Raw genomic sequence first — 230,686 nt, forward strand, 5'->3', positions numbered from 1 at the left:
GATGCGAACAGCCAGCTCAAGGATCTGGTCAAGGAAAAAGAAATCAGCGAAGACGAAGAGCGCCGCGCCACTGGCGAGATCGATGATCTGACCAAAAAGTTCGTGGCTGAAATCGACGCGAATCTGGCGCAGAAAGAAAAAGACCTGATGGCCGTATAAGGGTCACGTTTTCATGGAAAAGACCAAGCAGACTGCGCCGTCCGCGGTGCCGCGCCATGTCGCGATCATCATGGATGGTAATAATCGCTGGGCGAAAAAGCGCTTTATGCCGGGTGTCGCCGGTCATAAAGCGGGCGTGGATGCGGTTCGTGCGGTAATCGAAGTGTGTGCTGAGGCCGGGGTCGAAGTGTTGACCCTGTTCGCCTTCTCCAGCGAGAACTGGCAGCGCCCGGCTGACGAAGTCAGCGCCTTGATGGATCTGTTCTTCAAGGCATTGCGTCGCGAGGCCAAGCGCCTGAACGAAAACAACATCAGTTTGCGCATCATTGGCGACCGTTCACGCTTTCATCCAGAGCTTCAGGCTGCCATGCGTGAAGCTGAGGCAATGACGGCGGGCGCCAATCGCTTCGTTCTGCAGATCGCTGCCAACTATGGCGGGCAGTGGGATATCGCGCAGGCCGCACAGCGTCTGGCTCGTGAAGTTCAGGCCGGGCACCTGCGTCCGGAAGACATTACCCCGGAACTGTTGCAAACCTGTCTGGCTACCGGCGATTTGCCGTTGCCGGACTTGTGCATCCGTACCGGTGGCGAGCACCGCATCAGTAACTTCCTGCTGTGGCAACTGGCTTACGCCGAGTTGTACTTCTCCGACCTGTTCTGGCCGGACTTCAAACACGATGCCATGCGTACCGCGCTGGCCGATTTTGCTTCTCGGCAGCGCCGCTTCGGTAAAACGAGCGAGCAGGTCGAGGCTGGAGCCCGGGTTTAATGCTTAAACAACGAATCATCACTGCGCTGATCCTGCTGCCGATCGCCTTGTGCGGGTTTTTCCTGCTCGAAGGCACCGGTTTTGCGCTGTTCATCGGGCTGGTTGTGACCCTCGGTGCATGGGAGTGGGCTCGCCTGGCGGGCTTCACTGAGCAGCCGATTCGCGTTGGCTTTGCGGCTGTGGTCGCGTTGATGCTGTTTGTCATGCATATCGTGCCTGGGCTCGCGCCTTGGGTGTTGGGTGCTTCGGTGCTTTGGTGGGGTGTTGCAACCTATCTGGTGCTGACTTATCCGCGTTCCAGCGAACTCTGGTCCAGCGCTGCCTGCAAACTGGTGATCGGTCTGCTGATCCTGCTGCCCGCGTGGCAAGGTCTGGTTCAGATCAAGCAGGAGCTTTTGGGCAACTGGCTGATCATGGCGGTGATGGTGCTGGTCTGGGGTGCTGATATCGGTGCTTACTTCTCTGGCCGGGCCTTTGGCAAGCGCAAGCTGGCGCCACAGGTCAGTCCCGGCAAAAGCTGGGAGGGCGTCTACGGCGGCCTCGCGGTGAGTCTGGTCATTACTGTCATTGTCAGTCTGGTTCGAGACTGGACGGTGGCGCAGTTGTTCAAAGGTCTGATGGGGGCAGCCATCATCGTGTTCATCTCGGTGGTAGGTGATCTGACAGAAAGCATGTTCAAGCGTCAGTCCGGGATCAAGGACAGCAGTAACCTGCTGCCGGGGCACGGCGGCGTGCTGGACCGAATCGACAGCCTGACTGCAGCGATTCCAGTGTTTGCTGTACTGCTGTGGATGGCGGCACCGTGAGCCGCCCGCAGCAGATTACTGTCCTGGGAGCGACCGGTTCGATTGGTCTGAGCACGCTTGATGTCATCGCTCGCCATCCCGAGCGTTATCAGGTTTTCGCCTTGAGCGGTTTCACCCGTCTGAGCGAGCTGTTGGCGCTGTGTGTTCGCCATACGCCACGGTTCGCCGTGGTGCCTGAGGCGGGCGCTGCCCGAGGCTTGCAGGACGACTTGCGCGCCGCAGGCCTGACGACCCGCGTGCTGGTGGGGGAGGAGGGCCTGTGTCAGGTTGCTTCCGATCCTGAGGTCGATGCGGTCATGGCGGCCATCGTTGGCGCTGCGGGCTTGCGACCGACTCTGGCGGCGGTCGAAGCCAGCAAGAAAATCCTCCTGGCCAACAAAGAAGCACTGGTGATGTCCGGTGCGCTGTTCATGCAGGCGGTGCGCAAGAGTGGTTCGGTGCTGCTGCCGATCGACAGCGAGCACAACGCGATTTTCCAGTGCATGCCACAGGATTTCGCTCGTGGGCTGAGTGCCGTCGGGGTGCGTCGGATTTTACTCACGGCCTCTGGCGGTCCGTTCCGACAGACACCTATGGCTGAACTGGTGCATGTTTCTCCTGAGCAAGCGTGTGCCCATCCGAACTGGTCCATGGGGCGCAAGATTTCGGTGGATTCGGCCAGCATGATGAACAAGGGGCTGGAGTTAATCGAAGCCTGCTGGCTGTTTGATGCCAAGCCGTCCCAGGTCGAAGTGGTGATTCATCCTCAAAGCGTGATTCATTCGCTGGTCGATTACATCGACGGTTCGGTATTGGCCCAGTTAGGTAATCCTGACATGCGCACGCCGATTGCCAACGCGTTGGCCTGGCCGGAGCGGATCGATTCGGGTGTTGCGCCGCTGGACCTGTTTGCAATTGCGCGGCTGGACTTCCAAGCGCCTGATGAAGAACGATTCCCGTGCCTGCGCCTTGCGCGTCAGGCAGCCGAATCCGGTAATAGTGCGCCGGCCATGCTTAATGCGGCGAATGAAGTGGCGGTCGCGGCCTTTCTCGACGGGCGGGTTCGCTACCCGGAAATCGCGAGTATCATCGAAGAAGTGTTGAATCTCGAGCCCGTGGTTGCGGTTGACGATCTCGAGGCAGTGTTCACGGCCGACGCGAAGGCGCGAGTACTGGCCGAACAATGGTTGAGTCGTCACGGGCGGTAAGTGCTGCAATACGTTGACCCATGCGGCACTGGACAGGATTGCGGAGAAAGTAGATGAGCGCGCTCTATATGATTGTCGGCACCCTGGTGGCTTTGGGTGTGCTGGTCACCTTCCACGAATTCGGCCATTTTTGGGTCGCACGTCGCTGTGGGGTCAAAGTGCTGCGTTTCTCCGTGGGCTTCGGTATGCCGTTGCTGCGCTGGCACGACAAGAAAGGCACTGAGTTCGTCGTCGCCGCGATCCCGCTGGGCGGTTACGTGAAAATGCTCGACGAGCGCGAAGGTGAAGTGCCCGCCGATCAGCTTGATCAATCCTTTAATCGCAAATCCGTCCGCCAGCGCATCGCTATCGTATCGGCGGGTCCGATTGCCAACTTTTTACTGGCGATGATTTTTTTCTGGGTGCTCGCCATGCTCGGCAGCGAGCAAGTGCGTCCGGTCATTGGTGCTGTCGAATCCGGCAGTATCGCCGCCAAGGCTGGTTTGATCGCGGGTCAGGAAATCATTGCCATTGATGGCGAGCCAACTACCGGCTGGGCCGCGGTGAACCTGCAGTTGGTCCGTCGTCTTGGGGAGAGCGGTTCCCTGCAGTTGCTGGTCCGTGACCAGGGTTCCACAGTGGATTCGCCCCGTGAGCTGATGCTGGATAAATGGCTCAAGGGTGCCGATGAGCCGGATCCGATTCGTTCGCTGGGTTTGCGCCCTTGGCGTCCGGCGCTGCCGCCGGTCCTGGCCGAACTTGATCCGAAAGGCCCGGCACAGGCTGCTGGCTTGAAGACCGGTGACCGACTGTTGGCGCTGGACGGCAAGTCGCTTGATGACTGGCAACAGGTGGTGGACACGGTCCGTATGCACCCTGATACCAAAATCATGCTGCGCGTCGAGCGCGATGGTGCTCAAATCGACGTCCCTGTGACGCTGGCCGCTCGCGGCGAGAAGAAGGCACCCAGTGGTTATCTGGGGGCTGGGGTGAAGGCCGTTGATTGGCCGCCAGAGATGATTCGCGAAGTGAGTTATGGTCCTGTGGCAGCGATTGGGGAGGGTGCTCGACGCACCTGGACCATGAGCGTACTGACCCTCGATTCGCTCAAGAAAATGTTGTTCGGTGAGCTCTCGGTAAAAAACTTGAGTGGACCGATAACCATTGCTAAAGTGGCGGGCGCTTCTGCCCAGTCGGGTGTCGCTGATTTCCTGAATTTCCTTGCTTATCTGAGTATTAGCTTGGGGGTTCTGAATTTGTTGCCCATTCCTGTACTGGATGGGGGGCATTTGTTGTTTTATCTGATCGAGTGGGCGCGTGGTCGCCCCTTGTCGGATCGGGTGCAGGGTTGGGGGATACAGATCGGTATCAGTTTGGTGATCGGGGTGATGTTGCTTGCTCTTGTCAATGATCTGGGTCGACTGTAACGCTTCGCTGAATTGCGAATCTGCCGCATTTTGCGGCAGTTTGTTTATTGCCAGTTGGAATAAGAAAGGACTTCATGAAACGTCTGCTGCTAACTGCGGTTCTCACCGTATTGATGATCGCCGAAGTTCACGCCGAGTCCTTCACTATCTCTGATATTCGCGTCAATGGCCTCCAGCGGGTCTCCGCGGGTAGCGTCTTTGGTGCTTTGCCGTTGAACGTCGGTGAACAGGCGGATGATCGTCGCCTGGTGGAATCCACTCGTGCGTTGTTCAAAACCGGTTTCTTTCAAGATATCCAGCTGGGCCGCGATGGCAACGTCCTGGTCATTACTGTAGTCGAGCGTCCGTCGGTCGCCAGTATCGAGATCGAGGGTAACAAAGCGATCTCCACTGAAGACCTGATGAAAGGCCTCAAACAATCCGGTCTGGCCGAAGGCGAGATTTTCCAGCGCGCCACCCTCGAAGGTGTGCGTAACGAGCTGCAGCGCCAATACGTCGCTCAGGGTCGCTACTCGGCTACCGTCGACACTGAAGTGGTGCCGCAGCCGCGTAACCGCGTTGCGTTGAAGGTCAATATCAACGAAGGCACCGTTGCGGCTATCCAGCACATCAACGTGGTGGGTAACACCGTCTTCCCTGAAGAAGACCTGACCGACCTGTTTGAACTCAAGACTACCAACTGGCTGTCGTTCTTCAAGAACGATGACAAGTATGCTCGTGAAAAACTTTCCGGTGACCTGGAGCGTCTGCGCTCCTACTACCTGGACCGCGGCTATATCAACATGGATATCGCTTCGACCCAGGTGTCCATCACTCCGGACAAGAAGCACGTCTATATCACCGTCAACGTCAATGAAGGTGAGAAGTACACCGTCCGTGACGTCAAGCTGAGCGGCGACCTGAAAGTCCCTGAAGACCAGGTCAAGTCTCTGCTGCTGGTCCAGAAAGGCCAGGTGTTCTCGCGCAAGTTGATGACCACCACGTCCGAACTGATCACCCGCCGTCTGGGTAACGAGGGTTACACCTTCGCCAACGTCAATGGCGTGCCTCAGCCTCACGATGAAGACCATACCGTCGACATCACCTTCGCCGTCGATCCGGGCAAGCGTGCTTACGTGAACCGCATCAACTTCCGTGGCAACACCAAGTCCGAAGACGAAGTGCTGCGCCGTGAAATGCGTCAGATGGAAGGCGGCTGGGCTTCGACTTACCTGATCGACCAATCCAAGACTCGTCTTGAGCGTCTGGGCTTCTTCAAGGAAGTCAACGTCGAAACACCGGCCGTGCCGGGCGTCGACGACCAGGTAGACGTTAACTACAGCGTTGAAGAACAGGCTTCCGGTTCGATTACCGCCAGCGTTGGTTTTGCCCAGAGCGCCGGTCTGATCCTCGGTGGTTCGATCACCCAGAACAACTTCCTGGGTACGGGTAACAAGGTCAGCATCGGCTTGACCCGCAGTCAATATCAGAGCCGCTATAACTTCGGTTACGTCGACCCGTACTGGACAGCTGATGGCGTGAGCCTGGGTTACAACGCGTTCTATCGCACCACTGACTACAAAGACCTCGACGTCGACGTAGCCAGCTATGCCGTGGACAGCCTGGGTGCGGGCGTGAGCGTCGGTTACCCGATCAGCGAGACTTCGCGTCTGACCTTCGGCTTGACCGCGCAACAAGACAAGATCAAGACCGGTCAATACACCGTTGACGAGATCTTCGACTTCGTTAACAAGGAAGGCGACAGCTATCTGAACTTCAAGGCTTCGGCCGGCTGGTCCGAATCCACACTGAACAAAGGTGTATTGGCGACCCGTGGTCATTCCCAAAGCCTGACACTGGAAACCACCACGCCTGGCAGCGACCTGTCGTTCTTCAAACTTGATTACCGTGGCCAGTTGTTCCAGCCATTGTCTGAAAACTACACCATGCGCCTGCACACTGAACTGGGCTATGGCGATGGTTATGGTTCTACCGATGGCTTGCCGTTCTATGAAAACTACTATGCTGGTGGTTTCAACTCGGTTCGTGGCTTCAAGGACAGCACCCTCGGTCCTCGCAGTACTCCAAGTCGTGGCGCTGCGGTGACGGGTAACACCGGCACGCTCGCCGACCCGGACCAGGATCCGCTGCCGTTCGGTGGTAACGTTTTGATCCAGGGTGGTGTCGAGGTTCTGTTCCCGCTGCCATTCGTCAAGGATCAGCGTTCCCTGCGTACTTCGGTATTCTGGGATGTGGGTAACGTATTCGACTCCAAGTGCGATAAAACGACGAACGCAAATGTCGGTTCAACCGCTCAAACAGAATGTAACGACATCAGCCTGAGCAACATGGCCAGCTCCGTCGGCGTCGGCGTGACCTGGGTTACCGCACTGGGTCCTCTGAGCTTCGCGTTGGCCATGCCGGTCAAGAAACCGGATAACGCTGAGACTCAAGTGTTCCAATTCTCCCTCGGCCAGACGTTCTAAGCGTCTGACCCAAGATAACGACAATGGATTTTGTAGGAGTGCATCGTGCGTAAGTTGACTCAATTGGTTCTCCTGGCGACCGTACTGGTTGCAGGTCCGGCTTTTGCCGACATGAAAATCGCCGTTCTGAACTATCAGATGGCGCTGCTGGAATCCGATGCGGCCAAGAAGTACGCCGTGGATGCCGAGAAGAAGTTCGGCCCACAGCTGAGCAAGCTCAAGACTCTGGAAAGCAGTGCCAAAGGTATCCAGGACCGTCTGATGGCTGGCGGCGACAAGATGCAGCAAGGCGAGCGTGAACGCCTGGAACTCGAGTTCAAGCAAAAGGCCCGTGACTTCCAGTTCCAGTCCAAGGAATTGAACGAAGCCAAAGCCGTTGCTGACCGTGAAATGCTGAAGCAGCTCAAGCCGAAACTGGACAGCGCTGTGGAAGAAGTCATCAAGAAAGGTGCTTTTGACCTGGTCTTCGAGCGTGGCGCAGTGATTGATGTCAAGCCTCAGTACGACATCACTCGCCAGGTTATCGAGCGCATGAATCAGCTGAAGTAACCATGACAGCGACTATAAAGCTCGGCCGATTGGCCGAGTTCCTCGGCGCCACACTGCGTGGCGACCCGGAGAAAGAAATTACTGGGCTAGCCACTTTGCAAGAGGCTGGCCCAGCTCAGTTGAGCTTTCTCGCAAACCCTCAATACCGTAAATACCTGGCGGACAGCCGGGCCGCAGCCCTGTTGCTGAAGGCCGCTGACGCTGAAGGTTTTGCCGGTAATGCGCTGGTCGTGCCTGATCCGTATCTGGCCTACGCGCGGATTTCCCATCTGTTCGATCCCAAGCCAAAGGCTGCTGTCGGTGTTCATCCGACAGCCGTTGTAGCAGCGGACGCGGTGGTCGATCCAGCGGCGAGCATTGGTGCTTTTGCGGTGATCGAAAGCTGCGCGCGTATTGCTGCGGGCGTGACCGTTGGCGCGCACTGCTTCATCGGTGCCCGCTGCGAGATTGGCGAGGGCGGCTGGCTGGCCCCGCGAGTCACGCTGTACCACGATGTTCGCATCGGTAAACGGGTGGTGATTCAATCGGGTGCCGTGCTCGGTGGCGAAGGTTTCGGTTTTGCCAACGAGAAAGGTGTCTGGCAGAAGATCGCTCAGATCGGTGGTGTCCTGGTCGGTGACGACGTGGAAATTGGCGTGAATACCGCTATCGATCGCGGTGCACTGGCCGATACCGTGCTGGGTAACGGGGTGAAACTCGACAACCAGATTCAGATCGCCCACAACGTCCAGATCGGTGATCACACCGCCATGGCCGCGTGCGTGGGGATCTCCGGCAGCACCAAAATCGGCAAGCATTGCATGCTCGCCGGTGGCGTAGGGCTGGTGGGGCATATCGAAATTTGCGACAACGTTTTTATCACCGGGATGACCATGGTGACCCATTCGATTACCGAAAAGGGTTCCTATTCTTCCGGTACAGCCATGCAACCGGCAGCCGAATGGCGCAAAAGCGCGGCCCGTATCCGTCAGCTCGATGACATCGCGCGGCGTTTGCGACAGCTGGAAAAGCGTGTAGGGGAAGTGACCCCTGACGGTAATGCTTCATCAGATGGCTGATACCATTTCCATATCAAGTGTGCACAGCCGCTAGACTGCCTCCTTGATTTGCTAGAGGGGTGCGCGTCAGTCGCGCCTCCCAATCTTTACATAGGCTTCCCCCCGAAATGATGGACATCAACGAGATTCGCGAATACCTGCCCCACCGTTACCCGTTCCTGCTGGTGGACCGAGTCGTGGAACTGGATGTGGAAGGCAAGCGCATTCGCGCCTACAAGAATGTCAGCATCAACGAACCCTTCTTCAATGGTCACTTCCCCGCGCATCCAATCATGCCGGGTGTATTGATCATCGAAGCGATGGCTCAGGCTGCCGGTATCCTTGGCTTCAAAATGCTCGACGTGAAGCCTGCCGACGGCACGCTCTACTACTTCGTCGGCTCCGACAAGCTGCGTTTTCGCCAGCCCGTCACCCCAGGCGATCAGTTGATCCTCGAAGCCCGCTTTATCAGCTGCAAGCGCCAAATCTGGAAGTTCGAGTGCCAGGCTTCGGTCGATGGCAAGCCAGTCTGCTCTGCTGAAATCATCTGCGCGGAACGCAAACTATGAGTTTGATTGACCCTCGCGCAATCATCGATCCGACGGCTATCCTGGCCGACGGCGTCGAGGTCGGCCCTTGGTCGATCATCGGTGCAGGTGTGGAAATCGGCGAGGGAACAGTGATCGGGCCGCATGTGATTCTCAAAGGCCCGACCCGAATCGGAAAGCACAACCGCATCTACCAGTTTTCTTCGGTAGGCGAGGACACGCCCGATCTGAAATACAAGGGTGAAGAAACCCGTCTGGTCATTGGTGACCACAACGTCATCCGTGAAGGCGTGACGATTCACCGTGGGACCGTTCAGGACCGTTCCGAAACAACCCTGGGCGATCACAATCTGATCATGGCCTATGCCCACATCGGCCACGACAGCGTCATCGGCAACCACTGCATCCTGGTCAATAACACCGCGTTGGCGGGCCATGTGCACGTTGAAGACTGGGCAATCCTGTCCGGTTTTACCCTGGTTCACCAGTATTGCCATATCGGCGCCCACAGCTTTTCCGGTATGGGCACCGCCATCGGCAAGGACGTCCCGGCGTACGTCACGGTGTTCGGCAACCCGGCCGAAGCTCGCAGCATGAACTTCGAAGGCATGCGTCGTCGCGGTTTCAGCGAAGATGCGATCCACGCGCTGCGTCGTGCCTACAAGGTGGTTTATCGCCAGGGCCTTACGGTCGAACAAGCGCTCGCCGAACTGGCCGAGCCTTCGGATCAGTTCCCGGAAGTCGCGGTATTTCGTGACTCCATCCAGTCTTCGACCCGCGGCATCACTCGTTAATCATGGCTAATCTGCGTATTGCGCTGGTAGCGGGTGAGGCTTCCGGCGACATTCTTGGCGCGGGTCTCATGCGCGCACTCAAGGCTCAGCACCCGGCAGTCGAGTTCATCGGTGTCGGCGGTCCGCTGATGCAGGCCGAAGGCCTGACCTCGTATTTCCCGATGGAGCGTCTTTCGGTCATGGGCCTGGTGGAAGTGCTGGGCCGCTTGCGCGAGTTGCTGGCACGCCGCAAGAAGCTGGTTGCCGACCTGATCGCCGAGAAGCCGGACGTGTTCATCGGTATCGATGCCCCGGACTTCAACCTCAATATCGAACTCAAGCTGCGTCAGGCCGGGATCAAGACCGTGCATTACGTTAGCCCGTCGGTTTGGGCGTGGCGGCAGAAACGGGTGCTTAAGATTCGCGAAGGCTGCGATCTGATGCTGACGCTGTTCCCGTTCGAAGCGAAATTCTATGAAGAGAAGGGCGTGCCGGTGCGGTTTGTTGGACATTCCCTGGCTGACGCCATCCCGCTGGAGGCCGATCGTGCCGCCGCGCGGGCTGAACTCGGCTTGCCCGACGGGCCGCTGGTTGCTCTGATGCCCGGCAGTCGCGGTGGCGAAGTTGGCCGTCTCGGTGCGTTGTTCCTCGATACGGCCCAGCGTCTGCGAGCCCTGCGCCCTGGTGTGCGGTTCGTCATGCCTTGCGCCGGCCCCGAGCGCCGCAAGCAACTTGAAGAGCTGCTGGCGGGCCGGGATCTGCCGCTGACATTGCTCAACGGTAAATCCCATCTGGCCCTGGCAGCCTGTGACGCTGTACTGATTGCCTCCGGAACGGCGACGCTTGAAGCGTTGTTGTACAAACGGCCGATGGTGGTCGCGTACCGCTTGGCGCCGCTGACGTTCTGGATTCTCAAGCGCATGGTGAAAAGCCCCTACATCTCGTTGCCGAACCTGCTGGCCCAGCGCCTGTTGGTGCCCGAGTTGTTACAGGACGATGCGACCGTTGAAGCCTTGGCCCAGACGCTGTCGCCACTGATCGAAGGCGGTGAAGAACAGACCCGCGGCTTCGATGAAATCCACCGGACCCTTCGTCTGGATGCCTCCAACCAGGCTGCAGATGCAGTGCTGAACCTGATCGGCCAAGTACAATGAGTAAAACAAGCATGCAAATGGGGCTGGATTTCACCTTGGTCGCTGAAGTCGAAGATTTGGTTGCCGGTGTTGACGAAGTCGGTCGCGGCCCGCTTTGTGGCGCAGTGGTAACGGCTGCCGTGATCCTTGATCCGAGCCGTCCGATCCTGGGCCTGAACGACTCGAAGAAGCTCACCGAAGCCCGCCGCGAAAAGCTCTACGACGAGATCTGCGAAAAAGCCCTGAGCTGGTGCATCGCTCGGGCCGAAGTCGAAGAAATCGACGAGCTGAACATTCTCCACGCCACCATGCTGGCCATGCAGCGCGCCGTCGAAGGCCTGCACATTACGCCGAAACTGGCGATGATCGATGGCAATCGTTGCCCGAAGCTGTCGATGCGTGCCGAAGCGGTGGTGCAGGGCGACGGCAAGGTACCGGCCATTGCAGCAGCGTCGATTCTGGCCAAGGTCAGCCGCGACCGCGAGATGGCAGCGTTCGAATTGATTTACCCGGGGTACGGCATCGGTGGCCACAAAGGTTACCCGACGCCCGTTCATCTGGAGGCGCTGGCCCGCTTGGGGCCAACGCCGATTCACCGCCGCTCGTTCGCCCCGGTACGCCTGGCGTACGAGGCGCGGGAAAACCTGATCGAGAGTTAGTCGCAAGGCTGATGTTTTTGCCAAGGCCCGGTACAATCCGGGCCTTGTTGTCTTCACGTTTCTAGTTTCTAGACAGGATCACTATGCCGGCTTCATTCGTTCATCTACGCCTGCACACTGAGTATTCCCTGGTCGACGGTCTGGTGCGGATCAAACCGCTGGTCAAGACCCTGGTCGGCATGAATATGCCTGCCGTAGCGGTCACCGACCAGAACAACATGTGTTCCCTGGTCAAATTCTATAGAGCCGCCATGGGCGCCGGGATCAAGCCGATCTGTGGCGCCGACCTGTGGCTGTCGAACAAGGATCCGGATAACGCTCTGAGCCGGATCAGCCTGCTGGCGATGAACGCCGTGGGTTATCGCAACCTCACCGAACTGATCTCCCGCGGCTTCATCGACGGCCAGCGCAATGGCTCGGTCATCATCGAGCGCGAGTGGGTGGCCGAAGCCAGCGAAGGCTTGATCATGCTGTCGGCGGCAAAAGAAGGTGAGATCGGTCTGGCGATGCTCAGCGGCAACCCGGCCGAAGCGGAAAACCTGGCCCGCGAGTGGATGGCCGTGTTCCCGGATCGCTTCTACCTGGAAATCCAGCGCACCAACCGCCCCAACGACGAAGAACAGTTGCACGGCGCGGTGGCCCTCGCTGAAAAAATCGGTGCACCGCTGGTCGCGACCAACGACGTGCGCTTCATCAAGCAGGAAGACTTCGCCGCTCACGAAACCCGCGTTTGCATCGGTGAGGGCCGTGCCCTCGACGATCCGCGGCGTTCGAAGAATTACAGCGATCAGCAATACCTCAAAAGCGCCGAGGAAATGTCCGAGTTGTTCAGCGACATTCCCGAAGCGCTGGAAAACACCGTCGAGATTGCCAAGCGCTGCAACATTGAAGTGAAGCTGGGCACTCACTTCCTGCCCAACTTCCCGATCCCCGATGGCATGACCATCGACGAGTATTTCCGCAAGGTTTCCTTCGATGGTCTGGAAGATCGCCTCAGCGTTCTGCTGCCCAAGGACACCACCGAAGACTACGAAGCCAAACGTCAGGTCTACGTCGACCGGCTGAATTTCGAGCTGGATATCATCATCCAGATGGGTTTCCCCGGTTACTTCCTGATCGTTATGGACTTTATCCAGTGGGCCAAGAGCAATGGCGTACCGGTAGGTCCAGGCCGGGGGTCGGGTGCCGGGTCGCTGGTGGCCTACGTGCAGAAGATCACCGACCTCGACCCGCTGGAATATGACCTGCTGTTCGAACGTTTCCTTAACCCGGAACGGGTCTCCATGCCCGACTTCGACGTCGACTTCTGCATGGACGGTCGTGACCGTGTAATCGACTATGTGGCCGAGAAATACGGCCGCAACGCGGTAAGCCAGATCATCACATTCGGTTCCATGGCGGCCAAGGCTGTGGTCCGTGACGTGGCGCGGGTGCAGGGCAAGTCCTACGGTTTGGCGGATCGTCTGTCGAAGATGATTCCGTTCGAAGTCGGCATGACCCTGGAAAAGGCCTACGAGCAGGAAGAAATCCTCCGTGACTTCATCAAGGTCGATGAAGAGGCCGCGGAAATCTGGGAAATGGCCCGCAAGCTGGAAGGCGTTGTGCGTAACGTCGGTAAGCACGCCGGTGGTGTTGTTATTGCCCCGACCAAACTGACTGACTTCTCGCCAATTTATTGCGATGAGGCCGGTGATGGCCTGGTCACCCAGTTTGACAAGGACGACGTTGAAGCCGCTGGCCTGGTGAAGTTCGACTTCCTCGGTCTGCGGACCCTGACGGTCATCGACTGGGCGCTGAAAACCATCAACCGTGATCGCGCCAAGGTTGATGAGCCGCCGCTGGATATCGCGTTCATCCCGCTGGATGACAAGCCGACTTACCAGTTGCTGCAAAAAGCTGAAACGACTGCGGTGTTCCAGCTTGAGTCGCGCGGCATGAAAGAGCTGATCAAAAAGCTCAAGCCCGACTGCCTGGAAGACTTGATCGCATTGGTGGCCCTGTTCCGTCCGGGCCCGTTGCAATCGGGCATGGTGGACGACTTTATCAACCGTAAGCATGGTCGCGCTGAACTCGCGTACCCGCACTCGGACTACCAGTACGAAGGCCTCAAGCCGGTTCTGGCACCGACTTACGGCATCATCCTGTATCAGGAACAGGTGATGCAGATTGCTCAGGTCATGGCCGGTTACACCCTCGGCGGTGCGGACATGCTGCGTCGAGCCATGGGTAAGAAAAAACCCGAAGAAATGGCCAAGCAGCGCGGCGGTTTCATTGACGGTTGCAAGACCAACAATATCGACGCTGACCTGGCCGGTAACATTTTCGACCTGGTAGAGAAATTCGCCGGTTACGGCTTCAACAAATCCCACTCCGCCGCTTACGGCCTGGTGTCATACCAGACCGCGTGGCTGAAAACGCACTACCCGGCGCCATTCATGGCCGCGGTACTGTCGGCGGATATGCACAACACCGACAAGGTCGTGACCTTGATCGAAGAAATTCGCACCATGAAGCTGCGTCTCGACGCGCCGGATGTGAATACTTCGGAGTTCAAGTTCACGGTGAATGACGAAGGCCGGATTATTTACGGCCTCGGCGCGATCAAGGGTGTGGGCGAAGGTCCGGTGGAAGCCATCACCGAGGCGCGTCAGGAAGGTCCGTTCAAGGATCTGTTCGATTTCTGCGCCCGTGTCGATCTCAAACGTATCAACAAGCGCACCCTGGACGGATTGATCCGCAGCGGTGCGCTGGATCGTCTGGGGCCTTACTTCCATGACGAGCAGAAAGCCTATCAGGCCAATATCGACCGCAACCGAGCGGTCTTGCTGAACGCCATGGAAGGGGCGATCAAGGCCGCCGAACAAACCGCGCGTACCCACGATAGCGGTCATGTCGACCTGTTTGGCGGTCTGTTCGTCGAAGAAGATGCCGACGTCTACGCCAATCACCGCAAGGCCAAGGAGTTGACCCTCAAGGAACGCCTGAAAGGGGAGAAAGACACCCTGGGCCTGTACCTGACCGGTCACCCGATCGACGAATACGAAGGTGAGATCCGCCGTTTCGCCCGTCAACGCATCATCGACCTGAAACCGGCCCGTGATACCCAGACCGTCGCGGGCATGATCATCGCCTTGCGCGTGATGAAGAACAAAAAGGGCGACAAGATGGGTTTCATCACCCTCGACGACCGCTCGGGTCGGATCGAAGCGTCGCTGTTCGCCGAAGCATTCCATTCGGCGCAGTCGCTGTTGCAGACCGACGCGATGGTGGTGGTCGAAGGCGAAGTCAGTAACGACGATTTCTCCGGCGGGCTGCGGTTGCGGGTCAAGCGGGTGATGAGCATGGAAGATGCGCGCACCAACCTGGCCGAAAGCCTGCGCTTGAAGTTGCAAACCCAGGATTTGAAAGGCGATCAGCTACGCTGGCTCGGTGAGTTGTTCAAGCGTCACCGTGGCGCGTGCCCGATCACTATGGAATACACCAGTCCCGATGCGAAGGCCTTGCTGCAGTTCGGCGAGACCTGGCGAATTGACCCGGCGGATGCCTTGATTCAAGCCCTGCGTGACCAGTTCGGGCGAGACAACGTCTTCCTCCAATACCGTTGACGGTCGGGGGCTATCTGTAGGTCCCGATCTCGACCAGAATTTTTAATCTCGACCTGAACGCGCCTGTCCCTTAAGGTAGGGCGCGAATAGACAACCGGCCGGCCCAAGCTCTCTTGGATGTCGACCCAAGACGGACGCCTATGAACCCGAATTTTCTTGATTTCGAACAGCCGATCGCCGACCTGCAAGCCAAGATCGAAGAGTTGCGCTTGGTCGGTAATGACAATTCGCTGAATATCGGCGATGAGATCTCCCGCCTGCAGGACAAAAGCAGCACGTTGACCGAAGACATCTTCGGCAAGCTGACCAGCTGGCAGATCGCGCGTCTGGCGCGTCACCCGAAACGTCCATATACCCTGGACTACATCGAACACATCTTCACCGAGTTCGATGAACTGCACGGCGACCGTCACTTCTCCGACGACGCTGCGATCGTCGGCGGCATTGCGCGTCTGGACGATCAGCCGGTGATGATCATCGGTCACCAGAAAGGCCGCGAAGTACGCGAGAAAGTTCGTCGCAACTTTGGCATGCCGCGTCCGGAGGGCTACCGCAAGGCTTGCCGCCTGATGGAAATGGCCGAGCGTTTCAAAATGCCGATCCTGACCTTCATCGACACCCCGGGCGCTTACCCTGGTATCGACGCTGAAGAGCGCAACCAGAGCGAAGCGATTGCCTGGAACCTGCGCGTCATGGCACGCCTGAAAACCCCAATCATCGCCACCGTGATCGGTGAAGGTGGTTCCGGCGGTGCTCTGGCGATCGGCGTATGCGATCAACTGAACATGTTGCAGTACTCGACCTACGCGGTGATTTCGCCGGAAGGTTGCGCCTCGATTCTGTGGAAGACCGCCGAGAAAGCGCCGGACGCTGCCGAAGCCATGGGCATCACTGCCGAGCGCCTGAAAGGCCTGGGTATTGTGGATAAAGTAATCAGCGAGCCTTTGGGCGGCGCGCACCGTAATCCGGCTGCTGCGGCTGCATCAATCCGTGCCGAGCTGAGCTCGCAGCTGGCGATGTTGAAGAAGTTCGATAACGAAGCGCTGTTGGCTCGCCGTTACGAGCGTCTGATGAGCTACGGTCTCTGATCTGACCTCGCTTTACCCATGTGGGAGCGAGCCTGCTCGCGATGGCGGTATAACAGTCAGCAGATTTGTTGAATGTTAAGCCCTCATCGCGAGCAGGCTCGCTCCCACATTTGATTTGCATGAAGTGATTGATATGAGTCAGCCCAAGATTGATCTGTCAGCCAGGCTACTCCGGAGTCTGAAACCCTGGCTAAACGCTAGGGCCTGGCGCATCGCCTTCTCCGGCGGCCTCGACTCCACAGTCCTGCTGCACCTGCTCGCCGATCTCGCCAAAACCCAATCCCTGCCGGCGCTAAACGCCATCCACGTCCATCACGGCCTTCAGGCTGTGGCTGATGCGTGGCCGGATCATTGTCAGTCGGTCTGTGATGCGCTAGGTGTGCCGCTGCAGGTTGTTCGCGCGCAGATTCAGCCCGGCGCCAGTCTTGAGCGTGCAGCCCGGGATGCGCGATATGCCGCGTTCATCGAGGCGACTCAGGCCAATGAAGTGTTGATGACCGCCCAGCACCGTGACGATCAGGCAGAAACCCTGTTGTTTCGGATGTTGCGCGGGGCAGGGGTGAAGGGGTTGTCGGGGATGCCTCGCCAGCGCCCGCTCGGTAAAGGTCAGCTGCTTCGGCCATTGCTCGACATCACGCGGGCTGAACTTGAAGCCTATGCGGCGGAGCATCGGCTGAGCTGGATCGAAGACCCATCGAACCAGGATCGGCAATTCTCGCGAAACTACCTGCGCCATCAAGTATTCCCGGTATTGACTCAGCGCTGGCCACAAGCGGTAACGACCATGGCCCGCTGCGCTGCGCACCTGAGTGAAGCGCAGGGATTGCTCGATGAGCTTGCACAAATCGACCTGGCTGGCGCCAGCACTGCCAATGATTTTGATTGGCTGGGATTGCCATCCCTGGAGCTGGTGGCATTGGAAACGCTGTCCGCTGCTCGTCAGCGTAATGCGTTAAGTCATTGGCTCGAACCGCTGACGCGACTGCCGGACAGTGACCATTGGTCGGGTTGGGAGAGTTTGCGTGATGCCACCAGCGATGCCTGCCCGATCTGGCAGCTGGCGGATGGCGAACTGCATCGGGCAGGTGGGCGTATCTGGTGGTTGTCCGGCAGTTGGTTGCGCCCGTCGCCCGCCGTCGGAAACTGGCCCGACCCCTCGCTATCGCTGGTGTTGCCGGACAACGGCGTGCTCACACTCACCGGTCAAATCCCCGATGGCCTGCTGCATATCCGCTATCGTGAGGGAGGTGAGGTGATGAATCTGCCCGGTCGCGGCCATCGCGATCTAAAGCGTTTGCTCAATGAACGTGGTGTGCCGGCGTTCGCCCGTGGCAGATTGCCGCTGCTCTACCGAGACGAGCAATTGCTGGCGGTGGCCAACCTGCGGGGCTTGGATGGCAGCGCAAAGGACCGTTGGAATTTGCATTGGCAGCCACCGACCGAAGATCAAGGTTTGAGCTGAAAGGGGCTTTCCGGTAGACTACGCTCCCTTCTTGATACAACTTCTGTGGATTCGCATGAATTGCAGGAGTTGCCGATTACCAAGCAGTCTTTGCTGGGCGATTCCAAAAAATGTGTAGCGAGCAACGTACCGGTGTTTCATCTTCCGGTCTGTCCCAACGCGGCGGTTTTTTTGAAAGGTGCACTGTGATTAATGCAGGTGATCGGGGGCTTCGGCCTTCCTTCGCTTTCCCCGGCGGCTCGGACCGCTTTAACGCAGACTTCTAGGGTTTTTCATGACGCGCTACATATTCGTCACGGGCGGTGTTGTTTCTTCATTGGGGAAAGGCATCGCATCGGCTTCATTGGCGGCCATCCTGGAGGCGCGGGGACTTAAGGTCACCATGCTGAAGCTGGACCCGTACATCAACGTTGACCCGGGCACCATGAGCCCGTTCCAGCACGGTGAAGTGTTCGTCACCCACGACGGCGCCGAGACCGACCTGGACCTGGGCCACTACGAGCGGTTCATCCGCACGACCATGACCCAGAACAACAACTTCACCACCGGCCGTGTCTACGAACACGTCCTGCGCAAAGAGCGCCGTGGTGATTACCTGGGCGCCACCATTCAGGTGATCCCGCACATCACCGACGAAATCAAACGCCGGATCATCAAGGGCGCCGGCGATGCCGACGTGGCTATGGTCGAGATCGGTGGCACCGTGGGTGACATCGAGTCCCAGCCGTTCCTCGAAGCGATCCGTCAATTGCGTTTCGAAGTCGGCGCCAAGCGCGCGATGCTGATGCACCTGACACTGGTGCCGTACATCGCCACTGCCGGCGAAACCAAAACCAAGCCAACCCAGCACTCGGTCAAGGAACTGCGTTCCATCGGCCTGCAGCCAGACGTGCTGGTCTGCCGCTCCGATCACCCGATCGACATCTCCTCGCGTCGCAAGATCGCGCAGTTCACCAACGTTGAAGAACGTGCGGTGATTGCGCTGGAAGACGCCGACACCATCTACAAGATCCCGGGCATTCTGCACTCCCAGGGCCTGGATGATTTCGTTGTCGAGCGTTTCGGCCTGCAATGTGGCGGCGCCGATCTGTCCGAGTGGGAAGCCGTGGTCGACGCCAAGCTCAACCCTGAGCATGAAGTCACCATCGCGATGGTCGGCAAGTACATGGAGCTGCTGGACGCCTACAAGTCGCTGATCGAAGCGATGAGTCATGCCGGCATCAGCAACCGCACCAAGGTCAACCTGCGCTACATCGATTCCGAAGACATCGAAAACCAGGGCACTGCGCTGCTGGAAGGTGTCGACGCGATTCTGGTTCCAGGCGGCTTCGGTCTGCGTGGCGTGGAAGGCAAGATCACTGCCGTTCAATACGCTCGTGAAAACAAGGTTCCGTACCTGGGCATCTGCCTGGGCATGCAAGTGGCCGTGATCGAGTTCGCTCGTAACGTGCTGGGCTGGAAAGACGCCAACTCCACCGAGTTCGATCGTGCCAGCGGTCATCCGGTCGTGGGGCTGATCACCGAGTGGGAAGATGCCACCGGCGCCGTCGAAACCCGTACCGAAACGTCCGATCTGGGCGGCACCATGCGCCTTGGCGCTCAGGATTGCCTGCTGGAATCTGGTTCCCTGGTGCACGATTGCTACGCCAAGGACGTGATCGTCGAGCGTCACCGTCACCGCTACGAAGTGAACAACAACCTGCTGCCGCAAATCATGGAAGCCGGTCTGAAAATCACCGGTCGCTCCGGTGATGGCGCCCTGGTAGAAGTGGTTGAAGCCCCGGATCATCCATGGTTCGTCGCTTGCCAGTTCCACCCTGAATTCACCTCGACACCACGCGACGGTCACCCGTTGTTCAGCGGTTTCGTTAAAGCAGCATTGGTTCAACACCAGAAGAAGGCGTAATTTCTATGGCGCAGAAGATCATCCGTGTAGGCGATATCGAGATTGCCAACGACAAGCCAATGGTGCTTTTCGGTGGCATGAACGTGCTGGAAAGCCGCGACATGGCGATGCAGGTCTGCGAAGAATACGTAAAGGTCACCGAGAAACTCGGTATCCCTTATGTGTTCAAGGCCAGTTTCGACAAGGCCAACCGTTCCTCCGTGACCTCTTACCGTGGCCCCGGCCTGGAAGAGGGCATGCGGATTTTCCAGGACATCAAGCAAGCGTTCGGCGTGCCGATCATCACCGACGTCCACGAGCCTGATCAGGCCGCGGTCGTCGCTGAAGTCTGCGATATCATCCAGTTGCCGGCCTTCTTGTCGCGCCAGACCGACCTTGTGGTCGCGATGGCCAAGACCGGTGCGGTAATCAACATCAAGAAAGCCCAGTTCCTCGCGCCTCAGGAAATGAAACACATCCTGAGCAAATGCGTGGAAGCGGGTAACGATCAGTTGATCCTCTGCGAACGCGGATCGAGCTTCGGTTACAACAACCTGGTCGTCGACATGCTCGGCTTCGGCATCATGAAGCAGTTCGAATACCCGGTGTTCTTCGACGTGACCCACGCGCTGCAAATGCCCGGCGGTCGCTCCGATTCCGCTGGTGGTCGCCGCGCTCAGGTCCTCGATCTGGCCAAAGCTGGCATGAGCCAGTCGTTGGCCGGCCTGTTCCTTGAGGCGCACCCGGACCCGGACAACGCCAAATGCGACGGCCCTTGCGCCTTGCGTCTGGACAAACTGGAGCCATTCCTGGCCCAGCTCAAAGCTTTGGACGAACTGGTGAAGAGTTTTCCGACGGTAGAAACCGCGTAATCCTCATTTCTCCGGTAAAGTACCGCACGAATTAATGCTCAGGCCCTCGGGCCTGGGCCTTATCGTCCGCAAGTCTGCCCGCTGCACGTCACTTGCCGGCGATACAAGATTTCCTTCAGCTGCGTCGTTTTCGTCAACTTTGGAGTGTTTACAACAATGGCAAAAATCGTCGACATCAAAGGTCGTGAAGTTCTCGACTCCCGTGGCAACCCCACCGTGGAAGCGGATGTGCTTCTCGATAACGGCATCATCGGCAGTGCTTGCGCGCCGTCCGGTGCTTCCACTGGCTCGCGTGAAGCGCTCGAGCTGCGTGATGGCGACAAGAGCCGTTACCTGGGCAAAGGCGTTCTCAAAGCCGTCGCCAACATCAACGGTCCGATCCGCGACCTGTTGAAAGGCGCAGATCCAAGCGACCAGAAAGCGCTGGATCACGCGATGATCAAGCTTGACGGCACTGAAAACAAAGGTTCCCTGGGCGCCAACGCAATCCTCGCCGTTTCCCTGGCAGCCGCCAAGGCAGCCGCACAGGATCAGGACCTGCCGCTGTACGCTCACATCGCCAACCTGAACGGCACCCCGGGTGTTTACTCGATGCCGGTTCCGATGATGAACATCATCAACGGTGGCGAGCACGCCGATAACAACGTCGACATCCAGGAATTCATGGTTCAGCCGGTAGGCGCCAAGTCTTTCTCGGAAGGTCTGCGCATGGGCACCGAGATTTTCCATCACCTGAAAGCTGTTCTGAAGGCCCGTGGCCTGAGCACTGCTGTGGGTGACGAAGGTGGTTTCGCACCGAACCTGGCTTCCAACGAAGACGCTTTGAAAGTGATCTCCGAAGCCGTGGCCAACGCCGGTTACAAGCTGGGCACCGACGTGACCCTGGCACTGGACTGCGCTGCCAGCGAATTCTACGAAGACGGTAAATACAACCTGTCCGGCGAAGGCCAGGTGTTCACCGCTGAAGGTTTCGCTGACTACCTGAAAGGCCTGACCGAGCGTTACCCGATCATCTCGATCGAAGACGGTCTGGACGAGTCCGACTGGGCTGGCTGGAAAATCCTCACCGACAAGATCGGCGAGAAAGTCCAACTGGTAGGCGACGACCTGTTCGTGACCAACACCAAGATCCTGAAAGAAGGCATCGATAAAAAGATCGCCAACTCGATCCTGATCAAGTTCAACCAGATCGGCACCCTGACCGAAACCCTGGAAGCCATCCAGATGGCCAAGGCCGCTGGTTACACCGCCGTGATCTCGCACCGCTCCGGCGAAACCGAAGATTCGACCATTGCCGACCTGGCTGTGGGCACCTCGGCTGGCCAGATCAAGACCGGTTCCCTGTGCCGTTCCGACCGCGTTTCCAAGTACAACCAACTGCTGCGTATCGAAGAGCAGTTGAATGGCAAAGCCAAGTACAACGGTCGCAGCGAATTCCGCGGTTAATTGTTAACAGGTAAAAAGACACCGGATTGTGTCGGAAAAATCGCTACAGCGATGGATTTGCCACTAATCTGATGCCTTATAAGCACAAGCCTGGTTCTTCCAGGCTTCGTGCTATCAGAAGCTTCAAAGTTTTGGCATGGCTGTCTTTTTTCACTGGATACCTGATATTCGATGCGCAGTCCCAATTGGTTGTTCCTCGTCTTGCTCCTGCTGCTGGCTGGCCTGCAATACCGCCTGTGGGTGGGTAATGGCAGTCTGGCGCAAGTGGCCGAACTGACTCAGCAGATCGCAGATCAGCACGCTGAGAACGAGGGGCTGCTTGAGCGCAATCGGGTGATGGACGCTGAAGTCAGTGAACTGAAAAAGGGCATGGAGACCGTTGAAGAGCGGGCTCGTCATGAGTTGGGCATGGTCAAGGACGGTGAAACCCTTTACCAGTTGGCTCAATGAACCCCTCGTTACCGGCCTTCTGGGCTGTAATTCCTGCCGCGGGCGTCGGTGCCCGTATGGCCGCGGACCGTCCCAAGCAATACTTGCAACTGGGCGGGCGCACTATTCTCGAACACAGCCTCGGCTGTTTCCTTGATCATCCTTGCCTGAAAGGGTTGGTGGTCAGTCTTGCTGTTGATGATCCTTATTGGCCGAACCTGGCGTGTGCCAGCGATCCGCGAATTCAGCGGGTTGAAGGGGGTTCCGAGCGTTCCGCGTCGGTACTCAATGCGTTGCTGCATTTGCATGCGCAAGGTGCTGACGATGAGGATTGGGTGCTTGTTCACGATGCCGCGCGGCCAAATCTGAGCCGTGATGATCTGGACAAGTTGCTGGGTGAACTCGCCGAGGATCCGGTCGGTGGACTGCTGGCGGTTCCGGCACGCGATACCCTCAAACGGGTAGACAAACACGGTCGTGTGGTCGAAACCGTGGATCGCAGTGTGATCTGGCAAGCCTATACGCCGCAGATGTTTCGCCTTGGTGCATTGCATCGGGCGTTGGCCGACAGTCTGGTGGCCGATGCGGTCATCACTGACGAAGCTTCGGCCATGGAGTGGGCGGGTCTGGCGCCGCGCCTGATCGAAGGCCGGTCCGACAACCTCAAAGTAACTCGCCCCGAAGACCTCGAGTGGTTGCGCCAGCGTTGGTCCAATCGTCACTGATTGACTCGGGTTCAGTGTTATCCCCAATCGCGAGCAGGCTCACTCCTACAAGGTTACGTCCACTGTAGGAGTGAGCCTGCTGTCCAGGCACTCGATCTCTTGCTGGCACGCCGCTGAACGCCTAGCTTCGATACTCCGGCCTTAACGCCAACCCCTCCTTCAAATAATCCACCAACTTGCGCACCTTCGGCGACAAATGCCGCTGCTGTGGATAAAGCGCCCACACGGCGGTGTTCGGTGGTTGGTGAGCTTCCAGCAGCGAAATCAATTCACCGTTTTTCAGATGCTCCAGCACGTAATAGTCCGGCAACTGACATAAACCAACGCCCTGTAACGCGGCATCCAGCACCGCTTGCCCACTGTTGCAGCGCCAGTTTCCCTGTACCCGCTGGGAAAATTCCCGCCCGTTCTGTTCCAGTTGCCAGATATCCGAGCTACCGATGAGGCAGTTGTGGCGGCTGAGTTCCGACAGACTGTGTGGGCGACCATACCGTTCCAGGTAGGACGGCGATGCGCACAGGTACATTCGCCGTGGCGCCAGACGTGTCGCCACCAGCCGCGAGTCTTGCAGGCGACCGAGGCGGATTGCCAGGTCCAGGCCTTCATGGACCAGGTCAAGTTGACGATTGCTCAGTTCAATGTCGATGCGCAGTTGCGGATACAACCCCATGAATCGCGTCACCAGCGGCACGATGAATCGTTCGCCATACGCCACGGCGCAGGTCATGCGCAGCATGCCTTTGGGTTCACTGGTCAGATCGCCGACTGCGCGCAAGGCTTCTTCGCGGCCATCCTGCAAGCGCTGGCAATGTTGCAAAAAGGTTTGCCCGGCTTCGGTCAGCGTGACCCGGCGGGTGCTGCGATACAGCAGTCGCGTCTGAAGCCGCTCTTCGAGGCGTACAATTTGTCGACTGATGTGGGAGGACGAAACCCCGAGGCGTTCCGCGGCAGCCGTGAACTGACTGCACTCGGCCACGGCGACGAACTCGTCGATCCCTTCCCAGCGGTTTTCCGACATTTAGGATTATCCCTGTACGGCAATAATATTTTGCATTTGTCCCGATTATTCACCGTGTGGCGGTGTATTACACTCACTGTCTCGTTTTTATTCACTGGAGAATCCACATGATCAAGTCGCGCGCTGCCGTTGCCTTCGAGGCCAAGAAACCCCTCGAGATCGTTGAAGTCGATGTCGCCATACCCAAGGCCGGTGAAGTCCTGCTGCGTGTGGTTGCCTCCGGTGTCTGCCATACCGATGCCTACACGCTGTCGGGCGCGGACCCGGAAGGCATCTTCCCCTCGATCCTCGGTCACGAAGGTGGCGCGGTGGTTGAGGCGATTGGTGAGGGTGTGACCTCCGTCGCAGTCGGCGATCATGTGATCCCGCTGTACACCCCGGAATGCCGCCAGTGCAAATTCTGTCTGTCGGGCAAAACCAACTTGTGTCAGGCGATTCGCGCGACGCAGGGCAAAGGCCTGATGCCGGATGGCACTTCGCGCTTTTCCTACAAGGGCCAACCTATTTTCCACTACATGGGGACCTCGACGTTCTCCGAGTACACCGTACTTCCGGAAATCTCTGTCGCCAAAATCCCCAAAGAAGCGCCACTGGAAAAAGTCTGCCTGCTGGGCTGCGGTGTCACCACCGGCATCGGTGCAGTCCTCAATACCGCCAAGGTAAAACCAGGTGATACCGTCGCCATTTTCGGCCTCGGCGGCATCGGCCTGTCGGCCGTGATCGGCGCCGTCAAAGCCAAGGCTGCGCGGATCATCGCCATCGACATCAACCCGGCCAAATTCGAGATCGCCAAGCAGTTGGGTGCAACCGATTGTGTGAACCCGAAAGATTTCGATCGTCCGATCCAGGAAGTCATCGTCGACATGACCGATGGCGGCGTCGACTTTTCCTTCGAGTGCATCGGCAACGTCCAATTGATGCGTGCTGCACTTGAGTGTTGCCACAAAGGTTGGGGCGAGTCGGTGATCATCGGTGTTGCCGGTGCCGGCCAGGAAATCTCCACCCGTCCATTCCAGCTGGTGACCGGTCGCGTCTGGCGCGGTTCGGCGTTCGGTGGCGTGCGTGGCCGTACCGAGTTGCCAAGCTATGTCGAGATGGCTGAAACCGGCGAAATCCCGCTGGATACGTTCATCACCCACACCATGGGCCTGGAAGATATCAACAAGGCGTTCGACCTGATGCATGAAGGCAAGAGCATCCGTTCTGTCATCCATTTCTGAGGTCGGTCATGAGCCTGGAAAATATCTCCTGCCAGAAAAGCTTCGGCGGCTGGCACAAACGCTATCGGCACCGCTCCGATGTGCTCGGCTGCGACATGGTGTTTGCTGTGTACCTGCCGCCGCAAGCGGAGCAGGGCGGCAAGTTGCCGGTGCTGTACTGGTTGTCCGGCCTGACCTGCACCGACGAAAACTTCATGCAAAAGGCCGGCGCCATGCGCATGGCCGCCGAGCTTGGGCTGATCATCGTTGCACCGGACACCAGCCCTCGTGGCCCTGATGTGCCGGGTGATCCGGATGGCGCCTGGGACTTCGGTCTCGGCGCCGGGTTTTATCTGAATGCCACGCAGGAACCCTGGTCCCGGCACTATCGGATGCATGACTATGTCGTGCAGGAATTGCCCGCATTGGTCGAAGCGCATTTCCCGGCGTCGGACAAGCGTGGCATCAGCGGTCACTCCATGGGCGGCCACGGCGCGCTGGTCTGCGCGTTGCGTAATCCAGGGCGTTATCAGTCGGTGTCGGCGTTCTCGCCGATCAACAATCCGATGGACTGTCCCTGGGGGCAGAAGGCCTTTTCCCGCTACCTGGGGGAAGACCGATCGAAATGGCGTGAGTGGGATGCCTGCGTCCTGATTGCCGAAGCGAACGAGAAGTTGCCGTTGTTGGTCGACCAAGGTGATCGCGACGATTTCCTGGCCACCCAGCTCAAGCCTGAAGCCTTGCAGCAGGCTGCCAAACTGGCCGGTCATCCGCTGACGTTGCGCTTGCAACCCGGCTACGACCACAGCTATTTCTTCATCGCCAGTTTTATCGACGACCACTTGCAACATCATGGGCGCGCCCTAGGCGTCTAATGCAGGTAGAATCACGCCCTGACAAAAATCGGGGCGTTTTTTTATGCGTATTGGCCACGGCTATGATGTGCACCGTTTCGCTGAAGGCGATTTCATTACTCTGGGCGGCGTGCGCATCGCACACGGCTTCGGGCTGCTCGCTCACTCCGACGGTGACGTCCTGCTGCACGCCTTGAGCGATGCCTTGCTCGGCGCCGCTGCGCTGGGTGATATCGGCAAGCATTTCCCGGACACCGACCCGACATTCAAGGGCGCCGACAGCCGTGTGCTGTTGCGTCATGTCGTCGCACTGATCCATGCCAAGGGCTGGAAAGTCGGCAACGTCGATAACACCATCGTCGCCCAGGCGCCGAAAATGGCTCCGCATATCGAATCGATGCGCGCGCTGATTGCCGCGGATCTTCAAGTTGAGTTGGATCAAGTGAACGTGAAAGCTACCACCACCGAAAAGCTCGGCTTTGTCGGTCGCGAAGAAGGCATTGCCGTGCACTCCGTCGCCTTGTTGCTGCGCGCATGAACGAACTGCAATTGCTCGGCCCGCGGGCCTATGGCCAAGCCCTCGGCACCGCAGTATTGAAAGCCACGGCGGAAGATTTTCAGGTCGATGAAGTCCTCAATATCCCCCTCAGTGGCGACGGCGAACACTTGTGGATCTGGGTGGAAAAGCGCGGTCTGAATACCGAAGAAGCAGCACGGCGGATCGCCAAGGCGGCGGGCGTGCCATTGCGCACTGTCAGTTACGCGGGCCTCAAGGATCGTCAGGCGCTGACTCGCCAGTGGTTCAGCGTGCAGCTGCCGGGCAAGGCTGATCCTGATCTGTCGGCGGCGGAAAACGATACGCTGAAGATCCTCAAGATCGGCCGGCACAAACGCAAGCTGCAGCGCGGTGCTCACTCGGCCAATGGCTTCACGTTGCGACTGACGCAATTCGCTGGCGACAAAGCGGCGATCGAGGAGCGTTTGCAACTGATCGCCAAGCAAGGTATTCCCAATTATTTCGGCGCCCAGCGTTTTGGGTTTGACGGCGGTAACGTGGTCGATGCCCGTGCCTGGGCGGCGCGTAAAGCGTTGCCGGAGCAGCGCAATGTGCGTTCGCGTCTGCTCTCTACGGCGCGCAGTCTTCTGTTTAATCAGGTGTTGGCGGCGCGTGTTGCCGATGGCAGCTGGCAGCGTGCCCAGGTTGGCGATCTGCTGGCCTTCACCGACAGTCGCAGCTTCTTTCCGGCCGGTGAGGCCGAGTGCAGTGACCCGCGTCTGGCGATTCTCGATCTGCACCCGACCGGTCCGCAGTGGGGCGAAGGTGACTCGCCGGCCACTGGCGCTGTCCATGAACTGGAGCAGGCAATCGCCACTCGCGAAGCGGACTTGCGTGATTGGTTGATTAACGCCGGTATGAGCCACGAACGTCGCATCCTGCGGCTGCCCATTGGTGGGTTGACGTGGCATTATCCCGAGCCTGACATTCTGCAACTGGAATTCGTCCTCCCGGCCGGATGCTTCGCCACCGTATTGGTGCGCGAGCTCGTTGATCTGGTGCCGGTGGGGCAGACGGACAGCCCATGCGTATTCTGATTTCTAACGACGATGGGGTAACCGCACCCGGTCTTGCCGCGCTTTATGCTGCGCTGGCGGATTACACCGAATGCGTGGTTATCGCCCCGGACCAAGACAAAAGCGGCGCCAGCAGCTCGCTGACGCTCGACCGTCCGTTACACCCGCAAACCCTGGCCAACGGCTTTATCAGCCTCAATGGTACACCGACCGATTGCGTGCACCTGGGACTCAATGGCTTGCTGGAACGCGAGCCGGACATGGTGGTTTCGGGTATCAACCTGGGCGCCAACCTGGGTGATGACGTGTTGTATTCCGGCACCGTGGCGGCGGCCCTTGAGGGACGTTTCCTGGCTCTTCCTTCGTTTGCCTTTTCGTTGGCCTCACGGCAAGTGGAGAACCTTCCCACCGCCGCGTACTTTGCGCGCAAACTGGTAGAGGCTCACGCGGATCTTGAACTGCCACCGCGTACGGTACTGAACGTGAACATTCCCAATTTGCCGCTGGACCACATCCGCGGTATTCAGCTGACCCGCCTCGGACATCGCGCACGTGCGGCAGCGCCGATGAAAGTGGTCGACCCGCGCGGTAAATCCGGTTACTGGATTGCGGCGGCGGGGGATGCCGAAGACGGCGGCCCGGGCACCGATTTTCATGCGGTGATGCAAGGCTATGTTTCAATTACCCCACTGCAACTGGATCGCACCTTTAATGATGCCTTCAGAAGTCTCGATGGCTGGCTGGAGGGGCTGAACTAATGGCTCGTGAACAAGACGATATTCTGCGTCGCGGCATCGGGATGACCTCACAACGGACCCGTGAGCGCCTTATTCAGCGCCTGTACGAAGAGGGAATTTGCAACGCCAAGGTGCTGGAAGTCATTCGCCGTACTCCTCGTCACCTGTTCGTCGACGAGGCGCTGGCCCACCGTGCCTACGAAGACACGGCGCTGCCGATCGGCAATAACCAGACCATCTCGCAGCCTTATATGGTGGCTCGCATGAGCGAGTTGCTGCTCGAGGCAGGTCCTCTCGACAAGGTGATGGAAATCGGCACCGGCTCGGGCTACCAGACGGCGGTGCTGTCGCAACTGGTCGAGCGGGTATTTTCCGTCGAGCGCATCAAGGTTCTGCAGGACCGGGCCAAGGAACGCCTGGTGGAACTGAACCTGCGCAACGTGGTGTTCCGCTGGGGCGATGGTTGGGAAGGCTGGCCGGCGCTGGCGCCGTACAACGGCATTATCGTGACCGCGGTGGCGACCGATGTACCTCAGGCGTTGCTTGATCAATTGGCTCCGGGAGGGCGGCTGGTGATCCCGGTCGGATCGGGTGAGGTTCAACAATTGATGCTGATCATCCGGGAAGAGCAGGGCTTTTCCAGGCGTGTTCTGGGGGCCGTTCGCTTCGTCCCGTTACTCAATGGGCCGCTCGCCTGAGCATTTGTTTCAGCGCGCTGAATTCTCTTCGATTGCCCCTGTCTTACAGCGGCATCGATCAGTTAAACGGGATTCATCGTCAGGCAGCAAACGTGTGCGAGAAGCCATTTCGTTTCATTAAAGGTAAAGCCTGCACGGCCCGTTATACTTGCGACATTTCATGCCGGAACACGGCAATCCACATTTTCAGCCACCACAAAGGGAGCGGCGGGTGAGTCTCACAGTCATTGCGCAGCGAATGGGTAAAACGAGCTTTCAGCGCCTGGTGACTGGCCTTGTTTTGAGCACCTTGCTGGTCGGTTGTTCCAGTAACAAGTCGAGTGAAGTACGCGTCGTCGATCGCAACAACGCGGTCGCCCAGCGTCCGGCAGTGACCACGGGTCAATACGTCGTTCGACCTAAAGACACCTTGTTCTCCATTGCCTTTCGCTACGGCTGGGACTACAAAGCCCTCGCGGCCCGCAACAACATTCCTACGCCGTATACGATTCATCCGGGTCAGACGATTCGCTTTGACGGTCGCACCGGTTCAACGCCGACGCCGGTGGCCAGCTCCATAGATTCAACGCCTTCTTCGTCGCTGAAAACCACGGTTATCCGGCGCCAGGCGAATGGCGCAACCACCAGCACAGCAGTGGTTGTACCGTCCGTCGCCAGCAAGTCGACCCCTGCTCCGATGCCTCCTGCCGGTCCGGCCCCGACCGGCTGGGGATGGCCATCTAATGGCATTCTCATTGGTAAATTCTCTTCAAACGGCAGTTTGAATAAAGGAATTGATATCGCCGGGGATTTGGGACAGCCTGTTTTAGCTGCGTCTGATGGGACGGTGGTGTACGCCGGGAGTGGCTTAAGGGGCTACGGCGAATTAGTCATCATCAAACACAGCGATACCTACGTCAGTGCCTACGGACATAACCGCAGGCTGTTGGTTCGGGAGGGGCAGCAGGTCAAGGTCGGACAGACAATTGCCGAAATGGGGTCAACAGGAACAGACCGGGTGAAACTGCATTTTGAGATTCGCCGACAAGGTAAACCAGTAGATCCGCTGCAATTCCTGCCACGTCGTTGATCGCTTTCCAGCCTGTTCCGTCGCGTAGAGGGAACAGGCTCCAGCGTTGCCAAGGATAAAGGCGCCGCTTGAGCCTGAGGTCGAACTCACCAAAGGACTATAACAATGGCTCTCAGTAAAGAAGTGCCGGAGTTTGACATCGACGATGAGGTTCTCCTGATGGAGACCGGCATCGGTACGGATTCGATGTCGAATGATGAAGGGGCTGCTCCACCTTCCGTTCGTGCCAAATCCAAACACTCCGCCACGCTAAAGCAACACAAGTACATTGACTACACGCGTGCACTCGATGCCACGCAGCTGTACCTCAATGAGATTGGCTTTTCCCCTCTGCTGTCCCCCGAAGAAGAAGTTCATTTTGCGCGCTTGTCGCAAAGTGGAGATCCGGCTGGGCGCAAACGCATGATTGAAAGTAACCTGCGGCTGGTGGTGAAAATCGCCCGGCGTTACGTCAATCGTGGCCTGTCGCTGCTGGACTTGATCGAAGAGGGCAACCTCGGGCTTATCCGGGCAGTAGAGAAGTTCGACCCCGAACGCGGCTTCCGCTTTTCGACCTACGCAACCTGGTGGATTCGTCAGACCATCGAGCGCGCGATCATGAATCAGACCCGGACCATCCGGTTGCCGATTCATGTGGTCAAAGAGCTCAACGTGTACCTGCGGGCTGCACGGGAGCTGACGCAAAAACTCGATCACGAACCCTCGCCCGAAGAAATTGCCAACCTGCTGGAAAAACCAGTGGGAGAGGTCAAGCGCATGCTCGGCCTGAACGAGCGGGTTTCTTCGGTCGACGTCTCGCTGGGTCCGGATTCGGATAAAACCCTGCTGGACACCCTAACCGATGACCGTCCAACCGATCCATGTGAACTGTTGCAGGATGACGACCTGTCCCAGAGCATCGATCAATGGCTCTCGGAGCTGACTGACAAGCAACGCGAAGTGGTGATACGCCGCTTCGGCCTGCGCGGTCACGAGAGCAGCACGCTTGAAGATGTAGGCCTGGAGATTGGCCTGACCCGGGAGCGGGTCAGACAGATTCAGGTTGAAGGCCTGAAGCGTCTTCGGGAGATTCTCGAGAAGAATGGCCTGTCGAGCGAGTCGCTGTTTCAATAAGCAATTTGCTGAGTAAGCCCTAAAAACCCCGACTGGTTCGGGGTTTTTTATTTCCTGGGAGGCGGGCTGGAAGTTCCCTCCGTAATCACATCTGCTTTGTAGTCTCTCGCTGTAAGTGTTTGCTTACTCTTTCGTAAGTATTCGCTAATTTCATGGGTAGCAGCCGTACATATTCCTATGTGAGACATGTTTAACTGATTGATTTATATGCTTATTTTTTAATATTAATAGCTTGTGACAGCCAGTTTCAGCTAACCGGGGCGTTTGCTCTTGGTGGGGAATTCTCTAGTATCTGAACTGTGTCGACGGACAGACACGCCCTTCAAGGACGAGGGGAAAGGACATCGCAGGAAGCGATTCATCAGGACGATGAAAAGGAACACAGGGAATAGGGAAAAAATGTGGGCGGGTCAGACCGCCCCTTTTTTTTGCCTGCAGAAAAGCAAAAAGGCCCACAAGGGGCCTTTTCGAGAACGCGGGGTAATCAGCGTTCGAGGTCTTTGATCTTGCCTTTGACGCCATCCCACTCTTCGGCGTCGGGCAACGATTCTTTCTTCTCGGTGATGTTGGGCCAGATTTCCGCCAGCTCAACGTTCAGCTGAATAAATTCCTGCATGTCTTCCGGGACTTCATCTTCGGAGAAGATGGCCACGGCAGGGCACTCTGGTTCGCACAGTGCGCAGTCGATGCACTCATCCGGGTGAATCACCAGGAAATTCGGGCCTTCGTAAAAGCAGTCCACCGGACAGACTTCTACGCAGTCGGTGTACTTGCACTTGATGCAGTTGTCGGTGACGACGAAGGTCATTTCTAATTTTCTCCTCAGGCGGCGGCAGCGGAGCCCCTTCACGTTGGGGTCGCCAGGTTTGGGAGCGATAGTCTGCTGGTCAGGCTATAAGCCAGCAGCATCCCAAACCGCGCGAGATTCTAACAGCTTGCAGGCAAGTGCGTTAGATCCGTGTCTTTAGTGTATAGAGCATTTCGAGCGCGCGACGCGGTGTCATGTCGTCAAGATCAAGTTTGGCCAGATCATCCAGCACCGGATGCGGCAGGCTGGCGAACATGTCGCTCTGCTGCGGCGCGGCCGGTTTGCCTTTGGCGGTCTTGGGAACTTCATGAGGCAGGGCGGTCGCTTCCAGCCGGCCCAGGTGTTCGCGGGCGCGCACGATAACTTCGCTCGGCACACCGGCCAACTGCGCAACCGCAAGGCCGTAGCTCTGGCTGGCGGGCCCTGGTAGCACGTGGTGCAGGAACACGATGCGTTCGTTGTGCTCGGTGGCATTGAGGTGAACGTTGGCCACCAGCGGTTGCGCTTCCGGTAGTACCGTCAGCTCGAAGTAGTGGGTGGCGAACAGCGTATACGCCCGCAGATGCGCCAGGCGTTCGGCCGCAGCCCATGCCAGGGACAGACCGTCGAAGGTGCTGGTGCCGCGACCGACTTCGTCCATCAGCACCAGGCTGCGCTCGGTGGCGTTGTGCAGGATGTTCGCGGTTTCGCTCATTTCGACCATGAAGGTCGAACGCCCGCCCGCCAGGTCGTCGCTGGAACCGATCCGGGTGAAGATCCGGTCGACCAGGGACAATTCGCAACTGGCCGCCGGCACGAAGCTACCGATGTGCGCCAGCAGCACGATCAACGCGGTCTGGCGCATGTAGGTGGATTTACCGCCCATGTTCGGACCGGTGATTACCAGCATGCGGGTGCTGTCATCGAGGCTCAGATCGTTGGCCACGAACGGCGTGGTGAGTACTTGCTCGACCACCGGGTGACGACCCTGGCTGATGCGCATGCACGGCTCGCTGACGAAACGCGGGCAGTTCAGGTCCAGATTCAGTGCACGCTCGGCGAGGTTGCTCAGCACGTCCAGTTCGGCCAGTGCCGCGGCGGTGTCTTGCAACGGTGGCAACTGGGCGATCAAATCTTCGAGCAGCGCTTCGTAGAGCATCTTCTCGCGCGCCAGGGCGCGGCTCTTGGCTGACAGCGCCTTGTCTTCGAACGCCTTCAGTTCCGGGGTAATGAAACGCTCGGCACCCTTGAGGGTCTGGCGACGGATATAGTCGGCGGGTGCCGATTCGGCCTGCTTGCTCGGCAACTCAATGAAGTAACCGTGAATGCGGTTGTAACCGACTTTCAGGTTGGCCAGGCCGGTGCGGGCCTTCTCCCGGGCTTCCAGATCGATCAGGAACTGCCCGGCGTTTTCGCTGAGCGATTGCAGCTCGTCGAGTTCGCTGTCGTAACCGGTTTTCAACACGCCGCCGTCACGGATCACCGCTGGCGGGTTGTCGATGATGGCTTTCTCCAGCAGCGCCGCCAGTTCCGGATAGGTGCTGGTGGTCGTTGCCAGTTGAATGATGTGCGGAGCTTCAAGCTCGGCCATTGCCACCTGCAACTCTGGCAGCGCGCCGAGGGCATCGCGCAGACGCGCCAGGTCGCGAGGACGGGCATTGCGCAGGCCGATCCGCGCCAGGATCCGCTCGATGTCGCCGATCTCCTTGAGCTGCGGTTGCAGTTTCTCGAAGCGGTAACCGTCGAGCAGGCAGGTAATCGAGGTCTGGCGCGCCTGCAATACGGTCAGATCCCGCAGCGGACGGTTCAGCCAGCGGGTCAGCAGGCGGCTGCCCATGGCGGTCTGGCAGCGGTCGACCACCGATTGCAACGTGTTGTCGCGACCGCCAGCCAGGTTGGTATCCAGTTCCAGGTTGCGACGGCTCGCGCCGTCCAGCACCACGGTGTCGTCCAGGCGTTCATGACGCAGGCTGCGCAAATGGGGCAGGGCAGTGCGCTGGGTTTCCTTGGCGTAGCTGAGCAGGCAACCGGCGGCGCCGATGGCCAGGGTCAGGTTCTCGCAGCCGAAACCTTTCAAGTCCTGGGTGGAAAACTGCTGGCAAAGACTTTTCAGCGCCGAATCACGTTCGAAATCCCACGGCGCACGGCGACGAACCCCACGACGTTTCTCCGCCGGCAGATCCTTCGGCCAGTCATCCGGGATCATCAGCTCTACCGGATTGACCCGCTCCAGTTCTGCCAGCAGGTTTTCCCAGCCCTTGATCTCCAGCACGGTGAAGTTGCCGCTGGTGATATCCAGCACCGCCAGGCCGAACAGACGCTCGTCACCCAGCACTGCCGCGATCAGGTTGTCCCGACGCTCATCCAGCAGCGCTTCATCGCTGACCGTGCCCGGCGTGATGATCCGCACCACCTGACGATCCACCGGTCCTTTGCTGGTAGCCGGGTCGCCGACCTGCTCACAGATCACCACCGACTCGCCGAGCTTGACCAGTTTCGCCAGGTAACCTTCCGCTGCGTGGTAAGGAATCCCACACATCGGAATCGCCTGACCCGCCGACTGCCCACGGGCGGTCAGGGTGATGTCCAGCAATTTGGCGGCCTTCTTTGCGTCTTCATAGAAGATTTCGTAGAAGTCGCCCATGCGGTAGAACATCAGCTGGTCAGGGTGCTGGTTTTTCAGGCGCCAGTACTGCTGCATCATTGGCGTGTGGGAGGACAGATCGGAGAGCGCTTTATTCATCGGATAATCAGGCAAATTCGTTGAAAGGTGTAGGGCAAAGGAGGGGCATCGGCCCGGCTTTTCCGCGATGGGCGCAAGGTTAACATGGGCGGTCCACCCGACGCAGGCATGAAAGCCCTGCGATGCATTTCTTCTGTCTATGCACGACTTATGCGCTGTTTATGCAATTTGGCATTTGTCTTCTTCGAAAAGAACAAGCACTATGCGTTTTATGCAAAAACGCAATGTTTCTACCGTCTTAAGAGCGCTGCTCGATCAGCACGGGATCTCCCCCACGGAGCTTCACCGTCGCACCGGCGTGCCTCAATCCACTCTCTCGCGGATCCTCAGCGGGAAGATCGTTGATCCCTCGGATAAACACATCTCGAAGATCGCCGAGTACTTCGCCGTGAGCACCGACCAGTTGCGGGGCCGTGTGGATGTCGCGCCGGCAGCCAGCACCGGGCGCGATCAATTGCATTCGGAACTCAAGGACATAAGTCTGTGGGACGACGATACGCCCGTCGACGATGACGAGGTATCGGTCCCCTTTCTTCGCGAGGTTGAATTGGCTGCTGGATCAGGAAGATTCGTCATCGAAGAGAGCGAGCGCTCTAGCCTGCGCTTCGGCAAGCGAAGTTTGCGCCACAATGGCGTGCAGTTCGACCAGGCGAAATGCGTGACGGTGCGCGGCAACAGTATGTTGCCGGTACTGCGCGACGGCGCCACCGTCGGCGTTAATGCCGGCAAGTGCGGAATCGGCGATATCGTGGATGGCGACCTTTATGCCATCAACCATAACGGCCAACTGCGGGTGAAACAGCTTTATCGCCTGCCTACCGGGATCCGCCTGCGCAGCTTCAATCGCGATGAACATCCGGACGAGGACTACACCTTCCAGGAAATCCAGGAAGAGCAGATTGTCATCCTCGGTCACGTCTTCTGGTGGGGCATGTACGCCCGTTAACCTCACCGCTGTCAGATAAAGCCCGCCACTGAGCGGGTTTTTTTTCGCCTACCGAAAAGCTGTCAGTGCCTTTGCCTGCGGGTCTTTCATGCGCCTATGCATTTCAAGCGAATAAATAAATGCATTTGTGCATTGACTGTATATGCATCCATGCATATTCTTTGTCTCAAGCAGCTCAACAAAGCAGCTCGAAACGAAGCTCTTTAGTTCCACCAAAAAGGCAGCGATGAACCGGCCTCAACGGTTCAGAGGGTTGGCAACTGACCCGGGTGTGCAGCGTAAAGCACCACAAGCAGTTATCCGGCGGGCAGGGACCGCGGTCGGAAAAACAATTTGAATCGATCCGTACCGCGCCAGTAGCGCCGAAAGGTCAACGCGAAGGACCGCATTACTGAAAAGCCCGGCCAACACCGGGCTTTTTGGAATGCCTACCTACCGTCAGGCACACCAAGAGTCACCGTTTGAAAGATACACATATCACTCATCAATCACCCCCCGGAGGCGTGACATGACAAACGAGCAACAAGCGTTGCTGGACATGCCGATCTGGCTGGTCATCGTCCTCGCCCTGGTGGGCGGGGTGTCCGGCGAAATGTGGCGCGCCGACAAGGAGGGCGCCCGCGGCTGGTCATTGCTGCGGCGCCTAGCCCTGCGATCCGGGGCCTGCATGGTCTGCGGGGTCTCGGCCATCATGCTGCTGTATGCCGCCGGCGTGTCGATCTGGACGGCTTGCGCGTTCGGTTGCCTGACGGCGATGGCCGGGGCAGACGTTGCCATTGGCCTTTATGAACGTTGGGCGGCCAAGCGAATTGGCGTTTGCGAAGTGCCGCCGCGAGATAACCCCCAGGATCACTGAGCACAAAGCCCAATGGAATGGCGAGCAGCGGTGCCGACCGGCATCCGACCCGCAAGGACGCGGGTTTCCCAAGACCAGTACTTTTCACTCAAGCCTGCCAACAAGCGGGTTTCTTATTGCCCGGTGAAAACACCATGAAGATCACCCCACTGATAACTCAACTGCGTGATCACTGCCCAAGTCTTGTCGATCGTGTCGCCGCCGGCATTCTGGAGGCCATATGACCGTTACGCAGCAACAACTACAGATCGTTATGCCCAACGCTCGATCCCAAGCGGGCGTTTTCATTTCTGCACTCAACACCGCCATGACCCACCACAACATCAACACCCCCAAACGCATCGCCGCCTTCCTCGCGCAAGTCGGTCATGAATCAGGGCAATTGCAGTACGTACGAGAACTGGGTAGTACTCAATACCTGAGCAAATACGACACAGGCACCCTGGCCGCCCGTTTGGGTAACACTTCGGAGCCCGACGGCGACGGTCAAAAATACCGTGGTCGAGGCCTGATTCAGATCACTGGTCGCGACAATTACCGTCAGTGCAGTCTCGGACTCTTCGGTGATGATCGTTTACTGTTTTTGCCAGGGCTTCTGGAAAAGCCCCGGTGGGCCGCCGAGTCGGCCGCGTGGTTCTGGGAGCAAAATGGCTTCAACGAACTGGCCGACCGCGACCAGTTCAACAGCATCACCCGCCGCATCAACGGCGGTCTGAACGGGCTGCAAGACCGTTTGCAACTCTGGGCGCGGGCGAGGGCGGTGTTATGCCAGCCTTCGGTTTGATCCCGCGCGCCCGACTTGACCCGGCGCATGCTCAGCGAATTATCGCCATCACCGACGCCGGCGACCGCGGATTGATTGCCTTGCAGGCCTGTCAGGCTTATATCAGAGCCCTCGCTCGCTAACATTTTGATCAATCCTGCGCCTTGCAAGCGCGTTACGCTCGTGTACGGTAGTTCTCATTCCGCATCCTCAGGAGATGACCGTGAAAGAAATCACCCAACTGGCCGCTGAACTTGGCAGGCGCATGCAGGTTCTCAATGCCCACGTCGCCGCCGCCGAGTCCTGTACCGGCGGCGGGATCAGCGAGGCGATCACCCGGATTCCGGGGAGTTCGGCATGGTTCGAGGCGGGTTATGTCACCTATTCCAATCGCCAGAAAACCGAGCAATTGAATGTCCCGGTCGAGTTGTTTTCGACGGTGGGGGCGGTCAGTCGCGAGGTGGTCGAGGCCATGGTCCGAGGCGCGCAGGAAAAAAGCCGGGCGCGTTTTGCCGTGGCGGTCAGTGGTGTGGCGGGACCGGATGGCGGTTCGCCGAGCAAGCCGGTGGGCACGGTGTGGCTGGCGTGGGGCGTTGGTGAACAGGTGTTCAGCGAGGTGCAGTACTTTCCCGGCAACCGTGAAGAGGTCCGCCGACAAACGGTGAAGGCCGCGCTAGAGGGGCTGCTGCGCCATGCCGCTGGAGAAATCTCAAATCAGGGGTAGGCGATCCTGAAACGCTGTGGAATAATACTGGCTACTTATACAGGTGTTGGCCGTCAGGCCTTATTGATTACGTGAGGACTTTAATGGACGACAACAAGAAGAAAGCCTTGGCTGCGGCCCTGGGTCAGATCGAACGTCAATTCGGCAAGGGTGCCGTAATGCGTATGGGCGATCAGGACCGTCAGGCGATCCCGGCTATCTCCACTGGCTCTCTGGGTCTGGACATCGCGCTCGGCATTGGCGGTCTGCCAAAAGGTCGTATCGTTGAAATCTACGGTCCTGAATCCTCCGGTAAAACCACGCTGACACTGTCGGTGATCGCCCAGGCTCAAAAAGCCGGCGCGACCTGCGCATTCGTCGATGCTGAACACGCCCTTGACCCTGAGTATGCCGGCAAACTGGGCGTCAACGTCGACGACCTGCTGGTTTCGCAGCCGGACACCGGCGAGCAAGCCCTGGAAATCACCGACATGCTGGTGCGTTCCAACGCGGTTGACGTGATCATCGTCGACTCCGTGGCGGCTCTGGTTCCAAAGGCTGAAATCGAAGGCGAAATGGGTGACATGCACGTGGGCCTGCAAGCCCGTCTGATGTCCCAGGCGCTGCGTAAAATCACCGGTAACATCAAGAACGCCAACTGCCTGGTTATCTTCATCAACCAGATCCGTATGAAAATCGGCGTGATGTTCGGCAGCCCGGAAACCACCACCGGTGGTAACGCGCTGAAGTTCTACGCTTCGGTTCGTCTGGACATCCGCCGTACTGGCGCGGTGAAAGAAGGTGACGAGGTTGTCGGTAGCGAAACCCGCGTCAAGGTTGTGAAGAACAAGGTGGCTTCGCCGTTCCGTCAGGCCGAGTTCCAGATTCTTTACGGCAAAGGCATCTACCTCAATGGCGAGATGATCGACCTGGGCGTGCTGCACGGTTTTGTTGAAAAGTCCGGCGCCTGGTATGCCTATGAAGGCACCAAGATCGGTCAGGGCAAGGCCAACTCGGCCAAGTTCCTGGCAGACAATCCGGAAATCGCCGCCAAGCTCGAGAAGCAACTGCGTGACAAGTTGCTGACTCCAGCGCCGGACGTCAAAGCATCGCCAGTCAAAGAGACTGCTGATGACCTGGCTGACGCAGATATCTGATTGATCCGATGACCGCCGTACTCGATACACTCGTCGCGGTGCGGCGAACCGCAATGGACCTGCTCGCGCGACGCGAGCACGGTCGAGTCGAGTTGACGCGTAAACTGCGTCAACGCGGCGCCCTCCCAGAAATGATCGACACGGCACTCGACCGTTTGACGGAAGAAGGCCTGCTGTCCGAATCCCGCTACCTCGAAAGCTTTGTTTCCTACCGTGCCCGTTCCGGTTATGGCCCTTTGCGTATTCGTGAAGAGTTGAGCCAGCGCGGCCTGCAACGTACCGACATCGAACTTGCTTTGCGCGAGAGCGGTATCAACTGGCAGGGACAACTGGAAGACACCTGGCGGCGAAAGTTTTCCGGGCATTTACCGATAGACGCCCGGGAACGTGCCAAACAAGGCAGGTTCCTGAGTTATCGGGGATATTCCATGGAAATGATCAGCCGCTTGTTCAGCGGCCGAGGGATGGACGATTGACTGAAACGGCTCGCTATTTCGATAGCGGGCCGTTTTTTTTTTTGCTTACGTTACCTTGGACGGTTCCCGCGAGCGCTGTTGCGCCTGGGGTTGGGATTGCGCCCAGTTTTCCGGCAGGTTGATGTAGTCCACCAGTTCCCGCAGGCGTCCATGATCACGGGCGTTGAAGGTGAAAGCGAGTCGCGCCAGGTGGCTGAACTGCGGTTCGTCGTGTTCCTCTCCGCTGTAAGCATGTTGATGGAAATGATCGCTCAGACACAGGTCGGCAAATGACTCCTGCATGTGTTCGAGCGCCTGGTCGCTGAGCTTGTGATTCATGCGGATCACGAATTGATGCTTGAGCCAGCGGCTGGAGTGGAAGTTGCTGTAGAACTGGTTGATCTGCTCCACAGCCTCTTCCGCGCTGTAGACCAGACTGACGAGTTTCATATCGGTCGGCAGGATGTAGCGATTTTCCTCCAGTTGATGGTGAATGAAGTCCAACGCGCCTTGCCAGAATTTGCCGCCGGGAGCGTCCAGCAATATCACGGGCACCAGCGGGCTTTTACCAGTCTGGATCAGTGTCAGCACTTCCAGCGCTTCATCCAGGGTACCGAAACCGCCAGGGCACAGGACCAGCGCATCGGCTTCCTTGACGAAGAACAGCTTGCGGGTAAAGAAGAAGTGGAAGGGCAGCAGGTTGGTAGTGCCATTCACGGTGGGATTGGCATGCTGCTCGAAGGGCAGGGTGATATTGAATCCCAGGCTGTGTGCCAGGCCGGCACCTTCATGAGCCGCTGCCATGATGCCGCCACCGGCACCGGTAATGACCATCAGGTCTGAGCGCGCCAGCGCGGCGCCGAGCTCTCGGGCCAGACCGTACAGCGGATGTTCTATCGGTGTTCGGGCCGAGCCGAAAACGGTGACCTTTCGGCGCCCCCTGAATTGCTCCAGAACACGAAAAGCGTGTTCCAGTTCGCGTAGGGCTTGCAGGGTGATCTTGGCATTCCAGCGGTTGTGATCTTCCTGGGCCATGCGCAGCACGGTCAGGATCATGTCGCGGTAGATCGGGATGTTCGGGCTGTTGGGTGAAACCAGGTTGAGTTGCTCTTCGACCTTGCTGATGAGGTCGTGGCCGCTTTCTTCAAAATGACGGCTCAGGAGGTCATTCGGTTGGTAAGGCATCAACTTCTCCTTCCATACAGGCTCTGTTTTTCCCTTGGATGAAGGAAACATTCGCACGACAAGACGTGCAATGGGCAGCCCTTTCCTGCCCTTAAAATTGAACGTGAACACTATGAATCTAGACCCTCGCGGAGGTTTCCGCTGACTTGATCATTGCGCCGCAAAGTCTTTCCTGGCAACCGCTTATTGGCGATTTGCAAGGTGCTTTCACCGCTCGTCTGAACGCCAGGCGAGTGTCCGACAGTCTGATTTACTAATATGACAGGCACGACAACATCTTTGCGTCAAAGGCAGGGCGCACGGTACAAGCGGTTCAAGGATTTTATCGCTCAAGCAAGGGCGAGGTGCAGGGAGGCGGGAAGCGATGGCCAGAGTCATTCTGGAGATCGATACGCAACTGTATCGATTACTGAAGTCATCGGCCGAGACCAATCATTTGAGTCTCGAAGAGGAGTGTTGCCGACGTCTGGAGGGCGCCGAACGACGTTCACGTTATTTGCAGGCGTTGTTGGCAGAACTGCGCGCCGAGGATGAACAGCGGCGCGCCAATTCCCAATGATTACTTCTTCTTGGTCGGAGCCGCTTTCGGGCAATCCGATTCCTGATAGCTGGCGGAGCCGACCGAGCGGTTGGTCTTCACCTCAGTGAAGTCGTAACGCATGACCGCGCCCTTGGCCATCAGTTTGCGGAACGATGGGTTGTTGCATACGGAAGCGCCAAGCTGGAAATACACGGCTTTGGGGTCGGCACGCATCTTGTTGGCGTGGCTGCTTTGTACGCTTAGATGGTTGATCAGCGTGTTGCCTTCGACGGTGTAGCCCTGATCAAGAATGTCTTCGTTGATCGCCCGTGGAGTACCAACACTGCTTTGTGTGGCGACGTTTCGCAGCTCTCGGTTGAGATTCTGCTCACTCAAGGATGCAGCCTGAGCGCTGAAGGACGACGCCAGCAAAATGGCAGCGGTGGGAACGATAAGGCGCAGCATGAAACTCTCCTGGTTCAGTGACTGGTGGTTCGACCCGTCACATGACTGTGCGTTCAGTGGCGGCGAATTATAGGGGACGAGGCCTGGACGGTACAGGCTTGCGCCGGCTGCTCTGATAAACTGCCGCCACTTTCTGCCCTGCCGAGTGTTTTTCGTGTCGATTTTCTTCCCCTGCCGGCGTTGCCTGCGATGAACCCTGCACCCCCACGCTTTGCTGCAAACGCAGTAGCCCGCTTGCGCGATGAGCGAGAGGAAGAGGGCATCAAGCCGATTCAGGCCCGCGGCTGGAGGGCACCGCGTTGCCGAGCCTGCCGCGTGATCGAGAGCCACTGCCTGTGCGCCTGGCGCCCGCAAGTCGAGGCCCGTTCTGGCGTGTGCCTGATCATGACCAACAAGGAAGTGTTCAAACCGAGCAACACCGGTTGGCTGATCGCCGATGTGGTGCGCGACAACCATGCGTTCATCTGGTCGCGTACGGAAGTTGATGAGCAACTGCTGGCGCTGCTGGCCGACCCGCAATGGCAGCCCTATCTGGTGTTTCCGGGTGAGTATGTCGAACCCGAGCGTGTCACAAACAGCGTCGATGCCGATAGTTCGAAGCGTCCCCTGTTCATTTTGCTGGATGCCACCTGGACAGAAGCCCGGAAGATTTTCCGCAAAAGTCCCTACTTTGATCGGCTTCCGATCCTGAGCCTGTTGCCCGAGAAGTTGTCGCGGTATCGGTTGCGCCGATCGACCCGCAGCGAGCATTTATGCACAGCCGAAGTGGCGGCGTTGTGTCTCGATCTGGCCGGTGATACCGAGGCAGCGTCGGCACTGGACGCCTATTTCGACGTGTTCAGCCAACATTACCTTGATGCCAAACATCAGCTTGAAATGAATGTTGCAACACCGGCACACGCCGAGCTGATGCCTTTTGTGTAAACGGCGCCCCTGTCACGCGTTGATTGTCGCCCATACTGCAAAGAACTGTACCGGCCATGCACCTTGACCACCCCGACTTCGCTGGGCATGCTTGGCGCCGATTGGGGCGCGGCCAAGTTTGATACGCCGTATTCTTTACGTGGATTGCCACGTGATTGGCGTTGAACGTGCCCTGTTGGTGCAGCTCCGTGGCTGTACCTCGAGTTGTTTTGGCGAAGCCTGAATGCATCGGGCGTCCCATAAAAAACAGGATCATTTGAAAAATGGCCACATACGAAATCCTGATTGCCGATGACCACCCTCTTTTTCGTAGCGCCCTGCATCAAGCGTTGACCCTGGGCCTGGGCCCGGAAGTCCGTCTGGTGGAAGTGGCAAGCATTGCCGAGCTGGAAACCCGTCTGGACGAGAAGTCCGACTGGGATCTGGTGCTGCTGGACCTGAATATGCCGGGGGCCTACGGCTTTTCAGGGCTGGTGCTGTTGCGCGGTCAGTATCCGCAGATTCCGGTGGTCATGGTGTCGGCCCAGGAAGAAGCCTCGATCATGGTCAAGTCCCGTGAATTCGGCGCCAGCGGTTTCATCCCCAAGTCCAGTGATCTGAGCGTCATCCAGAAAGCTGTACGCGCGGTGCTCGACGGTGATGTGTTCTGGCCGCCCCAGGCGTTCGAGGCAGTCAGCGTTTCCGCCGAAGCCAAGGCCGCCAGCGAAGGCCTTGCGAGCCTGACGCCTCAGCAGTTTCGTGTCCTGACCATGGTCTGTGAAGGCTTGTTGAATAAGCAGATTGCCTATGAGCTGAGCGTTTCCGAAGCGACGATCAAAGCGCATGTGACGGCGATTTTTCGCAAGCTGAATGTGCGAACCCGGACCCAGGCAGCCTTGCTTCTGCAACAACTTGAGTCAATTTCGAACTAATCAGGCGCGGCGCGTTCACGCTTTTTTGACTTTGCTTAATCTAGCTTTCCCACTTCTTTTTTGGTCAGTTGCCCACTTTATGTCACCTTTCAAAGGCCAAACCGGCCTAAAACGCATCCTCAACGCCTCCGGTTACTCGCTGGACGGCCTGCGTGCAGCCTTCACCGGCGAAGCGGCTTTTCGGCAACTGGTGTTGCTCAACGTCATATTGATTCCGCTGTCGTTCTTCCTGAACGTCAGCCGCGTCGAACAGGCGTTGCTGATTGCCGTCTGCCTGTTGGCGTTGATTGTCGAATTGCTCAATTCGGCAGTGGAAGCGGCCATCGACCGTATTTCCCTTGAATTGCACCCGTTGTCCAAGAACGCCAAGGACATGGGCAGCGCCGCTCAGTTCGTAGCCTTGAGCATGATTGCGCTGGTCTGGGCAGTCATCCTGCTTTAAGCAATGGTGGGCAGAACGATCTCGTCGCTGCGCTGAACCCCGGCGGTGAAAGCGCGGCACAGATCGAGGAATTCACGCATCGCCGACGTCTGATATTTCTGTTTGTGCCAGATGAAATAGAACTGCCGCGCCAGATCCAGATCCGGCGTCTCTACGGGCACCAGGCTGCCGCGGCGGAAGGCATCGCGCAGTGCCAGACGAGAAATGCAGCCAATCCCCAACCCGGACTCCACCGCACGCTTGATCGCTTCGGTGTGTTCCAGTTCCAGCCGGATATTCAGCGAGCTGCGATGGTGACGCATGGCCTGGTCAAAGGTCAGTCGCGTGCCAGAACCCTGTTCACGCAGAATCCAGGCCTCATGAGTCAACTCTTCCATGGTCGCCGTGCCGCGCTTGGCCAGTGGATGCTGGGGCGCGCAGAACACCACCAATTCATCCTCGACCCAGCTCTGCACTTCGATGTCCGGATGACTGCAGTCGCCTTCGATTAGACCCAGATCAATTTCATAGTGGGCGACTTGCTGCACAATGTTGGCAGTGTTCTGCACGTGCAGCTTCACCTGGCTTTCCGGATGGCGCTGCATGAAGCTGCCGATCAGCAAGGTGGCCAGGTAATTGCCGATGGTCAAGGTCGCGCCGACCGCCAGGGAGCCGAATCCCGACTTGCCATTGAGCAAGTCTTCGATTTCCTTGGACTGGTCGAGCAGCGCCACCGCTTGCGGCAGCAGCTGTTTGCCGAGGGCGTTGAGGCTCAGCCGTTTGCCGGCGCGGTCGAACAGCTGGCAGCTGGACTGACGCTCTAGCTCGGTGATCGAGGTGCTCGCCGCCGATTGCGAGAGGTTGAGCAGACCCGCAGCACGGGATACGCTTTCCTGCTGGGCGACGGCGACGAATACTTGAAGTTGACGGAGAGTAAATCGCATATCGATATAACCGATAACCCTTATCTTAATAATCCAGTTAACAGATATTGTCGCTGCCATTAGAATGCGATGCAATTGCGCACAGCAGCTCATTTTTTGCAGAGCAGGCGCAGAGCACGCGCAGACAAAATCTCCAGGAGTCCCACGTACATGAGCAACATGAACCACGAGCGTGTCCTCAGTGTTCATCACTGGAACGACACTCTGTTCAGCTTCAAGTGCACCCGCGACCCGGGCCTGCGCTTCGAGAACGGTCAGTTCGTGATGATCGGCCTGCAACAGCCCAACGGCCGGCCGCTCATGCGCGCTTACTCGATTGCCAGCCCGAACTGGGAAGAGCATCTCGAGTTCTTCAGCATCAAGGTGCCTGATGGCCCGCTGACTTCCCAGCTGCAGCATCTGAAGGAAGGCGACGAGATCATCATCAGCAAGAAGCCTACCGGCACGCTGGTGCTGGATGACTTGAAGCCTGGCAAACATTTGTACCTGCTCAGCACCGGTACCGGTCTGGCGCCGTTCATGAGCGTCATCCAGGACCCGGAAACCTACGAGCGTTTCGAAAAAGTGATCCTGTGCCACGGCGTACGGTACGTCAACGAAGTCGCTTACCGCGAGTTCATCACCGAGCACTTGCCGCAGAACGAGTTCTTCGGCGAGGCCCTGCGTGACAAGTTGATCTACTACCCGACCGTGACCCGTGAGCCGTTCGAGAACGAAGGTCGCCTGACCGACCTGATGCGCAGCGGCAAGCTGTTCAGCGACATCGGTCTGCCGCCAATCAACCCGCAGGACGACCGCGCGATGCTGTGCGGCAGCCCGAGCATGCTCGACGAGACCAGCGAAGTGTTGAACAGCTTCGGCCTGAAAGTGTCGCCGCGGATGCGTGAGCCGGGTGATTACCTGATCGAACGAGCGTTCGTCGAGAAGTAAGCAAATCACCTAACGGCTTTGCTTTCCCTGTGGGAGCGAGCCTGCTCGCGATAGCGGTGTGTCAGTCGACAGTAATGCTGACTGACACACCGCTATCGCGAGCAGGCTCGCTCCCACAGTGGTTTCTGGCGTTCAGACTTTTGCGGGAATGACTTCCAAGACGCGAATAATCCCCGCCTGGGGATAATGCCAACGCACATCCAGATCCCAGAATTGCGCGCCATATTCCCGTTCGGGCGTAGGAATCTGGTACGCCGGGCGTGGGTCTTGTGCCAGGCATTGCTCAATCAGCTCCACCAGCGGTTCTTCAAGGCGCTGAGCGTGGCCGTGGGCTTGTTGCAGTGCTGAATCCGTCCACTGCACGGGAATCAGCTGCGGCGCAGCGCTGGCAATGCTGTTGGAGGCCGTATCGATGATGTCGGCGTAAGGCACGTAGGGTTTGATGTCGAGAATCGGTGTGCCGTCCAGCAGGTCGATGCCGGATATCCACAGGCGATTGGCTTCAACCTTATCCAGCTTCACCACGGATTGGCCGATGCCATTGGGCCGATGCGTCGCGCGGGTGGCGAACACACCCATGGATTTGTTACCGCCGAGACGAGGAGGGCGGACTTTCAGCCGTGGCTTTTCTTCCAGCGCCTGGTGAAACAGGAACAGCAGCCACACGTGGCTGACCTGTTCCAGACCTTGCACCGCATCGCCCTGATCGAACGGCGCCACCAGTTCCAGTACGCCGCGAGCGGCCGGGGCCAGTTGTGGTTGGCGCGGGATCGCAAACTTCTCCTTGAAGCAGGAGCGCACGAAGCCGACGGGGGAGACGCTGTAGGTCATGGGTTTGGGGTCAGAGCGATTTGAGGGTGAGCATGATAACCCACCCAAAGATCGTTCAGAGACTGAACCCGCCATCCAGCGGAATGATGTTCCCGGTCATGTAAGCGCCGGCCGTACTCGCCAGACTGATCGCCAGCGCCGCCATCTCTTCCTCCCGGCCCCAGCGTTTCATTGGAATCAACGCCGTGTCGTCGGCCAACGCCTGCTCATCATTGCCGATGTGCTGCGTCATCTTGCTCGGAAAACGCCCCGGCGCGATGACGTTGACGTTGATGTGCTGGCCTACCAGCTCCCGCGCCAGAATCCGTGACAATTGATGCAGGGCAGCCTTACTTGGTCCGTAGGCATAAGCCTGTTCACCAAAGGAAGAAATCCCCGCCACCGAGCCGATATTGATAATTCGCGCCGGATTCGCGGCCGAACCAGCCTTACGCAGCAACGGCAAAAACTGCTGAATGCAGTTGAACACCGAGGTCACGTTAAGCTGCATGACCTTTTCCCAGCCCTTGACCGGGTAGCTCGCCAGCGGCGCACCCCACGTGGTGCCGGCGTTGTTCACCAGAATATCCAGCTGGGTGATCTGTTCTCCCAATTGTGTAGCCAACTGAAGTACACCTTCTTCAGTGGCGAGATTGGCCGCCACGGCATGGCAGCGCCCGAACGCGCTCAACTCGTCAGCCGTTTGCTGACAGGCTTCGGCATCCCGGGCACACACGTACACAGTGGCGCCGGCTTCGACAAAAGCCTTGGCGATCATTTTGCCGATACCACGGGTGCCGCCGGTCACCAGAGCGGTGCGGCCTTGCAGGGAAAAATACGGGTGCATGGCGAATCCTGAGAGCTGAGGGTCAATACACCCTAGTCGTCAGCCGCCAGAAGCGGAGCCACTATTTTTGCGAGGAATGAGGGTCTATACAGCCTGGCTTTGAGCCGCAGGTTTGCAGCTCAAGGCCAGCGGGCATTTACTGCGGGCGAACGCGCAGAGTCAGGCCCTTGAGGAAGTTGCGCAGCAACTGGTCGCCGCACGGGCGGTAGTTGGTGTGGCCGAACTTGCGGAACAGCGCGCTCAGCTCAGGCTTGGACACCGGGAACTCGGAGGCCTTGAGGATGGCGTGCATGTCGTCTTCTTTCAGTTCGAAAGCCACACGCAGTTTCTTCAGGATGATGTTGTTGGTCACCGGCACTTCGATCGGCTGCGGCGGACGGCTTTCGTCCTTGCCGCGCTTGAAGATCACCAGGCCATCGAGGAAATGCGCAATGACTTCATCCGGGCAGCGTACGAAGCCTTCCTCGTCTTCCTCTTTCTTGTCGAGGTACGTCACCAGGTCTGCCAGGGCCACGTCCATGCCCCCGAGCTTGATGATCTCGATGACTTTCTTGTCGCTGATGTCGAGCATGTAGCGCACGCTGCGCAGTACGTCGTTATGAATCATGGTGTGCAATCCTGATATTCAGCAGTGGGCGCCGCGTCAACAGCGGCGCCAAAATGTGTGGCGGCGTGAAAAGTCTTAGAACTTCTCTTTGCCGGACAGGTAACGCCATTGGCCCAACGGCACTTTGCCGATGGACACGCCGCCAATGCGGATGCGGCGGATGGCGACAACCTTCAGGCCTACGGCCTGGCAGAACAGGGCGATGACGCCCGGTTGTGGGTTCTTCATCGCAAAACGCAGGCGGTTTTCGTTCTGCCAGCTGGCTTTGACCGGCGGCAGTTCCTTGCCCTTGTAGGTCAGGCCGTGGTTCAGGCGGTTGAGGCCGTGAGCCACCATGTCGCCTTCAACTTCGACCACATACTCTTGCTCGATCTTGGCGGAGTCGGCAGTGAGTTTGCGCAGGATCTTCCAGTCCTGGGTGAACACCAGAAGACCGCTGGCGTTGGCCTGCAGGTCGGTACTGGCGGTCAGGCGCAGGAAGTGGCCTTTGAGCGGACGTTTGCTGAAGCGGTGTTCTTCGCTCAAGGTCTCGGCGCTGATCGTTGCCATGGCCGTTTCCGCGTCCATGCCCGCCGGAACGTTGAACAGGATGGTCACCGGCTCCGGCGCAGTGGCCTTGGCCTCCGGGTCGAGCTCGACTTTCTGGGTGTCGACCTTGAACTGCGGCTCGTCGATGACTTCGCCGTCCACGGTGACCCAGCCGCCCTCGATGAACAGCTCAGCCTCCCGACGGGAACAGCCGACGAGTTCGATGAGGCGTTTGGAGAGACGAATCGGGTCAGTCATGACAGGGCCGTAACAAAAAAGGGGTGGGCATTGTACCTGCGTGGCGCCGGTTAATCCCGGTTCCATTTGCGCCGCGTGGCTTTTTGTAGGAGCGAGCCTGCTCGCGATAGCGGTAGTTCAGTCAATTTATCTGTTGACTGACACACCGCTATCGCGAGCAGGCTCACTCCTACACTGGATCCGCGTTGTGTCAGCCGTGTTGTGAGCATTGTTGATTTTGGCGCAAACGCATGTGCAGCAGCGGATAAGGCTGTCCCATACCATCGACTTCCGAACGGCCAATCACCTCGAAGCCCTGTTTGAAGTAGAAACCCAGGGCCTGCGGGTTCTGTTCGTTGACGTCCAGTTCATCGGCATTCAGGTGTTCCATCGCATAGCGCAGCAACTGCTTGCCCAGGCCCTGGCCGCGGTGAGCCGGGTCGATGAAGAGCATTTCGATCTTGCCCGCCGCGACCCCGGCGAACCCGGTGATGCGCTGGCGCGGGTCTTTGGTGCAGATCAGCATCACCGCATCGAGGTACCGCGTCAGCACCAGGTTCTTCAGCAGTTCGATGTAGCTGTCCGGCAGAAAGTCATGGGTGGCGCGCACCGAGGCTTCCCAGACTTGAGTGAGCTCTTGGTAGTCGCTCTGTTTCGGCGTGTGGATGACCGAATGTTGGCGCATGGCCGGCTGCCCCTTTTGCAGTTGATGATGCGAATCCTTTCTCCCACAAAACGATAGACGTAAAAAAGCCCCGCATCTCGTCAAGAGAGCAGGGCTTTTCGTATTTTTTGCGTTTAGATCTGTTCAGCCCACAGGTCGTATTCGTCTGCGTCGGTCACTTTGCACCAGACTTTATCACCTGGTTTCAGGTTGCTGCCGTTGTCGATGAACACGTTGCCGTCGATTTCCGGGGCATCGAAGAAGCAGCGGCCAACCGCGCCTTGCTCGTCGACTTCATCGACCAATACTTCGATTTCACGGCCAACGCGCATTTGCAGGCGAGCCGAGCTGATGGCCTGCTGGTGCGCCATGAAGCGATCCCAGCGGTCTTGCTTGACGTCGTCCGGCACGATGGCCGCGTCCAGCAGGTTGGCCGGTGCGCCTTCGACTGGCGAGTACTGGAAGCAGCCGACGCGGTCCAGTTGGGCCTCGGTCAGCCAGTTCAGCAGGTACTGGAAGTCTTCTTCGGTTTCGCCAGGGAAGCCAACGATGAAGGTCGAACGGATGATCAGGTCCGGGCAGATTTCGCGCCAGTTCTTGATGCGCGCCAGGGTCTTGTCTTCGAAGGCCGGGCGTTTCATCGCTTTGAGGATTTTCGGGCTGGCGTGCTGGAACGGGATGTCCAGGTACGGCAGGATTTTCCCGGCGGCCATCAGCGGAATCAGCTCGTCGACGTGCGGGTACGGGTAAACATAGTGCAAACGAACCCAGACGCCGAGGGTGCTCAGGGCTTCGCAGAGTTCGGTCATGCGGGTTTTCACCGGCGCGCCGTTCCAGAAACCGGTGCGGTATTTCACGTCGACGCCGTAGGCGCTGGTGTCTTGCGAGATCACCAACAGCTCTTTGACACCGGCCTTGACCAGGCGCTGAGCCTCGTCCAGTACATCACCGACCGGACGGCTGACCAGTTTGCCGCGCATCGACGGGATGATGCAGAAGCTGCAGCTGTGGTTGCAGCCTTCGGAAATCTTCAGATAAGCGTAGTGGCGCGGGGTCAGCTTGATGCCTTGCGGCGGCACCAGGTCGATCAGCGGATTGTGATCCTGACGCGGCGGCACGGCGTCGTGCACGGCGTTGACCACTTGCTCGTATTGCTGCGGACCGGTCACGGCCAGCACGCTTGGGTGTACCTTGCGAATGTTGCCTTCTTCGACGCCCATGCAGCCGGTCACGATGACCTTGCCGTTTTCCTTGATGGCTTCGCCGATCACTTCCAGAGACTCAGCCTTGGCCGAGTCGATGAAGCCGCAGGTGTTGACCACCACGACATCGGCGTCCTCGTAAGTGGACACAACGTCATAGCCTTCCATGCGCAGCTGGGTAAGGATGCGCTCGGAGTCGACCAGTGCTTTGGGGCAACCCAGGGATACGAAGCCAACTTTTGGATTGGCCGGCGCAGGAGTGGTGGACATGTCTAACCTCGGTATTTGTGACGCCTCCAGCCGAAGACGGCAAGGCGACAGACGGGCGCTTGGCGTCCTGCCTCGTGAATACGCTGCTTTTTGACGAGTGACTGTTGTTGCCAGGCAAGGCGCCGCGCCGAGTCATAGCTTGCTATGGCGAGAAGCGGCAACGCAGTATGGCAACAACAGGCGCCGTCAAAAAACAGCAGTATTCGCGAGGCAGGACGCTTAGCCTCTGATCAAAAAGTGCGCAATTCTAGCGATGAGAGGCGCACTTGACCAGCTTTATGCAGGGAAATACGACGAGTGCTGCGCTATGCTTCGCGCCTTTACGCTTTACCGATTTTTTACAGTCAACAAAACGTCTGTAACAGTAAGTAAAACAGCGCATGCTGCACGGCAAAGCATAGTGCTTCTTCCAAAGAAGTCCGGTCTGGGTAGTAGGAGTGGTGGATGGGTCAGGCAAGTAGTCAGGCGGCAGGCGCCGAGCATTCGGCGGCAAAGCCGATCGGCATGCTGGTCGCGGCGGTCGGGGTGGTTTATGGCGATATCGGCACGAGCCCGCTGTACACCCTCAAAGAAGTGTTTTCCGGTGGCTATGGCGTGCCCGTCAATCATGACGGGGTGCTGGGGATTCTGGCGCTGATCTTCTGGTCGCTGATCTGGGTTGTGTCGATCAAGTACATGATGTTCGTACTTCGCGCCGACAACCAGGGCGAAGGCGGGATCATGGCCTTGACCGCCCTCGCTCGGCGGGCTGCGGCCGGGCATCCGAAGTTGCGCACTCTGCTGGTGGTCTGCGGGCTGATCGGCGCAGCGCTGTTCTATGGTGACAGCATGATCACGCCGGCGATCTCTGTGCTCTCGGCGATTGAAGGCCTGGGACTGGCTTTCGAGGGTATCGACCATTGGGTAGTGCCACTGTCGCTGATCGTGCTGGTGGCGCTGTTCCTGATTCAGAGTCATGGAACCGCGCGGATCGGCATCCTGTTCGGGCCAATCATGGTCACCTGGTTTGTGGTGCTGGGGGCGCTGGGTGTCTACGGCATCATGCAGCATCCGGAAGTGTTGAAAGCGATGAACCCGGTGTGGGGCGTACGCTTCTTCGTTGTGCACCCGGGCATGGGCGTGGCGATTCTCGGCGCGGTAGTGCTGGCCTTGACCGGTGCCGAAGCGCTGTACGCCGACATGGGCCACTTCGGTCGCAAGCCGATTGCCCGTGCGTGGTTCATCCTCGTGCTGCCGGCGCTGGTGTTGAACTACTTCGGCCAGGGTGCGCTGCTGCTCGGTGATCCGGAGGCCGCGCGCAACCCGTTCTATCTGTTGGCACCGAGCTGGGCGCTGATTCCATTGGTAGGATTGTCGACCATGGCTACGGTGATTGCCTCCCAAGCGGTGATTTCCGGTGCGTTCTCCCTGACCCGTCAGGCGATCCAGCTCGGTTACATTCCACGCATGCACATTCGGCACACCTCCAGCGCCGAACAAGGCCAGATCTACATTGGCGCGGTGAACTGGGCGCTGATGGTCGGCGTGGTGTTACTGGTGCTGGGTTTCGAATCTTCCGGCGCTCTGGCTTCGGCCTACGGCGTGGCAGTGACCGGGACCATGCTGATGACCAGCATTCTGGTGTCGGCGGTGATACTGCTGCTGTGGAAATGGCCTCCGGTCCTCGCGGTTCCGGTGTTGCTTGGATTCCTCTTGGTAGACGGTGTGTACTTCGCCGCCAACGTGCCGAAAATCGTGCAGGGCGGTGCGTTCCCGGTGATCGCCGGTATCGCCCTGTTTGTGCTGATGACCACCTGGAAGCGCGGCAAGCAACTGCTGGTCGATCGTCTCGACGAAGGTGGATTGCCGCTGCCGATCTTCATCAGCAGCATCGCCGTGCAACCGCCGCACCGCGTCCAGGGCACCGCCGTGTTTCTGACCGCGCGCCCGGATGCCGTGCCCCATGCGCTGTTGCACAACCTGTTGCATAACCAGGTGCTGCACGAGCAAGTGGTGCTGCTGACAGTGGTGTACGAAGACATCCCGCGGGTGCCGACATCACGGCGTTTCGAGGTGGAATCTCACGGCGAAGGCTTCTTCCGGGTGATCCTGCACTTTGGCTTCGTCGACGAGCCGGACGTGCCGCAAGCGCTGAAGCTGTGTCATCTCGATGACCTGGACTTCAGCCCGATGCGCACCACCTACTTCCTCAGCCGCGAGACGGTCATCGCCTCCAAACTCGAAGGCATGGCCCGCTGGCGCGAAGCGCTGTTCGCCTTCATGTTGCAGAACGCCAACGGCAATTTGCGCTTCTTCAATCTGCCGCTGAACCGGGTGATTGAGTTGGGAACGCAGGTGGAGATGTAAGCAACATCCAAAAGCCCCCGTTGCCGAAAGGCGGCGGGGGCTTTTTTGTGGTCGGTGTCTCGGCGCCATTAGTTGCGTTCAGGCCGTTGTTTTTTAGATTCTGCTTTTGTCCGAGTTGGTGGCGGCGTCAGTACCTTCACCACATCATCAATTATTAGATTTACAAATTGTTCGGTTCGTTTTTGTAGGCGTGAAACACGCAGGTTGATCAGTTAGCATTTTTTGCAGCTTGCTGTATGTCGAATTCAACGCAATACTCTACGTAGAACTGTGTGTTCAAATTTGCATGATTGTGTAGAGAGGTGAGTATGACGGCATTACTGGAGCGTGCTGACCAAGCGATATCGGTGACTGCAATGGTCAGGGGGTTCAGCGCAAGGCTCAAAGAAATTTCCAGCCGAGCCACCGAGCGGCTGGTCATTTTCAAGGACAATCAGCCAGCAGCGGTCATTATCAATGTCGATGCATATCAGGAAATGCTCGATGAACTTGAAGATCTGAGGGTTGAAGCAGCCGCTCGGGAGCGACTGATCGGTTTTGATCAGAGCAAGGCAATCAGCCACGACGATTTGCGGGCGCGGTACGCCAGGAAAGACTAAAGGAGCTGTGGATGGTTTGGGGCGTTATCTATCATCCGGAGGTTCAGAAGGATCTGGATCTGCTGGGAGCTGTAGCGGCGAACCGCATTCTTGATGTCATCGAAGAGCGGATTATCAATGGTGAGCCGGATAAGAGCGGCAAGCCCCTAAGAGCCAGCCTTGCAGGCTGTAGACGGATTCGAACAGGCGACACGCGAATTGTTTATCGAGTCGATGGCCACGCAATACAGGTATTGATCGTTGCCGTTGGTGCTCGACGTGACGAAGAGGTCTACGGCGCGGCAGAACGTCGTCTCTAACCAAAAAGCCCCCGCTACCGTAAGGTAACGAGGGCTTTTTTTCAGCGGTACTCAGATCACTCTTGAGCCGCCGTCTCCTTCGCTTGACGCTTCTCGATCACATCCACCAATCGCTGCGCCAGGGCCGGGTAGTTCTCGTCGAAGTGATGACCGCCAGGCAATTTCATCGCCTCGCCCACGGCGGTCTTGTCGGTGCAGCCGCTCTCGTCGACTTCTTCTTCACCGTAGATGCACACCACTTTCTCCGGCGGCAGCTTGGCCATTTCCGGGCCGGTGGCGGCTTCTTTGCCGGCGTTGCCGAGCCAGCCTTCGACTTCGATTTCGAAGCTGCCGGTGCGGGCGAAGGCCAGCAGGATGATCGCATCGACCCGTTGTTGTTCCGATGGCTCCAGGCGGTTGTAGATGGCGGGCAGGACGTCGGCGCCGAACGAGTAACCGGTCAGGATGAAGCGCTTGGTGCCCCATTTCTGCCGGTAGTGCTGCATCAGTTCGGCCAGGTCCAGGGCGCTTTGCTCCGGGCTCTTGTGCTGCCAGTAGTAACGCAGGGTGTCGATGCCGACGACCGGGTAGCCGATCTTGGCCATCTCGCCCGCGACGTCACGGTCCAGGTCGCGCCAGCCGCCGTCACCGGACAGGAACAGGGTCACGGTGTCCTTGGCTTGGCCGGCGGGCACTTCGACCACCGGGATCTGCAGGCCGCCAGCGGCTTTATCGCCACCGACGAGGATCTTGCGCAGCTCGTTGTTCAGCACTTGCGGCAGGTTGATGTCGTAGTCGCTGATGCTGGTTTCGGCGTTGGGTTGGTCGCGTACGAAACCGGCGCTGGTGTCGTCCGGGTTGTCGTTCCAGGCCACCAGCCAGTGCCCGTGAGCGGCGCTTTTCGGTAGCAGGTGGGTGCAGCCGGGTTTTTCCAGGGCCAGGTCCACCGAGACGGCTTGAGCCTTGTCGTCCTTTTGCTCGGACAACCAGCGCCACGCCAGCACGGCGCCAGGGCCGATGCCGCTGACCAGGGTCGCCGGGCCTTTGAGTTCTCTCAGGGCCGATTGCAGGGCGCGACTTTGCAGCAGGCAGTCTTTGGGCAGGATCACCTGAACAATCTGCGCCGAACCGCTGCGGCTCAGGGTCATCAACTGTTTGTTACTGAGCTTCTGGTCTTCATTGACCGCCACCAGCACCTGGGCGCGTGGCGTGTTGCCGGGGATGACACGGGTCATCGCGGCGCCATCGGCCGGCGTCAGCTGTTCGAGGGTCGGTTCGGGTGCCGGGCGTTTCAGGTACCAGTAGCCGCCACCGACAATCAGGGCCAGCACTACCAGTGTGGCCAGTACGTACCGCAAGGAGCGTTGAATCATCAGCGTTTCACCAATCCAGTCAAGCCGCCTGCAATCAGGGCAGCAGTATCGGCCAGGGCAACCAGCGGATCGAGTCCGGCGGGCACGGCCATATAACGGGGTTCCCAGTCAGGCTGGAATTTGTCTTTGAAGCGACGCAAGCCTTGGAAGTTGTAGAGCTGCTCACCACGGCGGAAAACCATCGAGCCCAGACGCTGGGTCAGTGGTGCGCCACGACGGGGTTGTAACCCCGACAACGGCACCATGCCCAGGCTGAAACGCGCGTATCCATGATTTTTATAATGTTGGATCAGACCGACCATCATGAACTCCATGGTCAGCTTGGGGGCGTCCGGGTGCGCGCGCATCAGGTCGAGGCTGGCCAGGTCATGGCCGTAAGTCTCGAGCAGGTTGGCGAACGCCACCGGGCGCCCTTCGAAACGAATCACCGCGACGCGGAAATGCTTGAGGTAATCATCGCTGAAACGGCCGAGCGAGAAGCCTTTCTCGCGCACGTTCTTGCCGGTCAGCCAGGCATCGGAAATTACCTTGAGCTCGTCCATCGGCGCTTGTCCCGGATCAAAGATCTCCAGCGACAAGCCATCGCGAGTGCCACGGTTCCAGGTGTAGCGCAGGTCTTTCATCTCTTTGCCTTTGGCCTCGAGATCAAAGCGAAGCAGATCGACCCGGGCTTCTTCGCCGAGCTTGATCGCGGTCAGGCCGATGTCCATGTAGTACGGCAGGTTCTCGGCGCGCACTTGATAGAACACCGGGCGGGCGTGGTGGATGTCGCACAGGTCGCGGAACTGCCAGATCATTTCCGCCCGTTGCTGGGTTGGACCGATCGGGTCATACAAGGCCACCAGGCTGCGACCACGACGTGCGTACATCAGGAACGCCTGGTCGTTGGGGTGGAACAGCAGCGCCTTGTCACCGGTCAGGGCGAGGCCGCCATCCGGTTGTGCGGAGGCCATCAGGATCTTTACCGCGCGGTCCAGTTCATCGGGTGTTGGCAGATGGATCACCGGGCGCGCGGTGCGCAGCAGCCAGGTCAGGGACACCACCACCAGCAGCACGGCGGCGCCGAGCAGCGAGCGCAAGCCACGCGGGGCATCGGCGTCGAGGGTGAACTGCCACCAGAGCTGATGGCTGTACGGAACATCCTGATAGGCGAACAGCAGCAGCCAGATCGACGCGCCGAGTACGCACAGGCTCGCCACCAGATACAACGGCGAGAACGGCACCTCGGTCAGACGGCTGGGGCGATAGAACGAGCTGCGGAAAACCCCCAGCAGGCTCGCAGTCAGGGTCAGCAAGCAGGCTTCTTCCCAGTCGAAGCCCTTGAGCAGCGAGAGCAAAGCGCCGACCAGCAACAGAATGGTGGTCAGCATCCACGCGGCGGACAGCCGACGGCGCAAGCCTTGAGCGAGCAGCAGGCAGAGGACGCCGGCCAGGCTGGCGCCGAAGTGCGAGGCGTCGACCAGTCGGTGCGGAATCAGAAAACCGATGTGTTCCAGGCGGGTGTCGATTTCCGGGGTCACGCCGGAGAACAGCAAAACAACACCGGACAGGAACACCAGTACCGAGAGGATCGGCGCGGCCAGACCGGAGGCTGCGCGCAGTGTCTGGCGTGTCTGAAACAGGCGCTGACCTTCGTTGATCAGCAAGAACACGCACGCCACCAACAAGGGCAGCACCACATAGATCAGGCGATAGAGCAGCAGCGCGGCGGCCAGTGGGGCAGCGCCGAGTGTGTCGGCGAAGGCGGCCAGCAGGATCGCTTCAAATACGCCGACACCGCCGGGCACATGGCTGAGCACGCCAGCGGCCAGGGCCAGCAGGTACACCAGCAGGAACGCACCGAAGGGCGGTGCTTCCGGCAGCAACAGATAGAGCACGGTCGCAGCGGGCGGCCACGTCCAGGGCGGTGATGATCAGTTGCAGGAAGGTCAGGCGACGGCCGGGGAGGCGCAAGGTGCGGCGTCCGACCTTGACCAGCAGGTTGTCCGGGGAAGGCTGGTCCGGAAGGCGACGGCGGTAGATGCCGATGGCCAATACGCTGAAGAGCAGTAAGACGGCGGCGGCGACAATCCCCAGCAAACCTTCGGACAAACCCAAGGCAGCCGAGGCAGCCGGGAGGTTGCTGAGGGTCGCCAGGGCAGCCAAGGGAGGCAGGGCGCAGCCGAGTGAGAGACTGGCGAACAGCGTCATATGAGCAACGTCCGAAGCCCCCAGACCATGACGCGCATATAAACGGTAACGAACCGAGCCCCCCGAGAGCATCGACAGGCCAATGGCGTTGCCGATGGCAAATGCGGTGAACCCGCCCAGGGCGAGGATTCGCGGCGCCAGAGTCACGCCCGCGTAGCGGCTGGCTGACCATTCGTAGCCCAGCAGGATAATGAAGCCGACCACGGTCGCGCCCAGCGCACCCAATAATGCCGGTTTCGGTACCTCGAGAATCGAGTCGTGCAGAGCGTACAGATCGAGTTCGCTCAGCAGGTGGCGACAGGCAATCAGCGCGATAGCGAACAACAGCAGAGTGACCGCCAGGCCGATGGGCTGACGATATTTGCTGACCAGATCCAGCAAGCGCAAACGCTCGGCCTTGATCGGTTGTGTCGCTGTGACGGTGTCTTGTGGATCAGACGAGTTGGCGCGCATCAATCACCTCTTGGATTGTGCGCGACAGGATGGGGGTATCCAGCCAAGTTACCAATCCCTGTAGAAAAAAATAATCACAAATATTAACGCCTCTCACCGGGTAGCGGCGATGGCATGTCATCCGTCGTAGAGGGTTCTGTCTGTGGCTCAGCATAGTCTGGGCTCAGAGTATTGGGGATCCCGAACGGCTCGCTACACAGTGGCAGATCATTGTTGCGAAAGGACTTTTTCAACAGATACAAAAAAGGCCACTCTTTCGAGTAGCCTTTTTTGATGTTTGGTTGCGGGAGCCGGATTTGAACCGACGACCTTCGGGTTATGAGCCCGACGAGCTACCAGACTGCTCCATCCCGCGTCTGTGTGGCGGCATTCTACAGGCGAACGCCGGGGTGTCAACCGTTAATCCGGAATAGGGTCAAATAGGCGTAACTGAGCGGCGAACGGTCGTGAGGGAGGCTTAAGTTTCGGAATCAGAAGGATTTCTCATTTCTGCGCCGACAGACGCGCCCGCTCGTTTCCATGCTCATTTCTACAAAAGAGACGCGCACAAAAAAGGCCACTCTTTCGAGTAGCCTTTTTTGATGTTTGGTTGCGGGAGCCGGATTTGAACCGACGACCTTCGGGTTATGAGCCCGACGAGCTACCAGACTGCTCCATCCCGCGTCTGTGTGGCGGCATTCTACAGGCGAACGGCGGAGTGTCTACCGTTAATCCTGAATAAGGTGAAATAAGCGTAAATGAGCGGCGAATGGTGGTGGGGGAGACTTAAGTTTCGGAATCAGAACGATTTTTCAATCCTGCACCGTCAGCCGTTACCCGCTCTTTTCTATCTCGTGTTTACAAAAGAGACGCGCACAAAAAAGGCCACTCTTTCGAGTAGCCTTTCTTGATGTTTGGTTGCGGGAGCCGGATTTGAACCGACGACCTTCGGGTTATGAGCCCGACGAGCTACCAGACTGCTCCATCCCGCGTCTGTGTGTCGGTATTCTACAGAGGATCGACAGGCTGTCAACCTTCAATCCAGAGAAAACCTCTTCCTGTTCAATCGCTTAGCTTGAAAATAGGGCTGGATGATTGGCTGTAAGGCCGACGTGGCAAGGCTTTCAGTTTTATCGGGTGAAGCTTTTCGATTAAGAAAATAAATTCATCGGCACTTTTCCTACATGTAGAAAAGAACATTCAGAGTACTGGTGCTATATACAGGTGTCAGTGAGATACTGCCGATCTGACTTGCCAATACGCCATTTCTTCACCATGAACACTGCATTTATATGACGCAGCGAAAAATCATCCACGTCGATTGTGACTGCTTCTACGCCGCCATCGAGATGCGTGATGACCCGCGCCTGGCCGGAAAACCTCTGGCAGTGGGCGGTTCTGCGGATCGGCGTGGCGTGATCGCTACCTGCAATTATGAAGCGCGGGCTTATGGGGTGCGCTCGGCCATGTCTTCCGGACATGCCTTGAAACTGTGCCCGGACCTGACCATCGTCAAGCCGCGCATGGAGGCCTATAGAGAAGCCTCCAAGGAAATTCACACGATCTTTCGCGATTACACCGACTTGATCGAGCCGCTTTCACTGGATGAGGCCTACCTCGATGTGTCGGACAGTGCGCATTTCGGTGGCAGCGCCACGCGAATTGCCCAGGACATTCGCCGTCGCGTCTCTAATCAACTGCACATCACCGTTTCGGCTGGGGTGGCGCCGAACAAGTTTCTGGCCAAGATCGCCAGCGACTGGAAGAAGCCCAATGGCTTGTTCGTCATTACACCGGATCAGGTCGAGGATTTTGTCAGTGGTTTGCCGGTGAGCAAGTTGCACGGCGTTGGCAAAGTGACCGCAGACAAATTGGGCAGGCTTGGCATCGTCGATTGTTCGCATTTGCGCGAATGGGACAAGTTGGCGCTTGTGCGCGAATTCGGCAGCTTCGGCGAGCGACTTTGGAGCCTGGCCCGTGGGATCGATGACCGGTTGGTGCATAACGACAGTCGTAGACAGTCGATCAGTGTCGAAAACACCTACGACGTCGACCTGCCGGATCTGGTGAGCTGCCTCGATAAATTACCCGAGCTACTGGAAACCCTGGCCGGCCGCATGGCGCGAATCGACAGCAGCTATCGACCGGGCAAACCGTTCGTCAAAGTGAAATTCCATGACTTCACCCAGACCACTCTGGAGCAGGCCGGGGCAGGGCGGGATTTGGGGAGCTATCAGTTGTTGCTGACCCAGGCGTTCAATCGCGGCGGGAAACCGGTGCGGTTGCTGGGGATTGGGGTAAGGCTGGAGGATTTGCGGGGCGGGTTTGAGCAGATGGAGTTGTTTGAGCGTTGAGACCTGAAAGCAAAAGATCGCCCATATAGACGATCTTTTAAGGGGCCTTAATTCGGTCCCGGATCCGCTACCAGTCGCCCGGCATCCTTGGTCAATGACTTGAGGAATTCGGTCTGCAACTCGGGATCGTTGCGCGTCAGTTCAATCAGGCTTTGTTCCAGCTCAGTGGCTTCTTCTTCCAGGCCCAGTTCCGACAAACGTTTGACCCGGTGTACCCACTGGCTCACTTCGTCGTCTTCAAGATCGTCGTAAATCAGCCCATGAGCTTCGAGCAGCTTGCCGCGCAAGGAGCTACTGACCGCCAGGGACGAATCGGTGTGCACATTGTCCTGAGCATTCTGGACACTGATCAGCAGCCGGCTCAGATGATTGATGTCATGTTCGGCGAACGGGCTGTCCAGCAGGTTCACGCGCAATACACCGTTTTTGTCGGTGCTCATCTCGAACGTTTCCTTGCCGGCCTTGACCTCAACCGGACGCTCGCTCCATGGCAGGCTCGAGTATTCGGTGCGCTTGTCGAGCTGAACCTCGTCAATGCCCGCCAGGTTCTGTTGTGCGCGACCATGAGACTGCGTGTTCATGAACGGGTTGAGCCCGGCGAAACCGTAGCTCAACCAGTCTTTCGTCACACTGTCCGGCAGGGTGCCGAGGGCGAACACGTTGACCACGTTCGCACCGACACCGGCCACCACGGCCACCGCACCCAGCGGAATCTCGTAAGCCTCCCGCCAGGGTTGGTAAGGCGTATAGCGATCGTAGTGACGCGTGACTTCGAATTCGGTGACTTCGAACGTCTTCTGCTCGTGGATCTTCACCCGACGTTGCGGCAGCTCAAGCACCTTTGGCTCGCCGACATCAATCTGCAGGCTGTGATCGAGCAATTTACGCTCGACACGTTCCTCGTGCTCGCTGCGTTGTGACATGTGATTGGCACAGCCGCTGACCAGCAGGGTGCCGCACAGGGCGGCACCACCGAGGCCTAAGGTGTTTCGCTTGAACATGACTTCTCTATCTGGTGTCAGCGGCGGATACGGGACTGAAGGAAGGACAGCACGTCTGCGACCGGCAGCGCTTGCGCTTCGGGCTCGGTGCGGCTCTTGTATTCAAGATTGCCTTCGGCGAGGCCGCGGTCACTGACCACGATCCGGTGAGGAATGCCGATCAGCTCCATGTCCGCGAACTTGATGCCCGGGCTGGTTTTCTTGTCGCGGTCGTCCAGCAGTACTTCGAAGCCGGCGGCAGTCAATTGTGCATACAGCTTGTCGGTGGCTTCGCGAACCTGTTCGGTTTCATAGCGCAGCGGTACCAGCGCGACCTGGAACGGGGCCAGTGTGTCACTCCAGATGATCCCGTTGGCGTCGTTGTTCTGCTCGATGGCCGCAGCCACCACGCGGGAAACGCCGATGCCGTAGCAACCCATTTCCAGGGTCACTGGCTTGCCATTCTCGCCCAGCACTTCGCACTTCATCGCTTTGCTGTACTTGTTGCCCAGCTGGAAGATGTGCCCGACTTCGATGCCGCGCTTGATTTCCAGGGTGCCCTTGCCATCCGGGCTCGGGTCGCCAGCGACCACGTTGCGCAGGTCGGCAACGGTTGGAACCGGCAGATCACGCTCCCAGTTCACGCCGAAATAGTGTTTGTCATCGATGTTGGCACCGATGCCGAAGTCGCTCATCAGCTCGACGGAACGGTCGATGATGATTGGCAGCGGCAGGTTCAACGGGCCGAGGGAGCCGGCACCGGCGCCAATGGCGTCGCGCAGTTCGGCTTCGGAGGCCATGACCAGCGGGCTGGCAACGCCAGGCTGGTTGCCGGCCTTGATTTCGTTCAGCTCGTGGTCGCCACGGATGATCAGGGCAATCAGCTTGCCTTTCTCTTCAGCGTGAACCACCAGGGTCTTGATGGTCTTTTCAATCGGCAGGTTGAAGCCTTCGACCAGTTGCGCAATGGTCTTGGCGTTCGGCGTGTCGACCAGACGCAGCTCTTCGGTGGGTGCGGCGCGGGAAGTTTCGCGTGGCACGGCTTCGGCTTTCTCGATGTTCGCCGCGTAGTCGGAACCGTTGCTGAAGACGATATCGTCTTCGCCGGATTCGGCCAGCACGTGGAACTCGTGGGAGCCGGCACCACCGATCGAACCGTTGTCGGCTTCAACCGGGCGGAATTTCAGGCCCAGACGGGTGAACACGTTGCAATACGCCTGGTGCATGCGGTCATAGGTGACCTGCAGCGATGGCTGGTCAGCGTGGAAGGAGTAGGCGTCCTTCATGATGAATTCGCGACCGCGCATCAAGCCGAAGCGTGGACGGATCTCGTCACGGAATTTGGTCTGGATCTGGTACAGGTTGATCGGCAGCTGTTTGTAGCTGCTCAACTCGTTGCGCATCAGGTCAGTGATGACTTCTTCGTGAGTCGGGCCTGCGCAGAAATCGCGACCGTGGCGATCCTTGAAGCGCAGCAATTCAGGGCCGTACTCTTCCCAGCGACCGGATTCCTGCCACAGCTCAGCCGGTTGGGTGCTCGGCATCAACACTTCGAGAGAGCCCGCGGCGTTCATTTCTTCACGAACGACGGCTTCGACCTTGCGCATCACTCGCAAGCCCATCGGCAGCCAGGTGTAGAGGCCCGAGGCGAGTTTGCGGATCATGCCGGCGCGCAGCATCAGCTGATGGCTGATCACGACCGCGTCGGAAGGCGTTTCTTTCTGTGTGGCGAGCAAAAATTGACTGGTGCGCATGGTTGGCCGTTGTCGGTTGCTGATGACGAGAAATGACTGAGCATTGTACGGGCGAGATCTGCTGGCGTACAGGCGTGCGGTCGGCGGGGTGTGGCGAGAGGGCGGGAATCCCCGCGCCCTCTGCGCTGCTTCCTGCTGAAGAACCTACGATTCTTCCGCGACCTGGGTCGGAACCGGATCGGGCGTCGGCGTTGGCGTCGGACCTTCGCGGCGGCTCTCCTGGAACCAGTGCAGCGCGATCAACAGCAGCGTCGGCACGCCGAGCAGGGCAGTGATCAGGAAGAAATTGTGATAACCGAATTTCTCCACCATGACCCCCGAGTAGCCGCCAATCAGGCGTGGCAGCAAGAGCATGATCGAGCTGAGCAGGGCGTACTGGGTCGCGGAGAACTTCAAGTTGGTCAGGCTCGACAGGTAGGCGACAAACGCCGAGGTCGCCAGGCCCGAACTGAAGTTATCCAGGGAAATGGTGAGGATCAGCATGTTCAGGTTGGCGCCCATGTCGGCGAGCATCAGGAACAGCAGGTTGGTGCCGGCTGATGCAATGCCGCCGATGAGCAGAATCGGCAAGATGCCGAAGCGCACAATCAGCAGGCCGCCCATGCCGGCGCCGACCAGGGTCATGATCAGGCCAAAGATCTTGCTGACGCTGGCAATCTGATCCTTGGTGAAGCCTTGGTCGATGTAGAACACGTTAGCCATCACGCCCATGACCGTATCGGACATCCGATAGGTGGCGATCAGCCCAAGCAACAGGAACGCTTGCCAGCGGTAGCGCAGAATGAAGTCGTTGATCGGCGTCAGCACCGGCGCCAGGCCGCGGCGGCCAATGGCCGACAGGCAAATGGCGGTGAGCGTGGTGTAGAGGATTGCCCGCAGGAACGCGCGGTCTTCGAGCAGCAGGTCGAGCACGCTCACACCTTGGAAAAGCACGCTGGCGAAATCGGTGTTGTACAGCTGGGTGAACATGGCCGGCACGGAAACCAGCAGTATGATCAGCACAAACACCGAGGCCAGTTGATGCACAAAGCTATAGCGCCCGGCCTGAAGCTGTGTACGCAGCGGCACCGGCGGTTCGCGCATGAAAAAGGAGGTCAGCAGCGCCGGAACCATCAAGGCGCCGAACAGGATGTAGGTGCCGGCCCATGCCGAATGCTTATAGTTGAAACCGGTGGAACCGAAGCCTTCAGCGAAAAACAGGGCGCCGGCGGTGGCCAGCAGCGCGGCGATCCGATAACCGGACATGTAACTGGCGGCGAGGGCGGCCTGACGGGTGTCGTCGGCGATTTCCAGGCGATAAGCGTCGACCGCGATGTCTTGCGTCGCCGAAGCGAAGGCGACCACCACAGCGATAGCGATCAGCCAGGACAAATGCTTTTGCGGGTCGCAGAAACCCATCCCGATCAGGCCGAGAATGACCAGCGCCTGGGAAAGCACGAGCCAGGAGCGTCGGCGACCGAGCTTGCCGAGCAATGGCAGGCGCCATTGATCGAGCAGCGGTGACCAGACCCATTTAAAGGCGTAGGCCAGGCCGATCAGGCTTGCATAGCCAATGGTTTCGCGAGCCACACCGGCTTCGCGCAGCCAGACCGAAAGTGTCGAAAACACCAGCATGTAGGGCAAGCCGGCGGCGAAACCAAGCAGCAACAGTACGAGCGTCGATGGGCTGGCATAGGCGGCGAGCGCGGCGCGCCAGGTTTTACGGGGCATGGGCTGGAGTCTGCCTCAAGAAATACGGAAACAAAGCGCGCACTCTAACCGCTGTGCTCTACCGGGCGCCAGCCATGGCGCTGAATATCAACACGATTGTTCAGGATACTGATGCCCTCCATGCGCAAACGCGCGCGTTGTTCATCCCCCGAAGGGCTGCCTGCAGGCAGGCTGATACGCCCGCCGGCGCCGAGCACGCGGTGCCAGGGCAATTTGCTGTCGCCTGGCAGTTGGCTCAGTGTCCGTCCGACGAAGCGGGCGGCGCGACCCAGTCCCGCCAGCTCAGCGAGCTGACCGTAACTCACGACTTTGCCCTCTGGGACTTGCGCCAGTGTCAGGTACAGCGCCGTGCGTCGGATTTGCGCCGGACTATCGGTTTCAGCGGTTGAGTCGGTCACGTCGGCAGTTCCTGAAAAAGTTCGCCTTACCGTCTGTAGAGTAAATCCTGGATCGCCTATTGAGAAATGAACTCAATAGAAATAGTCGGGTCAGTCCTTGCTAGGGTCTTATTCGTATGGATAATGCCGACTTTTTTTCGCAAATTTGAGCCTGTATTTGCTTATGTTGTCCAGAACCCTGCTGTGCCTCGCTGTCGTCAGTGCCTCCACGCCCTTGCTCGCCGATACCGTCTGGTTGAAGAACGGTGACAAGCTGAGCGGCAAGATCACCGTTTTCGATGGCGGCAAGCTGTTGATCCAGACCGAATACGCCGGTGCCGTCCCGATCGACTGGAAGCAGGTCAAAACCCTGGAAAGCGATCAGGAATTGCTGGTCAAGCAGGATGCCTACACCGGCGAAAAGGCCAAGGCGCTGCATGCGGCAGAAGACGGTAAGGTCACCCTGGCCAACGGCGAGGCTCCCAAGACTGTCGAGCTGGCCAGCATTCAGCAGATCCTCAAGCCCAAGCCGGTGGTAGAGGATTTGGTGTGGAAGGGTAATATCGATGCAGCGCTGGATTATCAACGGGCCGAGAAAGACACCGACGATTACGATATCGACTTCAAGACCACTGCGCGTCATGGCAGATGGCGACACACCGCAGAAGGCGAGTACAACCGCGAATTTCAGGATGACGTGGTCACTACCGACAACTGGCGGGGCGAATACTCGCTCGACCGCTTCCTGACCGAAAAATGGTTCTGGCAAGGGCGCGCGGTCTATAAGCGCGACAAGGTCGAAGAGCTGGCCCGCCAGCGCACAATCGGTACCGGCCCCGGTTACCAATTCTGGGACGACGAGCTGGGCGCATTCTCACTCGGCTCGCTGGTCAACCGCACGGACTATGAGTTCGCTGACGGCAGCAAAGAAAACTTCTATTCCGTGGCGATGAAGTGGGACTACAACCGCTACCTGATTGGTAAGAGGGTGGAGTTCTTCACGAACGGCGAAGTGGGCAAGCCGTTGTCGGGCGTAGCGGATTACGCGCTCGATGCTGAAATGGGCTTGCGCTACAAAGTGACCGAATGGGCATCGCTTAACCTGAAGGCCGAGAGAGACATCATCAGCGGCACTGACGAAGCTGATTTGGACAAGACCCGGTACACCGCAGGGTTTGGCGTGGCCTGGTAAGACGCAAAAAATCGCAGCCATGGGCTGCGATTTTTTTTGCCTGCAAAACAGACAGGCACAAAAAAGCCCCGCTTTTGAGGGCGGGGCTTTTTACTAAAGCAAGTACAAGTTAGATAACTTGAACTTCTTCAGCTTGCATGCCTTTCTGACCGCGGGTAGCGATGAAAGAAACCTGTTGGCCTTCTTTCAGGCTTTTGAAGCCGTCGGATTGGATAGCTTTGAAGTGAACGAACAGGTCGTCACCGGATTGTGGAGTGATGAAGCCGAAGCCTTTTTCATCGTTGAACCACTTAACGGTACCAGTTTGGCGATTAGACATGGTGTAACTCCTTGAACAAAGATAACTGCGACGCAGGAAGAACCCTGGCCGAGACTGAGTGCAAAGAGCAGGAAAAATTCTTGTAGATGGTTGGATCGAAATTCAACATATCGTGTAGAGATTCTCAGTGACACAAGCAGCACAGTGGCGCCACCTTAACCCTTTTTCCGGAACGTGCCAATGCTTCCTGCGAAGGTTTCTCTGTTTTCATGACTGACGGTCCGCCGCTTTACCCGCAAGGGCCAGAAATTACGGGGGATCGGCAAGATTTGTGCCCCGGACTTTGAACCCGAAGCGCGCGCCCGGTAAGATGCCGGACAGATTTTTTCCACCTCGCTATTCAGGACACCCGCCATGAGCATCAAATCGGACAAGTGGATTCGCCGCATGGCGCAAGAGCACGGCATGATCGAGCCCTTCGTAGAGCGCCAGGTGCGCGGCAGCGACGATAGCCGTGTGATCTCCTATGGTGTGTCAAGCTACGGCTACGATGTGCGTTGCACCAATCATTTCAAGGTGTTCACCAACATCAATTCGGCTATCGTCGACCCGAAAAACTTCGATGCCGGCAGCTTCGTCGACATCCACAGCGACGTGTGCATCATTCCGCCGAACTCCTTCGCCCTGGCCAGCACCGTCGAATATTTCCGTATTCCGCGTAATGTATTGACCATTTGCCTGGGTAAAAGCACCTATGCGCGCTGCGGCATCATCGTCAACGTCACGCCGCTTGAGCCTGAGTGGGAGGGTCATGTGACCCTGGAGTTCTCCAACACCACCAATCTGCCGGCGAAAATCTACGCGAACGAAGGCGTGGCACAGATGCTGTTCCTTGAATCCGACGAAGAGTGTGAAGTGTCCTACAAGGACCGTGGCGGCAAGTATCAGGGCCAGCGCGGCGTTACCCTGCCACGTACCTGATCCGTTCGTCTGGCAGGTCTTGGGAATTCTTGAGCGGGTAGACACTCTATTGGGTGTACTGCCTGGTTCGCGCAATGCGGACGGGCCATCGCTCAGGAGTGCCCTATGAAGATCGATCCGCGAATAAGTGCCGAACTGGCAAGGCTTGAGCCCAATCAGGTTGGCGTTTTGGCCTGGTCCTTGTTGGCACATCCACCCATCAGCATGGCAGGGGGCATTCCCGGTCAGCCTGATCCCGATACCCCCAACGAACAACCCAGCGAGCCCGGTGAGCCTACCCTGCCGGATGAGCCGCCTCCTGCGCCCGTTGCTTGATCGCCGCCTGCGAAAAATGAATGGCCAGTCAGCTGATGTCTTTGAAGACTTCAGCTGACTGGCCATATTTCGTTGTAGAGGCGGGAAGTGAGGCTATTTCAGGTTGCCGCTCAGGAACTGCTTCAACCGCTCACTTTTCGGGTTGCCCAGCACGTCGTCCGGTGCGCCTTCTTCCTCCACCAACCCTTTGTGCAGGAACAACACCTGACTTGATACTTTGCGAGCGAAGCTCATTTCGTGGGTCACCATGATCATGGTCCGGCCTTCTTCTGCCAGGCCCTGGATCACCCTGAGCACCTCACCCACCAGTTCGGGATCGAGTGCCGAGGTTGGTTCGTCGAACAGCATGACTTCTGGTTCCATGGCCAACGCCCGAGCGATGGCAACCCGTTGCTGCTGGCCACCGGAAAGAAACGCCGGGTATTGATCCGCTACGCGCGCCGCCAGCCCGACCTTGTCGAGGTAGCGCCGTGCGCGGTCTTCGGCTTCCTGTTTGCTGCAGCCCAGCACCCGGCGCGGGGCCATGGTGATGTTTTCCAGCACGGTCATGTGGCTCCACAGGTTGAAGTGCTGGAACACCATGGCCAGGCGGGTGCGGATTTTTTGCAGTTCATCGGGGTCGGCCACGTGCATGCCGTGGCGATCCTTGATCATGCGGATGTTCTGGCCGTCCAGGCTCATGGCGCCGTCGTTCGGCTGTTCGAGAAAGTTGATGCAACGCAGGAAGGTACTTTTGCCCGAGCCGCTGGCGCCGATCAGGCTGATGACGTCGCCAGTGTTGGCCTTGAGCGAAACGCCTTTGAGTACTTCATGATCGCCATAGCTTTTATGCAGGCCTTCAATGGTCAGTTTGTACATGGGGCATGCATCCTCAAGGCGAAAGTAAGTAGCCGCTGCGATAGGCTTCGGTGCCCGCAACGTGGGCGATCACCATGCCGGCAGTGGCCATGCGCCGTAGCGAACGGGCGTACATCAACCCGGCGACGGTGCAATGAACGGGGGTGACGCAGTCAAGGATCGGGTCGATGATTTCAGCGATCAGTTGCCCGGCCTCGAGGTATTCACCTGGCAGCGCGGTGAATACCAGCAGCCCGCCGACCGGAGTTGCCACCGGTTCAACGCCGGCCAGTGGTGTGGCCGGGTAGGGCAACTCGGGCAGCGACGCGGGTTCGCCAGCAATGGCGCCGAAATGAATCAGGTAATCGATCAGTGCCTGGCAATCGAGGCTGGCCAATGGATGATTGACGTCGCCCTGACCGCGCAATTCGACGGTGACCGAGAAGCTGCCCAGCGGAATATCGAAGTGTTCGCCGAAGCGTTCCTTCAACTGCCACCAGAGCAGGGTGAAGCATTCATCGAATGACTGACCCCCAGAATCGGTGGCCAGCAGACTAGCTTCTGCGCCGATGTACCGCGCCAGTGGCTCGACCTGCGGCCACGCCTCGGGCGTGGTGTAAAGGTGGGCGACCGCCTCGAAATCGCAATGCAGGTCCAGCACCATGTCGGCATCGCAGGCCAGCCGTTGCAGCGCCAGGCGCTGGGATTGCAGTTGCGTGCTGGCCGTCTGCTGAGCGAGGGCATTGCGCAGGCTGCTGCGAATCAGTTCGAGGTTGTGCTGCGGATCGTCGCCGAGCAGGCCTTCGATCTCGTTGCCGACGGCTTCGCTCAGATCGACGAACCAGCGATTGAAGTTCTGCCCGCTTTCGAGGTCGTAACGGCCCAGTGGCACGTCCATCAGCACTTGTTCGAGGCCGACCGGGTTGGCCACCGGCACCAGCACGATTTCGCTGCGCAGACGGCCGGCGGCTTCGAGCTCCTCCAGACGCTGCTTGAGGTGCCAGGCAACCAGCATGCCGGGCATTTCATCGGCATGCAGGGATGACTGGATGTAAATCTTGCCTTTGGCCGATGAGGGGCCGAAGTGAAAGCTGTGAATCTGTCGAGCGGTCCCCGGCAGCGGGGCCAGCAGGTCATGAATCTGGTGGCGCATGTCTCTTTATCCCTAAAGCGGGTCCTAGTGGGTCGGCCCGAGGAAGGCCAGCCATCGGCGTTCGGCGAGGCGGAACAGGCCGACCAGCGCAAAGGTAACGGTCAGGTAGATCAGCGCAGCGATACCGAACGACTGGAAAGTCAGGAAGGTCGCCGAGTTGGCGTCCCGCGCGACTTTCAAGATGTCCGGGATGGTCGCGGTGAAGGCCACGGTGGTTGAGTGCAGCATCAAAATCACTTCGTTGCTGTAATAAGGCAACGAACGACGCAGGGCCGAAGGCATGATCACGTAGGCATACAGCTTCCAGCCTGTCAGACCGTAAGCCTTGGCTGCTTCGACCTCACCGTGCGCCATGCTGCGAATCGCCCCGGCGAAAATCTCCGTGGTGTAGGCGCAGGTATTCAGGGCGAAGGCCAGGATCGTGCAGTTCATCGCATCGCGAAAGAACGCATCCAGTACCGGTTGTGCGCGGATGGCGGCCAGGCTGTAGATGCCGGTGTAGCAAATCAGCAACTGGATATACAGCGGCGTCCCGCGAAACAGATAGGTGTAGAACTGCACCGGCCAGCGGATGTAGAAGTGCGGCGACACCCGGGCGATGGACAGTGGGATCGACACCAGGAAACCGATGAAGATCGACGCGCTGAGCAGCCACATTGTCATGGCCAGGCCGGTGATGTTCTGACCGTCGGTATAAAGGAAGGGTTTCCAGTATTCCTGCAAGAGTTCGATCATCGTACGGCCTCCCGGGAACCGGCAGCGTAACGGCGTTCGAGCCAGCGCAGGACGAAGTTGGAAGCGCTGGTAATCAGCAGGTAAATCACCGCGGCCAGCACCAGGAAATAGAACAGTTGATAGGTGCTTTTGCCGGCGTCCTGAGCGGCTTTGACCAGGTCGGCGAGGCCGATGATCGACACCAGCGCAGTGGCCTTGAGCATCACCATCCAGTTATTGCCGATCCCCGGCAGGGCAAAACGCATCATTTGTGGGAACACCACGATCCAGAAACGCTGGCCACGCTTGAGGCCATACGCGGTTGCGGCTTCGACCTGACCGCGCGGGACTGCGAGTATCGCGCCACGGAAGGTCTCGGTGAAGTACGCGCCATAGATGAAGCCCAGGGTGATGACCCCGGCGCTGAACGGGTTGATCTCGATGTATTCCCATTCCATGAAGTCGGTAAACGACGTCAGCCAGGTTTGCAGGCTGTAGAAAATCAACAGCATCAGCACCAGATCCGGCACGCCGCGAATCAGCGTGGTGTAGACCTGCGCCGGCACGCGCACCAGTTTGACTTTGGACAGCTTGGCGCTGGCGCCGAGCAGGCCGAGCAAGACGGCCACCAAGAGCGACAACGCCGATAATTTGATGGTCATCCAGGTGCCTTCCATCAGCAACGGACCGAAGCCCTTGAGGCTGAAGGCTGAGAGCCCCAGATTTTGTAATAGGTTTTCGAACATAAATCAGCAACCTGATCGGATAAAAAAAGCGCCCATCGCGAGATGGGCGCCGGGCATTATTTGCCGCTGTACAGATTCAGATCGCCAAAGTGTTTCTTTTGAATCTCGGCGTATTTGCCATCATCGTGTAACGCTTTGATACCTTTATCCAAAAGCGCTTTCAGCTCGGTGTTACCTTTCTTAATACCGACAGCCGTTTTGGCCGGCAGCAAAGCGTTGTCGACTGGCTTGCTGACATCGTAATCGGCACCCTGTGGCGACTTCAGGAAGCCCAGTTCGGCTTGCAGCATGTCCTGAATCCCTGCGTCGAGACGACCGGAAGTCAAGTCGGCATAGACCTGATCCTGGTTGGCGTAGGCCTGGGTTTTAACGCCTGCCTTGTCCAAAACGGCTTTGGCATAGGCTTCCTGGATGGTGCCTTGTTCGTAGCCCACGGTCTTGCCCTTGAGCGAGGCGACGTCTTCAGTCACGCCAGAACCTTTCTTGAACACGTAGGCGGTTGGGCCGGAGAACAGTTCGCTGGAGAAGTCGATGACTTTTTCGCGGGCTTCGGTGACGGTCATCGAAGAGATCACACCGTCGAATTTATTGGCCTTCAGGCCCGGAATCATGCCGTCGAAATCGCTTTCGACCCATTTGCACTTGACCTTCAGTTCGGCGCAGATCGCGTTACCCAGATCGATGTCGAAGCCTACCAGGCTACCGTCAGCCGCTTTCGACTCAAACGGGGCGTAGGAAGGGTCAACGCCAAAACGCAATTCCTTGTATTCCTTGGCCAGCGCGGAACCGGCTGCCATGCACAACGCCAGTGCAGAAAGGGTCAGCAATGCTTTTTTCATTATTCAATCCCTAAAAACCAATATGAGCGCTTGTGGCGCAGAATTATTGTTACTGGAAAGCGTAAGACCCTATGAAAGTAGCAATTTCCGAACCAGAGTCCCGAACAAGTGTTTTAAAAGGTGATTCAAGAAATGGCAAGGAGGGATTTGTGCACGAAAACGGGCGCCGGAATATAGCCGCACCAACTTGAATCAGGAACGCACAAAACCCTGTGGGAGTGAGCCTGCTCGCGATAGCGGTGGTTCAGTAACATTTATGTCGACTGACACACCGCTATCGCGAGCAGGCTCACTCCCACAGGGAATTGGGTCAGCCTAATAAATCCTGCAAGGTTGCGAGGTTGTCAGCTTCTTCGACCGACTTATCCTGCCGCCAGCGCAACATCCTCGGAAACCGCACCGCAATCCCGCTCTTGTGTCGTCTGGACAGGGCGATGCCCTCAAATCCCAGTTCAAACACCAGGCTCGGCGTCACGCTGCTCACCGGCCCGAATGTCTCTACGGTGGTCTTGCGCACGATGCTGTCGACCTGGCGCATTTCTTCATCTGTCAGCCCCGAATACGCCTTGGCGAACGGCACCAGCGTGCGTTCGCACGCGTCAGGCGGCCCGTCCCACACGGCGAAGGTGTAATCGCTGTAGAGACTGGCGCGACGACCATGGCCGCGTTGCGCATAAATCAGCACCGCGTCGACGCTGAACGGGTCGACTTTCCATTTCCACCAGACGCCCATGTCCTTGGTCCGCCCGACGCCATACAGCGCATCCCGGGCCTTGAGCATCATGCCTTCGACACCGAGTTTGCGGGAGGCTTGTCGTTGTCGGGCGAGGTCGAACCAGTCTTCGCCGGTGAGCACCGGTGAGGCGAGTAACGCCGGGTTGTTACAGCGGCTGACGACGTGCTCCAGTTGAGTGCGACGCTTGGCCTGAGCCTGGTTGCGCCAGTCTTCACCCTGCCATTCCAGCAGGTCGTAGGCGAGGATCACCACCGGCACTTCTTCGAGGATTTTTTTGTCCAGGGTTTTACGGCCGATCCGCTGTTGCAGCAGCGCGAAAGGCTTTACCGCGGGTGAAACCGGGGAATGAGGGTTGAAGGCGTCCTCGGTGGAGGGTTGTTCGGTTTTCCAGGCGACGATTTCGCCGTCGATCACCGTACCATCGGGCAAGCAGTGAACCAGACTGTCGAGTTCGGGGAAGCGCTCGGTCACCAGCTCTTCGCCTCGCGACCAGATCCACAGTCGCCCGTCGCGTTTGACCACCTGGGCGCGAATGCCGTCCCACTTCCATTCCACTTGCCAATGGCTGGCCGGACCGAGCAGGGCTTCGAATTGTTCAACGGGTTGTGATAGCGCGTGAGCCAGGAAAAACGGGTAGGGCTGACCACCCCGTTGGGCATGTTCGGCAGACGATTCGGCGGCGATCAACCTCAAATAAGCCGACGCGTTCGGGCGGTTGGACAGGTCGGTGTAACCCACCAGTCGCTGGGCGACGCGTTTGCTGTCGAGCCCGGCCATGGCCGCCAAGGCGCGGGTGACCAGCAACTTGGAGACGCCAACGCGGAAACTGCCGGTGATCAATTTGATGCAGAGCATCAGGCTCTGGCGGTCCAGTTGCGACCACAGGGCAGGCAGTCGCTCGGCGAGGACTTGCGGGGGTTCACCGCGCAGCGGCAGTAGTTTGTCTTCAATCCACACTGCCAGCCCATCGGTAGAGCTGTGAAGCGCTTCGGGCAGCACCAGCGAAATGGTTTCCGCCAGATCGCCGACCGCCTGATAACTCTCTTCGAACAGCCACGGCGCGAGGCCGGAGATCTCCACCGCCAACTCTCGCAGGATGCGCACCGGCACCAGTTGCCGAGGCCTCCCGCCGGACAAAAAGTAAACAGCCCATGCGGCATCTTCCGGCGCGGCCTCGGCGAAGTAGTGTTGCATCGCCGCCAGTTTGGCGTTGCTCGACGTCGTGGCATCGAGTTCGGCATACAAATCGGCGAACGCCTTCATGGCAACACCTCGGCGCTCTCGGGTTCGACGGCTGCGTTCTCTTCCTCATCGTCGCCGTACTCGGTGCTGAAACTCATGGCATCGAGACCCTGTTCGCGCAGATGGCGCACCAGTACCCCGACCGAACCGTGGGTAACGATCACCTGCTCAGCACCGGTCTGTTCGATGGCCCAGAGCAGGCCTGGCCAGTCGGCGTGGTCAGACAGTACAAAGCCACGATCCACGCCACGTCGCCGCCGTGTGCCACGCAAACGCATCCAGCCGCTGGCGAAACCGTCGCTGTAGTCATCGAAGCGACGCATCCAGGTACTGCCGCCAGCCGAAGGCGGGGCCAGGACCAACGCCTTGCGCATCATGGGGTCGCTCTTTTTTACCTCACCGGCATAGATCGTTGGCGGTAAATAAATACCACCGTCGCGATAAACCTGATTGAGCGGTTCCACGGCGCCATGCACCAGAATGGGGCCGATGCTGGCATCGATACCGTGGAGAATTCGCTGCGCCTTGCCGAACGCATAGCAGAACAACACGCTGGTTTTGTCGGCGGCGGCATTGGCTTGCCACCACTGATTGATCTCGGCAAAGACGTGCGCCTGGGGTTGCCAGCGATAAATCGGCAGGCCGAAGGTCGATTCAGTGATGAAGGTATTGCAGCGCACCGGTTCGAACGGCGCGCAGGTGCCGTCGGGCTCGATCTTGTAATCGCCCGAGGCGACCCAGACTTCGCCGCCGTATTCCAGACGCACCTGAGCCGAGCCGAGGACGTGGCCGGCGGGGTGAAAACTCAAGGTGACGCCTTGGTGGGTCAGGGGTTGACCGTAGGGCAGGGTTTGCAGGTTGATGTCCTGGCCCAATCGCGCACGCAAAATCCCTTCGCCGGGAGCGGCCGCCAGATAATGCTGATTGCCGGTGCGGGCATGATCGCCGTGAGCGTGGGTGATGACTGAACGCTCGACCGGCCGCCACGGGTCGATGTAGAAATCTCCGGCCGGGCAGTACAAACCTTCAGGGCGTGCGATAACAAGATCCATGTTGTTACCAAAATCGAGGGACTTGTTAGCTATGAGGTTTGCGCGAGGCTAGAAGTTCTATTGTTTTTTCGCAGGGGAGGAAGATTTGCGGCGAGTTGAAAATCCACCCCTCACCCCAGCCCTCTCCCCAAGGGGTAGAGGGGGCTGACCGAGTTGTTTTTTAGAGTTGCATCGACCTGAGATATCGAGTCGAACTCAGGTTTTGGAAACGATACAAGTCGGCTCCCTTTCCCCCTCTCCCCTGTGGGGAGAGGGTTGGGGTGAGGGGTGGATCTCAAAGACGATCTCTTACTTTCCAGGAGTCAGCGTCAACCGCGTCTTCCCATACGCCTTGTCAAAGTTCTGCGGCTGCATTGGCAAGCTCATGTACTGCCCCTTCAGCCACGGATCAATGCTGTCGAGGTAGTTCGGACTCGCCGGATTACCGGATTGCCCGGTACCGTTCTGCCCCATCAGCGGTTCCGCCTGGCCGAAGTCGACGATAAAGCGCATGGCCGGCGCCAGGGTGGTGTTGAAATCCTGACCCCAGGCGAATGCTGCGGTATTCAGCGTGGTGTGGTCGCCGCCGGCTGCAAGCGGACCGCGCACCGTCTGGCCACGGGTGTTTTTCCATTCGTAGCGGTGCAATTTGCCCCATTGCCAGGCTTTGTGATCGCCGCCCAACTGGCTGTCGCCCGCGCTGATCGCGGCTGCCAGGCTGCGAGCGAGGATCGCCGGTTTGTCTTCTTTCTGCGGTGTGCGAGCGTCATCCCAGAACGGACTGTCCTCACGACCCAGCAGGTGATCGGCCTGGGCCGCGTAGGACAACTTACCGTTGGCGATAAAGGCTTTCCACGCCGGGCTGCTTTCCGGGCCCAGTTCGTCGAGGAAGATTTGCTGGGTGCTTTGCTGCAGAAACAATTCGTAAATCGCTGCATCAGCGGAGGTCGGGCTGAGTTTGCCGTCGAAGGCCATCAGGCGGGTATACGCCTCGCGAGCCTTGCCACGGTCCGCCACAGGCAGCGCTTCAATGGCCTGCTTGAGCGGTTGCGACATGCCCGGCGCTTCGAACATTTTCTTCAGCTTGGCAGCGAAGGTGGTGGTCTGGTCGTATTGCATGGCGATCAGGCTGCGCGTGTCGTGTTTGCCCACGCCTGCCAGTTCGGCCAGGCGTTCGCCACGCTCCGGCGCCGACCAGGAATTGGATAGCTGCATGCCGTAGCCATGGGGAATGACTCGCTGGTTGGCAGTGCCGAGCCAACCTTGGGCCGGATCCTGGTCATAGGGATGGAGCATCGGGTCGGCGTAACCATCCCAATCGTAACGACCTTCCCAGCCCGGCGACGGCAGCAGGCCTTCGCCTTCGCGACGGTTCGGGAAGCGACCGGTGACTTGCCAGCCGATGTTGCTGGCGTCGGCAAATACCAGGTTCAGCGCGATGGCGCGGATTTCACGGCTGGCGTCCGAGGCTTTCTCGACGGTCTGGGCGCGGGACAGGTCGAAAAACGCGTCCAGGGTTTTGTCATCGGTGAAGTTCGGTGTCTGCAAGGCCAGGCCGAAACCGTTGGCCAGCGTCGTGCCTTGGGCACTGTTGAGCAGCGGACCGTGGCGGGTTTCGTACACCACTTCGCGAATCGGCCGCTGGCCTTTGACGAAGTAGGTTTCGTTTCGCACGATCGCCGGCTGCCATTTGCCGCCGACCTCGTAGGAAAGACCATTGCCCTGGCGTTTGATTTTTTCCAGGAACAGGTCCTGGTTGTCGCCCATGACGGTGGTCATGCTCCAGGCCACTTTGCCGTTGAAACCGCCGAGCACCATCGGCAAACCGGCAATGGTTACGCCAGAGGCCTGGTACTTCGACGTGCGGATCTGCACGTAACTGAATAATGACGGCACGCCCAGTGGGCCATGGCTGTCGCTGGCCAGCAGGCTTTTGCCACTGCGGCTGCGTTGCGGGCCAATCGCCCAGTTGTTCGACGAGGTGGCGCCCAGCAGATTCAGATCGGACAGTTGGCTCGTGGCTTTGCTGATCTCGGCCAGGCCCGGGATTTGCCCGTTTAGCTTGAAGCCCTGAAGTTTTTCGGCTTCGGCCAGCGGCAGTTTTTCATCGGGAGCGGACGGCGTCAGCCACGGGAGTTTGTCGGTGCTGACGGTCTGGGCCAGCATCAGCGAGGCAATCTCTTCCGGCAGGTTGGCCGATTGGCTGAAGTTCAGCAGGCTGAAAATCAGCGCTGAATCTTCCGGCTTCCAGTATTCAGGTTTGTAGCCGGTGGCCGCGAGGTCCGCCGGCAGCTTGTCGCGATAGCGGAACAGGTAGGCGTTGACGCCGCGGGCATACACTTCGAAGAAGCGTTTGAGGCGCGGCGAAGACGCCTTGTACAGCTCGTCGGCGCTTTTCTTCAGATTGACGGCGCGCATGTAGCGGTCAGCGTCGAGCAGATCCGAGCCGGACATCTCCGACAAACGGCCCTGAGCCAACAGGCGCAGGGTAACCATTTGCGTGATGCGGTCGGTGGCGTGGACGTAACCCAGGGTGAACAGCGCGTCGTGGAAGGTGTTGCTTTCGATCAACGGCATGCCCATGGCATTGCGGCGTACCGAAACGTTCTGCGCCAAGCCCTTGAGCGGCTGCACGCCGGTGGTCGGCGGGAGGGTGTCCTGGGTGTTCCAGGTCTGACAACCGGTCAGGCTCAAAACACCGGCCACTGCTGCGGCAACGCCGAACCGGGGAAGAAAATGTGTAAGGGCTGGCGAGGCCATGGCAAAGCTCCTGCGGGGGGGGGTAGCGTCATTAAAGGCGCTACGTTAGTGAGCAGGAGGTGGCCGCGCAAGCGGGGTATCAGGTTATTTCAGGATTTGTCTGTGGAACGCAAAAAGATCGCAGCCTCGTTTCACTCGACAGCTCCTACACGGTTTTGCATTCCCTGTAGGAGCTGTCGAGTGAAACGAGGCTGCGATCTTTTGATCTTGCATCAGGATTTAGGTGGATTGACCTTGGCCGCGAGGGCATACGCCTTCACCGTCGCCGGACGGCTCTGGATGTGGTTGAACCAGCGCAGCACGTTGGGGAAGTTTTCCAGGTTCTGGCTCTGCCATTTGTGGGAAACGATCCACGGGTAGATCGCCATGTCGGCAATGCTGTATTCGCTGCCGGCGACGAAGTCTTTATCGGCCAGCTGCTTGTCGAGTACGCCGTAGAGGCGGGCGGTTTCATCGATGTAGCGCTTGATCGCGTAAGGGATTTTCTCCGGCGCGAACTGGCTGAAGTGATGATTCTGCCCGGCCATTGGCCCCAGGCCACCCATCTGCCAGAACAACCATTGCAGCGTTTGCTGGCGACCACGCAGGTCTTTGGGCAGGAATTTGCCGGTTTTCTCTGCCAGGTACAGCAAAATCGCCCCGGACTCGAACAGTGATAAAGGCTCGCCGCCATCGACTGGCTCGAGATCGACGATGGCCGGGATTCTGTTGTTCGGGGAGATTTTTAGAAAGTGAGGCTGGAACTGCTCATTCTGGCTGATGTTGATCGGATACACGTTGTACGGCAGGCCGGCTTCTTCCAGGAATATCGAGATTTTGTGGCCGTTGGGGGTGGTCCAGTAATACAGGTCGATCATGGAGTACTCCAAATCAAAAGATGTCGTTACTTGCGCACAGCAAACGCCGGCATCAGGTCGTCCTGTTTGCGTTCGATAGCTTGCCTGTAGGAACAGGTGATGCTGAAGTGCGGGGAATTCAATGACCCCGCATGAGAAAAACCGGCATGGAGCTCAAAACAAACGCGGCGCTGATCATCATCGATCAACAAAAAGGCATCCTGCACCCCAAACTCGGTCGCCGGAATAATCCTCAGGCCGAGCAGCGAATCCTCGATTTGCTAGCGCATTGGCGTCGAACCGGGCGACCGATCATTCATGTGCAGCACCTGTCCCGTTCACCGGACTCGGTGTTCTGGCCGCAGCAATCAGGGGTGGAATTTCAGGAGCGGTTTCAGCCTCAGACCGGTGAGCAGCTTGTTCAAAAGCAGGTGCCGGATGCGTTTTGTGCGACGGGGCTTGAGAAAAGTTTGCGAGAGGCGGGGATCGATCAGTTGGTCATTGTCGGCGTAGCGACCAATAACTCAGTGGAATCCACGGCGCGAACGGCCGGTAATCTGGGGTTTGAAACGTGGGTTGTGGAGGATGCGTGTTTTACCTTCGACAAGGCCGATTATTTTGGCAACGCCCATTCAGCTGAAGAAGTGCATGCGATGTCGTTGGGCAATTTGCATGGCGAGTATGCGACGGTCGTCAGCACTGCGCAGATTCTGTAGGAGCGAGGCTTGCCCGCGAAAAGGACGCCTCGGTCATTCAGGCAAACCGCGTCATCGTTCTTCGCGGGCAAGCCTCGCTCCTACAAAACAGTGCTTCAACGCTTTATGCGCCGTGGCACTTCTTGAATTTCTTGCCGTTGCCGCAGGGGCAAGGGTCGTTGCGGCCGACGTCTTTCAGGGCGTTGCGCACCGGTTCCTGGTGGGCGTGGCCGCAGTTGGGGCCGTGGACATGGCCATGGTCGTGATCATGGTGGTCGTGATGGTCATGATCGTGGTTGCAGTCAGGGCCATGGACATGGGGTTGCTGGGTCATCGGTTTTGCTCCGGAATTAAATCGGCGGGGATTATCACGCCATTGCGCGCCAGGTGCACGTAGTGCGCGATGAATAAACCGGTTTCCAGTTCACCTTCCAGACGATAGGGAATGGGCTGATTGGGTTTTTTCAGCAGTTTCACCAGATCCCGCACCTTGGGCCACAGGTTGGTGCGGATCGGCACTTTGAAGTAGGCACTGCGTTTGGGGCCGACGGTGAACCAGTGTTCGTGCTCACCTTCGGTCAGCAGCATCTCGCCCAAGTGAATACGGTACTCGATGCCCCGCACCGTCAGGTCACTGTCGTTGGGGTTGTCGATGCGAAAGTGCAGCAGGAATCGTTGCTGCATCAGTTTGGCCTGGACGACTTCGACCTTGACCAGATGCACCTGCGGTTCCGGTTCATCGTCGCCGAACCAGGACGCACAGCCACCGAGGCCCAGAAACAGGAGCAGGGTGAAGGCTTGAAAGACGCGCCGCTGACTGAACATGGAGTGACTCCCTTTGATGCCCAGTCTAGTCGCTTGCGATTACCTCAACTGCTGAAATAACCCGCACAACACTTTTTGAATTTCTGTCCGCTGGTGCAAGGGCACGCATCATTGCGTCCGGCCTTGAGTTGTACGGTGGGGTCGATGAAGTACCAGCGGCCGGCGTTCTGCACGAACGACGAGCGTTCGCGGTGGCTGTGCTCACCGCTGCCGTCGTGCCAGCGCGCGGTAAAGGTCACGAAGGCATGTTCCGGCTGACCGCCCAAGACTTCGGAGCTTTCCACTTCAAGGCCCAGCCAGGTGCTTTGGGCACTCCAGTCACTGATGGACTGTCGATCGAGGCCTGCCTGTTGTGCGGGCAGGGTGGTCGCCACCAGATAGTCGATCAGCCCCAGTACGTACGCGCTGTAGCGCGAACGCATCAAGGCCTCGGCACACGGCGCCGGATGGCCGGCATGGTAATGACCGCAGCAGGCATCAAGCGGGATGCCGCTGCCGCAGGGGCAAATGGATGTACTCATTGCGTTACCACCAATATTTCCCGAAGTTTTCCGGATTGGCCCAGAACCGTGAGTTGAGCCAGTCGGGGACTTGTTTGTAGTCAAGCAGATCATAGGTGAACAGGGTCAGCACTTGATCGTCGCGCTGGAAGCGTTCGCTGGCTTGCAGGGCCAGGGAGAAAAAATCGGTCTCCTGCCAGCCGCTGGCCGGCAAGTCCGCCAGCACCGCAATGCGACTGGCGTTGAGGTTACGGATCCCGCCCAGCAGGTTCAGGCCATCGCGTTTGGGCAAGTGTTCGAGGCAATCGACCACCAGCGCCAGATCAAACCGGCGCGCCGCCAGATCGGCCGGCAACGCTCCGGGTGCCGCATGGGCCACACAAGTGTCCGGGTGCGCCAGCTTGAAGGCCTCAAGCGCGGGGAACTCGCTGGCGCCAATCAGCAACAGGCGCGCAGGGGCATAACGATCAAGCAAAGCGGCCAACGCCTGCTGGGGCGTGCGCGAAGAAATACCTGCAATCATCGAAGATCCTCAATCAGAGCTGCCAAGACTAGCCTGCTCAAAGGGCCGGGCCTAGAGCTGATTCGTCCTAAAAGCGTCGATCTACCGTGAACACGGGACAAAACTGCAATGGCCTATTGCTGGCGGAGATTAAAACTCGGGTCTTTACTACCTGAATCGGTTTTAAGCCGATCCCCTCAGGAGAAAACTAGATGAGCATAGTTCGCACAGCATTACCCTTGGTTCTGCTAACCAGTGTGTTGACTGGTTGCGCAGGTTTGCAGAAAACCGACTGGCCGACCTGTGCGGCGGTCGGTGGTGTCGTGGGTGCAGGTCTCGGCGCGACCGAGAGTTCGTCGTGGGCGGGGTATGGCGCGCTGCTCATCGGTGGCACGGCTGCGGCCTATTGCTGGGTTCACGGGGATGGCGACGAAGACGGCGATGGCGTGCCGGATAGCCGCGACAAGTGCCCGGGTACACCTAGAGGCGTGCGCGTCGATGCCGATGGTTGCCCTCCACCGGTGCCTGCGCCAGTGGTCGAAGAAGCGGCCGTGGTTAAAGAAGAAGTCATTGTCATTCGCGATGTTCACTTCCAGTTCGACAAGGCCACACTGACCCCTGCCGACAAACTGGTACTCGATAAAATCGCCACTCGCTTGAAAGGGGAAGCGCCTAACGCCCAACTGACTGTAACCGGTCACACCGACAGCGTGGGCAGCGATACCTATAACCAGAAACTGTCGGATCGTCGTGCGCACTCGGTGGTTGAATACCTGATTTCCCAAGGTGTACCCCGTAGCGAATTCGTGTCTGTTACCGGTGCCGGTGAAAGCCAGCCGGTCGCCGATAACAAAACCGCTGACGGCCGCGCGATGAACCGTCGCACGGAAATCAAAATCAACCGCTAAACCCCTCGTACTCCGCGGCTTGTGCAGTCGCGGATGCGGGTCTTTACTCCTGTGTGACCGGCATTGGCCGGTAACACAGGAGCTTCCACCATGAGTGTTTTCACACGGACCGTCTTGCCGGTTGTGCTGCTGGGCAGCCTGTTGACCGGTTGCGCTACGCACAGCGATGGCACCGCCCCCCTCAATCAACGAACCTGGCCAATCTGCAGCGTGATCGGTGGCCTGGTCGGTGGCGGTCTGGGCGCTCTCGAAAGTGGCAGTTGGGCGGCCGGTGGGGCGGCGCTTGGTATCTTGACCGGTGGCTTGATCTGTTACGCCCAGGATGGCGACGAAGACGACGATGGTGTTTTCGATCGACGCGATCGCTGCCCTGATACGCCGGCCAATACCCCCGTCGAACACCATGGTTGCCCATTGCCGCAATACCCGGCCAGCGTGAAACCTGAACCTGTGCAATCGGAGGTCATCACCCTGAGCGACGTGGGCGACGTACTGTTTGCCTTCAACCAATCCGAACTGACCCCTGCCGCGCAGAGCAAGCTGGATTCGCTGATGCCCAAACTGCAGAGCGACGATGTGGTGAGCATCAAAGTGATCGGTCATACCGACAGCGTCGGCTCGGACACCTATAACCAGGCACTCTCGGAACGTCGCGCCAGCAGCGTGGCGGCCTACCTGTTGAGTCAGGGCCTGGCGCCGAACAAGCTCACCAGCGAGGGCAAGGGCCAAAGTCAGCCGGTGGCCGATAACGAAACGGAAGAAGGACGGGCGAAAAACCGTCGGGTGGAGTTGCACGTCAATCGCTGAGCCCCGTGATAGAGCCGTCGGACGACAATTGAAGTCAGTCCGGTGGCCATTCGGCGGTCTTCACGAAGAATTTTCCGTTGCCCTCTGGCTTATCCCGCGTGGAAGCCGGTACTGTGCGCGCAAAGAATAATTCTCAGCGGGGGAGCGTATGAACGTGTTTTGGTGGCTGGGGAAGTTGTTGACCCTGCTGTTCTGGCTGGTGGTGCTGGTCAACCAGCTCACGCCGTTCGTCAATCCTCTGCATCTGCTGGTCGATCTGGCCGGCGGCCTGCTGGCATGCCTTCATCTTCTTGAGGCGGTGTTCTGTTTCCGCAGCCTCAGAGGTCGCGCCCACCCTTGGCTTGATCGCCTGAAGATTCTTTTTTTCGGCGTTTATCACCTGCAAACCATTCCGGCTCCGACCGCGCCTAAGGCTTCCCATGCGTAAACTCTGTCTGCTCGCTGCACTCATCAGCCCGTTGGCCTGCGCCCAGGTGGTGAACGTCGAAACCAACTCGCTGATGCGTTTGCCCAACACCGCCAGCACCTTGCAACTGGAACGCCTGGAAGTGGCCGACTACGGCACGTTATTGATTCCCTCGAATGTGACCGAGGTATCCGTCGGTGAATTGCGTCTGGGTCGTGAAGCGCGGATCGCCATCGTGCCCGGCGAACAGCCGCTTGAACTGAAGGTCATTCGTGCGCAGTTGTCGGAAGGCAGCCAGATCACGGCTCGCGGCGCACCGGGGACTTACCTCAAGGCTGCCCGCTCCGGGCGTAACCTGAACTTGCAGATCAAGGCACTGAGTGCGCCGCAATTGTTGGTGGACGCTCGCGGCGGCGCGGGCGCACCGGGTTTCGTCGGTCTCGACGGGGCCAACGGTCAGGCACCGGGTTGTACCTGGGGCCAGGCCGGTCGTGGTGCCGATGGCAGTGATGGTAGCGATGGTCAGCCGGGCGCTCCGGGTGCACTGGTTCGTCTGGAAGTGCCGCGTGATTTCCCGGCGGAACTGATCAAGGTTCAGGTGGCTGGCGGTGACGGTGGTGTGGCCGGGCCTGGCGGTAAACCGGGCGCAGGTGGCAAGGCCAAGGGCTGCTTCGTCTACAAGGCCGATGGCGGCAAGAGCGGCCGCCCTGGCGCTGACGGTCAGCCGGGGCCTGCCGGTGCGGCGGGTTCGGTGACTGTTCAGCGTTTATAAGATCCACCCCTCACCCCAACCCTCTCCCCAGTGGGGAGAGGGGGAAAGGGAGCCGATCTCCTTGCTTTTCAAAGCCTGAGTTCGACTCGATCTTTCAGGTCGCAATATTTCCAAAGAACACCTCAGTCAGTCCCCTCGCCCCTCGGGGAGAGGGTTAGGGTGAGGGGGGGATGTAGATCTTGTGCTCCAAGATCTAAAACATCGGCCGCGCCGCAGCAATCGCCACCAGCACCAACCCGACAATCAGATTAACCCCCACCAACTTGCGAATTTTCCCAAGCGTCGCAGCCCCGGTCGGCCAATCCTGCGCCGCCACCGCCGTGCGCAATTCCGGTAACAACAACGCCTGAATCCGGATAAACAGCGCGGTCATCACCACGTACAGCCCCATCATCACCTGCACATACCGCGGCGCCGCTTCAAAACCGCTGTACTGAAAATGAATCATGCCCACACCGCTGACCGGTAACAGCACCACTGCGACCCAGACCCAGCGGAAAAAACCTTGAAACACTTCCACCCACAACTTCAACCGGGCAGGGCCCTCCAACGCCTTCATCGCCGCGGGCCGCAAGACCATCCAGGCGAAAAACATTCCGCCCACCCACACCAGGGCGGACAGGACATGCAGGGTGTAAACGATGCCAAAAGGTGTCATTGGGGTACTCCGTTCTGCGCGGGATTAATTAGCGCGGTATGATAGCGCCCCATCCGAACCACTGAAAATTTATCCAGCGTTTTTCGCGCCCGACAATCCATGATCAGCACTGAACTCAAAACCACGATCCAGGGCGCCTACTCGCGTTTTCTCGAAGCCAAGAGCCTCAAGCCGCGCTACGGCCAACGCCTGATGATCGCCGAAATTGCCAAGGTCCTCGGTGACATCGACACCGACGACGAAGGCCGGCGCAGTGGCGACCCCGCGATTGTCGCGGTGGAAGCCGGCACCGGTACCGGCAAGACCGTGGCCTACAGCCTGGCGGCGATCCCGACGGCGAAAGCTGCCGGCAAACGCCTGGTGATTGCCACGGCCACCGTGGCCCTGCAAGAGCAGATCGTCTACAAGGATTTGCCTGACCTGATGCGCAACAGCGGGCTGAATTTCAGCTTCGCCCTGGCCAAAGGGCGCGGGCGCTACATGTGCCTGTCCAAGCTCGACATGTTGCTCCAGGAAGGTCACGCGCAAACCGCCACGGCTCAGTTGTTTGAAGAAGAAGGCTTCAAGATCGAGGTCGACGAGGCCAGTCAGAAGCTGTTCACCAGCATGATCGAGAAACTCGCCGGCAATAAGTGGGACGGCGACCGCGACAGTTGGTCCACAGCCCTGGAAGATGCCGACTGGGCGCGCCTGACCACGGATCACAGCCAGTGCACCAACCGTCATTGCCCGAACTTCGGCCAGTGCGCCTTCTACAAGGCTCGCGAAGGCATGGGTAAGGTTGACGTGATCGTCACCAACCACGACATGGTCCTGGCCGACCTGGCGCTGGGCGGCGGCGCCGTGCTGCCAGACCCGCGCGACACCATCTATGTGTTCGACGAAGGCCACCACCTGCCGGACAAGGCCATCGGCCATTTCGCCCATTACACGCGTCTGCGTTCCACCGCCGACTGGCTGGAAACCACCGCCAAGAACCTCACCAAATTGCTGGCCCAGCATCCGCTACCGGGCGACCTGGGCAAGTTGATCGAACAAGTGCCGGAACTGGCACGCGAGATCAAAACCCAACAGCAATTCATGTTCAGCGCCTGCGAGCAGGTCGCCGATTTCAAACCCGGTGAAGACGTCGAAGGTCGCGAGCGGCCGCGCCATCGCTTCGTCGGCGGGGTGATTCCCGAGCACATGCGCGAGATGGGCGTCGAGTTGAAGAAGGGCTTTGCCCGTCTGACTGACCTGTTCACCCGGCTCACCGAACTGCTCAAGGAAGGCATGGACGGCGAGGTCAACATCGGCATCGCCAGCAACCAGGCCGAAGAGTGGTATCCGCTGTTCGGCAGCCTGTTGTCCCGCTCTTCGGGCAACTGGGAATTGTGGGTCGCTTTCACCGCCGAAGACCCGGAAGACAACCCGCCGATGGCCCGCTGGCTGACCCTGGCCGAAAGCGGCTCGCTGTTTGACATCGAGGTCAACGCCAGCCCGATCCTCGCAGCGGAAATGCTCCGTCGCAACCTGTGGAACGTGGCCTACGGCGCTCTGGTGACCTCCGCAACCCTGACCGCGCTCGGCACCTTCGACCGCTTCCGCATGCGCGCCGGCCTGCCGAAAAAAGCTGTGACCGCAGTGGTTCCAAGCCCGTTTCATCATGCTGACGCTGGCGTGCTGCGAGTGCCGGACCTGAAGGCCGATCCGCGTGATGCGCCGGCCCACACCGCAGCGATCATCCGTGATTTGCCGGCCTTGGTGGAAGGTTCGCGCGGCACCCTGGTGCTGTTCTCCTCGCGCAAACAGATGCAGGACGTGTTCGACGGCCTTGATCGTGACTGGCGCAAGCAAGTGTTCATTCAAGGCAACCTGTCGAAACAGGAAACCCTGAACAAGCACAAGGCGCGGGTCGATGGCGGGGATTCCAGCGTGTTGTTCGGCCTGGCGAGTTTCGCCGAAGGGGTCGACTTGCCCGGCGCTTACTGCGAGCACGTGGTGATCGCGAAGATTCCGTTCTCGGTGCCCGATGATCCGGTCGAAGCGGCGCTGGCCGAGTGGATCGAGGCTCGGGGAGGCAATCCGTTCATGGAAATCTCCGTGCCGGATGCTTCGCTGAAGCTGGTCCAGGCCTGCGGTCGCTTGCTGCGTACCGAAGAAGACCGCGGCACCATCACCTTGCTCGATCGACGCTTGGTCACCCAGCGTTACGGCAAGGCAATCCTCAATGCGTTGCCACCTTTCCGTCGTGAAATTTCCTGATACACCGGTGGGCAAATTTGCCCACCGCGTTGTCTATCTCTCTGCCATCGCTTTTCCACTGGCCCATCTGGGTCGTTAGGGAGATTTTCGTTCTCATGATTCGCCGTTCGCTGCGCCGTTCGTTACCTGCCGTTTTCACTCTGATGTTCGCAGCCCCTTTGCTGGCGGCCCCTGCCGGCCAACAGACGCTGTTCAACTTTGTGCGCCCCGCCGATGTGGTCCAGGTGGCGACTCAGGACGCCAGCCTGCCGCAATCCAACGCCGAGCAAACGGCCGAAGGCGAAGTGCTGCGTCGGGTGACGTTCAACCCGGTGGCACAACCGACCTTGCGCCTGACCCCGCAGACGGGTGCCTGGGACTGGTCGCAGTCGGGCTTCATGAGTTTGCGGATTCAGAGCGCAATGAACTGGGCTGTGACCCTGTACGTGAAAATCCAGAGCAACGACGGCAAGACGTTGGTCAGCCGCGTCGACTTGCCGGCCGGCCCTGCGCAAACCTTGTTGGTGCCGCTGCAGCCGTTTACCCCATTGAGCCTGGGCCTGAAAGCCGGCCCACCAATGCCGATGACGTTTGAGGGGCAGCGCGTATTGCTGGCCAGCAGCGCCGGTGAGCTGGAGCGCAGCCAGGTGGTGTCGGTGACCTTGTCGATGGATCAGCCGAAAGTCGCCCAGAGCATTCTGCTTGAGCGCTTTGGCGTGCAGGACGGCGATGCGGTGACCCAAGCGGCTTTTGGCGGCCTTGTAGACGCTTACGGCCAGTCGACCCGGGCCAAATGGCCAGAGAAAGTCAGCAGCGACGAGCAACTGAAAAGCGCCGCCGCCAAGGAACATCAGCAACTGAAAACCTGGCTGGCCGAGCGCGAGAAGTCGTCCCTGGACAAGTTCGGTGGCTGGAACAAAGGCCCGGCATTCAAGGCCAGCGGCTTTTTCCGCACTGAGAAGCGCGACGGTCGCTGGTACCTGGTGACCCCGGAAGGCCATCCGTTCTATTCGCTTGGGGTCAACACCGTCACCCCGGACGTCGACCAGACCTACGTCGCCGGCCGCGAGTGGATGTTTGAATCGCTGCCCAAACCCGACGAGCCGCTGGCCAGCCACTATGGCGAAGGCGACAACCGGGGCGGCAACGGTGTCGATCAGGGCCGAGGCTACAATGCCGGTCGTTGGTACGATTTCTATGGCGCCAACTTGCAGCGTCTGTATGGCGCGCCTTGCGCCCAGGGTAGCGACACCAAAGCGGGTGTCGCTGAAGCCGCCAAGGCCAACGCTGCTGAGGCAACGGCCGAGAAGGCCGCTGAGCAACCTGTTGTGCCTTCGACGGCCGAATCCGGTGTCGCCGAAGCCGCCAAGACCGGCGCCGTTGAAGCGACCGCCGCGAAAGCAGCGGAGCAAACACCTGCCGAACCCTGCAAAGCGGTGGTTGATGAACAGCGCTGGGCCAGCCACACCCTTGATCGCCTGCAAGCCTGGGGCTTCAATACTATCGGCAACTGGAGCGCCCCGGCTCTGGCCAGCGCTGATCGCGTGCCGTACACCTTGCCGCTGTCAATCGTCGGCGATTACGCCAGCATCAGCACCGGCACCGACTGGTGGGGCGGCATGCCCGACCCGTTTGACCCGCGTTTCGCCATGGCCACCGAACGTGCCGTGGCCATTGCCGCGCGCGACCATCGCGATGATCCATGGCTGATCGGCTACTTTGCCGACAACGAATTGGCCTGGGCCGGTCCGGGCGACGACCCGAAAGCCCGTTACGCCTTGGCCTACGGCACCTTGAAAATGACCACCGACGTGCCGGCCAAGCGCGCATTCCTCAAGCAATTGCGGGACAAGTACCGCAATCAGGCGGGCCTTTCCAAAGCCTGGGGCATTGATTTGCCGGCCTGGGAATTGATGGAAGACCCAGGCTTCGTGCCGCCGCTGCCAAGCGCCGAACACCCGGAAATCGAAGCCGACTTCAAATACTTCCAGAAGGTTTTCGCCGACACGTACTTCAAGACCCTCTCCGATTCGCTCAAGTGGCACGCGCCGAATCAGCTGTTGCTGGGCGGCCGGTTTGCCATCAGCACCCCGGAAGCAGTTGAGTCCTGCGCCCAGTATTGCGACGTGTTGAGCTTCAACATGTACACCCTGCAACCGCAGGACGGTTACGACTTCACCAAGTTGCGCAGCCTGGACAAACCGGTGCTGATCACCGAGTTCAACTTCGGCTCGGCCGATCGTGGCCCGTTCTGGGGCGGCGTGACGCAATTGGCGAAGGAAGAAGACCGTGGGCCGGCTTACGCCAATTTCCTCAAACAGGCGATGAGCGAACCGTCGATCGTCGGCGTTCACTGGTTCCAATACCTTGATCAACCGGTCACCGGTCGTCTGCTGGATGGCGAGAACGGGCACTTTGGCCTGGTGGGCATTACCGATCTGCCGTTCCAGGGTTTCGTCGATAGCGTTCGCAAGAGCAATTTGCAGACCGTCGATCAGCTCGGCAAAGAGGCCGAGAAGGCCAAGGCTGAAGCGGATAAAACCGGTCACGAAGCTGAGGGCGGCAAAAAAGGCGACGCTGGCAAAGGCGCAGGGCAGGGCGCTGGCCATGCGGGTGGGCATTCCGGCAATGGCCACTGAGTGCTGACAGGTACGTTGAATTTCTGAGTGTTTTTCGCCGGGCGGTATGGCGACCGCCCAGCCCGCCACAGTTCCCAAAACCCTTTAGGGCTGGAACAATGCGGGCCACTTTGTAGAGCTTTATATCCGGAGAGTTGCGGGTGCAGATTCAGGGTTTTTACGAGTTGAAGTTCGAAGCGGTGCGTGAGGCTTTCGCGGCGCTGTTCGACGATCCACAGGAACGTGGCGCAGCGTTGTGCATCCAGATTGGCGGTGAAACCGTGGTCGATCTTTGGGCCGGTAGCGCTGACAAGGATGGCACCGAAGCCTGGCACAGCGACACCATCGCCAATCTGTTCTCCTGCACCAAGACTTTTACCGCGGTGACCGCCCTGCAACTGGTAGCCGAAGGCAAGCTGCAACTGGATGCCCCGGTTGCCCGCTACTGGCCCGAGTTCGCTGCCGCCGGCAAAGAGTCCGTGACGCTGCGTCAATTGCTTTGCCATCAGGCCGGTCTGCCGGCACTGCGTGAGCTGTTGGCCCCGGAAGCCCTTTACGACTGGCAAACCATGGTTGATGCCCTGGCCGCCGAAGAACCGTGGTGGACGCCGGGCGTCGGTCACGGTTACGCCGCGATCACCTATGGCTGGCTGGTCGGTGAGTTGCTGCGTCGTGCCGACGGTCGTGGGCCGGGTGAGTCCATCGTGGCGCGGGTCGCGAAGCCTTTGGGGCTGGATTTCCACGTCGGCCTGGCGGACCAGGAGTTCCATCGCGTGGCGCACATCGCCCGTGGCAAGGGCAATGTTGGCGATGCCGCCGCCCAGCGCTTGCTGCAAGTGACCCTGCGCGAGCCGACGGCCATGACCACAAGGGCGTTCACCAACCCGCCGTCGATCATGACCAGCACCAACAAACCCGAGTGGCGGCGCATGCAGCAGCCCGCCGCCAATGGTCACGGCAATGCCCGCAGCCTGGCCGGGTTCTATGCCGGTCTGCTCGACGGCAGCTTGCTGGAAAGCGAAATGCTCGACGAAATGACGCGCGAGCACAGCGTCGGCGAGGACAAGACTTTACTGACCCGGACCCGTTTCGGCCTGGGTTGCATGCTCGATCAACCGGACGTCCCCAACGCCACCTACGGCCTCGGCCCTCGTGCGTTCGGTCATCCGGGTGCGGGCGGTTCCACCGGTTTTGCCGACCCGGAACACGATGTGGCCTTCGGCTTTGTGACAAATACCCTGGGGCCGTACGTCTTGATGGATCCGCGCGCGCAAAAGCTTGTGCGCGCACTGGCCACTTGTCTGTAAAACGCGCTCAGGGGTTCCAGGGCCGGAACCCCAAGGCCTTTTTGATTTCCAAGCGTCTGTTTATCCGGGTCACTCCGGCCTGATAGTTCATTACTTCATTTTGTGGATATCCAATGTCTTCCAATAAAACCCTCGCTTTGGCCCTGTGCTTCGCTATTACCGGTTGCGCACAAACCCCACAAAATGACTCGGATGGCAGCAGCTGGTGGCCGTTCGGGTCCTCCGACAAAGTCGCCGCTAAAACCCCGGCTCCGGCCCCGGTACCTCTGAAGCCTGCGGCAACCGCTCCGGTGGCCAAGACTGAAAGCGCCAGCCATTGGTACTGGCCGTTCGGCTCCGATGACAGTGCCGACAAGATGCCAGCCAAGCCTGAGGTGAAAGCTGAAGCCAAGCCTGAAGCCAAACCGGTCGAGGTGGCCAAGGCCAAGGCTGAGGCCGATGCAGGTGGCAAATGGTGGTGGCCGTTCGGTGGTAAAGAGCAAAGCACCGCTAAAGCTGTGCCAATGCCCGATCCTAAAGTTACCCAGGCCTGGCTCGACGACTACGAACCGCGCCTGCGCGAAGCGATCAAGGGCAGCAACCTGCAACTCGAGCGCCGTGAAAACGTACTGGTTGTAACCGCGCCGGTAGAGGGCTCGTTCAACCCTGACCGTCCGGCCATGCTGCTGCCGGTGACTCTCGGCCCGTTCACTCGCGTCGCGAAAATCCTTGAAGTCGATCCGAAAACTGCCGTGCTGGTGCTTGGCCACAGTGATACGTCGGGCGCCGCACCGGCCAACGTGAAACTGAGCCAGGAGCGTGCCCAGGCCGTGGCAGCGATTTTCCGCCTCAGCGGTCTGCAGCGTGATCGTCTGATGCTGCGGGGTATGGGTGGCGAAGCCCCGCGTGCTGCCAACGACAGCAATGAAGGCCGTGCCTTGAACCGTCGCGTCGAACTGCTGGTGACCCCGCAAAACACCATGGTCGCGCTGCTGAGCAAGTACAACATGCCAGCCCCGGCGCCAGTGAAGTTGGTCGCTGCCCAGGACGTCAAGCCAGTGGTCAAGCCAGTCACTCCGGCGCCAGCTGCGAAGAAAGCCGATGTGCCTGCGGCGAAAAAAGCCCCGGCCAAGAAAGCCGCCGCCAAGAAGGCACCGGCTAAAACCGCGACTCCAGCGAAAAAGACTGCGCCGGCCAAAGCCGCTGCCGACACGAAAAAAGTCGCTGAGTCCGCCGATACTGTAAAAAAGTGATTCGTTAACCAAAAGGAATGCGCCATGACCCAGGGCCTGGCTGATATGCGTCGCGACTACACCCGTGATGGCCTGACCGAGGCGCAAGCCCCGGCCGAGCCATTCGCGCTGTTCCATCACTGGTTCGCCGACGCGGTGAAAACCGAGCAGGCGCCGGTGGAAGCCAACGCCATGACCCTGGCCACTGTCGATCAGGACGGTCGGCCGCATTGCCGCATTCTGCTGCTCAAGGGGCTGGACGAACAGGGCTTCACCTTCTTCACCAACTACGACAGTGCCAAGGGCCAGCATCTGGCCGCGAATCCGTTCGCGGCCATGACCTTTTTCTGGCCGGCCCTGGAGCGCCAGGTGCGCATCGAAGGGCGGGTGGTGAAGGTTACGCCTGAAGAGTCCGACGCCTACTTCCAGGTCCGGCCGCTGGGCAGTCGCCTCGGTGCCTGGGCTTCGCCGCAAAGCCGGGTGATCGCCGATCGTGCCGAACTGGAAGCGTTGCTCAAGAACACCGAGCAACGTTTCAGCGACACGCAACCTCATTGCCCTGAGCACTGGGGCGGTTATCGTTTGTTACCGGAGCGCATCGAGTTCTGGCAAGGCCGTTCGAGCCGCCTGCACGATCGCCTCAACTATCGCTTGCAGGGCGCCGACTGGATTCTTGAACGTCTGGCACCTTAAGCCGTCTACCGATCGGGATAGCCTGCCGCAGCGGCTTCAAGCCACTGCGGCAGGTCTCGGCGCTTGATTTTCTGCGCTTGAGCGTTCGCCAGTTGCTGGAGCATGAACGCCTTTTTCTGCTCGTCTTTACCCGCCAGTGCCAACGCCAGATCGCGGTCCATCCAGCGTTTGATCCGCACGTATAGCCACCAGTGGAAATACAATCCGGCAACGGTAGTGACGACAATGATGAAGTAATCCATGACAATCCTTGGGGCAGCGGCGCAGATTCCGGAATTTGCCGCTACTGTGTGTGAGTTCGTGGAGGTGCCTGTACCGGGCCTGAATCAAACCAATTTTATCCGGGCGAGGTCGTGACAGGCGTCAAGCTGCGGAGTTTAATGAATACTTGTCCTTTGGAGTTGATGCTATGCGTAAGTCTGTTCTGCTGGTTGCTTCCTTTTCCACGATGGCGATGTTGCTCACTGGCTGCCAATCGAGCTTGACCGGTGACTCCTACTCCCGTGACGAAGCGCGTCGCGTGCAGACCGTTCGCATGGGCACCATCGAATCCCTGCGACCGGTCAAAATCGAAGGCACCAAAACCCCTATCGGCGGCCTTGCCGGTGCGGCGGTGGGTGGTGTGGGCGGCAGCGCAGTCGGTGGCGGTCGCGGCAGCATCGTTGCTGCAGTTATCGGCGCCGTTGCTGGCGGCCTGATCGGCTCGGCCACAGAAGAAGGCCTGACCCGCGCCCAAGGCGTGGAAATCACCGTTCGCGAAGACGACGGCAGCATGCGCGCCTACGTGCAACAGGTTCAGGAAAATGAAGTGTTCCGCGTTGGCGAGCGAGTGCGGATTGCCACTGTTGATGGGACTAGCCGCGTTTCGCACTAAGCGGGAATACGGGTAAAAGAAAACCCCGATCAGGTGACTGGTCGGGGTTTTGTTTGTTTAGGATTGTCACGGCGCGGCGCGGCGCGGGGGCCTATAAAGTATTCCAGCCCCTCGGGGAAGTCGACTTCTAATAGTTTTGCAACCTGTAGGATTTGAGCACCTGTCAGCTCCAGTTCTCCAGGCTCTATTTCTTCCAGTTTTTTTGACTCGGTCAATTGAGCCAATGCCTGGTTCATCTCATAGTCTTTGATGGTCAGTTGGAACTGCAATGAATCATCTTGTTTTTCATCGGGGTAAAAACCAGTGATGGATAGATAGCGCACGTTTTTTATCTTCAGTCATTTTGAGGTCCTTCTACCTGGCTTCGCAGCCCTCGAAAAGGGGCCGCGCGACGTTAACGAAATTGGCTGACCATCCGGTCAGCGGTAAGTCGTGTGTCTCGGCGGGGTTACCAGTTCTCGCGGTAATCGAAAGATAGTTGGTGATCGTAGGCGGCCAGGTCAATTAGGTGGCGAAAGTAGGGTTGAATAATGGCAACCCAATGGCTGCCAACATCAAAGCCTCCATTGTTAATATTGTTTTCGACGGGGATGCCGAGAGCATCAAGTATTGACTCATCGTCACCTAAATCTTTGGAGGACTCTTCCCCCTCACAAATTTCAGTTTGCTTGTCATACCATTCCAACCTTAGTTTCAGTCCCATCGTCGTCTCACAAGTATTTTTTGGGGATGTTGCGTTTAGATTGAGCATCGTCACGTCGCTCACCTGTTATGGGGTCAAATGCTCCCAAGTGACTCCCATTACTTGCACGATAAGCTTCCAGCTCCCCATGCATAGAGTCCCACTCGTAGATGGTTTTGCCCTTTGCATCAATCCAGCGCTCTCTAAGTCCTCCGCCTCCTACGATGGGATTCTTTTTCTTGGCCTTTCTAAGGCCGGGAAATGCAGTGATTTCTTCGGTTTTTGGTGCTGGATGATAACTGTGACCAGCTGCTGGCAAGCCTTTACGAGGCGCGCTGATCACAACATATAGCGGCGACACCCCAGAACCAACCGGAAACACAAGAATGAAATCCTTGTAATCAGGTGGATACACCGGATTCACGATAATGCTGTCAGCCGCTTTCGTCGGCGGATAAACCCAAATGTGCGGCGCTTGCGGCGCAGCCTCCAGCGCTGGAATGCCAAGGATGTCGGAACCATCCACAGCCGGTGTCCAGATCAGCTCAACACCATCCCCCAGGTCCGCCACCTGCTGACTGCCGCGCAAGCTGAACTGCACGACATCAACCATTTCCCAATCGCGGTTCTTGCCGGTGTAGAAACCGTATCCTTTGAGACTGCCGTCAGCCTGTTGCTCGACTCTCAGCCGAACGCGGGTGCGGGCCTGTTTCAGGGCGCGCAACTGATCTTCGGTATAGAGAGCGCTGTCGCCCAGGCTCGGCGTCCAGAAAAACGCGACCAAGCCGGCCAATAGGGTGGTTCCAGCGGCACCGAGTGCTGCGGTGGGAACGGCGACAGTCGGGGCGCGAAGAGCCATTCGACCGATACCGAGCGAGACAGTACTGCCGCTGATGGTTTCAAGATTCAGCAGCCCGGCATCGTCTACCTCACGAGCGCCGAGCCAGGCGACTTCTCCGTAGTCCTTGAGGCTGTCGGTGGGCACCATTCCCGAGGGATTCGAGTAATCGATGATGGCGTCCGGCAGGTTGCAGGACTTGGCGAAGACACACCCCGCACGAACGGTTTCGTTCTTCTTCACGGTAACTTCACGACTTCGCTCGAAGGCGTCTTGCCTCGCGAGCATCGCGTCGTAAGCGTTTTGTCTGGCATCACGCGCGGCCAGTTCGGTGGCCGTCATGAAGCGGTGAGTGACGTGATGACCGTCGCCTGACGGTGGGCTCTGAACCCGGGGAATGTCCTTATTGCCAGCCACTGATCTTCCTTGCGTTCGTCCGTCGACAGACCCCAGAAAAGGGGCTGTGCGACGTTAACGAACGAGGCTGATCGTGGCTGTAGGACGAGTCCTGAATGACTCTAAGAGTTGTCTCTGTTTATCAGGATTACAGCGCGGTGCTCTTGCGACTCGCCGCCGCCGTCACCGCATAACCAATCAATGCCGCCAATATCGACCCGGTCAAAATCCCCATCCGATCCATCCCGGCGTATTCACTGACACCCGGTTCAAACGCCAGGGAGCCGACAAACAGACTCATGGTGAAGCCGATGCCGCAGAGGATTGCCACGCCCAATACCTGGCCCCAGTTGGCGCCTTGGGGCAGGGCGGCGATGCCGATTTTCACCGCCAGCCAGGTCAGGCCGAAGACGCCGAGGGTCTTGCCCAGCAGCAGGCCGACCGCGATGCCCATCGGCACGTGGTGAGTGAAGCTTTCGACGGTCACGCCGCTCAGAGACAGACCCGCGTTGGCGAAGGCGAACAGCGGCAGGATGCCGTAGGCCACCCATGGATGCAGGGCGTGTTCGAGGGTCAGCAGCGGCGAAGGTTCGGCGTTTTTCGTGCGCAGTGGAATGCAGAAGGCCAGGGTCACACCGGCCAGTGTCGCGTGGACGCCGCTCTTGAGCACACAAACCCAAAGGATAAGGCCGATGATCATGTACGGCCCGAGCTTGACCACTCCGAGCCGGTTCATCGCGATCAGTGCCACGATGCACGTCGCGGCCAGGGTCAGCGAAAGGGTCGAGAGCGTACCCGAGTAGAAGATCGCAATGACGATGATTGCACCGAGGTCGTCAATAATCGCCAACGTCATCAGGAAAAGTTTCAGCGACACCGGTACCCGCTTACCCAGCAGAGCCAGTACGCCGAGGGCGAAGGCGATGTCGGTGGCCATCGGGATGGCCCAGCCACCCAGGGCTGCCGGGTCTTCGCGGTTCAGAAACCAGTAGATCAGCGCCGGCACCACCATGCCGCCAATCGCCGCTGCGCCGGGCAGGACGATTTGTGACGGTTTCGACAGCTGGCCGTCGAGGACTTCGCGCTTCACTTCCAGGCCGATCAGCAGGAAAAACAGGGCCATCAGGCCATCGTTGATCCACAGCAGCGCCGGTTTGGCGATTTGCAACGCGCCGACCTGCGCCACTACCGGAGTGTCCAGAAAACTGCTGTAAAGCCACGACAGCGGGGAATTGTTGATGATCAAAGCCAGGGCCGCAGCGGCGATCAATAACAGTCCGCTGGCAGCTTCCAACTGGAAGAAACGCGTGAAAGTGCTACGCAGAGGCAAGGTCGCTCTCCATCGATGAATTCAAAAGGTGGCACACCCTAACCCGTACCGTTAGTTGTTAAAACAAAAGTTATATTCTTTTTTGTTATATGCCGTTACAACGCGAACGCCCAGCAGGGACCTGAGCCTAGCAGTTGTCCGGCGTATTGAACCTCAGCTGTACCTGTGCGCGATGTAGGTTTTTTCCTAAGCTTGTTAGCTGAGCCTTGCAACAAGGCCGACTCAACGAGAAAACCACCATGAGCGACAACCGACAGTGGGCCCGCGAAGCCATCCGGATCATCGAAGCCGACTTCCAGCGCAGCGCCGACACCCACCTGATCCCCTTGCCGCTGCCGGGTTTTCCGGGCATCGAGTTGTATTTCAAGGATGAGTCCAGCCATCCCACCGGCAGCCTGAAGCACCGCTTGGCGCGTTCGCTGTTTCTGTATGCGCTGTGTAATGGCTGGCTCAAACCCGGTGCGCCGGTGATTGAAGCGTCCAGCGGTTCGACGGCGATTTCCGAAGCGTACTTCGCCAGTTTGCTGGGCTTGCCGTTCATTGCGGTGATGCCGGCGACCACCTCCAAAGAGAAGATTGCGCAGATCGCTTTCTACGGCGGCAAGAGTCATCTGGTCGACGATCCGACGCAGATCTACGCCGAATCCGAACGCCTGGCTCGCGAACACGATGGGCATTTCATCGACCAGTTCACCTATGCCGAGCGCGCTACCGACTGGCGGGCGAACAACAACATCGCCGAGTCGATTTTCCATCAGATGCGTTTCGAGAAACATCCCGAGCCGAGCTGGTTGATTTCCAGCCCCGGCACCGGCGGCACCACCGCGACGCTGGGCCGTTACGTGCGTTACCGCCAACATTGCACCCGCGTGCTCTGCGCCGATGCCGAGCGCTCGGTGTTCTTCGATTACTACCAGACCGGCGACGCCAGTCTGCGCCTGGATTGCGGTTCGCGAATTGAAGGCATTGGCCGGCCTCGGGTGGAAGCGTCGTTCCTGCCCAAAGTGATCGATGCGATGGTCAAGGTGCCGGACGCGTTGTCTCTGGCGGCCATGCATTACCTGGCGCAGCGTTTGGGACGTCGGGTCGGCGGGTCGAGCGGGACCAATCTGATCGGCGCCTTGATGGCGGCCCAGCAGATGGCGGCGGCGGGGGAGTCGGGGTCAATCGTGGCGATTCTGTGTGATGGCGGCGAGCGCTATGCCACCACCTATTACGATCAGGCTTGGCTCAAGGCCCAGGGGTATGAGTTGAGTGGTTTGATGGATGCCGTGGCGGCCAGTGTTGAGCGCGGTGAGCCGCTGCCCGCGACGGTACTACGCGCCAACATCTGACGCACCGAAGATCAAATGTGGGAGCGGGCTTGCTCGCGAATACGGTTTCACATTCAACAGAGATGTTGGCTGATTCACCGCTTTCGCGAGCAAGCCCGCTCCCACATTTAAATTGGGTCAGGCCTCGAGGCCGAGGATGTCGCGGGCCACCGCTTCAGCAATCCGAATCCCGTCGACACCCGCCGACAGAATCCCGCCCGCATAACCCGCGCCTTCACCCGCCGGGAACAAGCCTTTCACGTTCAGGCTCTGCATCGACTCGTTCCGGGTAATCCGTAACGGCGATGACGTACGCGTCTCGATCCCGGTCAACACCGCGTCGTGCAGCGAGTAACCGCGAATCTGCTTCTCGAATGCCGGCAAGGCTTCGCGAATGGCTTCGATGGCGAACGCCGGCAAGGCCAACGCCAAGTCACCCAAGGCAACCCCGGGTTTGTAGGACGGTTCTACGCTGCCCAACTCGGTGGACGGCTTGCCGGCAATGAAGTCGCCGACCAGTTGCGCCGGCGCTTCGTAGTTGCTGCCGCCCAGCACATAGGCGTGGGATTCCAGGCGTTCCTGCAACTCGATACCCGCCAGCGGGCCGCCCGGATAATCGACTTCCGGGGTGATCCCGACGACAATCCCGGAGTTGGCGTTGCGCTCGTTACGCGAGTACTGGCTCATGCCGTTGGTGACCACGCGGCCCGGCTCGGAGGTCGCCGCCACCACGGTGCCGCCCGGGCACATGCAGAAGCTGTAGACCGAACGTCCGTTGCTGGCGTGGTGCACCAGTTTGTAGTCCGCAGCCCCGAGTTTCGGGTGGCCGGCGTACTTGCCCAGACGCGCGCGGTCGATCAGCGACTGCGGGTGTTCGATGCGGAAACCCACCGAGAACGGCTTGGCTTCCATGAATACGCCACGGCCGTGGAGCATGCGGAAGGTGTCGCGGGCGCTGTGGCCGAGGGCCAGAATCACGTGTTTCGAATGGATCTGCTCGCCGCCATTGAGCTCGACGCCGACCAGTTGGCCGTCCTCGATCAACACGTCGGTCACGCGCTGCTGGAAGCGCACTTCGCCACCCAGTGCGCGAATCTGCTCACGCATGTTTTCCACAACGCCGGTCAGACGGAACGTACCGATGTGCGGTTTGCTAACGTAGAGAATTTCTTCCGGCGCGCCTGCTTTTACGAACTCGTGCAGGACTTTGCGACCGATAAACTTCGGGTCCTTGATCTGGCTGTAAAGCTTGCCGTCAGAGAACGTCCCCGCGCCACCTTCACCGAACTGCACGTTGGATTCCGGGTTAAGCACGCTTTTACGCCACAGCCCCCAAGTGTCCTTGGTGCGCTGACGCACTTCGGTGCCGCGCTCGAGGATGATCGGCTTGAAGCCCATTTGCGCGAGCAGCAGCCCGGCGAAAATCCCGCACGGGCCGAAACCCACGACGACAGGACGTTGCTCAAGATCAGCCGGCGCCTGGCCGACCACTTTGTAGCTGACATCCGGCGCCACGTTGACGTTACGGTCATCGGCGAACTTGTGCAGCACCGTCGCCTCATCGCGAACGTTGAGGTCGATGGTGTAGATGAAGCACAGTTCGGAGGACTTTTTGCGCGCATCGTAGCTGCGCTTGAACAAGGTGAAGTCGAGCAGGTCATCACTGGTGATGCCCAGGCGCTGCACGATGGCAGGGCGCAGGTCTTCTTCGGGATGGTCGATCGGCAGCTTGAGTTCGGTGATTCGTAACATGACAGGATCCGGTTCGCGGGGCGCACAACTGCGCCAAGGCGTTTGAAGCCCGCGATTATAAGCCTCAAAGAATGATTCCCGTGAGGCTAAAACGATCAGTCGTTACGTGATCCGCCGAAATACCCGCAGCCACGCTGAACCTGGCCGTCGACGCGCAGTTCGGCGCTCATGTGCTGGACACTGCCGGTGCTGCTGTCGACGCAACGTTGCGGTGCGACCCACAGTTCGATGCGCTGGTTATTGGCTTCGGTGCTGAGGTTGAAGCGGCCATCGCCCAGTTGCTCTTCAACGTAGGGCACGGCCAATGGCGGCTGACCGGCGCGCTCGATGACCATGCCTTTGCCGCTGACTTTCACGTTCCACTCAGGCCCATGGCCGGCGGCGCGCAGGATCAGCAATTTGAAATTCGGATCGTTGCACGCGGTGCCCGAGCGCTCGACGCGGTACAACTGCGCAAGATCGAGGCGGCTGTCGGCACCACTGGCTACGATACTGCCGCGCACGTCGGCAAACAGCTTGCCTTGGGCGTCGGCCAGGGTTGCGGCTTCTTGCAGGACGCTGGTGCCGCCGGTGTCGTTGACCACATAACTGCGCTGCTCATTGCACGGCTGGAACAACAACTTGCCGTCGGCCGCTGTCAGCTGGCCCTGCATACGGGTCTGGCCCACGTGGGAGGCATTTTCACGCGGGCCATCGAGCAACTGGCAAGCGGCGAACAACGGAAGCAGGGCAACAAGGACTAAGGAACGGGCAGCACGCATCTTTGAGTCTCCAGACAAGTGCCGCCACGTTACTCAGCCTGACCGTTCATCACAAGGGTTTAGCCCACGTGAAAGGTCTGACCTGTTTGCAGGCCTTCCACACTTTTGGCGTAGGCCAATGCCACATCCGCTGCCAGAACCGGTTTGTAACCACGGAAGTACGGCGCGTACTTGCCCATGGCTTCGACCAGTACGTTAGGGCTCACAGAATTGATGCGCAGACCGCGAGGCAGTTCGATCGCTGCGGCGCGGACGAAGCTGTCCAGAGCACCATTGACCAGCGCTGCCGAGGCGCCGCTGCGAATCGGGTCGTGGCTGAGCACGCCGGTGGTGAAGGTGAACGAGGCGCCATCATTGGCGAACTCGCGGCCGATCAGCAGCAGATTGACCTGGCCCATCAACTTGTCTTTCAGGCCCAGCGCGAAGCTTTCTTCGGTCATTTCACCGAGGGGGGCAAATGTCACGTTGCCGGCGGCGCAGACCAGTGCATCGAACCTGCCGGTTTGCTCGAACAGCTTGCGAATCGACGCGCTGTCGCTGATATCCACATGGAAATCACCGCTGTTGCGGCCGATGCGGATGATCTCGTGACGCTCGGACAGCTCCTTGTCGATCGCCGAACCAATGGTGCCGCCTGCGCCTATCAAAAGAATTTTCATCGTGCTGTTCCTCGAAGTGGTTAAACGAGGTTGAAGTCTAGAGTGGTTTTTTCTGTTTATAAGCGCGCTAATAGGCAACCTTTGGTTTTCAAATGGAAACAATCCATGAGCGAGATGGATGATCTGGCAGCGTTTGCGGTGTTGATCGAAGCGGGGAGTTTTACCCTGGCGGCGCAGCAATTGGGGTGCAGCAAGGGGCAGTTATCCAAGCGCATCAGCCAACTGGAATCGCGCTTTTCCGTGGTGCTGCTGCAACGCACCACCCGCCGTTTGAGCCTGACCGCTGCGGGTGCGGCGCTGTTGCCGCAAGCCCAGGCGCTCGTAGTCCAAGTCGAAAGGGCGCGTCAGGCATTGGCGCGGTTGAAGGACGACATGGCTGGACCCGTGCGTATGACGGTTCCAGTATCGCTGGGGGAAACCTTCTTCGATGGCTTGTTGCTGGAGTTTTCCGGCAAGTACCCCGAGGTGCAGATCGAGCTGGACCTGAGCAACAACTACCGTGATTTGTCCCGCGACGGGTTTGATCTGGCGGTTCGCTCCGAGGTGGGCAATGACGAGCGCCTGGTGGCCCGACCGCTATTAGCCTGGCACGAAATGACCTGCGCCAGCCCGGCTTACCTTGAGCAATACGGCGAACCGTTGACGCCTCAAGCACTCGCTGAACACCGCTGTCTGCTCAACAGTCACTACAGCGGTCGCGAAGAGTGGCTCTATCACCAGCAGCACGAGTTGTTGCGGGTACGGGTTTCGGGGCCGTTCGCCAGCAACCATTACAGCCTGCTGAAAAAAGCGGCCCTGGCCGGCGCCGGCATTGCGCGGTTGCCGTCCTACTTGCTGCAAGCGGAATTGGCTGACGGACGTTTGCGCTGGCTCCTGCGTGACTATCAGACCCGCCGCATGCCGATGTATCTGGTTCACCCGTATCAAGGTGGATTGCCGAAACGCACGCAGGTGCTGGCGGATTACTTGATTGGCTGGTTCAAGCGCAGCGGTGAAGCGTTGGATCGCCTCCAGCGATAGCTCGCGCCATCCCCACAATCCCCTGTAGGAGCTGTCGAGTGAAACGAGGCTGCGATCAAAAGATCGCAGCCTCGTTTCACTCGACAGCTCCTACAGGGATTTTCATTGGCATTTGAGTGTGTGGTTGGCATAAAAAAACGGCCCGAAGGCCGTTTTTTGTTTACCGCGAAGACTCAACCACCCAGGTACGCTTCACGCACTTTCGGGTCGGTCAGCAGCGCTTCCCCAGTGCCTGTCATCACCACCCGGCCGTTCTCCAGAACGTACGCACGGTCGGCAATTTTCAGCGCCTGGTTGGCGTTTTGCTCCACCAAAAACACCGTCACGCCATCCTTGCGCAGCTGTTCGATGATGTCGAAGATCTGCTGGATGATGATCGGTGCCAGGCCCAACGAAGGTTCGTCGAGCAGCAACAGCTTGGGTTTGCTCATCAGCGCACGGCCAATGGCGAGCATTTGCTGTTCGCCGCCGGACATGGTGCCGCCGCGTTGGGCAAAGCGTTCTTTCAGGCGTGGGAAAAGTCCGAGAACCTTGTCCATCTGTTCCTGATAATCGCCCTTGTCGGTGAAGAACCCGCCCATGGCGAGGTTTTCTTCCACGGTCAGGCGGGCAAACACCCGACGACCTTCCGGCACGACGGCGATGCTCTTGCGCATGATCTGCGAGGAGCTCTGGCCGACCAATTCCTCACCCATGTAGCGGATGCTGCCGCTGTGGGCTTGCGGCGAACCGCAGAGCGTCATCAGCAGGGTCGACTTGCCGGCACCGTTGGCGCCGATCAGGGTCACGATCTCGCCCTGGCGGACTTCGACGTTGACGCTGTGCAGGGCCTGGATCTTGCCGTAGAAGGTGGAAACGTTTTCGAATTGCAGCATTTACGCTTCCCCCAGGTAGGCTTTGATCACTTCGGGATTGTCGCGGATCTGTTCCGGCGTGCCGTTGGCCAGAGGCGTGCCCTGGTTGATCACGACGATGTGGTCGGAAATGCTCATGACCAGTTTCATGTCGTGTTCGATCAGCAGCACGGTGACGTTGTGCTCTTCACGCAGCATGCTGATCAGCGCCTTCAGGTCTTCGGTTTCCTTCGGGTTCAAGCCGGCGGCCGGTTCGTCGAGCATGAGGATCCGCGGGCGGGTCATCATGCAGCGAGCGATTTCCAGACGACGTTGCTGACCGTAGGCCAGGGTGCCGGCCGGACGGTTGGCGAAGGCCTTGAGGTTGACCTTGTCCAGCCAGTACTCGGCGAACTCCATGGCCTCGCGCTCGCTCTTGCGGAACGACGGGGTCTTGAACAGGCCTGCCAGGAAGTTGGTGTTCAGGTGACGGTGCTGGGCGATCAAGAGGTTCTCGACCGCGGTCATGTCCTTGAACAACCGCACGTTCTGGAAGGTGCGCACCACGCCTTTGAGGGCGATCTTGTGGCCGGGCAGGCCTTCGATCGGCTCGCCGTCCAACAGGATGCTGCCGCCACTCGGCTGGTAGAAGCCAGTCAGGCAGTTGAACACGGTGGTCTTGCCAGCGCCATTGGGGCCGATCAGTGCCACGACCTGTTTTTCCTTCACGCTCAGGGCTACGCCGTTGACCGCCAGCAAGCCGCCGAAGCGCATGCTCAGATTTTCGACTTTAAGGATCTCGCGGCTCATTTGCGCAGCTCCATGTGGGGGCGTTGCATAGGCAGCAGACCTTGAGGACGCCAGATCATCATCAGCACCATCAAGGCGCCGAACATCAACATGCGGTATTCACTGAACTCACGCATCATTTCCGGCAGCAGGATCATCACCGTGGCGGCGAGTACGACGCCCAGTTGGGAGCCCATGCCACCCAGCACCACGATGGCGAGGATGGTCGCCGACTCGATAAAGGTGAACGACTCCGGTGTCACCAGGCCCTGACGCGCGGCGAAGAAGCTGCCGGCGAAACCGGCGAAGCAGGCACCGAGGGTGAAGGCGGAGAGCTTGATCACGGTAGGATTGAGACCCAACGCACGGCAGGCGATTTCGTCTTCACGCAACGCTTCCCAGGCACGGCCCAGCGGCATGCGCAGCAAGCGGTTGATCACGAACAGCGCGAACAGGGCAAGGAACAAGGCGACCAGGTAAAGGAAGATCACCTTGTTGATCGAGTTGTATTCCAGGCCGAAGTACTCGTGGAAGGTCTGCAGGCCTTCAGCGGCTTTACGTTCGAAGGTCAGGCCGAAGAACGTCGGTTTCTCGATGTTGCTGATGCCGTTCGGACCACCCGTGAGGCCGGTCAGGTTACGCAGGAACAGACGGATGATTTCACCGAAGCCCAGCGTCACGATCGCCAGATAGTCACCGCGCAGACGCAGGACCGGGAAGCCGAGCAGGAAGCCGAAGGTGGCCGCCATCATCCCGGCGATTGGCAGGCAGATCCAGAAGCTCAGACCGTAGTAGTGCGACAGCAGCGCATAGCTGTAGGCGCCGACGGCATAGAAGCCGACGTAACCGAGGTCGAGCAGACCGGCCAGGCCGACCACGATGTTCAGGCCCAGGCCGAGCATCACGTAGATCAGCACCAGCGTGGCGATATCCACCGCACCGCGGGAGCCGAAGAACGGCCAGACCAGCGCGCCGATGATCAACGCGATGATGATCCAGCGCTGAGTGGTCGGCAGGGTCAGGAACGTACTGGCCTTGGCCGGCATCACCGGCAGGTTTGGCGAGGCTTTCCAGGCCGAACTGATCTGGTGGTCGAACAACACCCGCAGGAACATCAGCACCGAGCACACGGCGATGGTGATCAGCGTTGTAGTGCTGGTGCCATGGACTTCGAGGTTGATGCCGACAATGGTCAGTTTCAGACCGAGTACCGGGTAGGCAACGGCCCACACCAGCAAGGCGCTGAACAACGCCTGTTTAAGATTCCTAGTCATACTTTTTCAACCTCCGGACGGCCCAACAGGCCGGTTGGCCGGAACAACAACACCAGAACCAATAAGCCGAACGCCACGACGTCCTTGTACTGGTCGCCGAAGATATCGGCACCAAAGGCTTCCGCCACCCCAAGCACGATCCCGCCGAGCATGGCGCCGGGGATGCTGCCGATACCGCCCAATACCGCTGCGGTGAAGGCCTTGAGACCGACCAGGAAACCGGCGTTCGGGTTGATCACGCCGTACTGCATGCTCAGCAACACAGCCGCGATGGCTGCCAGTGCGGCACCGATGACGAAGGTCAGGGCGATGATGTTGTTGGTGTTGATGCCCAAGAGGTTGGCCATCTTGATGTCTTCGGCACAGGCACGGCAGGCGCGACCCAGGCGAGAGCGGGAGATGAACATCGTCAGGCCGAGCATGGCGACAAAGGTCACCACGAACACCACGATTTGCATGTAGGAAATCAGCACTTCTTGTGCGCCACCTGGCCCGATGGAGAAGTTACCGGGGATCAGGTTGGGGATGGATTTGTCCTTGGAGTCTTGCGCCAGCAGAACCGTGTTCTGCAGGAAGATCGACATACCGATGGCGGAAATCAGCGGGATCAGACGGTTGCTGCCGCGCAACGGGCGGTAGGCGATCCGTTCGATGCTGTAACCGTAGGCACTGGTCACGACAATGGTCGCGAGAAAAGCGGCGGTCATCAACAGCGGAACACTGTCGAGTCCCATCATGGACAGGCCCGCAATGGCGATGAACGCCACGTAGGAACCAATCATGTACACCTCGCCGTGGGCGAAGTTGATCATTCCAATGATGCCGTAAACCATCGTATAGCCGATGGCGATCAGGGCATACGTGCTGCCAATGGTCAGACCATTAACCAGCTGTTGGAAAAAGTGATAGATGTCAGGCATTACAGCGCTCCTAAAAACCTGATACGCATTTCACTGGTGGAGTCATTTTCCCGCTCGAGCCCCGTGGATCTGCATCCACTTCGAACGCGAGGTTTGCCAGCGAACCGCTGATGACGGTTTTGAGATTTTCAGGTGGGGAGACTGGCGGATCACGCCAGCGCGGCCCAATACGTTCGTAAAACAAAGCCCACGGCACGCCGTGGGCTTTGTTGGCAGTCAGTCAGGCAACGCCTTACTGAGGCTTGGCTTCAGTTTTAGGTTTGCCGAAGTGCCACTCGTAAACCACAAATTTGAAGTCTTTCAGGTCGCCCTTGGCGTCGAAGCTCAGGTCGCCAGTCGGGGTCTTGAAGGAACCTGCGTGGATGGCAGCAGCCACTTTGGCAGGGTCTTCGCTCTTGGCGGCAGTGATACCACCAGCGATGACCTCAACAGCCGAGTAGGCCGGGAACACGAACGGACCGCTTGGGTCTTCTTTCTTGGCTTTGAACGCATCAGCCAGGGCGATGTTGGCCGGATCCTGGTCGAAGGATTTCGGCAGGGTTACCAGCAGACCTTCGGAAGCGTCTTTGGCGATCTGCGAAATGGAGTCGTTACCCACGCCTTCCGGACCCATGAACTTGGCTTTCAGGCCTTTTTCCTGTGCTTGACGCAGGATCAGGCCCAGCTCTGGGTGGTAGCCGCCGTAGTAGACGAAGTCGACGTTGGCTTGCTTGAGCTTGGAGATCATCGAAGAGAAGTCTTTGTCGCCGGCGTTGATGCCTTCGAACACGGCAACCTTGACGTTTTTGCCTTCCAGGGTTTTCTTCACGGCGGTGGCGATGCCTTCACCGTATTGCTGTTTGTCGTGCAGAACAGCAACGATCTTCGGTTTTACGAAGTCGGCAATGTAGTTACCGGCGGCAGGGCCTTGGGCGCTGTCCAGACCGATAGTACGGAAGATCATTTTGTAACCGCGATTGGTGATGTCCGGGCTGGTGGCAGCCGGGGTGATCATGATCACGCCTTCGTCTTCGTAAATGTCCGAAGCCGGTTGAGTGGAGCTGGAGCACAGGTGGCCGACCACGAACTTGACGCCGTCGTTGACGACTTTGTTCGCGACCGCTACCGCTTGTTTTGGATCACAGGCGTCATCGTATTCAACGGCTTCGAGTTTCTTGCCGTCTACGCCGCCTTTGGCGTTGATCTGTTCGATGGCCATTTTGGCGCCACTGAACTGCATGTCGCCGTATTGGGCTACAGGGCCGGTTTTAGGGCCGGCGATGCCGATCTTGATGGTGTCAGCTGCGAACGAATGGCTGGCAACCCCGGCCAGAACCATAGCGGCAAACAGTTTGGAAATCTGCTTAGTAGCCTTAGTCATAGTGCTCCACTCTTACTGTTGTAGTTTTTATAGTCCTGGCGCCGTAGCAGCAGAACCGGGTCAGATATCTTCGATATCCTCCGGAAAATGCCCCCGGCAACTGTACCGGTACAGTGTAGAGCGCCAATTGTTAGCCTGGGAAGCTGGCGCCAGGGGGCAAAACCTGAGGGTGTCGCTTTATTGAAAGAAAAAGACAGAATGGCGGCGGGGGTTATAGCTGAAATATCAGCAATCCTTGGCTTTCCTGCTGTTTTCAATCGGTAACTCTATTCCATCCGGGTTTTTCTGCCAGACCACCAACGTTATGATTACGTCGATTTCTTTTCCGGACAGGACCCATGACTCAAGAACCTAGCACCCTCTATGCCAAGCTGCTTGGTGAAACCGCATCTATTACCTGGAAAGAGCTGGAGCCGTTCTTCGCCAGGGGTGCCCTATTGTGGGTCGATCCCGGTCTGGATTTGATTGCTGCAGCAGAGGCAGTCGCGACCGATGAAGGCGAGAAAGTGGCTGCCTGGCTGGCCGCCGACAAGGTCGCCAAGCTGTCTGAAACGCGAGCGCTGGATCTTTTTGAACGCGATCCGGAACTGTGGGCAGTGGTCGTTTCGCCGTGGATTCTGATCCAGGAAAGGGCGACGAGCTGAATGAGTGCACTCTATTGGTGCGAGCCTTTGTCGGGCAAAAGTGTGTAGCCGAGTAGCGTGATGGCATGTTGCCGTAGAGAAAGGCCACAGAAGGGTCTTGGCGAGGGTGACGTAAACGTAACGGGAACAGTTTATTGAGCAGCCTGAAGGCTGCTTAATTGTTTCTGAATGTTGGGATTGGTGTCGGATGTGAGACCGCTTTCGCGAGCAAGTCGAATCGTCGCACCGCCGCTCCCACATTTGACCGTATTTCTTCAGAAGGAATGCGATCAAATGTGGGAGCGGGCTTGCTCGCGAATGGTCGCGACGCGGTTTTGTGTCAGACCGAGAACGTCTTGCCGGTATGGTTATTCAGCGAAATAACCTTGGTCTTGCCAATGCGGTGACGATAAATCTCGCGCAAGTACTTGATCGACTTCTTCACGCAATCCCGGGACAGACGAATGTCATTGATCGAGACGAACTTGTCTTTGTCATTGATCAGCTCGCGGTACTTCTTCTCGTACATCGGTTTGATCGCGTACCAGTTGGTGTCGAGGATCTTCGCCGGGTTCTCGAACTCATTCAGCAGCTCGTCGATCCGGTCTTCGTCGAACTCTTCATTAATGATGAAGTCCAGGATCGAGTTATCCAGGGTTTCGTCAAAGCGGTACGGAGTTTTCGCGAAGCAACGCTTGATGAAGGCCACGATCAGCGTCAGGAAATCGTCCGACAGGCACGGGCTCTTGGCGATCAGGGTGGTCAGCGACAGGTTGGCCGAGGCACCGATGACCAGCGCGTAACGCTTGAGCGTGGTGTTCGGGAACAGGCTGTTGAGGTGAGTCTTTAACCGGTTCAAGTCCATGTAGGACAGTTTGTAGTCCTTCGGCAGCGAAACAATCGAGACCACCGACGAGCAGTTCTTGAAGAAGTGCAGGTCGTGCAACGCGGCCGCGTCATACCCCGAATTCTTGTACTGCTCCAGCGAGGCGCGATAGCGCTTGGATTCGATCGGCAGCAGGCTGATGCCTTCGATTGCCTGGGTCACTTTGTTGAAGTGCGGCAAGTCGATGGAGCGGAAGAACAGGTCGTCGATGTTCAGGCGCTGCGGTTCTTTCTCGAACACCTTGAACTTGTCGCTGCTCGGCGGCGGAGTTTCCGGCACCACGGACTCGGCGTAGGCAATCGCTACCGGACCGGCCAGGCTCATGAACAGGTCGTTGGCGTCCAGGCGAATGGTTTCGCCAATGTCGATGCCGGCGCGACGGAAATAGTTCTGGTCGTAGTCGGTGGTAACCGCCTGAGCCGTCAGAATGTTGAAGATCTGCTGTGAGATGTACTGGTTAGCGTGCTTTTCCATCGCGTTGACGTCGATGTTCTGAATGTTGCCGTCATCGCTTTCTTCGGCGTAACGCATGATGTCGTTGGAGATCAGCATCATGGCGTTCCATGGGCGGATACGGCCCATGACACTGGCTTCGCTGCTGTCTTCGTTGGCGAAGTTGTAGGAGAAGTCCCACTCTTCCGACAGGTATTTACACAGCAGGCGACCGGCGTTGATGTGCAGCGCCTCGGACATTTCGCTGCGATGATCGGAAATGTTCGGCAACACGCAGATGCCGCTGGTGAAGATCGGCTCGAAGACGAAGGAATGACCGCTCTTGCCGTCGTGCTCGTCCATCGGCTTGGTGTCGAACGTCTTGTTCATGTACGAGTGTTGCTGGGCCAGGCCGAACTCCGAGGCCATCCCCGAACCGGTACCGCCGCCAGCACTGAAGATCGAGAAATACAGGCGCGACTGGTTGGCCTTGATCCCGCAGCTGTCGATCAGGTACGAATGAATCATCTTCCAGTCAGGGCTGGAGAAACGCTGGGTGTCCTTGTTCAGGATGATCTTGGCCAGGTACTGACCGAGGATCGGCGCGTTACCGGCGCCACCGGCGTGGACTTCCGACAAGTCCATTATTTTCATTTTGCTGTAGTCGCGCAGGAAACCGCTTTTTTCGCCCTTGCGCGAGAAACGGATGCGGCCGGCGATGTCTTTGTCCAAGTCGCCGAGCATGACCAGCGGCTCTACCAGGAACACCGGTTTGGTGGCCTTGTTCGACCCCAGGCGCAGGTTGTTGCGAATCCACTGTGCCGGGCTGTAGCCCTTTTCGGCGAAGCGTTTTTCCGGCGACAGGCGATCTTCGTTATTGAATTCATTGAGGTAGAACTTGCGGGCGTTGTACACCAGCTCCGCAACGTCCAGCGCGATGTTCGAACCGCAGCGGCCCAGGCCGATCAGGCACACCGAGGGGAATTCCTGATCGCTGTGATGTTCGCTGTCGCCTTCCAGATGCGGTGGGCGCGGGAACACCATGTCACGCAGACCATCGAGGTTATCGAGGATGCGGTCGGTGTTGGTTTCGGTGAAGTACAGGTATTGCTGAGTCGACAACGGGCGCGATGGCGTCAATGGCTTCGACGGTGCGGGACTGTTTGCCGCGGGGCTCAACGTCAGATCGGATATCGCAGGGGCCGGATTATTTTTAGAAGTCATTGTGCGCCATGTACCTGGGCTGGTTGGTTGAGCGACACGATGTCGTCGAACCATCACGGATGGGATCTCGCGTCTTTTTTCAGCGCGTATTTGGCCCAAGCGTCAGGGCCTTGGCCTGAGCATTACTCGGGGGAATCCTTTCCTAAGTCATGATGAATCGGCCAATATTCGCCAATCTTTAATCAAAAGGAGGCCAGATGATGGCATCGTTACCTTCGCTCGGATTTGCCGGGGTCGGCCTGATGGGCTTGCCAATGTGCCGGCGCTTGCTGGCAGCGGGTTATCCGCTGACGGTGTGGAACCGCAATCCAGCCAAGTGCGCGCCGCTGGTCGAGGCCGGTGCACGACAGGTCGCCACGCCGGCTGAGCTGTGCCGGCACGCCGACGTGGTGATGCTGTGCCTGGCGGACACCTCGGTGGTTCGTGAGGTGGTGTTTGGCCCGGCCGGTGTTGCCGAGGGGGCGAAAAGCGGTCAGTTGCTGGTGGATTTTTCCAGCCTTGAACCCACCGCGACGCGGGACATGGCGACAGCGCTGGTCAGCCAAACCGGCATGAGCTGGCTGGATGCACCCGTGTCCGGCGGAGTGGTCGGCGCCGAGGCTGGCAGCCTGGCGATCATGGTGGGCGGTGAAGCGGCGGATCTTGAGCGCGTCAGGCCTGTGCTGTTGAGCCTCGGCCAGCGCGTGACCCACATGGGTGCCGTCGGAGCGGGCCAGGTGACCAAGGCCTGCAATCAGATGATCGTTGCCTGCAACGCGCTGGTGATTGCCGAAGTGGTGGCGCTGGCCGAGCGTTCCGGGGTGCAGGCCAGCCTGATCGCCGAGGCTCTGGCCGGCGGGTTTGCCGATTCAAAGCCGTTACAGATCCTTGCTCCGCAAATGGCCGAAAGCCGTTTTGAACCGGTGAAATGGCATGTGCGCACGCTGCTCAAAGACCTCGACACCGCGGTGAAGTTTTCCCGTGAGCAAGGCTCGGCGACGCCGATCAGTGGACTGGCCGCACAACTGATGCGCCTGCATGGGGGGCAGGGGTTTCTGGAAAAAGATCCGTCGACGCTAGTGCAGTTGTACCGCGAACCAGACTCAAAGGGCTGACAGCGTACGGGTGTTTGCGCTGGTTGATTTCGCTCAGCACGGGACGCAATTGCGCCAGCGGTACCGGACGACTGAGCAGGTAGCCCTGCACGAAGTCGCAGCCGTTACGCTCCAGAAACTCGTATTGCTCAAGGGTTTCGACGCCTTCGGTCACCACCTGCAAATGCAGCGTGTGGGCCATGACGATGATCGCTTGAACGATTTCCATGTCCTGGGTGGCCTTGGGAATGTCCTGGATGAACGAGCGGTCGATCTTCAGCGTGTTGAGTGGCAGCCGTTTGAGATAGGCCAGAGATGAATAACCGGTGCCGAAGTCATCAATCGACAGCGACACGCCGAGGGCGCGAATCTGGCGCAGCAACACCAGCGTATCGGCGATGTTGCCCATCAGCGCATTTTCGGTCACTTCCAGTTCCAGCCGCTGCGGCGCCACTCCGGAGACCCGCAGCGCGTGTTCGATTTCATCGGCTAAATCTTCGCGCGCCAGGTTCAGGGGCGAGCAGTTCACGGCGATGCGCAAGTCCTCGCAACCCTGACGCGACAATTCGCCCAGATCCTCACAGGCTTTGCGCAGGACCCAGTTGTCCAGTTCGGCGATCAGGCCATTGGCCTCGGCGATGGCAATGAACCGGTCCGGTGCCAGCAGTCCGTGAACCGGATGTTGCCAGCGTACCAGCGCTTCAAGTTTGCTGACCTGAGCGGTTTTCAGGTCGTAGATCGGTTGGTAATAGAGCATCAGTCCGGTGTTTTCGCGCAGGGCGTGGCGCAGTTCTTCTTCGAGCTGCAGTTCCAGCGTCGCGCGGGTTTTCAGGTCTTCGCTGAAGAAATTCAGGCCATTGCGCCCAGCGTCCTTGGACTGATACAGCGCAAGGTCAGCGTTTTTCAGCAACTCTTCACAGGTCTTGCCATCTTCCGGAAACAAGCTGATGCCGATACTGGTGGTCATGACCATGCGCCGCCCTGACAGCTCGATGGGCTCCTTCATTTTTGCCATGATGCGCTGGGCCATATGCCGCGCTTCATCACGATCATGCAGGCCGATGAGGATGCAAAACTCGTCGCCTCCGAAGCGCGCAACCACATCTTCGTGGCTGCGTACCGAACACTTTATGTGGGTGGCCAGGACTTTGAGCAATTCGTCGCCGGCATCATGGCCGAGGCTGTCGTTGATCCGCTTGAAATGGTCGATGTCCAGGAACAGCACCGCCAGCATGCCGCCTTCGTTGGTTTTCTCGATGAGCTTCTCGGCAAAAATCTGGTTGAAGCCACGACGGTTGATCAGGTTGGTCAGGGGGTCGTAGTGCGCCACCTGTTGTAACGACATCCTCGCCTGGTCCAGTTGACTGAGCAGGGCGTTGACCCGTTGCAGGTCGCGCTCCTTGTTTTGCAGCTTCTTGTCCGCCAGCGCCGCGCTGATGCTGCTGCCGATGATCAGTAGCGTCATGATCGCCACCGTCAGACCCAGTTGCAGATGGTTGTTTACGCCGGGCGACGGCTGGAGGCTGTCGGCGGGCAGCACCAGATTGAAGGCGGCCATGCCGGTGAAGTGCATGCTGATGATGCCTGCCCCGAGCACCAGACTGGCGCTGTATTTGAGCAGTTGATGGAACAGACCGGTGCCGTCGCGCAGATGACTTGATATCAGCAGGGCTGCAAGGCAGGCACCGATGGCGATCACGATGGAGAGGGCGAATAGCGTGGGTTGGTAATAGGCCATCGCACTCGAACGCATGGCGCTCATGCCCACGTAATGCATGGTGGCGATGCCCAGGCCAATGCAGATCGACGCCTGGAGATATTGCCAAAAACTCAGGCGGGGATGACTGAGCGTATGCATGGCCAGCCATGAGGCGAGCAGGGCGATCAACAGAGAAAGGAGCGTGATGGGTAATTCATATTGAATGTCGATCGGCGCCTGAAACGCGAGCATGCCAATGAAGTGCATGGCCCATATCCCGCCCGCCAGGCAACTGGCACCGACCCAGCGCCAGAGCCGCTGCGAGGCGGGTTTTTCCACGTGACCGACCCGTTCGGCCATGTCCAATGTGGCAAAGCTGCCGACACAGGCGACCAGATAAGCCAGCAGTACCAGAAAAGGGTCATGTGTGCTGTTGAGTATTACCTGGCCGTTCGCCGTCAGCTCGGTAATGAAATGCAAACCAAGCCACTCCATAGCATGCCCCGTTGTCATCCTGGCTGTCGCCATGAACGCTGGCGAATGCTTTGGAGTATAGAAGGCGTGTTTAGAGTGCAAACCATAGTGGCAAATTGGCGCTAACCATTTTGGAATGAGCGTTAGAGCGTTTGGAAATAAATGGTGTATCAGCTGCGACATCTTCCATGGGGGGGTATCAGCTTTACAAATAGTGACAGACAGCTCTGGCGGGCCTGACTAGATTGCAGGTTCCGGGCTCGGATGCGTTGGCAGTGAAGCCCCAATAACAATAAAAGAGACGGACCCATGCAGAACTCGACCCAAGCGGCGAATGCCTGGCGCATTCTGTTCCTGCTGTTCCTGGCCAACCTGTTCAACTTCTTCGATCGCACCATTCCGGCCATCATCATCGAACCGATCCGCATGGAATGGCACCTCAGCGACTTTCAGCTGGGGATCATCGGTACCGCATTCACCCTCGTTTATGCCATTGCCGGCCTGCCTCTGGGGCGGATGGCCGATACCGGTTCACGCAGCAAATTGATGGGCTGGGGCCTGGCGGCGTGGAGCGGGCTGACAGCCGTCAACGGACTGGTGGGGAGTTTCTGGGCTTTCCTGATCGTGCGCATGGGCATCGGCATCGGTGAAGCCAGTTACGCACCGGCCGCCAACTCGCTGATCGGCGACCTGTTCCCGGCCCACCGCCGGGCGCGGGCGATGGGTATCTTCATGCTGGGGCTGCCATTGGGGCTGCTGCTGGCGTTCTTCACTATCGGCGCGATGGTCAAGGCCTTCGACAGTTGGCGCGCGCCGTTCTTTATCGCGGCAGTGCCGGGGCTGATCCTGGCGATCTTCATGTTCTACATCAAAGAACCGAAACGCGGCGCCGCCGAGAGTGTGCAAGTCTCGCAGGAGCGCGTAGACCGGCCGATCCGTCGAGTGCTGGCGGTGCCGACTTTCCTGTGGCTGGTGATGGCGGGGCTGTGCTTCAACTTCGCGACCTATGCCTGCAACTCGTTTCTGGTGCCGATGCTGCAGCGCTATTTCCTGATGCCGTTGCAGGAAGCGGCGGTGGCAACCGGGGTGATTGTTGGCGTGACCGGGTTGTTCGGCCTGACACTGGGCGGTTGGGTGGCTGACAAGATTCATCAGCGGGTGGCCAATGGGCGACTGCTGTTTGCCGCGTTCAGCTTGATCATCTCGACCGTGTGCACGGCTTGGGCGCTGCATTCCGGGCGGATCGAGATCGGGGTATTTGTGGCGGTGTTCAGTGTGGGCTGGTTGTTTGCCTACAACTTCTACACCTGCGTTTACACCGCCATTCAGGACGTAGTCGAGCCGCGCTTGCGGGCTACGGCCATGGCGCTGTTCTTTGCCGGGTTGTATTTGTTGGGTGGTGGTTTGGGACCGGTGGTGGTGGGCGCATTGTCCGACCACTTTGCGCATACGGCGATGCTCACGGCCGGTGCTGAACAGATGACCGAGGCGTTCAAGGCTGTCGGCTTGCATGACGCGATGTATTTGATCCCGGTAGCGCTGTTTTTCACCATGGTGTTTCTGTTCCTGGCTTCGCGGTGTTTTGTGCGCGATGCCAAGCGGATGAAGGAAGGGTTAGTGGCGGTGGTTGAGCCACAAATTCCGGCGGTCACTGCGTAAGAGGAGCGAGCACGAAACTTGTGGCGAGGGAGCAAGCTCCCTCGCCACATTGGTTCAGCGTCAAACCATAAAAAAGGCCCGCATCGCTGCGGGCCTTTTGTTTTAGCAGTGGAGCAGGGGAGTTAACCCGCCACCAACACCCGAATCGCTTCCAGTCGCAGCGCAGCCTTATCGAGCATGGCCAGGCCTTGCTCGCGCTGATTGCGCAAGGCAACCAGTTCGCTGTCACGCACGGTCGGGTTGACCGCTTGCAACGCGGTCAGGCGCGCCAGTTCTTCATCGGTATCAGCCGCGAGGCGACGTTGCGCCTCAGCCACGCGTTCGGCGTGACGCGGGAAGATCTTCTCTTCGCCAGCGTTGATCCGTGGCGTCAGCTGATCGCGCTGGGCCTGGATGAACTTGTTGGCGCTGGCACGCGGTACGCTTTCCAGCTGATCGTTAAGGGTTTCGAACGACACACGGGCCGACAGGTCGTTGCCATTGGCATCGAGCAGGCAGCGCAGGGCGGCCGGTGGCAGGTAACGGCCCAGTTGCAGCGAGCGCGGGGCAACCACTTCGCTGACGTAAAGCAGTTCCAGCAACACGGTGCCAGGTTTCAGCGCCTTGTTCTTGATCAGCGCCACGGCGGTGTTGCCCATGGAACCGGACAAGACCAGGTCCATGCCGCCTTGCACCATCGGGTGTTCCCAGGTGATGAACTGCATGTCTTCGCGAGACAGCGCCTGGTTGCGGTCGTAAGTGATGGTCACGCCTTCGTCGTCGCCCAGCGGGAAGCTGGCGTCGAGCATTTTTTCGCTCGGCTTGAGGATCAGCGCGTTTTCCGAGTGGTCTTCGCTGTCGATGCCGAACGCGTCGAACAGGGTTTCCATGTAGATCGGCAGGGCGAATTGATCGTCTTGTTCGAGGATGTCCTCGACCAGCGCATCACCTTCGCCAGCGCCGCCGGAGTTGAGCTCCAGCAAACGGTCACGGCCAGTGTGCAGCTCGGCTTCAAGACGTTCACGCTCGGCGCGGGCTTCGTCGATCAGTGCTTGCCACTCGCCGTCGTCGGCATTTTCCAGCAGCGGCAGCAGGCGCGGGCCGAACTGATGCTGCAAGGCGTTGCCGGTCGGGCAGGTGTTGAGGAACGCGTTCAGCGCTTCGTGGTACCACTGGAACAGACGCTCTTGCGGGCTGGTTTCCAGGTACGGCACGTGCAGTTCGATGATGTGCTTCTGGCCGATCCGGTCCAGACGACCGATACGCTGCTCCAGCAGGTCCGGGTGCGAGGGCAGATCGAACAGCACCAGGTGGTGCGAGAACTGGAAGTTACGACCTTCACTGCCGATTTCCGAGCAGATCAGCACTTGCGCGCCAAATTCTTCGTCGGCGAAGTAGGCGGCGGCGCGGTCACGCTCGAGGATGTTCATGCCTTCGTGGAAGACCGTGGCCGGAATGCCGGAACGCACGCGCAGGGCGTCTTCCAGGTCCATGGCGGTTTCAGCGTGGGCGCAGATCACCAGCACTTTGGTGCGCTTGAGCATCTTCAGCTGATCGATCAGCCACTCGACGCGCGGGTCGAATTTCCACCAGCGTTCTTCTTCGTTGGCGTCCGGCTGGGCCTGGAAGCTGACTTCCGGGTACAGCTCGGCGTGATCACCCAACGGCAGTTCGAGGTATTCGTCGGGGCATGGCAGCGGGTACGGATGCAGCTTGCGCTCCGGGAAACCCGCCACGGCGGCGCGGGTGTTGCGGAACAGCACGCGGCCGGTGCCGTGGCGGTCAAGCAGTTCGCGGACCAGGCGGGCGCTGGCTTCGGTGTCGCCATCGTTGACCGCCGTCAGCAAGGCTTCGCCTTCGTTGCCGAGGAAACCATGAATGGTCTTGTGTGCTTCAGGCGACAGGCGCCCTTTGTCCAGCAGCTCCTGAACGGCTTCGGCCACCGGGCGATAGTTTTCGCTCTCGGCGCGGAAGGCGTGCAGGTCATGGAAACGGTTCGGATCGAGCAGGCGCAGGCGCGCGAAGTGGCTGTCCTGACCCAGTTGTTCCGGGGTCGCGGTCAGCAGCAGGACGCCGGGAATGACTTCGGCCAGTTGCTCGACCAGCGAATACTCAGGGCTGGCCTTGTCTTCATGCCACACCAGGTGGTGCGCTTCGTCGACGACCATCAGGTCCCAACCGGCGGCGAACAGCGCGTCCTGGGCCTTCTCGTCTTCCACCAGCCACTCGAGTGCAACCAGCGCGAGCTGGGTGTCTTCGAACGGGTTGGCGGCATCGCTTTCGATGAAGCGTTCTTCGTCGAACAGCGCAACTTGCAGGTTGAAGCGGCGGCGCATCTCGACCAGCCACTGGTGCTGCAGGTTCTCCGGAACCAGGATCAGCACGCGGTTGGCGCGGCCCGAGAGCAGTTGGCGATGGATCACCAAACCGGCTTCGATGGTTTTACCCAGGCCCACTTCGTCTGCCAGCAAAACCCGCGGCGCAATGCGGTCGGCGACTTCACGGGCGATGTGCAGCTGGTGCGCGATCGGTTGCGCACGCACGCCACCGAGGCCCCAAAGCGCGGACTGCAATTGGCGGCTGGTGTGTTCCAGGGTGTTGTAGCGCAGGGAGAACCAGGCCAGCGGGTCGATCTGCCCGGCGAACAAACGATCGCTGGCCAGGCGGAACTGAATGAAGTTCGACAGTTGGGTTTCCGGCAGGGTAACCACTTCGTTATGCCCGTTGAGGCCGTGGTAAACCAGCAGGCCGTCGACGTCGTCGACTTCTTGTACGGTCAGTTTCCAGCCTTCGAAGTGAGTGATCGAGTCACCCGGCGAAAACCGCACGCGGGTAAGGGGCGCATTCCGTAGCGCGTACTGGCGAGTCTCGCCAGTGGCCGGGTAGAGCACGGTCAACAAGCGGCCGTCCTGTGCCAGAACGGTGCCTAAACCCAGCTCGGCTTCGCTGTCACTGATCCAGCGTTGCCCCGGTTGATACTGCTGCGCCATGCTGCCTGACTCCCACCTTGAAAAAGCGGGCTATCTTAACGGAATGAGGGCTTCAGGGCCAAAGGACTCTCATAAAAACTCGCAGTCTTACGTTAGTCCAACGATGCAGCGCATGCAGGTCGGGGCACCTATTCGTGCCAAACGGGTCACAGTTTGCGACCGATGGCTCAAGTCGCCATCCCCGCAGCCGACAGCCTGCTGACAGGAGACTAATAATTATGCTGCCACCGATGCTCCCCTTGAGTGCCGTGCCAATCACCTCACAGCAGGATCCGATTCGCCAGCGGCCGGATATTCCGCCCGTGGTACCGGTGCAGGAAAGCTCCAACGAAAATACCATCGACCTGCAACAGCGCGATCCGGAAGAGGCGGCGTTTCAGCTGCGCGAGGAACAGCGCCGCAAGCAGGAACAGCAAAGACGCCGCCGCGAAGCCAATGAGGATCCTGAAGCACACCTGGCGATTCCCGGTAACCAGCTTAACGCCGACAATACCGTGCCAGTGGCGCCGTTGATGGAAGATCAGCCACGGCAGGGTTTGTGGGTCGATATCCAGATTTAAAGTCACGGCTGGTCAGCGCCGCCCTCAGACCGCATTATTGGTACATCCTTGCCAGCAGACACGGCAACTGAACTTCATTCCAAGCGATGCACTGAGCACCATGAGCCAAGACGACAAGCTGATCGACCTCAACGCCGAACGCGCCAAGCGAGTTCATGACCTTAATGAAAAGCGCCTGAACGAAGTACGCCAGGCGTTCGAGCACGCCATGCCGTTGGGTAAAGCGAAGAAAAAGCCGAAGAACAAACCGAAAAAGCGTTGAAACACCCTGCATCGGTTGATGCAGGTCAGTTATTTCCCCTCCTTTACGCCCAGTCTCGGGCGACATTGATCCCGGTCAATTCTTTCTCCTGCCTGATTGGTTAACTTAGCCCCATCGCAACAAGGCAAGTGCAGGAGGCCAATCATGTTTTTCGATAACGTGGTGATCGCCGGAGTGCTGACAGTTAGCCTCATGGTTCTGTTTTTTGCAGGGTTTGGATTTTTTATCTGGAAGGATTCGCAAAAGCGCAAACCGTAGATCTTTCTGGAAGCAATGAGCACGCAAGGCATTTTGGGCAACTTCGGTTGCCCTTTTTTTTGCCCACGAATTTCTATCGAGGTACACAGTCAACTGTGGGAGCGGGCTTGCCCGCGATAGCGGTATGTCTGTTACATCGATGTCGGATCTGCCGCCGTCATCGCGGGCAAGCCCGCTCCCACAGGGATAGGTGGTGTGGCGAAGTTTTCAGCAATAAAAAAGGCGCGAACCTCACGGAACGCGCCTTTTTTAGCAGCGGTATATCAGCTGCCCAGTGCCTTCGATGCCAGCCAGAACAGGCCGGCCGACAGGGCCACTGTGGCTGGCAGGGTCAGGACCCAGGCCAGCAGGATGGTTTTGACGGTGCCACCTTGCAGGCCGCTTTTATTGGCGACCATGGTCCCGGCCACGCCCGAGGACAGGACGTGGGTGGTGGACACCGGCAGGCTGAAGATGTTGGCCATGCCGATCAGGCTCGCGGTGGTGATCTGTGCCGACATGCCTTGGGAGTAAGTCATGCCCTGCTTGCCGATCTTCTCGCCGATGGTCAGGACCACACGCTTCCAGCCCACCATGGTACCCAGGCCGAGGGCCAGGGCGACCGCCAGAATCACCCAGAACGGGGCGTATTCGGTGGTGGTGGTCAGGTCTTTGCGCAGCTTGTCCAGGTCAGCCTTTTCACGGGGAGCCAGGCCAGGCAGCTTGCTGACTTTCTTCGCCGTGTCGTCCAGGCAGAGCAGGTAGCGACGCACTTCGATGCGGCTTTCCGACGGCAGCGAGTGGTAGTCCGCTACACCTTTAAGGGTGCCGAGCAGGGCGGTGATGGTCGGTTCGGTCTGTTGCGGGTTGCAACGGAATTTCTCCGGCAGGTCACCTTCCACGCTTTTGCCCAGGGCCAGGAATTCACCCAGCGTATCGGCATTGCGCTTGTAGAACTGGCTCAGGTGCAGGGTCGCGTCGCGAGTCCGTTCGATCTGGTAGGTCGTGCTGCCCAGGTCGAGTACGAACTGCGCCGGAACGATACCGATCAGCACCAGCATGATCAGGCCGATACCTTTCTGGCCATCGTTGGAACCGTGCACGAAGCTCACGGCCATGGCGGAGATGACCAGCACCAGGCGGTTCCAGAACGGCGGGTGTTTCTTGTCGTCGATCTTGCGGCGCTGTTCCGGCGTCTTGTGCATCTTCGACAGTGGACGCCACCATTTAAGGCCGATCAATATCAGCGCTGCGAGCAGGAAGCCCGCCATCGGCGAGAACACCAGGGAGGCACCGATATCGATCGCCTTCTGCCAGTTCACGCCATCGGCCAACGGAATGTCGTTGATCAGGGCGTTGGCCAGGCCGACACCGAGGATCGAACCGATCAGCGTGTGGGAGCTGGAAGCCGGGATACCGAAGTACCAGGTGCCCAGGTTCCAGGTGATGGCGGCGGCGAGCAGCGAGAACACCATGGCCAGTCCGTGACCGGTGTTCACATTGATCAGCAGCTCTACCGGCAGCAGGTGGACGATGGCATACGCCACGCCGACACCGCCCAGCAGAACGCCGAGAAAGTTGAACACACCGGAAAAGAACACCGCCAGATGAGGCGGCATGGCTTTGGTGTAGATAACAGTAGCCACCGCGTTAGCGGTGTCATGAAAGCCGTTGATGAACTCGAAGGCGAGGACAAAGGCCAGGGCGAGCAAGAGGCTCACAAGCACCCAAGCATCTAGTCCGCTGAATAAATCGATCATGAAGGTTTTCTGACCCGGTCGTAAGGGGGCGCGATTATGCCAGAAAAGACTGCTAATCGATGCACTAGGTGCTCATCGGTAACATTCTTCAACGAATTAATTTGTCGCAGCAGCCCAAGCCCCGGGTTTTTACCGGGTTTTGCAAGTCATTGAATTTCTTTGAAAAGGCCGCAGCCACAAGGCGTCCTCTCGTAGGAGCAAGAGGTTTTAACGCTTGTGTGAAATATCTGAAAAGAGGGCCAGACATGCGCCATTTGCCTCATCCCGGGGGTGAGGTGGCCGCTGCCCGCTGGTAGCGGGCGCGAAAGGCATCATCGATACATCCCGTTTTTAACGGGTGCAGACGCAGACCCTTGAAAGGATTCAGGCCGAGGGCTTATGGCTCTTCGGCTTTGAGTTCCTTTTCCATTTTCTGCAATTCTTGAGTGAAAGCCTGATCCTGAACGGTGGCGCGTTTACGCCAGGGTTTGCGTTCCGGTTCGGGCTGAGCGGCGTAGGTGGTGACTTCCCCGCCGTAAACTTCCTTGTAACGTTGTTCCTGGCGCTCAAGTTCCGCGCGCAGTTCGTCTTTCGTCACAGTGCTACCTGATTGAGTTGAGTTAAATTCTGGTGAAACGCGCTGCATCAAATGTATTTGACCACGCTCGCCGAATGGACAAGGCCCGTAAAGGCATCATTTTTTACGGCATTGCGATCAAATACTTCCATGTTGCAGGCGGCCACGACACCAGAGATAAACAGCTGACGCAGCATCAGTTTCCTGTTTCAGCGAACACCTTGGCGAAGCATATGAAATGAGTGTCAGGTGTTTGCTGCGGGTAACGGCGATGGAACATCGCGCTACCGGGTGGCGGAATCGGCAATTAAAAACCGGTCACCACTGAATTTCATTATAGCGGTCGATTCGAAGAACACTATCGTCAAAGAGTTAAAAGTGGGTCTTGATGTGTGATTGTTTTGTTACTCGCAACTTTATACGGCTAACTAGGTCGCTCGGCGGCACGACGTTACAGTGATGCCTTTCTGACGCCATTAAGTCGAACAAGTTAGGACAATTACATCGACCCTTCTAGTCTGCGTCAGAGCCTATGTAAAAACAGATGCAAGCCCGTTCAATAATCGGCTGCTCCTGGTGGGCGTCAATTGCGATTATCGGTCGATGGTTCGATAATCGAACAGTCTTGGCGGCCCGGGGTTGTGTGAAGGACCGGCTGCCGCTTGTAATAGCCGCTGAACCGTGTGGGAAAAGGACCTTGTATGAACGATCAAATGCGCAATTCCTTCGCTTCAGTGGCGCCGCCGATCGTTGCCTCGCCCGCCAAGCGGATCCAGGCACTGACCGGCGACCCGGATTTCATGACATCCCTGGCCCGTGGCCTGGCCGTGGTGCAAGCGTTTCAGGAGCGCAAACGTCACCTCACCATCGCTCAGATCAGTCACCGCACGGAAATTCCCCGCGCCGCTGTGCGACGTTGCCTGCACACACTGATCAAACTTGGCTACGCCACCACCGACGGCCGCACGTATTCGCTGCTGCCTAAAGTACTGACGCTTGGCCATGCGTATGTGTCGTCGACGCCGCTGGCGGTTTCTGCCCAGCCCTACCTGGACCGCATGAGCGAGCAACTTCATGAAGCCTGCAACATGGCCACTCTGGAAGGCGATGACATCTTGTACATCGCCCGTTCGGCCACCACCCAGCGACTGATTTCCGTCGACCTGTCGGTCGGTGGACGTCTGCCGGCCTATTGCACCTCGATGGGCAGGATTCTTCTCGCGGCGCTGGACGATACGTCGCTGCGCGAGTACCTCGACCATGCAGAGTTGCAAGCCAAGACCAGCCGAACCCTGCACACCCCCGAGGCGTTGCTCGAATGCCTGCAAGAGGTGCGGCAGCAAGGCTGGTGCATCGTCGATCAGGAACTGGAACAAGGTCTGCGCTCGATTGCCGTTCCGGTGTACGACGCTTCCGGCCAAGTGGTCGCGGCGCTAAACGTCAGTACCCACGCCGGCCGAGTCAGCCGCAACGAGCTGGAACAACGTTTCCTGCCTGGCCTTCTGAGCGCGAGTCGCGACCTCAGCGCGCAACTCTTTGCGTAAGCCATTCGCCTAAGCTGTTCGATAAACGCACAGAGTCGCGTTTATCGAATTGACGCTCTTTCCCCAAGATCACTAATGTCGCGGCAGCGCCAGCCTTGGCTGGCTACTCTCCGACTGCGTTCTTTGCGTGGAATAAAAATAATGAACCAGCCCCAGTCTGCTGTAGGAAACTGCCTCGACGTGCAGTCCTTCATCAATGCTCAACCCATTTCGCGCTACCAATGGCGAGTGGTGATCCTGTGTTTCCTGATTGTTTTCCTCGATGGCCTCGACACGGCGGCCATGGGTTTCATCGCGCCCGCCCTGTCTCAGGATTGGGGCATCGACCGCGCCAGTCTCGGCCCGGTGATGAGCGCGGCGCTGATCGGTATGGTCTTTGGCGCACTGGGTTCTGGCCCATTGGCTGACCGCTTCGGGCGAAAAATCGTACTGGTGGGCGCGGTGGCGTTGTTCGGCGCGTTCAGCCTGGCTTCGGCTTACAGCACCAACGTCGATCAACTGCTGGTGCTGCGTTTCCTCACTGGCCTGGGCCTTGGCGCCGGCATGCCGAACGCCACGACGCTGCTGTCCGAATACACCCCGGAGCGCAAGAAATCCCTGCTGGTGACCAGCATGTTCTGCGGCTTCAACCTCGGCATGGCGGGCGGCGGTTTCATTTCCGCCAAACTGATTCCGGCCTTTGGCTGGCACAGCCTGCTGCTGATCGGCGGGATTTTGCCGCTGATCCTCGCCGTCGTATTGCTGTTCTGGCTGCCGGAATCGGCGCGCTACCTCGTCGTCCGCAATCGCGGCACTGACAAAGTGCGCAAGACCCTGGCCCCCATCGATCCAACCGTCGTCGCTCAGGCTTCCAGCTTCAGCGTGCCGGAACAGAAAACCGTAAAGGCCCGCAACGTGTTCGCGGTGATCTTCTCCGGCACCTACAGCACCGGCACCTTGTTGCTGTGGCTGACCTATTTCATGGGGCTGGTGATCGTTTATCTGCTGACCAGTTGGCTGCCGACGCTGATGCGTGACAGTGGCGCGAGCATGGAGCAGGCGGCGTTCATTGGTGCGTTGTTCCAGTTTGGCGGTGTCTTGAGCGCGGTGGGCGTGGGCTGGGCGATGGACCGGTTCAATCCGCACAAGGTTATCGGCATTTTCTATCTACTTGCCGGGGTATTTGCCTACGCGGTAGGGCAGAGCCTGGGCAACATCACGCTATTGGCGACGTTGGTGCTGGTGGCCGGGATGTGCGTCAACGGCGCGCAATCGGCGATGCCTTCGCTGGCGGCGCGGTTTTATCCGACGCAGGGGCGGGCGACCGGGGTGTCGTGGATGCTCGGGATCGGCCGCTTCGGCGCGATTCTCGGTGCGTGGATGGGCGCAACGCTACTGGGCCTGGGCTGGAACTTCGAGCAGGTGCTGACAGCGCTGGTGATTCCAGCGGCACTGGCGACCACGGCGGTGGTGATCAAGGGCATGGTCAGTCATGCGGATGCGACCTGAGTCCAGGTTTCAGAATCTTCAGCGCGTTTGATGGCCTCTTCGCGGGCAAGCCCGCTCCCACAGGGATTTATGTCGTTCACATAACCTGTGGGAGCGGGCTTGGTCCGGGCGGCGTTCCGACGATGCTTTTGGTATCGGTAGCAAGACAACAATCTGTTCGATAAACGAACACTCAGTCGATTATCGGATTGTTTGGCGTTTTATACAGGCTTAACCTTCAGTCATTCCGGCGCTGCGCATCGCGCCTTTTTCTTCCACTGTCGGTTCATAACAAAACGGGAGCCTGCCCCATGGCTGAAATCCTTTCGCTGCACGACGCGGTGAAGCAATTCGTAAACGACGGCGATACGGTCGCGCTCGAAGGCTTCACTCACCTGATCCCTACGGCGGCGGGTCACGAAATCATTCGCCAGGGCAAGAAAGACCTGACACTGGTGCGGATGACGCCTGACTTGATCTACGACCAGTTGATCGGTGCCGGTTGTGCTCGCAAACTGATTTTCTCCTGGGGCGGAAACCCGGGCGTCGGTTCGCTGCATCGCCTGCGTGACGCCGTCGAGAAGCAGTGGCCGCACGCGCTGGAAATCGAAGAGCACAGCCACGCCGACCTGGCCAATGCCTACGTCGCTGGCGCCTCCGGCCTACCGTTCGCGGTACTGCGTGCCTACGCCGGCTCCGACCTGCCGAAGGTCAACCCGCTGATCAAAACCGTCACCTGCCCATTCACCGGTGAAGTATTGGCGGCCGTGCCTTCGGTGCGCCCGGACATCACCGTTATTCACGCACAGAAAGCCGACCGCAAAGGCAACGTGTTGCTGTGGGGCATTCTCGGCGTACAGAAAGAAGCCGCACTGGCCGCCAAGCGTTGCATCGTTACCGTCGAGGAAATCGTCGACGACCTCAATACACCGATGAACTCCTGCGTTCTGCCGACGTGGGCGTTGAGCGCGGTCTGCCACGTTCCCGGCGGCGCGCATCCGTCCTACGCTCACGGCTACAACGAGCGCGATAACCGTTTCTACCAGGCCTGGGACCCGATTGCCCGCGACCGTGAAACCTTCACCGCGTGGATCAACGAGTACATCCACGGCTGCGCTGACTTCAGCGAGTTCCAGGCCAAGCTGGCCGCTGCTTCGGAGGCCAAGTAATGACTTACACCACCAATGAAATGATGACCGTCGCCGCTGCCCGCCGTCTGAAAAACGGTTCGGTGTGTTTCGTCGGCATCGGCCTGCCGTCGAAAGCCGCCAACCTGGCGCGTCTGACTTCCTCGCCGGATGTAGTCCTGATCTACGAATCGGGTCCGATTGGTGCCAAGCCGAGCGTGCTGCCGCTGTCGATCGGTGACGGTGAGCTGGCGGAAACCGCCGACACCGTCGTCCCGACCGGTGAGATTTTTCGCTACTGGTTGCAGGGTGGGCGCATCGACGTCGGTTTCCTCGGCGCCGCGCAAGTCGACCGCTTCGGCAATATCAACACCACCGTGGTGGGCGACTACCATCAGCCGAAAGTCCGCCTGCCGGGTGCCGGCGGTGCACCGGAGATCGCCGGCTCGGCCAAAAGCGTGCTGATCATCCTCAAGCAATCGGCGCGTTCCTTTGTCGACAAACTCGATTTCATCACCTCGGTCGGCCATGGCGAGGGCGGTGATTCGCGCAAGCGCCTCGGCCTGCCGGGCGCCGGTCCGGTCGGCATCATTACCGACCTGTGCATCATGGAACCGGAAGCCGGCACCCATGAATTCGTGGTCACCGCGCTGCACCCGGGCGTAACCCGCGAGCAAGTGACTGCCGCTACCGGCTGGGCTGTTCGTTTTGCAGAAAATGTTGAAAACACAGCCGAGCCAACGGATGTCGAACTGACGGCACTCAGGGATCTGGAAGCCCGCACCGCAGCCGCCCACGGCCAAGCACCCGGAGAAGCGTGATGCGTGACGTATATATCTGTGACGCAATTCGCACCCCCATCGGCCGTTTCGGCGGTGGCCTGTCGGCGGTTCGCGCCGACGACCTGGCCGCCGTGCCGATCAAGGCGCTGATGGAGCGCAACCCGTCGGTGGACTGGAACGCAGTGGACGAGGTGTTCCTCGGTTGCGCCAACCAGGCCGGCGAAGACAACCGCAACGTGGCGCGCATGGCGCTGTTGCTGGCGGGCCTGCCGGAAACCATTCCGGGCGTGACCCTCAATCGCCTCTGCGCCTCGGGTATGGACGCCATCGGCACCGCTTTCCGGGCGATCGCCAGTGGCGAGATGGAGCTGGCGATTGCCGGCGGCGTCGAGTCGATGTCCCGCGCGCCGTTCGTGATGGGCAAGGCCGATGCGGCATTCTCGCGCAACATGAAACTGGAAGACACCACCATCGGCTGGCGTTTCATCAACCCGTTGATGAAAGCCCAATACGGCGTGGATGCGATGCCGCAGACCGCCGACAACGTGGCTGATGATTACGAAGTGTCCCGCGCCGATCAGGACGCTTTTGCACTGCGCAGTCAGCAGCGGACAGCCGCCGCGCAAGCCGCAGGATTTTTCGCCGAAGAAATTGTTGAAGTGCGCATTGCCCACAAAAAGGGCGAAACGGTCGTCAGCCAGGATGAACATCCTCGCGCCGACACCACCCTGGAAACCCTGGCCAAACTGAAACCGGTCAACGGTCCCGACAAAACCGTCACCGCCGGCAATGCTTCCGGGGTGAACGACGGTGCCGCGGCGTTGATTCTCGCCTCAGCCGAAGCCGTGAAAAAGCACGGTCTGACCGCCCGCGCCAAAGTGCTGGGCATGTCCAGTGCCGGTGTCGCACCGCGTGTAATGGGCATCGGCCCGGTGCCGGCGGTGCGCAAACTGACCGAGCGCCTCGGCCTGGCTGTCAGCGATTTCGACGTGATCGAACTCAACGAAGCGTTCGCCAGCCAAGGTTTGGCGGTGCTGCGGGAACTGGGGCTGGCGGACGACGCGGCTCAGGTCAACCCGAACGGTGGCGCCATTGCCTTGGGCCATCCGTTGGGCATGAGTGGCGCCCGCCTGGTGCTGACCGCGCTGCATCAGCTGGAAAAGACTGGCGGCAAGAAAGGTCTGGCGACCATGTGCGTCGGCGTGGGCCAGGGTCTGGCCTTGGCGATCGAACGGGTCTGACGTGCTGCGTCACTAATAAGAACTGAGGAATGCTTCATGACTGACAAGCCTGGTTACCGCCGCCCGCAAGAGGGCACCCAGCCGGAATACCTGCACCCGGCCTATCAATCCACCAACCTTCGCTCGCCGTCCAAGCCGTTGGTTTTTTTGCCCCATTCGTTGTCGGAAATTACCGGACCGACCATCGGCGCCGATCGTGTGCAGGAGAAGGACAACGACCTGACCGCCCAGCACAAGGGCGAGCCACTGGGTGAGCGCATCATCATTCACGGCCGCGTGCTGGATGAAGATGGTTTGCCGGTGCCGGGGATTCTGGTGGAGATCTGGCAAGCCAACGCTGCCGGTCGCTACAACCATGACCGTGACCTGCACGATGCGCCGCTGGACCCGAATTTCACCGGCACTGGCCGCACCGTGACCGACGCCGATGGCTGGTACCAGTTCCAGACCATCAAGCCCGGCGCCTACCCGTGGGGCAACCACCACAACGCGTGGCGCCCGGCGCACATCCATTTCTCACTGTTCGGGCCGAGCATTCTCACGCGCCTGGTCACGCAGATGTATTTCCCGGGCGATCCGTTGCTGGCCTATGACCCGATCTACAACTGCGTACCGGATACCAGCGCCAAAGAGCGTTTGATCGCCCGTTTCGATCTGGAAAAAACCATCCCTTCCTATGCCCTCGGTTATCGCTGGGACATCGTCTTGCGCGGCCGCGAAGCCACGCCGATGGAGAAATAAGATGACGCTGAACGCGACCACGTCCCACACCGTCGGGCCGTATTACCACATCGGTTTGACCTGGCTGAACCGCGAAGACCTGACCGTCGAACAAACCCTGGGCGAGCGCGTGGCGATCACCGGGCAAGTCATCGATGGCAAGGGCGACGTCGTCAACGACGCGATGCTGGAAGTCTGGCAAGCCAACGCCGCCGGCAAGTATGACCACGCCGAAGACGATCAGGACAAACCCCTGGACCCGAACTTCGAAGGGTTTGGCCGGGTGCCGGTGGATGCCGAAGGGCGCTTCCGCTTCACCACGATCAAGCCGGGCACGGTGGAAGGCCTGAAAGGCACGACCCAGGCGCCGCATCTGGTGGTGCTGGTGTTTGCTCGCGGCTTGGTGAAGCACTTGCTGACGCGGATTTACTTTGATGGCGAACCGGCCAACGTGGCGGACCCGCTGCTGGAATGTGTGCCGGCTGAACGCCGCAGCACGTTGTTGGCGAAGAAGGATGCGTCCGGTGTGTACCAGTGGAATGTGATCCTGCAGGGCACCGATGCCGAGACGGTGTTCTTCGACTACTGAAAACACAGTAAATCCCTGTAGGAGTGAGCCTGCTCGCGATGGCGGAGTGTCATTCAGCATTGATGGCACTGATACACCGCCATCGCGAGCAGGCTCACTCCTACAGGGGGGCAGCATTGCAATCTGTGGAACGGGGTTGTTGCAAAGTGTGTCTAGACTCTCACAGTCCCCATTGAGTAAAAAACAATGACAACTAACACCGCTACTACAGCGCACTACACCGGTGAAGAGCGCAGCAAAAGGATCTTTGCGATTGTCGGCGCCTCGTCCGGCAACCTCGTCGAATGGTTCGACTTCTATGTCTACGCCTTCTGCGCGATCTATTTCGCCCCTGCCTTTTTCCCGTCCGATAACCCGACTGTGCAGCTGGTGAATACGGCGGGCGTATTCGCCGCCGGGTTCCTGATGCGGCCCATCGGCGGCTGGATCTTCGGCCGGCTGGCGGACAAGCACGGGCGCAAGAATTCGATGCTGATCTCGATTCTGATGATGTGCTTCGGTTCGTTGCTCATCGCTTGCCTGCCGACCTATAAGGACATCGGCGTCTGGGCGCCGATCATGCTGCTGTTCGCCCGCTTGTTGCAGGGCCTGTCGGTGGGCGGTGAGTACGGCACCACGGCGACCTACATGAGTGAAGTCGCCCTCAAGGGCCAGCGCGGTTTCTTCGCCTCGTTCCAGTACGTGACGCTGATCGGTGGGCAACTGCTGGCGGTGTCGCTGGTGGTGATCCTGCAACAGTTCCTCACTGAGGATGATTTGCGCGCCTATGGCTGGCGGATCCCGTTTGTCGTCGGTGCGGCGGCGGCGTTGATTTCGCTGTTCCTGCGCCGTTCGCTCAAGGAAACCACCAGCAAGGAAATGCGCGAAAACAAGGACGCCGGCAGCATCCGTGCGCTGTTCCGCGACCACAAGGCTGCGTTCATTACCGTGCTCGGTTACACCGCCGGTGGCTCGCTGATTTTCTACACGTTCACCACGTACATGCAGAAGTACCTGGTAAACACCGCCGGTATGCAGGCGAAGACTGCCAGCTACATCATGACCGGCGCACTGTTCCTTTATATGTGCATGCAGCCGCTGTTCGGCATGCTCGCGGACAAGATCGGCCGACGTAACTCGATGCTGTGGTTCGGCGCCCTCGGGACGTTGTTCACCGTACCGATCCTGCTGAGCCTGAAAAGCGTCAGCAGTCCGTTCCTGGCCTTCGTGCTGATTACCGTGGCACTGTCGATTGTCAGTTTCTACACCTCGATCAGTGGCCTGGTAAAAGCCGAAATGTTCCCCCCGGAAGTGCGCGCATTGGGCGTCGGCCTGGCGTATGCGGTGGCGAATGCCATCTTCGGTGGTTCGGCGGAATATGTGGCTCTGAGCCTCAAGGCCGGGGGCATGGAAAACTCCTTCTACTGGTACGTCACGGTGATGATGGCGGTGGCGTTCCTGTTCAGCCTGCGCTTGCCGAAACAGGCGAAGTATTTAGAAAACGACCTTTGATCTTTACCCGTGGGCCTGACCGGCCCACGCCTCCAGGGACTGTTTATGAACGAGCGACCGGGCAATCAATTGTTCGATGCCTATTTCACTGCCCGCGACATGCGTGAGGTGTTCTGCGATCAGGGTCGGGTTCAAGCGATGCTTGATTTCGAAGCGGCACTGGCCCGGGCCGAAGCGCGAGTCGGGCTGATTCCGCAATCGGCAGTCGCGCCGATTGAAGCAGCTTGTCAGGCCGGGCATTACGACTTCGCCGCCCTCGGCGAGGCGATTGCCACGGCGGGCAATTCGGCGATTCCGTTGGTCAAGGCGCTGGGTAAACAGATCGCGGCCAACCATGCCGAAGCCGAGCGCTATGTGCATCTGGGCGCGACCAGCCAGGACGTGATGGACAGCGGTCTGGTGTTGCAACTGCGCCGGGCACTGGAGCTGATCGAAAACGATCTGGCGCAATTGGGCGAAACGCTGGCGACCCAAGCGGTGCGTTACGTCGCGACACCGCTGGCTGGGCGCACCTGGTTGCAGCACGCGACGCCTGTCACCCTCGGCATGAAAATCGCCGGTTGGTTGGGCGCCGTCACTCGCAGCCGTCAGCGTCTGCGGGAACTCAAACCGCGATTACTGGTGCTGCAATTTGGCGGCGCCTCCGGAACCCTCGCGGCCCTCGGCGAGCAGGCGATGCCGATTGCCCAAGCGCTGGCTGAAGAATTGAAACTGACACTGCCCGATCAACCTTGGCACACCCAGCGAGATCGCTTGGTGGAGTTCGGCTCGGTACTGGGATTGATCGCCGGCAGCCTCGGCAAACTCGGCCGCGACATCAGCCTGTTGATGCAGACCGAAGCGGGGGAGGTGTTTGAACCCTCGGCACCGGGCAAGGGCGGCTCTTCGACCATGCCGCACAAACGCAACCCGGTGGGCGCGGCGGTGCTGATCGGCGCGGCGACTCGCGTTCCAGGTTTGCTCTCGACTCTGTTCAGCGCCATGCCTCAAGAACACGAGCGCAGCCTGGGCCTGTGGCATGCCGAGTGGGAAACCCTGCCGGAGATTTGCTGCCTGGTGTCCGGCAGCCTGAAGCAGGCGCGGCTGGTAGCGGACGGACTGGAAGTGGACGCCGAGCGCATGGCCCGCAACCTCGATCTGACTCAAGGGCTGGTGCTCGCCGAAGCGGTGAGCATCGTCCTCGCCCAACGCGTGGGGCGCGACACTGCGCACCATTTGCTGGAGCAATGCTGCAAGCGTGCAGTGGCTGAACAACGCCATCTGCGATCGGTACTCGGCGACGAGCCGCAAGTGACCGCCGAACTGTCGGATGCTGAACTCGATCATCTGCTGGACCCCGCCCATTACCTCGGTCAGGCCCATACCTGGGTCGAGCGAGCGGTGGCTGAACATTCTGCGTTGACTGCCTGAAGGAGATTGCTGTGGCTTTCGTACAACTCGCCGAGGGCGAACTGCACTACCAAATTCAAGGGCCGCAACTCGATGGCCCGGACGATGCGCCGGTACTGGTGCTGTCCAACTCGCTGGGCACCGACCTGCACATGTGGGACGCGCAAGTTGCGGCGTTCTCCGAGCATTTCCGGGTGCTGCGTTTCGACACCCGGGGCCATGGCAAATCGCTGGTCACGCCGGGGCCGTACACCATCGAGCAACTGGGCCATGACGTGCTGGCGCTGCTGGACGCGTTGCACATCGAACGCGCACATTTCTGCGGTTTGTCCATGGGCGGCTTGATTGGCCAGTGGCTGGGAATCAACGCGGGTGATCGCCTGAACAAACTGGTGGTGTGCAACACCGCAGCGAAAATCGGCGATCCGTCGGTGTGGAGCCCGCGCATTGAAACCGTGCTGCGTGACGGTCCGGCCGCTATGGTCGCCCTGCGCGATGCGTCGATTGCGCGCTGGTTCACCGCGGATTTTGCTGAAGCCAATCCTGCTGCCGCAAAGAAGATTACTGACATGCTGGCCGCCACCTCGCCTGAAGGGTATGCCGCGAACTGTGCCGCCGTGCGCGATGCCGATTTCCGCGATCAGTTGTCCTCGATCAAAGTGCCGCTGCTGGTCATCGCCGGCACCGAAGACGCGGTCACGCCGCCTTCCGGCGGGCACTTCATTCAGGAACACGTGCAAGGCGCCGAGTACGCCGAGTTCTATGCGGCGCACCTGTCCAACGTTCAGGCCGGTGCTGCGTTCAGCGAGCGCGTGTTGGCGTTTTTGTCAGCTCATTAAGGGGATTGTTGTGGACGAGAAACAACGTTACGACGAAGGCCTGAAAGTGCGCCGTGCCGTACTCGGCGACGCCCATGTCGATCGTAGCCTGAACGCGTTGACCGAGTTCAACTCGGAGTTTCAGGAGATGATCACCCGTCACGCCTGGGGCGACATCTGGACCCGTCCGGGCTTGCCGCGTCATACCCGCAGCCTGATCACCATGGCCATGCTGATCGGCATGAACCGCAACGAAGAACTCAAACTGCACCTGCGCGCCGCCGCCAACAACGGCGTGACCCGCGGCGAGATCAAGGAAGTGATCATGCAGAGCGCGATCTACTGCGGCATTCCGGCAGCGAATGCGACATTCCATCTCGCAGAGTCGGTGTGGGATGAGCTTGGGGTTGAATCGCGGGAGTGATCCTGGCGATTTGCGGTATCTGAGCTGACGCCTTCGCGGGCAAGCCTCGCTCCTACGGATCTACGTGAACCCGTAGGAGCGAGGCTTGCCCGCGAAAGCGATGTCATGTCTTACACGGTTGCGACGATGAATATCCGCTTGAACGGAAACAACGTGTGCCCGTCGCTCTCCGGCGGGTAATGCGCATGCACGCGCATCAGGTAGTGGTAGATGAACCGCGCCTGCTCATCATCCTTCAGTCCCTGCATCACCGGCCTTAGCGCCGAGACTTTGACCCAGTCATAGATCGGCGACTTGCCGTCGACAACCTGTAGCTGTTCGGTCTCCCAGATATCCAGTGTCCGGGTGATCGGTGAGAGCAACCGGTAGTAACTTTCCAACGACAACAACGGCCGTGCAGCCATGGCCTCGCGCAACTGCGGGGTGCCGAGTGGTTTGCCACCGGGGCCGGCCTCTTCAAGGGTGTCGAGCATCAGTTGATACCACAGCGCATCCCGCCAGTCGGGCATGTGCGCGGCCAGGCATCCACCCGGATTGAGCTGGCCGAGCAGTCGCGGCAATAACTGTTCGTGACCACTGACGAAGTGCAGTACGGCGGCGGCGAACAGCAGGTCCGCCGGTTGTTCGGGTTGCCAGTCGAGTAGATCGCACTGTTTCCACAACGCCTTGATCGGCAGGCAACGAGCCTCGTCCAGCATTTGCCCGGAACTGTCGATGCCCTGCAACTGCGCTCGAGGCCAACGCTTGGCCAACAGTTGCGTGGCGATGCCGGTGCCGCATCCCAGGTCGTAGATGCGTTTGGGCTGTTTGAGTTCGACACGGTCGAGCAATTCATTGACCGGTCGTTGCCTGAGGCGGGAAAACTGCTGGTACGCCTTGGCGTCCCAGTCGGTGCAGGCTTTCCCTGCCGATTCAAGTTTGACGCTCATGAGGTGATCCTCTCTGGCGGTTACAGTTGTCTTCCGATGACGTTCAGTGTTTTCAGGACAACCGCCACGCCTTTGCGCGTGTCCGGGTCGTTCAGCAGTTTGATCAACGCATAGGCTCCCGGCGGCTCGGGGGCGGCGGCGACCTCAGCCTTGGCCAGGCGCACGGCATTACTGACTGTCCAGGTGGCCGCCGTCGCGTTTTCGAACAGCCGCGCCAGTTTTTCCACCATCGCTGCGTCCAGCAGGTCGGTCATGTCCGAGACCAGCGATAGCACATCGACAATGTTGTCCAGCCGACCGCCGTCGATCAGCGGCTGAATTTTCGCCATCAAGGCGTTGAGCCCCGGCGTCACTGGCAGGCCGGCAGCGCTGGTCGCCAGCGTTTCTTCTGATAGGTTCGTCATTGTTTACGCCTCCCTGGGCAGATCAAAGCATTCCACGGGCAACCGCCCAGTACAGGCCACGATTGAAGCCATTTCTCAGCAGGCCGCCGAGTTTGGTCGGCGGTGTTGGCAGGACGTCATGGGCGTAGTCGTACCACAGCGGCATACCGGCGTTGAGCCCCATCTGCGCCACGGCCTGAACCCTTCCGTCGTAGACGCTGTGGGGCGCACCGAGGCGAATCTCGGCGGCAATGTTGTTGGCGATGACCGGCGCCTGGTTATGACAGGCACCCCCGGCCTTACTCACCGGCAGGTCGACGGTGTCGCCAATCACGTAGACGTGTTCCAGACCGTAGACCTGCAGGGTCTCGTGGTGGGTCGGCAACCAACCTTCGTTGTTGGGCGCATGAGACGCTCCGGACTCCAGCACCGCATCGACGGCGCGGATCGGCGGTGTCGCCATCAGGATGTCGAAGGGTTGCTCTTCACCTTCTTCGGAGTACGCGATTTTTCGCTCGGGATCGACACGGCTGAGGGTGAAGCCGCGTTGGAAACGGATGTTCTTCTGCTCGAAAATGCCGGGCAGAATGTCCCCGGTGGGGCGTTGCAGGAACAGGCAGTTACGCAGCAACTGAGCCGTGGTCGGGTAGGTGTAGACGATTTCCACCTGGTCCCGCACGCCCCGACGACGCAGGAAGTCGTCGAGCATCAACGTCGTTTCTACCGGCGCAATGCCGCATTGGTGCGGCACGTTGGGTGTCTGCGGGAAAGACACCGTGATGAAGATCCGGCCTTTTTTGATCGTGTTCAGTCGTTCTGCCAACTGCCGGGCGGGCTGATATTGGTAGAAGTGGTCGCCGGCTTCTTTCAAGCCTTCGATGCGCTCCGGCGCGGGCACGCAGCCGGTGGCAATGACCAGAAAGTCATAGCCATAACGCTTGCCGCTACGGGTTTTCAGGCATTGTCCGGGGAAATCGAAACGCGTGACTTCTTCGACGTAAAAGCTGATTTCCGGGCGCAACAGTGAACGTTCCGGGCGCTTGAGTTCTTCTTCAAAGAACTGATTGAACGCCACGTACATGAACGCAGGTTTGTAGTAGTGATCGGGGGAATTGGACAGTAGTGCAATCGAGACTTCGCCGCGCAGGATTTCTGGATACAGCTTGCTGGCCAGTTGATTGGCCAACATGGTTCCACCTACGCCGCCACCGACGATAACTATTCGCTTGCTCATACCTGACCTCCGTGGTCATGGCAGCTTCGCGTACAGCATCCGGAGATAACGGAAGAAAAAAGGGGCTCCTACATCAGGATGGAGAATTAAACACGCTTCCTGACTGTATCTGTGAACACACAAAGCGCTAGTTTCGGCCGACCGGTGGTTACAGGCAGGCGACCGCCTTAATCCTGCGGTCGCTGCCTGAACGCGGTTATAGCAAGCTGATCGGATAGCTGACGATCAACCGGTTCTCATCGAACTCGTTGTTGCTGAAGTCACGGCGAATGGTCGAGTTACGCCATTTGACGTTGAGGTTTTTGAGCGCACCGCTCTGCACGGTGTAACCCAATTCGCTTTCGCGGCCCCATTCCTTGCCGTCGGTGATGGTGCCGGTGTGGACGTTGTCGCCGCTGATGTAGCGGTTCATCAGGGTCAGGCCGGGAATGCCGAGGGCGACGAAGTTGTAGTCATGCCGTACCTGCCAGGATTTTTCCTGAGTGTTGTCATAACTGGCGTTGTAACTGTCGTTGGCCAGGGTGCCGCCGCTGGTGCCGTTGACCCGCATCCAGGCGTTGTCGCCGGTGAGTTTTTGCAGGCCGACGTAGAAGGTGTTGCCGCCGTATTTGGCCGAGAACAGGCCCGACCAGGTCTTGTTGTCCAGCTCGCCGGCCCGGGCGCTGCCGTCATCCTTGCCATAGAAGAAACCGAGGTTGGCGCCCAGGGTCCAGTCGCCGATGGGCTGGCTGTGGATCAGATTCACGTACTGCTGGCTGTAGATGTCCTTGAGTTCGGCGTTCCACACACCGATCTGGGTGCGCTTCTCGTTGAAGACGTATTCGCCGCCCTGGAAGTTGAAGCGGTCGGAGGTAAACGCCGGTTTTCCGGTCATCGACATGTCGTTCATGCTGCTGTCGTCGCGCGGGCTGTTGGCGCGGAACTGACCGCCGTAGAGCGTCAGGCCGTCGATTTCCTTCGAGGTGATCTGGCCGCCACGGAAGGTTTGCGGCAGGGAACGACCGTCGTCCGAGCGCAGGATCGGCAGCACCGGCATCCATTCACCCACCTTCACTTCGGTCTGCGACAGCTTGGCCTTCAACGCCACGTTGGTGCGACCGAAGTTGTCCGCTGGGCGACCGTCGTGGTCCAGCGGCAACAACTGCGTACCGCCCGTGCCTTTACCGCCGTCGAGTTTCACCGAGTACAGCCCCAGCACATCCATGCCGAACCCGACGGTGCCCTGAGTGAACCCGGACTTGGCGTCGAGGATGAAGCTTTGTGTCCACTCTTCTGCCTTGCCCTGGGCTTTGGTCGGGTTGGTGAAGTTGCGGTTGATGTAGAAGTTGCGCAGGTTCAGGTTGACCTTGGCACCTTCGACAAAGCCTGACTCCTCGGCCATGGCAGACAGAGCCGTACTGGCCAGTGCAACGGCGATGAGGCTGGGGAACCAGTATTGAGTAGTGGAAGGTGTCATGTGGTCGGGTCTCTCTAATTTTTAGGCGTGAAACGGGGCGCTGCCGCAACCTGGGGTTGCAGACAAAAATTTGAATTCGGGATAAAAACGAACGGAATCAGCCGGACAGGGCAGGGCGCGGGGACATGGTGTCGAACCTGTTGTTATTGGTCTTGTGCGACGAATGGTGCGGGGAATGGACCGGATGGTTCAATCGGGAAAAGCGGGTTCTGGGCGATTATCGAACAGCAAAAGCACTTATTCAGCGCAACAAAAAGCCCACCAAAAGGTGGGCTTCTTGTTTTACAGCGCTATCAGAACAACTTCAGCTTCGGTGCTTCTTCTTTCAACGGCTCGTTCTTCGCGGTCTGCTCGTTCCAGCCACCGCCCAGTGCCTTGTACAGATTGACGGCACTGACCAGTTGCGCCAGACGGTCGGTGATCAGTACCTGTTCCGCACTGAACAGCTGGCGCTGGGCATCGAGGAAGGTCAGGTTGCTGTCGACACCAATGCGGTAACGACGCTCGGCCAGACGGTAGTAGTCCTGGTTCGCGGTGACGAAATCACGCTGGGCCTGCAACTGATCGGTGTAGGTCTGGCGGGCGGCCAGGCCGTCGGCGACTTCCTGGAAGGCCGTTTGAATGGACTTCTCGTAGTTCGCCACGCCGATGTCTTTCTGGATTTTTGAATAATCCAGGCTGGCGCGCAGGCTGCCGGCGTTGAAGATCGGCAAGTTGATCTGCGGCTGGAACAGCCAGGTGCCCGAACCGCCCTTGAACAGACCGGACAGGTCCGGGCTCAGGGTCCCGGCGTTGGCCGTCAGGCTGATGCTCGGGAAGAACGCCGCCCGTGCCGCGCCGATGTTGGCGTTGGCGGCTTTCAGGTTGTATTCGGCCTGAAGGATGTCCGGACGGCGTTGCAGCAAGTCCGATGGCAGACCGGCCGGTACTTCGCTCAGCAGGTCGTCAGCCAATGGCTTGGCCGCTTGCAGATTGGCCGGGACGCCAGTGCCGAGCAGCAGCACCAGGCTGTTTTCATCCTGGGCGACTTGACGGGTGTACTTGGCCATTTGTGCGCGGGCGTTTTCCACCGAGGTACGCGACTGGGCCAGGTCCAGCGCCGAGGCTACACCCACTTCGTTGCTGCGGGCGGTGAGCTTGTAGCTCTCCTCGAACGCACCGAGGGTGTCCTGGGTCAGTTTCAGCAGTTCCTTGTCGGCCTGCCAGGTCAGGTAGGCGTTGGCCACACTGGCCACCAGGCTGATCTGGGTGCTGCGGCGCGCTTCTTCGGTGGCGAAGTACTTCTGCAGCGCTTCTTCGCTCAGGCTGCGAACCCGACCGAACAGGTCGAGCTCATAGGCGCTGATACCGACCGTGGCCGAGTAGGAACTGGTGATATCCGCTTCGCCGGTCTGCGAGGCCCTAGCCGGGACCCGCTGACGGCTGCCGGTGCCGTTGGCCGACACGGCCGGGAACAGATCGGCACGCTGGATGCGGTATTGAGCCGCGAAGGCGTCGATGTTCAGCGCCGCGACACGCAGATCACGGTTGTTTTCCAGGGCGACCTGGATCAGCTGTTGCAGCGCCGGGTCATGGAAAAACTGCTTCCAGCCCTGTTCAGCGGCAGCCTGGGCAGGCGCCTGGGCCGACGAATACGCCGGACCTTGCGGGTACTGGCCCGCCACCGGTGCTTCAGGCTGCTGATAATCGGGAATCAGCGAGCAGCCGCCGAGCACGAAGGCGGCAACAGCCAGGGAGAGTAGCGACTTACTCATTAGCCAGCCTCTTTAGAAGGTTCAATAGCGTCGTCCTGGTCAGCGGTTTTGCGCTGCCCCATGGCCGACACGGTGACGAAAAACAGTGGGACCCAGAAGATCGCCAGGATCGTGGCCGTGAGCATACCGCCAATCACCCCGGTACCGATCGCATGTTGGCTACCCGAGCCTGCACCCGTGGAAATTGCCAGTGGTACCACACCGAGGACGAAAGCGAGCGACGTCATGATGATCGGTCGCAAGCGCATCCGGCAGGCTTCGACCGCGGCATCACGCAGGCTACGCCCTTGTTCATGCAGTTCCTTGGCAAATTCGACAATCAAAATGGCGTTTTTCGCCGCCAGACCAATGGTCGTCAACAGGCCCACCTGGAAATACACGTCGTTGGACAGACCGCGCAGGCTGGTCGCCATCAGCGCACCGATGATCCCCAGCGGTACCACCAACATCACCGCGATCGGGATCGACCAGCTTTCGTACAGCGCCGCCAGACACAGGAACACCATCAGCAGCGACAGGGCGTACAACGCTGGCGCTTGCGAACCGGACAACCGTTCCTCGTATGAGAGACCGGTCCAGGAAATACCGACACCTGCTGGCAGCTTCTTGGCCAGGGCTTCGACTTCGAGCATGGCTTCACCGGTGGAATAACCGGGTGCCGGGGCACCGAGGATTTCCATTGCTTCTACGCCGTTGTAACGCGACAGCTTCGGTGCACCGTAAATCCACTCACCCTTGGCGAACGCCGAGAACGGAACCATGGTGCCGGCCTTGTTGCGCACATACCATTTCTTCACGTCTTCAGGACTCATGCGCGCGCCCGGCTGGCCTTGCACATACACCTTCTTCACCCGACCGCGGTCGATGAAGTCGTTGACGTAGCTACTGCCCAAGGCGATCGACAGGGTGTTGTTGATGTCGGTGAGGGTGATGCCCAGGGCACTGGCCTTCTCGTCATCGATTTCCAGCTGGTATTGCGGTTCGTCGTTCAGACCGTTCGGGCGGACCTGCGACAGCACCTTGCTCTGCGCCGCCATGCCCAGGAACTGGTTGCGAGCAGCCATCAGCTTGTCGTGACCGATACCGGCACGGTCTTGCAGGAACACGTCGAAACCGGTGGCGTTACCCAGCTCCAGCACCGCCGGCGGTGCAAATGCAAACACCATGGCGTCACGGAAGGTGAAGAAATGCTGTTGGGCACGGGCCGCGACTTTGAACACGCTGTTGTCGGCGTTACGTTCGTCCCACGGTCGGAGCATGATGAACGCCATACCCGAGCTCTGGCCACGGCCGGCGAAGTTGAAGCCGGTCACGGTAAACACCGAGGCCACCGCGTCGCCTTCACCGCCGTCCTTGCTCGGACGCAGCAGGAATTCACGCATGTCATCCACGACCACTTGCGTGCGCTGGGCACTCGAGCCGGCCGGGGTTTGCACCTGAGCAAACAATACGCCCTGGTCTTCTTCCGGCAGGAACGCCGTTGGGATGCGGGTGAACAGCCAGATCATGCCGACCAGGATGATGAGGTAGGCCAGCAAGTACGGGGCCTTGTTCGCGAGCATGTTGCCCACGCCACGCTCGTAGCTTTTGACGCCACGGTCGAAATTGCGGTTGAACCAGCCGAAGAAGCCGCGTTTCGGCGCGCCGTGCTCGCCTTTCGGAATCGCCTTGAGCATGGTTGCGCAGAGCGCCGGGGTGAAGATCAGCGCGACCAGTACCGACAGGGCCATGGCCGAGACGATGGTGATCGAGAACTGCTTGTAGATCACACCGGTGGAACCGCTGAAGAACGCCATCGGCAGCAGTACCGCCGAGAGCACCAGGGCGATACCGACCAATGCACCCTGGATCTGCCCCATGGATTTCTTGGTGGCCTCCTTGGGTGACAGGCCTTCTTCGCTCATGACCCGTTCGACGTTTTCCACCACGACGATGGCGTCGTCCACCAGCAAGCCGATGGCCAATACCATGCCGAACATGGTCAGGGTGTTGATGCTGAAACCGAACGCCGCGAGGATCCCGAAGGTACCCAGCAATACGACTGGCACGGTCATCGTGGTGATGACGGTGGCGCGGAAGTTTTGCAGGAACAGGAACATCACCAGGAACACCAGCACGATCGCTTCGACCAGGGTTTCAACCACACCCTTGATCGACTCGGTCACCACTGGCGTGGTGTCGTACGGGAACACCACTTCCATCCCTTCCGGGAAGAACGGCTTGAGGGTTTCGATGGTCTTGCGCAGGGCTTTTGCAGTGTCGAGGGCGTTGGCACCGTTGGCCAGTTTCACCGCCAGTCCGGAGGCCGGGCTGCCGTTGAACTGGGCGCTGATCGAGTAGTTTTCACCGCCCAGACCGACATCCGCCACATCGCCGACACGCACTTGCGAGCCGTCCTTGTTGACCTTGAGCAGAATCGCCTTGAACTGCTCAGCAGTCTGCAGGCGGGTCTTGCCGATGATCGTCGCGTTCAGCTGTTGGCCGGCGACAGCAGGCAAACCACCGAGTTGGCCGGACGACACCTGGACGTTCTGCGCGGCGATGGCGGTTTTCACGTCCACCGGGGTCAGGTTGAAGTTATTCAACTTGGCCGGGTCGAGCCAGATCCGCATCGCGTACTGCGCACCGAAGACCTGGAAGTCACCGACACCGGCGGTCCGCGAGATCGGGTCCTGCATGTTCGAAACGATGTAGTTGGACAGGTCGTCCTTGGTCATGCTGCCGTCGCGCGACACCACGCCGATCACCATCAGGAAGTTTTTCACTGCCTTGGTCACGCGGATACCCTGTTGCTGCACTTCTTGCGGCAGCAGCGGGGTGGCCAGGTTCAGTTTGTTCTGGACCTGAACCTGCGCGGTATCGGAGTTGGTGCCCTGCTCGAAGGTCGCGGTAATGGTCATGCTGCCGTCGGAGTTACTTTCCGACGAGACATAACGCAGGTTATCGATACCGTTGAGCTGTTGCTCGATCACCTGAACCACGGTGTCCTGCACGGTTTGTGCGGACGCGCCCGGGTAGGTCACCTGGATCGCGATGGCCGGAGGCGCAATGCTCGGGTATTGGTTGATCGGGAGTTTGAGGATCGATAGTGCCCCGACCAGCATGATGACCAGGGCAATTACCCAGGCAAAAATCGGACGGTCGATAAAAAATCTGGACATGGTTTACTCCCCTTGACCGCTGGATGCCTTGTTAGCTACCTGTGCGGGGGCCGGGTTCTTTGCGCCAACGTTAGTCGCTTCACTGGCTTTTACTTCAACGCCAGGTTTGACGTATTGCAGCCCTTCGGTGATCAGTCGGTCGCCGGCCTTCAGGCCGTCTTCGATCAGCCATTGGTTGCCGACGGTGCGGCTGGCCTTGAGCTGACGCAGTTCGACCTTGTTGTCCGGACCGACGACCAGCGCGGTCGGGGTGCCTTTGAGATCACGGGTCACGCCTTGTTGCGGGGCGAGGATCGCCGCGCTGTTCACACCGGCCTGCAATTGGGCGTGTACAAACATGCCTGGCAGCAGGGTGTGGTCAGGGTTGGGGAATACCGCACGCAAGGTCACGGAACCGGTGGTCTGGTCCACCGAGACTTCGGAGAACTCAAGCTTGCCTTCCTGTTTGTACTCGCTGCCGTCTTCGAGGGTCAGCTTGACCTTGGCCGCGTTGTCGCCAGATTTTTGCAGACGACCGCTTTCCAGTTCGCGGCGCAGTTCCAGCAGCTCTACCGAAGACTGGGTGACGTCGACGTAGATCGGGTCCAGTTGCTGAATCACCGCCATCGCGTCGACCTGGCCGCTGGTCACCAGCGCGCCTTCGGTCACGGTCGAGCGGCCAATGCGGCCGGAGAGTGGGGCGTAAACCTTGGTGTAGCGCACATTGATCTGCGCGCTTTGCAGCGCGGCTTCCGATTGCAACCGGTTGGCCAGGGCCGTGTCGTATTCCTGCCGGCTCACTGCCTGTTCGCTGACCAACTGCTTGTAGCGATCCGAGATCGACTTGGTCTGTTGCAGGTTGGCTTCGGCACTTTTCAGGGTGGCTTCATAAACCGCCGGATCGATCTGATACAGCTGCTGGCCGGCCTTGACGTCGCCGCCTTCCTTGAACAGGCGCTTGAGAATGATGCCGTTGACCTGAGGGCGAACTTCGGCGATGCGGTACGCGCTGGTACGGCCCGGAAGCTCGGAGGTCAGGGTGAAGGCTTGAGGTTGCAGAGTAACGACGCCGACCTGAGGGGGTGGTGGGGCAGGTGCCGCCTCTTCCTTTTTGCATCCGCTGAGCAGCGATGCCAAGGCGAGGGCGGTGACCAGAGCGGTAACAGCTGGCTTGAATTGCATGAAAAACCTCGGTCAGGCGCGCAAATTGCGCACTCGAAATGTGGAAAGGTAAAAAATGTGCGCTGAGTGGATAAGTAGCTTGCTAAGGAATATACTTACGTTCATGGTTGTTTGTAAATACCTTGGCCGCGTATCCACACCGTTACAAAAGCCGTTCAAGGGTTCGAATTGTAGGCCGGGGACAACGCCCGAGAGCGCTCGCCCCACTTTTATTCAGCGGATGTTCAGACATCCCTGAGGCATCCTGATTGAGGTTGTACTGCATGGTCCGTCGTACCAAAGAGGAAGCTCAAGAAACCCGCAGCCAGATACTGGAAGCGGCAGAAAAAGCCTTTTACGAAAGGGGCGTGGCGCGCACGACACTGGCGGATATCGCTACCCTGGCCGGGGTCACTCGCGGGGCCATCTATTGGCATTTCAGCAACAAGGCGGATCTGGTGCAGGCCATGCTTGATACCTTGAAAGAGCCTCTGGATGAAATGGCCAAGGCCAGTGAAAGCGAAGAAGAACTCGACCCCCTGGGCTGCATGCGCAAGCTGCTGATTCATTTGTTTCATCAAGTTGCTCTGGATCCGAAAACCCGACGCATCAATGAGATTCTGTTTCATAAGTGCGAATTCACCGATGAAATGTGCGACCTGCGCCAGCAGCGTCGAGAGGTCAGCCTTGATTGCAATGTGCGAATCGCCCTGGCGCTGAGTAATGCGGTCAATCGAGGGCAGTTACCGGAAAACCTCGATACGGCCCGCGCAGCCATCAGCCTGCATGCGTACATCGACGGCATCCTGTATCAGTGGCTGTTGGCGCCCGACAGCTTTGAACTGCACCTCGACGCCGAGCGTTTGGCCGATACAGGATTGGATATGCTGCGCTTGAGCCCAAGCCTGCGCAAATGAAACAAAATGCGGAAATGGATCCGGTTGTGTCAAACATTTGAGGCGGATCAGGATCATCCCGATGCCCGCCTGATTGCAATGGGGTGCTTTTATATACGTACGCTCGCCAGGTTGATAGGTAGTGAGCTACCTGATTTGTAGGGATTTTGTGAGTAACCGGCGCAAAAAAGCCCCGGCTCTTTCGAGTCGGGGCTTTTGCGTTTCAAGGGGGACGCTTACAACACCGGGTAGTCGATGTAGCCGACCGCGCCCTTGGAATAAAACAGTTCAGGGCGTGGTTCGTTCAGCGGCGCATCGGCCTTCAAACGTGCCGGCAGGTCCGGGTTGGCAATGAATGGCACGCCGAAGGCCACCGCATCAGCCTTGCCGCTGGCCAGCCAGGCGTTGGCGCTGTCCTTGGTGAAGCGTTCGTTGATGATGTACGGGCCGCCGAACGCTTCTTTCATTTGTGGACCCAGGCTGTCGCCATCTTCTCTCTCACGCGAGCAAATGAACGCGATACCACGTTTGCCCAGTTCGCGAGCGACGTAGATGAACGTCTCGGCCAGGTTGTCGTCGCCCATGTCATGGAGATCGGCGCGGGGTGACAGGTGCACACCCACGCGGCCCGCGCCCCAGACTTCGATCGCGGCATCGGTCACTTCGAGCAACAGGCGCGCACGGTTTTCCAGGGAGCCGCCGTAATTGTCGGTGCGCTGGTTGGTGCTGCTTTGCAGGAACTGGTCGAGCAGGTAACCGTTGGCGCCATGGATTTCCACACCGTCGAAACCGGCCGCCTTGGCGTTCTCGGCACCGACGCGGTAGGCGTCGACGATGTCGGCGATTTCAGCGGTTTCCAGGGCGCGTGGGGTTGGGAAGTCGGCCAGAGGACGAACCAGGCTGACATGACCTTTCGGCTGAATGGCGCTTGGGGCGACCGGCGCTTCACCGCCCAGGTACGAGCCGTGGGAAATACGGCCGACGTGCCACAGTTGCAGGAAAATCTTGCCGCCCGCGCCGTGTATAGCCTTGGTCACATTGGCCCAGCCACGCACTTGATCGTTGGACCAGATACCCGGGGTGTCCGGGTAGCCGACGCCCATCGGCGTGACCGAAGTGGCCTCGCTGAGGATCAGCCCGGCCGAGGCGCGTTGTACGTAGTACTCGGCCATCAGCGCGTTTGGCACGCGGCCTTCGTCGGCGCGGCAGCGGGTCAGCGGCGCCATGATGATGCGGTTGGCCAACTCAAGGTCGCCCAGTTTGATCGGATCGAAAATAGTCGTCATGAAATAGCTCTCTTGTAGAGATCAGTTGGTAGCAGGGGCCAGTTCGGGATCACCGTTCTGACGGAAAGTAATCAGGGTCACCAGCAGGGCGAGAACCGCCAGTGCGGCTGCCGCGAGAGGAACGCTGGTCAAGCCGAAACCGTGGGCGATGACGCTGCCACCGACCCAGGCACCCAGTGCGTTGCCGATATTGAAAGCGCCGATGTTAAGGGTCGACACCAGGTTCGGTGCGGCTTTGCCGTAGGTCACCACGTTCACTTGCAGGGCGGGCACGGCGGCAAAGCACGCGGTGGCCCAGAGGAACAGGGTGATTTCGGTCGGAATCAGCGCAACGCTGGTCCAGGTCAGTACGGTCGAGATCACGGCCATCGAGATAAAGACGCCGATCAACGTTGCGGCCATGCCTTTGTCAGCCAGCTTGCCGCCGATGATGTTGCCGACCGTCAGGCCCAGGCCGATGAGCATCAGGGTCCAGGTCACGCCTTTGGGCGAGACGCCAGTGACATCGCCGAGCAGCGGAGCGACATAGGTGAACAGGGTGAATACGGAAGCGGCGAACAACGCGGTCATGCTTAACGACAGCCAGATCCCGGCGCCTTTGAGGGCGCGCAGTTCGGCGCGCATGTCGAGTTTCTCTTCATCGCGCTTGGCCGGCAGGAAGCGGATCAGGCCGATCAACGCGATCACACCAATCACGGTCACCGCCCAGAAGGTCGAACGCCAGCCGGCTTCCTGACCGAGCGCGGTGCCCAGGGGAACGCCAAGCACGTTGGCCAGGGTCAGGCCGGTGAACATCAGGGCCACGGCCGAAGCACGTTTGTTTGCAGGCACCAGACCTGCTGCCACCACCGAGCCAATGCCGAAGAACGCACCGTGGCAGAGGGCGGTGACCACACGGGCAAACATCAGCACGTTGTAGTCGGTGGCCATTGCGCAGAGTAGGTTGCCAACGATGAAGATGCCCATCAACGCTACCAGCGCGGCCTTGCGCGGCAATCGAGAGGTGGCCAGTGCCATGAACGGCGCACCGATAGCCACGCCCAGGGCGTAACCGGTCACCAGCCAGCCGGCGCCGGGGATCGACACACCGAGGTCGGCCGCCACATCGGGCAGCAAGCCCATGATGACGAACTCGGTGGTGCCGATGGCGAAGGCGCTCAAGGCCAGAATGAGTAGCGAGAGGGGCATTGTTGATTCCTTGTCGGCTTGCTGACGTTAAGGGTCAGAGCTCTTTGCTGAAGGTGCTGAGGAACTCCTGAATGGTTTCCTCATTGCGTTTGAAAAAGTGCCACTGGCCGACTTTGCGGCTGCTGATCAGGCCGGCGCGTTGCAGGGTTGCCAGGTGTGCAGACACCGTGGACTGCGACAAACCGCAACGTTGATCGATCTGCCCGGCGCAGACGCCGTGCTCGTTGCTGTGGGACTGGTCGGGGAATTCGACGGTTGGGTCTTTGAGCCAGTGCAGGATTTCTCGCCGTACTGGGTGTGCCAGGGCTTTTATTATTTCGTCGAGATTAATGGTCATGGTGTTGGGCTCGTGATGAGTAAAACGCTATATCGCGATGAGGCGAACTTTAAATCGGTACTTCGCGATATACCAATATGATTTTGGTCTGATGACCGAGTAATTCGGTATATCGAGTTATAACGATATGTTGGGTGTAACGACATAAAGGAGCAGTGCTAAGCTGCGCGCATGAATTATCTCGCACATCTGCACCTCGGTGGGCAGCGCCCCGGTCAATTGCTCGGCAGTCTGTATGGCGATTTCGTCAAAGGGCGGCTGCAAGGGCAGTTCGATCCGGAGATCGAAGCGGCCATCCAGCTGCATCGAAGCATCGATGTCTTTACCGACCGCCATCCGTTGGTGGACGTCTCGTTGTCACGGTTTTCCATGACCCGCCGACGTTACGCCGGGATCGTGCTCGACGTGTTTTTTGACCATTGCCTGGCCCGGGACTGGACGCTGTACTCGGATCAGCCGCTGGAGCAGTTCACTTCAGGTGTGTACCGGGTGCTGTCCGCCGAGGCGCAATTGCCGGAACGTCTGGCGCAGATCGCGCCGCACATGGTGGCCAATGACTGGTTGGGTTCTTATCGGGAATTTGCGGTGCTTGAGCAGGTGCTGCGAGGGATTTCACGGAGATTGACGCAGCCTGAGGAGCTGGCCGCAGCGATGCAGGAATTGCGGGTGTTGTATGAACCGTTGAGCGATGACTTTCGGTTGTTCTATCCGCAGCTTCAGGACTTCGCCCAAAACTACCCAACAACATAGACCCCCTGTAGGAGTGAGCCTGCTCGCGATAGCGGTTTATCATCCAACACCTATATCGATAGATATACCGCTATCGCGAGCAGGCTCACTCCTACAGGGGATATGTGTTCAGGCAGCGATTGCGGGGCGCATAGGCTCCCGCTGTTTCTCTGGAATAGCCCCAAACAATGCCTTCTGCACCGCCTGCTGCGCTTCAAACGCCAATGCCGCACGCTCCCGACCTTCACACGCGATCGGCTTGAGCAAATGAATCTCCACTTCACCCCGATCATGGGCAAACAAGCGCATCAAGTGCGAGAGCAAATCGTCATCGCCAATGAACGGTGCCAGCGAATCGAGCTCTCCGTCGCGCAGATAACGAATCGCCACCGGTTGCAGCTTCACTTCAGAATCAATCGCCGCTGACAGCAGGCGACCATGAAACGTGCGCAACGAACGGCCATCAGTGGTGGTGCCTTCCGGGAACATCAGCAGCGGATGTTCCTGCTCCAGATGACGGGTCATCTGTTTGCGAATCAACTGGCTGTCGCCCGACCCACGGCGAATGAACAAACTGCCGGCCTTGGCCGCCAACCAGCCCGCCACCGGCCAGGTACGCACTTCGGCCTTGGACAGGAACGACAGCGGCGTGAGCATGCCCAGCAGTGGAATGTCGGTCCAGGACACGTGGTTGCTGACCCAGAGCATCGGCGCCTTCGGCAATTCACCGTGAACCGTCACGCGAAAGGGCAGAGCATTGCTCAAGCGCGCCATGAAAAAACGCGACCAGCGCTGGCGACGGACCATCGAATGAGCAATCCCCAAACGCTCGAACAGCCCGAACAGACTGGCCATGCTCAAACCCAACGTCACCACCACCAACACTCGCGCAATTCGCGCGTACACCCGTAACCGACTCATCACACGGCCGCCTTGAAGTGCTTGGCATAACGCGGGCAGAGTTCGTCGCGCTTGAGCAGGATGAAAACGTCGGCGACCTGGAAGTCTTCGTCCCAGCACGGCTCACCGCAGATCTTCGCGCCAAGACGCATGTAGGCCTTGAGCAGCGGTGGCATTTCGGCGATGACGTTGGAGGGGATGTCGAGACTCGGCAGCGGTTTTTTCGGTTCGGCCCGCAGGTGTTCAGTGCACAGATAACGTTCGCGCAGGCGCTGCATGATCGCGTGGGCCTGGATGCCACCGTCCTGCATTGGAATGCTCGCGCAACCCATCAAATAGCTGTAGCCGCCCTGGTTCAGCACTTCGGCCAGTTCGCCCCAGAGTACGGCGATGGTGCCGCCGTTGCGGTAAGCCGGGTCGACGCAAGTGCGGCCGATTTCCAGGATCGGGCCTTTGAGATGGACCAGGCCATGCAGGCTGAATTCTTCTTCGCTGTAGAACTTGCCCAGGCTGCTGGCGGCCGTGTGGTCGAGCAAACGGGTGGTCGCCACCAGACGCCCGGTGTTCAAGTCACGCACGCCGATGTGGGCGCAGTGAACATCATAGTCATCCATGTCCAGACCCAGCTCCGCGCCTTTCAGTTTGGCGTTGAATTCGCCGCTGAACACGTTGAAGCGCAGGGCCTGGGCTTCCTGCAAGGCCTCGGCGCCCACCAGGCGTTCGGCTTGCAGGCGGCGTTCATTGCCGGTGTCGCTGATGCGGGCGATCTGAGTCATTGCGAATCTCCGTACGGGCTGTTCACCCGTCGTGGGTTGCAGCCGATCGACTTTCTTTATGCAGCCGTGTTGTGCAAAGTCAGGCTATGTAGCCCCGGTGTCATCGCCATGAAGCTTTGGTGATGCTTATATGACAGCCCACGAGGAGCCTCTTATGCCCTGGCAAAACCTGCTGCGCCGCCGCGATCGTCTGCCCGCCAACCCGGACCTGGGCGAGGGGTTCGCAACCTTGTTGCACCAGTTGGGCAACGTCACGCCGTTCGAACTGGCGGTGGCCGGCGGGCGTTTGATGTCGACGCCGGGGCTGGCGTTTCTGGTGGGCTATCAGGCGGCGTTGCGCATGCTCTGGCCGAGCGCGCCGCTGAGCCTCGGCGCCTTGTGCGCGACCGAACAGCGCAGCCTGCGGGTGACGGACATGCAGACCCGTCTGCACGGTTTGCGTCTGAGCGGGCGCAAGGATTTTGTCACCGCAGGCGATGCCGCCGATTGGCTGCTGATTGCTGCTCGCAGTGAAGCCCCGGACGAAAAACCGCGCCTGAGTCTGGCGGTGGTCTATCCCGATGAACCGGGCGTGCGTCTGGAGAAACTGCCGGCGATCCCGTTGATGCCAGACATCAGCCATGGCCGGCTGTTTCTCGATAGCGCTCAGTGCGAACTGTTGGCGGGGGATGGCTGGGAGGCTTACATCAAACCGTTCCGCACCCTTGAAGACATTTACGTTCTGAGCGCGATGACCGCCTGGCTGTACGGCATCGGTCAGGACAACGACTGGCCGCAAGCCTTGCAACTGCGGTTGCTGGCGCTGCTGGCCGGGTGTGCGGAAGTCAGCCGGCAGGCGCCGAATAATCCGTCCGGACATGTGTTGCTCGCTGGCTTGTTTGCGCAGTTCGATGGGCTGAAGGCTGAGGTGGCTCAGGCACTGGCCGATGGCCCGCAGCATTGGGCGGCGATGTGGCAGCGCGATCAGGGCGTGATGGATTTGGCGGCGGCTGCGCGGGGGAAGCGATTGGCCAAGGCACTTGCGTTGAATTGATGGGCCTCTTCGCGGGCAAGCCTCGCTCCTACAGGTTCAGTGTCGAACCGAACATCCGCGAACGACGCTGAACCTGTAGGAGCGAGGCTTGCCCGCGAAGACGGCCTCACTGGCGACACACATTCCAAACTGTCATTTATCTCGGCTAGGCTCAGCCAGTTCATCCCTCCGAGCCCCCACCATGTCCAAAGGCTTGTCCTTGGTTTTTATGCTCCTGCTCAGCCTCTCGGCCCACGCCGAATACTGGCCTGCCGAGCAATGGTCGACCGGCCCGACAATCACCGGGCCGGCGCTTCAAGCGCTGGAGACTTACGCCTTCCCACCCCGCGATGAAGCCACCCGAAAAGGCCTCCGCACCGATGCCTTGCTGGTGATCCGCGACGGTCAACTGATCTACGAACGCTACGCCGGCCCGACCACCGCCGGCACCCCACACCTGACCTGGTCCATCAGCAAAAGCCTGATGGCCACGGTCCTTGGCGTGGCCTATGGCGAAGGCCTGTTCAAGCTCCAGGACCCGGTGCAGAAATTTTATCCACCGCTGGAAAAACACCCGACGATGACCATGGCCGACCTGCTGCATTGGGCCTCCGGTCTGGATTGGCAGGAAGACTATGAGTACGCGCCGTTGAAATCCTCGGTGGTCGCGATGCTCTACACCCATGGGTTTTCATTAGGATTTGGATCGAGGATAAAGGGAATCAATGCCTTAGTGGGCAATTTCCTTCTATTTTTGGATTTTTTTTTCTCTTAAAACTGAATTTTTCCGAAATATTGCACTATTGAGTGGATTGAGTGGATTGAGTGGATTGAGTGGATTGAGTGGATTGACGCTTAGGTGTAATGCGACGAATAAAGGCGATCACATTTAGGCGACAGTGATGAAGCTTCCGGGTGGATCGAGAGGGTATAAAGAAGGAAGACTAAAAATATTTTTCGGCTAATCAGGTTTTTCATTCTGTGGATTGGTATCGTATTTTTTTGAGATGTGCAATGTTATTATGTTTTTGGCTTCTAAACGAGGAATGGTAATTCTTCCTACAATGAAGTTGGAGTCTCCAGGTGTTAGAGGTTGTATTCCCCCTGACTCTATTAGCCGCACGATTTTCATGAGGGGATAATTGTATTCTTTAACTAGCCAGGATGGACATGTATAGGTCTTAAGGTGGTGAGCAATTTTGGTCACGTCCTCAAGATTTATTAAAAACGTTTTTTTAAGTGCCAGTGGCTTAATAAAACCTGTAGAAAGGAAATGAGAGTGGAGCATATGACCGTTGCTGTGGCAGGATAATGCAGCTTCTTGTACTGTTAGGTATCCTTTGCGCCACACCTTCGCCTGCGTGACACTTTCGCCTGTGCAGTAGTCGCGCCCTTTTTCCTCAGTTTGATTGGGGACGAAAACTGTTTGAAGTATACCAATTTTAATTAGTTGGCTGATATCTTTTAGGTCTAGCTTGAGTTGCTCTGCGGCCTGTGAAAATGTTAATAGTGACTTTCCGTCTGTTATTGTTCTTGTTGGGAAGTTATTTTTGGTATTCAAAGCTGTTGTTAATTCGCTCGGGAGTTGGGTTCGTCTGTAGATTGGAATGTTTCGCGCGTAGGGAAAGCCATGGATAATGAGGGGGGTGGTTTTTTTTAGGATTTCTCTGAGTTTCGCGTCACTCAATCCAGTCTGCTTTGCGATTTCAGATCGAAGGATATATTTGTCGTTAAACGCTTTGATCGATAGTAGTGAAGTTCTTGGGCCTCCTGGGTAGTGAAGTTTGAAACCTTTTATTATGCCAGCGTTAATTAAATGTTTAATATTTGCTGCGGTGGTTCGTAGTATTTTTGCAGCTTGCGGACAATTAATTAGTTTGAAATCAGCTTCTGGGGTTGCTGTTCTATTCCTCGGTTCCCAATCACCGTAGCTTTCTTCTGTTAGTGTCATGCATAAGTCGGGACACTGGAATAAGAGTTTTTTGTTTGCGGTTGGTTTGAGTAAAAAGCCTGCTCTTATGCAGAGTTTTTCAGCCTTGAGTTGAGTGACTTGATTAAATGTTTTAAATATGAATATCAGCTCTGGGTTTGTAAATTGTAGTTCGCCGCAGCAGCAGTCTCGTTGATGATTAGTAGGCTTTGTTTGGTGTGTGTTGAAGAAATACTCAATCGCGTAACTGCTTAGAGTTTGGTTGGCACTTAGAATGAATGGTGCAAGCAAGGCACGTCGATGGAGGCTGGGAAAAAAGCGCTGGAGTTTCTGCATTTCGCGAAAATAAGTTGATTTGTTTCCACTTGCAATATTTACGCACACCTCCATTAATTGCAATTGACTGGAAGGGGTGTGAAAATGACGAATCGCAGACATTGAGGATAGCAGTAGTGTAAAAAACGTTTCATCTTTATCCAGTATAGCGTTTTTTATTAATCTACTCGCGGTTGTGTCGCAAGCCACTGATGGGGCTTTTCGAAGATCAAAGCCACAGGGGCAGTGAAAGTCTCTCAATCGCAGCCAATCCAAGGCTTGATCGCAGTGCGGGCATGCATTAATGTACTGCTCGCCGTGCGACGGGCACACATTCGAAAAGCGTAAAGTGTGCATTGAATCTAGATATCCATTGCGTATGCATGCTGGACACAGATTGAGTTGAGTGCGCAGCATTGTGGCAGGGAATAACACACCGGAAATATCAACTAGGCTTCTGTTGGCGGGGCGTAACCTTCGATAAAAAGCCTCTTCAATCGATGCCCGCTCAGAAGGCGACAGCGAGTTGTCCCTCGTAAGCAATTTGTATGCATGTGACCCCTTCCACTGACTGCCGGTGATACTATTTAATCTCAGATTCCAGGCCAGGCTGAAGTTTTTTAAATCCTGATACCCGTTGGCGGTCGCGCAGCGAATCAAGAGAGAAAGGCTGCTTTCTTGTGGATAGCGGGTCGGAAAAAAGATGAGCTTATTCATTTTTTTCTCGTGTTCGTAGTAATTATTTTCTGTAGTTCGCCAGGCGTGCACCCAAATGGATCTTTCCAAGTTAATCGGGTGGCGAGTCTTACATGACTTACTGCCATTGAAAAATCGTTTACCTGCAAGGTTCCATCACTGCGTTGCAAGGCGTTGGTTAGAGATTCATGCAGGAGGATGCGCAGAGCACGCATGTTGCCACCGGTGGCCGCGTATAAGGCGAGTACCATTTTTTCCTCTGAGAGTGGTGGTGTCTCCTTAAACCCCATCGAAGTGTTGATCTCCACGGCAAAGGCGCGGATGAGCTTTAGGTAGAGACTGTAGCTTTCCGGTGTTGCGAGAGAGAAGGGGGACAATCTTGCGCGGTAAGGGAAGCGATCAGCGAGGGCTTGATGGAGGTCAATCGCGTGTTCAACCGCAGCTGGGCCAACGAGCATTACCTCGCCTTGAAAAATATCAGTCAGCACCTTTACCCAGTCAGCCGCAACTTGAAGAGTCCGATGGCTACCCCCTCTGAGTAAATGTTGCCATTCATCGAGCATAATAAAGTTGGTTTGGCATGTGCGTAGGATGTTAAAGAGTCGGTATTCTAATGCATCAACAGATTGGTATTTTGTGTAAGTCTCAAAACAGTTTAAAAGGCGGGTGACCAGTGTTTTGATAGTCGCGTTATTCGGGACGCGACAATATACGACTGGGTGAATTATATGTATGCCGTCAGCCATGCGTCTTTTTTTGGGTGGGCCAAATTCAGCTTCTATCTCATCGCAAATCCTCGTCTTTCCGGTGCCTGGGTCTCCAAGTAAAATCACACAACTTGGTTCGCCTCTAAGGCGGGTTGCCTCTATGGATCGATGAATAGTATCCAGCGCCTCGCAGTATTCAGGGTGGGCGACCGTGAATGTCTTAAATTGTATAAGCTTTTGCTCATTTGATTTGTTCATTGTGGTTGCCTCTCTTCATGTTATAGGTCTCAAATGTAGAGTCGTCGATTGCTGGATGTGGAAGCTTAGTACTGAGCGACGAGCTTTTCGATGTTGAATCATGTGAGGAGGAAGTCTTCTTGGTTTTGTTCTTGGTCTTCGCCTTGTAAGTTTCGATTTTTTGATGCAGCGCGTACAGCCTGATACAAGCTTCGGTATGGTCGAACGTCCGGCGTTCGGTGATGAAAGATCTGCGAACTTCATTGTGATTCGATAAGGACAAGCCCTTTTGATAATCCTCATTCGTACCGATCGCTGGGTGCCAGTCATCTGGAGTGTCAGGGTGGGCAACCCAAACCGTCCCCAAGTCGCAAGGGTTAAAGTAGACAATGGCTTTCTGTTTCGCTTTTAGTTTTAGACCGACTTCGGCAAGGCCTGAGCCCCACCAAATCAATTTGCCCTTGGCGACTCTTCCACGATCAACACTTAGGTACCAATGGCTCAAGCAAAGTTGTTTAAGTTCCGCCTCGGTAAATCGCTCAGGCGGGAGGGCGTCTAATCGAAGTGCTTCTCCCTTCTTTAGCGGACTTGTCTCTAACTCGTCTTGCCAAGTGTTGTGATAAATCTCGACCCAATCAGCAAAGGCACTCCGCAGATTCTCGAGAGTCAAGCAGGCCTTTTTCGCAGAAGGGTAATCACCTCGATCTTTGATTGAGCCTTTCGTCGTACCCGGTAAGTGGTGGCAAAAGCCGGTGTCAACAGTCCTGAAAAAACGCTCAATAAATGCTTTCGCGTTCGGGTCGCCAACTGGCACATAGTCGGTGGAGATACCCAGAATGCTGAACGAGTCGAGCGACCAGGTATTGAAGATCTCCTTACCGTGGTCGGAGTAAATCGTCGCCATTTTTCCATACCGCACAATGGCCCTTATCGTGGCGCTTAACATTTTCTCCGCACAGGGTGCGCCCATGGAGATGTCCCATCCCGCGAGCTCGCGGGAGGCGGGATTCAAATGAGCCGACAAAATAGGTCGGCCGACCACTTCGCCATCTTGGTTGATGAGCATCACGTCCATGTGCTTGCTATCAAATAGCGTGCATGCATAGGGGTCTTCATCGATGAAAAGGTGACCGCTGGATTGGGTTGCGCGTTGTGCCGCTTTCAACCCATAGCGCTCACGAACCACGCGGTATCTGTCCAGACTGTGAACCCGTCGGATAAAAGTAGCGTAAGACGGTGTCATCAGGTGAGGCGCGCCACAGTGGTGACGTTCTCGATTTTCTGCTGCGATATGGCCGACAAGCAGTTTGTGCGCGTGACGGAGTGTGGGGCGCTCCAGTGTCAGGTACACGGTATGGATGTAATGTCTGATTAAATCTTCGATAGACAACGGCAATTGTTTTCGACGTGGTGCAGGGCGGTGTTTTAGCAGCGAAAACGGGCTCTGATTGCTTGCCAGAAAACGATTTTTCCAATTCCACAGCGTACTGGGGCTTGGCGGCCGAGAATCACCGATTTTTTTTGCCACCTCGGCGATTAACTTTTTGGCCTCGACTTTGGTAAAACGTCCTTCCATCTGATGCAACCAGGCCTCGACGTAAGCCAGTCGATATCTAAATCGTTTTTGCTGATCGGGGGGCAGCGCTGCCAGCTGTGCAGCGGCGCTGAGATCGCTTGCGGCTTGCTGATGCATCCGCAACTTTCCTCGTTGTTCCATTCTGGCAAAAGACGCCACATCGATAAATCGCCGGTACTGGTGAACTAGCGAGCACAAGGAAATTTGGCCGTCATTGATCGAGACGATTTCATAGACTAGGTGGTCAAGGGAGTACTGGGCACCGACTTTAGGTTCGGTGATGTTCATGTCGCGCCTCCACAATCGAGGTGTCGAGTGTGAGGCGATGGCTGAGATCACATTCGAGCCTGCGCTCAAAGAGCGCCTTATAGATCGCACGTTCTCGAACCTCGGCAGCATGGTTGAATAGCTCTCTCATACTGATGGGGTAACGCAGCTCCGATAACAGTCGCAGACAGGCTCCGTATTCATCAGCACCGAGGTTGAAGGAGTGCAAGTACAGGAACTTCAAGTTGCCCAGTCGAGGTCCCGGTCGAATGCTCTGCAGGTCGGCATACGCCAGTGAGCTGCCCTCACGAGCGAAGTAGTGACGGGCCGCTTCCAGCTTTGATCGGGCACGCTCGGACGCTTGGCTGAAATCGATTTTGACCTCGGTGAAGTACACTTCTTCTGTCGTTTCGATCCGAAAATCTGGGGTGTATGGCTGCGGGCGGCCGGCGATGTCAACATCAAATGGTCCCGGCTGGGACTCGTAGCTGACGACCAACGTGTCGTACTCCAAATTAACGCAGTAGTCCGCTTCCAGAGCGCTATGGCAGGCGATCAATCGCTGATTTTTTCGGGATGGAAAGAAAATTAAGTGCTTGCCGTAGTAGGAGGTTTGCAACGGTTTAGGAGGTGGCTGGTTAGTACCCATGAGATAACCCTCATGCAGGGGAAGCTTCGTGATACCAACAGAGCTAACACCAGGAGCTGGTTTGATTAACTGTTTGTTATCAAAGAAATGACTTATGGAGGGCTGGAGGGCGTTTTTCCGGATAGAGAGGTCGGTCGAGTTCCTCGCTTGTCGCCGCTGCCCTCCCTACCTTTTTTCGTGAGTTGCCCTTTGCGCGGATACCATGAGTGGTCGTGGGCGCAGTGAGCGATGAGGCCCCGGCGTTACCCGAGCAACGACTGCTGATTGGATTGTGGCCGCGTTGTACCTGATGAATGAAACTCAGCAGGCTAATAGCTTCCAGTACCCCCAAAGGGGGATATTCTCGCGGTTCGTGCGCACGCTTATGCGGGGGCGACGTGCGGGTGATGTGGCTGTGCAGGACTATCAACACCGGGTGGCGCGTGCCGGCCGGAAGTGCGTCAGGGCTTAGTTGACGAGTGCTCTGGTCCCTATGCGTGCACGCGTCGACCACAACCTCAACACCGACGACCTGACGGGCGCATTGCCGGTTAGAGACTTTGAGGGGCACCAGATCGTGGTGCTCGATCATGGCCTGTACGTCCGCTAGTTTGATGGATAGCCGGTGGTTATCCAGCATATCCCGCAGTAGAAATGTGCCCTCGGTGACAGCATCTGGCCGATAGACGCGCCCCGCAACCATATAAAGATTTTGTGCGAGTGACCGGTGGATGGAGTTCATTTGGCTTTACCTCGATCAAGATGGGCCTGGACTGTGACGACGATGCCACTGCGAGATAGTTAAGCTCGCTGTCCAGTGACAGTTAAGTGGGAGTTGAGCGCAATGGGCATGGCGATCTTCAGCACCTCGCACGCATTGAAACCAGTGAGCGGCGACTGCGGAGAGTTGATGAATCGCCAAGCCATGGTACTGACTCCTCTTTATCGTCACCTTGGCGTGTGAGCTCGGTGACATCAGCCAAGGTGAATGGAGAAATCCTTCACCTTGGGTGAATCCCGCAAAAGGTTTACGAGCAACCTTTTGTCAACACCGTACGCCTGTGTGTGGGGTTTAGCTGGGCATAGTTACGAATTTTCAGAAGTATAAAAAGGGGCAGGGAAGGGGGCAGATACTGTCCAATTTTCTAGTTATATAGTTAATGCATCAAAAGGTTACGAGGTGTTCCTGTCTAACCGTGGAAAGTTTGTGCATTTAAAAAATTACTGATTCCAACCCCGCTGGTCTGACCACCAACCGTGCCGGCGTAGGCGACGTAAACTGGTCATCGTATGACGTGTTTGAGAAGCGAGTCATGGCCCACTCCGTTCACTTCAAATGGCAAAATCTGCGCATGGGCATGGCGGTCGAGGCCATCGTCATGCACTTGGGGGTGGCGGCAGAGGCGGATGCTGAGGCCAAGGCCGAGGTTGTGGCGCGCTGGACTGAAACAGCCACCGAAAATTTGCGGGGGAGTGAACGAACTCGGCGCTGGCTGAAGATGCTCCAAGGGAACGCCTATTCCAACAGCCGGTTACGGTTGATAGCCAAGCAAAGCACCGCTTTGAAAGACTTGATTGATCACCCGATATGGCAGGCGTTGGGCTACACCCGCATCACCCGAGAGAGAATCAGAGGGACGCTTCCGGCAACGGAGGTGCCGGCGTTCAAGGCCTATCAATTAACTGGGCTACCGTGCACCACCTCGGCGGCGCGAGTGGCGTGGTTGCTCCTTTGGTTGAGGGTAACGCCACCTCTGTATCCGCTATTGCAGAGCATGCTGGCTGAGGCCCTAAGGTGCGAATTGCCGCGCCTGTTGTTTGGACCTCCTTGGCAGAGCTGGGGCCATCAGTTGAGCGAATTGCTTCGGGAGCGGTTGCAGGGCCTGCTCGGTGGCAGGAGACTACGCTGGTACGACACCGAGCAAGCGTTGACAGGCATGACTCAGTATTGGTCGGTGTTGCGGACGTGGGGCATGGGTACGCCGTTGTTTCACGATGAAGCCGAATGGTGCCAGTTCTGTGAGGTGTGTGACCGATTGCGCAAAGAGCAATTGTCGGCGGTATTCAACCAGCTGGCGGTGTTTGATCGGCAGCAGGAAACAATTTTTGATTCTTATACTCTGCGCTGTCTGTACCAGAAAGTCCGTCGACAGCGCCAATCGGCGGCGAATCCTTAGCACCACCAGGTGAACGATGAGGGACTATGACTTCCAATATGCCTCCAGCGCGGTCAGCGGGATATTGCAGATAGAGCTTCTGCGCTAGCGATCACAAAATAGACGTAGGCGAAAAAGATGGTGGGTGATTCGAGGTCGATCCACAGCTTGCAGCACCCGCATCAGTCTTTTAAATACAAAACACCCGATGTCATGCACCGGGCGTTGGGGTGAAACAGGTGTAAACCTAATTCAGGACGAGACAAACCTCCAAATTGGCGAAACCCTATCGGCATTAACAAGTATCCGAATTATTAGGCCAGTTCACAGGCGCTCCAATTGGAAGTCCTTTCAGGCCGTCGCAACATCTAAACTTTCATCACTGCACAAGCCTCCTAAAGGTCGACTTCAAGTCGGCACCAGGTAAAATACCGAGACCGCTAAGTACCATCATGTGAATTGAGCAATAGGGCTAGGCAGTGGGCGTTAAGTCCCGTAGCAGCGTCTGCAGCGTTTCGATCTGACGCGCTTGTTCACGCAACTGCCGACGATCCTCTCGGTGCTGCAGCAAATACGGTCTAACGCGCCCACGTAATACGGCATGCTCGGTGATCAGCTGTTGTAGCTGCCCATTCACTATGTCTTTGGCGCGCTGACAATCTTCTAAGGCCTGGATTTGTTGACGCAATTTCGCCTGCTGCGCTCGGTATTCATTGAGCAGCCGTTCCTGCTCACGGTACACCGTGACTAACTCTTCCTGTTTGGCCAATTGCGCATTTTGCAAGGTGCGCAGTTCCTGGCGTAACTGCTGGACTTGCTCGTCATGTCGACGCAGTTCCTGTTCGCGCAGAGCCCGGTGCTCTTGTCGATAGTGTTCGAGTCCCTCCCGAGCGTTTTGATGTTTTTTCTCTAGCGACTCTACCCGGTGGGCCCGTTCTTCGAGTAGCTGTTGCTGACCGGCTACGAGCTGTCGCAACCGTTGGTGTTCACCCTCACTGTCTTGTAATTGCTCGCGTAATTGTCGTTCGCATTGTCGTTGCTCCACCCGTTCGTGGGTCAGCTGGGTGATAGTGGTCAGTGATTGTTCTAGACGTTCGCGCAGCTGCGCGCGTTCTTGCGCGTAACCGGCCTGCTGGCGACCGACGGCCTCCCGCTCTTCAGCCACTGACGTCTGCGCTTGTTGAATCAGGCGCTCGGCTAGACTGTTAACCAATGACAGGACTTCCTCATTCACCGGCGGCGACGTGGCGGCGCTGGCGCTATCGTTAAGTTCCTTGAGATAACGTTGGATAGTGCTTTTCGACCCGGTGTTGCCCAGTTCGACGCGGACCAGGTCAATGCTGGGATGTAGTCCACGCGCCAACAGGGCATCACGCGCGGCGTGTACCAAGGCTTTGTTGATGCCACCACGGGCCATGTCAGGAGCTCCTGTAGGATTCCCGGTAGTGATGAAGTATGGCGCATACCGCATGACTTGCCTGTACTCCAGGGGTGATGGGCACCGTTCACTGCAGGCCTGGAAACGGCTGAGGTAGGGAGGAGGACAGATGTATGACCACGGTCGCAGAGCGTTACCTGCAAGCGGCGCGCCGCGAAAGTACGACGCGGCGCTACCAGCAGGCATTGGCGCATTACGAGTCCGGCTGGGGCGGTTTTCTCCCAGCCTCCAGTGACAGCATCGTGCGCTACCTGGCTGAGCATGCTGAGCTGTCCATCAATACCTTGCGCAGTAATCTGGCAGCCTTGGCGCGCTGGCATTTGAACCATGGCTTTATCGACCCGACCAAAGCCCCGCAGGTGCGTGATGTATTGCGAGGCATTCAGGCCTTGCACCCGCGGCCGGTGCGCCAAGCCGAGCCCTTGCAACTGCGCGAGCTGGAGCAGTGTGTAACAGCCCTGCTGCTGGAGGAGAACTCGCCGAATCCGACGGTGCGTTTGCGTGCCTGTCGCGATCGGGCGTTGTTGTTGCTGGGCTTTTGGCGGGCTTTTCGCAGTGACGATCTGTGTCGCCTGCGGATTGAAACCAACCAGTTGGTGCCGGGCGAAGGGCTGAGCCTGTTTCTCTCCAGCAGCAAATCCGACCGTGAACATCAAGGCCGCACCGTCAGTGTGCCGGCGTTAAAACGGCTGTGTCCGGTCCAGGCCTATGAAGAGTGGCTGGCGCTCAGTCAACTGCAGGCGGGGCCGGTGTTTTGCAGTATCGACCGCTGGGGCCATCTCGCCCCGACCGCCTTGCACCCCTACAGCGTAGCGCGGGTGCTGCGTCGGGCGTTGACCCGCAGTGGGGTCGCGGGAGAGCGCTACAGCGGCCATTCGCTGAGGCGAGGTTTCGCTACCTGGGCCACGCGCAATCAATGGAGCCCTAAAGCCTTGATGGAATATGTTGGCTGGCGCGATGTGCACAGTGCGTTGCGCTATGTCGATGCTGGCGAGGCTTTTGGTCACTGGCGGAGCGAGAGCACGCCCGAGTCGAAATGACTGCGCGAGCGACGATTTCGTACCGCGCTACAGGCCATGTTATTACACCTGTACAGCGCCACCAGTGATCGAAAAAGCAGGCCAATCCTGAGGTTTGAGAAACCAAGATTCTCAAACCTCACGGCTTTTTTGGTACTCAGAGGCTCGATTGGCGGTACGCCGAGGCGGAGAGGGGGGTATCCACGAAAAGCCCGCGCCGATCCCGGCGATAGACTCAAGGTGGCGTCTTGGTTTGGGTGTAGGCTGTAGGCTGTAGGCGATTTACCAGGCAGAAAATTGCGTCGGACGCAAGCTTAGAGCGGCTGGACCGTGCACGATTCGTGCGAGGAGGACACCATGACCATGCCCAACGAGCGCACTCGCGCACTCATCCAGACGCGAGATTTTCTGGCCGAGCTTGCAGAAGATTCCGCGCTTTCAGCGTCCATGCGACGTCAGGCCCGCCAGCTGTTACGGCACTATCCCCATGCCAACGAGATCCTGCGGGCCGGGCAGCTCGAAGAGCGAAGGGTCGACCGACTGACCGAGCCTTTCCTGAGCGCGAGTATCGATTGACCGTAGTGGCCACTCATCCTCGGCCCAAAGCCATTGATCCTGAGCCATGGATACGTAGAGGGGAAAGGGCTCCCTCGCCTTATCGACCTAGGGCGTTATGGAGTTCCACTGGCGCTCAATGGCGCTTCCGGTTAGACAGGCGTTAGCTCATATTCCATTGGATGGGAATCATTGGGAGGGCGTGTTGATGAGCACTTCACCTGCGACACCACTTCTGCGGAGAAAGCAAGCGGTGTCCCGAGAGGAGGGCATCGCGGCCTTTTGGCGATTCAGTTCCGATCGAGCGTCGCTGACGGATGCGGAGCGGCTGCAGCAAATCAGGGTAGGGTATCCCGCTGACCTCATCCAGGTTCTTCGTTTGGCCTTCGACCTGCATGATCGCCAGCTGGAAACGCTCCTCAATGCCTCAATGTCGACGCTGGAAAGACGGCGGCGAGTACAAAAAAACCTGGATCCTGTCGCCTCCGAGCGGTTGGACCGAATTGCCACGCTCAGTCACGTGGCCGAGGCAATATTTGAGACACGAGTGTCCGCCGCGCATTGGATGTCGACACCGAATAAAGCGCTCGGAGGGACGGCACCGATCATGCTCTGCGAAACTGAGATAGGGGCCAAACAAGTTCGCCGTGTCCTTCAGGCCCTTGAGTGGGGCGGTTCAGCCTGATGAGGGTATGGCGAGGTGCACGCTGTTAGGGAAAGGAATCTTTCCACTAAACGCATAAAACAGCCGCAAAGACAGTAATTGTTTACTCAAGCCTAAAACTCTACGCACAGCATAAGCAACGCGCCAGGTATGAGATGCAGCTACCGAGCCTTCCGATCGCACCAGAATTTACCAGCATTCCCCCAGTGAAGACTGGTAGAGCACTGCGCTAAGCTGCTGCTCGACCTGCTGAGCATGCTGTTCCTCTTGGCGCAGTAGGGGGGCGTTTTGCTCGTTGCTTGCGTCGCGAAAATGCAGCAGAGATTCACGGGCATGGACGCTGGTCTCGTACAGGGTTTGCATCTGGCTCTGCTTTTTGGCCAGTTGCGTGTGTAGCTCCTGTACTTTGGCCGGCCGCGTCGCCATCAACTGCTGCTCGCTCGACAATTGCGCGCGATGCGACTCCTTTTGTATTTGTGCCTGTGAGAGTTTGTCACTTAATTCACTGACTTGAATCTTTCGCGGTTCCAGCTAGTTGCTCTGGCGCGACAGCGCTGTGCGCAACACGGGGTACTCTTGGTCAAATTGTTCGCGCTCACCAGTGCCTTTTCGGCCTCCTGGGCCAACTCGTCGACCAACTTGGTTCACCAACGCCAGCAGCTGGGCGCGGAGACGTTCTTGTGGGCTGAGCGACACACTGGGCGCTGTCTGCTGCAGCCCCTTGAAGTAGCGGGCAATGGTGGTCTTCGAACCGGTATTGCCGAGTTTGATGCGTACCGCATCGATACTCGGTTTGCGCCCGAGTTGGAGCAAATCAGTGCATGGCGTCGACTGTCGGTCTTACGGAGCCGCTTCGCAGAATTAGGCATAGAAGCCCCCCTAAAACCAGTGATAATGGCGTAGCGGCGTCCATAAAAAATCAGGACGTATTTATCTGGATTACAAGTCAAAAAACACCGTGCGCTACCACCTCCTTTGCTATTGCAGAACTGCCCATAAACGAGGTGCTTTGATTCGCAGCGTCCCGTGGTAAATAGGGCATTTGGGTGAGCAAGTCACATACTAAGGTTGACACTAGCCGAGAAGGGCTACTGGTAACCCCCTAGGACAGGTGCGATCTGGTCCGCCCGGACATTCACCTTTTCAATGCAGATGCAGGTCGATTGAACGGCAAGTCTGCTTCTCGAAATTGCTAATTCCGGGTCAGCATTGTCAAACAAAACCGGGGGGCTGTAGTCCAGCTGTTTGTCGGAAGCTGAGCCGCGATTCACCGAATAGTGGGGATAAAATTGATAGGGGTGGTTTGCAGGAGCTGAGTGCAATACGGCTTTTGAATTGAAGCAGGGGCTTCATATTGCAAACCCACCACCTGCGTAATTACTTCAATCGGGCATTCCCAGTCGAACCGTTTACATGGGCGGATGTTCAGTAAATCAGCAATTCATCCAGCTTCTCTTGGCTATGTGCCGACAAGACCGTGCCCTTGGACAGGAACTGGTGGATCGAACCGTTGATATTCTCGTTCGAGCCCGCAGCCAAGGGCTATGAGGTGGATGCAAGATCAGTTGCAGTTAGAGTCAAATCCAATCTCTCGTCTATATTCGGACCAATCGATGTTATTTTCCTCACACCAACGGATTAAAAGGGACTCTTCGTCTACCAGCGTTTTCCAGGAGGCAGGTAGACCCAGATTCGGCATTGCTATAAGGTCATTAATATCGTGTACAGCAGCGGTCAGGCGTAGGCATGCCGCTGGTAATCCGACGGCGGCCAAAAAGAGCTGCGTCATTACTGGATCCATCGCTCGATTCGGAGCGCCGTGCGTGTGTGCAGGATAAAAGATTACTGGATACCCCTTGCCAAGCAGCACCAACGTCCTCGTTCGAGAGCCGGACGGCGTACTCACTGTAATCGTGTAACGCAAGCCAACTTCCGGGTCCAGATGCGAGAGAACGGTACTGCCGGGACCTGCTAGTGCGATCGCAGCATTGTTATCAACGGCTGCTTGGTCAAGTATTGAAACGACGTCAGCAAATTCTATGGCTTTGGAAGATGCGCTTGCGAGATAGAGTATCGGACTCGGACTTCGCATGATGAAGGCCTCTAAGGCGGAGTAGCCGAAAGAGGAAGTGCCTGTTGCACCGAACACCAGGAACGCCCCATCTTCCACCGCCGAAATCGGATCACTGCACATCAAGTCAGCGTCTGTATCGACCAACGCGTTGTCATGAATTGTGATGCTGGCATCGGCTCGCTGCAACGCCTGAGCCAAGGCACGGCCAACTCTGCCATAGCCAATGATCATAACCTTCCGGTGACGCAGGAATTGATGATCTCGACGCAATAACCAATGGCATTCATCTACGAGCGCTTGGGCAACATATCCAGCCTCGTGGGTAGTTTTTAACCGAGATCCTGAAATTGTTACCGCGGGCCGACGTAACGTCCTAGGTGTTTTGGGTGCTGCATCAGTTTCAAGGTATTCATAGTTCCACCTGCCTCTCGTCGTGTGCTCAACAGCACCCAGGCAGCTATTCATGTGGATCGTTAATTCGGGATTGTCATGTAGCGCGGGAAATGCGTATCCACCGTCCTCTACAATCATCCACTGCTGCCCATTGGCGGAGGCTGAATCAGCGATATGCACGATTGCTGCAGCGACTGTTTCGGCCATTACTGCACTGAAGAGACTTGGGTGTTGAGGAGCTGGTGCGTAGGTAGGTCCCAACGCGCTAAATGCTTGACTCAGGGCGTGATGGCTCCGGTCTTCAATTCCCCGATACGGCACAAGTACGTTGACCAGTTCAGCGCCAGCACCCCGTAGGGCTCGAGCTACCATGAGAGCATCGCTTATGGCGTGGTTAATATACAATATCTTGAGGCCGGTTAGTGCTCCATGATGTTCAGCGGCAGCGTGTGCCAGCAGCGGCATCGCCACAATGTCAGAGTCATCATTGCCGATTACCCAGTTGTCTTCATCTAATGCAAAATCCGAAACTTTCTTTTGTGGCTCAACTTTCATCGATTGGTTTCTCAGTAGTCAGCGAGTTCTCAAACGTAAAATTCGACACGAGAACATTCACTTCGGTGGGGGCACCCGCTGATTGGGTTCCATGAATTTGGTCGGGTAGCCCAAGTGCGCCTCACTCTCAGGCTCTTACGCAACCGGGAGTGAATCTCTCGATTCATTCGGCTGCTCCAAAATATAAAGACCAAACAAGAATTGGGCTATTAATCCTATGAGTTCGTGCGGCAGCAGTTCGGCATTTCCACGCGTCTTCTGTTTCGGTAGACGAGTGAGAAAATATTGCTCAGCAGTCTGAAAGATGATATCAGCAGTCGTAGGCTACCCGGGAGACTCTGACTGAGTTACATTTTCCAGCCCAGGAATAGCGTTCAGGATCAATCCCTTGCCATCATCAACAGTCACGCTGGCAAGATTCCAACCTCCCTGATTAGCTGACTTAAAGTTCAGCGTTAATAAAATCACACAATCATTGAGAGTCATGGCAGGAATTGCACAGACCAGTGCGTGATCATCCACCCGGGTTTTGTGTAGTTCGCCAGTGTATACCGCAGTAGTTATGTGATCGGCCATCGATTCATAAGCCTCCAGGCTTCGATGCAGCCATTGTAAAGACTGGACATTAACCCAGTGCTCAGGAAGAGGAGGAACATTGTCATGAGAAGGACGTGTTTTCATTTTTTCACCTTAGGTACATAGACTATGTGTGGTGTTCAATAGTATTAAGTTCCATCACTGACGCTTTTTTTTCTGGCGAACTCGAGGGTGCCATGGAGCCATATGCCGAAATTAGAGCAATCCAGCTGGCAATAGTGTTTTCAATTCAGCAAAACCGACCATTATGGCGTGTTCGATCTCTTGAGGTTTCAATGAGCATTGCTTCAATTCGTCAGGAATAAGCAATGCACCTGCCCTCCATGCACCTGCTTCAGCGGTAGGTGATATTTGCCGGAAATTTTTTGTACATTATGTCCTCCGCTTCAGCACCTCCACGATGGGCACCGTTCAATCTGCGGTAGGAAGACGCACAAATTAACGTAACTCTCAATCATTTGAGCGCTGCTACGAAAGACATCAGTAACTCCTTTAACTTTCGCCTGAATTTTTAAACAGCATATCGTTACAGTCGACCCGACAGGCGAACCCTATATTGCTTGTCAGTATGGTTGACTGATCGGCCGTCTGTGTAACCTCCGCGTTCCCTTGGCTGCGGTTAAACTCTATTTATGTGACGACATCTAGTGGGCGTTCATTTGGTTTTCTGTGGGAGGGTTCGCCCTTTGATATGCAATGCCATACACAATGCGTTCAATATCGGAGTGCAAGCCAATATTCTACGTAGCAGGTAGTAGTCAAACCCCGAAGCCGTAGCTTCATTGGCAACTAATACTGGTTGGCCGCGTTGGATTGCAGATCGAAGCGGATATATGCAGGTTCATTCGCAATTAATTCCGGTCGAAAAAAAACGCGCTGATTGCAGCCTGCGGCAGCAAATTGGCTCCAGGCCGGCTTGAAAGCGGTATTGTCCGAGCCAACTTGGCTGCCAATCTAGGACCTGCCGTTGGAACCTCCTGGGTCATCCTGACCACCTACTAGGATCTAGGTCGTCCATCCCGGACAACATCATTCCGATAGGTCCAGACAGCGATGAATCCCCCGCATCATGTCTCCCTCCCCAGGCACTACACCGCATCAATCAATGTATAACAATTTCAACTTTTTATGTAGGCAAGAAGGAGTGATATGTATAATCGTGTAGACCAATCAACCCATAAAATTCCAGGTGCATGGAATTTCGATGTCGAAGAAAATAAAAATATTCCGAGCAAAATAGAGGCATCCACCAATCCTCCCGCGATCAGTCGCATTACGCATGATCAAAGAAAAATAAATGCGGAAAGAAAAAATAAAGAAATTGTTATAAAGAGATCTTCTGAGGGCGATGAAGTAACTACATACGGGAAACTCCGCGACAATCGTAATTTTAGATGGATAGGTGAGCAGCAATGGGGGGCACCTATATTGCCGAAAGCATTCAATACCCGCTTAAAGCTATTCCGGCATACGCCGCAACCAATTGAATTTGAGCAGCTACAAGAAAACGAATCAGATATAAATCTTAAGGGGAGCTTAAGCAACTGTGAAATTAACCGGTTGGGCGAAATGCTTGAACTAAAAACGCTTGAACTGAGTAATGTAAATTTTATAGGAGGAATTGACACTAAAATACTGGCATCTTTGTGTAAGTTGCACTATCTAAATATAAATGGTAGTCGAAACCTAGAGCTTTCTGACAATATGGCAGGATTGGTTGATATGGTTGGGCTAAAGATTTTAGGGTTGAGGCGTGCAGAATTTATGAATCACAACAATGGCGCAGCTTATGCATCTCTTGCGCAAATGAAGAGCCTAAAGCACTTAAATATAGATAGAACTATCACTAGTGAAAAGGCTCCTGGAACGTCGGAAATCAAAATAAATAATGACGGTCGTGAGACTCGCCAAGTGAAGATACTTGCACCTTTTGTTGTAGAGTCGTTGTTGATGCTTATGAGTCATGGGAATTTAGAAACTTTAAGTGCGCGTTGGTGTTCAGCGCTAAATGATGATGACAAACATCGCCTGGAAGAAATGGCCTCCTACAAAAACTGTGAGATTTTCTTTCTTTAGATTGGTTGTAGGTGTTCGCCGCACTGGATAACTCAGCGCACCAATATTTGCCGTGGAATATCGATGTCGTAGCGACCGAGTACTTTTTCGAATTGATGCAGTGGCAGGCCATTGACGTATTTGGTCGACAGCAACATCGCCAAAACGCCGGTACTAGGCATGCGCGCGCCGGCTTGTCCGCCATGATCAGCACGGTTTCACGGCCACGGCAGGCATAGACCTTACGCACAAGTTTGATCACGTGGATTTGCATCGGCACGATCTCGAGCTGCTCGCTGATTTCCTCGCCAATACTATGTTTACGGCAACCGCAGGCACAGGTCCGCTAGTGATCGGGCAGTTCGTGAATGACTTCGATGCGCGGAAGATCGGCGGGCAGAGGCTGCGTTTGCCCCGTCGCTTGGTCGGAGCGACGGCCTCTTCTTTTACCGTTTCGTCGACAGACTCAGGCCCGTTTTCAGGTTCGTTGAACAAGGCCATTTGCGGGGTCGTGGGGGCGGCGGTTTGCTCTGACTTGCTCCCGAAAAGGTGCTGACTCAACAGCGCGTTTTCTTCTTCGAAATGAACGATCTTGTCCTTATCCGACTCGTGCTCACTCAGCATTTGCTCAAGCAGTTTAGGTGACCTTAAAATTGCGGTAGGCACATCAAGCACCAGGCCAACTGCCTCGATTGCAACTAAACACCGAGGCGAATGAGCAAAAAACAACTTGCGGCCAGCCACGGAGGCATTACAACGAGCCCAGCAGCAATTGCTTGCGAATCAAGGCGGAAGGCCTCTGGGGCCAGCCGAAAGCATGGTTCCAGGCCCGTAAGGAGGGGCGACATATCGCCGGACGAAAACCACCAAGACGTATTAGGTTTCCCAGCACCGCATGGTAATTCAAGAAGCCCTGACCACCCGAGTAAGCCATTGCGCTTGAGCCCGGATGGGCTTATGACGCCGGCGCTTCAGCTCAACAGGAACAGCCACCAGCGTCGCACGCATTTGCTTCTTGACCGTCAGTCGCAGTATTTGAAAGCCACCGCTTCTGTTGGTATATGAATGCAGGTCGCGACACTTAGCCTACGTTCACCGTGACGGCCACCATAGCCTCCCCGGCAGTCGGGATGCACGCCCGCTTCCGATCGAATATCAGCAGAACCGACGGGATGAACAGTAGATCGAACAGCACCGCGACCAGGATCGTCGCCGAGGCCATCATTCCCATCCACGAGTTTATCTCGAATCCCGAGAAAGCCAGGCAAGCAAAACCCGCCGACAGGGCAAGCGTCATGGCGATCATGCCGGGACCGACGATCTCGAACGCCCCGCGTACCGCCTGCTCCGCAGTAAAGCCGTCCTCCCGTCGCAGGCGAGAATAGGTGCTCAGCATGTGGATCGTATCATCGACGACAACGCCGAACGTCACCGATGCCACGGTCGCGACCGCCATGCCGACTTCACCGTTGATAAGCGCCCAGACACCCAAGGTCACGACCGAGGGCACGAAGTTGGCGATTGTGCCGATGATGCTCAAGGCGAGTGAGCGAAAGGCTATGAGGAAGATCACCCACACCACGAGCATGCCTGAAGCGACTCCCTTGAGCATTTCGGTGATGTTGCGATTGCCGATATGAGCGAATATCAACGAGGTGCCGGTGCCCTTGGCCGAAGCGGCAATCAGCGGCGTATTCTGTTGCGCCCACGCTTGTGCCCTTGTGTCCAGATCGGCCATCGCGCTCGTGGAAACGTCATTCAAGCTGACCGACAGGCGACTCATCTGCTTGTCGGCGGTGATCTGGTTCTTGAGGTCGGTGCCGAACGGCAGTGACATCTCGTAAAGGGCCAGATGTTGGGCCGTGACCTCACGGTCGCTGGCCAGCCGATATTGTTCTACCCCTCCACCGTTCATGGCGCGATTGAGGGTCTTCATCATGTCCGGCAGGCCGTGGACATGGGTAACCCCAGGTTGTAAGCGCAGCCAATTCGCGAATTGATTGACCTGATCGAGATAATTCGGGTTGGCGATTCCGTCCTGTTCGCCCGAATCGAGTGAATATTCGATGGTGTAGAAACCGCCGATACCTTGGTTGAGCCGATCGGTGGCCTGACGGAAGTCATAGCCCTGCCCGAAATAGCGGACGTAGCGATCATCGAGTTCATTGGTGAAAGCGAATGCAGACAGCACGGACGAGATCGCGAGAACTGCGGCGAGGACCTGCCGTGGTCTGCGCATGACCAGAGCCGCCACGCGACTGCTGAGATTTTCCGCGGGCAATGCACTTCGCGATGCCTTCCACGGCAGGATGCACAGCAAAGCCGGAAGGAACGTCACGGTCAGCAGCCAGGTCAGCACCGAACCCAAGGCTACGATAATCCCCAGATGCGCGAAGGGCGGCACCGGGCTGAACGCGAGCGAGAGGAAGCCGACCGATGTGGTGATGGTGGTCAATGTCACCGGCCACCAGCATTCGACCAGAACCTCGCGGATCGCCTCGCGGCGGCTTAGCCCGGCGGCCCGCAGCCGCATCATGCCTGAGATCAGATGGATACAATCGCAGCAGGCGATCGTCAGGATAATGTTGGGCGCAATGACGCTCGGAGACGATAGGGGTACGCCGAGCAGCGCCGTTGTCCCGAGCGCGCTGGTCGTTCCCAGGAGGATCACGCAGAGGGTTGCAAAGGCACCGCTGGCACTGCGCAAGACGAAGAGGAGGATGGCGAGCAGCACCACGAGCATCAGCGGCAGCAGCACAGAAGTGTCGAAAGTGCTGGCCTCGACGAAGGCATTGTCTAGCGCAACCGAGCCCGACAGGCCGACCTCGAGATCGGGATGCGCGACGCGCAGTTTTTCAACCAGTCGCTTGCTCGCAGCGATCGCTTGCGCCGTCTGGCTGGAGGCTGTGGCCGGATCGAAGCGAAAATTTACGGCGACGAGGCCAAGCCGCCCATCGGCTGAAAGCAGGCGGCCCATCAACAACGGTTCCTTCGCGGCTTCGGCCTTCAACGCCCGCGCATCGGCTTCGCTCAACGGGTCGCCGGAGCGGTGCAACTGGTCGATGTCGATATCATCGCCCACCGCGCGGGCGCGCTGGAAATTAGTGACCGAATCCACCCGCTTTACGTCGTCCATCGACCAGGCCGCGTCGGTCAGTTCGTTGATCGCGGCCAGCCGCTTGGTGGTGAACAGGTCGCCATCGCGTGCGTTCACGACGAACAGGATCGTGTCATCGCGGCCATAGGTCGCCTCGAACCTCTCCAGAGCGAGAAGTTCGGGATTGTCGTTTGCGAAGAAAATCCGATTGTCGCTGCGAAACGTCAGCGCGGACAGTCCCGCGGACAGGGCAGTTACCAACAGGAGCGAGACCAGCAGCACCATCCAGGGACGACGTGTGACCAGGCCCGCATATATCGCCAGCATGGTCCGCAGCCGGCCCACTATAGGGGCACCTGACGCTCCGTGTGCTGAGTTATGACTGCTCATCCTTTGGCTCCAAATCTGTTGTATGAGGGTGCGGTGTTAAAAAAATTGCGCAAGTTGAAGTTTTATCTGGGTATCCCGGCCCAAGCTCGACAGCGCGGGATCGCGGGCTTCATTGGCGGCCTTGAGCAGCGAAAAGGTGAAGACGGCATCCTGGAGAACACGGCGCGAGGCGCGCAGTTCGAGCAGGTCAGATCCCCACTCGAGGTCATGCGTGTTGCGCAGTTCGAGCAGCGTATCGTCCGTGTCGTTGAACGTGTAGCGCGCGCCGAGAAACACGTCGCGCTGAAATGGCGTGACCGCGGCATCGTCCGCGCGGGAGTCGGCATAGGCCTCGGCGTAGAGGGTAAAATCGCCCGGCCCGCTGGCGATTTTGCTAAAGCTCGTCTCGATTCCGACCCCGCCGCCCCAGGATGCGCCCTTGTTGGTGCGCTGGTGGATGACCTCGGTCTTAAACACGCTGTCGCCAAGGACAAGCTCCGCCTCGAGACTGGTCTGGCTGATCCGGTCGTAAGAAGCACGAAACCCTTCCAGTCCGGTCGGCCCGACCACCGCGGTGAGCACCGGCTCGCGCGCCGTTCCTAGGAACTGGGACACCGCCACATTGACGGGACCGACGGGCAGCTCGACGCGGATCGCACCCGTGGGGCTCCAGCGGCCGCCTTCGAAATGCTCGTCGACGACGGCCGCGGGCAGCACCTGGAACCGGTCCTCGCCCCGACCGAAACGCCGGCTGCGTGCAATGCCGGTCCCGAAGAAGGACACTGTCGCGTCCCCCAGCGGCAGCGTCATGAGAACGCCCGGTTGGCCCAGCTTCACCTTGCCCTGAAAGTCTTCGATCAGGTCGCTCTGGTTGATGATGTCGACCGGATTCCAGGCTTCCAGAACGCCCCATTTTTCGGTCAGGATGCCGGCCTTCACCTCGGCATTACCGAACGGAACGCGGACGAAGGCCTGGCGCACATCGCCCGACGCCTCCTTGGTGGCATCGGGCGCGATGCGGCCGAACAGCTCCATATCGAAACGCGCATTTCCCAAATCGGCCGAGGCATTGAGGGTGGCATAGGTCGAGACTTGGACGTGATCGCGGTTCTGATCCGGATAGAGCGGCGCATCGGGATAGATTTGCGTTTCCGCGCCCAGCGAACCCCGCACGGACTGGCCATGCGCCGGGGCGCACAGGACCAGACATGCAGCGAAGAAGGGCAGCGCAACCAGGGACGCGGAAGGCTTCAACGCGACCACGATGCCATCTGGCTGGCGGAAAGCTTGGACGCGTTCAACCCGGTCTTGAAGCGATAATCCTGCCACGTGATTTCGGAGACCGACTTGTCAAGCAGGTTCGTCATGACGATCCTGGAAGGGCGCCAATATTTGTTCTGGAACTGGGTGTATCCCTGAAAGTCCAGACGCTTGAGCTCACGCCCGCTCTTGTCGAAATAGACGATACGCACCGGCTGCCAAAAGCGGGGATCGATGGTCTCGACCAGCTTTGAATAACCCGAATATTCGTATTTCGGCAGATTGGCGATGGTGTGACAGGTAGTCTGCGGTTCGCCGCAAGGTTCGTCCTTGATGAACTCATAGTCGTAGTTGGACAATTCCCACGTCGCGATGTCCTCGTAAGAAAACTCCGATCCGGCGAACGACCCGGTCTTGTCGCGCGCGGCAAGTCGCTTAACCCGCTTGACGGCTGGCAGATAGACCCACTGATCGTCAGGCGCGCCGGAGTTGGTGAAGGTTAGCGAAACAAATCCCGCCAAGTCTCTCGGTTGCGAGAAGACGACGAGGCGCTTGTCGCCGGCGTCCCGAACTTCGAGTGTGTTCATCTCAAAGTCGCGCTTCGCCTGGGCGCCGTCGGGACGGTGGACCGTCATCTTGCCATCCACCACATAATCAGCGAAGCCGGCATCGTTCTGGTCGACCGTCGTTGCGATCTCCCGGCCTCGCCGGACATTCTCCGATGGGGCATTGTCCTGAGCCAACACTGTGTTCGGCAAAGTGGCAAGCATGCCGGTGAACCCCAGGATCGCTGTGTTACGCAGATGCTTCTTCATATGACTGAATCCTTTGATAATAAGATCAGGCGCCGTGAACGTGCGCGGCCATCAGGCTGATGGCGTTGCGGATCATTCCCTCGTCGTGTTCGGCACTGATGAAGCAGCGCAGCCGCGCCGCGTTTCGCGGTACGACTGGGTGCATGACGGCATGCGCGATCACCCCGTTGTCGAGTAAGTGCGACATCAGGCTCAGCGCCTGATCGTCGTCGACCATCAGTGGAACGATGGGCACGCCCGCTAGCGATGTCCGGCAATCAAGCCCCGCATCCTCGGAGATCGACTTAAACATCCGGGAATTGCGCTGCAGTCGCTCAACGCGCTCGGGCTCGGCGCGAATCAGCCGCAAGGCGGCGAGTGCTGCAGCGGTGTTGGCGGGGCTGATGCCCGTGCTATAGAGCAGCAGCCCGGGGCAGAAATGCTTCAGAAGTTCGATCAAGTCCTTGCGCCCGGCAAGAAACCCGCCGCAGCTGCCGAAGCTTTTCGACAGGGTTCCGACCATCAAATCAATATCCGTCGTCGCCAGGCCGAAATGCTCGCACACACCTCGGCCGGTCTGGCCGACCGTGCCGCATGAATGCGCCTCGTCGACCATCAGCCATGCCCCGAATTGCCGCTTGAGCTCAATCACTCGCGGAAGGTCCACGAGGTCCCCGTCCATGCTGTAGGCGCCCTCCACCAACAGGATGGCGCGGCGATACTGCCCGCGATGCTGTTGCAGCAACGTCTCGAGCGCATCCATGTCGTTGTGTGGGAAAGCGATGCGCCGTGCACCCGACATGACCGCGCCCATCACGCCACTGTTGTGCATGTAGGCGTCGTGGAAGATCACGTCGCGCTGATCGAGCAGATAGCCAACCGCAGAGACATTGGCGCTGTACCCGCCAACCCCGACCACGACCGCCTCAAAGCCAGTGAAATCAGCTAGCTCGTCTTCGAGCTGCGCGTGCAGCTCGATCTCGCCACCCACCATGCGCGCTGCGCCCGCATGGCAGCCATAGCGTTCAACCGCCTCATGCACCGCCTGCTTCACACGCGGATCGTGCGAGAGGCCGAGATAGTTGTAGTTCGAAAAGGTGACGTAATCTCGCCCATCGATCCGCATCCCGCTGCCGACCTCGCCACTGCGCGCCAGGAAGTACGGGTTCCGCAGCGTGCTGCCCGATGTATAGAGGCCGCGTAGCTGCTCGATCAGTGCATGCTCGGGATAGTCGCTGATTTTCGGCGGTTCGGGGGAGTGCGCGGCCTCCGTTGTCGCTGGCTCAGCTCCGATCCCGCTTCGAACCCGATTCACGATGGCGTCAAGTGCTGTTCTGGATGTTGCTGTCATGTCTGCGACCCCATTTTTCAAAGCTATTCGGCCGCGAGCTCGAGGCCCGCTACGCCGCCGTGGATTTGCAGCAGGGCCTTGTCGGCCAGGTAGGAGATGGTCGTTGATCCCAGCAGTTCGACGACTGAGTAGTTGACGCCTAATGTGTTATCGAGCTGGATCCGGATTTCGGTCGTCATCAGCGAATCCACGCCGAACGAGTCGAAGGTCATTTCCGGCTTCAAGCGATCCGCACGGGTTTTCAGACCCGATGCGACTACTTCGGCGATCAGGCTGCAGAGAATTTCGTGCGCGGCCGCGTCCTCGACGCCGGCGAGCGCGGTGTGCAGTTGCTGGACGAGCGATGCATCGCCGGTCAGGGTCGCGCGGCTTTCCTCCACCAGCGCGATGAACGCGGGCGAGGCACCGCCGACGTCTTCATAGGTCGCCCATTTCTCCCAGGCGATCTTCTCGGCGACCGCCACCTGCGTCGTGCGCCGCGCCAGCGCACGGCCCAGCCCGCGCAGTGCCACGTCGACATCGAGCGGAGCCAGGCCGATCTGGGTGAGGTGCTGACCAATCCGGTCATCGGACGCCAGCATCCCGGTGCCGGCAATCGCGCCGAAATTAACGCTTAGCGCCGGCATCCCTAGCGACTGTCGAAGGTGCGCCAAGCCATCGAGGAAGCCGTTTGCGGCGCAGTAGTTCGCTTGCCGGCTGTTGCCGACGAGGTTGGCGATCGACGAGAACAGCACGAATTGCTGCAGCTCGATCCCCAGCGCCGAAGTCGCCTGGTGCAGGTTCCAGGCGCCGTTCGCCTTGGGGCGCATGACCTGTGCAATCTGCGCAGGCGTCAGCTCGCGAACCAGCTGGTCGTCGATGACACCGGCCGCATGGTAGATGCCGAGCAGCGGCGCATTTGGCTGATGCAGGTCGTGCAGCAGCGCCATCATGGTGTCGGCGTCGGCGACATCGATTGCATAGGCCTCGGCGCGAGCGCCCAGTTCGCGCACTCGGTCCAGAAGTTCGGGTGCACCCGATGTTTCGAGGCCCCGCCGACCGATCAGTACGATCCGCCCGGCACCATTACCCGCCAGCCAGAGGGCGACCGCGCGGCCGAGGCCGCTGAAACCGCCGGTGACCAGATAGGTTCCCTCATGATCCATCGCCGGCATGTCCGCCGCCTCGACCGCGATCGAGCGATCGTCCTCGCGCAGATCAAGCTCGACCCAGTCAGGGCCGATCGCCGCGAGCGTCTCCGGATCCAGCAACTCGGAGCAACCAATACGCGCCGCCGTCGGATAATCCGGTGCTGTGCCATTAAGCACGCTGGCGAGTTCCACGCGATAGGCCAAATCTTTCACAAGCGAGGGCAGGTCATCGTGCAGCCGCACCAGCCGGCCGCAATGTCCCGGCACCGCGAAGGGCGAAGGGTTCTTGGCAAGATCAACCAGTCGGCCGCCGGGAGCGAGCGCGGAGAAGCCAAACAGGCGGCTCCAATCAGCCATCGGCCCGGCGATAAGATCGAAGCATCCTTTGTCGCCTGCGTCTCCCCAGTCGGAAAGGTCGGCCGCCACGCGCACCACCAACACTCCTCTGGAGGCGAGCTGCGAGCTGAGCGCGTCGCCGACGATCCCGTCGACGATCAGTGCGCGCCCGGCGGACAAGTCGGCAAGGTTTGCCAACAGTGCTGCGCGGGCCACGATGGGCGCCAGCGACGATGTTGATGCGCGATTGCCAACCGCTTCCAGCACCGCTTCCGCCTCCCTGACGATCAGCCTGCTGACGAGCCGATGCGGGACGATGCCAGCCACGCGGTCACCCATGGCAAACCGCGTCGTGGCGGTTCCGGCGCGGGTAACCACGCCAATCATCCCGACCGGATCCAGATCTGCGCCGAGCTGGAGACCGAAACGCTCTACCCGCACTTCATAGCCATCGTCGGGCAATGTTGGCTGGCGCAGGAGCGAGGCGCTGTAAGCCGGGCCAAGGCGGGTCAGTTCGACAGCTACGTCGTCGGACGGTCTGATCTGCGCAGTTTCGGGCGCCTGAAGGATTGCGCTTGCAACCAACTGGGCCGCGTAGCACGTGCCGTGGCGCAAGGCGATCTCGTCGATGTGTTGTTTGGCAAGCAATTGCGCAAAGACGGTCTCGGCACGTTCCAGCGCCGTGCGGTCGTCAATATCAATCGTCGCCGCGTCAAGCAAAGCGAGCTCATTGCGTATAACCCTGACGAAGCCGGCCACTGCGGTGTGGGCGGGCACGACCCGGTCGCCGTCGGTTACCAGATGCGCGTTGCGCGTCACGATTCGCAGCGGCAACGGCCGATCCTGTGTTGCCATCGCCTGTATCGCGAGCAACATCTCGCCGAGCAGATGCGCGCCGGTGACGTCCTCGTCGGATCCGAGTCCTGTCGGAGCGAAGCCCGCAACGCGCTTTGCCTGGTCAAGCGCAGGCGAATCGGGTACTTCGGTCCAGGTGCATCGGTCATAAGCCACGGCGTGTTGCAGGGCGCACTGCTCGATCGCGTCGGCCAGTACGTCGCCCGGTTGAGCCACGATGAGGAGCCGATCACCGATCGCGACGGCTGACGCTTCTTCCGCCTGCGGAACCCAGACACGCTGGTAATCGCCGGCAGGGAAGTGGTCCACCTTGCCGCGGCCGAGCAGCGATCGACAGATCAGCCCCTTCAGCCGGGCGATTGGATGCCCATCGCGATCGGTCAGCTCGAAGTCGCAGACGATCTGCGAAACACTGCGCGAAATGATGACGGTTTTGCAGCGAATGCTTTCCGGCATCGGCGCATAGACTTCGAGCGACGCAAGCGACACGGGCAGATACGCACCCTCGCTCGCATCGATCAGGGCCAGCGCGGTCTGGAAACAACCGTCGAGCAGTGCCGGATGCAGGACATAGGCATCCACGGCTTCGCCGGCGACCTGCGGCCGCGTCAGCTCTGCCTCGGCGAGGCCGCGGTCCAGATCGCGGCGCAACGCGGTGATCGGCTGGAAGGCGGGGCCATATTGCAGTGCCAGTGCGTACAGATCGGCATAGAGTTTGGCTGGGGCGACCTCTTCCATCGCGCTGGTATCCGCCAAAGTCGGAGCATGAGAGGACGAAGGGTGCGCGCCGGCCGGATGGATAGATGCTGAGGCATGTAGCACCGGCTCCGCGGCCGAACCCTCGTCGCGCGAGTAGAGTTCGGCGCGGTGCCCGGTCGGATCGAACCGCACGTCGAGACGCAGCGACCGCTCATGATCGAGAACGAGCGCGCGTTCGATATGGATGTCACGCAGGCTCAATCCGGGGGCGTCGGGCCAGCGGCTCCGGGCCTCTTCGCACATCGCTTCGAGATAGCCGGCGGCCGGCATGATCGGAGCGCCGTCGACCACATGATCGAACAGATAGTTGAGGCGGCGAAGATTGAGATCGGCTCCACCATATTTTGCGATCAGCGGGGCGGATTGCCCCTCGAGGCGATCGCGAGCCTGGTTCACTGCCTCGCGCCACAGTGGGAGCCGTTGCCAGGGATAGGATGGTAGCGTGCATTGCAGCCCGGTCGCCGTCCGGGATGCCCAGTTGATCTGTCCGCCGCTGACATAGATTTCGCCGACCGATCGTCGCAAGGCTGGCGTTTCGGGCTTGTTCATCACCAGCGTTGAGGCTATGCGCGTTTCGACATTGCGATCAGCACAGATCTCCTCGATCGAGCGCCGCAGCACCGGATGCGGGCCGACTTCGACAAACAATCGGTACCCGTCGTCAAGCATCGCGCCGATCGCGTTGGCGAAGTAGACTGGTTGACGGACATTGTCGCACCAATATTCGGCGTCATAGCGCCGTGCGTTGGTCCCATCCTCGATAGCAGCCCCGGTGACGGTAGAATAAAGCGGGATACCGGGGAGCACCGGCTTCAGGCCTGCCAACTTCTCGCGAAGCTCGGGCTTCAGCGCCTCCATGAGAGGGCTGTGATAGGGCACCTCGACGTCGAGCACGCGGGCAAACACCATGCGCGATTCAGCTTCTGCCCGGATGGCTTCGAGCGCGGCCCGATCGCCAGCCACGGTCACGCTGCGGGGAGAATTGACCGCGGCCAGCGACACCAGATCGCCATGCGGGCGGATCACTTCGGCGGCATCTTCGACCGAAAGGCCCAGCGCGAGCATGCCGCCGCTTCCGGCGGTCTTGCCCTGGATGCGGCTGCGCTCCCGGCTGACAAGCAACGCATCCTCCAGTGAAAGCATGCCGGAGGCCCAGGCCGAAGCGACCTCGCCTACCGAATGGCCGACCACGGCGTCCGCCGAAATCCCCTCGGCCCTCAGCGCGATCGTGAGGCCGATCTGGATCATCAGGTTCGCGGGCTGCGCAAATTCGGTGCGCTTGATCCGCGAATCGGGTTCGTCGCGCGTCATCTCCGCCAAAATTGAAAAACCCGCGATGCGCGTGAACAGCGCGTCGGTTTCTTCCAAGGTGTCGCGGAATACGCGGTTTTCGCGCAGGAGTTCGCGCCCCATGCCCCACCATTGTGGCCCCATGCCGGTGTAGACGAACGCGATCCGCGAATCGCCATTATACGGCCGACTACCCTCGATCCCCGCAAAGGTCTCGGCGTCGGCGGACATGCCACGCAGCGCGGCCGCAAGTTCCTGCCGACTATCACCCCACACGGCGAGGCGGTGCGTGAGATGCGTCCGGCGCGCGCCCGCCGTGAACAGGATATCCTCGAGTGCCGCGCCATCACTCGTCTCGAGCAGGTCGGCGAACTGTTCGGCGCGCGCGCGCAGGGCCTTTGGGTCACGCGCCGACAATGGGAGAAGGAGCATTGATGCGTCCGACGGCTCGACCGTGAAACGAGCGGGCTCGACATCCGGCAAACTCAGGATGACGTGCGCATTGGTGCCGCCATAGCCGAAGGAATTGATCGCAACTTTGCGTGGCGTCTCGCCCCGGTTCAGAATCAAAGGCTCGCGCGGCAGGAATACTTCGGTCGGGATGCTCGGGTTGATCTCCTCGAGCCCGGCGACGGGGGGCACCTGATTGTGCCGCAGCATCATCGTCGACTTGATGATGCTTGCGATCCCGGCCGCGGCTTCGAGATGGCCGATATTGGCCTTGACCGATCCGACGACGCACTGGCCGCCCTGGCCGTAGACATCGGCAATCGCGCGGGTCTCGAGCGGATCACCCACCGGCGTACCGGTGCCGTGCGCCTCGATATAATCGATCTCCGCAGCTGCCCAGCCGCTTTCGGCGAGCACGCGGAACATCAGCGCACGCTGCGCCTCGGGATTGGGCACGGTGATGCCGCTGGTGCGGCCGTCCTGATTGACGCCGGCGCCATCGACAACAGCAAGGATCTGATCGCCATCGCGCAGCGCCGCCTCATATGCCTTCAGCACGACGACACCGCCGCCTTCGCCGCGGCCATAGCCGTCGGCACGCGCATCGAAGCTCTTGGACCGGCCATCCTTGGCCAGGAAGCGGCCCTTCGACATCGCCACCATATATTCGGGTCGGAGAATAAAGTTGGCGCCGCCGACCAGCGCGACGTCGCACTGTGCCGTCAAGATCGCGGTCACGCCCTGTGCGAAGGCGACCAGCGAGGATGAGCAGGCCGTATCAATCGACAGGCTAGGCCCGTAAAAATCGAACGCGTAGGAGATGCGGTTCGACAGCATCGTCAGCGTCGCGCCGGCCGCGCTGTGCGTTCCGATCGCCTCGCGGGCACCCGCACCCAGCTGGTTCAGAAGATGGTCGACCGTGAATCCGCCGACGAAGACGCCGGTCGAGGAACCTGCCAGGGCTTCGATATCCAGCCCAGCATTGTCCAGAGCCTCCCACGCCAGCTCGAGAAGCAGGCGCTGCTGCGGATCGATAAACTCCACTTCGCGCGGGGAGAGGCCGAAGAAATCGGCATCGAAGGACTTATAGTCATAGCCTTCGAGAAAATGGCCCTGATTGACATAGGTCTTACCGGCAACATCGCGCTCATTGAAGAATTTGTCGCTCGACCAACGATCTTCGGGAACCTGGCCGACGCAGGTGACGCCTTTCAGCAAATTGTCGAAAAACGCTTCCGGTGAATCAGAGCCGCCGGGGAAGCGACATGACGCACCAATGATCGCCACTTTTGCATCGCGAAGACCTATGGGTCCATCGAATGTGTTCATAATTGTCTCCAGAAATGCAATAGTGCTGCGCATAAGGCCATCTATTCTCTAGAAGTCTCATAAATTGTATTAATTACAAATCATATAAGCGGTATAAGTGCGGCCGTCGCAATTATCATAATATCTATTATGCATGATGTTGGTTGCTTACTATGTATCACCGCGCCGCTCAACGAGTACTCGTAGCTTAATAGGCAGATACGCAGTATGATTTCAGCGGGTAGAACAGCCGTCTACCGGCTTAAAAAGTTGTTTCTTCATCGCTGAGATAATCGACGGCCACACCAGCGCATCTACATCAATAGGGAATATGGATAAGGTCTCCGGAGCCATCCACTGCAACGGTCGGCGGGCCTGCGCATCGTCAAAGATAAAGCTGCTTGCCATAGCAAATCCGTATGCGCCGACAATAAGCTTATTAAGCTGTGCCTGCTTATCGGTAAGATTAGATAACACCTCGCTATACTCATTTTGACTAGAATAGTAGATTATATCTCCAGCCATCTCAGCCACCTCGCCAAGCGTAGGGGTATTGCGTGTAGCAGAAGAACAATGGATAACCTGGAATGTAGTATTCGATGGGTCAACGGCATTCGCCAACAACATGTTAACGCAAATATCAACAGGGATCATATCATTGACTGCCGCCTTCATCGATGCAGGGAAATACCTAGCACCTCCCAGCGCAATCGCTCTCACAAACGCTGGCAAGGAAATAGAGAAGTCGCAGTAACCTCTATTGGGATACGCCCACGCACCTGTTACAGATGTGATGCGTGCGACCATTACAAGCAAATTAGGATAGCGGTGGTGCAACAAGCGCTCCATTAGGTTTTTAGAGTAGGAATAGGCATTAGGCCACTCATTGATTCTTGCATTACTACCTGTTTCTACCATCTCGCTAAGTTCGGATTCTGCTGTGAAATCCTGATAAATTCGTTCTTGGAAGTTTTCAGGTGTCGAGCGATTACACAGCGCCCAATAGCTTGATGTTACCAGGTATAAAGTTAGTTTTTTACAAGTTGCTGCCAGGTCTGCCCCATGTAGCGCGGAGAAGGTATTAGCGTGAACCTGATCCTGTATAGTTGTGTCCCAGCGGGTATAGGCAGCCAGATGAAAAATAATTTCCACGTTCTCCCTGATTTCCCACAGCCAGCCATCAGAAATCCCCCAGTCCTCCAGCGTGACGTCCCCCTTTATCCAAACAACTCGTTCGTCGTGAGCATAGGCCAGGGAAGGGGTTGTTGAATGGTAAAGGCAGTAGATTCGTCCAATACCTTTAAGCTTCTCGCTCATGGTTTTGAGCAGTACCGAACCGATAAAGCCGGTAGTGCCTGTAATGAAAACCGCCTTACCCTCATAAGCTTTATCCATTGGTGTTCTCCTCGTACGATCTTAATTGGATCGTTTCCTGAACTTTTCGTCATTCGGGCTATGCAGGGCCTTTTTCCTATTGCAGTAGTCTGTCGATGCGTCTATTGCCAGCGTCCAATTCATCGACAGTGAGTGAGTGGTGTGTCAGACCGTTCAGTTCCATGATAAATACGTGACGACGCCAACGATCAGATACGCCTCAGTACAGCCCCAATGACCCAAGGGGCCGTCTGTGTTGGAGCCGTGCAATCCCCGTTCCGTTGGACTTAGCCAACTGCCAACTCTTTTTTGCACGCATGGTGGAGGGAAAATGGTTGATCGATACGACAGCTTTTTCATCCAACGCGCGAGGGATCGGCAATGAAAGGTAGGCGCAAAGCGAAAACAACGAAATTGGCTATGAAGTTTGAATTTGAGGCGGAGGCTCTGCGGTTATTGGTCTCGAGGTCCGAAAAAGCCTCGAATCGTTTTCTTGATTTTTGCCTTGCAATTGGGTTTATCGTGCAAGCCCTTAGTTTATATTTACACCTCTGCATAGTGGGCGAGAATGCTCGTGACTGGTTGTACCTGATCGTCAGTTCTTGCGGTGATTTCTGACGATATGTTAAGATTTGACGCGTGTTTAGATGTGGTGATGCGATGGCCGCTATGCAAAAATATAACTAACAGGGAGGTGCAGGCATTCTCATCATAAACTTCCTCAGTCGTAATCTGCATGCCCGTTGCTATAAGATGGATGTTTATAAACATTAGCAAGCATACTAATATCTCGTTGGCTGTTTATCTTCTTCGAACTAAATCTGGCACTAGTTATGATACTGTCCCCCAGGCACATACCTGACGCAGGAATTCAATCTGAGCATTCGCCTCATGACTTTCCTTGATCAGCTCATCTACAAGAGTCTGTGTAGAAATTTTTTTCCCACAGGTCGTTTCTATCTCAATGGTCTGGGGGTAGACACTGCAGAATGATTCCCCCACCCATCTGCTAATATTTACTGCTTGGCCGCATTCGACCGGTATTTCGCAAAAAACGCCCGTAGCCGTAAGGTTGATGGAGTGGAGTAATGATCCCAGACTAACCGCCACCTCATGATGGCATAGTGCATCTTTAAACGCGGATAGTGTTCTGGCACAGACAGTGTCGAATAACGGAAGAAATGGGGTGCTTACCGGTTGGCGGGTGATATCTACCTCATGGAATGCCAGTTTTCCTCCGGGACGCAGTAGGGCTACTGCATACTGGAGAAAAACTGTAGGCTCAGGTTGGTACATCAGCACATACCGGCCCGTGACCATATCAAAGCCACCTTCATCGGTAAAATCTGCTAGGGATACTGGAGAAAATGCTACGTTCTTCAGGCCGGAATCAGTCGCCCGTTTCCTGGCGATTGTGATGGCCGCACGACTGCGGTCAATGCCGATGACTGAGCCCCCGGGGCCAACCAGTTTGGCGACCAGCATGCTGACATCCCCTGGACCGCAGCCTAAATCTAGGACCCGCATCCCAGGTTTGATGCCGGCAGACAAAAGCAGGCGAGTGGTGATGGCTCTGAGCATCTTTGACTGAAATACCAGCCGTCGTATTTCGGATTCTGTATGACCAAGAAGATACTGGGATTCTGACATAATGCCATCGCCTCTATTCAAGTCTGCTGCGAAATTATAAATTTAATCACTGGATTGCTTATGTCGAGATTGGTAAAGATACCTTCTGAAAGTGAAAACAGTACCGCGCTGTCGGAGTATATAAAATTAACGTTTTTTCGTGATACCAACAATGAAATCAGGACGTTGAGGGGTATATTTGGCAAGCAATCTGGGAGTTGAATTGCAATTGATTTGCATGAAATATAAAGCGTTTTGCTAGCAGTCTCTCTGGTGCTGATATTTTTAATTAGCGTTCTGCCAATATGAAAAAATTCAGGTAGTGGGGAAGGCATAATTGCAAAAATAAATTAGATTCGTCATGTGGCTACTTGTGAGCGTTAACAGAACGTACACTATTTTTCTTTGGGGGGATTCTCAAGCCATATTGGGGGATTCTTACTTAACGAATCGATAGACTACAACGAAGATCCCAGACCTAAAATTTAGAGTGCTGTCTTGCACGCGACTTACACTTTTCCGAAATGGACAGAGCTAGCACGCGCAATTAGATCTCCGCTCTCGATATCTGCGCATATTAAAGCGACATCGCGATCGAGCGTCCGTTGATTATCATCCCATAGCCATGGGCGTGCCTCGGAAGCTGGTGTGCCGGTTATTTCGCGTAACGCGGTATAGAGTGGCAACATTGCTGGTGCCAAAAGTTGACTCGCGTCGTAATGTCCTGCAATTGCATAGGTCCGTAGGTCTACGGCTTGCAATCCGAAAATCAATGACATTGATACAAGTTGCCTCAGTAGATCAATAGACTGCCTCGCCAAATTAGCTGATCCAAATGCTTGGCTATTAATATTTTGGTTGAATTGTTCGGCATGTGTCGGAAACCGATCTGCCAAAGAGTTTCCGAAAAAGCTTACAAGTGGCGCTATTGAATTTGCAGAAATTTGCAAGCCTTTTAAGCCCATATTGACCTTCCGCTCACGATTACCTACCAACGATGGTGACAACCCATTGTTGAACTCGGGCGCTACCAATTGGGCAATCTGGACGTCGAGGTGCTTGGCTACGAGACTCAGGGAGTAACGCAAGCGATCCATTGCCATGCCCGTATACTGCGCGAGAAAGTTGCCTCCATAGAAGATGTCACCATTCTCAACGTCCACCAAAGGGTTGTCTGTAGTCGAATTCATTTCCACTTCGATCTGACGAGCCGCCTCCTCGAGGCCATCGACAATAGGCCCCATAAACTGAGGAAGGCAACGCAGTGAATAGCGATCTTGCACTAAACCTTCTTTGGGATTGCGATGTTTTCCGTTGGCACTTCGGATCAGCCCGGAGCCGCTAAGAAGATTGCGCATGCAAGCGGCAGTCCAGCCTTGGCCTGCATGAGGTTTATGATCGTGAATGAACTTGTGAAACGACAGATCAGTCCCACGCAGCCCCTGGATCATGAGCGCGTGAGCCTGAATCGCTAGTTCTACCAGTTTGCGTGCCTCATGAATGCAGCCCGCCGCGATAGCAGTGCACGCCGAGGTGCCGTTCAGCATTGCCAGCGCTTCTTTAGGTTCTAAGCGTAGCCGCGGCAAATCCAGTTTTTGTAATGCAGCGGTGGAGTCCATCGTGGCACCTTGGAAGTCAACCAGAAAACCCGCATCATGGCCAATTATGGCGCCGGCGATGTAGGTTAATGGTACCAAGTCTCCACTTGCCCCGATTGATCCCAGATCAGGGACATGCGGCGTAACGCCGGCGTTGACGAACGTCAACAATCGCTGGATAAGTTCAGGTCGAGGCCCAGATGCACCACGCAAATGTGAGTTGGCGCGCAATACCATTGCTGCACGGACGTCGGGAAAAGGCAGGTTTCGTCCGGCGCCGGCTTTGTGATACCACAACATATTGTCTTGAAGAGAATTTCTTTCGTCGGCTGGTATAAGCACATTAGCCATGCCGCCAAATCCTGTGGTAACACCGTAGATCATTTCGTTGTTGGCGACAGCTTGTTTCATGCGCGCATGAGCGCGGCCAATACGTTCATGGAGAGCCGGATCCTTCGATAAACCAACTGAACATTGGTCACGCGCTACGCGCATGAGGTCAGCGATCGACAATCCAGTGCCACGCAACGATACTGTATCTTCGACACTTGAATCGACTGCCTCAGGCTCGGCGGAGTCACTAAGTTCCGTTATATTCGTAGCGTTTGTCAGATTATTCATATTGGGTCTCTTTTGAAATAGGTGACAAGAATAGAAAAAATTTTTATGGCATCAATCATTCTGGAGATCGAAAACTTCCAGTTAATCGATGAGTGGCATCTTTACAGTTACGGTTCCACGGATACGCCAAAAAAATTGGAAAGGGCGGGAAGACCAGCGGAACGGTAACTCGGACCTTAACGTGTGCTTTGGTTTTGTTAGACTTCTACCGCTTGTTTCAGCGTGGCAAGAGTTCTTTGGAATCGATTAATACTAACGGAGTGTTGCTGCACTATTTTGTATCAGAGACTTTAAATAGAAATATTTAGCATTGGAGCTAATATAATCTACAAGACCAATGGTCTTGGCAGTGGTAACAGAGGTGCTATCAATACTGTATGAAAATAGAGTGTCCTGCCTCTAAAATAAATTCTCCAAAAAATTGGCTACGCTTTCTCGATCATCACACTATCGGAGGCGAACAGATGAGAGCCCAAGATATTGTCCTGAGTCCCGAAAGATTAAGCCGCCGGCGGTCGTCGCGTTCGGGTGATCCTGTTGGCCGCTCAAGGTTGTTCGCGGGTTGAAATAGCGCACTTGGTTGGATTCTCTATGCACTCGGTCACTCTTTGGTGTCAGTGTTTCGAGAACAGCGACTAGACGGCTTGATCGACAAGCCAGCGAGCGGGCGTAAGCACCACCAGAGGTGCTAATCCGAGTTATTGGGCAAGTAGTTTAACCGCGTATAGGTCAATCTCGCGGCAGCTGTCGAAGCATGGCGCGAGTCGCTGGCATCTCACCGGGCAGTGACCAGCTCAGCCCGCTAGGTATCATCCAGTGCAGGGAGGGAACCTATTCGCGCTCAATGACCACTTACCCGGCATCTCCCTTCGTCCTGGTAAGCCTACGCTTATGATTCCTTCGCTCAACATTTCGCACCTGTCGGCTGCGTCGACTTCGCTGGCCATACCCGTGGATGAAAAACACGCGGATAACGATGCTGTGCCTACCTTTGTGCGCAGCCAGGGGCGGGCGGTGGGTATTTCCAACAGATGGGTGAGCGCGGGCAAGGGACGGTTTTCGCCTGACCAGGGGCTGATGTTGGAAAAGGCCGCGCGGGCCCTGGTTGCCCAGGAACCGATCATGAGGCAAACCCAGCAACCGAACGGTGGCACCTTCGAGTTCGCTGCGGGGTTGGGCAGCGCTCATCACGCGGTGTATGAACACGACGGACAAAACATCACCAAACTGGCCGTGCGTGATAGGGGAGGCAAGACGCTGGTTGAAATCGATGCCCGCGATCTATCCGCCCAGTCCCTGGGGAAACACCCAAGAAGTAGCTCTTCTCCCGACAGTGACGTTGCCCAAAACTCGCGGTCAAGGGGGGCGCAGGCTTCTGATCCGGCATCGATCCACGAAAGTCGTTTGCCGTTGTCGGTACATGTGGCGGGCCAGCAGTTCCATGTGGGCCCGTTGCGCAAGAGGCTCGACCCTGAACTACAACCCAACCTTCTGCAAGCATTGCTTGCCGAGCCCAAGACGGTGGTCAGCGATAACCTTCACCAGGGTTACCGGGCGATATCGTTCATTGCCAATATCGACAACGCCAACCAGTTCATCACTTTCGAAATGGATCGCCAGGGCAACCTTCGTGGTGCGGCGGGAGCCGTCATGGGCAGTCATCAGCCCACATTCACAGTGTTATTGAATCCGTTAAACACGTTCACAGATAAATTCAGGGAAGTGCCTGCGTTAAAGAGTCAAGCGGCGATGTTGGCTGCTGGCCCGGTGTGGGGCCAGGACGAGCGCGTCAGTAACTTCAAAGAGATTTCGTTAAGAAATATCAACGAAGTCAAAGCCACCCTATGGCCTCTGGAACAGCACGAGCGTGCATTTATGTCGAAGCTCTTGAGTCAGCCATTCTTTGCCACCCACGTCACCACCCATGACGTGCCCATTGACCGGCCCGATGGCAGCGTTTCGTTGTTTTCCAGGGTCAAGCTTCAAGAGCGCAATATCTCCTTCAAGGAGATGCACTCCACCGGCGAGGATATTTCTGAAGTGGGTGGTGATGATCAAGTTTACTTCTCGCTGGAGTCTGGGCACGAGCCGCAAAAGGGTCGAAGTCGCTTTGGTGATCGGATGATGCGCTTTGACCTAAACCATCCTGCGTTCGTCAAGACCGGTGTCATGACCTTGGTGGACCCTTTTTTGGGATTACCACCTTCGGCGTATGAGCGTTTTGACGCCATCATGAATCACTTTCGAACTGACCCGGATGATGACCCCTCTGAACAGGAGGAGGCGGTAGTCGAACGTCTCAATAATCGCTTCTTCAGCGCCGACGAGTCGGCTTTTCACGGCCCGCACATTCTCGAAGGTATCGGCTTGCACATCGTCAGTACGCTGCGCGAGTATGTCCCGCCCCAGGTAGCGAAGACAATGCTCTACAACGAGGATATCAACAGCTTGGTCAATGGCTTGTTCAGGCCACAGATAATGGTTCCACGTCACTTTTTTGCCCAGCTCCATGACCAGGCCGAGATTCATTATGACTCCACTGCACTGCCCTGATCTGTCGCTTGCAGGGGCCGGTTTTGCTGACTCAGTCAGTTGGGTATCGGCTTGATTTCTTGGTTCGCGGACGCCCTTCTACTGCATTTATGCCGAGCAAGCTATGCAGATAAATCAAATTAGACGACGAAAAACGAGGTCCTTGGGGAGCAACGGAGCAGGATTACACATATCCACAACCTGCCTATCTATATAGCTGGCATGCGGCTTAACGTGTGACTCGCTATGTTAAATCGGCAACCCCACTGCCCGCAGCACCCACAGCGTTTCTTGCGGTTCGCCTGCCGTTTCCGACGGCACTCCAGGCTTACCCTATTCCGCCTGAATTTCTGAGCGGGGCAGGGCCCTCGCGTTCACCGGCGGCCCACTTTCCATGATGACCGCACCCCAGCAGTGCTTATTCCGTCACAGCTTTATCCAACCGTCATGAAACTTAACGTTCGGCCGACACCACTCACCGGCCACCGATGGTAAAGACTTGCCCTTGGCCATCCTCTACTCTGAGCGAGATTAACCCATGCTTTCTACTACACGCCTCTCATCAATTCCGCCCCAGAACGCCCACAGCCTATCAGCTGATGACCGTACAGCCATTCCTTCGCAAGCACGCCCGTCCTCTCAGCCCGTACCCGTGACGCTGCCACCTTCTGTAAGTGTCGCAAACCTCACCTTCCATACCGGTAAAGTGATGACGGCGCTTTCTGAGGTTGAACAACGCATTCTTCACGGTGCGTTTCATCCCGAAACCCCCAAAGAGCCGATTGAACATTTAAATGACAACCTCATCCTCACCTATGCCATCGGCGCGAAGGATTATTTTTCACCCCTACATTTGCCGCGGGACCTGCCCGAGCAGATGCGGGTTACCTGTGCCCTTGATCAGTCCTTGAACCTGAATCGGGTGATCATTGCTGATCTGAAAGGGCATATCTATTGCGATGCCAGTTTTGAGCCACCTGCTACGCCAGCACTAGCGCTAGGAGAACAAGGTTCCTTGTCTACGAGGGAAGTCGCGTCGGGTCCTGGCTCTCCAGTACGGACTGCCTTCAGCTCTCCCGCCGCTAGTCAGTACGCCTTACGTGACGCTCGGGCACAATTCTCGGCCGTGGCGAGGACGGGCTCCTCGTTAGCTGCTGCAGCCCCCTTATCCGGCGCTCCCCAAGCTCCTGCCACCAATAAGAAGTCGGCGACGGACGCACAGATCGAGGCGCAGCTGAGAAATAAGCATGGCAAGGTGAGATCCGGACGAGAAGTCGGAAGCGTACTGAGAGCCTCCGGATTGTCGTCAAGTACATCTCGCATCACCACGCAGCTGCGGAAAGTAAACGTTGTCCGACCGTTTGCGTCGGCGTCGGATGATCAGCTCCAGAAGGAGCTAAGAAATCCAGACGGCACGATAAGAACTAATGCCGAAGTCACAGCCGCACTGCATGCCCGCGGATTGGGGGCAGGTTTAGCTCGCATGACCCCGATGATGCAGGCAATAAGAGGTGTACGGCACCTGCCGACGGCGACGGATGATCAGGTCAAGGCGCAGCTGAAAAATCTGGACGACACGCCAAGAAGCGTGGAAGAAGCCCTAACAGCACTGCGTGCCACCGGAGTGGGGGTAAGTTCAAACCGTATGACCGAGCTGATGCAGGCAGAAAGAGGTATGTTAAAGCGACCGGCGCCGTCGGATGATCAGATCCGGACGCAGCTGGTCAAGTTCGACGGCACGCTGAAAAGCACCAATGAAGTCGAAGACGCACTGAGTACCGCCGGGTTGGGGGCAAATCCAAATCGCATCGGGAAGCTGCGGCGGAAACTGCTGCTGGAAGCAACAGAACTGCAACAGCCCGCGGCAACAGGGTCGCAGGTTGGGGAAGAATGAACTGAACCGAGGGCCAGTCAGGAGGGGCGCGCTTTCCGCGCGTGCCCCTACGATCAGGAAAAATTCGTTGATCGAGAAGTTTCCGGTAAGAGCCGGCTTTCAGTCATCCATGGCCCTTCGCAATCGGACTTCTGGCCGATAGTTGTCAGTGGGTACTGCACCGAAAAAAAGCCAAAGGCGTCATATTTGATAGGCAAAACCTTGGAATTGGGGAAGCTCCGGCTTTCGACGAACACAAGATTCTCTTGGCGCCCAATCGTGTTGTGTGTAAGGGGCCGGGGAACACACCTTCCTCGCCCGGCCGATAAGGGCGATTGTGTCCGCGTATTTTAAGCGGACGCAATTACCCTTAACGCCAGGATCGCTATGCGCCAACGTAAGTCCTACCCGAAATCCTTCAAGACCCAAGTCGTCCAAGGGTGCGAGCAGCCCGGTGTTTCCGTGGCGGCCATTGCGATGAGGCATGGTATCAACGCCAATGTCGTTCGCTGGTGGCTACCGCTTTACCGCGATCAGCAGGCCGCCATGCTGCAATAGACGGGGTGGGCGCGGCCAACTCGCTATTTTGGTTTGCCAAACGGCGGTAGTCAGTTGAGTTATTGGAACCCCAACGGATTTGTTACCACTCACCTTGGATCAATACAGACCAGGGAGTTGGCAATGCACGAAGATACAATTGAATCGACAAAAATCTATACCCAAGTTTTTCCAATGGAATGGATTGAAATCGGGCTGAGCGCGTTTTCGAGCCATGCGCAACACGTTGCCAATCTAGCCAAGCCGCAACCTGCCGCCTCAATCGGCGGCGTCGAGCTATTTCTTCCGTCTAATGTGTACCATCCCGGGATCGGACTATCCTCCAGCCTTTTGGTCGATGCACTTTTGAGCGAAAACATTGGGAGAACCGTGTTGGACTTGGGGTGTGGCAGTGGTTTTGTCGGGATCTCTCTCTATTGCCAAGGGATGGATCTGGTTCTGGCCGATATTTCAAATGCCTCAATCTCGAGCACAACTGAAAATCTCCGCCGTATTGGTATACCGGGGAGAGTGATATTGAGTGATTTATTCTCAAATCTGAAAGGCATGCGCTTCGACACTATCCTATTTAATCCGCCTTTATTCGACAAAACTGTAGAGCACGAAGCTGAAATCGCATTATGTGACCCCAATGGCGATTTGCTGACTCGTTTTCTAACTGAGGCGACACAGCACTTGACTTCAAAGGGTCGTATTTATTTTATGGCGTCCAACCTGATGAATCGCGAGGCGTTGTTAAGTGGATTGGGAAGTTATCGATATAAGATCATCTCGTCTTCATTTTCAATGCAGTCGGAGGTCTCACGCTGGATAGTCAGCGCTCGATCGAAGCATTGAGCGAAACACTAGATTGTTATCTCCTGCTTATCGACGGAATTACAATTTGCGATACATGTACGTCCAGGCATCCCATCTTGCGCAACTAAACCGGTTGCCACCTGTGTGGCAGCAGCTCCGCAATCTCACTCGCCCGCTGCGTCGGCAGGCGCGTGAGGACGTCCTTCAAATAAGCATACGGATCATGCCCGCTGAGCCGCGCCGACTGGATCAAACTCATGATCGCCGCCGCGCGTTTACCGCTGCGTAGTGATCCTGCAAAGAGCCAATTTTCGCGACCCAACGCCCACGGCCGAATCTGGTTCTCTGCCCAGTTATTATCAATGGGCACAGCACCGTCATCGAGATAGCGCGACAGCGCCGTCCAGCGTTTGAGGCTGTAATCCAGAGCTTTACTTATCGCCGAGCCGTCGTGCACGATCTGGCGCTGCGCGATCATCCAGGTATGCAGAGCATCCATCACCGGTACCGCTTTTTCTTGCCGTATTCGGCGGCGTAAATCCGGTTCAAGGTCGCGGACTTCACGTTCGATTTCGTACAGCAACTGGATGTAGCGCAAGGCCTGTTCGGCGAGCTGGCTCTTGTTGGTGGCATGCAATTCGAAGAACTTGCGCCGCGCATGGGCCATGCAGCCGATCTCGGTCACGCCGAGTTCAAAGCTGGCCTTGTAACCACCAAAATCGTCGCAGACCAACTTGCCTTTCCAGTCTTGCGGGAAGTTGCGTGCATGCTCTCCGGCACGGCTGGGTCTGAAGTCGTAACAACCGCCGCCAAGTCCGAGAACTGGCTGGTGGCGTAGGCCCAGACATACGCGCGATGGGTTTTCTTTGCGCCCGGCGTGAGCATCTGCACCGGCGTTTCGTCGGGGTGGATAACATGCTGCCCGAGCACCACGTCACGCAGTGCGTCGACAAACGGCTGCAACTGCACACCGCTCACGCCAACCCATTGAGCCAAGGTTGAACGTGGGATGGACAAACCGGCTCGATCAAAAATCGACTCTTGACGGTAGGGAGGCAAATGGTCGGCATACTTCGCAATCATGACGTGCGCCAGCAGCCTTGCGGACAGGATGCCCTTGTCGATGACCCGCGCCGGCACCGGTGCCTGGATCAGTGTTTCGCACTCATCACAGACCCACTTGCCAAGGACATGGCGCTCGACGGTAAAAACGCAAAGCGTGTAGCCCAGTTTTTCGCTGACGTCTTCACCGATATGCTTGAGTGCGCAGCCGCAAAGTCAGTGAGTGTTGTCCGGTTCGTGGTGGATCAGCGTGCGTGGGAGCTCCGGCGACAACGCCGTGCGCTTAGCCCTTTGCTTTTTCTCGGTCGCAGGTGGAGATGTTTGCAATGCCTGGAGCTCAGCCTCAATCGCCGCGATATCGATCAAATCGTCCAGCAAGCTGGCCTACTGCGGATTTAAATGTTCGTTACGCTTGGCAAACTGCAACCGCTTGAGCTGCGCGATCTCGTGGGCCAGTTTCTCGTTGACCGTTTTGTGGTGGTGGATTTGCTTGCTCATTGTCTCGACTGTCTAATCGAGACTTTCCACACGCGGCATCAACTGCGCTGCCAGAGCGCGCAGTTGTTCAGGGCTTAAGTGGTCGAGATTGGGCAGCGAAGTTATTCCGCCGATTTTGCCAGAGTATGCGAAAACCGACGACAGGCTGATCGGACAATTGCACGGCCTGGCTGGTCATGGCAGGCGTTATACGATGGAAATCGCACTATACCCAACCCGTCGTGCACCAGCACTTTCATGCGATTGGCGCGGCGGTTGGCAAACAGATAAGCGCAGTGCGGCTGCGCCGCACCGAACACGGCAACCACCCGCGCCAGCGCGGTTTCAGTACCGGCGCGCATGTCCATGGGGTCGGTGGCGAGCCAGATGGCGTCGATGCGAATCATCGCAACAGATCTCAAAGGAAGGTCGCGCAGGCGGCCGCGCCATCGGTCGGCCAGTTCACTTTGACAGCGCCACGCGGGTGCGGGATTTCAACGCAGATATTCGATGACGCAGCTTGCGAATTTGCTCCGGCTAGCCGCATGGGTAAGGGAATAAAAGCAAGTTGCAGCTCCGTGTTTTTTTGTGTTTGCACCCGAATCCATTTGTGGACAAGGTTCGCGTTGAGGCTATGGCTCAGCGCGACGCTGGCAATCGAGGCACCGGGCTGGGCGCAATCTTGAATGACTTGGACTTTGAAGGATTTGGAGTAGGAACGGCGTTGTGGCTGCATGAAATACCCGCTTAAAAGGCTAGAACTGGTGCCCACTTAAATTTAAGTGCACACCATGTCTTGGATTTACAGGGCTGGATAGATGACTTGGCCGGAGGGATACTGTTGTGTATCCGCAAAAAGCCATTCGCACACAAGACGGATTTGTGTTGGTGGGAGATGTTGGCGTTTTTTCTGGTAGCTATCGCCTCAACCGTCTAAATCATCCAACCATCAACGGAACCCGCTCGACGTTTTGGACACCCATGAGGGAACCCTCTAGGACGACGACTCCGATGCTGCCGCATTTACCCCACGTGATGGATTGCGAGAAAATTTTGCGCTCGATGCAGGTACTCGCCCTCACGCTGAGTGCTCTGTGCGCGGGTTGCCAATCCATAGGCCGCATGGACGACCACGGCAGTATGCGGTTTCCCCGGGTACTCACAGGCATTAGGCCCGTCGCCGGTTTGAACCCGAGCGCTTTTACGGGCGATCCCACGCAAGATCTATGGGCGCGTTTGGGCCAAGGGTTCACGTTACTGGATAACAACGGAACTAACCTCAGGATCGAGCAGCAGCGTGACTGGTTCATCAGTAATCCGTCTTTCCTGGGGGGCGCCAGCGGTCGCGCAAGCCGCTATATTCACTTCATCGCACAGCGTCTTGATGAGCGCAAGATGCCACCCGAGCTGGCGCTGCTGCCCATTATTGAAAGTGCCTACAATCCCATGGCCAATTCAAACCGCGAGGCGGTAGGGCTTTGGCAATTCATCCCCTCGACCGGACGGGATTTCAATCTGTATCAAACTGGGTGGTATGACGGCCGACGAGACATTCTGGCCTCCAGCAATGCGGCCATGGACTACCTGACGCGCCTGCACGATCGGTTCGGTGGTGACTGGCTGTTGGCACTGGCTGCATACAACTCTGGTGAAGGGACCGTCAGTCGCGCCATTGCATGGAATCAGAAAAGGGGCCTGCCGATCGACTATTGGCACCTGACGCTTCCTCGGGAAACTCAGGCGTATGTGCCCCGGTTCCTGGCGTTGTCACTACTGGTGAGAGAGCCGCAAGCCTATGGCATAAAGTTGAGTCCGGTAGCCAACGAGCCTTATTTCGAGGTGGTCGAACTCAGCCATCCGGTGGACCTGGCGAAAGTCGCTGTCGATGCCGGGATCGAGGAAGCCGAACTATTGGGGCTTAACCCAGCGTTTCTCAAGAATGTAACGCTCGATGGTCCTGCATATTTGCTGGTACCCCGAGCGAAAGCACAGACATTGTCCGTCAGTTTGGCAAAAATTTATGACGAGGACCTGGCGCTTCAACACTTTCCGCAAAAGCAGATGGATAGACCGGTTGCCAGTGTGCAAACGAAGCCGTTGATGCCCCTTCAAAAGCGACCTGCAGTTGCAGCAAAAACGCCAAGATACGACAGGCCGAATGCTTCGAAAGCAGCTGTGGCGGTGGTCGTCTATTCCGTTCGCCAGACGCCCTGAGCTTTTTTTCGAGTCTTTCTTACACCAACTTTTTGAGCGAAAACTGGATCCAAGCAAAGGATGGCTATCTTGATGCAGTGGCGGGTGGTTGTAACATTGCTAAGACACATGATCATACGGATTTCAATATTCGATTATGTTCACAATAGTTCCTTTAGGCCCAGGGGCTTCCCAATAAATGGCTGTGAATATTTTTGCCGCCTACCAGTAACCTGATCTGGAAAATTTAAAGAGCGTAGTTGCGTGTTAAAAATCTGAAAGTCGCCAGGTCGCTGTCACGGGGGGGCGGAAGCCAAGGCGTGCAGCCCCTCGCTGACACGGGACAAGCAGACAGGTATTGGATTCAGCAGTGAGTTGAATGGAACAGAAGGAACTATTTGAGCTAAACGTTTGAAATAAAAATATGAGCAAGAAAGTGTTGGTGAGTAGCTAATGGATGCCTTGTAAGTCAGCGTTGGTTGTTGCGGAAAAAATTGAATTTAGGTAACTAAGGATCCGTAAATCATCGAGCGTTACGCTCTGGTTTTTATTTTGCCTTGGTCGTGAAACTGACTCTGTTTAAGCAGAATTTATAAGGCATTGATATAAGTTTTTAGCTGAATTGTAGTTGTCGGTAGCTCCTCCAGTGTAGGAGGTAAAATGAATTTGATCCGGGTATTGTGATAATTGTATGGGCTGTTTATTTGTTTTGATAAATCATTGTTTTTAAAGGAGAATATAATTTAATAAATTAGATGTTTATGCTGATTCTGAAAATTAACTTGAATAAGCGTTCAACTTAAATACCTCGGGATGGTGTCAAAGTGATGCCATGCTCGTGATATGTGAACTCCTGACGCCATTGAACTAAAATTAGATATTACTGCCATTGATAAGCATGCTATTAATAGTCCGGCTTGCCCAACGCGAGAAATTTCGATGAAAGAGGGAATCGTTGTAAGCACCCTGGAGTTGCAGGGCGACACAACTGCAATGGATGTTCATCAAATTGCGATGAGCGCCGCACATGTAAAACTGGATTTGCTCTTGTGTGGGGAAACGGGGACCGGCAAGGATTCCCTGGCCAAACATATTCACCACTTGTCTGATCGGAAAGGTTCTTACGTGGGCATAAACTGTGCCGCGATCCCTGAAACACTTGCTGAAAGTCAGCTCTTCGGCGTTGTGAACGGGGCCTATACCGGGGTCAACCGCTCAAGAATGGGCTACATCGAGGCGGCGCAGGGCGGTACGCTGTATCTCGATGAAATTGACAGCATGCCATTGGCCTTGCAGGCCAAGCTGCTGCGCATCCTTGAAACACGTGGCATTGAACGCTTGGGTTCGACCACCTTCGTACCCTTGGATTTTCGCGTGATCGCTTCGGCGCAACGGCCATTGGATGAATTGGTGGAACAGGGACTTTTCCGACGCGATCTGTTTTTTCGGCTCAATGTGCTGACGATCCAGTTGCCCGCCTTGCGCAAGCGTCGCGAGCAGATTTTGCCCCTGTTCGACCAATTCACCCATTCCGTGGCCGCTCACTTCGAACGGCCAGTTCCGGTGCTGGACAGCCACATGGTACAGGTGCTGCTGAGTCATGACTGGTCCGGCAATATCCGTGAGCTGAAGTCCGCCGCAAAACGTTATGTGCTCGGCTTCCCGATATTGGGAGCTCATCTGATCGAGAAGCAAGTTCCAGTGTCTGGCCTGAGGACGCAGTTGAAGGTGATCGAGAAAATGTTGATCGAGGATGCGCTCAAACGGCACAAGCACAGCCTCGAGGCGGTAGGTCAGGAACTCGATCTTCCAAGACGCACCTTGTATCACCGCATGAAGGAATTGGGCGTTTGAGTCCGCACCGCCTGCACCCTGGTTTCATTCTTGACGTAGCGAATTGCCGTCCTCTGGCAACTCCAGTGCATTAGAGGTCGTGGATGGATATATTCGATTATCAACGGTACGAAGATAACGACGGGCCTAACCTCGAGAGCATTGCCCAGAATATTTCGCAGTTGGGTATTGATGTGCTGCTCTGGGGAGAAACCGGGACTGGCAAGGACACCCTCGCTATGCGAATCCATACCTTGTCTGGAAGAAAGGGCCGGTTGGTGGCGATGAACAGCGCTGCTATCCCTGAATCTCTCGCCGAAAGCGAGCTGTTTGGTGTGGTCAGCGGCGCCTATACCGGGGCTGACAGTTCACGCATGGGATACATCGAGGCGGCTCAGGGTGGCACACTGTATCTCGACGAAATCGACAGCATGCCATTAAGTCTACAGGCCAAGCTGCTCAGAGTGCTTGAAACCCGCAGCCTGGAGCGCTTGGGCTCCACGACGGCAATCCACCTCGACCTATGCGTGATCGCTTCCTCGCAGCGTAAGCTCGATGAGCTGGTGGAGTTGGGGATGTTTCGTCGCGACCTGTATTTTCGCATTAATGTCTTTACCCTGCACTTGCCCGCCTTGCGCGAACACCCGGCCAGAATCGTTCCTTTGTTCAGTCGGTTCGTCGCAGCCTTAGCGCAGGAATTGGGTCATGATGCCAAAAGCATGAGTCCTGTCTTGTGTCAGGTCCTGCAGAACCATAACTGGCCTGGCAACATTCGCGAGTTGAAATCAGCGGCGAAACGTTTCGTGCTGGGATTTGACTTGTTAGGTATCGATCAAATCGATGACTACTACTACTCTTCCGGTCTCAAGTCTCAATTGCGGGCGATCGAAAAGGTGTTGATTCAGGAGTCACTCAGGCGACATAAAAATAGCATCGAGGCGGTCAGTCAAGAACTAGGTATCCCCCGGCGTACCCTCTATCACCGCATGAAGGACCTTGACGTTTAAGTCGTATCCATAGGTCTCTCGTTAGTGTTCGCAAATAGCCCTTCGTAGATCCCTGAGCATTTTTGGCAAGGTTTTCACTCGTCTGCCGTTTAACTCGATTTTTTAATCCGCTACGGGACGGAACCGAAAAGCCCGTCGGGACCACCTATCCTCACCACGCAATAATGCGGGCTTTCAATCAAGGGAATTATCATGGCTATCACTCCAACTACCATCGCGAGCACCTTCCTCCAGCAGGTCGGCAGCGTCTCTAAGGGCGCCGCTAACGTCGCAGGGACTGTCGAAACGCAAGCGGAGTTAACCCGCTCCGCCGGAACCGCTAAGTCCGTGGATGCTCAGCGCGAAGCCAATAGGGACCAAGATAAGAACGGTGCGGAAATGACCAAGTTGATGTCTGACGCGACCATTGCGAACCAACAGCAGTCGACAATGAACGCTATCAACTCCATGCAAATGGATACTACTAACAAGGAACTGAGTGCGCTAGCGAAGAACGCGACAGGCATCAACTACTGATGTTTCCCCCCCTTTGCTTTGCAAGGGGGCACACATCTTGTCTTGGAGGTGTCATGGTTTTTTTGAACGTTGACACTCCATAAGACTGCGATCTGTCCGGTAGCCGCGCGGCTAATGGTGCGGGCTCGCCCGCTGCTGCAATGGATGGCGACAATCCCTCGGATCTCGCGCAATTCTTGAGTGGCCTTGCGCAAAAAAAAGGCCTTGGGGTGACCCAGGGGCGGTTCCGGAGAGCAGGGCAATGGTTTGGCCTATCTGGTTTTCCGGTTGGAGCCTCAGCTTGTTCCACGCGATCTGCTCAGCAGCGCCACAGACACAGACATAGACACAGACACAGACAGCAGTCTCATCGGTCCCTGACGCCAGGTTCCAGCAGCAACGCCCTTGCTTGATGCCTTATCGCATCTGAATCGACACAGCCTTCCGGAGAGTTCATATGAGCATTTCCACTGTCAATGCCGTTAAAGTCCCGTCGCTGGACATGGAGCAGAGTCTGGTGACAAGTTCTTCCCAAGCGGATGTCGACCTTTTCAGTTCCGCCATGCGTTTCGATGACGCGCCAGCGTCCAGTCTGAGCGATGAGGTTGCGGGGGCGGTGTCAGAGCGCCTCGAATCCACCGATAAGCTGTCGCAGCAAACGATGCGCAGCATGAAAGCGATGTCGGCCACCGGCGACCCGATGGACATGGCCCAAATGAGCCGCTCGATGTCGCAATACTCGCTGCAAATGGCCTTGACCACCAAGGTGGTGAGCAAGAGTGCTCAGGCGATCGATAAGCTGACCAATCTGCAGTAGAGGTTTTCGTGAAAATTATTGGCACGAGCCTGTTGCTCTGCGTTCTGCTACTCAGTGGTTGCAGCGATGAGACTGATCTGTTCGGCGGCCTGTCCGAGCAAGACTCCAATGATGTGGTGGCCAAGCTTGCCGATCAGCATATTGCTGCTCACAAACGCTCGGAAAAAACCGGCGTAGCCGTTGTCGTGGCCACCAGCGACATCAATCGCGCGGTGCGCGTGCTTGATGCGGCCGGGCTGCCCAGACATTCGCGAACCAGTCTGGGTGAAATCTTCAAGAAGGAAGGGGTGATTTCCACTCCGCTTGAAGAGCGTGCGCGCTACATCTATGCACTGTCTCAAGAAGTGGAAGCGACCTTGTCGCAGATCGACGGGGTGATAGTGGCCCGGGTTCATGTGGTATTGCCCGAACGCATTGCACCCGGTGAGCCGGTGCAGCCGGCATCGGCCGCGGTGTTCATCAAACATACGACGGCGCTTGATCCTGACAGTGTGCGTGGCCGGATCCGGCAAATGGTGGCCAGCAGTATTCCGGGTATGTCCGGGGAATCTCAGGACTCGAAAAAGCTTTCCATTGTGTTCGTCCCCGCTGTTGAATTTCAGGACACCGAGCGGCTGGTGAATTTCGGTCCTTTTCTGCTCGACAGCAAGAACCTTGGCTTCTGGAGAGGCGTGACCTGGGTGATGCCTATTGTGCTGTTGTTGCTGATCACGGCGCTGACTTTGGGTTTGCGTGCTGACTGGCGAGAGGCGCTGTTGCAGCGAATCCGGCAACAAATCCGGCAGCGATTTGGCAAAGGTTCGACACTGCCGGCACGGACATGACATCGCTAGATGATCGCGAAGAATGGGTGCGGTGGTGGTGTTCGGCATGGCAGTGGGCACATACCGACTGGAAGGTACAATTTGCCGCGACCAGCGGGCTGACACCCGACGACTTTGAAGCTTTGATGCGAAGCCGACACGGCGACTTTCTGCGCAGTGTTGGCATAGTGCCCAGCCAGCCGCCGGAGCCGTGCGAACATCTGATGCATTGGCTGGCGCTTAGCCCGATACAGCGTGAACGGGCGTTGTCTTTGGCGCGGCGGATTTGTTTTGCGCCCCTTGATCTGTCACCGCGCACTGATGACTTTGACACTCTCTGGTGCCAACGGCTGGCCAAGGCACTGCGTCCCGGACTCTGGCTGGATCCATTGGTGACAGACGTGCGGCCGTTGCTCGGTGCCTGGCTGGGGCAGGCGTGTTGGTTGCGGCTGCGGTTGATGTGGCCACCCGCAGAGGTCGCCGAGTCGTTTGGCGACATGCCCGACAACAAACTCCAGACATTGTGGCAGGCCATCCTGTGGAGGGTCGCCGCACCATGACCTCGCGGCAGGAATCACACCTATGCTAGTCAAACGCCGACTTTCGCTAAGCTCGGCCCCCGTCCTCGCCGAGCCTATAGTGCGCCGCGAGGATCTGGCCAACGCCCAACTGGCTCATGAAATGCTCGCCACGGCGCGTCTTCAGGCCGACCAACTGTTGGCCCAAGCGCAGGCGCACGCCCAAGGTGTGCTCGATCAGGCGCTAGCCGAGTTTTGGGACACTGCCAATGGATTTCTGCAATCGCTTGAAGAGCAACGCCTGGCGTCTCGGCACGAAGCGGTGGTGTCGGCCGAAGAGCTGCTCAACCTGGCGCTGGGGCGGTTGCTGGACGAAACCTCCTTGGTCGAACGCATCCGTGCGCTGGTGCGCAATCTCGCGACCAATCAGGTGGACGAGCGCGCAGCCACTCTGAGTTGTCACCCGCAATTACTCGAGCCTTTGGCTGAATGGTTGGCCGAAAGTCGCTTCGCTGACCATTGGCAACTCAAGGGGGACACGTCGATGCCCATTGATGCCTTGCGCTTGAGTCACGTCAACGGAGCGTTCGATATCGATTGGCAAAACCTGCGTCGAGGGCTGCTCCCCCAAGACGATTGACGTCGATGATGGAACCGTACGGGCGCTTCGTTCCACACAGTATTGAATCCTTCTGATGGGGCGTCTTGACATGATCGAATTCAAATCCTTGGAACATCATCTTGATCGCTCGTTTGCCCGAGCCCATGACGAGATGGACGACGCCGCGATGGATGCGTCGGAAAGTGCATCGCCTGAAGACATGCAGGCATTCAACGATGCCTCACAAAAGGTCGCCACCGCGACGACTCTGATGAATGAAGGGTTGCGCGCCCAGCACGGCATCACCAAAGCAATCATCGATGGATTTCAGTGAATTTTGCGAGGTGCTCGCCCACTGGTGTCAGTTGCGCCCGGCGATTCCACTGGATTGCTGGATCGAGGAGGCCAATGCACGCCTGGCCTCGGTCGAGGGGGGCGTGCGTTGCAGCATCGACGTACTCGACCCCTACGATGGCAGCGATGCGCAACAGGTCAGCGCCTTGCTGAGCCAAGGCGGCGCCAGTATTGCCTGTGCCTGCGACGGCGCGCTGGGTATTGATCCCGACACACAGTGCGTGGTCCTGCTCAGTTGGCTGCCAAATCCGTGTAGCCCTGCCGATCTCTTGAATTGCCTGGAAAGCCTGGCCAACCAGCGCGCGGCCATGCTCAGCCTGCTGCAAGCTTCCAGGCGCGGCACAGTGGCGGGGCGCACGACAATGAATACCTGGCAACCTGGAGTGTGAAATGCGCAAGGCCTACAAGTGGTTGCCTTTGTTGTTGATAGGAATGATTGCCCCGGTGTGGGCCGCAGTACCCAAGGCTTGGACGCACACGGCCTACGCCTACGATGCGCAGCAGACTGACCTGGCGACGGTCTTGGGCAGTTTCGCCAAGGAGTTCGGATTAGGCCTGGACATGCCCGTTATGGAGGGCACGCTCGACGGTCGTATCCGCGCCCAAAACCCTCAGGAGTTCCTTGATCGCCTCGGACAGGAACATCACTTTCAGTGGTTCGTCTACAACGAAACGCTGTATGTGAGCCCCACCAACCAGCAGACTTCGGCACGGCTGGAGGTGTCACCCGATGCGGTGGATGACTTGCAGAGTGCCTTGACTGATGTCGGCCTGCTCGACCCTAGATTTGGCTGGGGCGCTTTGCCGGACGAAGGCGTGGTGTTGGTGCGCGGGCCGGCCAAGTACGTGGAGTTCGTGCGCGGCTACAGCAAGAAAATCGAAGCGCCTGAAAAGGCCGAAAAGCAGGTGATCCTGACGTTCCCTCTCAAGTATGCCAATGCGGCCGACCGGACCATTCGTTACCGTGACCAGCAGCTGTCAGTGGCCGGGGTTGCCAGCATTCTTCAGGAACTGCTGGAAAGCCGCTCGCGTGGCGAATCGATCAATGGCGTCAACTTGATGCAGGCGCAAGGTAGCGCGGGCTCCGGGCCTAGTTCGACGGGCCTGTCCTACGGCGGACTGGACACCGGTAGCCTGCAACAAGGGCTGGATCGAGTGCTGGGGGGCGGCGGTAAAAAATCCAGCGGTTCCAAATCGGATAGATCGCGCATTCGAGTGAGCGCCGATGTGCGCAACAACGCAGTGCTGATCTATGACTTGCCCAAGCGCAAAGAGCTGTACAAAGAGCTGGTCAAGCAACTGGATGTGCCGCGCAACCTGATCGAGATCGACGCGGTCATTCTGGATATCGATCGCAATCAATTGGCCGATTTGGCAAGCCGTTGGAATTTCAAATCAGGCAGCGTGAGTGGCGGCGCAGATCTGCTGCAAGGCGGCAACTCGACGCTATTCATTCAGGACGCCGGCAAGTTTTCCGCCGATATCAAAGCGCTGGAGGGCAACGGTTCAGCATCGGTGATTGGTAACCCTTCGATCCTGACCCTGGAGAACCAGCCTGCGGTGATCGACTTCAGCCGCACCGAATATTTGACTGCGACGTCGGAGCGGGTAGCCACAATCGAACCCATTACTGCGGGCACCAGCTTGCAGGTCATACCGCGCTCGATTGACAGTAATGGCAGGTCCCAAGTGCAATTGATCGTCGATATCGAGGATGGTCAAATTGATATGTCGAAAATCAACGCAGCGCAGCCAAGCGTGCGCAAGGGCAATGTCAGCACTCAGGCGGTGATCGCCGAACATGGCTCGCTGGTCATTGGTGGTTTCCATGGACTGGAGGCCAACGACAAGGTCAACAAGATTCCGTTACTTGGGGATATTCCCTGGCTTGGCAAGCTGTTGTTTCAATCGCGAAACCGCGAGCTGGCCCAGCGTGAACGTCTGTTTATCCTCACGCCGCGCCTGATAGGCGACCAGGTCAATCCTTCGCGTTACGTGGAGAACGGTAATCCTCATGACCTGGATGCCCAAATGAAAAAAATCGCCGCCCGCCGCGATGGCTTTGTCCAACCGACACGGGGTGATATCGAGCAGGTCTTCACGCAGTTGCTCGATGGCGTCATGCCCGTCGGGTTCACTCCCGGTGCGCCGTTGCCATTCGCAGCCGAGAGCCTGTGCGATCCGAATAACGGCCTGACCCTGGACGGCCAGCGTTCACAATGGTTTGCGCAAAAGGATTGGGGCGTCGCGGTGGTGGTGGCCCGTAACACTACACTCAAGCCGCTGCGAATCGACGAAGGTCGTTGCGGTGGTCGTTGGGTCATGGGCGTAAGTGCCTGGCCACATGCCTGGCTGCAACCCGGTGAGGAAAGCGAGGTGTATATCGCGTTGCGCCAGCCTCAGGTATCAAATCAAGCGACGAAGGCCAGGCCTTCGCTACTCAAGAGCGTAAGCCAATGACAACCCGTCTGTACGTGACCTTTTTTGCGCTGCTGGCTGTGCTGTCGGGCTGCGCTATTCATTCAGGCTGTTCGCCGGATGCCTGCAAACGACCGGATTCTTCCGATCACGAGCTGGTTATCTGGTGGCCACCGGATATGCGTCAGGGCCTGGATGACCGGGACCATGAGCTGGATTTCACCGTCGTGCAGTTAAAGGATTGAGTCACATGATTCAGGTTACACAAAAGGATGCTTTTTATTCTCACGTCAAGGCACAGCGGTCCGCGGTCTGGCCGGTGGCCACTGGCGTAACGTTCGTCAGTCGCGCCGAGCATCACAATTGGGGTATTGCCCTGCACCTGGAGGGCTGGACGTTGCGGCCCGAGCAGTTGCGCGACGCCTTGCAGCGTCGTTTCTCGCAGGCGGAGTTGTTCAGCGACTATTTCCTGTTTCTCGATGTGCAACGCGATTTCGTTGTCTGGCATGCAGCGCCCGGTGTGACGGGTTCGCTGGTAACGCTGGACTATATCCGCCAGCATCAATTGATGCTGGTAGGTCTCGATCACTTGAACGACATTAGCCTCTGATCAGTCCGGCGCCGGAGGGTCGTCGACGGCGTTGCGCACCGCGGCATGAGCCTGGAAGGTCTGGTTGATCGTGCGGTAGGCCAATCCCATTGCGGCCGCCGTGGCCCCATTGCCCAGAAAGCTCGCCAGCATGGGTGACACACGATCTCGTGCCACCAGCTCACCCATAGCCATGTTGGCTGCACTGGCAAGGCTGCTCCAGCTCATGCGGGCCAATGACTGATCGAGTACGCGTCCATAATCCTTGAGAGGAAGGCTGGGCTGGAAACTCTGCGAAACACCCGATTGTTCAGCGTCCAGATGCCTGGACACATGCCCATCCATGATCGAGACGAGGGTGTTGAAACCCGAGCGCGTTGCTGCCAGCAACAAGATCGATTTGGCCAATGTCTCACCCCGCAAGGGCTGTTGATGGGCATCGGTCAGGTCCGGACTGGATAAGGTTTGGCCCGCCGGCAAGATGCCCTGATTAACTGAGTCCTGGACAAACCCCATGGCCAGCGTCATGGCGCTGTAGATCCAGCCCAAGGTTGCCATGTTGTCTTCGTTGACCCCGCTGGTTTCTTTACCACCAAGGATGCCGGTCATGCTGAGGCTGGCCTGCAGGGTTTCGCGTGAAACTGCGTACGTGAAATGACGCAATTGGGTTGCGATCACCCGAGCGCTGAGGGCGCCATCGCCTCGTGCGGCGCCCAGGGAAGCGATGCCCAGATACATCACTTCGGCAACCACCTGGTTGCGTGTGACGTTGCGTGAGTCCTGCTGTTGTCGGTGACTCAGCGTATCGCGCTCTGCGGGTGATTTCGCGTTCCAGTCTTGAGTGCTCAAGCCAAAGTGGCCGCGCACCGCCACCGTGGAATCGGCACCCAGCCGATCCATGCGTGGATGACGCACGTACACATGGCTGGCAATGCTCGCCATGGAAACCACTGCCTGCAACCCTAGCGCGGCCTGCGGATTTTTCTGCGCGATGCTGTTGGCCAGAAGACTGTAGGTGTGCATGAAGACCACCTCCGCTGCCAGCGTGGGCAGGCCGCAGTTGGCCACCTGTTGCAAGGTTTGGCCGACCGCTGCCAGGGTAGCGCGCCCGGAGGGCAGATTGGCAACGCTGTCGCTCCAGCTTTGCAGCGCGCGGTGCTTCAGGCTCCGGCCCGCAGCGCTGCCGATTTGGACTGTTTGATCACGCAGTTGGCCACTGTGGCGGGCGACCGATTGCAGGGTCGGGTCGAGGTAGTCGCGGTGAAAGCGTTGGTTCAAACCGGCGAACGCCTGGGTGGCACGCGCTTGCATGCCCGGTCTTGCTCGGGGCTGCAGGCCTTGCTCCAGAGCGGAGGCTTGGCCGGCACGGTCGCTCATTTCAATGGAGGATGGGTGAAACGTGGCCGCAGGAGGCCGGGGTATCCGATCACTCATAGCCTGGACCTGGTGACGGACGACGCCGCTGGACGGCTGCCCATAGCGCCTGCCAATTGGGCGAAATCACCCAGCCAGTCGCCCAAGGCAATGCCGTCCAAGCCCTTGGAATCCCACCGTGCCTGCAGACAGGCACCATGAGGTGCAAGCGCTACCGCGCAGCCGGTCAGGGTCATCAACTCCAGGTTGGCGCGCAGGGCGAGCGTGCGTTGGCTGCTGCTATGCAAGGGGCTGTTGATAGCGGTACTGATCAGCAGGTGACGCTCGTCACCGTCTGCAATGATTTCCAGGGATTGCTTGCCGATACGAATGACCCCGATGGTGTCGATGGTCTGAGCCGGCGTGGTGTTGCCCAGGTGTTGCAACGCCTGAACGAGAAAGGAACGATGCCAGCTGTGGGCTATTGCATCCTTGCCGGACGCTGGCCGGGTGGGCGTGGAGGGCGGCTCGGCCAGGGTCTCGGAATGGGTGGGTCTGGTGCTGAGCGCGGTCGCTCCGGCGATCAGGCTCTCGGCTAAAGCAATCAGCACAGCGAGCGCTTCGCCCAACTGTTCGGTATCGGAATAGGCTTGCATGCTGAGTCGATTGAGCAGCAGCCCTTGGCCCTGTTCGTCGATGGCGGCGGCGCACGTGCTTATGGCACTCATGGCGCAGTTACTGCGCAACAGCAATTCGTTCCAAAGCAACGGTGGCACATCGTTCGGGCGCGACAGCAAGCCGAGTGCCAGCCATTGTGGCTGCGGGGCGTCGCGCCAGGGTTGCAATTGGATGGCCAGGCCAGGCAGTTGCAACAGGCCGCAATTGGCGAAGTTTTTTGCCTCTGCGGCGCTGAGCCCCAAATGCAACGCTGCACTCTGCAGCCAGGGCCGTGCCAGCGGATCGATCGGCGATTTTACCGGCGTGTCCAAGGACGGCCGAAAAGGTAAATTCATGGTTCGGCTTCCGTGGCGGTTTTGAAACCAGTTAACCGCCTTTCGGTGACAGTTTCATGACTGAAGTCAGGGCGCCTCTACTCGGATCACCTCATCGGTGATTTCGTCGAGTTGGCGAACCACCTGATAGATGTGCGCCACGGCCAGCAAAGTGGTGCGCGGGATGTGCCGGCCGTCACCGACCTTGTACAGCGTGCGCGCCAGCCACACGCTCTGGACGACCGGAATTTTTGCGCGTTTAGCGCGCTCGATCAGGGACAGGGCATCGTCGTCCTGACCTTTGCAATGAATCACTGGTAAGGGCGTTACACCGGGTCGGTAATACAAGGCCACCGCATAGTGGGTAGGGTTGACCACCAGCATGTCGGCGTCTTCCACAGGCTTGCGTGGCGTCGTGGGAGCCTGATTCAAGAGCTCTTTAGCCAACTGGCGGCGATGACCCTTAACGTGAGGGTCGCCCTCGGCCTGTTTGTATTCCTTCTTGATATCGTCATGGCTCATGCGCAGTTTTTTAGCGTGGAAATATTTTTGCAGAGCGAAATCGACAATACCCATGGCCAGCAGCAGGCCCAGGGTGACACGCAATATATGCCGGAATACTTGCGCCAGTGCGTGCCAATAGGTGGTCAGATCCGAGTCTGCCAGCAGGATCAAGGTATTTAGTGAAGGCTTGATCTGCACGTACAGTACCGTCGCGATCGCCGTGGCCTTGAGGATGCTCAGCAGCAGGTTGGTGATGTTCTGCCCGGACAGCATCTGCTTGGCATGGGCAAACGGATTAAGCTTGGCGAGGTCCAGTTTCAGGGCTTTGGGGGCGAACAGAAAACCGAACTGCATCCAGCTGCCGACCAGATGCGTCAACATCGCCACACCCACACTGCTGAGGATGAAGCCGATCAACACGGTGATTCCCTCGCTGCCGATTTGTGCGAGCGAATGGAGGAAGGGCTTACCCACTTGATTTAGCGACAGTGACAGCAGGTATTGCAAACGCACCATGCTTTCATCCGCCAGACTCAGGGTGACTTCGCTGACCGCCAGCAGCACCAGCAGTTTGCTCAAGTCCTGGCTTTTACCGACGTCACCCTTCTCCCTGGCATCGCGAACCTGCTTGGGGGTAGCCTTTTGTGTTTTTTCGCTCATGGTACCTGCACCAAATGCCGCATCAAGTGCTTGAGATCCAACAGCTGTTGCAATTGCCCATTGCCCAGTTCAAGCAGCGTGGGCAAATAGATCAGCAGAAAGGCCAGGCCCGCGATGCTCTTGGCGGGCATGGCCAGTATCGAGACGTTGAGCTGTTGCGCGTAGAGACCAATGATCGCCAACGCAGCCTCGATCAATAACAGCAGACCGATAAAAGGCGCTGCATACAACATGACGTGTTGCAGCGTCTGGTTGAGTTGTTCGAGGAACGTGTCGAGACCCTCCACGGTCATGCCTGGCAGCCATGCGGTGGGTGGCCACACGATGTAACTGTCCCAAATCACCTGAGTGATCAGCGACAGACCACCGGACAGGATTACCAGCATGACCAGCATCTCCTGGAATGCCTCGCCCATTGGCGTGGCATCGGGCCCCAGCGCCGGGTTGATCTGCCCACCACTGAGTGCCCCGCGCTGGCTGTCGAACAAGGCGCCCACCGAGGCGAACATCCAGAACGGGGCATACAGCAGAAGGCCGAGCAGGGTGCCCAGCACGACCTCTTTGATCAGCAGACCGGCGATCTCAAGCCAGGCATCACCGTGGATCGTCAACGCGTGGCCGATCGAGGGTGCCGGCACCATCGCCACCACGGCCACCACGGCATAGCGCACCGGCCCCTTCAGGTATTTGAAACAGAACGCTGGCACCAGGACCATGCACGGCAGCAGGCGTGCCATGCCCAGGCCCATACCCAGCAGCAGTTCAAAGAGGCCTTGGGCGTCGAAGGGCATTTAGTGCGCGCCTCCGGTCCGGGCGATCAGGTCAAACGCCATGTTGATGAACTGGATCAATTCCACGCCGATCCAGCGCCCGGTCGCGGCAAGCGTCAGGCCTACTGCCGCCAGCTTGACCCCAAATGGCAAGGTCTGGTCCTGAATCTGCAGCAGTGCTTGCAGCAGCGAGGTCACCACGCCCACCAGCACCGCTACGCCAAGAGGCGGGGCAGTGAGAATCAGCACCAGAAACATGCCTTGCTTGAACAATGCCAACGCTTCCATGGCAACCTCACATGTACGAATAAAAAAGGCTGTCGAGCAGGCGGGTCCAACCTTGCACCAAGACGAAGAGCAGTAGCTTGAGCGGCAGTGAAATGGTCATTGGTGACACCATCTGCATACCCAGCGCCAGCAACAGGTTGGAGACAATCAGGTCAATGACGATGAAGGGGATGTAGATCAGAAAACCGATCTCGAAACCGGCCTGCAATTCGGACAGTACGAACGCTGGAATCACCAGCATCAAGTCGTCCTTGGTCGCCTTGTCGGCCATTTCCTTGGGCCACATGCGCCGGGTGTTGTCGAGCAAATGAGCGATCACCTCTGGGTCAGTGTTGCGGCTCATGAAACGCTGCAGCGGTGCGATAACCGTGTCGGCGCTGGCCTGGAGTTTTTCAGTGCTGCCCAGCTCCAGCGGACGGTCGTGCACGCGTTGCTGTATCTCATGGGCAACCGGCGCCATAACGAACATCGTCGCCGCCAGGGCGATACCGTACAGGGCCATGTTCGGCGGCACTTGCTGCACACCGATGGCATTGCGGGTGATCAGCAAGGTCATGGATATTTTCAAGAACGCGGTGCAGACGATCAGCAAAAATGGAACCAGCGACAACGAGCCGAGAAACAGCGCAAGTACAACGGGGTTAATGCCTTCCATGACCATGTCAGGAGGCCATCCGCGTGATCTGCAGGCCGAGGCGCCCGTCTACATCCACCAGCTCACCCTCAGCGACCACTCGCTCGCCGTGACACAACGTGGCATGTCCCGGTGTGATACCGGACACCTCCAGAACCATGCCTGAAGCCAGGCACCGCAATTGGCCCAGGGTCAGGGTCAGGTTGCCACAGCGCAGGGTGAGCTCCATAGGCAACTGCTCCAACGGATCCGGTGCAGGGGTGTCGGATTCCGGAAGCTCGGACTCATGGTCGGCGGTGTCCTGTTCCTTGTCGTACTCGTACTCCAATTCTTCTCCGTCACTTTCTTCGGATAACAGCTCAACCTTGTCCTGATACAGATCGTCATCGCCCATTTTTAAAGTCTTCCTCATGGCTCAGTCGCAAAGTAAGTCGTTGGGCATGGGCCTCTATGCCCGCCTCCCAGATTCGGCCCGCCAGGTCCAGGCGGCCATTGCCCTCACTGTCGAAATGGCAGTGGCCGGGCAACACCACGTCGCCCGGGCGCAAGGACGCCAACTGCTCCAGGGTCAGGGAAAGTTGGCCGATGACTAGTGGATGGGAGATTTGCCAGTCATCACCCATTGGCGATTGATGTGCCTGCCAGGGCGCGCCGGTCAATAGGCGAAGCAGGGTGTCTGGGTCAGTGGCAAGTAGCGCGTGGACGGACTCAGTACCCAGGCGCACATGAAGTCGGCATTGCACCTCGGCGGCAAGCTTGCAACTGTCCTCTTCGACGGGTTGGATCGGCGCCAGCAGCGCGGCGATCGGAGCGCTCAGTTGTTGGTTCAGAAATTGCCAATACCAAGGTTGGTGGGTGCCTTGCAGCACCGCGGGCACGTCACCCAGCAGACTGAGTACCGCGCTGGCATCGCTCAGGCGCAAGAGCCCGATTGCACTGCGCAGCCATACCCCGTCGTTGCTCGCAAAAGTGCCGTACGTCACCGGACGCAGCGTCAACTCGCCCATCAGGCCCTGGGCGCTGAAGCCCAGTGTCAGGCCCTGACCCAGTTGGCGTGTGGCCTGGGCCAACCGTTGGTCGATTCGACGCAAGGACAACGGATTCATGAGTAGAAGTCGTCATGCAGTGACAACTGAACGTCATGCCCAAGCGCCTGACTCAGTGCTTCCTCGCACGCGTCCTGGCGAGATTGCAGGCGCGCCAATACGTCGGGGCGGGCGAAACCCAACTCAATCTCCCAATGGCTGTCGCGCTTATTGGCCTTGACGTGCACCTTGCCCAGATTGGGCATCAAAAGCGTAACGCTGAAGGGCTGCCCGGCCTGCGAAGGCAGTTGTTGGGCCAATTCGTCGATCAATTGTGTGGGCACACCCTCGGCGGGCAACGGCATGCTGAAATTGCTGCCCCCTGCGAATCCTGAATGGCTGGGCTCTTCGCTTACCGGCGGTATCAGCAGCTGTGAAAAAAACAAGCCGTCGGCGGCCATCGGGGTGTCGGCTGCCTGATGCTGCCACGTAACACGACCGCGCTCGGTTTCCCCGCGCTTAGCCGTCGACGGTGAGGCAGGGCGTGATTCGCTGGGCCCCGGACGGTCGGCGGGCGGGGCGACACGCGGCGCAGGTTTGGGTTGCGGCGTCGGTGGCGGGGTGGATTTGATGGGTGCGCTCATGACGGCTTAACCTTCTTCATGGATGGCTTCTTTCAGACAGGACAGTTTTTCCACCGCGCGCTGGCGTGCCTTGGCATTCTGGCGAGCTTGTTCGAGCAGAGCCTGTTGCGCATTAATTTGCAGGCATTGCTGATCGACCTCCTGACGGACTTCGGCTAGACGGTCGAGCATCCGGCGCTCTTTGTCGTGCCAGCGATCGACCTCAGTCATTGTCAGAGTTTGTTGCAGGTGAATGTCGGCTAGGCCTTGACGGCGCTCGCGCTGATTGATTCGTTCCTGGCCCAACGTTGCTTGGGCCTGGGTCAATTGATCGTGCATCGTTGCCAGTTCCGCCTGAGCCCGGCTCTGAGCGCGCTCGGCTCTGGCCTGACGATGCTGGCGCAAGGGTGTCAGTACACCGATCAACCTTTCCAGCTCGGCGTGTTGCGGATCGATTTCCAGTTCTTCATCCATGGCTACTCCGGCAATTGCGACGTCAGGTGCGTGAGGGCTTCGAGGGTGTTTTGTAACGGCACCGGTTCGCGCAGGTCTTGTTGCAGAAAGGCGTTGATGGCGTCATTGAGTTGAACCGCGCAGTCAGTGACCGGGTCGCTGCCGGGGTGGTATTCGCCCAGGCGCAGCAGCATTTCAACCTGGCGATACGACGCCATCAGGCGGCGCAACCGGTTGTTGGCCCGCTGATGCTCGCGACTGCTGACGTTGCCCAGGACTCGGCTGATGCTGGCCTGCACATCGATGGCGGGGTAATGCCCGCGTTCGGCCAGTTTGCGCGACAGCACGATGTGGCCGTCCAACAGCGAGCGCACTTCATCTGCCACCGGGTCATTCATCGAGTCCTGCTCGATCAACACGGTGTACAGCGCTGTGATCGAGCCGGTTTCGCTCATGCCTGCGCGCTCTACCAGGCGCGGCAGCAGAGTGTACACCGATGGCGGCAGGCCGCCGCGGCCCAGGGGTTCGCCGGCAGCAATACCGATTTCCCGTTGCGCACGGGCGAAGCGGGTCAGGGAGTCAATCAACAGCAGCACTTTGCGGCCTTTGGCCCGGAAGGCCTCGGCGATGGCGGTAGCGGTGAATGCGGCTCGGGCGCGCTCCATGCTTGAACGGTCGGAGGTGGCGCAGATCAACACCGAACGTCGGCGCAGGGTCTCGTCCAGCTCATGATCGAGAAACTCGCGCAGCTCACGACCTCGTTCACCGATCAGCCCGAACACGATGACATCGCACCCCATGTTGCGGGCCAATTCGGCCATCAATGTGGTCTTGCCACAGCCGGCACCGGCAAACAGCCCGACACGCTGGCCTTCGCCCAAGAGCATGGCGCTGTCGATGGCCCTGATGCCGGTGGGCAACGCACAAGTGATGCGTGGGCGTTCTGTGGCTGGCAGGGCATCGGCGATCACCGGCCGGGTGACACGACGGTCATGGAGGCCGGCAAAGGCGCCGGTAGCGTCACCCGAGAGCGGACGACCGAAACCATCGAGTACGCTGCCCAGCAGACTATCGTCCACGCCGATGCGATGGGCGATGCCCAACGGGCGGATGTGGGCGCCCACTTGAATACCGTCCGGGGTGCCTAGGGCGCTGAGCAACGTGCATTGCGTGGTGAAACCGACGATCTCGGCCAGCATCACACTGCCGTCGGCCTTGCTCACTTCGCACAGGTCACCGATTCTCGCCGCGGGAATCTGGCACTCCAGCAAAATGCCGCTGACGGCGCTGACCCGGCCGCTGATGGTCGCCGCAGAAAAATTTTCCAGCCTGGCGACATGCCCGGCTTTCCATTGCGCCAATGCCGCGTTCACCAGCGCAACTCATAATGACGGTCGCCATCGAACTCGACGCGCTGATCATCGATGCGCGTCAGGCGCAACCCTTGCAACTCGTCACCGATGTACAACCGGTGGCCATCGGCGGTCACCAGATGCGCGCGCGGGCCCGATATGATCTGCACGATCACGAACGGCAGGCCAGTGCTGGAGGTGGCAACGTTATCGATCAATGGCACGGGGGAATCGTAGCGATCCTTGAAGCGTTGGAGCATCCGCTGGTACACCTCCAGCGATTCTGCCTTGAGGTTGCCGCTGATCGTCATGCCTTCAGGCGTCTGTTGCACGCTGATGTCATTGAGCATGCGCTCGCTGAGCATGGTGCTGAGCTGGCGCCGCGCATCCTCGGCGTCTACCAGAGAAATGCGCTTGCCGGAGAAGACCGTTTTGGTGGCGTCTGAAATTGCAACCGGTTCGAGCGTTGAGGAAGGCGTGCGAGTCAAGGTCCAGGCGCTGCCGACAATGCCGATCAGCAGGCCCATGATCACCCCGCTGACGCGATTGAAAACCCGTGAGCGGATGGCGATCTTCTCACGCGGCAAGGTGCCGGACGACGGCTGTGCCGGGGTATCGGTCTGCGTGTTGGCGGCGGTGGGTGCGGGTACTGCTGGCCAGGCATCCTCGGCCGCGGCCAAGCACAGCCATACCGAGCCCAACGTGAAATTACGGTTGAGTGTCAACACCGTCACCGGGTGCGCATGCCCTTGCTCGTCGCATACAACGCCGTCCTCTGCGCTCAGGGTCCAGTCGTCACCGACCCGCTGCAGGCGGCAGTGCAGGCTCGCCATGCCGGGGTCAAACAGCGCCAGATCCTGTGCCGCATCGGCACCGATCAGCCATTGCTCGCCAATCAGTGGCAACGCAGCCCCCTGATGCAGTCCGCTCAATACCCGTAATTCAAACATCCGGTCTTCTCCAGGTGAATCAAGCGGCGTACTCGTTATCAAAGGGTTGCTCGTCGTCATCCAGATCAAAACGACCCATGACCTTGACCTGGGCGGTGTTGCTTACCTCGGCGAATGACAGCACGGGGACATGGTGGAATTCTTCCTGCAACAATGTCCTCAGCGGGCTGCGCAGGTCCTGGGCGACGAGTAGCACGGCCTTGTCCAACGAGCGCAGGGGGAAGGCTATGTACAGTTGCTCCATCAGTAGCTGGCTGGTTCCGTGCTCCAGTGCGAAGAAAGTCTCGCTCTGCGTCTGACGCAGACCGTCGCGCAGAATGCCTTCGCTTTCCGGCGTCAGCAGCCACACCAGTAAGCCCTCGGGGCCGCAGTATTGATGAAAGATCTGAGACTTGAGGGCGATGCGCACGTAGTCGGTCAGAACGGTGATTTCCCGCTCATGCTGACCGTGCTCGATCAGGCATTCGGCAATCACGCGGACGGCTCGCAGCGGTATGCATTCGGAGGCCAGGCGTTGAAGTACCGCGGAGAAGCGCGCCAGGGGCAGCACACGCTGCATTTCCTGGGCAAGTTCCGGTTGCTCGGTTTCCAGCCAGCCGAGAATCGCTTTGGTTTCCTGCAGGCCAATGAACTGCGGGCCACAGGCCTGCAGTACCCGCTCCATGCGCTCGATGATCAGGGTCATGGCACTAACCGACTCAATGTCGTTTTCCAGAAGGAGCGGGGAATCGCTGGGCATCCAAACCCACTGACTTTCCTGGCGGTCGGCGCTGCCGGGTACAGCTGATTCAGACAGCGCCCGAACGTCGACGGCAACATGGGTCTGAGTGAACGTGGCCTTGAGCAGCGGAACCTCGTAGACCGAGAAGCGGAACTCGTCATATTCCAGGTCGGCGGCGCGCTCGATGATGAAGGAGGGCAGGGTCAAACCGAAATGCACCACCAGGCGGTTGCGTCGCTGGCGTATTTCGCTGACCAGCGCTTCCACCTGATCGTTGTCCTGCCCGGGATGGAACTGTAGGACGAACTGGCGGCTCGGCAGGATGGTGCGCAAATCTTCGCGACCATTCATTTCCGGCGAGACTGCGACAGGCTGCTCCTGATCCGTCTTAGGCTTGGCGCGTTGCAGTTGCAGCAGGCCGCCAAAGCCGCAAATGAACGCAATCACCAGGAACACCGCCGTGGGCATGCCCGGTAGCGCAGCGAAACCGAGCATGGCCATCGCTGCCATGATCCAGGCTTTGGGTTGGCTGGTGATTTGCTCAGCGATCTCCCGGCCGATGTTGGCTTGCACGGGATCGCCGCTGGGCACGCGGGTGATGATCATGCCGCAGGTCACTGAAATCAGCAGTGCGGGAATCTGGGCAATGAGGCCGTCGCCAATGGTCAGTACCGTGTACAGCTGCAGGGCGTCACCACCGGTCATGCCGTGCTGCATTACGCCGATGGCGATACCGCCGATCATGTTGATAGCAACGATGATCAGGCTGGCGATGGCGTCGCCGTTGACGAATTTCATGGCACCATCCATGGCGCCGAACAGCTGACTTTCCTTGCCCAGTTCAGCCCGTCGTGTACGGGCTTCGTTGACCGTGATCAGGTTGGCACGCAGGTCGCTGTCGATGGACATCTGCTTGCCGGGCATGGCGTCCAGGGTAAAACGTGCACCCACCTCGGCCACGCGCTCCGAACCTTTGGTGATGACCATAAAGTTCACCACGGTGAGGATCAGAAAGATCACCAGACCCACCGCCAGATTGCCGCCAACCACGAACTGCCCGAAGGCTTCGACGATGTGTCCGGCGTCCTGGTCGAGCAAGATCAGACGCGTGGTGGAGATCGACAATGCCAGGCGGAACATGGTGGTCAGCAGCAGCACCGCCGGAAAGGTGGAGAAAGCCAGCGGTCGGGGAAGGTGCATGGCCAGCATGATCAGCAGGCAAGAGATGCAGATGTTGATGGCGATCAGTACATCCACCAGCCATGTGGGCAGCGGGGTGATCATCATGAACACGATGGCGATTACCACAAACGCGCCCACTACTTCCGAGCGACGCATGGCGGCCAGGGCGAGCTGATTCAGCAGATTGATGATTTTGTCCATCAGGCAATGCCCCTCTGGTTCTGTTCCTGCTGCGTGAGTTGGGCCATAAGCATGAGCAGGTTGCTCAGGGCGTTCTGTCGGCTTTTGATGTCACGCCAGAGCAGCATCGGCAGTTGCTGCAGCATTGGCCGCAGACCGTTGAGAAACGCGAGCTGATGCTTGAGTTGTTTACCGCCGATGTGTTGGCTCAATTGCAGTGTTTCGTTCAGGCTCATGCCCTTGCCGGATAGCGCCAGCAGCTGCTTGAGGAACGCCGGCGGGTTGACATTCAACTCGGGATTCTTGCGGCGCATGCGTCCCAATAAATGCTCGCAGCCATGCAGCAAGGTGGCGACATGCCGTGCGGTGTTGAGGCCGTGCATGAGCGTGCGCAGTTGTTGCTGCGAGGCCGACGGCGTCAGTGCGGCCAGGTCATCGGCGATGGCGCTGCGCATGTCGCGCAACGTCAGTTCGAACTGGCCAGGTTCTTCTTGCTCGCTCATCAGCGCATCGATCAACCCGACAATGTTTTGTTGACCCGCCACCGCGCTGCTGTAGAGCGAGCGCAGGGTGCCTCGGCGACGCGTATTCAGGTTCGAACGGGCGAAGGCTTTGGCGCTGTTGATACCGGCGCGGCTGTGCCTGCCGAACTTTGCGCGCAGCAGGTTCAACTGCTGCGCAAGCGTCACGTGCTCCCCCGTCGCACCTTCGTTTCGCGCCTGTTTGGCTGCAGCCTGCAACATTACATGGGCTTTGGCGGCGTCATCGCCGGCGAAGGCCATCACCATTGCCAGGCTCGGAATCTGGCTTTGCAATTGTTTGCGCAGCGCTCGTGCTGCGCCGGCGAGGCTTTGTTCGTGTGCACCCGTCAGCTGTTGGTACAGCTCACTCAATTTGACCGCATGCGATTGCAACAAATTGCTGCTGGCGAGCAGATCGCGTTGGCTCAAGGTCTTGCTTTGCTGAACCAGCGCCGTGGCGAATCGCGCTACCTGTTGAGCCGTAGTCCCACCAGCAGGGGAGGGCGTAAGTGTGGGTGTTTGCAAGGGGGCAAGTGCGGTCTTCGTCGGCGCGACCACGGGCATTTGCAGCGGATAAACCGAGGTGGGGGCGGCGATTTTCATAAGGCGGTTCTGAGCATTGTCATGTGCTCTGGGTGGGCCACGGTGGTGTTCTGGTTCCATGCCTCTGACGGTCTTGGTATTTGTGCCAATCGCCGTCGTGCCGTGGAGTGCTTTATGCAAGTTCTTGCACAGAAGGGTGGTTTGGGGTTTTTTTAATCTTTTAAAATCAATAAATTACGGTTTTTTTTAGCTGGCATACATATCGCTATGGGACTTGCACACTTCTAAGTAAGAGTAAGCCCCCATGTTCCCCAACGACTCGACATCCACCCCCACGCCGCCAGCCGGCATTCGTCAACTCACGAGTGACCAGATGCAGATGCTGCGAGCGTTTATTTCCAAGCGCGTGATGAACCCGAACGATGTTGACGATATCCTGCAAGGCACTTTCCTTGAAGCGCTGCGCTGCGAGCACAAGTTCCAACACGCCAGTAAGCCGCAGACCTGGTTGTGCGGTATCGCACTGAACCTTATCCGTAGTTACTTTCGACGTATGTACCGCCAGCCCTATCAGGAAAGCTGGGACGACCACATACACTCCGATATCAGCAGCCAGGGTGAAGGCGACATTGGTCATCAGGTCGACGACCACCGGCAGTTGGTGCGGGCCGTCGAGGCTATAGGCTCCTTGTCCTCGAATATGCAGCAGGTGATCGAGGTGGCTCTGGAAATGGACGGGAATTACCAGCAAACGGCGACGTCACTGGGCGTGCCCATCGGTACGGTGCGCTCGCGCCTGTCACGGGCACGCGAGCAGTTGAAGCGTCAGATAGATCCTTTTGCGTGAGCCCAATCCTCCTGTGGCCGGGGCAGGCCCAGCACGGGGGGACGTTCAAGCGTTCATGACCTATGGGTTGCTATTCGTACCGCTGGGGCCAGCTTGGCCTTCTTCGGCTGCTCTGAGCCTTTGGGTTTCGTCTTCCATCCCCGCGGACTCTATGGCCGAAGACAGAACCTGCATCGGGACAGGTTTGTCAGTTGCGACCGTCGACGGCCGAGTGCGCGAGGTCGTCGCTCTGGAGTAGGCTTCGCCACCCTTGACTGCGCCTGCGTCCAGCGCTTTGGTAATGTCCACCAGGACCTGCGGTGCGATCTGTAGCACACCTCGCCCCATGTGAGTCGCGTTTTCCAATGCGTGCAACCCGCCACCCAGGGCTGCCTTTGAGGACATGTGAGGTAAATCCGGCCGACCGGGGGCGAAGACATTCCGCCTGGCGGTTTCGGTGCGATCGAATATCCGCGGGGCAGAAGGTTGCGCTGCCTTGCGTGCAGCGGTCTCGCCGGCGCTGGCTTGACTGGAATAGAGGGTCGACAAATAGCTGATCGACCCGGCAGCGGCGAGCAAGGCATTTTTCACAATCTGCGAACGGGTCAATGGAGATGGAGCAACATGTTCGGCAGCGGTGGGTGTTGGTTGGGCGACGGAGGGCAAACTTCCGTTAAAGATAGCGCTCTGTATGCCAGAAATACTTTTGCTGTAGAACGCCGTGCGTACCTTGCTTTCCCGCAGATCCAGCCCCTTGCCAAGTTCACTAGAAAAGTTCTTCGGCGCGCGGTCCGGTGCATACACCGGGAAGGTACGGTTCTTGTTATCGGTGAAGGTGGTGCCCAGTTGGATAGCAGCCTGCGCGCCGGCCGACATTGCACCTGCTGCCCCGGAGGCCAGTGCCCTGGCGGTCAAGGTCGTGCCATTGATCCGGGTCAGGTCATTGAGAAGTTGCCGCACCGCCTGGGCACCGCCGAATGACGTATAGGGGACCATCTCCCCAAGAACGTGCGTCGATGTGCCGAGTGCCTTTTTATCCGCGAGCCTGGTCCTTTGTTCCTTAACCGAGCTGAGCTCTTGAGTGAGTTCAGCCTCATTTTTGCTCGCCAGACGGCCGTCTACTTTTTTGAACGGTAGCGGGTCGGGGATCAGGGTGTTCGCGTCCACGGGTTTGAGCCCGACTATGTTTGCCTTCTCCGCAAGGGAAGTGGCTTGAAAAAATGCCTGGAACGCGGGCTTCACCACGGCGTTAACACTTTCGTGCGCAATTCCGGCGACCGTGCCGACGATTGCCGAGCGCGTGAGGAGTGCAGCGTCGTCGGGGTAACGGCTGTCCGCAGCTTGGTCGATGGCGGAGCGCGCATAGCCCAAATGGGTCATGGAAGCGATGAATTGAGGAATGCTCGCGGCGGCTATCGGGCCTGCCCAACCGGAAAAGCCAAGTGATTGGTGAGCGGTGTTGAGATCCTCGATTGTGGTGTTCAGGCCAGTGTGTTTGAGTACAGCGTCCAGCGATTTGGACGACTTTTTGAGGATCTCCTGCAAGGTATTGATGGCTGCCTGAATCGTTGCCCCTTCAGGGGGCTGCAGCTTTTTGACCTTCTCCTCCAGGTTGCCGATGAAGGTGTTCAGGGCGCCAGAGATTGCCGTGCTGCTCTGGTTGGCGTACTCGGCCAGGCTACGCCGGCTGGCTGCCAGCGCCTGGATGCCAGCGGCATCGGTGGGGCGGTTTTCCAGGGCGTCTTCTTCGTGCTCAAGATGAAGCAATGCCAGATGTTCGGTCAGTTGTTGCACGTGTTCGGTGAATGCTTGGCTCTGAAGCTTCGCGCTTTGTGCCCAATCAGTCGTTGGCGCAAGCCTGAGTTTCAGCTCAAGTGCCTGGAGTGAAGGTGCTTTGAGGGACAGATGCGACAGTACTTTTGCAAAACGTGCGGGGAAGGCAGGCGCGTAAGCCGAGTGGGTCGTCGGTGTATTGGGAGGTGGGCGGGGGATGACCGATTGGCGAGAAGCTTCAACCTGAAGCGATGGCGTGCTCGTCGCAGGAGAAACAGCGTCTGTAATCGCGCCGGAGCGCGCGACTTTCTGGATGTCAGACGCATTGGATGTTTGTGGCCGCGAGCTGATCGGCGTCATCATTGAAATCTCCTGGTTCGCTGCGAGGCATCGCTTGAGTGTGTCGTGTCTCGGTGTGTCTGGTTGACCGGTGTCGACGACGCTTGCGACGCCGCCTGTTGAAAGGCGCTCCTGCGCCATTCGCCAGCCAGTTGTGCGAAGGCTTTCATCGTCAGCAACAGTATCGGCGCAGTGGCGTCTGCCAGTTCGACCGATCCCATCAACAACACCCGTTTTGTCTCGTGATTGCAGGAGAACACCGGAGATTGGCCGCTGTGGAAGAGGTGAAAATTGATTTCCAGTAACGATAATAACACGGCGTCACGATTGCCCGACGGTAGTGGACCTATGTCGGCATAGATGGCCACCTGGTCACCTTGTTCCAGTGTGCGATGCTGCAGGCTGAAGTCGACTTTGTGGACCGTAAAATTCGCGGCTTCATGAAAATCCGGCGAATGAGGAATCAGGCTGAGGATGCAGATCTCGTCGATTAGTAATCGGTAGCGGTCCGTGGTCATTATTATTGTCTCTCGCCAAGGGTGTGAGTGAACTGCTCTAGGGGCATATTCGGTTGACTGCGTGGTCGTGAACGAACCATGGGTTCCCGATCCTTTCCACCCGACAGCCAAGCACTCTCCACTCAGGGAACCGACCTTCGCTTGGGACCACACAGTTGCATCCGTCATTCACGGAAAGCGATCACTTCGAGCATCCACCTTGGCGGCAAAACACGAAAACTTTCTGTTTGCTGTCGTTGCCTGAGGGGCGCCGGTGCCCATCCATTTTTACTATTTAAAAAGGGATTTCTTATGTCTATGACCATTCAACCGAACCCCTCTTTGCTGCGCCTCCAGGGGCAAGAGGATTCTCCTTCAACCGCTGAAACCTCCGCCGCGGGCCGTCTCCATGGGACTTCTTCGGCCACATCGGTTGGACAGGTACAGGCGACCAGTCAACTTGCGGACATCAAGGTCGTCATGAAAGAGGTGTTTGATAGTCATAGACAGTTGCTCACCCCTCACGCCCCCCTTGGATCCCCCGCAACACCAGCAGAGTTTCAGCGCATCACCGAACTCAACAAAGGCGTTGAGAAGCACAACGCGCAAATCGACAGCCTGATCGATAGCCGTGCTGCAAAACTGCAGGAGATGGGCGAAACCCCCGCCGACATCAGGGCCATGCTGAGCAAGGCGGGCACATTGGACCGGGTCTCGACCACCGCTTCGAGCGCTTTTCGTAGCATGCCCTTTGCGGCGGCGTCGGTACTGCAATACATGAAACCGCACATCAATGAAGGCAAGTGGCTACCCACCGCCCTGCAACCTCTGGCACCCTTTATCTCGGGGGCAGTTGTCGGGGTCATGGATACCGTTGGGACCGGCGTGATGAACCAGGTGACGGGCAATGCCCATTACCTCAAAGCGTCGCCGGCCCAGTTGCATGACGCCATGACGCATTCGCTCGAGAACAATGATCCCGGGAAGAAGCAAAAGATCCTGGACCACGGCATAGCCATTCAGGGCTACTCGGTGCGCAATGCGGCCCGTATCGGCCTGGGCACGATCATGGAGGTCACCGCGCCATTGGCCAAAGGCGCGGTGGACATCAGTGTCGCCGCGTTGGGAGGGATGGCGGCCGGCGCGGTCTATGGCAACCAAGTGCACACAACGGAACAGCGAGATTCGCTTAGAGGGGCGGCCTTTCTGTTTGGTCGCAAGGATACTCAACCAAAAGAAGATATGGCCGATGAAACCGAGTGGCTTGACGCTTACAAGGCCCTCAAGGACGCCAGTGTATCCAGCCTGGCGTTCAATGCTGCGAAACGTGTGGCAGGCCTGCCCGTCGACGTTTTAACCGACGGTTTAAGCGCAATTAGAAATCTCGCTACGCCTTCCGCTCTTGCTCAAAACGGAATTGGATTGTCCGCTGGATTCGCCGCTGTCGGTGTGTCTCAGGGAGCACTTGTGGGCCTTGTATCGCACCCGGTAGCCAAGGAGGCCGTTAGCCAAACGACCAATACAGTCTTGTCCGCCGGCGTTTTCGTAGGTTGGGCTGCGCTAAGCATCGTAACCGACTCGGTAGTCGATAAGGCCGAGAAGTTGCTCAAGAATGATGTAAAGGGCGCGCCAGCCACAGTCGCGAAGGTGGGTATGAAAGTAGGTAAAGCGGGTGTCGACGTCGGTATGAAAGTAGGTAAAGCGGGTGTCGACGTCGGTATGAAAGTGGGTAAAGCGGGTATTGACGCAGGCAAGGCGGGTATCGAAGAAGGGGTTAGGCTGGCCGCTCAAGGTGCTGACTATGCAAGAGTCACGGGCGCAAATCTGAATCGTCGTTATAACGAGATGACAAGTCGCCGCCGTCGACCGGATGTCGAAGCAGCAGGTGGGGACCAGGTCGCCAGTACAGGCAATACGGGCAATACGGGCGAGGACATCCCCATGGGTGTTATTGAATAAGTCGATGTTCCAGTTCGAGGATAGGGATAGGGAAGTGTCCGCTTTTGAACTCCTGTAACCGGGGTTTTAGGTGATCAGTCAACGTGACGGTCGTCGCGCCCGGTGATCCTGCTGGCCGCTCAAGGTTGTTCGCGGGTTGCAATAGCCCGCTTGGTTGGGTTTTCGCTGCGCTCAGCCACTCTTGTGTCAGCGTTTTCAAGAGCTGCGACTAGACGGTTTGAACGACATGCCAAGGCGCGGGCGCGGGCGAGTCCTCCTTGCCACCAGAGGCGCTAATCCGAGTGTTTGAGCAAGTGGTTCAACCACGTATTGGCCAGCCTCGCTGGAGCATGCTGAAGCATGGCGCGAGTCGCCGGCATCAGGAGTGGTTGGGACTTCTCAAAAAGATCAATCGCGAAACGCCCAAGCATCTTCAGCTGCATCTGATCGTGGACAACTATGCCACGCATAATCACCCTAAAGTGAAGGCATGGCTTGAGAAGCACAAGCGCTTTCACATGCACTTCACCCCGACCTCCAGCTCGTGGATGAAAATGGTTGGTATGCGTCCGGCTAAGTCATCTACCCAGCCCCGCATTGCCAAGGCATGGTGTGCACTTAAATTTGAGTGGGCACCAGTTCTAGCCTTTTAAGCGGGTATTTCATGCAGCCACGACGCCGTTCCTACGTAAGCGTCCGGCACACACGTCTTGTTGTTAAACGGGCGCCCACTTGTGCGGCAGCGACTGCGTAATCTCACTCGCCCGGTGCGGCGGCAGATGAATCAGCACGTCCTTCAGATAAGCCTACGGATCATGCCCGTTCATGCGCGCAGATTTGATCAAACTCATGATCGTCGCTACCCACTTTCCGCTGCGTAGCGATCCGGCAAACAACCAGTTCGAGCGTCCAAGCGCCCACTGCCGGATCTTGTTCTCTACTTGATTGTTGTCGATGGACACAGCCCCGTCGTCAAGGTAGCGCGTCAGCGCTATCCAGCGTTTAAGGCTGTAATCCAGAGCTTTGGCCGTTGCCGATCCTTTGGGCACGAGATCTAGCTGGGCTAACATCCAGTCATGCAGCGTTGCGATTATCGGAGCTGCTTTTTCTGTCGTATTCGCCAGCGTTCTTCTTCACTCATGTCCCGCGCTTGCCGTTCAACTTCATACAAGCCGCCAATCGAGTGAAGTGCCTGTTCGGCCAACTGGCTTTTATTCGCGACGTGCAGATCAAAAAGCTTGCGGCGGGCATGAGCCATGCAGCTGATTTCGGTCAGTACGAAAAACTACTATGCCCGGTTCAGCACCCGGCTTACCGGTCCTGGGCGAGCCGCTGATGTTGTCACAGTGCTTCCAGGCGGTCGGACTGACCTAAGCGCTGGTTAAGGCCCATGGGGCGAGTTGCGCGAAGCACGGCGACTATACCCACAGCCGTGGGAACCCCCAACCCCCTCCTGACCACCTACTAGGGCGAAGTTTGCTCAACTAGAGCAAGCCAATCTCTTCGTCTAACCCCGGGTTTAATATTGCAATGAATCCTATTAATTCAGGTATTCCAGCACAACACTACGCGACTTCAACCAATGTCAGTCAGCCATCGGCGTTACCTGGCTCAGGAGCCCAGCATTCTCACCCTACCAAGCTGCCACCGGCCAAACTTAGCCGTAACGCTCAATTAGCTCTAGATCAACTCGCAACCCAGTCCAATGTCGATCATCAACGCGTGGCATCGTTAGTATGCAATGCGCTACAGGACGGGGCTTTGCGTCTTCAGTCTAACGATCAGATAGAAGCGACCTATCAGGCATCAGTTAACCTGCCCGCTGATGCTAATCCCATGAACTTTGCTAATTTAATCAGTTCTGATCTAACGATTAAAACGCAGTTAAACGATCATTCTCAATATGACATCATTGGAATAGATTTAGATGGCACGTCATTGAGCGCGCCTGTATCTATCAAGCTGTCTTGTCGCCCTCCAGCCCCCGCGCACGACGAAACTTCACCTCCAGTGCATCAACAATCGTCATTGGTATCGAATCACATAGACGCACAACATTCGCGAGGCCAGTTGGCAGCGTCAAGATTTCGTGAAAATCAGAATTTTTCGGGCCCCCCTCTGCCTTCAATCGGATCGTTCGCTCCCCAATACATGCCATCTTCGCATTACGACCCGACGGCCGCCAGTACGGGCACCCCTGGTCCTATCCGGCATCAAGCCGCTCCTACAGCCCGCGTGGAACCTTATCCCACATCCTTGGGCTCAAGCGGGCCTTCGTCACGCCGCGAAAGCACTCGAACGCTAGATCATCGGCATTCAGTGCGTACGTTTTTTCAAACCCCGCAGGTTGCAACGGCGGGAGCTTTGGCGTCCCCCTCTGCTGTTAACGCTCATCCGGTGACTCCGGCAGGAGAATTAGAGTTTCTAAAGTCTCCAATACATAAGCAGATGGAAAGCGCACTGCCAATAACTGTGAAAGGTGCGTATCGCTCGCAGCTTATAACATATTGGCGAGCCCTGGAAAGTAAGGGGCAAGACTGGATGCAGCTTAGGGGTGACGATGGAGTTACCAGACCGATTCCACTCGAAAACGCTATTAACGACGCGATACGTAATCAGGAAGCCACCGAGGTGCTCCGAGCGGTCGCCAATAATGTATATGGATTAGAGCTTCGAGGTTTCAGCGGTAGAAAACCCCCCAAGCGCTAAACACATAGCCCGGCCTTGGCGAACCATGCTCAGCGCCTTGGTGCATTTTGCAGGTACCACACCAAGCTAGAGTGTAAGCGTCCGGCAAACACGCCTTGCGTAGTTAAACGAGCGTCCACTTATGCGGCAGGCAGCAACTGCGTAATCTCACTTGCCCGCTGCGTCGGCAGACGAGTCAGCACTTCCTTCCGATAAGCATACGGATCATGCCCGTTCATGCGCGCAGACTGGATCGAACTCATGATCGCCGCTGCCCGCTGCCCGCTGCCCGCTGCGTAGCGATCCGGCAAACAAACAATTTGAGCGTCTACGTGCCCACGGCCGGATCTGGTTCTCTACTTGATTGTTGTCGATGGGCAAAGCCCCGTCGTCAAGGTAGCGCGTCAGCGCAATCCAGCGTTTAAGGCTGTAATCCAGAGCTTTGGCCGTTACCGATCCTTTGGACACGAGGTCTAGCTGGGCCAACATCTAGTCATGCAGCGTTGCGATTATCGGAGCTGCTTTTTCCTGTCGTATTCGCCAGCGGTCTTCATCACTCATGTCCCGCGCTTGCCATTCAACTTCGTACAAGCCGCCAATCGAGTAAAGTGTCTGTTCGGCTAACTGGCTTTTAATCCTGACGGTAAGGGCGATGGTGTCCACGTATTTTTAAGTGGAGAACATCGCCCTTATTGCAGAGATCGGGTGGGTGACTTTCTCCGGACGCTTAGTGCGCCAGTTAAAGCTGGCGGAGGATCGTCGATAAAAGTTCGATACTGGTAAGAAATGGCGAATTAACCAGACCCCGAGTCATGCATACTGCACCGCGAGGTGCAGGGTAAAGCGTTGACAGGGGAAACCGATGGGCCAGCCATTGAGCCGCGTAATCAGGAATCCGGCATGCCGATGCTGTTAAGCGAAGCAGAAGGCAATACGGAGCATGGCGTCATACGCCAGTCATGCTCTGATCCAGCGCGGTCGGAGGCCCTGTGCACGTCGGGAAGTCCTTCGCACAGAAACTGGGAGATCTCAGCGGTGCCCGGTGCGGAGCAGGAAAGGCCAAAAGCCGTAACCCTGCTGCCCACGCCGCTGAGAAGTCGGATACGTCCGTAGTACCTGAAGCCATCGAACAAAGGGCCTGGCCCTGCGGAGATAGTGGAGGAAAGGGACGTAGCCAAGGGAAACACCGACAGCCCCCCGCGCCCCGGACACTGAGCCGGATCAGTTGTGCGTCGGTGGGACTTGAAGGTGTACGTGAAGCAGCCTGAAGGGACAAGGGTATGCAGTTCACGGCACATCACACCGCGGTTATTGGCGCAGAGCTTCTATGCCCTGCGCCGCGATGCAGCGGTGGGCGTGGACGGCATGTCGTGGCGAGAATATGAGGAAGGTCTTCTCCAGCGGGTGACCGATTTGCACGCAAGGCTCCACAGTGGAGCCTATCGGGCAACGCCGTCGCGGCGGGTCTATATCCCCAAAGCCGACGGCAGGCAGCGTCTGCTGGGCATTGCCTCTCTGGAGGATATGATCGTACAGCAGGCGGTCGTTACCGTTCTGAATGCGATCTATAAAGAGGACTTCCTGGGCTTCTCGTACGGGTTTCGACCGGGGCGCAGCCAGCACGATGCGCTAAACGTGTTGACGGTCGCGCTGAAGGGCCAGAAGGTGAACTGGATATTGGATGCGGATATCACGTCGTTCTTTGATGAGATCGACCATGAATGGATGCTGATGTTTCTGGGACACCGGAATGCAGACCGACGCCTGCTCGGACTTATCTGCAAATGGCTTCAAGCGGGCGTTATGGAGGATGGCCGTAGGGTGGCTGCGACCAAGGGAACTCCCCAAGGTGCGGTGATATCGCCATTGCGGGCGAATATCTACCTTCACTACGTGCTGGACTTATGGGCAAGGCAGTGGCGACAGCGGTATGCCCGTGGCGATGTAATTATCGTGCGTTACGCGGACGACAGCGTGGTGGGTTTCAAGACGCAATCACAGCAGTTCCTGGTGCAATTGCGGGAACGGCTAGCCAGGTTCGGTTTATCGCTCAACGCTTCGAAGACACGACTAATTGAGTTTGCTCGTTTTGCTGCGAGAAATCGTAGGAAGCGAGTAAGCGAACGGGGAACAAACCTTGCGTTGACGAGTTAGCACGTCCTTCGGATAAGCCTACCGATCATGCCTACAGGTTCCATGGGGGCAGGGGCATCCCGGCGATTTGCTTCCCTCCCGTGGACATCCACCCGCCATGGAACCACTACGGGCGCTAATGCCACTCACGTTTTTCAGCTATGAGACCCACTCATGACGCCCATCCGGTCTTCCCAGTCTTCCGTCCCGCCTATCCCTTCGCCAGGTATTGAAACCTCCAGTACGTCGCTGCACGCGGCGGTAGTCAAACGAGACAGCGAGGCTGTGGCGCGTCTACGCAATGAAGGTTTGCGCGCCAATACTTTAAATGTAGAAGGCCGCTCCCCCTTGGACGCGCTCGAGAACATGCGCGATATTGACGAGCGCAGTCGCTCCAGTCTACACATGGCTTTACTGCAATCACTCAACCCGACAGCGCCCTTGGGCTATACCAAACCGGAGGCGCTGCATGGAACGGCGTGGGGGCTTGAAATCCTGCAATCAGGGGCTCTCAAGGGTGGCGTCAACGATCCCAAGGGCGGAACCCAATCCCTCGAGGGCAAAGTATTTTTCTCTGACCGCACCCCTGAGAGTACGACCGATCAGACCACTCGGCCTGACTTGCGCAGGAAGCCTCGAGACTATTCTGCTGGCGAAGGTCTTCATCCCAGTAACGCTTACTCGCGAGCGCTACAACACCGCATGGCGCAAGTCATCCTGCATGCGCTGGACAACGGAAAAACACTCTCGACCTCCACTGCTTCGCCATCGATCGAAGTCGCCAACCCAAAGCAACCGCAGATCGAAGGTGCAGCATGGCTACAGCGTTTACTGCATGCCAGTTACATCAAAAATATTGGGGGTCGGAAATTCATCGGCGCCCCTCTGGATGAGCATCTGGACTCCCTGAAACTGCCTGGATCTCTTGCTTTGAAATCTGGCGGGCAGGTAAACGAGCTGCGAGTTGAAGACCTGAACCGCTTTTATCATCAGGCGGCAAGTGAGTTGCAGCGCTCTCTAGAGGATGGCAAAGCCCCTTATCTGGGCTTGCTGAACAAGGGAGGCATCGTCCCATTGGTTTTTGGCTTCGAGAAAATAAACAATCTGTCCACGCACCGTATCCACTACTCTTCCAAGATCAAGCAATATTCCTATCAGAATACCGAGCATCCGCTGTCCGGGAGTTCAGAAAATGGCGGCAAGCTGAAAGAAGTGGAAGTGCGAAGTCTGGCTGACTTTGCCACCTTGTGTCTTGGGTGCGCTATAAAAGAGGTCGAGTTGCCTGCAAATCTAATCGTGCGGATAAAAGGCCAAAACGGCGAAAAAGCCCAATATCTGGATGATCAAAAGATAGTGATGTTTAGGCAAAAGCTATTGGCTCAAATTGCCGAGCAAGCCGGAGATGAGCCTCTGCAAACGCTCAGTCTTCATCGTTTGCAAGCAAT

The 230,686-nt window shown here is 58.0% G+C and carries 203 protein-coding genes, 3 tRNA genes and 10 pseudogenes (2 of these 216 only partly in view); 109 read left to right on the forward strand and 107 right to left on the reverse strand.

Features of this window, described 5'->3' with window-relative positions; translation table 11 throughout:
• The 20 genes from frr to ispD all read left to right on the forward strand — a co-directional run.
• Positions 1–159: the end of a ribosome recycling factor gene (frr, locus tag ABH912_RS26525; protein WP_033056300.1), read on the forward strand. The gene continues 399 nt to the left of window position 1, outside the view; the window shows 159 of its 558 coding nt (coding positions 400–558); its start codon lies beyond the left edge, outside the window; it ends in the stop codon at positions 157–159.
• Positions 160–172: 13 nt separating this feature from the next.
• Positions 173–928 (forward strand): polyprenyl diphosphate synthase, encoded by a 756-nt coding sequence (gene uppS / locus ABH912_RS26530; protein ID WP_429511987.1) that lies wholly within the window; start codon positions 173–175, stop codon positions 926–928.
• Complete coding sequence (locus ABH912_RS26535) at positions 928–1,734, forward strand: phosphatidate cytidylyltransferase (RefSeq protein WP_033056296.1); 807 nt, start codon at positions 928–930, stop codon at positions 1,732–1,734. The genes uppS and ABH912_RS26535 overlap by 1 nt, the downstream gene beginning before the upstream one ends.
• Positions 1,731–2,921 (forward strand): 1-deoxy-D-xylulose-5-phosphate reductoisomerase, encoded by a 1,191-nt coding sequence (gene ispC / locus ABH912_RS26540; protein ID WP_429511989.1) that lies wholly within the window; start codon positions 1,731–1,733, stop codon positions 2,919–2,921. Before ABH912_RS26535 ends, ispC begins: the two co-directional genes overlap by 4 nt.
• A gap of 53 nt (positions 2,922–2,974) precedes the next feature.
• Complete coding sequence (rseP, locus tag ABH912_RS26545; protein WP_429511990.1) at positions 2,975–4,327, forward strand: sigma E protease regulator RseP; 1,353 nt, start codon at positions 2,975–2,977, stop codon at positions 4,325–4,327.
• 74 nt (positions 4,328–4,401) lie between these two features.
• A complete protein-coding gene (bamA, locus tag ABH912_RS26550) occupies positions 4,402–6,792 on the forward strand; it encodes an outer membrane protein assembly factor BamA (RefSeq protein ID WP_033056292.1) in 2,391 nt (796 codons plus the stop codon).
• A gap of 45 nt (positions 6,793–6,837) precedes the next feature.
• Positions 6,838–7,341 carry an OmpH family outer membrane protein gene (locus ABH912_RS26555; RefSeq protein WP_010462812.1) on the forward strand — a complete coding sequence of 168 codons (504 nt, stop codon included), beginning with the start codon at positions 6,838–6,840 and terminating at the stop codon, positions 7,339–7,341.
• 2 nt (positions 7,342–7,343) lie between these two features.
• The gene (lpxD, locus tag ABH912_RS26560) at positions 7,344–8,399 is read left to right on the forward strand and encodes a UDP-3-O-(3-hydroxymyristoyl)glucosamine N-acyltransferase (RefSeq protein WP_033056290.1); all 1,056 of its coding nucleotides are present in this window, start codon (positions 7,344–7,346) and stop codon (positions 8,397–8,399) included.
• A 107-nt stretch (positions 8,400–8,506) separates the two neighbouring features.
• Positions 8,507–8,947 (forward strand): 3-hydroxyacyl-ACP dehydratase FabZ, encoded by a 441-nt coding sequence (fabZ, locus tag ABH912_RS26565; RefSeq protein ID WP_017336708.1) that lies wholly within the window; start codon positions 8,507–8,509, stop codon positions 8,945–8,947.
• A complete protein-coding gene (gene lpxA / locus ABH912_RS26570) occupies positions 8,944–9,720 on the forward strand; it encodes an acyl-ACP--UDP-N-acetylglucosamine O-acyltransferase (protein WP_033056289.1) in 777 nt (258 codons plus the stop codon). The genes fabZ and lpxA overlap by 4 nt, the downstream gene beginning before the upstream one ends.
• Before the next feature lie 2 nt (positions 9,721–9,722).
• Entirely contained in the window at positions 9,723–10,853 is a 1,131-nt protein-coding gene (lpxB, locus tag ABH912_RS26575; RefSeq protein WP_429511992.1) for a lipid-A-disaccharide synthase, read from the forward strand.
• Between the two features lie 11 nt (positions 10,854–10,864).
• The gene (gene rnhB / locus ABH912_RS26580; RefSeq protein ID WP_033056287.1) at positions 10,865–11,491 is read left to right on the forward strand and encodes a ribonuclease HII; all 627 of its coding nucleotides are present in this window, start codon (positions 10,865–10,867) and stop codon (positions 11,489–11,491) included.
• 83 nt (positions 11,492–11,574) lie between these two features.
• Positions 11,575–15,096 carry a DNA polymerase III subunit alpha gene (gene dnaE / locus ABH912_RS26585; RefSeq protein WP_429511994.1) on the forward strand — a complete coding sequence of 1,174 codons (3,522 nt, stop codon included), beginning with the start codon at positions 11,575–11,577 and terminating at the stop codon, positions 15,094–15,096.
• A 140-nt stretch (positions 15,097–15,236) separates the two neighbouring features.
• The gene (locus ABH912_RS26590) at positions 15,237–16,184 is read left to right on the forward strand and encodes an acetyl-CoA carboxylase carboxyltransferase subunit alpha (protein ID WP_008154040.1); all 948 of its coding nucleotides are present in this window, start codon (positions 15,237–15,239) and stop codon (positions 16,182–16,184) included.
• A 133-nt stretch (positions 16,185–16,317) separates the two neighbouring features.
• On the forward strand, positions 16,318–17,646 hold the full coding sequence (tilS, locus tag ABH912_RS26595) for a tRNA lysidine(34) synthetase TilS (protein WP_033059925.1): 1,329 nt from the start codon (positions 16,318–16,320) through the stop codon (positions 17,644–17,646).
• Positions 17,647–17,920: 274 nt separating this feature from the next.
• Positions 17,921–19,552 (forward strand): CTP synthase, encoded by a 1,632-nt coding sequence (locus ABH912_RS26600; protein WP_033059923.1) that lies wholly within the window; start codon positions 17,921–17,923, stop codon positions 19,550–19,552.
• 5 nt (positions 19,553–19,557) lie between these two features.
• On the forward strand, positions 19,558–20,403 hold the full coding sequence (gene kdsA / locus ABH912_RS26605; RefSeq protein ID WP_033059920.1) for a 3-deoxy-8-phosphooctulonate synthase: 846 nt from the start codon (positions 19,558–19,560) through the stop codon (positions 20,401–20,403).
• Between the two features lie 156 nt (positions 20,404–20,559).
• Positions 20,560–21,849, forward strand: coding sequence for a phosphopyruvate hydratase (gene eno, locus ABH912_RS26610; protein WP_033059918.1), 1,290 nt, complete (start codon positions 20,560–20,562; stop codon positions 21,847–21,849).
• Positions 21,850–22,020: 171 nt separating this feature from the next.
• Complete coding sequence (gene ftsB, locus ABH912_RS26615; protein ID WP_008028992.1) at positions 22,021–22,299, forward strand: cell division protein FtsB; 279 nt, start codon at positions 22,021–22,023, stop codon at positions 22,297–22,299.
• The gene (gene ispD, locus ABH912_RS26620) at positions 22,296–23,003 is read left to right on the forward strand and encodes a 2-C-methyl-D-erythritol 4-phosphate cytidylyltransferase (protein ID WP_033059916.1); all 708 of its coding nucleotides are present in this window, start codon (positions 22,296–22,298) and stop codon (positions 23,001–23,003) included. The genes ftsB and ispD overlap by 4 nt, the downstream gene beginning before the upstream one ends.
• A gap of 121 nt (positions 23,004–23,124) precedes the next feature.
• On the opposite strand, the gene ABH912_RS26625 is transcribed toward ispD, so the two are convergent.
• Positions 23,125–24,021, reverse strand: a complete 897-nt coding sequence (locus tag ABH912_RS26625; RefSeq protein ID WP_033059914.1) for a LysR substrate-binding domain-containing protein — start codon at positions 24,019–24,021, stop codon at positions 23,125–23,127.
• Positions 24,022–24,128: 107 nt separating this feature from the next.
• Between ABH912_RS26625 and ABH912_RS26630 the strand changes: the two genes are divergently transcribed.
• From ABH912_RS26630 to rpoS, 8 genes are all read left to right on the forward strand, one after another.
• Entirely contained in the window at positions 24,129–25,241 is a 1,113-nt protein-coding gene (locus tag ABH912_RS26630) for an S-(hydroxymethyl)glutathione dehydrogenase/class III alcohol dehydrogenase (protein ID WP_429511999.1), read from the forward strand.
• An 8-nt stretch (positions 25,242–25,249) separates the two neighbouring features.
• Positions 25,250–26,095, forward strand: a complete 846-nt coding sequence (gene fghA / locus ABH912_RS26635) for an S-formylglutathione hydrolase (protein WP_033059910.1) — start codon at positions 25,250–25,252, stop codon at positions 26,093–26,095.
• Positions 26,096–26,138: 43 nt separating this feature from the next.
• Positions 26,139–26,612: a 2-C-methyl-D-erythritol 2,4-cyclodiphosphate synthase gene (gene ispF / locus ABH912_RS26640; RefSeq protein ID WP_010462780.1), complete on the forward strand. Its 474-nt coding sequence runs from the start codon at positions 26,139–26,141 to the stop codon at positions 26,610–26,612.
• Positions 26,609–27,667 carry a tRNA pseudouridine(13) synthase TruD gene (gene truD / locus ABH912_RS26645; RefSeq protein WP_429512002.1) on the forward strand — a complete coding sequence of 353 codons (1,059 nt, stop codon included), beginning with the start codon at positions 26,609–26,611 and terminating at the stop codon, positions 27,665–27,667. The genes ispF and truD overlap by 4 nt, the downstream gene beginning before the upstream one ends.
• A complete protein-coding gene (gene surE / locus ABH912_RS26650; RefSeq protein ID WP_033059906.1) occupies positions 27,655–28,404 on the forward strand; it encodes a 5'/3'-nucleotidase SurE in 750 nt (249 codons plus the stop codon). Before truD ends, surE begins: the two co-directional genes overlap by 13 nt.
• A 41-nt stretch (positions 28,405–28,445) precedes the next feature.
• Positions 28,446–29,081: a protein-L-isoaspartate(D-aspartate) O-methyltransferase gene (locus ABH912_RS26655; RefSeq protein ID WP_177327881.1), complete on the forward strand. Its 636-nt coding sequence runs from the start codon at positions 28,446–28,448 to the stop codon at positions 29,079–29,081.
• 211 nt (positions 29,082–29,292) lie between these two features.
• Positions 29,293–30,150 carry a peptidoglycan DD-metalloendopeptidase family protein gene (locus ABH912_RS26660; protein WP_033059904.1) on the forward strand — a complete coding sequence of 286 codons (858 nt, stop codon included), beginning with the start codon at positions 29,293–29,295 and terminating at the stop codon, positions 30,148–30,150.
• 105 nt (positions 30,151–30,255) lie between these two features.
• Positions 30,256–31,263: an RNA polymerase sigma factor RpoS gene (gene rpoS, locus ABH912_RS26665; protein ID WP_033059902.1), complete on the forward strand. Its 1,008-nt coding sequence runs from the start codon at positions 30,256–30,258 to the stop codon at positions 31,261–31,263.
• Between the two features lie 484 nt (positions 31,264–31,747).
• On the opposite strand, the gene fdxA is transcribed toward rpoS, so the two are convergent.
• Positions 31,748–32,071: a ferredoxin FdxA gene (gene fdxA, locus ABH912_RS26670; protein ID WP_003222178.1), complete on the reverse strand. Its 324-nt coding sequence runs from the start codon at positions 32,069–32,071 to the stop codon at positions 31,748–31,750.
• A gap of 142 nt (positions 32,072–32,213) precedes the next feature.
• Entirely contained in the window at positions 32,214–34,793 is a 2,580-nt protein-coding gene (gene mutS, locus ABH912_RS26675; RefSeq protein ID WP_429512005.1) for a DNA mismatch repair protein MutS, read from the reverse strand.
• 211 nt (positions 34,794–35,004) lie between these two features.
• Between mutS and ABH912_RS26680 the strand changes: the two genes are divergently transcribed.
• The 7 genes and pseudogenes from ABH912_RS26680 to recX all read left to right on the forward strand — a co-directional run bounded on the left by ABH912_RS26680 (position 35,005) and on the right by recX (position 39,694).
• Positions 35,005–35,739, forward strand: a complete 735-nt coding sequence (locus tag ABH912_RS26680) for a LexA family transcriptional regulator (RefSeq protein WP_033053938.1) — start codon at positions 35,005–35,007, stop codon at positions 35,737–35,739.
• A 508-nt stretch (positions 35,740–36,247) separates the two neighbouring features.
• A complete protein-coding gene (locus tag ABH912_RS26685) occupies positions 36,248–36,595 on the forward strand; it encodes a phage holin family protein (RefSeq protein WP_033053935.1) in 348 nt (115 codons plus the stop codon).
• 220 nt (positions 36,596–36,815) lie between these two features.
• Positions 36,816–37,379, forward strand: a complete 564-nt coding sequence (locus ABH912_RS26690) for a glycoside hydrolase family 19 protein (protein ID WP_033053934.1) — start codon at positions 36,816–36,818, stop codon at positions 37,377–37,379.
• A 2-nt stretch (positions 37,380–37,381) separates the two neighbouring features.
• A pseudogene (locus ABH912_RS26695) lies at positions 37,382–37,501 on the forward strand (lysis protein); the annotation flags it as partial.
• An 80-nt stretch (positions 37,502–37,581) separates the two neighbouring features.
• Positions 37,582–38,082, forward strand: a complete 501-nt coding sequence (locus tag ABH912_RS26700; protein WP_429512008.1) for a CinA family protein — start codon at positions 37,582–37,584, stop codon at positions 38,080–38,082.
• Between the two features lie 83 nt (positions 38,083–38,165).
• The gene (gene recA / locus ABH912_RS26705) at positions 38,166–39,218 is read left to right on the forward strand and encodes a recombinase RecA (RefSeq protein ID WP_007907270.1); all 1,053 of its coding nucleotides are present in this window, start codon (positions 38,166–38,168) and stop codon (positions 39,216–39,218) included.
• Positions 39,219–39,226: 8 nt separating this feature from the next.
• Positions 39,227–39,694: a recombination regulator RecX gene (gene recX, locus ABH912_RS26710; protein WP_429512010.1), complete on the forward strand. Its 468-nt coding sequence runs from the start codon at positions 39,227–39,229 to the stop codon at positions 39,692–39,694.
• A gap of 45 nt (positions 39,695–39,739) precedes the next feature.
• Here the strand turns inward: recX and ABH912_RS26715 are convergent, their stop codons facing one another.
• The gene (locus ABH912_RS26715) at positions 39,740–40,858 is read right to left on the reverse strand and encodes a TIGR00730 family Rossman fold protein (protein WP_429512012.1); all 1,119 of its coding nucleotides are present in this window, start codon (positions 40,856–40,858) and stop codon (positions 39,740–39,742) included.
• 364 nt (positions 40,859–41,222) lie between these two features.
• On the opposite strand from ABH912_RS26715, the gene ABH912_RS26720 reads away from it, so the two are divergent.
• A complete protein-coding gene (locus ABH912_RS26720; RefSeq protein ID WP_033053930.1) occupies positions 41,223–41,417 on the forward strand; it encodes a hypothetical protein in 195 nt (64 codons plus the stop codon).
• Here ABH912_RS26720 and ABH912_RS26725 read toward each other — a convergent pair whose 3' ends face one another.
• On the reverse strand, positions 41,418–41,843 hold the full coding sequence (locus tag ABH912_RS26725; RefSeq protein WP_033053929.1) for a PA3611 family quorum-sensing-regulated virulence factor: 426 nt from the start codon (positions 41,841–41,843) through the stop codon (positions 41,418–41,420).
• A gap of 189 nt (positions 41,844–42,032) precedes the next feature.
• On the opposite strand from ABH912_RS26725, the gene ABH912_RS26730 reads away from it, so the two are divergent.
• The 3 genes from ABH912_RS26730 (at position 42,033) to ABH912_RS26740 (ending at position 44,120) form a co-directional block, all read left to right on the forward strand.
• Positions 42,033–42,767 carry a tRNA-uridine aminocarboxypropyltransferase gene (locus ABH912_RS26730; protein ID WP_429512015.1) on the forward strand — a complete coding sequence of 245 codons (735 nt, stop codon included), beginning with the start codon at positions 42,033–42,035 and terminating at the stop codon, positions 42,765–42,767.
• A gap of 263 nt (positions 42,768–43,030) precedes the next feature.
• Entirely contained in the window at positions 43,031–43,678 is a 648-nt protein-coding gene (gene erdR / locus ABH912_RS26735) for a response regulator transcription factor ErdR (protein WP_033053926.1), read from the forward strand.
• Positions 43,679–43,757: 79 nt separating this feature from the next.
• The gene (locus ABH912_RS26740) at positions 43,758–44,120 is read left to right on the forward strand and encodes a diacylglycerol kinase (protein ID WP_008010143.1); all 363 of its coding nucleotides are present in this window, start codon (positions 43,758–43,760) and stop codon (positions 44,118–44,120) included.
• Here ABH912_RS26740 and ABH912_RS26745 read toward each other — a convergent pair.
• A complete protein-coding gene (locus tag ABH912_RS26745; RefSeq protein WP_008153977.1) occupies positions 44,117–45,043 on the reverse strand; it encodes a LysR family transcriptional regulator in 927 nt (308 codons plus the stop codon). The two genes, ABH912_RS26740 and ABH912_RS26745, sit on opposite strands and share 4 nt — an antisense overlap.
• A gap of 150 nt (positions 45,044–45,193) precedes the next feature.
• Here ABH912_RS26745 and fpr point away from each other — a divergent pair, with 150 nt between their 5' ends.
• Entirely contained in the window at positions 45,194–45,973 is a 780-nt protein-coding gene (gene fpr, locus ABH912_RS26750; RefSeq protein ID WP_003443014.1) for a ferredoxin-NADP reductase, read from the forward strand.
• Between the two features lie 132 nt (positions 45,974–46,105).
• Here fpr and tsaA read toward each other — a convergent pair whose 3' ends face one another.
• From tsaA to rimO, 6 genes are all read right to left on the reverse strand, one after another.
• A complete protein-coding gene (gene tsaA, locus ABH912_RS26755) occupies positions 46,106–46,804 on the reverse strand; it encodes a tRNA (N6-threonylcarbamoyladenosine(37)-N6)-methyltransferase TrmO (RefSeq protein ID WP_429512017.1) in 699 nt (232 codons plus the stop codon).
• Positions 46,805–46,859: 55 nt separating this feature from the next.
• Entirely contained in the window at positions 46,860–47,630 is a 771-nt protein-coding gene (locus ABH912_RS26760; protein ID WP_429512019.1) for an SDR family oxidoreductase, read from the reverse strand.
• A gap of 136 nt (positions 47,631–47,766) precedes the next feature.
• Positions 47,767–48,237 (reverse strand): DUF1456 family protein, encoded by a 471-nt coding sequence (locus tag ABH912_RS26765; RefSeq protein ID WP_033058945.1) that lies wholly within the window; start codon positions 48,235–48,237, stop codon positions 47,767–47,769.
• Between the two features lie 75 nt (positions 48,238–48,312).
• A complete protein-coding gene (locus ABH912_RS26770) occupies positions 48,313–49,023 on the reverse strand; it encodes an rRNA pseudouridine synthase (protein ID WP_090187685.1) in 711 nt (236 codons plus the stop codon).
• 190 nt (positions 49,024–49,213) lie between these two features.
• Positions 49,214–49,687 carry a GNAT family N-acetyltransferase gene (locus tag ABH912_RS26775; RefSeq protein ID WP_046054606.1) on the reverse strand — a complete coding sequence of 158 codons (474 nt, stop codon included), beginning with the start codon at positions 49,685–49,687 and terminating at the stop codon, positions 49,214–49,216.
• A 113-nt stretch (positions 49,688–49,800) separates the two neighbouring features.
• Positions 49,801–51,138, reverse strand: a complete 1,338-nt coding sequence (gene rimO, locus ABH912_RS26780) for a 30S ribosomal protein S12 methylthiotransferase RimO (protein WP_008153968.1) — start codon at positions 51,136–51,138, stop codon at positions 49,801–49,803.
• Positions 51,139–51,582: 444 nt separating this feature from the next.
• On the opposite strand from rimO, the gene ABH912_RS26785 reads away from it, so the two are divergent.
• The 3 genes from ABH912_RS26785 (at position 51,583) to ABH912_RS26795 (ending at position 54,382) form a co-directional block, all read left to right on the forward strand.
• A complete protein-coding gene (locus ABH912_RS26785; protein WP_033058951.1) occupies positions 51,583–53,484 on the forward strand; it encodes a potassium transporter Kup in 1,902 nt (633 codons plus the stop codon).
• 308 nt (positions 53,485–53,792) lie between these two features.
• Positions 53,793–54,083, forward strand: a complete 291-nt coding sequence (locus ABH912_RS26790; RefSeq protein ID WP_429512022.1) for a type II toxin-antitoxin system Phd/YefM family antitoxin — start codon at positions 53,793–53,795, stop codon at positions 54,081–54,083.
• A gap of 11 nt (positions 54,084–54,094) precedes the next feature.
• Positions 54,095–54,382, forward strand: a complete 288-nt coding sequence (locus tag ABH912_RS26795) for a type II toxin-antitoxin system RelE family toxin (RefSeq protein WP_429512024.1) — start codon at positions 54,095–54,097, stop codon at positions 54,380–54,382.
• Between the two features lie 56 nt (positions 54,383–54,438).
• Here the strand turns inward: ABH912_RS26795 and ABH912_RS26800 are convergent, their stop codons facing one another.
• From ABH912_RS26800 to ABH912_RS26820, 5 genes and pseudogenes are all read right to left on the reverse strand, one after another.
• Positions 54,439–55,734: an AcvB/VirJ family lysyl-phosphatidylglycerol hydrolase gene (locus ABH912_RS26800; protein WP_429512026.1), complete on the reverse strand. Its 1,296-nt coding sequence runs from the start codon at positions 55,732–55,734 to the stop codon at positions 54,439–54,441.
• Positions 55,734–58,377: pseudogene (mprF, locus tag ABH912_RS26805) on the reverse strand (bifunctional lysylphosphatidylglycerol flippase/synthetase MprF). Before mprF ends, ABH912_RS26800 begins: the two are co-directional and overlap by 1 nt.
• Before the next feature lie 278 nt (positions 58,378–58,655).
• Positions 58,656–58,732: transfer RNA gene (locus tag ABH912_RS26810), tRNA-Met, on the reverse strand.
• 231 nt (positions 58,733–58,963) lie between these two features.
• Positions 58,964–59,040 (reverse strand) — tRNA-Met (locus tag ABH912_RS26815).
• A 231-nt stretch (positions 59,041–59,271) separates the two neighbouring features.
• Positions 59,272–59,348, reverse strand: a tRNA-Met gene (locus ABH912_RS26820).
• A 300-nt stretch (positions 59,349–59,648) separates the two neighbouring features.
• Here ABH912_RS26820 and dinB point away from each other — a divergent pair.
• Positions 59,649–60,710 carry a DNA polymerase IV gene (dinB, locus tag ABH912_RS26825; protein ID WP_056739239.1) on the forward strand — a complete coding sequence of 354 codons (1,062 nt, stop codon included), beginning with the start codon at positions 59,649–59,651 and terminating at the stop codon, positions 60,708–60,710.
• 47 nt (positions 60,711–60,757) lie between these two features.
• On the opposite strand, the gene ABH912_RS26830 is transcribed toward dinB, so the two are convergent.
• The 4 genes from ABH912_RS26830 to ABH912_RS26845 all read right to left on the reverse strand — a co-directional run bounded on the left by ABH912_RS26830 (position 60,758) and on the right by ABH912_RS26845 (position 65,552).
• Positions 60,758–61,711 (reverse strand): hypothetical protein, encoded by a 954-nt coding sequence (locus ABH912_RS26830; protein WP_429512029.1) that lies wholly within the window; start codon positions 61,709–61,711, stop codon positions 60,758–60,760.
• 17 nt (positions 61,712–61,728) lie between these two features.
• Positions 61,729–63,444, reverse strand: coding sequence for a proline--tRNA ligase (locus ABH912_RS26835; RefSeq protein WP_033058960.1), 1,716 nt, complete (start codon positions 63,442–63,444; stop codon positions 61,729–61,731).
• 144 nt (positions 63,445–63,588) lie between these two features.
• Complete coding sequence (locus tag ABH912_RS26840; protein ID WP_033058962.1) at positions 63,589–65,154, reverse strand: AmpG family muropeptide MFS transporter; 1,566 nt, start codon at positions 65,152–65,154, stop codon at positions 63,589–63,591.
• A 44-nt stretch (positions 65,155–65,198) separates the two neighbouring features.
• Positions 65,199–65,552, reverse strand: a complete 354-nt coding sequence (locus tag ABH912_RS26845; RefSeq protein WP_033058964.1) for an MGMT family protein — start codon at positions 65,550–65,552, stop codon at positions 65,199–65,201.
• A gap of 163 nt (positions 65,553–65,715) precedes the next feature.
• On the opposite strand from ABH912_RS26845, the gene ABH912_RS26850 reads away from it, so the two are divergent.
• Complete coding sequence (locus tag ABH912_RS26850; RefSeq protein WP_033058966.1) at positions 65,716–66,723, forward strand: DUF481 domain-containing protein; 1,008 nt, start codon at positions 65,716–65,718, stop codon at positions 66,721–66,723.
• A 109-nt stretch (positions 66,724–66,832) separates the two neighbouring features.
• On the opposite strand, the gene ABH912_RS26855 is transcribed toward ABH912_RS26850, so the two are convergent.
• Positions 66,833–67,042, reverse strand: coding sequence for a cold-shock protein (locus tag ABH912_RS26855; protein ID WP_002554837.1), 210 nt, complete (start codon positions 67,040–67,042; stop codon positions 66,833–66,835).
• 354 nt (positions 67,043–67,396) lie between these two features.
• Between ABH912_RS26855 and dcd the strand changes: the two genes are divergently transcribed.
• On the forward strand, positions 67,397–67,963 hold the full coding sequence (gene dcd, locus ABH912_RS26860) for a dCTP deaminase (RefSeq protein WP_007904652.1): 567 nt from the start codon (positions 67,397–67,399) through the stop codon (positions 67,961–67,963).
• A gap of 105 nt (positions 67,964–68,068) precedes the next feature.
• Entirely contained in the window at positions 68,069–68,278 is a 210-nt protein-coding gene (locus ABH912_RS26865; protein WP_033058968.1) for a hypothetical protein, read from the forward strand.
• A gap of 93 nt (positions 68,279–68,371) precedes the next feature.
• On the opposite strand, the gene ABH912_RS26870 is transcribed toward ABH912_RS26865, so the two are convergent.
• The 9 genes from ABH912_RS26870 to ABH912_RS26910 all read right to left on the reverse strand — a co-directional run bounded on the left by ABH912_RS26870 (position 68,372) and on the right by ABH912_RS26910 (position 79,193).
• Positions 68,372–69,136 carry an ABC transporter ATP-binding protein gene (locus ABH912_RS26870; RefSeq protein WP_033058969.1) on the reverse strand — a complete coding sequence of 255 codons (765 nt, stop codon included), beginning with the start codon at positions 69,134–69,136 and terminating at the stop codon, positions 68,372–68,374.
• A 13-nt stretch (positions 69,137–69,149) separates the two neighbouring features.
• Positions 69,150–70,268 (reverse strand): succinylglutamate desuccinylase/aspartoacylase family protein, encoded by a 1,119-nt coding sequence (locus ABH912_RS26875; protein ID WP_429512032.1) that lies wholly within the window; start codon positions 70,266–70,268, stop codon positions 69,150–69,152.
• A 24-nt stretch (positions 70,269–70,292) separates the two neighbouring features.
• Entirely contained in the window at positions 70,293–71,003 is a 711-nt protein-coding gene (locus tag ABH912_RS26880) for an ABC transporter permease (RefSeq protein ID WP_033058973.1), read from the reverse strand.
• Positions 71,000–71,728 carry an ABC transporter permease gene (locus ABH912_RS26885; RefSeq protein WP_033058975.1) on the reverse strand — a complete coding sequence of 243 codons (729 nt, stop codon included), beginning with the start codon at positions 71,726–71,728 and terminating at the stop codon, positions 71,000–71,002. Before ABH912_RS26885 ends, ABH912_RS26880 begins: the two co-directional genes overlap by 4 nt.
• Positions 71,729–71,784: 56 nt before the next feature.
• The gene (locus tag ABH912_RS26890; protein ID WP_033058977.1) at positions 71,785–72,567 is read right to left on the reverse strand and encodes a transporter substrate-binding domain-containing protein; all 783 of its coding nucleotides are present in this window, start codon (positions 72,565–72,567) and stop codon (positions 71,785–71,787) included.
• 310 nt (positions 72,568–72,877) lie between these two features.
• Complete coding sequence (locus ABH912_RS26895; RefSeq protein ID WP_429512035.1) at positions 72,878–74,566, reverse strand: ATP-dependent DNA ligase; 1,689 nt, start codon at positions 74,564–74,566, stop codon at positions 72,878–72,880.
• Positions 74,563–75,597 carry a ligase-associated DNA damage response exonuclease gene (locus tag ABH912_RS26900; RefSeq protein WP_429512037.1) on the reverse strand — a complete coding sequence of 345 codons (1,035 nt, stop codon included), beginning with the start codon at positions 75,595–75,597 and terminating at the stop codon, positions 74,563–74,565. The genes ABH912_RS26895 and ABH912_RS26900 overlap by 4 nt, the downstream gene beginning before the upstream one ends.
• 288 nt (positions 75,598–75,885) lie before the next feature.
• Positions 75,886–78,336: a penicillin acylase family protein gene (locus ABH912_RS26905; RefSeq protein WP_429512039.1), complete on the reverse strand. Its 2,451-nt coding sequence runs from the start codon at positions 78,334–78,336 to the stop codon at positions 75,886–75,888.
• A 212-nt stretch (positions 78,337–78,548) separates the two neighbouring features.
• On the reverse strand, positions 78,549–79,193 hold the full coding sequence (locus ABH912_RS26910) for a glutathione binding-like protein (protein WP_033058985.1): 645 nt from the start codon (positions 79,191–79,193) through the stop codon (positions 78,549–78,551).
• A gap of 146 nt (positions 79,194–79,339) precedes the next feature.
• Here ABH912_RS26910 and ABH912_RS26915 point away from each other — a divergent pair, with 146 nt between their 5' ends.
• Entirely contained in the window at positions 79,340–79,888 is a 549-nt protein-coding gene (locus ABH912_RS26915; RefSeq protein WP_033058987.1) for a cysteine hydrolase family protein, read from the forward strand.
• Between the two features lie 103 nt (positions 79,889–79,991).
• Here ABH912_RS26915 and ABH912_RS26920 read toward each other — a convergent pair whose 3' ends face one another.
• The 4 genes from ABH912_RS26920 to ABH912_RS26935 are packed head-to-tail and all read right to left on the reverse strand — an operon-like array spanning position 79,992 to position 81,715.
• Positions 79,992–80,201, reverse strand: coding sequence for an SEC-C metal-binding domain-containing protein (locus ABH912_RS26920; RefSeq protein ID WP_007906737.1), 210 nt, complete (start codon positions 80,199–80,201; stop codon positions 79,992–79,994).
• A complete protein-coding gene (locus ABH912_RS26925) occupies positions 80,198–80,692 on the reverse strand; it encodes an LEA type 2 family protein (RefSeq protein WP_033058989.1) in 495 nt (164 codons plus the stop codon). The genes ABH912_RS26920 and ABH912_RS26925 overlap by 4 nt, the downstream gene beginning before the upstream one ends.
• A gap of 44 nt (positions 80,693–80,736) precedes the next feature.
• Positions 80,737–81,213: a YchJ family protein gene (locus ABH912_RS26930; protein WP_033058991.1), complete on the reverse strand. Its 477-nt coding sequence runs from the start codon at positions 81,211–81,213 to the stop codon at positions 80,737–80,739.
• 4 nt (positions 81,214–81,217) lie between these two features.
• Positions 81,218–81,715, reverse strand: a complete 498-nt coding sequence (locus ABH912_RS26935) for a DUF6231 family protein (protein ID WP_429512041.1) — start codon at positions 81,713–81,715, stop codon at positions 81,218–81,220.
• 191 nt (positions 81,716–81,906) lie between these two features.
• Between ABH912_RS26935 and ABH912_RS26940 the strand changes: the two genes are divergently transcribed.
• The 4 genes from ABH912_RS26940 (at position 81,907) to ABH912_RS26955 (ending at position 84,587) form a co-directional block, all read left to right on the forward strand.
• Positions 81,907–82,602, forward strand: a complete 696-nt coding sequence (locus tag ABH912_RS26940) for an OmpA family protein (protein ID WP_033058994.1) — start codon at positions 81,907–81,909, stop codon at positions 82,600–82,602.
• A 90-nt stretch (positions 82,603–82,692) separates the two neighbouring features.
• Positions 82,693–83,409 (forward strand): OmpA family protein, encoded by a 717-nt coding sequence (locus ABH912_RS26945; RefSeq protein ID WP_429512043.1) that lies wholly within the window; start codon positions 82,693–82,695, stop codon positions 83,407–83,409.
• A 148-nt stretch (positions 83,410–83,557) separates the two neighbouring features.
• Positions 83,558–83,836 (forward strand): DUF1145 domain-containing protein, encoded by a 279-nt coding sequence (locus tag ABH912_RS26950; protein WP_033058998.1) that lies wholly within the window; start codon positions 83,558–83,560, stop codon positions 83,834–83,836.
• Positions 83,829–84,587 (forward strand): hypothetical protein, encoded by a 759-nt coding sequence (locus tag ABH912_RS26955; RefSeq protein WP_033059000.1) that lies wholly within the window; start codon positions 83,829–83,831, stop codon positions 84,585–84,587. The genes ABH912_RS26950 and ABH912_RS26955 overlap by 8 nt, the downstream gene beginning before the upstream one ends.
• A 193-nt stretch (positions 84,588–84,780) precedes the next feature.
• Here ABH912_RS26955 and ABH912_RS26960 read toward each other — a convergent pair whose 3' ends face one another.
• Positions 84,781–85,245 carry a CopD family protein gene (locus ABH912_RS26960; protein WP_033059001.1) on the reverse strand — a complete coding sequence of 155 codons (465 nt, stop codon included), beginning with the start codon at positions 85,243–85,245 and terminating at the stop codon, positions 84,781–84,783.
• 99 nt (positions 85,246–85,344) lie between these two features.
• On the opposite strand from ABH912_RS26960, the gene dinG reads away from it, so the two are divergent.
• The 5 genes from dinG to pdxH all read left to right on the forward strand — a co-directional run bounded on the left by dinG (position 85,345) and on the right by pdxH (position 93,297).
• Positions 85,345–87,489, forward strand: coding sequence for an ATP-dependent DNA helicase DinG (gene dinG / locus ABH912_RS26965; protein WP_008153901.1), 2,145 nt, complete (start codon positions 85,345–85,347; stop codon positions 87,487–87,489).
• 95 nt (positions 87,490–87,584) lie between these two features.
• A complete protein-coding gene (locus ABH912_RS26970) occupies positions 87,585–90,107 on the forward strand; it encodes a beta-galactosidase (RefSeq protein WP_429512046.1) in 2,523 nt (840 codons plus the stop codon).
• A 140-nt stretch (positions 90,108–90,247) separates the two neighbouring features.
• On the forward strand, positions 90,248–91,393 hold the full coding sequence (locus ABH912_RS26975) for a serine hydrolase domain-containing protein (RefSeq protein ID WP_429512047.1): 1,146 nt from the start codon (positions 90,248–90,250) through the stop codon (positions 91,391–91,393).
• A gap of 113 nt (positions 91,394–91,506) precedes the next feature.
• Positions 91,507–92,625, forward strand: a complete 1,119-nt coding sequence (locus tag ABH912_RS26980; RefSeq protein WP_429512049.1) for an OmpA family protein — start codon at positions 91,507–91,509, stop codon at positions 92,623–92,625.
• 24 nt (positions 92,626–92,649) lie between these two features.
• Positions 92,650–93,297, forward strand: coding sequence for a pyridoxamine 5'-phosphate oxidase (gene pdxH, locus ABH912_RS26985; RefSeq protein WP_429512051.1), 648 nt, complete (start codon positions 92,650–92,652; stop codon positions 93,295–93,297).
• Between the two features lie 5 nt (positions 93,298–93,302).
• Here the strand turns inward: pdxH and ABH912_RS26990 are convergent, their stop codons facing one another.
• Positions 93,303–93,539 (reverse strand): hypothetical protein, encoded by a 237-nt coding sequence (locus ABH912_RS26990; RefSeq protein WP_033059010.1) that lies wholly within the window; start codon positions 93,537–93,539, stop codon positions 93,303–93,305.
• A gap of 167 nt (positions 93,540–93,706) precedes the next feature.
• Here ABH912_RS26990 and ABH912_RS26995 point away from each other — a divergent pair, with 167 nt between their 5' ends.
• Entirely contained in the window at positions 93,707–94,171 is a 465-nt protein-coding gene (locus ABH912_RS26995) for a glycine zipper 2TM domain-containing protein (protein ID WP_046056377.1), read from the forward strand.
• 29 nt (positions 94,172–94,200) lie between these two features.
• Here the strand turns inward: ABH912_RS26995 and ABH912_RS27000 are convergent, their stop codons facing one another.
• The 4 genes from ABH912_RS27000 to nhaA all read right to left on the reverse strand — a co-directional run bounded on the left by ABH912_RS27000 (position 94,201) and on the right by nhaA (position 97,417).
• Complete coding sequence (locus tag ABH912_RS27000) at positions 94,201–94,494, reverse strand: pyocin S6 family toxin immunity protein (protein ID WP_429512054.1); 294 nt, start codon at positions 94,492–94,494, stop codon at positions 94,201–94,203.
• Positions 94,495–94,619: 125 nt separating this feature from the next.
• Positions 94,620–94,922: a colicin E3-like toxin immunity protein gene (locus tag ABH912_RS27005; protein WP_429513168.1), complete on the reverse strand. Its 303-nt coding sequence runs from the start codon at positions 94,920–94,922 to the stop codon at positions 94,620–94,622.
• A complete protein-coding gene (locus tag ABH912_RS27010; protein ID WP_429512056.1) occupies positions 94,882–96,108 on the reverse strand; it encodes a colicin E3/pyocin S6 family cytotoxin in 1,227 nt (408 codons plus the stop codon). Before ABH912_RS27010 ends, ABH912_RS27005 begins: the two co-directional genes overlap by 41 nt.
• A gap of 127 nt (positions 96,109–96,235) precedes the next feature.
• Entirely contained in the window at positions 96,236–97,417 is a 1,182-nt protein-coding gene (gene nhaA, locus ABH912_RS27015; RefSeq protein ID WP_429512058.1) for a Na+/H+ antiporter NhaA, read from the reverse strand.
• Positions 97,418–97,656: 239 nt separating this feature from the next.
• Here nhaA and ABH912_RS27020 point away from each other — a divergent pair, with 239 nt between their 5' ends.
• Positions 97,657–98,751, forward strand: coding sequence for a PLP-dependent cysteine synthase family protein (locus ABH912_RS27020; protein WP_429512060.1), 1,095 nt, complete (start codon positions 97,657–97,659; stop codon positions 98,749–98,751).
• A 117-nt stretch (positions 98,752–98,868) separates the two neighbouring features.
• On the opposite strand, the gene ABH912_RS27025 is transcribed toward ABH912_RS27020, so the two are convergent.
• The 3 genes from ABH912_RS27025 to ABH912_RS27035 all read right to left on the reverse strand — a co-directional run bounded on the left by ABH912_RS27025 (position 98,869) and on the right by ABH912_RS27035 (position 101,902).
• Complete coding sequence (locus ABH912_RS27025) at positions 98,869–100,482, reverse strand: NAD(P)/FAD-dependent oxidoreductase (RefSeq protein WP_429512062.1); 1,614 nt, start codon at positions 100,480–100,482, stop codon at positions 98,869–98,871.
• A gap of 95 nt (positions 100,483–100,577) precedes the next feature.
• On the reverse strand, positions 100,578–101,243 hold the full coding sequence (locus ABH912_RS27030; protein ID WP_429512063.1) for a COG3650 family protein: 666 nt from the start codon (positions 101,241–101,243) through the stop codon (positions 100,578–100,580).
• 59 nt (positions 101,244–101,302) lie between these two features.
• Complete coding sequence (locus ABH912_RS27035; protein WP_429512065.1) at positions 101,303–101,902, reverse strand: short chain dehydrogenase; 600 nt, start codon at positions 101,900–101,902, stop codon at positions 101,303–101,305.
• 105 nt (positions 101,903–102,007) lie between these two features.
• On the opposite strand from ABH912_RS27035, the gene ABH912_RS27040 reads away from it, so the two are divergent.
• Entirely contained in the window at positions 102,008–102,922 is a 915-nt protein-coding gene (locus tag ABH912_RS27040) for a LysR family transcriptional regulator (RefSeq protein ID WP_429512067.1), read from the forward strand.
• A gap of 173 nt (positions 102,923–103,095) precedes the next feature.
• Here ABH912_RS27040 and ABH912_RS27045 read toward each other — a convergent pair whose 3' ends face one another.
• The 5 genes from ABH912_RS27045 to ABH912_RS27065 form a co-directional block, all read right to left on the reverse strand.
• Positions 103,096–103,797, reverse strand: a complete 702-nt coding sequence (locus tag ABH912_RS27045) for an ABC transporter ATP-binding protein (protein ID WP_008147292.1) — start codon at positions 103,795–103,797, stop codon at positions 103,096–103,098.
• On the reverse strand, positions 103,798–104,565 hold the full coding sequence (gene livG / locus ABH912_RS27050; RefSeq protein ID WP_033059026.1) for a high-affinity branched-chain amino acid ABC transporter ATP-binding protein LivG: 768 nt from the start codon (positions 104,563–104,565) through the stop codon (positions 103,798–103,800).
• Complete coding sequence (locus tag ABH912_RS27055) at positions 104,562–105,818, reverse strand: high-affinity branched-chain amino acid ABC transporter permease LivM (protein WP_033059027.1); 1,257 nt, start codon at positions 105,816–105,818, stop codon at positions 104,562–104,564. The genes livG and ABH912_RS27055 overlap by 4 nt, the downstream gene beginning before the upstream one ends.
• Positions 105,815–106,738 carry a high-affinity branched-chain amino acid ABC transporter permease LivH gene (gene livH / locus ABH912_RS27060; RefSeq protein ID WP_033059029.1) on the reverse strand — a complete coding sequence of 308 codons (924 nt, stop codon included), beginning with the start codon at positions 106,736–106,738 and terminating at the stop codon, positions 105,815–105,817. Before livH ends, ABH912_RS27055 begins: the two co-directional genes overlap by 4 nt.
• A gap of 232 nt (positions 106,739–106,970) precedes the next feature.
• Entirely contained in the window at positions 106,971–108,098 is a 1,128-nt protein-coding gene (locus tag ABH912_RS27065) for a branched-chain amino acid ABC transporter substrate-binding protein (protein WP_123366878.1), read from the reverse strand.
• A 338-nt stretch (positions 108,099–108,436) separates the two neighbouring features.
• Here ABH912_RS27065 and ABH912_RS27070 point away from each other — a divergent pair, with 338 nt between their 5' ends.
• Positions 108,437–108,742: a DUF2288 domain-containing protein gene (locus ABH912_RS27070; protein WP_007906642.1), complete on the forward strand. Its 306-nt coding sequence runs from the start codon at positions 108,437–108,439 to the stop codon at positions 108,740–108,742.
• A gap of 319 nt (positions 108,743–109,061) precedes the next feature.
• On the opposite strand, the gene ABH912_RS27075 is transcribed toward ABH912_RS27070, so the two are convergent.
• Positions 109,062–111,263: a hypothetical protein gene (locus tag ABH912_RS27075; protein ID WP_033059034.1), complete on the reverse strand. Its 2,202-nt coding sequence runs from the start codon at positions 111,261–111,263 to the stop codon at positions 109,062–109,064.
• A gap of 197 nt (positions 111,264–111,460) precedes the next feature.
• Between ABH912_RS27075 and ABH912_RS27080 the strand changes: the two genes are divergently transcribed.
• On the forward strand, positions 111,461–112,357 hold the full coding sequence (locus ABH912_RS27080) for an NAD(P)-dependent oxidoreductase (RefSeq protein WP_082459161.1): 897 nt from the start codon (positions 111,461–111,463) through the stop codon (positions 112,355–112,357).
• On the opposite strand, the gene ABH912_RS27085 is transcribed toward ABH912_RS27080, so the two are convergent.
• Entirely contained in the window at positions 112,248–114,530 is a 2,283-nt protein-coding gene (locus tag ABH912_RS27085) for a putative bifunctional diguanylate cyclase/phosphodiesterase (RefSeq protein WP_429512070.1), read from the reverse strand. The two genes, ABH912_RS27080 and ABH912_RS27085, sit on opposite strands and share 110 nt — an antisense overlap.
• A 288-nt stretch (positions 114,531–114,818) precedes the next feature.
• On the opposite strand from ABH912_RS27085, the gene ABH912_RS27090 reads away from it, so the two are divergent.
• Entirely contained in the window at positions 114,819–116,168 is a 1,350-nt protein-coding gene (locus ABH912_RS27090; RefSeq protein WP_033059039.1) for a spinster family MFS transporter, read from the forward strand.
• A gap of 122 nt (positions 116,169–116,290) precedes the next feature.
• Here ABH912_RS27090 and rapA read toward each other — a convergent pair whose 3' ends face one another.
• The gene (rapA, locus tag ABH912_RS27095; protein ID WP_429512073.1) at positions 116,291–119,137 is read right to left on the reverse strand and encodes an RNA polymerase-associated protein RapA; all 2,847 of its coding nucleotides are present in this window, start codon (positions 119,135–119,137) and stop codon (positions 116,291–116,293) included.
• Positions 119,138–119,355: 218 nt separating this feature from the next.
• On the opposite strand from rapA, the gene ABH912_RS27100 reads away from it, so the two are divergent.
• The 3 genes from ABH912_RS27100 (at position 119,356) to ccoM (ending at position 120,217) form a co-directional block, all read left to right on the forward strand.
• Positions 119,356–119,697: a hypothetical protein gene (locus ABH912_RS27100; protein WP_033059043.1), complete on the forward strand. Its 342-nt coding sequence runs from the start codon at positions 119,356–119,358 to the stop codon at positions 119,695–119,697.
• A 100-nt stretch (positions 119,698–119,797) separates the two neighbouring features.
• A complete protein-coding gene (locus ABH912_RS27105; protein WP_095128014.1) occupies positions 119,798–119,959 on the forward strand; it encodes a hypothetical protein in 162 nt (53 codons plus the stop codon).
• Between the two features lie 144 nt (positions 119,960–120,103).
• Positions 120,104–120,217: a cytochrome c oxidase subunit CcoM gene (gene ccoM, locus ABH912_RS27110; protein WP_033059045.1), complete on the forward strand. Its 114-nt coding sequence runs from the start codon at positions 120,104–120,106 to the stop codon at positions 120,215–120,217.
• Positions 120,218–120,480: 263 nt separating this feature from the next.
• Here the strand turns inward: ccoM and ABH912_RS27115 are convergent, their stop codons facing one another.
• The 3 genes from ABH912_RS27115 to ABH912_RS27125 form a co-directional block, all read right to left on the reverse strand.
• Positions 120,481–121,956 (reverse strand): inorganic phosphate transporter, encoded by a 1,476-nt coding sequence (locus tag ABH912_RS27115; protein ID WP_033060956.1) that lies wholly within the window; start codon positions 121,954–121,956, stop codon positions 120,481–120,483.
• 376 nt (positions 121,957–122,332) lie between these two features.
• Positions 122,333–122,533: a hypothetical protein gene (locus ABH912_RS27120; RefSeq protein ID WP_007935837.1), complete on the reverse strand. Its 201-nt coding sequence runs from the start codon at positions 122,531–122,533 to the stop codon at positions 122,333–122,335.
• Between the two features lie 47 nt (positions 122,534–122,580).
• A complete protein-coding gene (locus ABH912_RS27125; RefSeq protein ID WP_269434509.1) occupies positions 122,581–122,709 on the reverse strand; it encodes a hypothetical protein in 129 nt (42 codons plus the stop codon).
• Positions 122,710–123,213: 504 nt separating this feature from the next.
• On the opposite strand from ABH912_RS27125, the gene pcaR reads away from it, so the two are divergent.
• The 11 genes from pcaR (at position 123,214) to pcaC (ending at position 134,104) form a co-directional block, all read left to right on the forward strand.
• The gene (gene pcaR / locus ABH912_RS27130) at positions 123,214–124,056 is read left to right on the forward strand and encodes a pca regulon transcriptional regulator PcaR (RefSeq protein WP_008147316.1); all 843 of its coding nucleotides are present in this window, start codon (positions 123,214–123,216) and stop codon (positions 124,054–124,056) included.
• Positions 124,057–124,197: 141 nt separating this feature from the next.
• The gene (locus ABH912_RS27135) at positions 124,198–125,544 is read left to right on the forward strand and encodes an MFS transporter (RefSeq protein WP_033060952.1); all 1,347 of its coding nucleotides are present in this window, start codon (positions 124,198–124,200) and stop codon (positions 125,542–125,544) included.
• 290 nt (positions 125,545–125,834) lie between these two features.
• A complete protein-coding gene (locus ABH912_RS27140) occupies positions 125,835–126,692 on the forward strand; it encodes a CoA transferase subunit A (RefSeq protein WP_429512077.1) in 858 nt (285 codons plus the stop codon).
• A complete protein-coding gene (locus ABH912_RS27145; protein ID WP_429512079.1) occupies positions 126,692–127,471 on the forward strand; it encodes a CoA-transferase subunit beta in 780 nt (259 codons plus the stop codon). Before ABH912_RS27140 ends, ABH912_RS27145 begins: the two co-directional genes overlap by 1 nt.
• Positions 127,468–128,673: a 3-oxoadipyl-CoA thiolase gene (gene pcaF, locus ABH912_RS27150; protein WP_197281778.1), complete on the forward strand. Its 1,206-nt coding sequence runs from the start codon at positions 127,468–127,470 to the stop codon at positions 128,671–128,673. The genes ABH912_RS27145 and pcaF overlap by 4 nt, the downstream gene beginning before the upstream one ends.
• Before the next feature lie 36 nt (positions 128,674–128,709).
• Positions 128,710–129,414, forward strand: coding sequence for a protocatechuate 3,4-dioxygenase subunit beta (pcaH, locus tag ABH912_RS27155; RefSeq protein WP_429512081.1), 705 nt, complete (start codon positions 128,710–128,712; stop codon positions 129,412–129,414).
• 1 nt (position 129,415) lies between these two features.
• Positions 129,416–129,982, forward strand: a complete 567-nt coding sequence (gene pcaG, locus ABH912_RS27160; RefSeq protein WP_429512083.1) for a protocatechuate 3,4-dioxygenase subunit alpha — start codon at positions 129,416–129,418, stop codon at positions 129,980–129,982.
• A 186-nt stretch (positions 129,983–130,168) separates the two neighbouring features.
• Positions 130,169–131,473: an MFS family transporter gene (locus tag ABH912_RS27165; protein WP_033060945.1), complete on the forward strand. Its 1,305-nt coding sequence runs from the start codon at positions 130,169–130,171 to the stop codon at positions 131,471–131,473.
• A gap of 45 nt (positions 131,474–131,518) precedes the next feature.
• Positions 131,519–132,883, forward strand: a complete 1,365-nt coding sequence (locus ABH912_RS27170; protein ID WP_429512085.1) for a 3-carboxy-cis,cis-muconate cycloisomerase — start codon at positions 131,519–131,521, stop codon at positions 132,881–132,883.
• Positions 132,884–132,894: 11 nt separating this feature from the next.
• On the forward strand, positions 132,895–133,701 hold the full coding sequence (gene pcaD / locus ABH912_RS27175) for a 3-oxoadipate enol-lactonase (RefSeq protein ID WP_429512086.1): 807 nt from the start codon (positions 132,895–132,897) through the stop codon (positions 133,699–133,701).
• Between the two features lie 10 nt (positions 133,702–133,711).
• Positions 133,712–134,104 (forward strand): 4-carboxymuconolactone decarboxylase, encoded by a 393-nt coding sequence (gene pcaC, locus ABH912_RS27180; RefSeq protein ID WP_033060940.1) that lies wholly within the window; start codon positions 133,712–133,714, stop codon positions 134,102–134,104.
• Positions 134,105–134,214: 110 nt separating this feature from the next.
• Here pcaC and ABH912_RS27185 read toward each other — a convergent pair whose 3' ends face one another.
• The 7 genes from ABH912_RS27185 to emhA all read right to left on the reverse strand — a co-directional run bounded on the left by ABH912_RS27185 (position 134,215) and on the right by emhA (position 144,182).
• Positions 134,215–135,033: a methyltransferase domain-containing protein gene (locus tag ABH912_RS27185; RefSeq protein WP_429512088.1), complete on the reverse strand. Its 819-nt coding sequence runs from the start codon at positions 135,031–135,033 to the stop codon at positions 134,215–134,217.
• A 20-nt stretch (positions 135,034–135,053) separates the two neighbouring features.
• Positions 135,054–135,437, reverse strand: a complete 384-nt coding sequence (locus tag ABH912_RS27190; protein ID WP_429512090.1) for a DUF1641 domain-containing protein — start codon at positions 135,435–135,437, stop codon at positions 135,054–135,056.
• Between the two features lie 22 nt (positions 135,438–135,459).
• Entirely contained in the window at positions 135,460–136,650 is a 1,191-nt protein-coding gene (locus ABH912_RS27195; protein ID WP_429512091.1) for an NAD(P)/FAD-dependent oxidoreductase, read from the reverse strand.
• 196 nt (positions 136,651–136,846) lie between these two features.
• Entirely contained in the window at positions 136,847–138,106 is a 1,260-nt protein-coding gene (locus tag ABH912_RS27200) for an OprD family porin (RefSeq protein ID WP_429512093.1), read from the reverse strand.
• A 293-nt stretch (positions 138,107–138,399) separates the two neighbouring features.
• A complete protein-coding gene (gene emhC / locus ABH912_RS27205) occupies positions 138,400–139,860 on the reverse strand; it encodes an efflux RND transporter outer membrane subunit EmhC (RefSeq protein ID WP_033060932.1) in 1,461 nt (486 codons plus the stop codon).
• The gene (emhB, locus tag ABH912_RS27210; protein WP_429512095.1) at positions 139,860–143,021 is read right to left on the reverse strand and encodes an efflux RND transporter permease subunit EmhB; all 3,162 of its coding nucleotides are present in this window, start codon (positions 143,019–143,021) and stop codon (positions 139,860–139,862) included. The genes emhC and emhB overlap by 1 nt, the downstream gene beginning before the upstream one ends.
• Before the next feature lie 3 nt (positions 143,022–143,024).
• Positions 143,025–144,182, reverse strand: a complete 1,158-nt coding sequence (emhA, locus tag ABH912_RS27215; RefSeq protein WP_033060928.1) for an efflux RND transporter periplasmic adaptor subunit EmhA — start codon at positions 144,180–144,182, stop codon at positions 143,025–143,027.
• A gap of 263 nt (positions 144,183–144,445) precedes the next feature.
• Here emhA and emhR point away from each other — a divergent pair, with 263 nt between their 5' ends.
• Positions 144,446–145,078, forward strand: a complete 633-nt coding sequence (emhR, locus tag ABH912_RS27220; RefSeq protein WP_429512096.1) for an efflux system transcriptional repressor EmhR — start codon at positions 144,446–144,448, stop codon at positions 145,076–145,078.
• A gap of 215 nt (positions 145,079–145,293) precedes the next feature.
• Here the strand turns inward: emhR and ABH912_RS27225 are convergent, their stop codons facing one another.
• Genes ABH912_RS27225 through ABH912_RS27235 form a run of 3 tightly spaced genes read right to left on the reverse strand, consistent with a single transcriptional unit; the run spans position 145,294 to position 147,868 of the window.
• Positions 145,294–146,343: an alkene reductase gene (locus tag ABH912_RS27225; protein WP_429512098.1), complete on the reverse strand. Its 1,050-nt coding sequence runs from the start codon at positions 146,341–146,343 to the stop codon at positions 145,294–145,296.
• Positions 146,344–146,364: 21 nt separating this feature from the next.
• Positions 146,365–147,531 carry an MFS transporter gene (locus tag ABH912_RS27230; RefSeq protein ID WP_033060922.1) on the reverse strand — a complete coding sequence of 389 codons (1,167 nt, stop codon included), beginning with the start codon at positions 147,529–147,531 and terminating at the stop codon, positions 146,365–146,367.
• A 34-nt stretch (positions 147,532–147,565) separates the two neighbouring features.
• A complete protein-coding gene (locus ABH912_RS27235) occupies positions 147,566–147,868 on the reverse strand; it encodes an ArsR/SmtB family transcription factor (protein WP_033060920.1) in 303 nt (100 codons plus the stop codon).
• Positions 147,869–148,039: 171 nt separating this feature from the next.
• Between ABH912_RS27235 and ABH912_RS27240 the strand changes: the two genes are divergently transcribed.
• Positions 148,040–148,618, forward strand: a complete 579-nt coding sequence (locus ABH912_RS27240) for an ACP phosphodiesterase (protein ID WP_033060919.1) — start codon at positions 148,040–148,042, stop codon at positions 148,616–148,618.
• A 108-nt stretch (positions 148,619–148,726) separates the two neighbouring features.
• On the opposite strand, the gene ABH912_RS27245 is transcribed toward ABH912_RS27240, so the two are convergent.
• Positions 148,727–149,518 (reverse strand): lysophospholipid acyltransferase family protein, encoded by a 792-nt coding sequence (locus ABH912_RS27245; protein WP_429512101.1) that lies wholly within the window; start codon positions 149,516–149,518, stop codon positions 148,727–148,729.
• Positions 149,518–150,273, reverse strand: coding sequence for an L-ornithine N(alpha)-acyltransferase (gene olsB / locus ABH912_RS27250; protein WP_008152922.1), 756 nt, complete (start codon positions 150,271–150,273; stop codon positions 149,518–149,520). Before olsB ends, ABH912_RS27245 begins: the two co-directional genes overlap by 1 nt.
• 154 nt (positions 150,274–150,427) lie before the next feature.
• On the opposite strand from olsB, the gene ABH912_RS27255 reads away from it, so the two are divergent.
• Positions 150,428–151,306 (forward strand): acyl-CoA dehydrogenase, encoded by an 879-nt coding sequence (locus ABH912_RS27255; RefSeq protein ID WP_429512104.1) that lies wholly within the window; start codon positions 150,428–150,430, stop codon positions 151,304–151,306.
• Between the two features lie 181 nt (positions 151,307–151,487).
• Positions 151,488–151,973: pseudogene (locus ABH912_RS27260) on the forward strand (serine hydrolase); the annotation flags it as partial.
• 273 nt (positions 151,974–152,246) lie between these two features.
• Here ABH912_RS27260 and ABH912_RS27265 read toward each other — a convergent pair.
• From ABH912_RS27265 to ABH912_RS27280, 4 genes are read right to left on the reverse strand one after another with little or no spacing between them, the layout of a single operon-like run.
• Positions 152,247–154,247 (reverse strand): hypothetical protein, encoded by a 2,001-nt coding sequence (locus ABH912_RS27265; protein WP_156363956.1) that lies wholly within the window; start codon positions 154,245–154,247, stop codon positions 152,247–152,249.
• The gene (locus tag ABH912_RS27270) at positions 154,244–155,191 is read right to left on the reverse strand and encodes a TniB family NTP-binding protein (protein WP_033060914.1); all 948 of its coding nucleotides are present in this window, start codon (positions 155,189–155,191) and stop codon (positions 154,244–154,246) included. Before ABH912_RS27270 ends, ABH912_RS27265 begins: the two co-directional genes overlap by 4 nt.
• Complete coding sequence (locus ABH912_RS27275; protein ID WP_033060912.1) at positions 155,175–157,034, reverse strand: DDE-type integrase/transposase/recombinase; 1,860 nt, start codon at positions 157,032–157,034, stop codon at positions 155,175–155,177. The genes ABH912_RS27270 and ABH912_RS27275 overlap by 17 nt, the downstream gene beginning before the upstream one ends.
• Positions 157,015–157,662: a TnsA endonuclease N-terminal domain-containing protein gene (locus ABH912_RS27280; protein WP_050482867.1), complete on the reverse strand. Its 648-nt coding sequence runs from the start codon at positions 157,660–157,662 to the stop codon at positions 157,015–157,017. The genes ABH912_RS27275 and ABH912_RS27280 overlap by 20 nt, the downstream gene beginning before the upstream one ends.
• Positions 157,663–158,954: 1,292 nt before the next feature.
• On the opposite strand from ABH912_RS27280, the gene ABH912_RS27285 reads away from it, so the two are divergent.
• Positions 158,955–159,818, forward strand: a complete 864-nt coding sequence (locus tag ABH912_RS27285) for a hypothetical protein (protein WP_033060908.1) — start codon at positions 158,955–158,957, stop codon at positions 159,816–159,818.
• 451 nt (positions 159,819–160,269) lie between these two features.
• Here ABH912_RS27285 and ABH912_RS27290 read toward each other — a convergent pair whose 3' ends face one another.
• Positions 160,270–161,214, reverse strand: coding sequence for a DNA-binding protein (locus ABH912_RS27290; protein ID WP_033060906.1), 945 nt, complete (start codon positions 161,212–161,214; stop codon positions 160,270–160,272).
• A 134-nt stretch (positions 161,215–161,348) separates the two neighbouring features.
• Between ABH912_RS27290 and ABH912_RS27295 the strand changes: the two genes are divergently transcribed.
• The 3 genes from ABH912_RS27295 to parS all read left to right on the forward strand — a co-directional run bounded on the left by ABH912_RS27295 (position 161,349) and on the right by parS (position 163,494).
• Positions 161,349–162,275, forward strand: a complete 927-nt coding sequence (locus ABH912_RS27295; protein WP_033060904.1) for a site-specific integrase — start codon at positions 161,349–161,351, stop codon at positions 162,273–162,275.
• A gap of 336 nt (positions 162,276–162,611) precedes the next feature.
• Positions 162,612–162,830: a BPSL0761 family protein gene (locus ABH912_RS27300; protein WP_033060903.1), complete on the forward strand. Its 219-nt coding sequence runs from the start codon at positions 162,612–162,614 to the stop codon at positions 162,828–162,830.
• 187 nt (positions 162,831–163,017) lie between these two features.
• Positions 163,018–163,494 carry a type II RES/Xre toxin-antitoxin system antitoxin gene (gene parS / locus ABH912_RS27305; protein ID WP_033060982.1) on the forward strand — a complete coding sequence of 159 codons (477 nt, stop codon included), beginning with the start codon at positions 163,018–163,020 and terminating at the stop codon, positions 163,492–163,494.
• A 168-nt stretch (positions 163,495–163,662) separates the two neighbouring features.
• Here the strand turns inward: parS and ABH912_RS27310 are convergent, their stop codons facing one another.
• The 5 genes and pseudogenes from ABH912_RS27310 to ABH912_RS27330 all read right to left on the reverse strand — a co-directional run bounded on the left by ABH912_RS27310 (position 163,663) and on the right by ABH912_RS27330 (position 167,176).
• Positions 163,663–163,899 carry a hypothetical protein gene (locus ABH912_RS27310; protein WP_156363955.1) on the reverse strand — a complete coding sequence of 79 codons (237 nt, stop codon included), beginning with the start codon at positions 163,897–163,899 and terminating at the stop codon, positions 163,663–163,665.
• 105 nt (positions 163,900–164,004) lie between these two features.
• Positions 164,005–164,286, reverse strand: coding sequence for a DNA-binding protein (locus tag ABH912_RS27315; RefSeq protein WP_033060899.1), 282 nt, complete (start codon positions 164,284–164,286; stop codon positions 164,005–164,007).
• Positions 164,287–164,803: 517 nt separating this feature from the next.
• Positions 164,804–165,023, reverse strand: a pseudogene (locus ABH912_RS27320) (IS30 family transposase); the annotation flags it as partial.
• Positions 165,024–165,034: 11 nt separating this feature from the next.
• On the reverse strand, positions 165,035–166,495 hold the full coding sequence (locus tag ABH912_RS27325; protein ID WP_033060897.1) for an NAD(P)-dependent oxidoreductase: 1,461 nt from the start codon (positions 166,493–166,495) through the stop codon (positions 165,035–165,037).
• Positions 166,496–166,819: 324 nt separating this feature from the next.
• The gene (locus ABH912_RS27330) at positions 166,820–167,176 is read right to left on the reverse strand and encodes a hypothetical protein (protein WP_050482866.1); all 357 of its coding nucleotides are present in this window, start codon (positions 167,174–167,176) and stop codon (positions 166,820–166,822) included.
• Between the two features lie 1,065 nt (positions 167,177–168,241).
• On the opposite strand from ABH912_RS27330, the gene ABH912_RS27335 reads away from it, so the two are divergent.
• Complete coding sequence (locus ABH912_RS27335) at positions 168,242–169,168, forward strand: hypothetical protein (protein ID WP_033060895.1); 927 nt, start codon at positions 168,242–168,244, stop codon at positions 169,166–169,168.
• A 35-nt stretch (positions 169,169–169,203) separates the two neighbouring features.
• Here the strand turns inward: ABH912_RS27335 and ABH912_RS27340 are convergent.
• The 9 genes and pseudogenes from ABH912_RS27340 to ABH912_RS27380 all read right to left on the reverse strand — a co-directional run.
• Positions 169,204–169,771 (reverse strand): annotated as a pseudogene (locus ABH912_RS27340) (transposase); the annotation flags it as partial.
• A 457-nt stretch (positions 169,772–170,228) separates the two neighbouring features.
• On the reverse strand, positions 170,229–172,571 hold the full coding sequence (locus ABH912_RS27345) for an efflux RND transporter permease subunit (RefSeq protein ID WP_197281777.1): 2,343 nt from the start codon (positions 172,569–172,571) through the stop codon (positions 170,229–170,231).
• Between the two features lie 99 nt (positions 172,572–172,670).
• A complete protein-coding gene (locus tag ABH912_RS27350; RefSeq protein ID WP_033060893.1) occupies positions 172,671–173,876 on the reverse strand; it encodes a hypothetical protein in 1,206 nt (401 codons plus the stop codon).
• The gene (locus ABH912_RS27355; RefSeq protein ID WP_050482865.1) at positions 173,864–174,688 is read right to left on the reverse strand and encodes an outer membrane lipoprotein-sorting protein; all 825 of its coding nucleotides are present in this window, start codon (positions 174,686–174,688) and stop codon (positions 173,864–173,866) included. Before ABH912_RS27355 ends, ABH912_RS27350 begins: the two co-directional genes overlap by 13 nt.
• Positions 174,689–174,713: 25 nt before the next feature.
• Positions 174,714–176,018, reverse strand: a complete 1,305-nt coding sequence (locus tag ABH912_RS27360; protein WP_033060891.1) for an aminotransferase class I/II-fold pyridoxal phosphate-dependent enzyme — start codon at positions 176,016–176,018, stop codon at positions 174,714–174,716.
• A 23-nt stretch (positions 176,019–176,041) separates the two neighbouring features.
• Positions 176,042–182,167, reverse strand: a complete 6,126-nt coding sequence (locus tag ABH912_RS27365) for a type I polyketide synthase (RefSeq protein ID WP_033060889.1) — start codon at positions 182,165–182,167, stop codon at positions 176,042–176,044.
• 213 nt (positions 182,168–182,380) lie between these two features.
• Positions 182,381–183,541, reverse strand: a complete 1,161-nt coding sequence (locus ABH912_RS27370) for an SDR family oxidoreductase (protein WP_033060887.1) — start codon at positions 183,539–183,541, stop codon at positions 182,381–182,383.
• 810 nt (positions 183,542–184,351) lie between these two features.
• Positions 184,352–185,170 (reverse strand): class I SAM-dependent methyltransferase, encoded by an 819-nt coding sequence (locus ABH912_RS27375; RefSeq protein ID WP_033060883.1) that lies wholly within the window; start codon positions 185,168–185,170, stop codon positions 184,352–184,354.
• Between the two features lie 488 nt (positions 185,171–185,658).
• A complete protein-coding gene (locus ABH912_RS27380) occupies positions 185,659–187,368 on the reverse strand; it encodes an HAL/PAL/TAL family ammonia-lyase (protein WP_050482863.1) in 1,710 nt (569 codons plus the stop codon).
• Between the two features lie 464 nt (positions 187,369–187,832).
• Here ABH912_RS27380 and ABH912_RS27385 point away from each other — a divergent pair.
• The 5 genes and pseudogenes from ABH912_RS27385 to ABH912_RS27405 form a co-directional block, all read left to right on the forward strand.
• Positions 187,833–188,161 (forward strand): annotated as a pseudogene (locus ABH912_RS27385) (helix-turn-helix domain-containing protein); the annotation flags it as partial.
• Between the two features lie 98 nt (positions 188,162–188,259).
• The gene (locus ABH912_RS27390; protein ID WP_082459245.1) at positions 188,260–189,921 is read left to right on the forward strand and encodes a hypothetical protein; all 1,662 of its coding nucleotides are present in this window, start codon (positions 188,260–188,262) and stop codon (positions 189,919–189,921) included.
• Positions 189,922–190,438: 517 nt separating this feature from the next.
• Positions 190,439–191,794: a hypothetical protein gene (locus ABH912_RS27395; protein ID WP_156363954.1), complete on the forward strand. Its 1,356-nt coding sequence runs from the start codon at positions 190,439–190,441 to the stop codon at positions 191,792–191,794.
• 366 nt (positions 191,795–192,160) lie between these two features.
• Positions 192,161–192,331, forward strand: coding sequence for a transposase (locus tag ABH912_RS27400; protein WP_050482862.1), 171 nt, complete (start codon positions 192,161–192,163; stop codon positions 192,329–192,331).
• 123 nt (positions 192,332–192,454) lie between these two features.
• Complete coding sequence (locus ABH912_RS27405; RefSeq protein WP_033060879.1) at positions 192,455–193,168, forward strand: methyltransferase; 714 nt, start codon at positions 192,455–192,457, stop codon at positions 193,166–193,168.
• A gap of 85 nt (positions 193,169–193,253) precedes the next feature.
• On the opposite strand, the pseudogene tnpC (ABH912_RS27410) reads toward ABH912_RS27405, so the two are convergent.
• The 3 genes and pseudogenes from tnpC (ABH912_RS27410) to tnpA all read right to left on the reverse strand — a co-directional run bounded on the left by tnpC (ABH912_RS27410) (position 193,254) and on the right by tnpA (position 195,404).
• Positions 193,254–194,794: pseudogene (tnpC, locus tag ABH912_RS27410) on the reverse strand (IS66 family transposase).
• A complete protein-coding gene (gene tnpB, locus ABH912_RS27415) occupies positions 194,791–195,075 on the reverse strand; it encodes an IS66 family insertion sequence element accessory protein TnpB (protein ID WP_156363953.1) in 285 nt (94 codons plus the stop codon). Before tnpB ends, tnpC (ABH912_RS27410) begins: the two are co-directional and overlap by 4 nt.
• Positions 195,076–195,086: 11 nt before the next feature.
• Positions 195,087–195,404 (reverse strand): IS66-like element accessory protein TnpA, encoded by a 318-nt coding sequence (tnpA, locus tag ABH912_RS27420; RefSeq protein WP_033060877.1) that lies wholly within the window; start codon positions 195,402–195,404, stop codon positions 195,087–195,089.
• Positions 195,405–195,679: 275 nt separating this feature from the next.
• Here tnpA and ABH912_RS27425 point away from each other — a divergent pair, with 275 nt between their 5' ends.
• The 13 genes from ABH912_RS27425 to ABH912_RS27485 all read left to right on the forward strand — a co-directional run bounded on the left by ABH912_RS27425 (position 195,680) and on the right by ABH912_RS27485 (position 206,317).
• Positions 195,680–196,882 carry a lytic transglycosylase domain-containing protein gene (locus ABH912_RS27425; RefSeq protein ID WP_050482861.1) on the forward strand — a complete coding sequence of 401 codons (1,203 nt, stop codon included), beginning with the start codon at positions 195,680–195,682 and terminating at the stop codon, positions 196,880–196,882.
• A gap of 972 nt (positions 196,883–197,854) precedes the next feature.
• A complete protein-coding gene (locus ABH912_RS27430) occupies positions 197,855–198,715 on the forward strand; it encodes a sigma 54-interacting transcriptional regulator (RefSeq protein ID WP_050482860.1) in 861 nt (286 codons plus the stop codon).
• Positions 198,716–198,798: 83 nt separating this feature from the next.
• The gene (locus tag ABH912_RS27435) at positions 198,799–199,701 is read left to right on the forward strand and encodes a sigma 54-interacting transcriptional regulator (protein ID WP_033060875.1); all 903 of its coding nucleotides are present in this window, start codon (positions 198,799–198,801) and stop codon (positions 199,699–199,701) included.
• 192 nt (positions 199,702–199,893) lie between these two features.
• A complete protein-coding gene (locus ABH912_RS27440; RefSeq protein WP_033060874.1) occupies positions 199,894–200,217 on the forward strand; it encodes a hypothetical protein in 324 nt (107 codons plus the stop codon).
• A gap of 481 nt (positions 200,218–200,698) precedes the next feature.
• Positions 200,699–201,013 (forward strand): type III secretion system inner rod subunit SctI, encoded by a 315-nt coding sequence (gene sctI / locus ABH912_RS27445; protein WP_419866203.1) that lies wholly within the window; start codon positions 200,699–200,701, stop codon positions 201,011–201,013.
• Positions 201,014–201,021: 8 nt separating this feature from the next.
• Entirely contained in the window at positions 201,022–201,837 is an 816-nt protein-coding gene (gene sctJ, locus ABH912_RS27450) for a type III secretion system inner membrane ring lipoprotein SctJ (RefSeq protein ID WP_033060869.1), read from the forward strand.
• A complete protein-coding gene (locus ABH912_RS27455; protein WP_033060867.1) occupies positions 201,834–202,376 on the forward strand; it encodes a hypothetical protein in 543 nt (180 codons plus the stop codon). Before sctJ ends, ABH912_RS27455 begins: the two co-directional genes overlap by 4 nt.
• 22 nt (positions 202,377–202,398) lie before the next feature.
• The gene (gene sctL / locus ABH912_RS27460) at positions 202,399–202,974 is read left to right on the forward strand and encodes a type III secretion system stator protein SctL (RefSeq protein WP_033060865.1); all 576 of its coding nucleotides are present in this window, start codon (positions 202,399–202,401) and stop codon (positions 202,972–202,974) included.
• A gap of 70 nt (positions 202,975–203,044) precedes the next feature.
• Positions 203,045–203,269 carry a type III secretion protein gene (locus ABH912_RS27465; RefSeq protein WP_033060969.1) on the forward strand — a complete coding sequence of 75 codons (225 nt, stop codon included), beginning with the start codon at positions 203,045–203,047 and terminating at the stop codon, positions 203,267–203,269.
• Positions 203,256–203,678 carry a hypothetical protein gene (locus ABH912_RS27470; protein WP_033060864.1) on the forward strand — a complete coding sequence of 141 codons (423 nt, stop codon included), beginning with the start codon at positions 203,256–203,258 and terminating at the stop codon, positions 203,676–203,678. The genes ABH912_RS27465 and ABH912_RS27470 overlap by 14 nt, the downstream gene beginning before the upstream one ends.
• A 1-nt stretch (position 203,679) precedes the next feature.
• Positions 203,680–205,749 (forward strand): type III secretion system outer membrane ring subunit SctC, encoded by a 2,070-nt coding sequence (gene sctC, locus ABH912_RS27475; RefSeq protein WP_033060862.1) that lies wholly within the window; start codon positions 203,680–203,682, stop codon positions 205,747–205,749.
• The gene (gene hrpT, locus ABH912_RS27480) at positions 205,746–205,952 is read left to right on the forward strand and encodes an HrpT family type III secretion system protein (protein ID WP_033060860.1); all 207 of its coding nucleotides are present in this window, start codon (positions 205,746–205,748) and stop codon (positions 205,950–205,952) included. The genes sctC and hrpT overlap by 4 nt, the downstream gene beginning before the upstream one ends.
• A 5-nt stretch (positions 205,953–205,957) precedes the next feature.
• Complete coding sequence (locus ABH912_RS27485) at positions 205,958–206,317, forward strand: hypothetical protein (RefSeq protein ID WP_033060858.1); 360 nt, start codon at positions 205,958–205,960, stop codon at positions 206,315–206,317.
• On the opposite strand, the gene ABH912_RS27490 is transcribed toward ABH912_RS27485, so the two are convergent.
• The 14 genes from ABH912_RS27490 to sctW form a co-directional block, all read right to left on the reverse strand.
• Positions 206,318–207,607 (reverse strand): hypothetical protein, encoded by a 1,290-nt coding sequence (locus tag ABH912_RS27490; protein ID WP_050482859.1) that lies wholly within the window; start codon positions 207,605–207,607, stop codon positions 206,318–206,320.
• 119 nt (positions 207,608–207,726) lie between these two features.
• Complete coding sequence (locus ABH912_RS27495) at positions 207,727–208,662, reverse strand: CesT family type III secretion system chaperone (RefSeq protein WP_050482858.1); 936 nt, start codon at positions 208,660–208,662, stop codon at positions 207,727–207,729.
• 66 nt (positions 208,663–208,728) lie between these two features.
• On the reverse strand, positions 208,729–209,805 hold the full coding sequence (sctU, locus tag ABH912_RS27500) for a type III secretion system export apparatus subunit SctU (protein WP_033060856.1): 1,077 nt from the start codon (positions 209,803–209,805) through the stop codon (positions 208,729–208,731).
• The gene (sctT, locus tag ABH912_RS27505) at positions 209,802–210,596 is read right to left on the reverse strand and encodes a type III secretion system export apparatus subunit SctT (RefSeq protein ID WP_033060854.1); all 795 of its coding nucleotides are present in this window, start codon (positions 210,594–210,596) and stop codon (positions 209,802–209,804) included. The genes sctU and sctT overlap by 4 nt, the downstream gene beginning before the upstream one ends.
• A complete protein-coding gene (gene sctS / locus ABH912_RS27510; protein ID WP_033060852.1) occupies positions 210,597–210,863 on the reverse strand; it encodes a type III secretion system export apparatus subunit SctS in 267 nt (88 codons plus the stop codon).
• 7 nt (positions 210,864–210,870) lie between these two features.
• Positions 210,871–211,524, reverse strand: coding sequence for a type III secretion system export apparatus subunit SctR (gene sctR / locus ABH912_RS27515; RefSeq protein WP_033060850.1), 654 nt, complete (start codon positions 211,522–211,524; stop codon positions 210,871–210,873).
• A gap of 1 nt (position 211,525) precedes the next feature.
• On the reverse strand, positions 211,526–211,891 hold the full coding sequence (locus ABH912_RS27520; protein ID WP_033060849.1) for a FliM/FliN family flagellar motor switch protein: 366 nt from the start codon (positions 211,889–211,891) through the stop codon (positions 211,526–211,528).
• The gene (locus tag ABH912_RS27525; protein ID WP_033060848.1) at positions 211,881–212,603 is read right to left on the reverse strand and encodes a hypothetical protein; all 723 of its coding nucleotides are present in this window, start codon (positions 212,601–212,603) and stop codon (positions 211,881–211,883) included. Before ABH912_RS27525 ends, ABH912_RS27520 begins: the two co-directional genes overlap by 11 nt.
• Positions 212,600–213,166, reverse strand: a complete 567-nt coding sequence (locus ABH912_RS27530; RefSeq protein ID WP_033060846.1) for a type III secretion system HrpP C-terminal domain-containing protein — start codon at positions 213,164–213,166, stop codon at positions 212,600–212,602. The genes ABH912_RS27525 and ABH912_RS27530 overlap by 4 nt, the downstream gene beginning before the upstream one ends.
• A 6-nt stretch (positions 213,167–213,172) precedes the next feature.
• Positions 213,173–213,619, reverse strand: a complete 447-nt coding sequence (gene sctO / locus ABH912_RS27535) for a type III secretion system stalk subunit SctO (RefSeq protein WP_033060844.1) — start codon at positions 213,617–213,619, stop codon at positions 213,173–213,175.
• Positions 213,620–213,621: 2 nt separating this feature from the next.
• Positions 213,622–214,971, reverse strand: a complete 1,350-nt coding sequence (locus ABH912_RS27540; protein ID WP_033060843.1) for a FliI/YscN family ATPase — start codon at positions 214,969–214,971, stop codon at positions 213,622–213,624.
• On the reverse strand, positions 214,968–215,900 hold the full coding sequence (locus ABH912_RS27545; RefSeq protein WP_033060841.1) for an FHA domain-containing protein: 933 nt from the start codon (positions 215,898–215,900) through the stop codon (positions 214,968–214,970). Before ABH912_RS27545 ends, ABH912_RS27540 begins: the two co-directional genes overlap by 4 nt.
• A 19-nt stretch (positions 215,901–215,919) precedes the next feature.
• Complete coding sequence (sctV, locus tag ABH912_RS27550) at positions 215,920–218,004, reverse strand: type III secretion system export apparatus subunit SctV (protein WP_033060840.1); 2,085 nt, start codon at positions 218,002–218,004, stop codon at positions 215,920–215,922.
• The gene (sctW, locus tag ABH912_RS27555; RefSeq protein ID WP_033060838.1) at positions 218,004–219,107 is read right to left on the reverse strand and encodes a type III secretion system gatekeeper subunit SctW; all 1,104 of its coding nucleotides are present in this window, start codon (positions 219,105–219,107) and stop codon (positions 218,004–218,006) included. Before sctW ends, sctV begins: the two co-directional genes overlap by 1 nt.
• Before the next feature lie 244 nt (positions 219,108–219,351).
• Between sctW and ABH912_RS27560 the strand changes: the two genes are divergently transcribed.
• Complete coding sequence (locus ABH912_RS27560) at positions 219,352–219,894, forward strand: RNA polymerase sigma factor (protein ID WP_033060836.1); 543 nt, start codon at positions 219,352–219,354, stop codon at positions 219,892–219,894.
• A gap of 60 nt (positions 219,895–219,954) precedes the next feature.
• On the opposite strand, the gene ABH912_RS27565 is transcribed toward ABH912_RS27560, so the two are convergent.
• Positions 219,955–222,009 (reverse strand): hypothetical protein, encoded by a 2,055-nt coding sequence (locus tag ABH912_RS27565; RefSeq protein WP_050482857.1) that lies wholly within the window; start codon positions 222,007–222,009, stop codon positions 219,955–219,957.
• Positions 222,006–222,503 carry a CesT family type III secretion system chaperone gene (locus tag ABH912_RS27570; RefSeq protein ID WP_033060835.1) on the reverse strand — a complete coding sequence of 166 codons (498 nt, stop codon included), beginning with the start codon at positions 222,501–222,503 and terminating at the stop codon, positions 222,006–222,008. Before ABH912_RS27570 ends, ABH912_RS27565 begins: the two co-directional genes overlap by 4 nt.
• A 291-nt stretch (positions 222,504–222,794) precedes the next feature.
• Here ABH912_RS27570 and ABH912_RS27575 point away from each other — a divergent pair, with 291 nt between their 5' ends.
• Together ABH912_RS27575 and ABH912_RS27580 are read left to right on the forward strand one after the other, a co-directional pair.
• The gene (locus ABH912_RS27575) at positions 222,795–224,441 is read left to right on the forward strand and encodes a hypothetical protein (protein ID WP_050482856.1); all 1,647 of its coding nucleotides are present in this window, start codon (positions 222,795–222,797) and stop codon (positions 224,439–224,441) included.
• 73 nt (positions 224,442–224,514) lie between these two features.
• Positions 224,515–224,980 (forward strand): annotated as a pseudogene (locus ABH912_RS27580) (transposase); the annotation flags it as partial.
• A 156-nt stretch (positions 224,981–225,136) separates the two neighbouring features.
• Here the strand turns inward: ABH912_RS27580 and tnpC (ABH912_RS27585) are convergent.
• Positions 225,137–225,696, reverse strand: a pseudogene (tnpC, locus tag ABH912_RS27585) (IS66 family transposase); the annotation flags it as partial.
• Positions 225,697–227,248: 1,552 nt separating this feature from the next.
• Positions 227,249–227,741 (reverse strand): annotated as a pseudogene (locus ABH912_RS27590) (IS66 family transposase); the annotation flags it as partial.
• 621 nt (positions 227,742–228,362) lie between these two features.
• Between ABH912_RS27590 and ABH912_RS27595 the strand changes: the two are divergent.
• Together ABH912_RS27595 and ABH912_RS27600 are read left to right on the forward strand one after the other, a co-directional pair.
• Positions 228,363–229,262: a reverse transcriptase domain-containing protein gene (locus ABH912_RS27595; RefSeq protein WP_231670581.1), complete on the forward strand. Its 900-nt coding sequence runs from the start codon at positions 228,363–228,365 to the stop codon at positions 229,260–229,262.
• A 153-nt stretch (positions 229,263–229,415) separates the two neighbouring features.
• On the forward strand, positions 229,416–230,686 hold the 5' portion of the coding sequence (locus tag ABH912_RS27600) for a hypothetical protein (RefSeq protein ID WP_033060831.1). Its footprint extends 61 nt past the window's final position; only the first 1,271 of its 1,332 coding nucleotides appear in the window; the start codon lies at positions 229,416–229,418; its stop codon lies beyond the right edge, outside the window.

Origin of the sequence: Pseudomonas sp. BT76 TE3572 (genome assembly GCF_050435365.1) — a bacterium.
In the GTDB taxonomy this organism is placed as follows: Bacteria; Pseudomonadota; Gammaproteobacteria; order Pseudomonadales; family Pseudomonadaceae; genus Aquipseudomonas; species Aquipseudomonas fluorescens_W.

Bases quoted from the DNA above. Each gene is read 5' to 3' on its own strand.
- uppS (WP_429511987.1), top strand. From the start codon at position 173: ATGGAAAAGACCAAGCAGACTGCGCCGTCCGCGGTGCCGCGCCATGTC.
- ABH912_RS26535 (WP_033056296.1), top strand. From the start codon at position 928: ATGCTTAAACAACGAATCATCACTGCGCTGATCCTGCTGCCGATCGCC.
- rseP (WP_429511990.1), top strand. From the start codon at position 2,975: ATGAGCGCGCTCTATATGATTGTCGGCACCCTGGTGGCTTTGGGTGTG.
- bamA (WP_033056292.1), top strand. From the start codon at position 4,402: ATGAAACGTCTGCTGCTAACTGCGGTTCTCACCGTATTGATGATCGCC.
- lpxD (WP_033056290.1), top strand. From the start codon at position 7,344: ATGACAGCGACTATAAAGCTCGGCCGATTGGCCGAGTTCCTCGGCGCC.
- fabZ (WP_017336708.1), top strand. From the start codon at position 8,507: ATGATGGACATCAACGAGATTCGCGAATACCTGCCCCACCGTTACCCG.
- lpxA (WP_033056289.1), top strand. From the start codon at position 8,944: ATGAGTTTGATTGACCCTCGCGCAATCATCGATCCGACGGCTATCCTG.
- lpxB (WP_429511992.1), top strand. From the start codon at position 9,723: ATGGCTAATCTGCGTATTGCGCTGGTAGCGGGTGAGGCTTCCGGCGAC.
- rnhB (WP_033056287.1), top strand. From the start codon at position 10,865: ATGCAAATGGGGCTGGATTTCACCTTGGTCGCTGAAGTCGAAGATTTG.
- dnaE (WP_429511994.1), top strand. From the start codon at position 11,575: ATGCCGGCTTCATTCGTTCATCTACGCCTGCACACTGAGTATTCCCTG.
- ABH912_RS26590 (WP_008154040.1), top strand. From the start codon at position 15,237: ATGAACCCGAATTTTCTTGATTTCGAACAGCCGATCGCCGACCTGCAA.
- tilS (WP_033059925.1), top strand. From the start codon at position 16,318: ATGAGTCAGCCCAAGATTGATCTGTCAGCCAGGCTACTCCGGAGTCTG.
- ABH912_RS26600 (WP_033059923.1), top strand. From the start codon at position 17,921: ATGACGCGCTACATATTCGTCACGGGCGGTGTTGTTTCTTCATTGGGG.
- kdsA (WP_033059920.1), top strand. From the start codon at position 19,558: ATGGCGCAGAAGATCATCCGTGTAGGCGATATCGAGATTGCCAACGAC.
- eno (WP_033059918.1), top strand. From the start codon at position 20,560: ATGGCAAAAATCGTCGACATCAAAGGTCGTGAAGTTCTCGACTCCCGT.
- ftsB (WP_008028992.1), top strand. From the start codon at position 22,021: ATGCGCAGTCCCAATTGGTTGTTCCTCGTCTTGCTCCTGCTGCTGGCT.
- ispD (WP_033059916.1), top strand. From the start codon at position 22,296: ATGAACCCCTCGTTACCGGCCTTCTGGGCTGTAATTCCTGCCGCGGGC.
- ABH912_RS26625 (WP_033059914.1), bottom strand. From the start codon at position 24,021: ATGTCGGAAAACCGCTGGGAAGGGATCGACGAGTTCGTCGCCGTGGCC.
- ABH912_RS26630 (WP_429511999.1), top strand. From the start codon at position 24,129: ATGATCAAGTCGCGCGCTGCCGTTGCCTTCGAGGCCAAGAAACCCCTC.
- fghA (WP_033059910.1), top strand. From the start codon at position 25,250: ATGAGCCTGGAAAATATCTCCTGCCAGAAAAGCTTCGGCGGCTGGCAC.
- ispF (WP_010462780.1), top strand. From the start codon at position 26,139: ATGCGTATTGGCCACGGCTATGATGTGCACCGTTTCGCTGAAGGCGAT.
- truD (WP_429512002.1), top strand. From the start codon at position 26,609: ATGAACGAACTGCAATTGCTCGGCCCGCGGGCCTATGGCCAAGCCCTC.
- surE (WP_033059906.1), top strand. From the start codon at position 27,655: ATGCGTATTCTGATTTCTAACGACGATGGGGTAACCGCACCCGGTCTT.
- ABH912_RS26655 (WP_177327881.1), top strand. From the start codon at position 28,446: ATGACCTCACAACGGACCCGTGAGCGCCTTATTCAGCGCCTGTACGAA.
- rpoS (WP_033059902.1), top strand. From the start codon at position 30,256: ATGGCTCTCAGTAAAGAAGTGCCGGAGTTTGACATCGACGATGAGGTT.
- fdxA (WP_003222178.1), bottom strand. From the start codon at position 32,071: ATGACCTTCGTCGTCACCGACAACTGCATCAAGTGCAAGTACACCGAC.
- mutS (WP_429512005.1), bottom strand. From the start codon at position 34,793: ATGAATAAAGCGCTCTCCGATCTGTCCTCCCACACGCCAATGATGCAG.
- ABH912_RS26680 (WP_033053938.1), top strand. From the start codon at position 35,005: ATGCAAAAACGCAATGTTTCTACCGTCTTAAGAGCGCTGCTCGATCAG.
- ABH912_RS26685 (WP_033053935.1), top strand. From the start codon at position 36,248: ATGACAAACGAGCAACAAGCGTTGCTGGACATGCCGATCTGGCTGGTC.
- ABH912_RS26690 (WP_033053934.1), top strand. From the start codon at position 36,816: ATGACCGTTACGCAGCAACAACTACAGATCGTTATGCCCAACGCTCGA.
- recA (WP_007907270.1), top strand. From the start codon at position 38,166: ATGGACGACAACAAGAAGAAAGCCTTGGCTGCGGCCCTGGGTCAGATC.
- recX (WP_429512010.1), top strand. From the start codon at position 39,227: ATGACCGCCGTACTCGATACACTCGTCGCGGTGCGGCGAACCGCAATG.
- ABH912_RS26715 (WP_429512012.1), bottom strand. From the start codon at position 40,858: ATGCCTTACCAACCGAATGACCTCCTGAGCCGTCATTTTGAAGAAAGC.
- ABH912_RS26720 (WP_033053930.1), top strand. From the start codon at position 41,223: ATGGCCAGAGTCATTCTGGAGATCGATACGCAACTGTATCGATTACTG.
- ABH912_RS26725 (WP_033053929.1), bottom strand. From the start codon at position 41,843: ATGCTGCGCCTTATCGTTCCCACCGCTGCCATTTTGCTGGCGTCGTCC.
- ABH912_RS26730 (WP_429512015.1), top strand. From the start codon at position 42,033: ATGAACCCTGCACCCCCACGCTTTGCTGCAAACGCAGTAGCCCGCTTG.
- erdR (WP_033053926.1), top strand. From the start codon at position 43,031: ATGGCCACATACGAAATCCTGATTGCCGATGACCACCCTCTTTTTCGT.
- ABH912_RS26740 (WP_008010143.1), top strand. From the start codon at position 43,758: ATGTCACCTTTCAAAGGCCAAACCGGCCTAAAACGCATCCTCAACGCC.
- ABH912_RS26745 (WP_008153977.1), bottom strand. From the start codon at position 45,043: ATGCGATTTACTCTCCGTCAACTTCAAGTATTCGTCGCCGTCGCCCAG.
- fpr (WP_003443014.1), top strand. From the start codon at position 45,194: ATGAGCAACATGAACCACGAGCGTGTCCTCAGTGTTCATCACTGGAAC.
- tsaA (WP_429512017.1), bottom strand. From the start codon at position 46,804: ATGACCTACAGCGTCTCCCCCGTCGGCTTCGTGCGCTCCTGCTTCAAG.
- ABH912_RS26760 (WP_429512019.1), bottom strand. From the start codon at position 47,630: ATGCACCCGTATTTTTCCCTGCAAGGCCGCACCGCTCTGGTGACCGGC.
- ABH912_RS26765 (WP_033058945.1), bottom strand. From the start codon at position 48,237: ATGATTCATAACGACGTACTGCGCAGCGTGCGCTACATGCTCGACATC.
- ABH912_RS26770 (WP_090187685.1), bottom strand. From the start codon at position 49,023: ATGACTGACCCGATTCGTCTCTCCAAACGCCTCATCGAACTCGTCGGC.
- ABH912_RS26775 (WP_046054606.1), bottom strand. From the start codon at position 49,687: ATGCGCCAACATTCGGTCATCCACACGCCGAAACAGAGCGACTACCAA.
- rimO (WP_008153968.1), bottom strand. From the start codon at position 51,138: ATGTCCACCACTCCTGCGCCGGCCAATCCAAAAGTTGGCTTCGTATCC.
- ABH912_RS26785 (WP_033058951.1), top strand. From the start codon at position 51,583: ATGGGTCAGGCAAGTAGTCAGGCGGCAGGCGCCGAGCATTCGGCGGCA.
- ABH912_RS26790 (WP_429512022.1), top strand. From the start codon at position 53,793: ATGACGGCATTACTGGAGCGTGCTGACCAAGCGATATCGGTGACTGCA.
- ABH912_RS26795 (WP_429512024.1), top strand. From the start codon at position 54,095: ATGGTTTGGGGCGTTATCTATCATCCGGAGGTTCAGAAGGATCTGGAT.
- ABH912_RS26800 (WP_429512026.1), bottom strand. From the start codon at position 55,734: ATGATTCAACGCTCCTTGCGGTACGTACTGGCCACACTGGTAGTGCTG.
- dinB (WP_056739239.1), top strand. From the start codon at position 59,649: ATGACGCAGCGAAAAATCATCCACGTCGATTGTGACTGCTTCTACGCC.
- ABH912_RS26830 (WP_429512029.1), bottom strand. From the start codon at position 61,711: ATGTTCAAGCGAAACACCTTAGGCCTCGGTGGTGCCGCCCTGTGCGGC.
- ABH912_RS26835 (WP_033058960.1), bottom strand. From the start codon at position 63,444: ATGCGCACCAGTCAATTTTTGCTCGCCACACAGAAAGAAACGCCTTCC.
- ABH912_RS26840 (WP_033058962.1), bottom strand. From the start codon at position 65,154: ATGCCCCGTAAAACCTGGCGCGCCGCGCTCGCCGCCTATGCCAGCCCA.
- ABH912_RS26850 (WP_033058966.1), top strand. From the start codon at position 65,716: ATGTTGTCCAGAACCCTGCTGTGCCTCGCTGTCGTCAGTGCCTCCACG.
- ABH912_RS26855 (WP_002554837.1), bottom strand. From the start codon at position 67,042: ATGTCTAATCGCCAAACTGGTACCGTTAAGTGGTTCAACGATGAAAAA.
- dcd (WP_007904652.1), top strand. From the start codon at position 67,397: ATGAGCATCAAATCGGACAAGTGGATTCGCCGCATGGCGCAAGAGCAC.
- ABH912_RS26865 (WP_033058968.1), top strand. From the start codon at position 68,069: ATGAAGATCGATCCGCGAATAAGTGCCGAACTGGCAAGGCTTGAGCCC.
- ABH912_RS26870 (WP_033058969.1), bottom strand. From the start codon at position 69,136: ATGTACAAACTGACCATTGAAGGCCTGCATAAAAGCTATGGCGATCAT.
- ABH912_RS26875 (WP_429512032.1), bottom strand. From the start codon at position 70,268: ATGCGCCACCAGATTCATGACCTGCTGGCCCCGCTGCCGGGGACCGCT.
- ABH912_RS26880 (WP_033058973.1), bottom strand. From the start codon at position 71,003: ATGATCGAACTCTTGCAGGAATACTGGAAACCCTTCCTTTATACCGAC.
- ABH912_RS26885 (WP_033058975.1), bottom strand. From the start codon at position 71,728: ATGTTCGAAAACCTATTACAAAATCTGGGGCTCTCAGCCTTCAGCCTC.
- ABH912_RS26890 (WP_033058977.1), bottom strand. From the start codon at position 72,567: ATGAAAAAAGCATTGCTGACCCTTTCTGCACTGGCGTTGTGCATGGCA.
- ABH912_RS26895 (WP_429512035.1), bottom strand. From the start codon at position 74,566: ATGAAGGCGTTCGCCGATTTGTATGCCGAACTCGATGCCACGACGTCG.
- ABH912_RS26900 (WP_429512037.1), bottom strand. From the start codon at position 75,597: ATGGATCTTGTTATCGCACGCCCTGAAGGTTTGTACTGCCCGGCCGGA.
- ABH912_RS26905 (WP_429512039.1), bottom strand. From the start codon at position 78,336: ATGGCCTCGCCAGCCCTTACACATTTTCTTCCCCGGTTCGGCGTTGCC.
- ABH912_RS26910 (WP_033058985.1), bottom strand. From the start codon at position 79,193: ATGATCGACCTGTATTACTGGACCACCCCCAACGGCCACAAAATCTCG.
- ABH912_RS26915 (WP_033058987.1), top strand. From the start codon at position 79,340: ATGGAGCTCAAAACAAACGCGGCGCTGATCATCATCGATCAACAAAAA.
- ABH912_RS26920 (WP_007906737.1), bottom strand. From the start codon at position 80,201: ATGACCCAGCAACCCCATGTCCATGGCCCTGACTGCAACCACGATCAT.
- ABH912_RS26925 (WP_033058989.1), bottom strand. From the start codon at position 80,692: ATGTTCAGTCAGCGGCGCGTCTTTCAAGCCTTCACCCTGCTCCTGTTT.
- ABH912_RS26930 (WP_033058991.1), bottom strand. From the start codon at position 81,213: ATGAGTACATCCATTTGCCCCTGCGGCAGCGGCATCCCGCTTGATGCC.
- ABH912_RS26935 (WP_429512041.1), bottom strand. From the start codon at position 81,715: ATGATTGCAGGTATTTCTTCGCGCACGCCCCAGCAGGCGTTGGCCGCT.
- ABH912_RS26940 (WP_033058994.1), top strand. From the start codon at position 81,907: ATGAGCATAGTTCGCACAGCATTACCCTTGGTTCTGCTAACCAGTGTG.
- ABH912_RS26945 (WP_429512043.1), top strand. From the start codon at position 82,693: ATGAGTGTTTTCACACGGACCGTCTTGCCGGTTGTGCTGCTGGGCAGC.
- ABH912_RS26950 (WP_033058998.1), top strand. From the start codon at position 83,558: ATGAACGTGTTTTGGTGGCTGGGGAAGTTGTTGACCCTGCTGTTCTGG.
- ABH912_RS26955 (WP_033059000.1), top strand. From the start codon at position 83,829: ATGCGTAAACTCTGTCTGCTCGCTGCACTCATCAGCCCGTTGGCCTGC.
- ABH912_RS26960 (WP_033059001.1), bottom strand. From the start codon at position 85,245: ATGACACCTTTTGGCATCGTTTACACCCTGCATGTCCTGTCCGCCCTG.
- dinG (WP_008153901.1), top strand. From the start codon at position 85,345: ATGATCAGCACTGAACTCAAAACCACGATCCAGGGCGCCTACTCGCGT.
- ABH912_RS26970 (WP_429512046.1), top strand. From the start codon at position 87,585: ATGATTCGCCGTTCGCTGCGCCGTTCGTTACCTGCCGTTTTCACTCTG.
- ABH912_RS26980 (WP_429512049.1), top strand. From the start codon at position 91,507: ATGTCTTCCAATAAAACCCTCGCTTTGGCCCTGTGCTTCGCTATTACC.
- pdxH (WP_429512051.1), top strand. From the start codon at position 92,650: ATGACCCAGGGCCTGGCTGATATGCGTCGCGACTACACCCGTGATGGC.
- ABH912_RS26990 (WP_033059010.1), bottom strand. From the start codon at position 93,539: ATGGATTACTTCATCATTGTCGTCACTACCGTTGCCGGATTGTATTTC.
- ABH912_RS26995 (WP_046056377.1), top strand. From the start codon at position 93,707: ATGCGTAAGTCTGTTCTGCTGGTTGCTTCCTTTTCCACGATGGCGATG.
- ABH912_RS27005 (WP_429513168.1), bottom strand. From the start codon at position 94,922: ATGCTCAATCTAAACGCAACATCCCCAAAAAATACTTGTGAGACGACG.
- ABH912_RS27020 (WP_429512060.1), top strand. From the start codon at position 97,657: ATGAGCGACAACCGACAGTGGGCCCGCGAAGCCATCCGGATCATCGAA.
- ABH912_RS27025 (WP_429512062.1), bottom strand. From the start codon at position 100,482: ATGTTACGAATCACCGAACTCAAGCTGCCGATCGACCATCCCGAAGAA.
- ABH912_RS27030 (WP_429512063.1), bottom strand. From the start codon at position 101,243: ATGCGTGCTGCCCGTTCCTTAGTCCTTGTTGCCCTGCTTCCGTTGTTC.
- ABH912_RS27035 (WP_429512065.1), bottom strand. From the start codon at position 101,902: ATGAAAATTCTTTTGATAGGCGCAGGCGGCACCATTGGTTCGGCGATC.
- ABH912_RS27040 (WP_429512067.1), top strand. From the start codon at position 102,008: ATGAGCGAGATGGATGATCTGGCAGCGTTTGCGGTGTTGATCGAAGCG.
- ABH912_RS27045 (WP_008147292.1), bottom strand. From the start codon at position 103,797: ATGCTGCAATTCGAAAACGTTTCCACCTTCTACGGCAAGATCCAGGCC.
- livG (WP_033059026.1), bottom strand. From the start codon at position 104,565: ATGAGCCGCGAGATCCTTAAAGTCGAAAATCTGAGCATGCGCTTCGGC.
- ABH912_RS27055 (WP_033059027.1), bottom strand. From the start codon at position 105,818: ATGACTAGGAATCTTAAACAGGCGTTGTTCAGCGCCTTGCTGGTGTGG.
- livH (WP_033059029.1), bottom strand. From the start codon at position 106,738: ATGCCTGACATCTATCACTTTTTCCAACAGCTGGTTAATGGTCTGACC.
- ABH912_RS27065 (WP_123366878.1), bottom strand. From the start codon at position 108,098: ATGACTAAGGCTACTAAGCAGATTTCCAAACTGTTTGCCGCTATGGTT.
- ABH912_RS27070 (WP_007906642.1), top strand. From the start codon at position 108,437: ATGACTCAAGAACCTAGCACCCTCTATGCCAAGCTGCTTGGTGAAACC.
- ABH912_RS27075 (WP_033059034.1), bottom strand. From the start codon at position 111,263: ATGACTTCTAAAAATAATCCGGCCCCTGCGATATCCGATCTGACGTTG.
- ABH912_RS27080 (WP_082459161.1), top strand. From the start codon at position 111,461: ATGATGGCATCGTTACCTTCGCTCGGATTTGCCGGGGTCGGCCTGATG.
- ABH912_RS27085 (WP_429512070.1), bottom strand. From the start codon at position 114,530: ATGGAGTGGCTTGGTTTGCATTTCATTACCGAGCTGACGGCGAACGGC.
- ABH912_RS27090 (WP_033059039.1), top strand. From the start codon at position 114,819: ATGCAGAACTCGACCCAAGCGGCGAATGCCTGGCGCATTCTGTTCCTG.
- rapA (WP_429512073.1), bottom strand. From the start codon at position 119,137: ATGGCGCAGCAGTATCAACCGGGGCAACGCTGGATCAGTGACAGCGAA.
- ABH912_RS27100 (WP_033059043.1), top strand. From the start codon at position 119,356: ATGCTGCCACCGATGCTCCCCTTGAGTGCCGTGCCAATCACCTCACAG.
- ABH912_RS27105 (WP_095128014.1), top strand. From the start codon at position 119,798: ATGAGCCAAGACGACAAGCTGATCGACCTCAACGCCGAACGCGCCAAG.
- ccoM (WP_033059045.1), top strand. From the start codon at position 120,104: ATGTTTTTCGATAACGTGGTGATCGCCGGAGTGCTGACAGTTAGCCTC.
- ABH912_RS27115 (WP_033060956.1), bottom strand. From the start codon at position 121,956: ATGATCGATTTATTCAGCGGACTAGATGCTTGGGTGCTTGTGAGCCTC.
- ABH912_RS27125 (WP_269434509.1), bottom strand. From the start codon at position 122,709: ATGCTGCGTCAGCTGTTTATCTCTGGTGTCGTGGCCGCCTGCAACATG.
- pcaR (WP_008147316.1), top strand. From the start codon at position 123,214: ATGAACGATCAAATGCGCAATTCCTTCGCTTCAGTGGCGCCGCCGATC.
- ABH912_RS27135 (WP_033060952.1), top strand. From the start codon at position 124,198: ATGAACCAGCCCCAGTCTGCTGTAGGAAACTGCCTCGACGTGCAGTCC.
- ABH912_RS27140 (WP_429512077.1), top strand. From the start codon at position 125,835: ATGGCTGAAATCCTTTCGCTGCACGACGCGGTGAAGCAATTCGTAAAC.
- ABH912_RS27145 (WP_429512079.1), top strand. From the start codon at position 126,692: ATGACTTACACCACCAATGAAATGATGACCGTCGCCGCTGCCCGCCGT.
- pcaH (WP_429512081.1), top strand. From the start codon at position 128,710: ATGACTGACAAGCCTGGTTACCGCCGCCCGCAAGAGGGCACCCAGCCG.
- pcaG (WP_429512083.1), top strand. From the start codon at position 129,416: ATGACGCTGAACGCGACCACGTCCCACACCGTCGGGCCGTATTACCAC.
- ABH912_RS27165 (WP_033060945.1), top strand. From the start codon at position 130,169: ATGACAACTAACACCGCTACTACAGCGCACTACACCGGTGAAGAGCGC.
- ABH912_RS27170 (WP_429512085.1), top strand. From the start codon at position 131,519: ATGAACGAGCGACCGGGCAATCAATTGTTCGATGCCTATTTCACTGCC.
- ABH912_RS27185 (WP_429512088.1), bottom strand. From the start codon at position 135,033: ATGAGCGTCAAACTTGAATCGGCAGGGAAAGCCTGCACCGACTGGGAC.
- ABH912_RS27190 (WP_429512090.1), bottom strand. From the start codon at position 135,437: ATGACGAACCTATCAGAAGAAACGCTGGCGACCAGCGCTGCCGGCCTG.
- ABH912_RS27195 (WP_429512091.1), bottom strand. From the start codon at position 136,650: ATGAGCAAGCGAATAGTTATCGTCGGTGGCGGCGTAGGTGGAACCATG.
- ABH912_RS27200 (WP_429512093.1), bottom strand. From the start codon at position 138,106: ATGACACCTTCCACTACTCAATACTGGTTCCCCAGCCTCATCGCCGTT.
- emhC (WP_033060932.1), bottom strand. From the start codon at position 139,860: ATGAGTAAGTCGCTACTCTCCCTGGCTGTTGCCGCCTTCGTGCTCGGC.
- emhB (WP_429512095.1), bottom strand. From the start codon at position 143,021: ATGTCCAGATTTTTTATCGACCGTCCGATTTTTGCCTGGGTAATTGCC.
- emhA (WP_033060928.1), bottom strand. From the start codon at position 144,182: ATGCAATTCAAGCCAGCTGTTACCGCTCTGGTCACCGCCCTCGCCTTG.
- emhR (WP_429512096.1), top strand. From the start codon at position 144,446: ATGGTCCGTCGTACCAAAGAGGAAGCTCAAGAAACCCGCAGCCAGATA.
- ABH912_RS27225 (WP_429512098.1), bottom strand. From the start codon at position 146,343: ATGACGACTATTTTCGATCCGATCAAACTGGGCGACCTTGAGTTGGCC.
- ABH912_RS27230 (WP_033060922.1), bottom strand. From the start codon at position 147,531: ATGCCCCTCTCGCTACTCATTCTGGCCTTGAGCGCCTTCGCCATCGGC.
- ABH912_RS27235 (WP_033060920.1), bottom strand. From the start codon at position 147,868: ATGACCATTAATCTCGACGAAATAATAAAAGCCCTGGCACACCCAGTA.
- ABH912_RS27240 (WP_033060919.1), top strand. From the start codon at position 148,040: ATGAATTATCTCGCACATCTGCACCTCGGTGGGCAGCGCCCCGGTCAA.
- ABH912_RS27245 (WP_429512101.1), bottom strand. From the start codon at position 149,518: ATGAGTCGGTTACGGGTGTACGCGCGAATTGCGCGAGTGTTGGTGGTG.
- olsB (WP_008152922.1), bottom strand. From the start codon at position 150,273: ATGACTCAGATCGCCCGCATCAGCGACACCGGCAATGAACGCCGCCTG.
- ABH912_RS27255 (WP_429512104.1), top strand. From the start codon at position 150,428: ATGCCCTGGCAAAACCTGCTGCGCCGCCGCGATCGTCTGCCCGCCAAC.
- ABH912_RS27265 (WP_156363956.1), bottom strand. From the start codon at position 154,247: ATGAATAAGCTCATCTTTTTTCCGACCCGCTATCCACAAGAAAGCAGC.
- ABH912_RS27270 (WP_033060914.1), bottom strand. From the start codon at position 155,191: ATGAACAAATCAAATGAGCAAAAGCTTATACAATTTAAGACATTCACG.
- ABH912_RS27275 (WP_033060912.1), bottom strand. From the start codon at position 157,034: ATGAACATCACCGAACCTAAAGTCGGTGCCCAGTACTCCCTTGACCAC.
- ABH912_RS27280 (WP_050482867.1), bottom strand. From the start codon at position 157,662: ATGGGTACTAACCAGCCACCTCCTAAACCGTTGCAAACCTCCTACTAC.
- ABH912_RS27285 (WP_033060908.1), top strand. From the start codon at position 158,955: ATGGCCCACTCCGTTCACTTCAAATGGCAAAATCTGCGCATGGGCATG.
- ABH912_RS27290 (WP_033060906.1), bottom strand. From the start codon at position 161,214: ATGGCCCGTGGTGGCATCAACAAAGCCTTGGTACACGCCGCGCGTGAT.
- ABH912_RS27295 (WP_033060904.1), top strand. From the start codon at position 161,349: ATGACCACGGTCGCAGAGCGTTACCTGCAAGCGGCGCGCCGCGAAAGT.
- ABH912_RS27300 (WP_033060903.1), top strand. From the start codon at position 162,612: ATGACCATGCCCAACGAGCGCACTCGCGCACTCATCCAGACGCGAGAT.
- parS (WP_033060982.1), top strand. From the start codon at position 163,018: ATGAGCACTTCACCTGCGACACCACTTCTGCGGAGAAAGCAAGCGGTG.
- ABH912_RS27310 (WP_156363955.1), bottom strand. From the start codon at position 163,899: ATGGCGACGCGGCCGGCCAAAGTACAGGAGCTACACACGCAACTGGCC.
- ABH912_RS27325 (WP_033060897.1), bottom strand. From the start codon at position 166,495: ATGAAAGTTGAGCCACAAAAGAAAGTTTCGGATTTTGCATTAGATGAA.
- ABH912_RS27330 (WP_050482866.1), bottom strand. From the start codon at position 167,176: ATGAAAACACGTCCTTCTCATGACAATGTTCCTCCTCTTCCTGAGCAC.
- ABH912_RS27335 (WP_033060895.1), top strand. From the start codon at position 168,242: ATGTATAATCGTGTAGACCAATCAACCCATAAAATTCCAGGTGCATGG.
- ABH912_RS27345 (WP_197281777.1), bottom strand. From the start codon at position 172,571: ATGCTGGCGATATATGCGGGCCTGGTCACACGTCGTCCCTGGATGGTG.
- ABH912_RS27355 (WP_050482865.1), bottom strand. From the start codon at position 174,688: ATGAAGAAGCATCTGCGTAACACAGCGATCCTGGGGTTCACCGGCATG.
- ABH912_RS27360 (WP_033060891.1), bottom strand. From the start codon at position 176,018: ATGACAGCAACATCCAGAACAGCACTTGACGCCATCGTGAATCGGGTT.
- ABH912_RS27365 (WP_033060889.1), bottom strand. From the start codon at position 182,167: ATGAACACATTCGATGGACCCATAGGTCTTCGCGATGCAAAAGTGGCG.
- ABH912_RS27370 (WP_033060887.1), bottom strand. From the start codon at position 183,541: ATGGATAAAGCTTATGAGGGTAAGGCGGTTTTCATTACAGGCACTACC.
- ABH912_RS27375 (WP_033060883.1), bottom strand. From the start codon at position 185,170: ATGTCAGAATCCCAGTATCTTCTTGGTCATACAGAATCCGAAATACGA.
- ABH912_RS27380 (WP_050482863.1), bottom strand. From the start codon at position 187,368: ATGAATAATCTGACAAACGCTACGAATATAACGGAACTTAGTGACTCC.
- ABH912_RS27390 (WP_082459245.1), top strand. From the start codon at position 188,260: ATGATTCCTTCGCTCAACATTTCGCACCTGTCGGCTGCGTCGACTTCG.
- ABH912_RS27395 (WP_156363954.1), top strand. From the start codon at position 190,439: ATGCTTTCTACTACACGCCTCTCATCAATTCCGCCCCAGAACGCCCAC.
- ABH912_RS27400 (WP_050482862.1), top strand. From the start codon at position 192,161: ATGCGCCAACGTAAGTCCTACCCGAAATCCTTCAAGACCCAAGTCGTC.
- ABH912_RS27405 (WP_033060879.1), top strand. From the start codon at position 192,455: ATGCACGAAGATACAATTGAATCGACAAAAATCTATACCCAAGTTTTT.
- tnpB (WP_156363953.1), bottom strand. From the start codon at position 195,075: ATGATTCGCATCGACGCCATCTGGCTCGCCACCGACCCCATGGACATG.
- tnpA (WP_033060877.1), bottom strand. From the start codon at position 195,404: ATGCAGCCACAACGCCGTTCCTACTCCAAATCCTTCAAAGTCCAAGTC.
- ABH912_RS27425 (WP_050482861.1), top strand. From the start codon at position 195,680: ATGCTGCCGCATTTACCCCACGTGATGGATTGCGAGAAAATTTTGCGC.
- ABH912_RS27430 (WP_050482860.1), top strand. From the start codon at position 197,855: ATGGATGTTCATCAAATTGCGATGAGCGCCGCACATGTAAAACTGGAT.
- ABH912_RS27435 (WP_033060875.1), top strand. From the start codon at position 198,799: ATGGATATATTCGATTATCAACGGTACGAAGATAACGACGGGCCTAAC.
- ABH912_RS27440 (WP_033060874.1), top strand. From the start codon at position 199,894: ATGGCTATCACTCCAACTACCATCGCGAGCACCTTCCTCCAGCAGGTC.
- sctI (WP_419866203.1), top strand. From the start codon at position 200,699: ATGGAGCAGAGTCTGGTGACAAGTTCTTCCCAAGCGGATGTCGACCTT.
- ABH912_RS27455 (WP_033060867.1), top strand. From the start codon at position 201,834: ATGACATCGCTAGATGATCGCGAAGAATGGGTGCGGTGGTGGTGTTCG.
- sctL (WP_033060865.1), top strand. From the start codon at position 202,399: ATGCTAGTCAAACGCCGACTTTCGCTAAGCTCGGCCCCCGTCCTCGCC.
- ABH912_RS27465 (WP_033060969.1), top strand. From the start codon at position 203,045: ATGATCGAATTCAAATCCTTGGAACATCATCTTGATCGCTCGTTTGCC.
- ABH912_RS27470 (WP_033060864.1), top strand. From the start codon at position 203,256: ATGGATTTCAGTGAATTTTGCGAGGTGCTCGCCCACTGGTGTCAGTTG.
- sctC (WP_033060862.1), top strand. From the start codon at position 203,680: ATGCGCAAGGCCTACAAGTGGTTGCCTTTGTTGTTGATAGGAATGATT.
- hrpT (WP_033060860.1), top strand. From the start codon at position 205,746: ATGACAACCCGTCTGTACGTGACCTTTTTTGCGCTGCTGGCTGTGCTG.
- ABH912_RS27485 (WP_033060858.1), top strand. From the start codon at position 205,958: ATGATTCAGGTTACACAAAAGGATGCTTTTTATTCTCACGTCAAGGCA.
- ABH912_RS27490 (WP_050482859.1), bottom strand. From the start codon at position 207,607: ATGCAAGCGCGTGCCACCCAGGCGTTCGCCGGTTTGAACCAACGCTTT.
- ABH912_RS27495 (WP_050482858.1), bottom strand. From the start codon at position 208,662: ATGAATTTACCTTTTCGGCCGTCCTTGGACACGCCGGTAAAATCGCCG.
- sctU (WP_033060856.1), bottom strand. From the start codon at position 209,805: ATGAGCGAAAAAACACAAAAGGCTACCCCCAAGCAGGTTCGCGATGCC.
- sctT (WP_033060854.1), bottom strand. From the start codon at position 210,596: ATGCCCTTCGACGCCCAAGGCCTCTTTGAACTGCTGCTGGGTATGGGC.
- sctS (WP_033060852.1), bottom strand. From the start codon at position 210,863: ATGGAAGCGTTGGCATTGTTCAAGCAAGGCATGTTTCTGGTGCTGATT.
- sctR (WP_033060850.1), bottom strand. From the start codon at position 211,524: ATGGTCATGGAAGGCATTAACCCCGTTGTACTTGCGCTGTTTCTCGGC.
- ABH912_RS27520 (WP_033060849.1), bottom strand. From the start codon at position 211,891: ATGGGCGATGACGATCTGTATCAGGACAAGGTTGAGCTGTTATCCGAA.
- ABH912_RS27525 (WP_033060848.1), bottom strand. From the start codon at position 212,603: ATGAATCCGTTGTCCTTGCGTCGAATCGACCAACGGTTGGCCCAGGCC.
- ABH912_RS27530 (WP_033060846.1), bottom strand. From the start codon at position 213,166: ATGAGCGCACCCATCAAATCCACCCCGCCACCGACGCCGCAACCCAAA.
- sctO (WP_033060844.1), bottom strand. From the start codon at position 213,619: ATGGATGAAGAACTGGAAATCGATCCGCAACACGCCGAGCTGGAAAGG.
- ABH912_RS27545 (WP_033060841.1), bottom strand. From the start codon at position 215,900: ATGTTTGAATTACGGGTATTGAGCGGACTGCATCAGGGGGCTGCGTTG.
- sctV (WP_033060840.1), bottom strand. From the start codon at position 218,004: ATGGACAAAATCATCAATCTGCTGAATCAGCTCGCCCTGGCCGCCATG.
- sctW (WP_033060838.1), bottom strand. From the start codon at position 219,107: ATGAAAATCGCCGCCCCCACCTCGGTTTATCCGCTGCAAATGCCCGTG.
- ABH912_RS27560 (WP_033060836.1), top strand. From the start codon at position 219,352: ATGTTCCCCAACGACTCGACATCCACCCCCACGCCGCCAGCCGGCATT.
- ABH912_RS27565 (WP_050482857.1), bottom strand. From the start codon at position 222,009: ATGATGACGCCGATCAGCTCGCGGCCACAAACATCCAATGCGTCTGAC.
- ABH912_RS27570 (WP_033060835.1), bottom strand. From the start codon at position 222,503: ATGACCACGGACCGCTACCGATTACTAATCGACGAGATCTGCATCCTC.
- ABH912_RS27575 (WP_050482856.1), top strand. From the start codon at position 222,795: ATGTCTATGACCATTCAACCGAACCCCTCTTTGCTGCGCCTCCAGGGG.